This window comes from Streptococcus oralis (assembly GCF_026782375.1).
GTDB classification, from domain to species: domain Bacteria; phylum Bacillota; class Bacilli; order Lactobacillales; family Streptococcaceae; genus Streptococcus; species Streptococcus oralis_CL.
On record NZ_JAKUWJ010000001.1, the window covers coordinates 747,476 to 978,161 of the forward strand.

Here is a 230,686-nt window from a genome sequence, read left to right on the forward strand (position 1 = left end):
TCTTACTCTTGATGACTTCCAGTCGGGTCAAAGTTTCCTGATGGGGGAGTTTGGCACGATTGTTCTTTCCAACTGAAATGAGAGTGATCTCTGGTTTGAGTTTTTCTAGAAAAACTGGATTTGAGGACGTTTTAGAACCATGTTGGCCTGCTTTCAAGACATCCACCTCTAAGTTAGGGTATTGCTTTAGAAAATCCTTCTCTCCCTTCTCCTTCAAGTTTCCAGTGAAGAGAAAGTGCTTATCCAAAAGTTTCCCATAAAAAACCAAGGAATCATCGGGATTAGCTTCTCCATTTTCCCTTGTAGATAACACTTCTAACTGACTTCCAAAAATGGATATCTTGTCCCCAACTGTCACACTCCGAACCTTGGTTTGGCTTGCTTCTAGTTCTACCACAAATTCCTTCTGTGTCAAACTTCCTTTTGATACTAAAATCTCCCCGACATGGAAAGCCTTGGTCACCTCCAGCAAATCTCCAACATGCTCCTTCTCTGTGTTAGTCAAAATCAGCTGGTCAATCTTGTCTACTCCGCGACTTTTTAGATAGGGAATCAAGGTTCGCTGGGCATTGCTGGTCGTCGCCTTTTCTTGCCAGGCCTCGATTTTCTTACTAGCTTCTACCTTACCACCAACATCTATGAGAATGGTTTTACCAGTCACATCCCGTAGGAAAATACTCTCCCCTTGCCCTACATCCAGCATGGTGATTTCATTTTCCAGTGGATACTTAGTCAAGCAAAAGAGACCTGCAATCAATAAGCTCAATACTGTTAGCTTTTTAATGTTTTTCCTCAAATCATAGACTAAAGCCAAGGAAATTAACAGTAGCATCAACAGCCACGCGTTGGGTTGACCAAAGACAAGAGGCCTGCTTGCCAGCTGCGATATCAAGCGAATGATGTTCTCCAACCACTCAAAGACAAAGTTAAACTGAGTGACTGGGTAAACAAAAGACAGAATAAATAAGATGGACAAAAGCGGCAAGAAGACCACATCAAACAGAAAGGAAAATACCAAGGTCAAAAGGATAGACCAAGGCTGAAATTCTGCAAAATAAAAGGATAGAATGGGCAATATTCCCAAGGAAATGACCAGACTTTCTCTGGCAACAGCCTTGAGCCCCTCGCCTTCTTTGCTTGTCATGGTCAAGATAAAAGCATAAGCGCAAGACAAGACCCCTCCAGCTGTCAAGAAAAAGTTGGGCATAATGATAAAAAGGACAAGGACCGTCAAGGCAAAATTATCCAAGCCCTTAACACCATGTTGGGCCAGTAACTTTTGCAAGAGACTGCGAATGACAGATGCTGAAAATCCTGTCAGACCTGCATAGATAAGGGAAAAAGGATAGGTCAGCCACTTCAACTTTTCTTGAGTCAAGCCTAATCGCAAGAGGAGTTTCTTAAATCCATCCATGAAGAATCCTACCTGCATACCAGATAAGGCAAAGAGGTGGATAATACCAAGACTAGAATAAAGTTCATTCATCTCTTCAAAGTCGGTATCCAGATGTCCAAAAAGAAGCCCTGTCATATAGTTGCGCATAGGGTCGGGAAAATGGCTCTTAATCCAAACAATAGCCTTTCGACGTAAACTGGATAGGCTTTCACCTATATCCCAACTGCTAACCTGTTTAAGTGACTGGATGCTCTTGATAGTCAGTGTCTGGTAAATCCCCTGAGTCTTCAGATAGGTCTGGTAGTCAAATCCACCAAAATTCCTCTGGCCTTCTGGCTCGGACAGTTTTCCTTCTAGTTCTATCTCATAAAGATCTGTCAAGGCTTGAAATTGCTCTTTCTCCTCCTCAGACTGGAGTTTATAGTAAACTTGGAAGGTACGGCCGTCAGCCTTGCCCCGAAAGGACAGACTTTCTCCATTGACTTTGATGGTATCTGGTAAAATCCGTACCCTCTCAACAGAATCCACTAGGTTTTGACTAGCTTGTGTCTGTTGCCAAGTTTGAAACAAAAACCAAAAACCAAAAACTCCACAAATCGCTAGAACTTTACTAGCCGATTTCCAAGAAAATTGGAAAAAGAGACAGACAAGCAAAAAAACAAAACCTAGCAGTGAGAGATAGGACGCTCCTAAAATGGCATAGTAAAGCCAGAGTAACAGAAAACTCAGATAGATTAGGGGGATAGGGAAATTCTTAATCCACTGTAACATAGTCTTTTAGCTTTTCTATGGTCTTAGCGCCAATACCAGAGACCTTCTTTAATTCATCTACCGACTTGAATTTGCCATTTGCCTCACGATGGTCGATAATATCCTGGGCTCGTTTTCCTCCCAAGCCTTTGACCTGCTTGAGTTCTTCCAGACTAGCTTTATTGAGGTTAATCTTCTTTTCTTTACTTGTCGAAGGAGTCGTTCCAGAGGCAGCCTGCTGACTAGCTGCTTCTTCTCCCTTAGTTGGAACATAGACAAGAGCCTCGTCACTGATTTTCTGAGCGAGATTGAGCGACTTGCTATCTGCCTCCTCTGTCAATCCACCAGCTTTCTGAACGGCATCATGAACACGACTCCCTACTGGTAAATCATAAATTCCTGGCGATTTAACAGCACCTTTGACATCTACTGTGATTAGATCTTGTTCAGCAGACTCATCCTTTTCTTCCTTCTTGATTTCCTTTTCAGATGATGAATCCTTTGAAACAGCTGCAACTTCAGCCTGCAAGTTTGTTTCTGTGACGGGTTTTTGTGTAGATGGTTTTAGCAAGAAAAATCCGCCCAAGGCCAAACCCAAACCAGCACAGATGACAATGATTTTATACTCTTTGATTTTCTCGATAATTGCTTCCATATTTTCTCCTCTCTTAAGTTATTCGTAAGAGGAAGAAAAAAACAGCTGAAAAATCTTTTCAACTGCTTATTTATTTGCAAAATAGTCTTCCTTAGTCAAGACATAATGAACTCTTGTGACGATTCTACCTGGTTCTTTATTATCCATTCTGGCATAGGGTTCTTCGTGGGAAAAACGCATGCCTGATTTCTCCATGACCTTGCCAGATGCAGGATTTTCCTTATCGTGAAGAGAGGTCAACTTATTCATTCCAATCTTCTCAAAAGCCAGTTCAATCACGGCTCGATTGGCTTCTGTTGTCAATCCTTGATTCCAATACTTTTTATTGATAATGTAACCAATAGCTGCCTTCTTAAGAACAGTATCAATCTTGTGCAAATCAATGGTACCGATAAACTGACCATTGCTTTTTAGTTCGATTCCCCAACGGCCCAAGGGACTAGCCAAGTAAAACTGAGCGATGTTGTTCTTGGTTTCTTCTAAACTTTGATTTTTTGGAAAAGTGTAGCGTGTATTTTCTCTGTCTGAGGCATACTCAAACATAGCTTCTGCATCGTCCAAGGTTACAGGTCGGAGCAATAAACGCTCCATTTCTATAGATGGATACTGGGCAAATTTCACAAATATTGATTCCATACTTTTCCCTCCATTAGAGCTTGATTCTCACTAGTCTAGCATAAATAAATTTGGATGACAAGTTTTTCTTGATTTTTGAAGCGGTTTCATATACAATAAAACCATCACATTTTTGATTTATGAACTGGAATGTGACAACTAAAACAATCCCGTCAATTGAAAGGTAGGTTATCTCTATGTTAATCGGAATCCCAAAAGAAATTAAAAATAACGAAAACCGCGTTGCCCTCACACCTGCTGGTGTCCATAGCTTAGTTTCTCGTGGACATCGTGTCCTCATCGAAACAAATGCTGGTCTCGGTTCAGGATTTACTGATGCTGACTATCAAAAGCAAGGAGCTGAGATTGTCGCTACTGCTGCCGAAGCCTGGGCTGCCGAGTTGGTCGTGAAAGTAAAAGAACCACTAGCTTCTGAATATGCTTATTTGCGCGACGATCTTCTCCTCTTCACCTACTTGCACATGGCCGCTGCGCCAGAATTAGCAGATGCCATGCTAGCAGCAAAAACAACAGGAATTGCCTATGAAACTGTTCGTGACAATCAAGGACAACTACCTCTCCTCGTTCCTATGAGTGAGGTTGCCGGCCGTATGGCTGTTCAAATCGGAGCTCACTTCCTTACTAAGCAAGCTGGTGGTTCTGGTGTCCTACTAGGTGGTGTACCAGGCGTTCCAAAAGGAAAAGTAACCATCATCGGTGGTGGTGTCGTCGGTACACATGCTGCCCGCATCGCCCTTGGTCTTGGTGCTCAAGTGACTATTTTAGATATCAGTGCTAAGCGTCTCTCAGTTCTAGAAGAAGTCTTTGGAAACCAAATCCAAACTCTTATGTCTAATTCTTTCAATATCGAAGCAAGTGTGAGAGATGCTGATGTAGTGATTGGAGCGGTGCTCATCCCTGGTGCCAAAGCACCGAAATTGGTGACAGATGAGATGGTCAAACAAATGCGTCCAGGCTCTGTCATCGTTGACGTGGCCGTTGACCAAGGTGGTGTTATTGAAACAGCTGACCGTGTGACAACACACGATGAACCCGTCTATGAAAAACACGGTGTTCTCCACTATGCCGTTGCCAATATCCCTGGTGCAGTTGCTCGTACCTCTACTATCGCCCTAACCAATGTCACTCTTCCTTATATCGAAGCTCTTGCTGGCAAAGGATTCGCACAAGCAATTGCTGAAGATGAGGGCTTGCGTCAAGGTGTGACCACTTATCAAGGTTACTTGACCAGCCTCCCAGTTGCTCAAGGCCTCGATAAAGATCACACGTCAATCGACGAACTTGTTTAAAGCTATACACTCATTAAAAAGAGCAGTTCAAATCTGAACTGCTCTTTTGCTATTCTGTTTCTTCCTTCTTTTCTTCATTTTTAACTGGAGCTGGTTCATAGGCTCGGATAATCTGAGCAACAACTGGATGGCGAACCACATCCTTGGCTGAAAAATGAACAAAGTCAATTTGGTGAATGTTCTTGAGCTTTTCTTGAGCATCAATCAAACCAGACTTAACATTGCGTGGCAGGTCAATCTGGCTGATATCTCCATTGACAATCATCTTAGAATTAAATCCCAAACGGGTCAAGAACATCTTCATCTGCATGATGGTCGTATTTTGTGCCTCATCTAAAATGACAAAAGCATCGTCCAAGGTCCGCCCACGCATGTAGGCAAGGGGCGCGATTTCGATAATTTCACGCTCCATGAGACGAGTCGTTTGGTCTTTGCCGAGAATCTGATACAAGGCATCATAAACTGGTCGAAGGTAAGGATCCACCTTCTCCTTAAGGTCACCAGGAAGAAAACCTAGACTCTCGCCAGCTTCCACTGCTGGACGAGTGAGGATAATCCTCTTGACTTGCCCACGTTTAAGGGCAGTCACTGCCAAGGTCACTGCAAGAAAGGTCTTCCCAGTCCCTGCAGGTCCGATTCCAAAGGTCACATCATGCTGTTTGACACTGTCCACATAAAGCTTTTGACCCAAGGTTTTGACACGGATCGGTTTCCCTGTATTGTCTTTGATAATTTCTTCTTCGTAAAGGGCGACAAACTTGTCGATTTCATCGTTTTTGACCATGCTAATCGCAGTGACCACATCTGGTGTGCCGACTGTCATTCCACGATTTACCAAGACCATCAAAGCCTGAATAACCTGACGGGCTTCCTCACAGGCAGTCTCTTCTCCGATAACCTGGACAATCTCCGTACGGGCATGAATCACCACATCGAGCTCTTCTTCCATCAAACGAAGATGGCGCTCATTGGAACCAAAAAGATGAAACAGGTCATCTGGATGACTTAGTTGAATGTCTATTGAATGTTCCTTCAAATAAAGAACCTCTCTAATCCGTTTATTTCTTTTTATTATAGCAAAGAGAACAATAAAATACTAGCCTCATCTCATTGTCTCTAGTGTTCTAAGTATTCTTGCCAGATGGCGTCAAAGTCTCCTAGGTTGAAAGAGAAACTGGCATGTTCCTCCAAAAAGCGACTCACCTCATCAAAATCATCTGTATGTTTTGGAAAAGCTGACTCTTCAAAAGCGAGGTCTGCCAAGATGGCTTTAGGGCTACTACTTTTAGGATTGCGCTCGGTCATGAGCCAAGTGTAAAATGATTTTCTCAATTCTTTCTCCTATCAAGAGTTTTTTGATGACACTTTTCTGATTCTTGAAAATTACTGGACTTAGCCTCTGAAACGTAGTGGTTTATAAAATCTGTTTTAGCATCTGTATAGGCGTCTCGATTGTGTTCAAATTTTTTCCACAAACTTAGTTTTAATTCCTGATACGCTTGGGCAATATCTGGATGCTGGCAGAGATAATCTCTAAAATAAATCTCGTCATGATCTCCCGTCATTCGCAAATGTAAATGAAAAACTTTCTCAGCAAATCCCTGCTCTGTATATCCTTTATTTAGCGAAATCCTGTTAGGACTTTCCGACATCACTAGCCACCCATTCTTCACCAATAAATCCCTAACTCTTGCTAAATCCTCTATTCCACCTACTTCTAGCAGAATATCAACGATATTTTTTGCCCAAATATTAGGGATAGCAGTGCTACCGATATGTTCTATTCTTTTAATAACATTTGCACCCAATATTTTTTTCAGACTTGTTTTTTCCGATTCATACCAGTCTTTCCACTCTGACTTGGGCTCTACTAAAAAAATAGGAAAAAGTTGCCAGAGTTCCTCTAAACTCATTTCTTCAAGTTTCTTTATCATGTCTATAAGGCCTAAATCATCTCTGTACCAAACTGGTCTTGCTTGATTTTACCAGCCTTCATCAAGCCACCGAGCGCTTTCTTGAACTGACCTTTTGAGATGCCAAAGGTTGCCTTGATGTCCTCAGGAGATGACTTATCATTTAAGGTCATGAAACCGCCATTGCTTTCCAAGTAGGTCAAAATCATCTGAGCATCATTTTCCAACATTTCAAAGGAACGTGGTTTGAGGGATAGGTTCAAGGTACGATCCACTTCACGGAAACCGATGACACGCGCATCTAGCACTTGCCCCAAACGTGGCTCTGCGTAACGTTCACTTGGGTGAATGAAACCAAGCATGTTATTCTCTGGTAGGTAAACAAATGTTCCTGACAGCTTGAGACGGTAAACAATGGCTGGCCAGTTTTGGTTCTGCATGTTGTTGTAGGCAGGACGAGCCAGACGTTGGAAGTCTTCCTGATACGCCAAGAGTCCCCAGATTCGGTCTTTCTTGTCCACTTCAAGACGGATGTAGAGTTTGTCGCCCTTCTTAGGCCAGAGTTCCTTGAGCTCAGGGAGGATATCAAGTGACACTACAATCTCCTTGTCAGGTAGACCGGTATCGACAAAGACACCCAAGTCCTTACGAACTTCTGTTACGGTTCCCCAACCAAATTGGTCCTGAGTGGCAGTCACTTCTAAAGTGGTCAATCGGAGTTTCTGCTTCATATCCGTATAGGCAAAACCTTTGACCGTATCACCTACCGAATGTTGACCTTCTTCCTTGGCAAGAGCATAGGTCTGACCATCCTTTTGCACAAAGTAAAAACGGTCATTTTCATCGATGATGAGTCCAACGATAAAACTTGCAAGATTTGTATTCATATTTCCTTCTTTCGAATAAAACTCAGCCAGCAATGCCAACTGAGTTTTTCTGTTTATTTTTAGACTTCCAAGATTTCTTTTTCTTTATTGGCAGTCATGTCGTCGATGTGTTTCACAGCATCGTCTGTTACTTTTTGAATATCTTTTTCAAGAGTCTTCAATTCGTCTTCAGTGATTTCTTTTGCTTTTTCTTGCTTTTTAGCTTCATCCATAGCATCACGGCGGATATTGCGGACAGCTACTTTAGCATTTTCACCGACCTTCTTCACTTCTTTGGCAAGGTCACGACGAGTCTCTTCTGTAAGAGCAGGGATAACCAAGCGGATCACAGAACCGTCATTAGCTGGTGTAATACCAAGATCAGAAGCGTTCAAGGCACGTTCGATGTCTTTCAATGAAGACTTGTCAAATGGTGTTACCAACAAGACACGCGCTTCTGGAATGGTAATTGAAGCGATTTGGTTAAGAGGAGTTTCGACTCCATAGTATTCTACGTGGATACGGTCTAGTAAGCTTGCGTTGGCACGACCGGCGCGGATACCACCAAATTCACGAGCAAGTGATTGGTGAGACTGGGTCATTCTCTCTTTAGCTTTTTCTACAATTGCATTAGCCATAATTTTCTTATTCCTTTTCTTCGATATTGTTTGAAACTGTTGTTCCGATATTTTCACCAAATACAACACGTTTGATGTTGCCTGGTTGGTTCATGTTAAAGACAACCAAGTCAATGTCGTTGTCCATAGAGAGAGTTGAAGCAGTTGAGTCCATGATACGAAGACCTTTATTGATAACGTCACGGTGGGTCAATTCTTCAAACTTAACGGCAGTCTTGTCTTTCTTAGGATCGGCATTGTAAACACCGTCTACGCCATTTTTAGCCATAAGGATGGCATCTGCTTCAATTTCAGCTGCACGAAGGGCTGCTGTTGTATCTGTTGAGAAGTAAGGTGAACCAATCCCAGCACCAAAGATAACGATACGACCCTTTTCAAGGTGGCGAAGGGCACGTCCACGTACATAAGGTTCTGCCACTTGTTGCATCGCAATGGCAGTTTGCACACGCGTATCGACACCAACTTGTTGCAATGAATCTGCCATCACAAGAGCATTCATCACGGTCCCAAGCATTCCAGTGTAATCTGCCTGAACGCGGTCCATTCCTGCTTCTGCAGCAGGTTCCCCACGCCAGAGATTTCCTCCACCAATAACAAGGGCAATTTCGATACCTAAGCTATGAACTTCTTGAATCTCTTTTGCGATTGTTTGAACTGTCTGGATATCAATCCCTACGCCACGTTCACCGGCAAGGGCTTCACCTGATAACTTGATTAAAATACGTTTATACTTGGGATTCGCCATTTTTACTCTCCTTTTTTTATCCTACCTATTTTATCACAATTTCTAAGATTTTTATAGTATCATGGGCAATTCTTTCAAAAAAATTAGACCGTTAAAAATTCCTCTAAGTCGGTAAGAGCAAGCTCTGCAATTTTTTCATAACGAGCCTTCTTATCACGGATACGCTCACCTTCCAATTCCTTGATAATCCCAAAATTAACATTCATGGGTTGGAAATGTTTGCTATCAGCGTGAGTGATGTAATGAGCCAGACTTCCAATCGCTGTGGTCTCTGGGAAGATAGCTTCACTTTCACCCTTAAAGAGACGAGCTGCGTTAATACCTGCAACCAAGCCTGAAGCTGCTGACTCAACATAGCCTTCCACTCCCGTCATTTGACCAGCAAAGAAGAGGTTGGGCTGTTTCTTAGAACGATAGGTCTGCTCAAGAAGATTTGGCGAATCCATGTAAGAATTGCGGTGCATGACCCCATAGCGAACAAACTCCGCATTTTCAAGACCTGGAATCATTTGGAAGACACGCTTTTGTTCTCCCCATTTGAGGTGGGTCTGGAAACCGACGATATTGTAGAGGCTACCAGCCGCATTATCCTGACGAAGCTGGACAACTGCATAAGGGGTTTTGAATTCGCCATCACGAGGCCCCGTATAGTCGTCTGGGTACTCCAGACCAACTGGTTTCATAGGACCATAAAGCATGGTTTTAATGCCACGCTTAGCCATGACTTCGATAGGCATACAACCTTCAAAGTACTTTTCTTTTTCAAACGAATTGAGCGGTGCTTCTTCCGCATTGACCAAGGCTTCATGGAAATCCATAAACTCTTGTTTGGTCATTGGAGCGTTGAGGTAGGCTGCTTCTCCCTTGTCATAACGAGACTTGAGATAGACCTTGCTCATATCGATGGTGTTAACGTCGATAATCGGCGCCGCCGCATCATAGAAATAGAATCCATCACCGTCATTAAGGGAATGAATCTTTTCAGCTAGGGCGTCGCTGGTCAAAGGACCAGTAGCAACAACCGTAATAACATCGGTCGGCAATTCTGTGATTTCATCACGAACCACTTCAATCAAGGGATGATTGGCTACTTTTTCGGTCACCATTTGAGAGAAACCATCGCGGTCCACCGCAAGGGCACCTCCTGCAGGAACACGTGTAGCTTCTGCTGATTCCAAGATAACAGAACCCAAGCGGCGCATTTCTTCCTTGAGGAGACCCACTGCATTTGTCAGAGCATCGCCACGAAGAGAATTGGAACAAACTAACTCCGCAAAATTGTCTGTTTTGTGCTGAGGTGTTGACTTGACACCACGCATTTCATAGAGTTTAACTGGAATACCACGTTCTGCGATTTGGTAGGCAGCTTCAGACCCCGCTAAACCTGCTCCGATAACATTGATATAAGATTGAGACACGACACTAATACCTCTTTGGGAGTGTGAAGACAAGATTCACATTGAAAAAGCCAACTAAACTTACGAGATTACGAGTTTCTAGGCTCAGGCTGAAAAAGTCCCCCGGACTTTTTCACTCCCACAAATCTTTCTAATTTTTCTTTTACTAGTATAACAAAAAAAGGGAAGAAGGCAAACTTCCCTGTTTAATCACTTTCTTGATTTTCTTCCCATTCGTGGTAGGCAGCATAGAGCTGGCTTTTATTCCACTGATATATCTTTGCAACTTCCTTAATGGCTTGATTTTTCTTCATGCCTTGCTGGATACGAGATTGGATTTCTGAAAACAAGTCCTCCTCGTCCTTTTCCTCCACATCCTGACTAGCACCATCAACGATGAGAAGGCATTCGCCCTTGAGTGGCGTTTCAGCTATACTTTCTAATAACTCAGAAATGGTACCTCGTTGGTATTCTTCATAGATTTTGGTCAATTCTCTGACCAAGACTACCGAGCGGTCACCGTAGACTTCTAGCATATTTTCCAATGTATCTGCCACACGATGAGGCGATTCATAGAAAATCTGAGTTTCTGGGTAATCTTTTTTTAAGTCGAAAAATTGCTTTTGCTGGCCTGATTTTCTCGGTAAGAAACCGTAAAAGATATGTGGTTGTGGTGCTAGGCCACTGGCAATCAAGGCAGAAATTCCAGCAGAGGCACCCGGAACTGTAACAACTGCGATTTCTTCCTCAATAGCTTCCTTGACCAAATCATGCCCAGGATCTGAGATACTAGGCAGACCCGCATCAGAAACCTGAGCAATACTTTGCCCCGCCTTCAGAAAACCAATCAAATCAGGAATCTTTTCCTTGGCATTGTGCTCGTGAAAACTGATCTGCTTTGTCTGAATGTCAAAATGCTTGAGCAAAAGACCTGTATTGCGCGTGTCCTCAGCCGCAATCCAATCCACTTCTTTCAGAGTTTGGATGGCACGAAAGGTCATATCGTCTAGATTGCCAATCGGCGTTGCTACTAGGTAAAGTTTGCCATAGGGAGATTGTCCCTTAAAACTTTTTTGAATCTGCATGCTTACTCCCTATATAACAACTCATCACAGAACATACATTCCTCGTCCTGCTCGCGACGTTGTCCATAAAAATCATTACATACGTGAAAACCGTCTTTATAGATTCGGCGGACACTTTCACGAACATGCTTAGCCTTGACGGGGGTATCTGCTTCCACCTCGCCCAAGCGTTCGCGCAACTTACTATTTTCCAAGCGAAGAGCTGTATTTTCCTCTACCAGGCTCTTGAGATTTTTCTTGATGGCTTCTACATCGGCCAAGGTCACCAATAACTGTTGAGAAAAATCGTCTAGCGCGTCAAATAATTCTTTTTTGTCCATAAACCAGCCCTTTCCTTTCTTTATCCTTCATTTTGAGTTTTTATTTCTTTCAAGACCAGATATTCCATGGCATTTTGAAAGCTGACATTGGCTTGCCACATTTTTCTAGCTTCTAGCAAATCTTGTAGAATCTGTCGAATCCTTGCTTGCAAGAGATCCTGCCCACAGAGAACTTCGAGGATTCGCAAGACCTGATCTTGTTTTTCCTTGTCATCTGCCAAGCTGGCTAATTTCGCAACTTGGAGATAACTTTCTTTTTTCTTAGCTAATAACCAAGTCAGCAGGTGTTCGCTCTCATCCACCAAGGTCCAAAAACTTGCCTGGTTTGCCAGTTTTTCAGCTTCAGCACGCGATTGACAAAACTGGGCTAAAAGAGTCGCTTTTTTCTTGACAAGCCCCATTTGTTCTAGGAGCAAGATGAGCTTCTCTTCTTGCTTTTTAAAGTGGAAAATCTGGGTCCGACTCCGGATAGTTGGCAAGATTTTTTCCTCATCGCTGGTCAAGAAGAATATGTAAACTTCACTCTGGGGTTCTTCGATGACCTTGAGCAGAGAATTGGCTGCGTTGGGGTGCATTTTCTCCGCATGTTCGATAATAAAAACCTGTTGCTGACTTTCAATCCCTGCTTGAGAAAACTGGCCAACCAATTCCCGAATCCGTTCTGTCTTGATGACCTGATTGACTGGCTTAATCAAGGTAACATCGGGAAATTCTTCCTGTTCAATCAGCTTGCAGTTTCGGCATTTCTCACATGGTAAAACGCCTACTTTATTCGTACAAAAGAGGCTCTTAGCCAAAAACTGCGCCATTTCCAAGCTTCCAAAGAAACCTGAAAAGAGATAGGCGTGATTGAGCTGGTCTTGTTCTAGGATACGGACAAAACGGTCAAACTGGTCTGGTTGCCAAGCCTTTAGTTGATCTTGTTTCATTTAGCCAAGCCCATTCTGTCAAATAAGACAGCCTTGGTTGTTTCCACAACTTGCTCCAAAGGAAGACTGGCATCAATCTTGACCATGCGATTTCCTTCTTTGTCCAGAAGAGAAAGGTAACCTTGACGAACTTTTTTGTGCAAGTCCAAACCTTCCAAGTCCAAACGATTGACCTCGCGATCACTATTGGCAGCAATGCGAGCCAGTCCTTCTTCCACATCGATGTCAAAATAGAGGGTCAAATCAGGTTTGAGGCCATCTGTCGCAAAGTGATTGAGCCAATCAATGGCATCAATATCCAAGCCACGACCAAATCCCTGATAAGCAACGGAACTATCGATGAAGCGATCCATAATGACCAACTTACCAGCTTCAAGAGCAGGGAGAACTTTTTCCACCAAGTGCTGTCTGCGACTTGCGATATAGAGAAGGAGCTCTGTTTTAGGATCCATCTGAGTATGACTTGGGTCCAGAATCACTTGACGAATCTTCTCCCCAATCAAGACTCCACCTGGCTCACGGGTCGTCAGTACCTCTACTCCTTTTTCCTCTAAAATGGGAAGTAGAGCCTCTAAAACGCTAGTCTTCCCTGCTCCCTCTGGTCCCTCAAGAGAGACTAAAAATCCTTTTGACATGTCTAACTCATTTCTTTTTTTCTACCTTCTATTCTATCAAAAAAATAGGTTTTTGTGACAATCTTTTTGTTTCTTCTCTATTCAATCGACCATAAAAGAGGTTGGGAGTTATCCAACCTCTTAATTACCTAGTTCTTGTGTTCGTTTATAAGCTTGATGAACTGCGTCCATGACTGTACCTCTAAAGGCATGTTCTTCCAGACTTGCTACACCCGCGATAGTCGAACCTCCTGGGCTGCAAACTTGGTCTTTCAAAACTCCAGGATGTTGCTGGCTTTCAAGAACCATTTGTCCAGCGCCAACTACTGTTTGGGCTGCCATTTTCAAGGCCATTTCTCGTGGCAATCCTGATTGAACACCCGCATCTGCCAAAGCCTCGATAAAGAGGTAGACAAAAGCTGGTCCACAACCTGCAAGACCTGTTGCTGCGTCAATTAAGCCATCCCCAAGCTCAACTAATAGACCCGCATTGGATAAAAGCTGACAAAAGAGTTCCCTGTCCTCAGCACGACAGTTTGCTGACAGGGCGTAACTAATCACTCCTTGGCCGATAGCCACTGGAGTATTGGGCATGATGCGAATGATTCGGTGGTGACTTGGCAGAAGACTCGCTAGTTTTTCCAAGGTCAATCCAGCCGCCATGGAAATCAAAAGAAGACTCTCTCTCTTTTCAAGGATAGACTGGTATTGAGCAAGCAGTTCAGAAAACTGAGCAGGCTTAACTCCTAGAAAAATCACATCTGCTTCTGCAAAAATTTCTTCATTGCTGGAAGCCTGACCACCAAAGTCGGCAATGAAAGCATCTACTTTTGCTTGACTGCGATTGGCAAGGAGAATCTGAGCACCCGTTTTGGCCTGCAAGACAGCTTTCGCCAAGCTAGAACCCATATTTCCCAAACCGATAAATCCAATTTTCATCTCTTACTCCCTTATCTGTCCATCACCAGTAACCACATACTTGTAGCTGGTCAATTCCTTCAAGCCCATTGGACCACGCGCATGCAGTTTCTGGGTTGAAATCCCCATCTCACATCCAAGACCAAACTGGCCTCCATCAGTGAAACGTGTTGAAGCATTGACATAAACCGCTGCTGAGTCTACTTGATCTGTAAAGTAAGCTGCAGCTTCAGCATTTTCCGTCACAATAGCATCCGAATGATGGGTACTGTGGGCTTCAATATGCGCAACCGCTTCTTCTAAACTGCTCACAACCTTAACCGCTAGGATATAATCTAAAAACTCGGTGTCAAAGTCTTGGGCCTCAGCTGATCGACCTGAAAGAAAGTGACTTGCTTTGCTATCCAAGCGGAATTGAATCGGTTCCAGTCCAGCTTCTTTCCGACTTGTAACCAGCACTTTCTCCAAGCGAGGAAAGAAATCCGCTGCCCTGTCTTCATGAACCAGCAAAACCTCCATAGCATTGCAGACAGAAGGACGACTGGTTTTAGCATTATTGATGATGGCTAGAGCCTTGTCTTCATCGGCATCCTTGTCCACATAAACATGGACAATACCAGTTCCTGTCTCGATAACAGGTACGATAGCATTTTCAACCACGGCATTGATCAAACCAGCTCCTCCTCGAGGAATGAGAAGGTCTAGATAGCCCTTGGCCTTCATCATAGCATAGCTACTTTCTCGACTGGTATCTTCTACTAGTTGAATCACATCTGGGTGAATAGTAGTCGTCTCCAAGCCCTTCTTCAAGGCTGTGACAATAGCATGGGCTGTTTGGTAGGCGTCCTTGCCACTACGAAGAACAACCGCATTGCCACTCTTGAGAGCCAAGGCAGCCGCATCAGACGTCACATTTGGACGGCTTTCATAGATAATACCGATAACCCCCATAGCCACACGTTTCTTGGTAATAAGCAAGCCATTATCAAGATGACTTGTCTCTAGGACTTCACCAATGGGATCTGGTAATGTAACCACTTCACGAATACCAGCTGCCATCGCTTCTATACGTCCCGCATCCAAATAAAGACGATCCAGCATGACATCTGAAATTTTCCCCTTGGCTGCTGCCATATCAAGGGCATTGGCCGCTAGAATCTCCTCAGTAGCTGCCAATAAGTGATCAGCCATAGCTAGCAAAGCCTGGTTTTTCACTGTTTCACTAGCAGTGTTGATTGACTTTTTAACAGCCTGTACTTGTTCAAATTGTTCTTGTGTCCTTACCATTTTTCACCTCTAAAATTCTGTAAAGAGCAGCTGGATTTCAGGAGTGATGGAAATCCAGTCATCACGGTGAATCAAGACTCCCTTAGCTTTTTGAGAACGGAGCATATCTTCTAGGGCTGAGACACCAAATTGAACACGTCCCTTTCCAAGAGATTGACCTGTTTCTTTATCTGCTACTGTGACAATATCATGGTAAGAGAAATTCCCTTCCACTTCTACCACACCTGATAAAAGGAGACTTTTTCCGTTTTTTGAAAGTGCTTCTGCAGCTCCACCATCTACCCAAATCGTTCCTTGACTTTGAGCATAAAAAGCCAACCATTGTTTCTGGGTACGAAGGCCTTTCTCTTGCGCAACAAAGAAGGAACCATCCTTGGTCTCGTCCGCCGCCTCAATCAGGGCATCTGATTTCAGGGACGAGCAGATATAGACTGGCACACCCGACTCCGTTGCGATCGTAGCCGCCTTGATCTTAGTCAACATCCCACCTGTACCATTAGACGAACCCGCTCCACCAGCCATATCAATAATCTCACGATTGATGGTTTCGATTTTCTCAAGACGTTTAGCTCTTGGATCTGAGTTGGGATTTCCAGTATAGAGACCGTCTACATCCGTCAAGAGAACCAAAAGGTCTGCTTGCACCATAGCCGCTACCTGAGCACTCAAGGTATCATTGTCCCCAACCTTGAGCTCATCAATAACGACACTGTCATTCTCGTTGATGATAGGAATGGCATCACGATGAAGCAATACAGACAAGGCCTGATGGGCATTCTTATAACGACGTTTATCTACAAAATCATCCTGTGTCAGCAAGATTTGTGCGGAAACGATTTGGCGCATGAGGAGGTTGGTTGTGTATTCTTCTAGGAGCAAACCTTGTCCTACTGCAGCTGAAGCCTGCTTATCTGCAATCTTGGTCGGACGTTTTTTAAAGCCCAAAGCTCCAAACCCTGCCGCTACTGCCCCAGATGACACCAAAATTAACTCATGTCCAGCTTCATGCAACATAGCTAATTGTTGGGTAATTCCCTTTACTTTACTTCTTGATAAACTCCCGTCTTCATTTGTCAAGGAAGATGTCCCTACCTTAAAGACGATTCGTTTGTACTTCATATTCTCACTCCGATTCTTCATATTTATCCATTATAACATGAATACTTTAAAATAGAAAAGACTTGAAATGAAAAAGGTTGAGACAAGGCATCTCAACTCTTTTATCTATTCTCAGTTTGACGCAACCTTTCCAGCGTTTCTTTAAAAATCTCTGGAATATCTGCTGTGAATTCCAAGGTTTCACCTGTTCTCGGATGGGTAAATCCTAGAGTTTTAGCGTGGAGAAATTGCCCATGTCCCTTAAGTGTCTTACGAGGACCATAGACCTCATCACCAGCGACTGGATGATCGATATAAGCCATATGGACACGAATTTGGTGGGTACGCCCTGTTTCCAGTTGCAACTCCACTAAAGTATAATCGCCAAAGCGTTCCAAAACTTGAAAACGCGTCACAGCTGGCTTACCTTTAGCAGTCACCGCCTGTTTCTTACGGTCTTTTTCGCTCCGACCAATCGGTGCTTCAATCACACCACGATCATTTGGCAGATTGCCGTGAACAATCGCCCAGTATTTGCGTAGAGACTTCTTATCTTTTAGCTCTTGGGCAAGTGCTAAGTGGGCCTCATCATTTTTAGCAATCATGAGCAGACCAGACGTGTCCTTGTCAATGCGGTGAACGATGCCTGGGCGAAGAACGCCATTGATACCTGACAGGTCCTTGATATGGTACATGAGGGCATTGACCAAGGTTCCACTAGTATGACCGGCACTCGGATGAACCACCATCCCTTGAGGCTTGTTAACGACAGCCACATCCTCATCTTGGTAGATGATGTCTAGCGGAATATCCTCAGCCACATACACTAAAACCTCTGGTTCTGGCACATGGTAGGTGACGATATCCCCCTCTTGGACAGTGTATTTTGCTTTCTTGACTTGACCATTAACCAAAACTTGTCCAGCCTTGATTTGTTCATTAGCGAGACTGCGTGACAATTCTGTCAGGTCCGACAGGGCCTTGTCTAAACGTTGCCCACCAGTTTCAATTTTTATTTCCATTTACTTCCTCTTTAAGCATTGCAATCAATAAAACAATGACACCAACTGTCAAATAGCTGTCAGCCACATTGAAAATCGCAAAGTTGATAAAGTCTAGGTGAAACATATCCACCACAAAACCTTGACTCATTCTGTCGATAAAGTTGCCCAGACCTCCCGCGATAATTAGAGTCAGTCCAAAAACCATCCAGAGAGAATCCTCCATGTGTTTATGTAGATACCAAATGGCACCTGCCATGACGACCAGTGTAATGACAGCAAATAACCACTGCTGATCTTGTAACATAGAGAAGGCTGCTCCTCTATTCTGCAGGTAGGTCAAGCTAACGAGATTGGGTATCCAAGACCGAACCTCTCCCAAAGGTATCTGTTGGACGACATAGGCTTTAACCCACTGATCCAGTGCAATTAAGAGCAGTACAATCACTGCCACTATTCCTCTTTTTTTCATGATTTCCTCTTCTGATCAAAATATTCTTGCATAACCTCAACGAAAAGAGTCCCAGCTTGACTAAGCTCCACTTCTTCCCGTTTGACATAGACCATGCGATTATCTAGATTATCCTTGAGACGAATGACTGTGATGCCATTGACACTGTCACTATCCAAAAATCCAGAACCTGTCGCATAGGCGTCCGTACGCTCTAAAATACCATTCAAAGTAGCACGGTCCGTCACATTGAACATTTGGGAGCTAGCACTGGTGTCGACAAAGTTCTCTGAATAGTAAAGGTACTCATCCTTTTCCTGAGTAAAACGAACCGTTGGCAGATCCGCTAAATCCTCCATGACCAATTCCTCTTTCTGTGCTAAAGGATGCCCTTCACGGAGATAAATGTGAGTCTGGAAAGGAATTAGTTCAATAACTTCTAAACCAAGCTTTTCAACCCGTTGCATGATGCCCTTTTGATTTTGATTGTTGAGGTAGATAATCCCAATCTCACTGTGCCCCTGAGCTACTTCATCAAGGATTTGAACTGTAGTAGACTCAAAAATACGGAAGTTCTTGTAGTCAGGATAGCGCTCTGAAAAAGCCGTAATAGTTGGTGGCAAGAAATCATAGTGCTGGCTAGCAATGGAGAATTCATCTTTTTCTTCCTCAGAATTGGCATACTGATTTTGAAAAACATCAAATCCTTTGACCAATTCCTGCGCTTTCTCGTAAAATTCCATGCCACGACGGGTCAAGAAAGTTCCCGAACTCGTCCGACGGAAAATCTTAAAGCCCAGCTCTTTTTCCAAATCGCGCACAGAAATAGACAGACTGGGCTGACTGACATACATCTTTTCAGCAGCTTCACGGAAAGTACCACTGTTGGCAATAGCCACAACATAGCGTAATTGTTGAATATTCATCTTCTACCCCCAACTTCTCTATCTGTTTATTATACCATAAATCAGAAGTTTTCCACAAAGGGAAAAGAATATCCATCATAAAATCCAACTATACAAGACTTAAAAAAAGATGGGTATCAGCGTGGGTACCAAAATAAAAAAATAGGCTTTCCGAAAACTCGGAAAGCCTTATTTAATGCTACTTCTAGCTTCCTCGCCTTTTCATTTCAAGGCTCGGGATAAAAAGGTTCACTGGACCTTTTTATTTTGCGATTGGGTAAACAGAAACTTGTTTTTTATCGCGACCTTTACGTTCAAAGCGTACTACGCCTTCAACTTTAGCGAACAAAGTATCGTCTCCACCACGTCCAACGTTTACACCTGGATAGATGTGTGTACCACGTTGACGGTAAAGGATTGATCCACCTGTTACAGTTTGTCCGTCAGCTGCTTTAGCTCCAAGACGTTTCGCTTGTGAATCACGTCCGTTTGATGTAGAACCTCCACCCTTTTTGTGGGCGAAAAGTTGCAAGTTGTTAAGAGTCATTTTTAACATAATGTTTTCCTCCGTGTTAGTTTTCTGTGATAACTCTGGTTTGGACGAACTCAGATGAGTCCTCCGATAAGTTTGCCATACCCAAGAAAAATGATTCGAAGAATAACTGCGTCATTTCTCTCTGGTGTGAAGGAAGATCTTTTGGTATTTCCACCATCAGATAGCCACCTTCATCTTCGTTTAATTCTAGGATTGGTTCATAGCCTGCAAATTTCTCAATAGAATTGATAAAGTTAATGGCAAGCGTAGAAACCGATGCACACACGACATCTAAGCCGTATTCGCCACTCTCGGCGTGTCCAGTAATTTCCGCACTCCTCAGCTCGCCATCTTCGGCTCTCTCAAAGACTGCCTGTATCATGTGTTCTCCTTAAAATTAAGCGTTGATTGCGTTGATGACAACTTTTGTATATGGTTGACGGTGACCTTGTTTACGGTGGCTACCTTTTTTAGGTTTGTACTTGTAAGTAACAACTTTCTTTTGTTTTCCTTGTTTTTCAACAGTTCCAACTACAGTAGCTCCAGCAACAAGTGGAGTTCCGACAACAGTGTTTTCACCACCAACAAGAACAACTTCGTTAAAAGTAACTTCTTGACCAGCTTCAACGTTCAATTTTTCAACGTAAACTGCTTGACCAACTTCAACTTTAACTTGTTTTCCGCCAGTTTTGATAATTGCGTATGTGCTCATTATGCACCTCCTATGATTTTTAGGGTTTCCCCGTATTTTGTGAAGACTCGCCTAGCATCGTGGGACGAACCACTTAGTATATAAGCTCTAAGTATAACAAAGTTTAAATTTTGTATACGACGAGCAACGATGTTCGTGCGGTTGCACAGGACTGTGCATAGTCAACTCTTCAAGTATAGCATATCTTCTTTTTTCTTACAAGTGAAATCAATCAAAATTAAGCTTTTTCTTTCCCTTTTTTTCTCCAAGAAGCAAAAAGCATACTGAGGTAAAAGATGCTCATCATCACTGGAACACCTAGAATTGTTTTCTCTTGATAGTAAATCGTCAAATAAGCTGAAAAAACAACTCCGAAGACAAAACTGCTAAGTAAGCTAACAAAAATCAAGCCCTCTCGTAGAAAAGGCGTATGCTTAGTCCGGAAATAATCTCCAAAAGCCAACATGGTTCGTTTAATATTCCCAGTCATAAAGGCATTATTATAGGCGATACCCGACACTTCTCCAAAGGCTGTTGTCACCAAGCCCATACAAAAAGCTAAAGGTGGGACTAGGTAGATATTGTCAACTGACAAGGGAACAAAGCCAATGATTATGGATAAGACCGCGAGTGGAATCAAGGACAAAATCGGCTTTTTTACTATTCGGAGTTTTTCTTTATACAATGTCAGTAAAAAGACCCCCATCATAAAGGAAAGTAAGGTCATTACTTTAGCACTGGCATCTGAGACATTCTGTTGAATGAGTCCTACAGAAAGAAAAACCACATTCCCAGTTTGACCTGCTACAAGTGTATTCCCTCGAACGATAAAGGTATAGGCATCGACATATCCTGCACAAAAGGTCAAAAAAAGCGCTAGTCTTTTAGACTGACGAGATATTTTTCTTATTGGTAATAATCTCATTATCTCTCCCATTTCAGTTTCATTTACTCATTTCAATATTGTACCACTTTCTTTGAGAAAAGCGTAGTCCATTTGAAAATTTTTACCATCTGTTGGATAGTCCTTCTTTTCTGTGTTATAATGAAGGAAGGATTTAAAGTCGGAAAAGGAGTATCTATGCTGAAATTAGGTGTTATCGGAACAGGCGCTATCAGCCATCATTTCACAGAAGCAGCCCATACCAGTGGCCAATACCAGCTGGTTGCTGTCTACTCTAGAAAACTAGAAACTGCCGCAACCTTTGCTTCTCGTTATCAAGATATCCAACTCTTTGATCAATTAGAAGATTTCTTTAAGTCTTCCTTTGATGTGATTTATATCGCTAGTCCAAACTCCTTGCATTTTTTTCAAGCCAAGGCTGCCTTGTCTGCTGGTAAGCACGTCATTCTTGAAAAGCCAGCTGTCACTCAGCCACATGAATGGATGGATTTGAGACAGACAGCTGAGAAAAATCACTGTTTTATCTTTGAAGCGGCACGAAACTACCACGAGGAAGCTTTTACTACTATCAAAAACTTTTTAGCATACAAACAAGTGCTGGGAGCAGATTTCAACTATGCCAAGTATTCTTCCAAGATGCCGGACTTGTTGGCTGGGCAGACGCCAAATGTCTTTTCAGACCGTTTTGCTGGCGGAGCTCTTATGGATTTGGGGATTTATCCTCTCTACGCTACCGTTCGCCTCTTTGGAAAAGCTCAAGACGCGACCTATCAGGCTCAACAGCTCGACAATAGCATTGACCTAAATGGAGACGGTATGCTCTTCTACCCTGACTTTCAAGTTCATATCAAGGCTGGAAAAAACATCACTTCCAATCTTCCTTGCGAGATCTACACAGCAGATGGAACCTTGACCCTCAACACGATTGAGCATGTCCACTCAGCTATTTTTACTGACCACAAAGGAAATCGAGTCCAGCTCCCTATCCAACAGGCTCCTCATACGATGACTGAGGAAGTCGCAACATTTGCACACATGATCCAGCAACCAGACAAGACACGTTACCAGAACTGGCTGGATGATGCAGGCTCTGTTCATGAGCTACTATATACTATGCGCCAGACTGCTGGCATTAGATTTGAGGCAGAAAAATGAAAACCAAACTACCCACTGAATGGCAGAAATTGAGCGACCAACTCGGTTTCCAAGAATTTACCCCCATTCAAACTCAACTATTTGAGCCTATACTTGCTGGAGAAAACCTCTTGGGAGTGAGCCCAACAGGAACTGGTAAGACCCTAGCTTACCTCTTACCAAGTCTTCTCAGACTACAAATGAAAAAAGCCCAGCAACTCTTGATTCTAGCACCAAATACAGAGCTAGCTGGACAGATTTTTGACGTATGTAAAACATGGGCGGAAGCTATCGGCTTGACTGCTCAGCTCTTCTTATCAGGTTCCAGTCAGAAACGCCAGATTGAACGCCTCAAAAAAGGACCAGAAATTCTGATTGGAACCCCTGGCCGTATCTTTGAGTTGATTAAATTGAAAAAGATCAAGATGATGAATGTAGAAACCATCATTCTGGATGAATTTGACCAATTGCTCGATGATTCTCAGATTCACTTTGTCGAAAAAATCACTCACTACGCACCTCGTGACCATCAACTCATCTATATGAGTGCGACGACCAAGTTTGACCAAGAAAAGATTGCTACCAACACGCGCACCATTGATCTTTCTGACCAAAAGTTGGACAACATCCAACATTTCTACATGCAGGTGGACCAACGCCATCGTGTGGATATGCTACGAAAGCTGGTTCATGTTGAGGATTTCCGTGGTCTGGTCTTCTTTAACAGCCTATCAGACCTTGGAAGTGCAGAAGAAAAGCTACAGTATCGGGATATCTTGGCTGTTTCTCTTGCTAGTGATGTCAATGTCAAGTTTAGAAAAGTTATCTTGGAAAAGTTTAAAGACAAGCAACTAACCCTGCTCCTTGCAACTGACCTTCTGGCACGTGGGATTGATATTGATAGCCTAGAATGTGTCGTAAACTTTGATGTTCCTAGAGACATGGAAACCTACACTCACCGTGCGGGGCGTACAGGTCGCATGGGCAAAGAGGGCTATGTGATCACTCTCGTAACCCATCCTGAAGAACTTAAAAAACTCAAGAAGTTTGCTACAGTTCGAGAAATTGTCCTAAAAAACCAAGAACTCTATATCAAATAAGGTTGGCTCTCGCCAACCTTTTTCTTATCCCCATGTAATTTCTAATTGATAGCTGGCAAAGGGGTGTCCCTCTTGATTTTGCAGTTGATAGGCAAGCTCAATCTTTTGCCCATCTAATTTGTAGTGACTCGTTTGAATGATGAACTCCTGCATCCCTATAGGAGTAGGAATATAGGCCAGACTATCACTATCCTTTAGAAAACGCATGATGGTCTTCGGATTGGAAAAACGGCTCATCACCAGTTCTTCTTGATGAAACTTGAGCACCACTTTTTCCTTTTCCTCATTGTAAAAAAGCAGATAGATATAATCTCCCTTTTCACGCACTTCCACGTCATAGAGTTGGTCGATAACTTCCAACTGTTCATCAAACTGAATCGTATTTCGCATCCGAATCTTCACATCAAATCCTCTTTCTGTCTCTTGTCCTACTATTTTACCAAAAAGAGCAGGATTTTGCTATAATGGTCATATGAACGAAAAAGTATTCCGTGACCCAGTTCACAACTATATCCATGTCAATAATCAGGTCATCTATGACTTGATCAATACAAAAGAATTTCAACGTCTGCGCCGTATTAAGCAACTAGGAACTTCCAGTTATACCTTCCACGGTGGGGAGCACAGCCGCTTTTCCCATTGTCTTGGAGTCTATGAGATTGCACGACGTATCACGGAGATTTTTGAAGAAAAATACCCTGAAGAATGGGATCCTGCTGAATCTCTCTTGACCATGACCGCTGCTCTCCTACACGACCTTGGGCATGGTGCCTACTCGCATACTTTTGAAAATCTCTTTGATACAGATCATGAGGCCATTACCCAGGAAATCATCCAAAGTCCTGAAACAGAGATTCACCAAGTCCTGCTACAAGTGGCGCCAGATTTCCCAGAAAAGGTAGCCAGTGTCATCGACCATACCTATCCTAACAAGCAGGTCGTGCAGCTCATTTCTAGTCAGATTGATGCGGACCGTATGGACTATCTCTTGCGCGACTCCTATTTTACAGGAGCATCTTATGGGGAATTTGACCTGACTCGAATCCTCCGAGTGATTCGTCCTATCGAAAATGGGATCGCCTTTCAGCGCAATGGCATGCATGCCATCGAAGACTATGTTCTCAGTCGCTACCAGATGTATATGCAAGTTTATTTCCACCCAGCAACACGCGCCATGGAAGTTCTCCTACAGAATCTCCTCAAACGCGCCAAAGAACTCTATCCTGAGGACAAGGACTTCTTTTCACGAACTTCTCCTCATTTGCTACCTTTTTTTGAAAAGAAAGTTAGTCTATCTGACTATCTGGCTCTGGATGATGGTGTGATGAATACCTACTTCCAGCTCTGGATGACCAGTCCTGACAAGATTCTCGCTGACTTGTCGCAACGTTTTGTCAACCGCAAGGTCTTTAAATCCATCACCTTTTCACAAGAAGACCAAGACCAACTCGCAACCATGAGACAACTGGTTGAAGAAATCGGTTTTGATCCAGACTACTACACTGCTATTCATAAGAACTTTGACCTCCCTTATGATATCTATCGTCCCGAATCTGAAAATCCACGGACTCAGATTGAAATTTTACAAAAAAATGGTGAACTGGCGGAACTCTCTAGCCTGTCTCCTATCGTCCAATCCCTTGCTGGCAGTCGCCACGGAGATAATCGTTTCTATTTCCCAAAAGAAATGTTGGACCAAAACAGCATCTTCGCAAGCATTACCCAGCAATTTTTACACTTGATTGAGAACGATCATTTTACCCCAAATAAGAACGAATAGAGGAAATATATGAGTATTAAACTAATCGCCGTCGATATCGATGGTACCCTGGTTAACAGTAAAAAGGAAATCACTCCTGAAGTCTTTTCTACCATTCAAGACGCCAAACAAACTGGTGTCAAAGTCGTCATTGCAACAGGTCGTCCTATCGCTGGCGTTGCCAAACTTCTGGACGACTTGCAGTTGAGAGACGAGGGTGACTATGTTGTAACCTTCAACGGTGCCCTTGTCCAAGAGACTGCTACTGGCCACGAGATTATCAGTGAATCCTTGACCTATGAGGATTATCTGGATATGGAATTCCTCAGTCGCAAACTCGGTGTTCACATGCACGCTATTACTAAGGACGGTATCTACACTGCCAATCGCAATATCGGAAAATACACGGTGCACGAATCAACCCTCGTCAGCATGCCTATTTTCTACCGTACTCCTGAAGAAATGGCTGACAAAGAAATCGTTAAGTGTATGTTTATCGATGAACCAGAAATTCTCGATGCTGCGATTGAAAAGATACCAGCAGAATTTTACGAACGCTACTCTATCAACAAATCTGCTCCTTTCTACCTTGAACTCCTTAAAAAGAATGTAGACAAGGGTTCAGCCATCACTCACTTAGCTGAAAAACTCGGATTGACCAAAGATGAAACCATGGCGATCGGGGACGAAGAAAATGACCGTGCCATGCTGGAAGTTGTTGGTAACCCTGTTGTTATGGAAAATGGAAATCCAGAACTCAAAAAAATCGCCAAATACATCACCAAAACAAATGATGAATCTGGTGTAGCCCATGCTATCCGTACCTGGGTATTGTAAAAAGGCAAGAATAGACGAAAACCGCTCTGCTGAGCGGTTTTTGTCTATTTCATTTTAGAATTAGCAATAATTTCAAAAGATAAATAAGTTTGCCTTAGTTTCTGCAGAAACCGAACCTGTAGAAACTACCATACCCAACATTTCAAATGCAAGGATAACTCCACAAGCACCACCAACTTTCATTTTACGGATTGAACCATAAGCCTTATATTCTTGTCCTTTTTACATTTAATTATTTATCTCCTTTTCTAAAAACATTTATAACAAATTAAAACTCTCAATCACTTGATGGTGAACGAGAGAGTTTCTAAACAACTACAATCATATTTTCTCCTTTTCTACAAAAAAAGAGCCAGTAAAACTGACTCTTAATCTATTTCCATCTACCTAAATCATCAACCCAATAGCCTTGTACCCTCTCAGAACGAGCATAGATACCATTAGACTTCAAATAAAACCATGCTTTATAATAATTATCGTAAATCCATTCACTTTTTGCCATCTTACCATTAGATTTCAGATAATATGAGCCTTGCCATGCACTATTCGCATAAACTCCATTCGATTTTAGATAATACCACGCTTGATAAGAACTATCATAAATCCATTCACTTTCTGCCATCTTTCCATTAGATTTCAGATAATATGAACCCTGCCATGCACTATTCGCATAAACTCCATTCGACTTTAGATAGTACCATGACTTGTAATATGAGTCATAGACCCATTCACTCACAGCCATCTTCCCATCTGATTTCAAATAATATGAACCTTGCCAAGTATTTTTCAATGGTTGATTATTCTTATAGAAATACCACGTCTTACCTTCTTGAATCCAGCCATTCTTCTTAAATGAAGGAGCAGGATCAGGCTTAGTTGGATTTTTTTCTACCTTTTTCTCCTTTGATGGAGTTGGTTTTGTCTGAGCAGGTTTCTTATTCTGAACATATCGTCCAGTTCCATCAACATAGTATCGACCATTGTCTACCCATGAATTGGTAACCATTTTTCCATCAGAACCGAACCAATAATCACCTTCCCATGTGTTTTTTATAGGCCTATTATTCTTATAGAAATACCATACTGTTCCTTCTTGAACCCAACCATACTTTTGATTTTTATTTTGAACATATTTTCCTGACTTGTCAACGTAATAGCGACCATTGTCTACCCATGAATCGGTAGCCATTTTTCCGTCAGAACCGAACCAATAATCACTTTCCCATGTGTTTTTTAAAGGTTGATTATTCTTATAGAAATACCAATCGTTTCCTTCTCTTATCCAGCCTTTTTTCTCTTTTAGGGCTTCTTTTGCTTTACGCTCTTTCTCCTTTTCTTTTTCTTCTTCTTCGTTTAACTTATCAATTTCTTTAGAGATTTTTTCATATTCTTTATAAGAAATATTTAGTTTTTCCAACTTCCCTTTTTCTACTTCCAACTCTTTCTCTTTCTTGCCAAGAGTTGATTTTCTGTTACTTTCTGTAGTATTCACAGGAGTTTTTGTACTAAAATTATTCTTAGTTGATTTTGAAATTTGCTTGTCCGAAACAGTAATAAAACTCATTTGAGTTCCATCTTTCAACAAGAAAATTGAAAGACCAAAATAATCTACATTATTCGGCTTCCCCCAATTCACTCCAGCAATAGATTGAGCATGAAGGTATTCATAACCATTATACATAAAATCTAAAATGGCATTATAAATAGTACGTTTTAATTGTGCTTTTGTAACATCATATAAACCCTGAGTCGTACCTGCGCCATTTTCATAATATTGAGCACCATATTTTTTTTCTTCATCTTCCTTAGTAGAAGTAGGCAACCCATACTCTCTAGCTACCTCATTGATTCCTTTTACATAGTGCCAATACTCTACACTTCTATCTGCTTTTTGCATTTTAACAGACAGTTTACTAGCAAAATCAATAGACGATTCAGCAAGAACTAGTTCCTTAGTTCCCATTTGCCTTCTTACTTGATTTATCATATCAAAGGCAAAATAGTTCAATTCAATCAATACTTCTTTAGGAAGATTATCTAGATCATAAACCTCAGCTTCATCAGAACCAACAGTTACAAAGTCATTTTTCTGTAAAGCTAACTTCGCACTTTCGCTTTTCAAAATTTCTTCTGCCTGATCTCGTTCTTGTTCACTCTTACTAAAATCAAAATGATCCTTTAATGCTTTAACATAAGCAGGACTTACCTTAATAGTATTCTTTTCACTATATGGCACTTTCAAGGCTTCAACTTGTTTCTTCAAGGTATCAACCTTATTCTCAGACTCAACAAGTGAATACCAACGACCATCACCTAGATAGCCAGTAACACCATTCTTCTTAGCAAGTTCACTTCTTTGATTATCTAATTCTTTAATCTTAGATTGTCTTGCAGAATCAGCATGAACAACACTACTAAATGCCAACAATATAGCAGTTGATAAAAAAGCTATTGACTTTTTATATTTCATTCAAATATCCCCTTTTTTTTTTAATGTTATATACATTATATCATATCTCTTTAAAAATAAATTTTATTATTTTAAAATTCAATAATCACTCCATCTTCTCTAAAACGATTATAGGTTCTTTCAATCTTAGACATAATTTTACTGTAATAACTCCGTGTAAGTTGACCTACAGCATACAACTGATAATACAAATCATCACAACATTTTTTTGAAGACACATAAACATCAGCACCATTTTTTACATGAGCATAGATTTTCAAATTCCAGCAGAATCGACTATAGATTCGGTTATACTCTTTTATGATCCATTCTTCGGAATAAGTCCTCAACCCCTCCTTATAACCATACTCTTCGATTTTAACACACCTCTTTTCTAATACTAAATCTTCTCTGCTAGGTCAAGTAAGAATCGTTTCACTTCACTCTTATGAACATACTTAGTCTTATCATCAGCAGCAAATCGAATAGTTTCTTCGTAACTTTTTCCTTTAGTCAACATTGTTACCAGTCCATGAGAAAATTGATAGTGACAACCTAGACTATCTAAATCCTTCGTTGATAAAACTTCTTCACGTTTCACAGTGAATTTTTCATCTACATTGATAAAATCATCTATCATACAATTATAATATTTTGCTAGCTTGTAAAGTTTATCAATGCTAGGCTCACGATCACCACTTTCATAGCGTTTATATGCTTTCTTTTGAATACCTAGAAAGTTTGCTAGATCATCTTCTGACTTATTGTTTCTTTCTCTATACAAAATCAATGATTTTGATACGTTAATCATTTTGATTCCTCTTTTCTTTTATCTACACCTCTACTCATATTGTTAATTTACATAAAGGAACTCAATAGATTTCCTTGTGAAAACTAACAATACTTTCAATTCTTATCAGGACAAAACCTGTTTTATAAAAAACTAGTTATTGTTAATTTTTCGCAAAATAAAAAGGCTTATTTCAAAGCCTTTTTACGTTTTTTTTTCAATAGAATATAGCAATATAAAATATATGCTCTTATCTTCGCATACTTTCAGCCTCTCAGCCCACTACCTTCGCCAAGGTCACAAATTTAAAGATAACTCAATATCCCCTCTTTCTTACCCAAAGGCATTAGCAAGATTTTACTCTCACACACGACCATACAACACATAGACCTCACTATCTCACTCTAGCTACCTTCTAAGAAGTATCATTGACTGTACCACAGCCGTCAGTTCCCTTTTCTTATCTACTAAGGCGAAAGGACGAAACACCCACATTTTACATATTTGTATATAAAATGTGGGTGTTTCTCACAACTAATTTACATTAAACAGAGATAAACAAGTCAAAAATTAATTATTTAACTAACATAGCGAACATAAATAACTTATACCTATAAAGCCTTACTCCTATGATCTACTTAACTTCATAATCATCAAAATCAAAACAAATATTTGGTCAAATTTTGGTCACAATTTGGTCAAAAATTCCAAAAATACTAACCTATTTAAAAAAGCTAACTTGTGATGATTGCCTTTAAACTAACACTTTAAATATTCTTTTTTTCTTTACGCTTCTTTATATGCCCCCTGCAGGAATCGAACCTGCAACTACTCCTTAGGAGGGAGTTGTTATATCCATTGAACTAAGGGAGCTAGAGAAAAACCCTGCTGGGTAAGCAGAGTTTTTTAGTCGAATTAACGACGGATTTCTTTGATACGAGCTGCCTTACCTTGAAGTGCACGCAAGTAGTACAATTTCGCACGACGTACTTTACCGTAACGAACAACTTCGATCTTTTCAACACGTGGAGTGTGGATTGGGAAGATACGCTCAACACCTACACCGTTAGAGATTTTACGAACTGTGTAGTTTTCTGAGATGCCAGCACCTTTACGTGCGATAACAACACCTTCAAAAATCTGAACACGTTCACGGTTACCTTCGACAACTTTCGCGTGTACACGAACAGTGTCACCAGGACGGAATGATGGGATATCTGTACGAAGTTGACCTTCAGTCAAACTTTGGATTAATGGATTCATTTTATTCTCCTATCTTTGTCAATCTTGAGGAACCTTCCTCAGCGGATAAACTGTATTTTTGTGCGTCCATTACACACAAGATACAGTTTACCAAATTTCCACCTAAAAGTAAAGAAATTTATAGTAGAATTCCTAAAAAAATCGCTAGAAAACCGCCTAGGTAAGTTAAGAGAAAATAGCTATAAAATACCTTCTTGTCACTTAACAGTTTTTGCAACTCGTCATTCAGAGTTGAAAAGGTCGTCAACCCACCACAGAAACCTGTCGCTAGGATAGTATAAACTTCCTTGGACTCCACATGGTTGTAAAGCAAGCCAATCAAAAAACAACCGAGAAGATTGGCTATGAGAGTTCCTAGGGGCAATTTCGAGGATTGATTATAGCGGGAAAAGAAATACCGCACTAGGGCTCCGAAGCCACAGGCGATTGCAAGATAGACGATTACCATTTCTTCCTCCCTAGAACATAAGCCAAGAGCAGGCCTCCACCAATACTCAAAAGCAAGTACATGATCAAACTAAGATAACGCCCAGTATCCAGCAATTTCACAGCATCCAAGAGCAGGCTAGAAAAGGTTGTTAGCCCACCACAAAAGCCTGTACCCAGAGCCAAAACTAAACCTTTACTGCTTCCCTTATAGACCAGATAGCCTTTTACCAGATAGACCAGGCAGATAATGCCCAGATAGTTAACAAGGAGGGTGCCCCAAGGAAATTCTGGACTAGCTGGTAACCAAGTGGAAACTAGATAGCGGACAAGGCCGCCCACCATTGCAGCTAGAAAAATCCCTAGCGGATAAAATTGTTCTTTTTTCATTTGATGTTTTGATCCTGATAATCACGCGAACGTTTGAGAATATCTGAAAAAGTCGCAACAATGGTTTCTTGGTAGCTCTTATTGATTACACGACTCCTTACCTTTTCAAAAATGACTTCTTCTCTCTTACTATCTAAAATAGGTTTTCCTGAGGCTTTCTTATAGGAAACTACACCCTCAACCAAATGCATTCGTTCTTCCAAAAGTTTAACGATTTGGTCATCGATTTGATCAATTTCTTGGCGAATAATATCTAAGCTCATACAGTCTCCTCCTTTATTTGAATTATTGTATCAAAAAGCCTCTAAATAGGCTAGTAAAATCCCAAAAAAACTAATAAAAAAACGCACTGACTTCTTCCAGTCAGCGCAGTTTGATTCTTATCCTACTTTTGCAGCCAATTCTTCTGCGAATTGTTCCAAGCGTTCAATATCTTCTTCTTCGGCAGAAAGGTCTACTTTAACGCACTCTGAACCTTTTTCTGCTCCTGTCGCGACAAATACACGATCAAAGTCATCAACAGCCTTACAGAATTCGTCGTAGAAGGTATCTCCTGAACCGACCACTCCGTAGATTTTGCCATTCAAGTTGAGATCAGCTAGGTCTTCGTAGAAGTCCATCATCTCATCCGGCAATTCTCCATCTCCGTAAGTGTAAGTCGCAACAATTGCGATATCCGCTTCCAAGAAGTCTGAAGCGTCAACAGTCGTACATTCATCAACATCGACATCCAAGCCCAAATCACGCAATTTATCTGCTACAATATCTGCAATCTCTTCGGTATTACCGGTCATACTGGCAAATACAATTTTTGCTAATGCCATATCGTCCTCCTCAATTTATCTTTCTCCATTATATCATATCTTTTTCATTTTAAAAATAAAAATTCTTGTGCTACAATGAAATGAGAAAGAATTGAGGTTATTTATGGAAATTTGCCAGCAAATTTTAGAGAAAATCAAAGAATACGATACCATTATCATTCATCGTCATATGAAACCAGATCCTGATGCCTTAGGGAGTCAAGTGGGCTTGAAAGCTCTTCTCACACACCATTTTCCAGAAAAGACCATCAAAGCTATCGGCTATAATGAACCGACTTTGACTTGGATGGCAGAAATGGATACTGTTCAAGATAGTGACTACCAAGGAGCTCTTGTCATTGTCTGCGATACAGCCAATACTGCTCGTATCGATGATAAACGCTATGAACAAGCTGATTTCACCATCAAAATTGATCACCATCCAAACGATGATATCTATGGTGACCTATCTTGGGTGGATACAAGTTCAAGCAGCGCCAGTGAGATGATTGCATTATTTGCTCAAGAAAATCAGCTAGCTTTGTCTAGTGAAGCGGCACGACTTCTCTATGCAGGAATTGTCGGGGACACTGGGCGTTTTCTCTACCCTTCAACTAGTGCCCGTACCTTTAGAATAGCTAGCCAGCTCCGAGAAATTGATTTTGACTTTGCTGGATTGTCTCGTCAAATGGATACCATGAGCTTTAAGATTGCAAAACTTCAAGGCTACATCTACGACCATCTAGAAGTTGATGAAAACGGAGCTGCTCGCGTTCTTCTCACCCAAGAAATCTTGAAGAAATACGACGTTACTGATGCGGAAACAGCAGCTATTGTCGGTGCACCAGGAAGAATTGACAGTATCAGTCTCTGGGGGATTTTTGTCGAGCAAGCTGATGGACATTACCGTGTTCGTTTACGTAGTAAAATCCATCCAATCAATCAGGTTGCCAAGGAACATGACGGTGGCGGCCATCCGTTAGCAAGTGGAGCCAATTCTTATAGCTTAGAGGAAAATGAACAAATATACGGGAAGCTTCAAGAAGTCGCAAGAACAAATCAAGGCTAAGATTCATTCTTAGCCTTTTCACATTCTTTTTTCCTGAAAATATACGGTTTCTTTGTACCTCAGTTTATGGTATAATAAATCAAACTGAATAAAAGGAGACTTAATAATGGAAAAAAATCGTTTGTTTATTCTTATTTCTGCTGGAGTAGCCATTCTAGGTTCACTCTTGCCATGGGCTACTTTAAATGCAGGTGCTTTTGGGTCCTATAGTGTGCACGGTTTTAACGGAGATGGCTGGTTTGTTATCATCGCGGCTATTGTCTCTATTGTTCTGACATGCTTGAATAATGTCAATAAACCAATGCCTAAAGGTTTTACAATTGGTGTCATTGTTGCAGGTGCAATTTCTACCCTCGTCACTCTTATTAATTTATTCAGCATAAACAAGTATGTAACTCATATTGGTGGATACGGCGTTTCAATCGGTTTTGGTTTGATTCTTTCCCTTCTTGCTAGTATTGCCCTTGTAGTGACTGGTCTCTTGGCAATGTCAGGTGGTAAAATCACAAAAGACTCATTAGCTGAATTAGCTGAATCAGGAAAAGATTTTGCTCAAACAGTCGGACGCGTAACAAGTACTACCGTAAAAACTGCAGTAGAGGAAATCAAAAAAGAAACTCAAGAACATAAAAAAGAAGAAACTACAGCTGCAAAAACAGAGACAGTTAAAGAGGAAACCGAGCAAAAAGAAGAAGAAGCTACAGAACCAGCTCATGTCAAAGCTGAAACTGAAAATGAAGAACCTGTTAAAGAAGAACCAGTTGAAACTGAACTAGCTGAAGAAGAAACTACTGAAAATAAGACTGTTGAAGAAAGTGAAACAGTAAAAGAATCATCTGAAGAAGAATCAACTGAATCTAAAAATGAAGAGAAAGAAGAACAAAAAGATCCAAGTCAAGCGGACCAATAATTCTTCTCCCTATCACCTCAGTAAAAACTGGGGCGATTTTTATCGATATTTTTAATAAAATCAGGGAAAAGACTTGCCAAACTTACCAGAATCTGATAGACTAGTAAGGTAACAATCTATGGCTCGCAAAGAGATCATGGCAGAAAGGAAATATTGCAAAATGAAAAAAGATATCCATCCAGAATATCGCCCAGTTGTCTTCATGGACACAACTACTGGTTACAAATTCCTTAGCGGTTCAACAAAACGCTCTAACGAAACTGTTGAGTTCGAAGGCGAAACTTACCCATTGATCCGTGTGGAAATTTCATCAGACTCACACCCATTCTACACTGGACGTCAAAAGTTCACTCAAGCAGATGGACGCGTGGATCGTTTCAACAAAAAATACGGTCTCAAATAAGAATAAAAAGAACAGCTTCGACTGTTCTTTTTTCTTTCTTCAAATCAGGACTCAAGAACCACTGCTGTTCCACTACAGGTAACCATCAGCATACCATTCTCAGCACCTAAGGTTTCATAGTCCATCTTAACCCCAATGATAGCATTTGCGCCACGTTCACTCGCACGCGCCATCATTTCTGCTAGAGCTTCTTCTCTCGCTTGGGTTAATTCGCCTTCATAACTACTAGCACGACCGCCAAAAATATTACGGAAACCAGCCGCCATATCTTTGAACATATTAACCCCAGCAACCACTTCGCCAAAGACAATTCCTTTGTATTCTAGGATTTTCTTTCCTTCGATCCCCGTAGTTGAAATAATCATCTTTAGGTCCTCCTTGCTTCTTTTAGAACATTGTACCCCTTTCATTGTCTTTGTCAAGAAATTCCCTATTGCTTTTATACTCCCCATCAAAAAAGAGAAGACTTGGAGTCTTCTCTTTTTTCTTGGTTAAATCGCTTCTGTGACAAAACTACGACTTTCTAGCACCTTGAGCATGGCATTTGCTGTGTCTAGTGCTGTAAAGAGTGGCACACCGTGTTCAATAGCTGAACGGCGGATTTGCTCACCATCTTCATCAGCAGTTCGTTTGGTTCCGACAGTATTGATGATTGCTTGAATTTTTCCTTTGCGGACAAAGCTTGGGATATCCTTCTCATCATCACCAATCTTACCAACAGGCTGAGCATGCAGTCCATGGCTAGCAAAGAAGGCTGCAGTTCCTTCTGTCGCGAGGATACCGTAACCGATATTTTGGAAACGGCGAGCCAAGTCCAAGGCTTCTTCTTTGGCATCATCTGCAATGGTGAAGACTACATTTCCAAAGGTTGGCAAATGGAGGTAAGAAGCTTCAAAGGCTTTATAGAGAGCTTTTTCTAGAGTAGCATCAGAGCCCATGACTTCCCCTGTTGACTTCATTTCAGGACCAAGTAAGCTATCTACCTTAGCTAACTTGGTGAAGGAGAAGACTGGAGCCTTGATATGAACACGAGTGCTTTCAGGGTAAAGACCATCTTGATAACCAAGTTCTCCAAGGTTTTGACCAAGAATGAGCTTGGTCGCTACTTGAGCCATAGGGATATTTGTTACTTTTGAAAGGAATGGAACCGTACGGCTGGCACGAGGATTGACCTCAATAACGTAAACTTTTTCATCCTTGATGACAAACTGAATGTTCATCATTCCGAGACAGTTAAGGCCGATTGCTAGTCGTTTGGTGTAGTCTGCGATGGTTTCCTGAACCTTTTGCGACAAGGTTTGTGGTGGGTAAACGGCCATTGAGTCACCTGAGTGGACACCGGCACGTTCGATGTGTTCCATGATACCAGGGATGAGGACATTTTCTCCGTCTGAAATAGCATCGACTTCGCACTCTTGCCCAACGATGTAAGAGTCAACAAGGACTGGATGATCTGGACTAGCCTTAACAGCGGTACGCATGTAAGAGCGAAGGTCTTCCTCATTTTCCACGATTTCCATAGCGCGTCCACCCAAGACGTAAGAAGGACGAACGAGAACTGGGAAACCAATTTTGCGAGCTGCAAGCACAGCTTCTTCTTCATTAGTTGCTGTTTGACCAGGTGGCTGTGGAATATCCAAGTCTTTAAGGGCTTGCTCAAAGAGGTCACGGTCTTCGGCACGGTCTAGGTCAGCAACCTGTGTACCAAGGATGGTCACACCTGCTTTTGCCAATGGCTCTGCAAGGTTGATAGCTGTTTGACCACCGAACTGAACAATAACGCCTTTTGGTTGCTCCAAGTCGATAACATTCATCACATCTTCGAAAGTCAACGGTTCAAAGTAGAGCTTGTCAGATACCGAGAAGTCTGTAGAAACAGTCTCTGGGTTTGAGTTCATGATGATGGCTTCGTAACCAGCTGCTTGGATGGCCTTAACAGAGTGAACAGTTGCGTAGTCAAACTCTACCCCTTGCCCGATACGGATTGGACCCGAACCTAGGACTAGTACAGATTCCTTTTCAGACTTGATAGACTCATTTTCCCATCCATAGGTTGAATAGAAATATGGGGTTTCAGAATCGAACTCTGCCGCACAAGTATCGACCATCTTATAAACTGGGACAATCTTGTTTTCCAAGCGGAGTTGACGAACTTGGTCAGCTGTTGTTCTCCAGAGTTCAGCAATCTTACGATCTGAGAATCCATTTAGCTTAGCTGTTTTCAAAACTTCTAGCTCTTGTGGATGAGCACCCAATTCTTGCTCAATTTCAAAGATATGCAAGAGTTTATCAAGATAGAAGATATCAATCTTGGTCAATTCAGCAATTTCTTCTGGTGTGTAGCCACGGCGAATGGCTTCTGAAACATAGAAGAGACGATCATCTTGGGCTTTGACAACCTTTTCAATCAAAGCATCATCTGAAACCGCTGCAAGTTCAGGCATTTCATTGTGGTGAACCCCAATTTCAAGTGAACGACAGGCCTTAAGAAGTGATTCCTCGATGTTACGACCAATAGCCATGACTTCTCCAGTCGCCTTCATTTGGGTCCCAAGACGACGTTCACCTTTCTCAAACTTGTCAAATGGGAAACGTGGAATCTTGGCAACGACGTAGTCAAGGGCTGGCTCAAACATGGCATAGGTTGAACCTGTAACTGGATTAATGACCTCATCCAAGGTCAAACCGACGGCAATCTTGGCAGCCAACTTAGCAATCGGATAACCTGTCGCCTTAGAAGCAAGGGCAGAAGAACGCGATACACGAGGGTTTACTTCGATAACATAGTACTTAAAGCTATGCGGATCAAGGGCCAGCTGAACGTTACACCCACCTTCAATCTTGAGGGCACGAATGATGCTCAAGCTGGCATCACGAAGCATTTGGTTTTCATAGTCTGACATGGTTTGCGCAGGGGCAAATACAATGGAGTCCCCTGTGTGAATCCCAACCGGGTCAAAGTTTTCCATGTTACAAACAACTAGGGCATTGTCAGCCGAGTCACGCATGACTTCGTACTCGATTTCCTTGAAACCTGCAATGGAACGCTCAATCAAACATTGGGTAACAGGTGACAACTTCAACCCATTTTCAGCGATTTCACGCAATTCTTCCTCGTTGGCACACATACCACCACCAGTACCACCTAGGGTAAAGGCTGGACGAACGATGACTGGGTAGCCAATTGTCGCTGCAAAAGCAACTGCTTCCTCTACTGTATTGACAATTTCAGATTCAGGGATGGGTTGCTCAAGCTCTTCCATCAATTGTTTAAAGAGGTCACGGTCCTCAGCTTGGTCGATGGCCGATAAATTAGTACCTAGGAGTTCGACACCAAGCTCATCTAGGATACCGTTTTTAGATAATTCCATTGCCATATTGAGACCTGTCTGACCACCGAGAGTTGGGAGCAAGGCATCTGGACGTTCCTTACGGAGAATACGTGTCACAAACTCAAGTGTAATCGGTTCGATGTAAACCTTGTCAGCAATCTCCTTATCCGTCATGATGGTTGCAGGGTTTGAGTTCACCAAGACAACTTCATAACCTTCCTCTTTCAAAGACAAGCAGGCCTGGGTTCCAGCATAGTCAAACTCAGCAGCCTGACCAATAATAATCGGACCAGAACCAATCACCATAATTTTTTGAATATCAGTACGTTTAGGCATAGTTTATGATACAAAGCCCGTCAAGAACAAAGTGAAAATAGGAAACTCGGTGCAGACGCCTTCAGCGTCAAGACGATGTTTATCTTTTTCACACAGTTCTTAGGGCGTGTTCACTTCCGCGAACAATGTATCTTCTCCTTTCTATTCGTCGCCTCACAGGGCGACATTAAATAAGATACAAAGGACGATAAGAAAGCGACTGAATTTTGGAAACCAAGGATTGCAATCCTTCCTTAGTTTCTCTAAATTCCGAGCTTTCCGTCCGTGTTCAATTCCATAAATTCTCCGACGAGCTCTTGTTCGTTCTTAGTTGGCTTGTTTAAAAGCTTCCATCATCTCGATAAACTCGTCAAAGAGGTAGCTAGCGTCGTGTGGCCCAGGAGCTGCGTCTGGGTGGAATTGTACAGAGAAACCTGGTTGGTATCTGTGACGCACACCTTCAACTGACTTGTCATTGATTTCTTCGTGGGTAATGATCAAGTGCTCTGGCAATTCTTCACGACTGACCGCATAACCATGGTTCTGGCTAGTAAAGTCTACTCGTCCTGTTGCAATCTCGCGAACAGCATGGTTGAAACCACGATGACCAAACTTCATCTTATAGGTCTTAGCGCCATTAGCCATAGCAAAGAGTTGGTGGCCCATACAAATTCCAAAAATCGGAATTTTACCTTGAATTCCACGTATCATGTCAAGTGCCTGTGGAACATCTTCAGGGTTACCTGGACCGTTTGACAACATGACGCCGTCAGGGTTGAGATGGAGAATTTCTTCTGCTGTAGTTGTGTATGGAACCACAGTCACGTTACAGTTCCGTTTCGAAAGTTCGCGTAAAATGGAATGTTTGAGGCCAAAGTCTACCAGAACGACACTCAATCCAACTCCAGGAGCAGGATAAGCTGTCTTAGTAGAGACTTGCTTGATATTATCTGTCGGCAAGACTGTTGCTTGGAGCTGGTCTGCGATATGGTCCATGGTATCACCAACATGCGTAAGGGTTGCCCTCATAGTACCATGCTTACGGATAATCTTTGTAAGCGCACGAGTATCAATTCCTGAGATACCAGGGATTTTCTTGGTTTTCAAGAATTCGTCCAAGGTCATTTGATTGCGCCAGTTGCTGGCTCTACGCGCTTCTTCAAAAACTACTACTCCCTTACAGGTAGGACTGATGGATTCGTAGTCATCACGGTTAATCCCATAGTTTCCCACCAAAGGGTATGTGAAAGTCAAGATTTGTCCATTATAAGACTGGTCTGTAATGGATTCTTGATAGCCGGTCATCCCTGTATTAAAGACGATTTCACCTGTTACATCAATATCTGCTCCGAAGGCCTTGCCTTCAAAAACTGTGCCATCTTCTAATACTAGAAGTCGTTTTGTCATATAGTCACCTCTCGTGGACGCTCTCAGGCGTCTTTTAACGTCTTGTGTTTATTTTGCTTTTCTGTATGCCAGAACAGATTCTAAGATTGCCATTCTGACAAATACACCATTGGTCATTTGTTGGACAATGCGTGATTTTGGCGCTTCAACTAAATGGTCTGCGATTTCGACATCACGGTTGACTGGGGCAGGGTGCATGAGAATTGCTTTTTCTTTCAAGCGATCATAACGCTCTTGCGTCAAACCATGTTGCGCATGGTAGCCTTCTTTTGAAAAGACTACTCCACTTTCATGACGTTCATGCTGGACGCGAAGGAACATCATGACATCCACCTGATCGATGATCTCGTCAATACTTACAAACTGGCCATAGTCTGCGAATTCCTGACTTCTCCATTCCTCAGGACCTGCAAAGTAAAGCTCTGCGCCTAAACGTTTCAAAATTTGCATATTTGATTTGGCTACACGTGAGTGGTCCAGATCCCCAGCGATAGCGACCTTAAGCCCCTCAAAATGGCCAAATTCTTCGTATATTGTCATCAAATCAAGCAAGCTCTGACTTGGATGTTGTCCTGAACCATCTCCACCATTGATAATGGAAGTCGTAATGGTTGGACTGGCAATCAACTCTCTGTAGTAGTCGACTTCTGGGTGACGGATAACACAGGCATCCACTCCAAGTGCAGACAGTGTCAAGATCGTATCATAGAGTGTTTCACCCTTGTTAACTGAACTCGTCTTCACATCGAAATCGAGTAGATTCAGTCCCAGCTTAATCTCTGCTACTTCAAAGGACTTGTGCGTACGAGTCGAACTTTCAAAGAAAAGGTTGGAAACAATATGCTGGTCCTCATAGGAAGCCTGCGCTCCATTCTTAAATTCGATTCCTCGTTTGATCAATTTCATGACCTGATCTACAGTAAGGTCTTCCATAGAGACCACATGTTGCAAAGCTTGTTGATTTTCTGACATGGTTAACTCCTTTTTGCTATCTATGCTTCTTCGGTAATAAGAACTCTATCTTGTCCATCTAGTTCTGCCATCTCTACGATGATCTCTTCAGAGCGACTAGTTGGAATATTTTTCCCAACATAGTCTGGACGGATTGGAAGCTCTCTATGTCCGCGATCCACTAGAACTGCTAAACTCACACGAGCAGGGCGACCATGGCTGACGACGTTGTCAATAGCTGCACGAATGGTACGACCTGTATAGAGCACATCGTCCACTAAAATGACTTCCCGGTCTGTCACATCAACAGAGATTAAAGAAGTATCTTCACCACTTTTAACATCGTCACGGAAAGGTTTGGTGTCCAGCTCTACTACTGGAACTGAAAGAGATTCTAACTGTTCCAAGCGTTCTTGGATACGGCGAGCAATAAAGACACCTCGCGTTTTAATACCAGCCAAAACGATTTTGTTCAAATCTTTGTTTCGCTCAATAATCTCGTAAGTGATTCGAGTAATCGCGCGTTTGACGGTCAATTCGTCTACAACTTCTTTTGCCTTCATGACAAACCTCCAAAAAGAAAAGTCTCCTTAACAAGGAGACTTCAGAATGTATAGCCAAGCGAGCCCTACCGCAAACAGTATAGACTTCACCCTTCTACTTAATCCAGCTCCTTGTCTGCCTCACGGGACAGGTTTAAAGGAATATTTTATTGTCATTACTATATCACAAAGACCCGTTCAAATCAAGTAAAAACATTCATTATTTTCACTTATAACGAACTAAAATCATATAATTGAGGATAGTGATCGCATTCTGGATTTTTTGGATGACAGATAGCCCGTCCAAAGTATATCATGGCTTGGTGGGCTGCCAACCATTTCTCCGGTGGCAGAATGTCCATGACACGTTTTTCTACTTCGAGGGGTGTAGCCGATTTTTTGACAATATCATGGTGCTTGCAGATACGCTCAACATGAGTGTCCACTGCAAAGGCTGGAATCCCAAAGCCAACACTCATGACGACATTTGCTGTTTTGCGACCAACACCTGCTAGGCTTTCTAATTCCTCGCGAGTCTGAGGTACTTGTCCGTCAAAATCTTCCAAGAGTTGCTGGGCACATTTTTTTAGAAACTTGGCTTTGTTACGATAAAGTCCTAGGCGAGAAATGTGTGAAGCAATTTCACTTTCAGTCGCGACAGACATGGCTTGAGGCGTTGGAAAAGCAGCAAAGAGACCTGGTGTAGCCTTGTTGACTGCAGCATCTGTCGTCTGGGCTGACAACATAACCGCAACCAGTAGTTCAAAATGATTGGTAAAATCAAGGCTGGGTTTGGCATCTGGGAAGAGAGCTATGATTTCTTCTAGCACTTTACGTGCTCGTTTTTTTGACAGGACCATTATTCATCCCCGTCAAATAGTCCTTGCAAGCCAGCAAATGGACTGTTTTCTTCTTTCTTGACTGCTTGTTGGGCTTGGTATTCTTCCTCAGTCATGATTTGCCAGTCATTACCTGAAACAAATCCTTGACCAGCTTCCTCTTCAGCCGTCAAGACTTTGATTGGGATATTGAGCAAGATATTATCTGACACACTTTCAGCAAGGTCGATTTCCCCATTTTCGATAGGCAAGACCAGGTCATCATCAAGAACTTCCTGATCTAGTTGGTTGGTTGCGCCTTCCATGAAAACCTCTGTCACTGGATAAGACTCTGCCAATTCAACTGGCTCCATACTGCGACTGGAAGCAAGAACAATGGTGTAAGATAGTTGATAATCTAAGAAATACATGCGGTCTTCGTATTGGACCTTCCCTACCGCAAGGATATCTTTGACATCTAAAATTTCTTGATTACGGGCACGCAAGTCTGATGCCAGGTCTAAAGCTTGTTCAAAATGCAGGCCTTCAGGTTGCTTACGAATTTCTTGAATATTTAACTTCATATTTCCTCCATAAAGATGTACTCACTTGATTATACCATGAAAAGGCTATAAGTCAGCCTCCCAAACTTTGAGATTAAAATCTCATTTTTTAACATATTTACTATGACATATTTTCTGATTAGTGCTATACTATAGGCAAGAATACATCAGAGCAAGGAGGATGCTCATATGGAAGACAAAGCACTCATCACCGAAGCTTATCAACTCCTTTCCGAGTTAAATAAAAGCTACCAAAGCTGCAAACAAGGAACAGCCGATGATCTTCGACTACAAGAGCTGCTGAACACCACTCTTAAGGAACTAAAAAAAGCAGAAAAGCTGGACAACAGTATCTTGATCAACCTTGAGAAATTTTACCAATGTACCAGTCTTTTGATCGGACTGGGGAGCCTAAAACTAAACGATCAAGCACGCACTGCTTGGCGCAACTATGACAAGTTCCATTACGAGCACGTCAAACACGTACTGACTCTTTATGGACCCGTTTTCGGATTTTAGAGTTTAAAATTTTGAATTTACTATTGACAAAATATCCTTAAAGGTATAGGATAGAGGTACTAATACTCGGAGGTAAGGGAGACATGAAAAACTAAGTCTATCAAATAAAGAACTTTATTTAGTAGATCTTGTTTTTGTCTCTTTTTGCATGCTCTTTTTGTACTAGATTTTCTAGTATCTTGTCCTCATTGAAAATCAAAAAACTAGAAAGCTATGCTCCTCATGGGTTGGGGTAGGCAGCTCCAAGCTAGTTTGACGAGCTTTTTAACGAGGAAAATAGAGTTTTGACAGTGACTTTGGGCTCTACTAGATAAAGTAGAGCTTTTTGTTATGCACTATGGACATTCTAGAAAGGGCGACAATATGATAAAAATCAATCATCTGACCATCACACAAAACAAAGATCTACGAAATCTTGTATCTGACCTAACCATGACTATCCAAGACGGAGAAAAGGTTGCTATTATTGGTGAAGAAGGAAATGGCAAATCAACTTTGATGCGAGCTTTAATGGGGGAAGCATTACTTGATTTCACTATCAAAGGAGAGATCCAGTCTGACCTTCAGTCACTGGCCTACATTCCTCAAAAGTTACCTGAGGAGTTAAAAAATAGGACTCTACACGATTACTTCTTTTTAGATCCCGCTGATTTAGACTACAGCATTCTTTATCGTTTGGCGGAGGAGTTGCACTTTGATAGCGACCGTTTTGCTAGCGACCAAGAAATTGGCAGTCTATCAGGGGGCGAAGCTTTGAAAATTCAGCTCATACATGAGTTAGCCAAACCCTTTGAGATTCTATTTTTGGATGAACCTTCAAATGACCTAGACCTTAAAACGGTTGATTGGCTAAAAAGTCAGATTCGAAAGATTAGACAAACTGTTATTTTCATTTCCCATGATGAAGACTTTCTTTCTCAAACGGCAGATACTATTGTCCACCTGCGACTGGTCAAGCACCGGAAACAAGCGGAAACGCTAGTCGAGCATTTAGACTATGATCTCTATAGTGAGCAGAGAAAGGCTAATTTTGCCAGACAAAGCCAGCAAGCTGCTAACGACCAGAGAGCCTATGACAAAACCATGGAAAAGCATCGTCGCGTCAAGCAAAATGTAGAAACTGCACTTCGAGCTACCAAAGACAGTACTGCTGGTCGCCTATTGGCTAAAAAGATGAAAACTGTTCTCTCTCAAGAAAAACGCTTTGAGAAAACAGCTCAGTCCATGACCCAAAAGCCACTTGAAGAGGAACAAATCCAACTTTTCTTTTCAGACATCCAACCATTACCGACTTCTAAAGTCTTAGTCCAACTGGAAAAAGAAAATTTGTCCATTGGCCAGCGCATTTTAGCTCAGGAGTTACGACTAACGGTCCGTGGTCAAGATAAAATCGGTATCATCGGGCCAAATGGTGTTGGAAAATCAACTCTGTTGGTCAAGTTGCAGCAACTACTTAGCGCCAAAAGAGAAATTTCGCTTGGTTTTATGCCACAAGATTACCACAAAAAACTGGAATTGGATCTATCTCCAGTAGCCTATCTCAGCCAAACTGGGGAAAAAGAGGAATTACAGAAAATCCAATCTCACTTAGCCAGTCTCAATTTCAGTTATCCAGAGATGCACCATCAAATCCGCTCCCTATCTGGTGGGCAACAAGGTAAACTCCTACTTTTAGATTTAGTGTTGCGCAAACCAAACTTTCTCCTTCTGGATGAGCCTACACGTAATTTTTCTCCCACTTCTCAACCCGAAATCAGAAAACTCTTTGCCTCCTATCCCGGCGGTCTGATCACTGTTTCGCATGACAGACGCTTCTTAAAAGAGGTCTGTACGAGTATCTATCGTTTGACAGAAGATGGTTTGGAAGTTGTTGATTTACAAGATTTATAAATGTTGAACATAGCAAAAATCCAGAGACGATTTCTGGATTCTTTTTACATATTTTTCAAACGCTCAATTCGTTCTGAGATAGGTGGGTGAGTATAAAAGAGTTTTTGAAGTCCGCCAGCTTTCCTGGGATCATTGATGTACAGAGCGCTGCTAGCATCGTCGACATGGTGATGCATTGGCTCGCTATTATCCAACTTGCACAAGGCATTGATCATCCCTTGAGGATTGCGAGTCAGCTCCACACTGGATGCGTCCGCCAGAAATTCCCGCTGACGGGAAATGGCTAATTGCACCAAGGTTGCAGCGAGAGGTGCCAGAACAATGGCTAAGAGAGAGATGACAAGCATGATAATCTCCAATCCACTGCCATCACGATCATTTTCGCTCCGTCTTCGGCCTGCGCCACCCCACCACATCATTCGACCAGCCATACTAGATAGCAGGGTAATAGCACTAGCAAGAGCAACAGCAATGGTCGAAATGCGGATATCGTAGTTCCGAATGTGACTGACTTCATGACCCATAACAGCTTCTAGCTCCTCACGATTCATGATAGCCAGAAGACCCGACGTTGCTGCGACTGCTGCATTCTGCGGATTCGAACCTGTCGCAAAGGCATTTAAAGAAGAATCCTCAATGATGAAAACACGTGGCATGGGGATCTGAGCGACCATGGCCATATCTTCCACAACATGGTAGAGGTCTGGCGCCGTTTGCTCATCAACCTCACGCGCTCCATTCATAGACATGACAATCTCTGTTGATTGAAAGATCATGGTTAAGGCATAGACAAGACCAATGATTAGGGCTATAATCATGCCCCCAAGACCTGATCTCATGAAGAGATAGCCAACGGCATAACCAACCAAGGCCAAGAGTAGGAAGAAAACCAGCAACAAAATCCACGTTTTTCGTTTATTGCTCGCAATTTGATCAAACAACATCTTAGTCACCTAAACCGCTAAAGTCAACTTTAGGAACTGCCTTTTCCTCTTCAGGTGTTTGAAGGAAGTCTGCAGCTTTAAAGCCAAATAGTCCTGCGATGATATTACTTGGGAAGCTTTCAAGTTTTACATTGTAGTTGCTGACAACACTGTTGTAGAGTTGGCGTGAGTAAGAAATTTTATTTTCTGTATTGGTCAACTCTTCTTGTAATTTGATAAAGTTAGCGCTAGCTTTCAAGTCTGGGTAATTCTCTGCTACTGCAAAGATACCAGAAATCTGGCGGGTAAGGGCATCACTGGCCTTCATCGCTTCAGCTGGTGAAGTTGCTGCGGCTACTTGTCTACGAAGTTCTGTCACTTTTTCCAAGGTAGAACCTTCATATTTGGCATAGCCTTTGACTGTTTCAATCAAGTTAGGGAGGAGATCATTACGACGCTTCAACTGAACATCGATCTGGCTCCAAGCCTCCTTTGTCTGCATACGATTTTTCACCAAACCGTTATAGCTAACAATCACAAAAATAACAATTAGAACCAAAACTCCAAGAATAATCCAAGTCATAATCTTATTCCTTTCTACTTTTAGATTACTACCAGTATATCAAAATTTTAATGAATATGGTAAAATAAGATGATACTAGAGAAGGAAACGACTATGAAACCAGAAACATTTTACAGCTTGCTCGTCGAGCAAAATCTTCCACTTTCGGACCAGCAAAAGAACCAATTTGAACGGTATTTTGAACTCTTGGTGGAGTGGAATGAGAAGATTAATTTGACCGCTATTACGGACAAAGAAGAAGTTTATCTCAAACATTTTTATGATTCGATTGCACCCATCCTGCAAGGTTTGATTTCAAATGAAACTATCAAACTTCTTGATATCGGGGCTGGGGCAGGATTTCCTAGTCTTCCTATGAAAATCCTATATCCTCAGTTAGATGTAACCATCATTGATTCGCTCAATAAGCGCATCAACTTCCTTCAGCTTTTGGCTCAGGAGTTGGATTTGGATGGTGTTCACTTCTACCATGGACGGGCAGAAGACTTTGCCCAAGACAAGAACTTCCGTGCCCAGTTTGATGTGGTAACGGCTCGTGCGGTTGCCCGTATGCAGGTTTTGTCTGAACTGACCATTCCCTATCTTAAAGTCGGTGGCAAACTATTGGCACTCAAGGCCAGCAATGCTCCTGAGGAATTACTAGAAGCCAAGAACGCTCTCAACCTCCTCTTTAGCAAGGTAGAGGACAACCTCAGCTATGCCCTACCAAATGGAGATCCGCGCTACATCACGGTCATCGAAAAGAAAAAGGAGACGCCTAACAAGTACCCAAGAAAAGCTGGCATGCCCAACAAACGCCCGCTTTAATTTTTTTAGTAAAAAAATGTTTACAAAGTTCGCCTCGCTTTTTTATTTCTTGGCTCGGGAAAAAATGATTTACAAAATCTGCCTCGCTCTCGCATTTCTGGGCTCGGGAAAAATTCGTTTACAAAACGAATTTTTTCTGCTATACTATCCTAAGCAAAGGTTTTTAATGTCATCCCGTGAGGTGACGAAGACGCAGAAATATATGAAATTCTTTAATGAGATACCCCTCTCTTTAAAGAAGTCTTACTCTGAGAGCCTGTTGCTGTAAAATAATGGGCTCTTTTTTGATGCCCAAAAGTGAGGTTTATATGAAACAAGAATCAACTGTTGATTTGTTACTAGACGTTGATCAACGTCCTTCAGCTGGGAAAGGTATCCTCCTCAGCTTCCAGCACGTTTTTGCTATGTTTGGAGCGACCATCCTAGTTCCTTTGATTTTGGGAATGCCTGTATCCGTTGCCCTCTTTGCATCTGGTGTCGGAACCCTGATTTATATGGTTTCAACTGGCTTTAAAGTTCCAGTCTATCTCGGATCATCCTTCGCCTTTATCACAGCCATGTCCCTTGCTATGAAAGAAATGGGCGGCGACGTCTCTGCTGCTCAAACAGGGGTTATTCTAACTGGTTTGATTTATGTTATTGTCGCAACAAGTGTTCGCTTTGCTGGTACGAAATGGATTGACAAACTCTTGCCTCCTATCGTTATCGGACCTATGATTATCGTTATCGGTCTTGGTCTTGCAGGCTCAGCCGTGACCAATGCTGGTCTTGTAGCTGATGGAAACTGGAAAAATGCCCTTGTTGCTGTCGTAACCTTCCTCATTGCTGCCTTCATCAATACAAAAGGAAAAGGATTCCTTCGTATCATTCCTTTCCTCTTTGCAATTATTGGTGGATACATCTTCGCAGTTCTTCTTGGTCTTGTGGACTTCACCCCAGTCCTTCAAGCCAACTGGTTTGAAATCCCTGGTTTCTACTTGCCATTTAGTACAGGTGGTGCCTTTAAAGAGTACAACTTATACTTCGGCCCTGAAACAATCGCTATCTTGCCTATCGCTATCGTAACCATCTCTGAACACATTGGAGACCACACAGTCTTGAGCCAAATCTGTGGCCGTCAGTTCTTGAAAGAACCAGGACTTCACCGTACGCTTCTTGGTGACGGTATCGCGACATCTGTATCTGCCTTCCTCGGTGGACCAGCCAATACTACCTACGGTGAGAACACTGGAGTTATCGGTATGACCCGTATCGCTTCTGTTTCCGTTATCCGAAACGCTGCATTTATCGCCATTGCTCTTAGCTTCCTAGGTAAATTTACTGCCTTGATTTCAACCATTCCAAATGCTGTGCTTGGTGGCATGTCCATCCTTCTCTACGGAGTTATTGCAAGTAATGGTTTGAAAGTCTTAATCAAAGAACGTGTAGACTTCGGTCAAATGCGTAACCTCATCATCGCAAGTGCTATGCTGGTACTTGGACTTGGTGGAGCCATCCTTAAACTCGGTCCAGTAACCCTTTCAGGTACTGCCCTATCAGCGATGACAGGTATCATTTTGAATCTGATCTTGCCATACGAAAACAAAGACTAATCTTATAGATAGCAAAAATCCACTCAGTTGAGTGGATTTTTTATTTATGCTTACTTTCCAGCAGTAAATCTTTCAAAGAAATGATAGTCACTGCAAGCAGAATCATGGCCATACCAAGAAAATCAATCGCATAGAATTGCTCCTTCATAATTAAAAAGGCAAAGAAAACAGCTGAAATGGGCTCTATGGAAGCTAATAAACTGGATTTAACTGGTCCTATTAGACTAGCTCCTTTTAGGAAAGCTGTATAGGCAAAGACTGTTCCAATGATGATAATGCCAGCAAATGCAAAGAGAAAATCCAAGCTAGTCGGTATACTTACCCACAAAACTCCTGTGAAGGGAATAGCCCCAACACCAGAAATAACCATTCCTACACCAATCACCAACATACTTCCCCACTTCTTAATCAAAGCGATAGGAAGGATAATATAGAGGGCATAGGTCAAGGCAGAAAAGAGTCCCCAGAAAAGACCCGCAGGTGTGATCGACAACTGGTCAAGTTCCCCATGCGTAGCAATAAGAAACGTTCCTCCAATTGCTAAACCAATTGAAATAATCTCAGCCAGAGTCGGTGCTACCTTGTCCTTGATACAAGTATAAATCAAGATTCCAACAGGACAAACATACTGGAGAACCGTCGCCGTTCCAGCATTGGTTTCCTGAATGGCAGAAAGATAGGCAAACTGGTTTAAGAAAAGTCCAAATAAGGCAAATAACAAGAGAGATAAAAGGCTTTTTCTGTCTTTTAAAAAAGCAAGGAGTTTATCCTTTGCTGTCGCATAAGTTAAAAAAACCAGAGCCAATCCTGCAATGATGAGTCGCAGATTGGTCAAGACTAGAGCAGAAATCCCATGTGCCATCAGGTATTGGCCACTGGTTCCAGACAAGCCCCAAGCAATCCCTGCAACTACTGTAAATAGAATTCCTTTTACGGTTTTTGACATTCTTCCCCCTACTCTTCTTGGCGAATCATTTCCATGACTTGGTTTCGATCGATTATCCACTGGGCACGTTCATCCTTTTCATACGTTCGATTGGATAAAAAGATGGCGACTTCCTGTTTCTTTCGATTCCACATGATGAAGGTACCTGTATAGCCCGTATGGTCAAGCCAGTCTCCTTCCAGATTCCAAGCTAGCGAACGCTCTTTATCCTCTAAGGGAGAGTAATTTCGACTTAGGTTTTCAGCAAAATCATCTTTCAAGTAATGTTCCAGAAAGATTTGCAAATCCTTAACAGTTGAAAATAAACCAGCACTCCCAGCATGTTTGCCCAAAAGACGAGCTTTGGGATCGTGGATACTACCTGCCGCTACTCCTCTAACTGTTGGTACAGCAATCTCAACGGGACCAAACATTGTTTCCTTCATGCCCCATGGTTCCAAAACTTGTTCTTCTATAATCTGATCCAAGTCTTGGTTAAAGATTTTTTCCAAAAGAAAGCCTAGGAGTAAAAAGTGAACATCCGAGTATAGAAAAGCAGTTTTACTACGTCTATTCAGATAAAACATAGCCTCTCTTAATTCCTCAGAACTCAACTGATCCCTATTGGGAATAAAGGGATCCAGATCTGTCGCGTGGGTCAAGAGTTGACGAATAGTGATATCTGGGTAATCACATTCAGATAAAAAGTCCGCCACTGGTCGATCAATGTCTAGTTTCCCCTGTTGCCACAAGAAGGTCAAGACTGTCCCGACTCCCACAACCTTACTCACACTGGCTAAGTCATAGACTAGCCCTGACTCTGTTTTCAAACCTTTCTCAGGATCACTCAAGCCTAGGTAGGATTCTCTCCATTCTCCATCCTTAAAATACGCAAAAGAGGCCCCGGGATAGACCCCTGCCTCGATTTGATCTTCTATTTTTTTTAGAATTTTTGTCCACTTCATGCTTCTTCAAACCATAATTCGATGTTATTGGTATCTTTACCAAGGAAGAATTTCTCAGACTTTGGAATAAAATAGTCTGTGCCCTCAAATTTCTGACGAAGACTAGTCAACTCTAGATTCTTTACCAAAAATTTCAGCATAGACAAGTCCCAGGTAACATTGTTTTCAACAGCCAAATCTGGACCTTTCTCTTGAGTAAAGGTAATGGCATTAGTTGCCACTTCTGAAGCAAGTAAACTCTCCCTGTCCTCAGGGAGACGGAGCTCGACGGAAACCTCAAATTGACTCAAGTATTTTATACTTTTATTTGAATAAAATTCCGGAATCGTATCTAGCGGAACTAAGTCTTCAATATGATTTTCTGCATGAACAAGGATCAAATCCTGTTCAGGAGAAACAATCTCAAAAGCATAACCACAGCTTCCTTTAAATAGGCGAGGAAGGGACTTCATCTGTGAAAGAATGCCCTCGATTTCAGAAGGATTCTCAACTTTTACCACGAGTCTAGCAAGTTTCTTAAGCCCTTCAACTCTGCGAGTTCGCATGCTCGGAGCTTCTTCTAAAATCAATCTCTCCGTACCTGTCTGATCTCCCAAGGAGAGAAAGGCAGACTCTTCTAACAAGGGTTTCATCCCTAGGGTTTCAATGTAAAATTTTTCATTTAATTTTCGGTTATTAACTTTCACAGTCGGAATGATCCGAACTATCTCATTCACACTCATAAATTCCTCCAACTCTTTTATTTTAAAGGATTTTCGAATATTTTACAAGCCATATCTGTTTTATTTAAAAATTTTATAGCAAAAAAACTGGGTTCCCCCAGTTTCTTTTATTATAGATAAAGTAGTTTGAATACTGCTACTGCTGCAATAGCCGCTGCAATTGGAGCTACAACTGGTACCCATGCATACCACCATTTTGAATCACCCTTGTGTTGACCAAGAACTGATTTTGGAAGGAGTTCGTGAAGAAGACGTGGTCCAAAGTCACGAGCTGGGTTCAAAGCAGGCCCAGAAGGTCCACCGAGTGAAGTTACCAAGGCCATCACTAGGAAACCAAGTGCCAAGTGCGCAACTGAGATCCCAGCAGCTGTATGAGGTGCTACTTGAGCTTTCACTGCCATTTCAGTTAAATCAACTGTTTGACCAGCCTGAGTAGCCATTTGTTTCATGTATTGAAGAACCTCAGCACCAAAGAAGTTTTTAGTCAAACCAAGTGCTGCAAAGAAAAGAACAAATGAACCTACAAATTCATTTAGGAAACCATTAACAGTAGCTGCAAAACGTGATTCTTTTGTTCCATGGTCCAAACTTGAGATAGTTGAGAAAGTTCCCAAGATGTTGTTTGGATTTTCTGTTTTCAAATAGTAAGGACGGTGAGTCGCTACAACCATAGCTTGACCAAAGATTGCTCCCAAAACTTGTGCTAGGATGTAAAATGGAACTTGATCCCAAGAGAAAAGACCACTAACTGCAAGTCCAAGAGTGAAAGCTGGGTTGATGTGGTTTCCTGATACATTACCAAACATCAAGGCTGGGATCATAACCCCCATACCGTAACCAACCGCGATAACGAGCCAGCCACTTTGGTGACCTTTCGTACCTTTAAGTTCAACGTTAGCAACTGCACCATTACCAAGAATGATCAAAATAGCAGTTCCCAAGAATTCTGTGGCATATTTAATAGCCCATGTAAAATCCATTTGATAGATTCTCCTTCAATTTTTTTAGACAATCCTTATTCTATCAATTTTTAGGCCTTTTAGCAACAGATTTTCTAAAAGAATCTCTGGAAAACGCTTTATTTAACTTATCTTTAAGAAAAGGACAAAAGGAGTCAAACTCCTTTCATCCTTTTCATCAGTCTTGACGTTGACCAAAGTCTGCAATCATCTGCTCCATCTCTTGACGGCTTGGAGTTGTCAGCATATAAAGGTAATCCCCTTGTAGTTCTGCAAAAGTCGCTGGCATGATTTTTTTGACCTTGAATTGTTGGCTATATTTGACAAGCAAGTCTTCTTCTGAATAGACATAGTTGACATTGGCACGACGTGAAGTTGCCAAGCAATACTGGGGCTCAAACTCTGATCTTGGAAACTCTTCTCCTGCGACAATAGCCGCATAGCCACGATAAAGATCCAAGGAATGAGCAAAGTTATAAACATCTATGGTAAAACCACCTGCAGGACGATTATTGTACTCGATGGCAATGTAGTCGTCCCCGTCACGGAAGAACTCGATATGGAAAAAGCGTTCTCTCATTCCAAATTCCTTGACAATGGCCTCACCATACTTGCGCAGTTTGGGATCCATATCCTTGAGGACATAGTAGGAATTGTCCATCTTATAAATCATCAAATCAAGTGGTGTATAGGCGTAGTCAAAGGTTGTTGAGAAGACAATTTTTCCATCTTTGTCCACTAGTCCATCAAACGTACAGATTTCACTGGAAGTGACAAATTTCTCAAAGAAATAAACGGTTGAATGGTTCCATGTTTGCTTGAAGTGATTTATATCTTCTTCTGTTTCAAGCTTAAAGGTTGCTGCCGCTCCCACTCCATTATCCGGTTTGGCAATCATTGGTAAACCAATCGCCTCGACTGCTTGGTCTACATCTGCTTCTGTCTGGATAACAGCGCCTGGTACAACAGGTACGCCTGCCTTCTGGAAGAGTTTCTTCATCTCAGACTTAAACTTGGTTTTTTTAAGATCTTCGGGTTTGGCACCAAAGACATTGAATTGTTCTCTGAGTGTTGCGTCCAGCTCAAGCCAGTATTCATTGTGGGACTCGATACGATCAATTGGACCATGCTTGTAGAAAAGAAAGGCTACAGCACGTTTGACTTCATCTCTATTTTCAAGATTGTCCACACGGAAATACTCGGTAAGGCTATTGCGCAAAGGCTCATCCAGTTGTTCGTAGGGTTCTTGACCAATTCCCAAGACTATGATGCCTTTATTAGCTAACTCGATTGTAAACTGTTGGAAGTTTTGCGGATAATAGGGAGAAATAACAAGGTAATTCATAGGCAACTCCTTTTATAGATACAAGTGTCCAAGAAAATAAGGCATTTGTTTACGCCACCATTCCCAGTCGTGGGCGACATCGTGCCCCCATTCAGCAAACCAGGCTGGAATTTGTTTCTGGTCAAAGGCTTCTTTGAGCTTGTAGAAAGATGGTAGACCGTCTTGTTCCCAAGCACCTAGGCCCGTACAGACGACGATTTCTGCCTGACGGTAACGATCGATAAACCATCCGTCGTTTTGATTCCAGATATAATCGACTGGAGAGTTTTGGTAAATGGCATCGTCATTGTAGTAATCTCCAACGAAGAAGCGAGCATCATAAACACCGCTGAGAGCAATCACCTTGGTAAAGACATCTGGATGCTGGAGGAAGAAATTGAGTGCATGGTAGGCTCCCATCGAACACCCCGTCGTCATCATGCCATCAAACCAACCTGTCTTGTGCTTGATAAAAGGAATCGCTTCCTCAATCACATAGCGTTCGTAAGATCGATGCATCTCCGCTTGGTCATGACTATTTTTCCAAGTAGCCAGCCAGCTCTCACTATCCACACTAGATAGGGTAAAGAATTGAACACGGCCTTCCTCGATAAAGGAAGCACAGGCATCAATCATTCCAAAATCATAGTATTCATTGTGACTGCCACCAGATGAAGCAAAAACCACAACTGGAATCCCAGCGTGTCCATAACGGTTGAGGTACATTTCACGGTTGAGGTGGCCACTCCAGTGGCTAAGGTTTTCAATATGCATTGGCTTTCTCCTTTCCTAACTTACCATTTCTCTGCAAAAAATCGGAGACAGTCTGGTAAATTTTCTGACCAAGGAATCTCACTATGGATGGCACCAGACTGAACTTTCAAAACAAGATTATCCAAGTGTATTCCACCTGCAATCAAATCGTGGTAATAGCGAAGCGATGAGTCGATATAGGCTTGCTTGATATTGCCAGCCATCAGAGTCTTGTCCGTATCATCCGCTTCTTCCGTTCCAACATAGATAAAAATGCGCTGTTCATGCGACAATTTCTTGCGCTCGATATAGCGGTTGAAGGCTTCTTGGTGAAGCCAGTTAGCAGATGAGAAGACACCTAGACAACCAATTCGATCTTGGTACTCTAGTCCGATAAACTGGGTAATATTGCCTCCTAGAGAAGAACCAATCATAGCCGTATGCTGCCGATCAGCTTTAGTACGGTAGGTCTCATCAATAAAAGGCTTGACCACCTCCATGACAAACTCGGCATACTCCACACCCTTACCGCCAAACTGCTGGCCTGGGATAGGAGATTCTTGAAACTTCCAAGCTGCGTATTCATGCATCCGCCCCAAACCATCATTGTCAATGGCTACAACAATCATGCGACTGATATCAGGGTTTCGCTTAATGGCTGGAATAATCTTCCAAGAGTGTCCGATATAGGACTCCTTGCTGTAAAAGACATTTTGCCCATCATGAAAGTAAACAACAGGGTAAAAACGGTCGGTATCTTTCTCATAATCCTTTGGCAGAAGAACACGCACACGACGCTCCTTTCCTGTATAAGGAACCTTGAGTTTGTGTTCTTTCATTTTTAAATAAAAGTAGGAATGATTCATTGTCAGAAAACTCTCTATATTCAAAATTTTATCTCATTATACCATAAAAATAGAAAAAAAGTCAGTAATTGTCCATTCTAAGGATAAATAACTAACTTTTTTCATTTAATATTCTAAATTCTTCTGGTTTTTCTGATTAGAGGAGATTATCAATTAACTCATCGACAGCGTCTTTTTCAGCTTGAGGTGTGATCTTAGTGATCATAATCCCTGCCACTGCTCGCTCAACCAAGCCTTCAACATCCATGCGTTTTTCATACTGCTCTGCATTCTCTATCTTAGGATTAGTCTTAGGACGATCAGGCGCAAAAATAGTACAGCAGTCCTCAAAAGGCTGAATTGAAATTTCAAAGGTATCGATTTCCTGCGCGATGTCAATGATTTCCAACTTGTCCATCGTAACCACGGGACGAATGATTGGAGTGCTAGTCACAGCGTTGATAGTCTGCATGCTTTCCAAGGTCTGGCTGGCTACTTGACCAAGACTTTCCCCATTGATGATAACCAAACCATTTCGTACCTCACGGATACGGTCGGTAATGCGCATCATAAAACGACGGGTCAAGGTCATGAGGTAGGCTTCTGGCGCCTTAGCCTTGATTTCCTCTTGAATCTCTGTGAAAGGTACTTCGATAAACTGGATATTTCCACCAAACTTGGTCAATTTTCGAGTCAAATCGTGGGCTTTCTTGAGGGCACCAGGACTAGTGTATGGCGGACTGGCAAAGTGAACCGCCTCAATATCTACACCACGTTTAAGAGCTAAATAACCAGCTACAGGTGAGTCAATCCCTCCTGACAACATGAGCATGCCTTTACCAGAACTTCCCACAGGTAATCCTCCTGCTCCACGAAAAGTTTCATAGGAAAGATAGGCAGCTTCCTCACGAATCTCCACCTGAAGATTGATATCAGGATTTTTCATTTGAGCTTGGACATTTGGAACAGCTTCGAATACAGCTCCACCAAGTGTTTGGTTGAGTTCACGACTGTCGAGTTCAAAGTTGTGGTCGCTGCGTTTACTAGAAATCTTAAAGGTCATGCCTTCCTTGTAGATAGCTTTCATAATCTCTTGGACAGAAGACTTCAGAACTTCTACAGATTTTTCAACTTTATATACTGGAGAAAAATTTTGAATTCCAAAGACTTGTTTGAGAGATTCTGCTACTGCTGTGTAGTCGGCTCCATTGAGGTAAGCGTGGGCACGGTCGCGGTCAGCAGTTACCTTAACTTGGGGATAGATGGACAAAATGTCCGAAATATTATTGCGAAGTTTATTGATGAAACGCATGCGGTTTTTGCCCTTGGTTGACAACTCTCCGTAACGAATCATAATTTCTGAATACTGCATAAATGCTCCTATCTTACTTTTCTAGTTTGATTGTAAATTAATTTTAGCTTGGTCAAGAACTGCTCAACCTGACTCATATCATTTTCCAGATCTAGGCTTAGACGCACAGCTGACTGGGCCTTATCCTTGTCCACTCCCATGGCAATCAAGGTACCTGCAGGTTTTCCTGCCTTGGACGAACAAGCCGAGGTTGTAGAAATGAAAATGTCATAGTCTTCAAATGCGTGAACGATGACTTCTCCACGAACACCCTTAATCCCAAAAGTCAGGATATGAGGGGTAAAGTCTTTCTCATCTGAAAAGACAAAAATATCTGGATAATCCAGAAGGGCTTGACGAATGACTGCCTTCATCTGCCCAGTCTTACTAGCAAAGATAGCTAACTTTTCCATAGACAAACGAAGAGCCTTGGCTGTTGCGGCAATCCCTGCTACATTTTCAGTTGTCGAACGATAGTCTCCCTCTTGACCACCACCAGTCAACAGAGGCGTAATCTTCTTGCCAGACTTGATATAAACAAAGCCAACACCTCTGACACCGTGGAATTTATGACTCGAGAAGGTGGCAAAATCCACTCTATCAGTCAGATACTTTTCAGTTGGAATTTTAGCGAGTGCTTGAACTGCATCAACGTGAAAGGAAATGGTTGGTTTATCAGCTAAAAGTTCTGAGATAGCTTCAATGGGCTGGATAGAGCCGATTTCATTGTTAACTGCCATGATGGAAACGAGGGTCGTATCAGGTTGTATCAAACTTGCTAAGGCCTCAACATCCACAAATCCTTTCTCATCAACTGGGGCAATATCCACCTCAAAACCTTGACCTTTGAGCCAGAGGGCTGACTCCTTGACTGCTGGGTGCTCAATAGCTGATACGATGATGTGCTTACCAAACTGGGCTTTTTCAAAGGCCACACCCTTGATGACCCAGTTATCCCCTTCTGTTCCACCAGAGGTAAAGTAGATTTCATCACTTTTCTTGCCAATCAAATCTGCAATTTGCTGCCGGGAAGCATCTAAAATTCGTGTTGCCTGGTCTCCCAAACAATGGAGACTAGACGGATTTCCTACAATTTTTGAAGCAACCTGCATATAGGTCTCTAGAGCTTCAGGATAAGGCTTAGTTGTCGCCGAATTGTCAAAGTAGATCATGTTTTCTCACGCTTTCTAAAATCACTCCTTCTATTGTATCACGAAAAGAGACCTTCGACAAGAAAGGTAGTTTTCTCTTTTTTTAAGATTTTTTTAAAGAAATAAGGTATAATAAATCATAATCAAAGGAGAGTATCATGTCTAATTATCGTAGAACTTCTAATAAATCAAAAACTGAACACATCAAAAAGGGATTTACTGTCTTTCAAAAAACGATTGCTACTATCGGTAGTATCCTTGGTCTCATCACCGCTACTATCACCATCATGAACGCCATGGATAATAACAAAAACAACAAAAAAGAACCGACGACAACCCAAACAACTGTTGTCAAGGAAATTCAAAAGGAATCCCCTCAGGAAAATACTACACCTAACAAGGACAACACTTCTACTAAAGAAAAGACTCCGCAAGAAGAAACTTCCCAATCCAACAAGAAAGAGGAGAAAAAAGAAGAACAGAAAACAACAACTCAGGACTCTTCTACACCTGCTACAAATAAAGAAACAAGCGATAACGGTACACAGTCAAATACGACAAATACAGAAACTAAAACGAACCAGTAATCACTAAAATAGCTTCCTTCCAGATTTGGAAAGAAGCTATTTTTTATTGTTGCAATACTTTGCGTGGTTTGGTTCCTTCAGCTGGACCGATGACACCTGCCATTTCAAGTTCTTCCATCAGGCGGGTCGCACGGTTAAATCCAACCGACAAACGACGCTGAATCATAGAAGCGCTGGCTTTCTGCGTCTCGATAACCAGAGCCTTGGCTTCCTCAAAGAGCGGATCGCCACCAGCTTCACCATCAGAGAAATCTCCCTCATTATCTGGAACGTCTCCTGGGTCAAAGCTATCATCGTAGTCCGCATCTGCCTGAGCCTTGATGAAGTTTACGATACGTTCGACATCATCATCTGAGATAAAGGATCCTTGTAGACGGACTGGGTGATTTTCATCAATTGGTTTAAAGAGCATATCTCCTCGACCGAGCAGCTTTTCAGCCCCATTTTCATCCAAGATAGTTCGCGAATCTGTTCCCGATGAAACTGCAAATGCTACTCGTGATGGAACATTGGCCTTGATGAGACCAGAGATGACATCAACCGATGGACGTTGCGTTGCGAGAATCATGTGAATCCCTGCAGCACGTGCCTTCTGTCCGAGGCGGATGATAGCATCTTCCACTTCCTTGCTGGCCACCATCATAAGGTCAGCCAACTCGTCCACAATAACAACAATCAAAGGCAGCGGCACTTGTTTGTACTCAGATTGGCTATTGAATTCCTCGACCTTGGCATTGTAACCAGCGATATTTCTCACACCAACCTTAGCAAAGAGTTCATAACGGTTTTCCATCTCATCCACAACCTTTTGCAGAGCCTTGCTGGCCTTGCGTGGATTGGTCACAACTGGAATCAAGAGATGAGGAATGTCATTGTAAACCGATAACTCAACCATCTTTGGATCCACCATCATAAACTTGACCTGGTCGGGTCTTGCTTTCATCAGAATGCTGGCGATAATACCGTTAACTGCGACTGACTTCCCTGATCCCGTCGAACCTGCAACGAGTAGGTGGGGCATCTTGGAAAGGTCAAAGGTGCGAGCAGTTCCATTGACAGCCTTACCTAGAGGAATTTCGAGGAGATTTTCTGGTTTAGTTTGAGACTGTTCCCAGAGTTCACGGAAGGAAACGGTCGCAATCTCAGAGTTGGGTACTTCAATTCCGACTAAGGATTTACCAGGGATCGGAGCCTCAATCCGAACATCCTTGGCCGCCAGAGCCAGCGCTAAGTCGTCTGCCAGATTGGAAATACGGTTAACCCGTACACCAACTGCTGGCTTGACTTCATACTTGGTTACTGAAGGTCCAATTTCAGCTCGTTCCACCGTCACCTTGATACCAAAGCTGGCAAAGGTTTCTTCTAGGATTTTGATATTTTCCCGAACAATCTTCTTTTCCTTGGATTGGTCTTTGGGTTTATCTGGCGCAAAGAGTTGCAAGCTTGGCAGCTTGTATTCGAGGGCTTCCTTGGCAGAAAAATCAACCTGTACCTCTTCATCCTCAAAATCTTCTTCCCTATCTGGAACGTCAAAATCAGTTTGAGGGAGGATAATCTCCGGTTCGATCCATTCTTCCTCAGGAATTGGTGGGAAATCGTAGTCTGGTACTTCAGATAAGATTTCTCCCGTTTCAGGATCTACAGGAGGAAGCGGTAATGCATCCTGCTCTTCTTGTTCTCTCTGAATTCTTGCTGCTTCTTCAGCTTCTTGACGAGCCTTCTCTTCTTCTCTCTTGATGAAGCGTTCCTGTTTTCTCTGTTCCTGTTTTTCCATGAAAGATCTGAACTGAGTTCCAATAAAGGCTGCAACATCGTAAATAGACCAAGGACTAACCAAGAGTGCCCCAACTAGAATCAAAAGAACTCCAATAAAGTACGACCCGATATTTGAGAAAAGAAAGGCTATGGGAATATAAAGTCCGACACCAAGCAAGCCTCCACCAGCGAAGCTAGTCACCCGCATACCAGTCAGGTCCGTCATAACTTGAGACAGGGTCCCTTTTAGAACTGATTGCTCCAAACCATATTTCCAAACCAAGTAGGCCTCAAAAATCAAGAGCAAGCCAGCGAAGATACAGAGAAATCCTGATAGAAGTCCCTCTTGCTTGCGGATCCATTTAAAAAGAAAAAGATAGATGAGGAGACCACCTATGGCCACATAGGCCAAACTTCCAACCACCAGTCGAATGAGATTGTAAAGTGTGACACCTGCTGCACCGAGTTTAAGGGCTGCAATAATCAACAATAAGGCAATTCCTAAGGAAATCAACATCCTCTGGATAGCCTGTTTTCTTTCGAGTTCTGCTTTAGACGGTCTCCGTCTTGTTTTTGTAGTATTCTTGTTTGCCATTCTTCTATTATACCATATTTCACAGCCATTTCGAATAGAGAAAAAGATTGCACCAAATGGTAACAATCTTTCTATTCTAATATTTTTTATGCTTGTGGTTTGCGTAGGTAACCATAAACCACACCACTTACAATTGCTCCAATCAAGACAAAGACAAGGTAAAGAAGAGCATTTGAAGTAAGGGCGATGACGAAGATGCCTCCGTGTGGTGCCATGAGTTTGATTCCTGCAAGACCAACGAGACCACCTGCTACTGCTGATCCAAGAACGAAGCTTGGGATCGCACGAGCTGGGTCAGCGGCACCAAATGGGATTGCTCCTTCAGTGATGAATGACAAGCCCATGATGATGTTTGTCAAACCAGAGTTGCGTTCTTCCTTAGTAAATTTGTCTTTAAAGAGAAGAGTTGCGACAAAGATGGCAAGTGGTGGCACCATTCCTCCAGCCATAACTGCTGCCATGGCTACAGAACCACCTGAAGAAACAGTCGCTGCAAGCGTACCTGTACCAAAGACATAAGCAGCTTTGTTGACTGGTCCACCCATGTCAACAGCCATCATGCCTCCAAGAACGATACCAAGAAGGACAGCTGAACCTCCTCCAAGACCGCCTAGGAAGTCATTCATAGCAGTGTTGATTGCTGCCATTGGAATATTGACAGCCAACATAACAAATCCTGTCAAGATTGTTCCGAAAAGCGGTAGGATAAGGATAGATTTAGCACCTTCAAGTGAACGAGGAACTTTAACGTATTTCTTGATAACAAGAACCAAGGCACCTGCGATAAATCCACCAACAAGGGCACCTAGGAAACCGGATGAGACACCTGCAAGAGTTGAAGTTGCTTCTCCTCCTGCGGCATAAGGGATTTTACCAAAGGCAAAACCTTCTTTGGCAATTGCACCAGCCACAAAACCAGCTACCAAACCTGGTTTTTCAGCGATAGAGTAGGCAACATAACCTGCAAAGACTGGGAGCATCAATCCAAAGGCTGCACCACCAATTTTCATGAACATGGAAGCTAGTTCATGGTAAGAACCAAGATTGCCAAGTTTTTCATTTGGAACACCCAAAGCGCCGTCAATCAAGAAGGCAAGGGCAATCATGATACCACCGCCAATAACAAATGGCAACATTTGAGATACACCACTCATCAAGTGTTTGTAGAAGGCACCACCAAGGCTTTGTTTTTCGTTAGAGGCTGTTGCAGCTTTTGCACCATTAGCGGCACGGTAGACTTCCGCTTCTCCTGAAAGAGCCAAGTTAATCAATTCTTCTGTTTTACGGATACCGTCAGCAACTGGACGATTGATCAATGGTTTGCCATCGAAACGATCCATCTCAACCGCCTTGTCTGCAGCTATGATAACAGCTTTAGCCTTGCGGATGTCCTCAGCAGTTAGTTGGTTTCCAACACCGCTAGCACCGTTGGTTTCAACCTTGATTCCAACACCCATTTCAGCAGCCACTTTTTGAAGGGCTTCTTGAGCCATGTAAGTGTGGGCAATACCTGTTGTACAAGCTGTAACAGCAACGATAAAGTCACCAGAGTCATTGGTAGGTGCTTGAACTGGCTCCTCAGCTTTTTCTGAAGCTTGGTTAAAAAGTTCGATAACTTGGTCAGCTGATGTTGCTTGACGAAGTTTATCAGCAAAGCCATCTTTCATCAAGTATTGAGACAATTCTGCCAAGGCTGCCAAGTGAGTATCATTGGCGCCTTCTGGAGCAGCAATCATGAAGAAGAGGTCAGTTGGTTGTCCATCTAAACTTTCATAGTCAACACCCTTGTTTGATTTAGCAAAGAGAACAGTCGCTTCTTTTACAGCAGCATTTTTGCTGTGAGGCATTGCGATTCCATCACCCAGACCAGTAGAAGTGAGAGCTTCACGCGCCAAAATTCCTTCTTTAAATGTTTCAAAATCTGTTACATAACCGTGGTCTGTCAAACTTTTAATCATCTCGTCGATGACAGCTGTTTTTTCAGTTGCCTGCAAATCCAGCAACATGACATCTTTTCTCAATAGGTCTTGAATTTTCATCGTTTTTCTACCTCAACTTTTTCATATGTTTCTTTAATAAATTCTGCCGTTGCCAAGTCATCTGAGAATGTCGTTGCTGTTCCACAAGCAACTCCCCATTTGAAGGATTCTACTACATCTTTAGATTTGACAAATTCACCTGTAAATCCAGCAACCATAGAGTCACCAGCTCCAACTGAATTTTTGACTGTTCCCTTGATAGGTTTGGCGAAGTAAGCTCCCTCAGATGTGACAAGAAGGGCACCATCACCAGCCATAGAGATAATCACATTTTGAGCACCTTTAGCTAGGAGTTCTCGAGCGTATTTCTCAATTTCATCTAAACTTTCGAGTTTCACTCCAAAAATCGCTCCAAGCTCGTGATTATTTGGTTTGACCAAAAGTGGCTGGTAGTCCAAACTATCAATCAAGGTCTGTCCTTCAAAGTCACAAACCACTTGCGCACCAGTCTGCCGCGTCAAGGCAATCAAATCCTTGTAGATGACATTTCCTAGGTTTTTAGCACTCGAACCCGCAAACACAACCGTATCATCTGCTGTCAGACTAGATAAAATAGCTTTCAATTCTTCTAACTGGGCTGGTTCGACATTTGGACCCGTTCCGTTGATTTCTGTCTCTTGGTCTGCTTTGATTTTAACATTGATACGAGTATCTTCTGCCACTTGGACAAAACGTGTCTCGATTGCTTCATCAGCCAAAGTATCTGTGATAAATTTACCAGTAAAACCTCCGATAAATCCAGTCGCTGTATTTGGAATATCCAAGCGTTTCAAGACACGACTGACATTGATTCCTTTCCCTCCAGCAAACTTATCATCACTATCCATTCGATTGACACTACCGACTTGGACTTGGTCCAAACGAACGATATAGTCAATGGATGGATTGAGTGTGACTGTATAAATCATACTTCTATTACCTCCGTTTTCTCCTTAATAGCCTGCAAGAGCTCATGCCCTTGACTTGTGATAACAATAGCTCGTTTGAGTGGTGCTACCTTGGCAAAGCAAGTTTGTCCAATTTTTGACGAATCAACCAAGACATAGGTCTGTTTGGCATTCTCTAAAATAGCGCGCTTCACAGCACCCTCTTCCATATCAGGAGTTGTATAATAGCCATCGTCCACACCATTCATCCCGATAAAGGCACGATCAAAGTGCAATTGGTTAATCTGGTTAAGAGCAACGCCCCCGATGCTAGCATCTGTTGCCATCTTGACACTTCCTCCAACCATGACAGTTGGAATCTGCTTTTCAACCAACTGTGCGGCATGGTGAATCGAGTTGGTCACGACTGTAACATTCTTATTGACCAATTCATGAATCAAAAAAGCAGTTGTTGTTCCAGCATCGATAAAGATGACATCTTGTTCCTTGATGAGAGAGGCTGCTTTCTGAGCCAGCAACTTCTTCTCTTGAAGGTTTTTGACAGATTTTTCTTGAATGGTTTCTTCTTCCTGCAAAGAGTGAGGCAATTCTGCTCCACCATGTACGCGACGAAGCTTGTTTTCCGCTTCCAACTCATCCAAATCTCTTCGAACCGTTGATTCTGAGGTCTCTAGCAAACTAACTAATTTTTCTAGAGAAACTACATGATGTTGATTTAACTCCTCTAAAATCAGTTGCTTCCGCTCTGTTTTTAACACCGAATCACCTCCTGTTATCGTTTACACTATTCATTCTATCACACTTTATTTAAAAATCAAGCATTTTTTATCATTTTCTTTCAAAATCTATCATTTTCCTTATTTCTAGAATTTTTATTGCAAGATAAGGGCCTTTATGGTAGACTATTTGAGTAAGTATTGGAAGATTACTCAAGAGGCTTAAGAGGCCGTGTTGGAAACGCGGTAGGCGTGTAACAGCGTGCGTGGGTTCGAATCCCATGTCTTCCGTTTATTTTAAAAAAGATACCCAAGAAATCTTGGGTATCTTTTTTCTTATATGCTTGTTTTATAACTCGGGTGAATTTCTTAGAAAATATCAAATAACAATTTCACATTGAGAATTGTTAAGATAATGGAAACGATATAGCCAAGGATGGTATTCCATTTGGCATTGGTAAATTCTCCCATCAGTGATTTCTTAGAAGTTAGATAAATCAGTGGGAAGATTGAAAATGGAAGAGCAATCGAAAGAAAGACTTGTGAATAAACCAATAACTGATCTAATGTTTTTTCCTGATGACCAAACAGAACCGCTACAATCATGACAGGCAACAAGGCAAAGAGACGAGTTGCCAAACGAATGAACCATTGAGGTAATCTCATATGCAAGAAACCTTCCATAACGATTTGTCCAGTCAAGGTACCCGTAATTGTCGAATTTTGACCACTGGCTAATAAAGCCAAGGCAAACAAGGTTGATAAGGTCGAGCTAGCTATAGCTCCTGCAATAGTAGAATCCTGCAAGGCATTATACATTTGAGAGAAGGCAGAAATCTCAGATGCATGGCCGAAAAAGAGAGCCGCCCCGAGAATTAATAGAAGGGAGTTAACCACAAAGGCCAAGGATAATTGGAGATTTGAATCCCAGGTCATAAAGCGCACGGCTTTTCGAACATCATTCTTGTCCTTGTGATTGATTTTCCGAGTTTGTGACAAGGAAGAATGCAAATAGAGGTTATGGGGCATAACCGTTGCTCCCACGATCCCTAGTGCCAAGGTTAATTGACTTTCATGCCCTGGCAAGGGACTTTCAAATAAGGTTGCATTCGGTAGATAACCCTCAACGATTCCTTGGAAGCTTGGATGTGACAAAGCTACCAGATAGGTAAAAATTGCTAGAATGGTTAAAATCAGTGTTGTCACAATAGCTTCAATCTTCTTAAAGCCAAATTTCATCAGAAGCAATAAGAGAAAAACATCCAACACGGTCAAGAGAATTGCTATCATAATCGGAATCTTAAAGAGAAGATTGAGAGCAATCGCTGAACCTAGAACTTCTGCCAGATCTGTCGCCATCAAGGCTAATTCTAAAATCACCCATAGACTATAACGAAGCCATTTAGGTGAATGATGAGCCGTTGCTTGAGCCAGGTCCATCTGGGTTACAATACCAAGCTTTCCTGCCATCTGCTGAAGTTGCATGGCAATGAGAGATGAAATCAAGATAACAAACAAGAGACTATACTTATAGGAAGCACCACCGACTACACTGGTAATCCAGTTTCCTGGATCCATATAACCAACTGCGACAAGAGCACCCGGACCTAAAAAGGCATTTAAATTTTGCCAGAAATGATTGTTATTTGGAGTATCGATAGATTGATTAATCTCAGAGAGTGACACTTTTTTATGAGAAGACATAGATACTTACCTCTTTCTAAACCTACTTTTTCATTATTTTCTATTAGAGAAAAATAAGATTGACTTTAAACTATTAAAACAATGAAAACTATATGAAAAACATTTAGTTTTTTCATTATTTTTCTTAAGGCACCTTAATTATAACAGAAAATATGATAAAAACTTAAGAAAATTCAGGACTTGATTTAATATTTAGGATACAGCAAAACGTTGTATCCTTTGTTGTATCCTTTTTTTGAAAAAGAATGCTAAACAATAAAAAAGATAAAAATAAAAACGCTGATTTATCAACGTTTTAGAAAGGTTTGCAAAAGAATGCAAAATATCAATGGAGCCGGTGGGAGTCGAACCCACGTCCAAACACCTGCCAACATATTTTTCTACAACCATAGGTTATGTATTGTTTTAACAGCTCCTCGACACATAACTCAAGCCTAGAAACTGCGAGTCTATTAATCTCTTATCAAACCACTAGACAAGGCTTGATCGTATCTCGCTAATCATAAGACCTGTCATTGAACACGAGCAATCCAAATCAGGTCACGCCTGCTGGTTTTTAGGCAGCTAGAGCGTAAGAAGTGTTATTTTTTGCAGTTATATTTAACTGAGCGTTTACGTCGCCACACGGGTTGCAAAATATGCCTCATAATGCCTGTCGAATCCGTAACGACCCCAGGATGTTAGAACTATTATAACCTATCTTCATAAAAATTGCAAAATCAAGCCAATTCTTTAGAAAAGATACGTTTTCAAAGCATCTGATAAGGCTTGATAACCAGCTACACTTAGATGGAGACCATCCGTTGTATAGGCTGATTGAAGTTGCCCTTCTGAATCTGTCAAACTATCATAAATTGGTAGAAAATCTACTTGCATATAGGCGGAAGCTAGAGCCTCATAGGCTTGATTCCATTCTCTGATCTTTTCATTGGTACGAATATATACTGTCTGCTTGTATTCTTCTCCTTCATTGACTGGCAGAATAGAAACAAGCTTTATTTGTGACAGCGGATAATCTCGGTTAAGCGATTGAATCACACCTTCAAGATTATCCAAGGCTTCATTCATGGGAATATCTTTTCCGATATCGTTTGTCCCAATTAAGAGAACAATTTGATCGACAGCATCACCATAAAGATGGGCATCAAGATTGTCTAGTAGAAGCCCCGTCTGGTAACCTCGGATGCCTCGATTAACAATCGTCTTGGCAGTTCCGAGTAACTCTTGCAAAGGGTAGTATTCTACAATCGAATCGCCGATAAAAATCATATCTGGTTCTAAAAGAGAAATCTGATTGAGTTCACGATACTTGGTTTGAATTTTTGCTTGCTCTTTTAGGAGCCAATTTTCTAATAACTGTACTGCCACCTTATCCCTCTTTCTCTAACCAATTTTCTAGAACCTGATAAACGCCTCCTTGGCTGTTAGCTGGAGCTAGGGCAGTTGCAACTGCCTTGGCCTCATCATCAGCATTTTCCATAGCATAGGCAATTCCAGCCATCTCCAACATCTCAACATCATTTTCGCTATCACCAAAAGCCAAGATTTGTTCCGATGTCAAATCCCAGCGCTTGAGTAATTCTTCCAATCCCCAAGCCTTGTGAACACCAGCTTGCAGGATATCGATACAGCCATAACCGCTAGAAACAGCTCTTACACGACCATCAAAGAGGTCATTGATTTCCTGCAAAACTGGATTAGAACGTTCCTCTCCAACGACCATGCTCATCTTTAGCACTCCACCAAAGAGGTCAGCTTGTAACTCTTCCACAAAATTGGTCCTTTGGTAAAGTTTTTCAATCATCTCTGGAGTCATAAATTTTTCCAGGTCTGTAAAAACCGTTCCTTCCTTGACAAAACTCCCGTTCATACTAGTGACGACGAACTGATCTCGACACTCCCTCCCTTTAAAATGAAGGAGAGCCTTGTCAACCATAGCATCATCCCAGGTCTGAGCTTGAAGTAATGTATCATACTCAAATATCCGAGCACCGTTAGCAACAACCAGGACTACTCGACTCGCCAAGTGTTCTAATAATTGCCTCATCCGGTGGACTTCATTCCCCGTCGCAATGACAAAACGGATACCTCGTTCATCTAATTGGTCTAAAATCTTTTCTAAACGTGGCAAATCCAATTGCCCTCTTGGATCCAGCAAAGTTCCATCCATATCCGTTGCAATTAATTTAATCGTCATCTCGTCTCCTTTAGGGCGAGTACCTACCACTTCAACCCTACATGTTCATTCATTTCTTTATAGGCTGTGTCAATTCTTTCCTTGGTCGCCTCATCCAACTTGTCACGGTGACTGCCCCCCTCGATGAAGTCCTCTAGGATATAGGTCTGATAGAGGAAGAGCGGATAGCCTTCTAGGGAGTAAGTCCCTTTGGGTGTCCGATTAACCCAAGTAGGATGCGCTTTGGCGGTTTCAATCCTTGTCTTTCCATCTTTTTTCTTAATGGTCACATCCATAAGAACACCGCGCTCTGTCCACTTGGCATTTCCCTCGTCTTGCATGGTTTCAATGCGCTGGTTTGAAAGGAAATTTCCCATGGAATAGATAATCAGTTTTTTGTCACCATCTTTTTCAACCGTTTCGGCAGGTTCAACGACGTGAGGATGCCCTCCAAAGATAATATCAGCTCCCCAGTCAATCATCTTGTGGTACAGTGTCTTTTGTTCTTCCGTTGGTTCCAACTGGTACTCAATTCCCATCTGAGGCATAACAACAGTGATATCCGCTTCTTTCTCGGCACGCTCGATTTCCGCCTTCATCTTTTCTTCGTCTAAGTCAGAAAGATAGCGATTATAGTCCTCTTGGGAAATAGATTGTTCAATGCCATTAAAGCCATAGGAATAAGCCAAGAGAGCTACCTTGATACCATTGACTTCCTTGATGACTATAGGGGCTTGGTCACGGGATTCATGTGTGTAAACTCCGATAGGTGTCATTCCTGCATTTTCAATAGCTTGAGCCGTTGAGACCACTCCCTCTATCTGAGAATCTAGGATGTGATTGTGGGCCAAGTCTAGAACTTGATAGCCTGCATCCTTGATCGCATCCATCACCTCACCAGGTGCATTAAAAAGAGGATAACCTGCCAAATAGTGGTCCTTGTTCACAGTTCCTTCAAAGTCACCAATCACCAAGTCCGCTTGCTTGAGCCAAGGCTTGACATACTCAAAATTTTCATGAAAATCATAAGTCCCATCTTCTTTTAGAGCTGTTCGGTAGATAGGGATATGATAAAGAAGATCACCGTTTGCCATGATACGGGCTGTCTTTTCGTCAGAATCATTTTCCTTGGATTGACCAGATGTACTTGTAGAATCAAGAGTTTGACTACTAGGACTCGTTCCCTTGTTGCCTTGTACTGCTCGAACTAACAAGTTCCCTCCCATGGACAAGGCAACTGCAAGTAGCAAGACCGTAATAAACTGGGCATTGGTCCAGGATTTATAATTCTGAAAGAAACCAATACTAGTCTTCAACAATCCATCAATAGGTCCATGAGACCGTCTATCTTGTCGCTTTTCCATCTTTATTCCCCCTTGCTTTTTGGTGCAAGTCTTTTCTTTTATTATACCACAGACAAAAGGGGAATAGCGTTTATTATATTATTTTTTAGGAACTTCTGCGACTTTCTTTCTCGCCTATTTTGTGTTATCATGTAGATGTAATGAAAGGAGAGAAAATGTCTGCTATAGAACGTATTACAAAAGCTGCTCATTTGATTGATATGAATGATATTATCCGTGAGGGAAACCCTACTCTACGCGCAGTTGCTGAGGAAGTCACTTTTCCATTGAGTGATCAAGATATCATTCTTGGCGAAAAAATGATGCAATTCCTCAAGCATTCTCAGGATCCTGTTATGGCTGAGAAAATGGGACTTCGTGGTGGTGTTGGACTTGCTGCTCCCCAGCTGGATATCTCAAAACGTATTATTGCTGTTTTAGTGCCAAATATTGTGGAAGAAGGTGAAACTCCAGAGGAAGCCTACGATTTACAAGCCATTATGTACAATCCAAAAATCGTATCCCACTCTGTTCAGGATGCTGCCCTTGGCGAAGGAGAAGGTTGCCTATCTGTTGACCGTAACGTACCAGGCTATGTTGTCCGCCATGCCCGTGTCACTGTTGATTACTTTGACAAGGACGGTGAAAAACACCGTATCAAACTTAAAGGATACAACTCCATCGTTGTCCAACATGAAATTGACCACATCAACGGAATCATGTTCTACGATCGTATCAATGAAAAAGATCCATTTGCTGTTAAAGATGGTTTACTGATTCTGGAATAAAGAAAATCCCGTTGCAAGACGGGGTTTTGTGTTATAATAGAGGCATGAAAACAAATGATATTGTCTATGGCGTCCATGCCGTTACTGAAGCACTCCTTGCAAACACTGGAAACAAACTCTACCTCCAAGAAGATCTAAGGGGTAAGAATGTTGAGAAAGTCAAGGAACTGGCTGCTGAGAAAAAAGTCTCCATCTCTTGGACCTCAAAAAAATCCCTCTCTGAAATGACCGAAGGTGCTGTCCATCAAGGATTTGTCCTTCGAGTTTCCGAATTTGCCTATAGCGAGCTAGATCACATTCTTGCCAAAACCCGTCAAGAAGAAAATCCTTTGCTATTGATTCTAGACGGGTTAACTGATCCTCACAACTTAGGTTCTATCTTGAGAACTGCTGACGCGACCAATGTTTCAGGAGTCATTATCCCCAAACACCGCGCTGTCGGTGTAACTCCTGTTGTTGCCAAAACGGCCACAGGTGCTATTGAGCACGTACCGATTGCCCGAGTGACCAACCTCAGTCAAACCTTAGATAAACTCAAGGATGAAGGCTTCTGGACCTTCGGAACAGATATGAATGGTACCCCTTGCCACAAATGGAATACAAAAGGGAAAATCGCCCTCATCATCGGAAATGAAGGAAAAGGAATCTCTAGCAATATCAAAAAACAGGTCGACGAAATGATTACCATTCCTATGAATGGGCATGTTCAAAGCCTCAATGCTAGTGTTGCCGCAGCCATTCTCATGTACGAAGTTTTCCGAAACCGACTATAAAAAAGTTTCCAATCACTTGATTGGAAACTTTTTTATGATTATACTCAATGAAAATCAAAAAGCAAACTAGGAAGCTAGCTGTAGACAGCTCAAAGCACTGCTTTGAGGTTGTAGATAAGACTGACGAAGTCAGCTCAAAACACTGTTTTGAGGTTGTGGATAGAACTGACGAAGTCAGTACCCATACCTACGGCAAGGCGACGTTGACTTGATTTGAAGAGATTTTCGAAGAGTATTAACTATGTTCGGTGATAAACTTGTAGGCTTCTTGACCTGCGATAGCCCCATCTCCAACTGCTGTTGTCACTTGGCGAAGATCTTTCTGGCGAACATCTCCAACCGCAAAGATACCTTCAACGGCAGTCTTCATGTGGTTATCTGTTACAATCCACCCCGCCTGGTCTTGGATATTCAAATCCTTAACAAAATCACTAACAGGGTCCAGTCCAACATAGATAAAGACACCTCCGAAGGCTTGCTCTGTCACTTGACCAGTTTTTACATTTTCAAATACAACTGACTCTACTCTGTTTTCACCCTTGATTTCCTTAACTACAGAGTCCCAGATAAAGTTGACTTTTTCATTAGCAAAGGCACTGTCTTGCAAAACCTTTTGGGCACGAAGTTGGTCGCGACGGTGAACAATAGTGACAGACTTGGCAAAGCGTGTCAAGAAGAGAGCTTCTTCTACCGCTGAATCTCCACCACCGACTACGAGCAAGTCTTGGTCACGGAAGAAAGCTCCATCACAGACCGCACAATAGGAAACGCCTCGGCTATTTAATTCTTCTTCTCCAGGAACATCTAAAAGACGGTGTTTAGAGCCAGTTGCCACGATGACAGTACGGGTTTCATAAACTTGGTCATCAGTGATTACCTTCTTATAGTCAGCATGATCTTCAATCTTTTCAACAAACCCATAAAGGTGCTCCACTCCAAGATTTTCAAGTGGTTCAAACATTTTTTCAGCCAATTCAGGTCCACTGATATTGGCATAACCTGGATAGTTTTCAATATCAGATGTGTTGTTCATTTGCCCGCCTGGCAGACCACCTTCAATCAAAGCCACTTTCAGATTACTTCGAGCAGCATATAAGGCAGCTGTCATTCCCGCAGGTCCAGCACCAATAATAATCGTATCGTACATTTCGATTCCTTCTTTCTTGTTGTAACTATCTTTATTCTAACTGTTTGAAGTTTATTTAGCAAGTATTATGCTCTGAAAACTAAAATGAGACTCATGATGGCAAAGGATAATACTGGAATCACCAAAACCCCGATCATAATCATATCATAGAGATGGGCTTGACGGGCCTTGGCTGTCTTGTCCACACCAGACATAGCTCGCAATCCAATCCAAATTCCTAAAGAAATCACGACGAGAATGGTCGTTAAGATCAAACTCTCGAAATATAAAGAAAATAGTTGCAGTAGCATGATCTCTCTCATTTCTATCTTTTTTAAAGAGTAAACTCAGCTAGTCCAACTAACTGAGTTTTCCTTTTACTATTATATCAAATATAAGTCCGTTTGTAACTAGCGAAGAATTCTTTTGTTCGTTCTTCTTTCGGATGATTGATGATTTCATCCGGTGTGCCAGACTCGATGATTTTCCCTTTATCTAGGAACAAAATCTTATCTGCCACTTGGGCTACAAAAGACATATCGTGACTAACCAAGATCATGGTTTGACCAGACTTAGCGGCATCTGCAATAGATTTTTCCACTTCTCCGACCAATTCTGGATCAAGAGCTGATGTTGGTTCGTCCAAGAGCAAGACGTCTGGTTTCATAGCGAGGGCACGCGCTAGGGCAACCCGTTGCTTTTGCCCACCTGACAAATGGCGAGGGTAATGTTGCTCCTTATCAGAAAGACCGACCTTAGCCAACTCTTCCTTGGCGATTTTGGTTGCTTCCTCATCTGATAATTTCTTAACAACAACCAAGCCTTCCTTGACATTGTCAAGGGCTGTTCGGCGTTCAAATAAGTTGAACTGTTGGAAAACCATGGACAACTTGCGACGAAGGGTCAAAATTTCCTCTTGGCTAATCTGAGAAAAATCAACTTTAAAATTGTCAATCTGGATGGATCCGCTATCTGGAGTTTCAAGGTAGTTCAAACTACGAAGAAAGGTTGATTTCCCAGCTCCAGATGAACCAATCAAGGCTACAACTTCTCCCTTTTGGATATCCAAGTCCAGATGATCCAAGACAGTCTGACCTGAAAAGGATTTGCTTAAATTCGAAATCTTAATCATTAACGAAGGTCTCCTTTCACATCTGTAGTTACTGTATCCGGCGCAGAAATTTGCATTTTCTTCTCGATAAAACGACCGAGGCTTTCGATTCCGATATTGACTACCCAGTAAACAAGGGCTACGGAGATGAATCGCTCAAAGTAACGATAATCAGCTCCACCCAAAATCTGAGCCTGAGCAAAAACTTCGACAACACCCGCACTAAAGGCTAGAGAAGTTCCCTTGGTCAAACCAATGAGGGAATTGATCAAGGTTGGAGTAGCTACCACCGCTGCATTAGGAATAATGACACGACGATAAACTTGCGCACGGGTCATCCCCAGACTGCGTGCCGCTTCAATCTCACCAGGATTGACAGAAAGGATGGCTGCACGAATGGTTTCGCTGGCATAAGCTGCCTCATTAAAGGCAAAAGCTACAATAGCAAAGGTTGCTGCTGGAATCGCATTGATATTAAAGCTGGTTCCCCATTGTTGATTGAGGGCTTTCAGAGCAAGTGGAATCCCGTAGTAGGTCAACATAAGCTGAACCAAAATCGGTGTCCCTTTTAAAAAGCTGACAAAAAAGGCTTGTAAAGGATATAAAATCTTAACACGGTTGATTTTAACAATGGCAAAAACCAAGGCTAGCACCAAACCAAAAATCGCACCACTAAGCGTCAACATGATAGTTGTAGGAAGTTGTTGGACAATTCTTGGAATCCCATCAAAAACCGAACGCAAGCTAAAGAGCTTACCGTCTGGAATCAGCTGCATCAAGCTCTGGTACCAATCTGATGCTAAAAGTGTTGTAACAGTCATAAAAACATCCTCTCCTGATAATGATTCATTCTACCATACTTCTGCTCCCAAGCAAATTATTTGCTACGGGTAAAGCAGACTTTGTCTATCTTATAGTTTATCACACTTTAAAACAGGGAAGCTATATATTTTACCTATCAAGAAGATAGATAAAAACTATCTCAAACCTAAGTTCTCATAGGTTTTTCTATAGCCAATTTGTTTAACAGCACCATTCTCCACCAAAATTGGACGTTTCAATAACATGCCATCACTCGCTAGAAGCTTGGCTGCTTCTTGTTTTGACAAGCTTCCCACCTTATCTTTTAGGCCTAGTTCACGATATTTAATCCCGCTGGTATTGAAAAATTGTTTCACTTCAAAACCAGAAGTTTCTAGCCAGTTTAAAATAACTTCTTCACTTGGTGTTTCTTCTACAATATGAATATCTTGATAGTCAAGTCCGAGTTGGTCAAGTTCATTCTTTGCTTTCTTACAAGTTGAACATTTTGGGTATTCGATAAATTCTAACATCTTCTTTTCTTTCTATTTTTTATTTTCTTGAAATGCTGCACCTTCATGCTGCAAGAGCCAGGCTTTCTTTTCGACTCCAGAAGCATAGCCTGTCAGACGATTGCCTGCACCCAGCACTCGATGACAGGGGACGAGGATGGACCAGGGATTACGCCCCACTGCTCCGCCAATAGCTTGGGCAGAATTCACCTGCAAGTCTTGAGCTATTTGACCGTAAGTCACTGTTTGACCATAAGGAATGCCTTGCAAGTAGGTCCATACCCGCTTTTCAAAATCCGTTCCAATGGGAGCCAAAGGTAAGTCAGATAGATCCTGAACACTGCCTTCGAAATAGGTATCTAAATAGGAAATAACTTGCTCTAATACAGGATGGCTACCAACTTCTTCTATCGTTTCATCCCCTAATCCCCTCTCAAAATGAGTTTGGTCCTGCACCCAAATCCCAAACAAATATTGCTCATCAGCAACTAAGGACAAGGTTCCAATTGGCGATAAGTAGAGCATTTTTGAATACTTTTTCTGCGTCATTTTTTTAATTTCTGATAGGCCAAGCGTTCTCCATCAACTGGAACCTTACCGACCTGACTAAATCCAAGCTTTTCAAAGATATGCTGCATGGCCTTGTTTTCTACATGCGTATCTGAACGAAAATCTAGGTAATCAAATCCTTCAATCAAGCCTTCTAGGAAAGTCTGAGCAACTCCCTGCCCTTGGACATCTGCTGCCACAGCGATACGGTGAAAGACCAGATATTCTGATTCTTCCCCATGCCAACTTCCTTCATAAATGGCTTCATAGGCTTCCTCTGGGCTCTTGGTCACAGCAGCATAGGCTAACAGTTCTCCCTCTTCCAAGGCCACATAGGCTTGACCAGAGATGATATCATCAATAATGATGTCGGCATTTGGATAGTCATTTTGCCACTGGTCACTACCAGACTTGGCTAAACACTTTTTGGCATCCTCCATCACCTGCATAATCGCATCTACTTCGTTTGGAAAAGCTAAACGAATCTCCATCTCTTCCCCTCATTTCTAACTATTTTCTCTCATCATAGCATAATTTAAAGCTTTCTACAAGCAGTTGAAACTTGACTTTTGTTTGTTATTATTTTATAATCTAGTTATTAAAACTAGATATAAAGGAGTTGGAAATGAATTCTATCTTTTCCTACCCAAAATGGGAAGACATTCCAAACATTGACCTCTATCTGGATCAGGTTTTACTTTATGTCAATCAAGTCTGTGCTCCTATCTCTCCAGATAAAGACAAGGGGCTAACAGCATCCATGGTCAATAACTATGTCAAACACGGTTACCTGACAAAGCCTGACAAGAAAAAATACCAACGCAAACAGATTGCCCGTTTGATTGCCATCACTACTCTCAAGTCTGTCTTTTCGATCCAAGAAATCGCTCAGACACTGAATAGTCTACAAACTCAAGCAAGCTCAGACCAGCTCTACGACGCTTTTGTGGACTACATGAACCATGGGATTGATCCAGAAAATCCTATTATCCAAACCAGCTGTCAAACGGTTAAACTCTATCATCAAACTCTAGACTTAATCCTTAGCAAAGAAGAGGAGGAAATCCAATGAACACCAGCCTAAAGCTCAGTAAAAAACTCAGTTTTGGAGAGGAAATTGCTAATAGCGTGACCCATGCTGTGGGTGCGGTTATTATGCTCATCTTACTCCCCATTTCATCCACCTATAGTTACGAAGTACATGGGTTTTTATCATCTTTTGGTGTTTCTATCTTTGTTATCAGTCTCTTTCTCATGTTCCTTTCGTCAACCATTTACCACTCTATGGCCTATGGTTCGACCCACAAATACGTCTTGCGAATCATCGACCATTCTATGATTTACGTGGCTATCGCAGGCTCTTACACGCCTGTCGTCTTGACCTTGATGAATAACTGGTTTGGCTATCTGATCATTGCCATTCAGTGGGGAACAACCATTTTCGGCATCCTCTATAAAATCTTTGCTAAAAAGGTTAATGAGAAATTCAGCCTTGCCCTTTACCTGATTATGGGCTGGTTGGTCCTAGCTATCATTCCTGCCATTATCAGTCAAACAACGCCCATCTTTTGGAGTCTCATGGTAACTGGCGGACTCTGTTATACAGTTGGAGCTGGATTTTACGCTAAGAAAAAACCTTATTTCCACATGATTTGGCATCTCTTTATCCTAGCAGCATCTGCACTCCAATATATCGCGATTGTTTATTACATGTAAAAAAGTTGAGAATCTTTTCTCAACTTTTTTCTTCACAGATATTAATAAAATACTGGTGCAAGCTTACATCATCTGTTAACTCTGGATGAAAAGAGGTCACCAGCATATTTTTTTCTTGAGCTGCAACGATTTGGTCGTCTAGGGTTGCTAGGATTTCAACACCCTCTCCAAGACTACTGATAATTGGTCCGCGGATAAAGGTCATTGGAATCTTGCCAACTCCCTTACATTCTGCCTCTGTATAAAAACTTCCTAGTTGACGGCCATAGGCATTGCGCTCAACCACTATATCCATAGTTCCAAGATGACTTTCTTCCTGAGAAGTGATTTCCTTAGCTAGTAAGATTAATCCCGCACAAGTTCCAAAGACTGGTAGTCCAGAAAGAATGGCTTCTCGGATGGGAAGCAGCATCTGCTGGTCACGCAAGAGCTTGCCCATGGTTGTAGACTCACCGCCAGGCAAAATCAAACCGGACAAGTCACTCTGATATTTCTGAAAATCATCTAAATTTCTGATTTCGACACCAGTGACTCCTAATTTATCTAACACCTTTGCATGCTCTGCAAAGGCGCCTTGCAAGGCTAGTATTCCGATTTTCATCTATTTTCCTCGCTCAGCCATGAGAATTTGAATTTCATTCTCATTGATACCAACCATGGCTTCCCCAAGATCTTCTGAAATTTGTGCTAAGATTTGTGGGTTTTGGTAATTGGTTACGGCTTTGACAATGGCACTTGCTCGTTTAACAGGGTCGCCTGATTTGAAAATACCTGATCCAACAAAAACACCTTCTGCCCCCAGTTGCATCATCAAGGCCGCATCTGCTGGCGTTGCAACACCTCCAGCTGCAAAGTTTACAACCGGCAATTTTCCATGTTCATGGACATATTGAACCAATTCAACAGGGACTTGTAAGTCCTTGGCAGCAACATAAAGTTCATCCTCACGGAGATTTTGAATGCGGCGAATTTCTTGATTCATCATGCGCATATGACGAACGGCTTGAACAATGTCTCCTGTACCCGGTTCTCCTTTTGTCCGAATCATGGAAGCTCCTTCAGCGATACGACGCAAGGCTTCACTCAAGTCCTTAGCTCCGCAGACAAAAGGAACTTGGAATTCCTTCTTATCCACATGGAAACGGTTGTCAGCTGGAGACAACACTTCACTCTCATCGATATAGTCAATCTCAATAGCCTCTAAAATCTGAGCTTCTACAAAATGTCCAATTCTAACCTTGGCCATCACTGGAATGCTCACTGCTTCTTGGATCTCCTTAATCATCTTTGGATCACTCATACGGGAAACCCCACCAGCTGCACGAATATCAGCTGGAATCCGCTCCAAGGCCATGACAGCTGCCGCACCAGCAGCCTCTGCAATACGAGCCTGTTCAGGGTTCTGAACGTCCATGATAACCCCACCTTTGAGCATCTGTGCCAAGTTTTTATTTAGTTCATAACGATTTTCAGTCATTTCTTCTCCCTCATCACTTGTATTAGTAGCTACAGTTTTATTTTAAGCTAGAAATAGGAGAAGAACAAGATGAAATAAGCTGGATTGTATGGGGACAGAAACAAGAAAAACTATCTGACCTTCAGTTAAGGCCAGATAGTTCATCAATTCTTATTTTTCAGCTGTAAGTGCAGCCATTGTGATGTAGTTGTAAGGTTTGTTAAAGTGTGGCAAGAAGAATAGGTCTGTCAAAGCCAACTTATCAATTGTCACATGCTCTTGGATAGCAAGTGAGAACATGTGGATTCCCATACTGATAGCTGAATCACGTGATACCATTTGAGCGCCAAGAATTTCGCGGCTATCTTTATCAAAGACAATCTTGATGGCAACTTCATGGTTGTCGTGCTTCATAAATTCTGGTTTTTGAAGATCGTTAAAGCCTGTTTCAGTTGCGTTGTAACCAGCAGCTTTAGCTTTTTCAAGAGTCAAACCAGTTGAAACCATGTGAAGACCGTAGATTGAGATACCGTTTGATCCTTGTACACCGATTCCTTCAAGTTCGTGTCCACAAGCGTTGTAAGCACCAACGATACCAGTACGAACAGCGTTTGAAGCAAGCGCGATGTAGCTAGTGTCTTTACGAGCGTTGTCATAAACAGTCGCACAGTCACCTACTGCATAAACACCTGGAATTGATGTTTCTTGTTTCTTGTCTACAAGGAAGGCACCGTTACGGAAGAGTTCAATCTTACCATCAGCAAGAGCTGTGTTTGGACGGAAACCAACTGCAAGAACAACCATATCCACATCAAATGTTTCTTTGTCTGTTACCAAGCGTTCAACTTTACCATCACCTTGGATAGCTTTTACTGTTTGACCAAGTGCCAAGCGGATGTTGTTGTCTTCCAAGTTCTTCGCCATCATTTGAGTGAAGTCTTTGTCGTAGTAGCCGTTCAAAACAGTGTCTACGATATCAACAAGAACAACTTCTTTTCCAAGACGTTCGAAAGCTTCAGCAAGTTCAACACCGATATAACCACCACCAACAACTGCGATGCGCTCAAGGTGTTTGCTCTTGTCAGCAAGTTTTTCGATAACTTCTTCTGCGTTTTGGTACAACTTAACAAATTGAACATTTTCAAGTGTTGCTTTGAATTCGCGGTTGCCCTTAACGATTTCAACACCTTCGATTGGAGGCAAGATTGGAGTTGAACCAGTCGCAAAGATCAATTTGTCATAAGACTCTTTATGTTCTTGACCTTCAACTTCTGCTGTCACAACTTTATTGTCATAGTCGATTGAAAGAACAGGTGAGTTCATGTAAACTTTTGCACCCTTAGCTTCCAATTTTTCTTTATCAGAGTAGAAGAGACCTTCTGGACCATCAATTTGTTCCCCGATCCAAAGCGCCATTCCACAACCAAGGAATGAAATATTTGAGTTTTGGTCAAATACAACGATTTCATTTTCATGTCCAAAATTGTCCAACATAGTATTGATACATGCTGTACCAGCGTGGTTAGCACCAACTACAACGATTTTACTCATAGAAAATTTCCTACCTTTAATTTAAAATTTACCTTTCTAGTATAACATTTACTGTTAGCGTTTACAAGGTATTTGCTTAGAATTCTCTTATTTTAAGCAATTTTAAGTTTTATTATATTATTTTTTTGAGTTTCTATCCTTTTTTATATTTTTTGAGCATATTTCTTGACTTTTTGTTAAAATTTATTTGTGAAAACGCTGACTTTATGTTATGCTAGAAACATGGGAATAAAATGTAAGGGGTTCAATTATCGTAAATTTAACCTAGCTTGAATATTTCCTCTGAAGAAGAAAGGAGTTGGTAGCTTGCCTCTTCGTTCACGTTCTGAACGACTCATGGGAACAACTATCACGATTTCATTAGTAGATGAACAGGCAGATTGCCTGCTTCAAGGAGCCTTTGATTTACTCAGAGAGCTCGAGTACCGCTTCAACGCCAACAGTCAAGAATCCGAATTGATGGAGATCAATCACCAGGCTGGAATTGCTCCGGTCAAGGTCCATCCTGACTTATTTGAACTGATTGCTCTTGGGTTAGAACACAGTCTAGCTCCATCTAGCCATCTAAACATCAGTATTGGCCCCTTGATTCAAACCTGGCGAATCGGTTTTTCAGATGCTCGACTCCCAGAGCTAAATGAAATCGAAGCTGTCTTGCCTCTAGTTGACCCGCATTTTATCAAGTTAGATCCCGCTAGCTCTACTGTATTTTTAGAGAAAAAGGGAATGAAGCTTGATTTAGGTTGCTTAGCTAAAGGCTATAGTGCAGATAAAGTTGCTCAGTATTTAAAAGTACACGGAGTCACTTCTGCCTTGATCAATCTCGGAGGAAATATCCTCACCATCGGGAACAATCAAGCCAAAGAAGGGAAAGACTGGCAAATCGGTATTCAAGATCCACGAAATCCTCGTGGCAATCATCTCCTAACCATTCCTGTTTCTAACAAATCCGTCGTCACTTCTGGTATCTATGAACGGCACCTGACAATAGACGGAGAAGACTATCATCATATCTTTGATAGTAAGACAGGATTCCCTGTCGAAACCGATCTCGCTAGCCTAACGATTATCTCAGATAAATCCGTCGATGGTGAGATTTGGACAACCCGCCTATTCGGAGAACGTAGCGCTTCTATCCTCTGGCAAGTCGATGGTTTAGATGGTATCGAAGCCATTCTCATCGACAAAGAGGGGAACCTTACATGTTCTTCAGGCCTTTAAATTTGTATTATGTAAAAAGAGAAAGGAAATCTCATGCTAAAACTTATTGCCATTGTTGGAACGAACTCTAAACGTTCTACAAACCGCCAATTGCTCCAATACATGCAAAAACACTTTGCTGATAAAGCTGAAATTGAACTCGTTGAAATCAAGGACATTCCTGTTTTCAACAAACCAGCAGATAAACTTCTTCCTGCTGAAATTCTTGAAATTGCAGCTAAAATTGAAGAAGCTGATGGTGTGATTATCGGTACTCCTGAGTACGACCACTCTATCCCTGCCGTTTTAATGAGCGCTCTTGCTTGGCTATCTTACGGTATCTACCCACTTTTGAACAAACCAATCATGATTACTGGTGCTTCCTATGGTACACTTGGTTCATCTCGTGCTCAATTGCAACTTCGTCAAATCTTGAACGCTCCTGAAATTAAGGCAAATGTTCTACCAGATGAATTCTTGCTCTCACACTCTCTTCAAGCATTTAACCCAAGTGGAGACTTGGTTGACCTTGATGTCATCAAGAAATTGGATGCCATCTTTGATGACTTCCGTATCTTTGTGAAGATTACTGAGAAATTGCGCAATGCACAAGAATTGCTTCGCAAAGATGCTGAAGAATTTGACTGGGAAAATTTGTAAGATAGGAGACCGAAAGAATGAAATTTGTTGGACTTGTTGGATCAAACTACGATCAATCATATAACCGCAAACTCTTGGAATTTATCCGTCGCAATTTCAAATTCAAATTTGAATTAGAAGTTCTTGAAATTGATGAAGTTCCAATGTTTAACCAAGACGAAAAATGGGACGAAAGCTTCCAATTGCGTTTCTTGTATAACAAGATTACACGTGCTGATGGTGTCATTATCACCACTCCTGAGCACAACCACACTATCTCAGCTTCACTCAAATCTGTACTTGAATGGCTTTCATACGAAGTTCATCCATTTGAAAACAAGCCTGTTATGATTGTGGGTGCATCATACTATGACCAAGGAACTTCACGTGCCCAAGTTCACCTTCGTAAGATCCTTGACGCTCCAGGTGTCAATGCCTACACACTTCCAGGAAATGAATTCCTTCTTGGTAAAGCCAAAGAAGCTTTTGATAACAATGGAAACATCACCAACGAAGGAACTGTTAAATTCCTTGAAACTTGCTTAGATAACTTTGTTAAATACGTAGGAGTCGTTTCGAAATTGAAAAAACCAAAACCAATCGAACCAGAAGACTTGGATTGTGGAAAACCAATTGCTACAACCATTACAGAAGTTGACCCTGACGATCCAGAATGGGTAGAAAAAGTTGCAGCAATCACGGGCGCTGTTTCTGGTGATACCTATGTCAAATTGGACCACGGTATCCTTACAGTTAACCAAATCGATATGTTCTTGAAAGCTATGCCATTTGAATTGACATACGCTGACGACAACAACCAATTCCTATACTACAACAACGCTCACCAAGATCCAGACACCATGTTTGCTAAACGTGTACCACCTCAATCAGGTAGCCGTATGTCAACTGTGCATGGTTCTCTTCCACCAGCACGCATGAAGAATGTAGAGTGGGTTATCGGAACACTTCGCAACGGAAACCAAGAATACGTTCGTACGATCGTTCCAGGTTCTCCTGCAGGTGTCATCAACACACACAACTACCAAGCAATGTACTATCCTGATGGATCATACGCTGGTATCAATGAAATCGTCTTTAACTTCCAACCATGGCTTGACTGGTACCTAAAAGAAACTGGTCAACGTTTGGTAGGTGGTAGTGGACCTTTCGCTCCTGCTGCTGGAGGTCATGGAGACGCTGATGCTACTTCTGGTGCTTCTGATTCAGGGGATGCTGGAGGCCACGGTGGTGACGCTGACGCTACATCTGGCGCAAGCAACTAAGAAACCAAAAAGGAGCCAAATGGCTCCTTTTTTATTGCAAAAGAAAAGGGGCTTGTAAATCATCTACAAACCCCTTTCATTTTATGAGTTAGGATCATCTAAACTACGGCCGTGTAAACCTTTTTCACGTTGTACTTGGCGTAGTTTTTCTGGTGTAACGTCATTTCCTTCCTCGTCCACAACTTTGATTCCTTCAATGTGGTGACGAACAGAACGACGATAGCCTTCGATGTATTCCTCACGAAGCTTAGCTTGTTCCACTTTTTCAGCAGAAGTTAGACCTTCTGTTTTTTTCTTTTTAGCAAGCTCGTTGATACGAGCGATTTTTTTCGGATCCATTTTTTCTCCTTTGTGATAAGATACAGTCCGTTTGACTGAGTTTATTTAGTATTAATTTGGTTGAAACGTGCAAGTTTAGCTGCTTTCTTGGTTAATTGCGACAAGATAGCCAAACGATTTTGTCGAACAGTCTGATCTTCAGCCATTACCATGGTATTTTCAAAGAAAGCATCAATAATTGAGCTAAGCGCAAAGAGTTGTTCTAATTGCTGGCTTGCAGTTCCTGATAAAACGAGTGATTCTACTGCTTCTGCCAAAGCTTTTTCTTCTTCATTCTCAAAGAGAGCAGGATCAACAGTATCAGTTCCTTCGACTTTTTCAGCCAAGTTGAAGGCACGGGAGAGGGATTCAACCGAAGATTTGAAATCTTCTTTCTTGCTTGCTTCGACAAGAGCACTTGCTGCTTCTAGCATATCTTCCACAACAAAGTTCGAACTTGCAAGAACTGCTTCCTTAATGTCTTTTGGAGTTGAACCCATCATCTTATCAACACGAGCCTTGATAAAGTCCATAACCTCTGCTTTATTTTCATACGTCAAGCTGTCGAATTTCAAAGCATAGAGACTATCAATCAACTCATCCATAGCAATGTGCCAACCAAAAGCATCCAAGATACGAACTACACCTTGCGTTGCACGACGAAGAGCGTAAGGGTCATTAGAACCTGATGGAATCAATCCTACTGAGAAGAAACTCAAAATCGTATCCAATTTGTCTGCAATGGCTAGAATAGCTCCAACCTTGCTCTCTGGAAGTTCGCCTTCGGCAGCTGTCGGCATGTAGTGTTCACGAATAGCTGCTGCAACTGTTGGAGTTTCCCCAGCAAGGAGGGCATATTTTTCACCCATAATCCCTTGGAGTTCATCAAACTCACCAACCATCCCCGTCAACAAGTCAAACTTGTAAATGGCTGCTGCACGAGCAAGGTCAACTGTTTCATCCACTGACAAGCCAGCTTTTTCTGCCAAGAGAATGGCAATCTGACCTGTACGAATCATGTGTTCACGAAGAGAACCAATCTTTTCGTGGAAGGTGACGTTGTTTAATTTTTCAACAAGGTCAGAAATAACCAATTTTTGGTCTTCACGCCAGAAGAATTCTCCGTCTTCCAAACGGGCTACCAAGACTTTTTCATTTCCTTTGATGACATTTTCCAAATTCTCTGCATTTCCGTTACGAACAGAAATAAAGTTTGGCAAGAGTTTACCGTCTTGATTACGAACAACGAAGTAACGTTGGTGTTCCTTCATCGAAGTCACCAAAACTTCTTCTGGAACTTCAAGGTATTTAGCATCAAAACTTCCCATAAAGGCAGTTGGGTATTCAACCAAATTCAAGACTTCATTCAGCAAGTCAGCATCAATTTCGATACGTACACCATGTTTTGCCTCGATTTCTTTGATTTGGTCAACAATCATTTGCTCACGTTCACGAGGATCCGCGATTACAAACTGCTTACGAAGGTCTTCTTCATAGCTCAGTGCTGACTGAATCTTAGTTTCTTGTCCCAAGAAACGATGGCCACGGCTTACACAACCGCCCTTGATATCAAGAAAATTCAAATCAAATTCTTCTTCATCTAAAAGAACAGTTAAAGTGTGTACGGGGCGGATATATTCAAAAGTATTGTTAGCCCAGTGCATGCTGACTGGGAAAGTTAGGGATTTCAAGACATCCACGACACCAGGAACAATGGCTTCGACTGGTTGGCCCACTTCTTCCTTGGTAACATAGACATATTCTTCACCCTTGATTTCACGGAATTCGATGTCTTCAACTGTCAAGCCTTTTCCACGGACAAATCCTTGAGCTGCTTTGGTGAAGTTTCCATCACTATCCAAGGCAATTTTCTTTGCTGGACCCTTGAAATCTTCTGTCAAATCAGATTGCTTGTCTGCAAGCCCAGTCACACGAACAGCCAAACGACGTGGTGTTGAGAAGGTTTGAATGGCTTCAAAGGAAATGCGGTTTTCCTTGAGAAATGCTGCCATTTTTTCACCTAGTTGCTTTTCACTTGGAGTTACTACGTAGGCTGGTAACTCTTCAAGACCGAGTTCTACTAATAAGTTTTTTGTCATGTTTTTTCCTTTACATTTTCTTCAATCTTTTTTGATATGCACCTTAGGTACTGGGGACGTCGCTAACTAACTTTGTGAGTCTGAATGGAAATCTAATGCAAAATTGATCAAGATTTCCAACAGTCTCATCAAAGTGGATTTAGCTGACTGATTTTTGAACCTAAGGTTTCAAAAATCCCCACATAACAGTACAGCGGTGCATATCTCTCTAGCAAGTCTTCGACTTGCCTCTAACGATTTTAGAGCACAGTATTACTCACTATTCTGCGTCTTCTGCTAAGAGTTTAGCTCTTGTTTCTTTATCTAAAAGTGGGTAGCCTAGGCGTTTGCGTTCTGCGACAAAGGTTTTGGCTACGACACGGGCCAAGTTACGGATACGAGCGATATAGCCCGCGCGCTCAGTTACAGATACGGCACCACGCGCATCAAGTAGGTTAAATGTGTGTGAACATTTGAGAACATAGTCATAGGCAGGGTGAACCAAGCCTTCTTCCAAGGCACGACCAGCTTCTTTTTCAAACTTATCAAAGTTTTCCAGCAACATTTCTTGGTCCGAAATTTCAAACGAATATTTTGAGTGCTCGTACTCAGGCTGGATAAAGATTTCTCCGTATTTTACACCATCAGCCCACTCGATATCATAAACAGAATCAACTTCTTGAATGTAAGAAGCCAAGCGTTCTAAACCATAGGTAACTTCCGCAGTCACAGGGCCAGTTGCCAATCCACCGACTTGTTGGAAATAAGTAAACTGAGTGATTTCCATACCATCAAGCCAAACTTCCCAACCGAGACCTGCAGATCCAGTCGATGGATTTTCCCAGTTATCCTCAACGAAACGAATATCGTGTTCCAAAGGATTGATACCCAATTTTTCCAAAGACTCAAGGTAAAGTTCCTGGATATTTGATGGAGATGGCTTCATAACCACTTGGAATTGGTGGTGTTGGTAAAGACGGTTAGGATTTTCCCCGTAACGACCGTCAGCAGGACGACGTGATGGCTCTACATAAGCCGCATTCCATGGCTCAGGCCCGATAGCACGAAGGAAAGTGTACGGACTCATGGTTCCCGCACCTTTTTCATTATCATAAGCCTGCATAAGCATACAACCTTGGTCATTCCAAAATTGTTGCAAAGTCAAAATAATTTCTTGAAATGTTAATTTCTTAGACATTGAATACTCCTTAATAAAAAATGATTTTTTGCGACACGAGTCTGCCTTGTCGATTATACGAGGCAAGACGAGTTAGTACTGCGTCTAGCTCAGGCACTCTAGTGCTGAGCGTGGGGCAGTCCGATTGTAAGGAGGTCTCTGCCACTGACGCAGTGGAAAGTCAATTTTTTAGACATTGTTTACTCCTTGTTATTAATTCTTGAGACTTTGGATACAAAAAGAACCGTGTCTTTGCTCCTAAGTCTGTGACCTAGGGGCGTCAGAAACGCGGTTCCACCCTAATTTATTACTTCATTGTTTTTAAAAATACGACAGAAAGCGCCAGTTTCTTAGTTTGTTCTACTTGGCTCCCACTGTCCCAAGCTCGCTTGAAGAACGCCATAAGACTTTCTTTCCTGTTGAATATTATATCAGAAAGGCAAGAAATTTACAATTCTTTTTCTTACTTTCTAAAAATCCATCTCATCCACACGTGGTGCGCCAGAAGTCACAGAAATGGTCTTTAAGACTTCTCGCTCTTCTTTGCTGAGTTCAATCCCAAAACAGTCAAGATTGCTCTGGATGCGAGAGGCTGTCACTGACTTAGGTAGAGGTAAAAATCCTTCTGCCAAGCTCCAAGCCAAGGCGATTTGAGCCACTGATTTCCCATGCTTATCAGCAATTTCTTGGACTTCTTTCTTTTCAAATAACTCTCCTTGGCCAAAAGGTCCCCAAGCCTCTAAAAGAATGCCTTTCTCTCTACAGTAGTCAACCACTTCCTCTTGATAAACTCCTGGTGCCAAGCGAACCTGATTGACTGCAGGAACAATTCTTGCTGTCTCAAGCAAGGCATCCAAATGATGGGGAAGAAAATTACTAACGCCGATAGCACGGATCTTGCCTTCTTTATAAAGGTCCTCCATCGCTCTCCAGACTTCAGCATTGCGAGTTTTCCATTCGTCATTTTCTCTTAGTGGTTTTGGATTTGGCCAATGGATCAGGTACAAATCTAGATAGTCCAATCCCAGTTTTTCCATTGATTCTTCAAATGCTCGGCGAGCTTCATCATAGCTTTGATTGGTATTCCAGAGTTTGGTCGTTACAAAGATTTCTTGGCGAGGAATACCGCTATCTCGAATAGCGCGACCAACACTCTCCTCATTTTTGTAGATAGCTGCAGTATCGATATGACGATAACCAGCCTTCAAGGCTTCCAAAACAGCTTGGTAGGCTACTTCTCCATTTTCAGCTTTCCATGTTCCAAATCCTAGTACAGGAATTGAAACTCCATTATTAAGGGTGTAAGATTTCATCGTTTTTCCTTTCTATGTGAAGAAAATCTAAAGAAACAAAACCAGATTAACAGAGGCATGTCTCTTTAGATTTTGAAGATTATTGATCACGATAATAATAGATTTCGTGAGCCTTCAAGCGAGAGTTCAGCATTTCCGGAACAGTCACAAATGTATAACCTTGTTCTTTCAGATATTCAATGATGCTTGGTAGGGAATTAACAGAAGGACCATGAATATCATGCATAAGAACGATCGATCCATTACGAACCTGACGCTGTATCTCTGTCAAAATGGCTGTCTCATTTTTACTTTTCCAGTCCAAACTATCCACATCCCACATGATGAAGCTTAAGTCAAGGCCGTTTCGAATATCATCAGTGATGGCACCATAAGGTGGGCGCATCAGTTTAGAGCTTGATCCTAAAACCTGAGTTAACAAATCTTCTGTATCCGTGATTTGCTTTTTAGCATCTTCGAGAGATAGTTGGGAAAGGACAGGATGACTCCAGCTGTGGTTGGCAACCACATGCCCTTCAGACTTCATCCGTTTAAGGATGTCTTCATTGCCAGCGATGTTTTTACCAAGTACAAAGAAGGTCGCCTTTACTTTGTACTTAGCTAATGTATCCAAAGCTTGTGTAGTTGTAGACGGATTTGGACCATCGTCAAAGGTCAAAGCCACAACTTTTTTGTCTTTTTGTGCAAAGTAAGCTTGATAGAGTTCAGCATCTTTTTCTAATAGATAAGAGGACTCCAAGACATCAAAGAAACTGGATATTGGTAAAGCAATTTCCTCAACAGTCTCTCCAGAATTAGCAGGATAAAGGATGATTTGACTATCCTTATAATCAAAGCTCCAGGATGTCAATCCTTGGTCTGTGAAGCTCTTTATAACTTGATCAATTTTTGCCTGGTCAAGTTTCTTATCTTCTAGAGTTGATTTGATTTGACTCAGTAAGAGTTCCTTAGCCTTACTAGCATCTTTGAAAAGTCTACTGAGATCAAAAGTTTTTCCATCTTCTGTCAAGAAAATTTTTCCTAAAGACGTCTTTTCTTTTTCTTCAACCTTTGATGCAGACAAATCGTAGACTTGCTTGCTGATATTACGAGAAACAACTCCCTTTAAGACGGGATCCAATTGCTCACTATAATAAAAGACCAAGTCCTCTTTATCTTCCAGCTTTTCTTTGATATCCTGGTTGATTTTTTCTCTAACAGACGCAATGACTTCCTCTCCTTGCAGAGGGTAGTAGGCAATCACCTCAGCTTGACCTTTTCGGAAATGGTCCTTCTGACTACCTGAGTTGAATTGTTGGTCCTTTTCGCTTTTTAGCGCTTCAATTTTTTGTTCGTAAGATTGCTTTTGTAGTAGCTTATAACCAATAGCACTCCCTAATAGAATCGTAGCAACTCCTAAGATTCCAACAAGGGAAAGCAATAGCCTTCTCGTTTTATCGTGAGAAACACGTTTTGCTCTATTTTTTTTCATATTTCCATCATATCAAATCGGGGCTATTATTTCAATGATAAACAGGGATTCTGTCTTTTTTTAGGAAAATAAAAAAGCTTAGAAATCTTCTAAGCTTCTATTTTTAAAAACGAATCGCTTCACGTGTTTTCTCATATGAAGTTACAAAACGGTTTGTAACTCCTGGTTCAGCAACTTCCAAGGCTTGTGAAATTTTTTCAAATGATGCTTGGTAGTCAAACTCTTTTTCAAAAATTTCAAGCGCTTCGTTAAAAGCATCTTGAATACGCTCATCAAATGAACGGTAACGGTTTGAGTATTGCAAGAGTTGCTCAGTCAAGGTTGCATATTGAACGATATCATAGGTTTCTGTTTCAAGTGCTTCCATATCATTTGTTGCAATTTCAAGAATTCGTTTAACCGATTCAATATTCACTTGTGGTTGTTCTAACTCTGCCATCAGATCTTCTGTGTTATGACTTGCAGTAAAGAAAAGTTTCAAGAAACTTTGAGGAATACCTGGCAAGTTTCTCTTCTCCATGTAACGTTTGATAGTATGCAAACGGTTCACATAGACATTTGCTTTTTGGCGAGCATTGAGGTCGTCTTTTTCAATTTGCGCAAGTCGTTCGCTAACAGAGATTTGCTCATCCTCAATATCCTTGAGGTTGCTTTGAAGCATTTCCAACTGTTCTTCAAGAACAGAGTAGGCTTGTGTTGACTCACCTTGATCCTCTGTCACTTCCATGATTGCTGTATCAAGTGCAGCCAATTCTGCTTGAAGACGACGAACATGATTTCCATCACTTTCAGGAAGAAGGTAGGTTTTAGTCAAGCGTTCAAGGTCTTGAACAAGCACCTGATTATTTTCTTTCAAGTGGTTGAGATAAGTTGGTAATGTAGCAAGAAGACTTTCAACTACTTTTTGAGCTGCAATTTCACGAGTGAAGATATCATAAAGCGCATTGATTTCTTCTTGGATGCGATTATTTTCATACTCTGCATTGTCCAATTCCAACTGACGAATATTTTCTTGATTATTTTTCAGAGATTCATGCAAAAGTTGGAAACGAGACTCAATATCTGTTTCTGTAAAGTGGTAGTTGGCATCCAACAGCTTGCGATAGCCTTCTTCCAAATCTGCCAATTGTTCTGGCAGTTCTTTTGTCAAGGTTTCAACAAGAGCTGGAATTCGCTCAACGATGTGTGTCAAAGCGAGAATATGATTTTCAGTATCATCCAAGATTGCTGCAGCTTCAACTGGGTCACCTGATGAGTTCAAGGTAACAAATTGAGAGAATTCTGATTGAATATTTTCCAATTGTTTCTCAATCTCAGGAAGGGCTTTTCCATATTTTTCTGAGTTTTCTGCAACAGTGTGCTGAAGTGTTTCAAACAAGTCCAAAGCATATAGAACACGACCACTGTTTTTAGATTCTTGTTTTTCAAGTTCTGAGAGGGCATTGCGAATAGCTGCAATGTCTTCTTCAATCAAGTCGATTTGGCTCTCAATTTGATCAATTTTGTGTGTTGCTTTAAAGAAACGGAAAGAATTGTTGTAGCTTTCAGCTTCAAAGAGATGGTTTTCAATATCAGCAAATGAGTTAAGTGATAAATCAACCCATTTTTGATTCCATTCACGGAAGGTTACCTGACTTTGACCAATCAAGTGCATGTTTTTAACGGCTTCAACCTCGTCATTAACTGGGAGGTTGTAGAGTTCTTCTTTTCTTTCTTCAAGGGCCGTTAATCGACTTACATTACGCTTACGTAAAAAGATAACTGCTACATAAGCTAGGATCAAAATGACTGCAATCGCAACCATTAGATAAATTAGTTGTCCATTAGACATATCAAACTCCTTTTATACTAGAAACAATCGTAATGATTATATCATATTTTTTAAACCAAGGGAACTATTTCCCACAATTTTTAGACGTCAAGTGTACTATAAACAGCGTTTTCTTCAATAAATTCGCGACGAGGTTCTACTCGATCCCCCATCAACATATCAAAGATCTTATCTGCTTCGGCAGCATCATCTACCGAAACACGCGCCATCAAGCGATGTTCTGGATCCATGGTTGTTTCCCACAATTGGTGGTCATCCATTTCTCCTAAACCTTTATAACGTTGGATGGTTGGTTTTGAACGCCCTTCACTATGACGTGCTAAGGCTTCTTGGAGTTTAATTTCTTGATCCGCACCTGGCTGGATGTATTCTTTAATCTCACTTCCAACTTTAACCCCATAGATCGGCGGTTGGGCAATGTAGACATATCCAGCTTCTAGAATTGGTTTCATATAGCGGTAAATCAGAGTCAGTAAGAGGGTTCGAATGTGGGCTCCATCAACATCGGCATCGGTCATCAAAACGAGTTTTTGGTAACGAGCCTTAGTGACATCAAATTCTGCACCAAATCCTGTTCCCATGGCTGTGAAAAGGCTTCGAATTTCTTCGTTGGCAAGAATTTTGTCCATGCTAGCTTTTTCAACGTTCAAGATCTTACCACGAATTGGCAAGATAGCTTGGAATTCACGGTTACGACCAGATTTGGCTGATCCACCAGCTGAGTCTCCTTCGACGATAAAGAGTTCGGTTTCGGCAGGGTTATTTGATGAGCAGTCTGCTAATTTCCCTGGAAGATTAGAAATTTCCAAGCCAGATTTCTTGCGAGTGACTTCACGCGCACGCTTGGCAGCTACACGAGCCTTGGCAGCCAAAATCCCTTTTTCCACGATGCGCTTGGCAATCTGTGGATTCTCCATGAGGAAATCAGAAAAGGCATCGCTAAAGAGGCGGTTGGTAATCTTAACCACTTCGCTATTTCCCAATTTGGTCTTGGTTTGTCCTTCAAACTGCGGATTTGGATGCTTGACAGAGATCACAGCAGTCAAACCTTCACGAACATCTTCCCCTGTCAGGTTGTCTTCATTGTCTTTTAGCAATTTATTCTTGCGGGCATAATCATTGATAACACGAGTCAGAGCCGTACGGAAACCTTGCTCATGTGTTCCACCTTCATGGGTATGAATGTTATTGGCGAAACTCATGACGTTTTCGTGGTAACCCGTTGTGTACTGCATGGCTACTTCAACAGTAATGTCATCCATTTCACCATCTGTATAGATTGGTTTGTCAAAGATAACATCCTTATTTTCGTTGATATACTCAACGTAGCTAGCAATCCCACCCTCATAATGGTAATGCTTGGTTTGTTCGAGACCTTCACGCTTATCTGTGATTGAAATTCGAAGTCCTCGGTTCAAAAAAGCTAATTCTTGAACACGTTTGTTTAATTTTTCAAAGTCAAATGTTGTTGTTTCTGTAAAAATCTCTGGGTCTGGTGTAAAATGAACGGTTGTTCCTGTTTTATCTGTATCTCCAACGACCTCAAGATCAGCAACAACATGACCACGACGGTATTCTTGGTAATGAATTTTGCCGTTTTTGTGAACATGAACATCTAGTTGCGTTGAAAGAGCGTTTACTACTGATGAACCTACTCCGTGGAGTCCACCTGATACCTTATATCCGCCACCGCCGAATTTTCCTCCAGCGTGAAGAACCGTAAAGACTGTCTCAACAGCAGGACGTCCCGTCTTTTCTTGAATATCAACAGGAATTCCACGACCGTCATCCACAACGGTAATGGAATCATCAGGTTCGATAAAGACTTGGATATGACTCGCAAATCCAGCCAAGGCCTCGTCAATAGAGTTATCAACAATTTCCCAGACTAGGTGGTGAAGACCTTCTTTTGAAGTTGATCCAATATACATACCTGGACGCATACGAACGGCTTCCAGACCTTCTAAAACTTGAATTTGACTGGCATCATAATCCTGTGCCTGTTGGTTTTTGATTTCTTCTGTCATTTTTTTCCTTTTTCTTACATGTCTATTGCTGGTCTCAGTGTTGCAACATTGTCAAAAAGATAGGCATCTAGGCCTGCAGCTTTACCTGCTTCTACGTCAATCTTTCTGTCACCAATGACCAAACCTGATGAGATATGATACTTATCACGTAAATAAATCATGGACTCAGGATCTGGTTTCCGTTTAAAGCCAGAACTAGCAGTCACCACCTCGGTGAAGTAGTTGGCTATCCGGGTCTTAGCAAGAAGTTCTAGCACTTGGTCATTTCGATGAGAAACCAAGAAATGGCGACCACCCTTGTCCGAAATGTCTTTGAGTAATTCTGGAATTCCCTCAAACAAAACTGGATGTTCTAGCTCACGCGCTTCATTTTCTTTGTAGTTCTCTAAAAAATCCTCGATATCTGGTGCAAACTTCTCGATGGCAAAAGCTGTCGAAACCTTCAAGGCTTCGTAGACACGGTCGTGTTCTTGCTCTATTCCATATTGGGCTAAGGTTTCTACAAAGGCTGCAGTAGAAGTCTCATAATTATCCAATAGGGTACCACCTAAATCCCATATATAGTCGTGATATTTCATACCCTTCATTATACCATTTTTTTATGAAAAAAGCGATGATTTCCTAGATTTTTCCAAGTAAAAAACGAGATCCGAACTCTCGTTTTACTGTTGATTTCTAAAGACATCTCGATAGAGCATGCCGACTCGTAAACTTTCGGCATCTCCTCCCAACTGATCCACCAATTCATAGGCAAAGGCAAGGGCTGTTGACGGTCCTCGGCTGGTTGTTAGATTGCCATCCACAACCACTGTTTCCTTTTGGTAAATCCCGTCAGTAATTTGCTTCTGAACACCGTCATAACAGGTAAAGTGTTTGTCTTTTAAAACACCTGCTTGATGGAGGGCGATTGGGGCTGCGCAGATAGCCGAAATCTTCTTTCCTTCTTGGTTAAAGGCTTGAATCTCAGAAATGAGGGCTTGATTATCCCGTAGATTTGCTGATCCAGGCATGCCACCTGGAAGAACGAGCAAGTCATAGTCGGATAAATCACCATCAAAGACACGATCGGCTTTCACCTGAATGTCATGTGATCCTGTCACCTGGTCTTCAAATCCTAGCATATCACAAGAAATATTTGCTCGACGCAAGACATCGACTACTGTCAAGGCTTCGATTTCTTCAAAGCCATTTGCTAAGATAACTGCTACTTTTGCCATAGCGACCTCCTTATTTGATTTGTTTTAGGACGACTTTCTTTCGTTTGAATGGAACTTTTCCACTCTTTTCTTCAGCTAGATTGGTCTGGTAACTCATAGACAAGAGGAGACCGACACCGATGAGGTTACTAATAATAGCGGACCCCCCTTGAGAGATGAAAGGTAAAGGTATCCCAGTCAGAGGAAGCAAGCCTGTCACAGCGCCAATATTTTCAAAGATATGGAAGAGCAGCATCATGATAAAGCCAGTCGAAATATAGGTATAGAACTGGTTATTTGATCTAAGCGTAATCTTCAACATCCGATAGATAAGAAGTAAGTACAAAGCAATGACAAAGACTGATCCTATGAAGCCAAAATCTTCCGCAATCACTGTGAAAATCATATCACTCTCACGTACTGGAATGAGGAGATTGGACACATTGAACCCTTGCCCAAATAAGCCACCACTTCCAATCGCAATTTGCCCTTGCGCCTGTTGGTAAGTTGTTGTTTGCGCAAAGTCAAAGGGATTGAGCCAAGCCAAAATACGGTTAATCTGGTAGGTCGGCATCCCAATCTGGTGCAAGAAAGCACGACCATCTTTACTGATAAAAATCGCTAGGAAGCCTCCTACTGCAGTCACTCCCGTAACAAAAACTGGAATGATAATCTTCCACGAAACGCCTGAAAGGAGCACCATTCCTGCAAAAATAGCTACAAAGACCAAGGCAGTCCCTAAGTCACTTTGTAGGGCTAAAAGAACCAGCACTGGAATAGTAAAGCCAATCATCCAAATAATCAGCAGGAAATCCAAAGGGATGGTTCGGCGCCACTCCTTGTGCTTTTGAGTGAATTGCACAATGACTCGAGCTAATATCAAGATGTAGGAAATCTTCATGAACTCCGATGGCTGAAAGAGTGTCGTTCCACCGATTGATACCCAGTTCTTAGCACCTGTTGACGCTACAAGATTTGGGTTGTAGAAAACAAGAGGGAGGACCATCAAAGCTAGCCCTAGACCATAAAGATAGGGAGTCACCTTCCATAAAAACTCGGTATTGAAGAACATGACGACAAAGCCAATAACAAGCCCTAAAGCAATCCAAGCGATTTGCTGGCCTAGAATTGGTAATACATTATTTGGATAGTCATGACTAACTGCTATATAAATGGCCACTACTCCAATCACCAGTAAACAAAACACTGGTAGGAGGAGGCTATAGTCGACTCGAGAGTCGAAGGAACGTTTCATATTTTTTACCTTTTCTCTTTCTTGGATTTTTCTTTCATTCTATTGCGACGAGATTGGAGAAAATCTGCTACTGCAGACTCTAGCTGTTCTCTAGCAAGAACCCGAACCGTTCTTTCTTTTGACAAGGTTTGGGCGATTTGTTTGCCATAGCGCTTGCTGACAACACGACTGTCTAAGATTACAGCAACCGAACCTTGGTCAGGCCGTCTAACAGTACGACCCAATGCTTGTTTTAGCCGAATAATAGCCATCGGCAATTGATAATCATAGAAGGGATTTTTTCCTTCACGACGTAGTTCTTGGTTTAATTTTTTGGTTAACGGTTCTTGTGGATTTTGGAAAGGCAATCTCGGAATCACTTGAAGTACAAATGGATGGGTTGAAAAATCAACTCCTTCCCAGAAACTACCTGTTCCAAGCAAGATCTGGCGTTCACCTTTTTCAAAACGTTTTTTCAGTTGGCTTGGTTCCCCATTTTTATACTGAGCTAGATGAGGTTGGTCTAGCAAGTCCGAAACTGCCAGTAACATCTCTTTTGAGGTAAACAAAACCAATAAGGGTTCTTGAAATGCTTGTAAACGTCGGATGACAGAAGCCACTTCACTCGCATAGTCAAAAGGCGAAACTTCGGTAACGAGAGGAAAGTCATCAATTAGATAGACTTCTTGTTGCTCCTGTTTTGCTACATCAAGCCTCACAAGCGGAGCATCTGGAAATCCCAATAAATCTGCTAGGGAAACCCGATTGCTGATTTCAAGAGTAGCCGATACTCCTAGGAGCCTACAATCTTCTGGCAATAAGTCTGCTAGTATAAAGCGACCGTTTTTGCTTGAACAAATCAAAACATCCTTACTCGATTTCTCTGCCGTAGCAAGCCAAAATTCACGGTCCGACGTAAAAAAGTTTGCAATCTCTCTATACTCTGGGAGAGCTAACTCTGAAAAATGTTGGCGCAAGTGTTCGAGAGAATCCAACCACTTTCCATTCTTCAGACTTGACTGATACTGCTCCATCAAGTAACGACATTCAAAACCTATACTCTCAAGCAAGCGTTTCTGAATCAAATTTTCCTCTGTCTCCAAGGACTTTTCAATTTGAGTTACAAGATCCTCAAGGCGATAAGCCTGCTGGGCTAGATTTTCAAGAGCTAATAGCATTTTTTGAGCTTCATCCAAGATCAGCAAACGGTTATCGACAAACTCGGGATTGTCCTCCAAACGAGTGACCAGATAGGCATGATTTGTCAAGAGAACACGACTAGTCTTGGCTTTTTCCTGACCTCGTTTCCAAAAATCTTCTGTAGCAAATAGGCTTTTCTTTGAAAGCTTACCATCGTGGACTAGTTCAGGCAGAAAATGCTGATAGCGATAAAGCTGGCCGATTTCGTCCAAGTCACCAATCTCTGTCTCCGTTAGCCAGATGAGCAGTTGCATTTTAAAGCGTGTGAAAAGACGATTGGACTCAGATCGATGGAGAACTCTGTGAAAGGCATCCAGTTTTAAATAATTTTGAGGCCCCTTGAGACTATGGATTTCCAGATGGAAAACCTCTTTTAAACGCTGACCTTCTTCTTGCATGATTTGATTTTGAAGAATTTTGGTCGGAACGCTCACTAAAATTCCAGATTCACTCTCCGAGTTCAAAGCTGGGAGGAGATAGCCGTATGTCTTACCCAATCCCGTTTGAGCTTGGATAAAAGAAGTCTGGTATTCTTCCAATAAGTGCTCAATCTTCTCCGCAAAATCCAGCTGTTGCGGACGCTCCTCCAAGCCCAATAAGGAAATGTTTTTAGCAAAATCTTTGGATAATTTGCGTGGGACTAATGCTTGACTTTCCTTTCTCAGGAAAAGTCCGTGTAGTTCTATCAATTCCGGAGAGGAGAGGAGAGATTGTTGCTGATAGACCTCCTCAATCACTAGATAGCTTTCATAGAGAAGGTTATCTGCAAGGTCTAACAAGCTTTCTAAGAGCCCTTTAGGTAGCTCGAAGAGTTTTTGACGCATGTAAAGCAAGAGTTCTGCTGTTGCCTGAGCATCAGATAGGGCAGTATGGGCCTGTTCTAGTTCAATTCCCAACTCTTGACAAAGAATACCTAAATTGTACTTTTCAAACTGAGGATATAGAACTTGGGCTAATTCAACTGTATCCACCCGCGGTGTGCGCAATTCATATCCTTCAAAAAAGAGGAATTCTGCAAGAAGGTTGGCATCAAACTGTACATTGTGCGCAACAAAAACACCGTCCTTAACCAATTCAAAAATTTTTCCAGCCACCTGAGAAAACTCTGGTGCCGCAGCCAAACGCTGATCGGTCAGACCCGTTAATTCTTTGATATGAGAATCCAAGGGTTCATGGGGATTGACATCAGTCGCATACTGATCGACAATTTCGCCATTCTCAATCACCACAATGCCTACTTGAATAATTTTTGCCTTGCTTCCGGTGCTAGTCGCCTCTAAATCAACAACCACATACCGATCATTTCTCGCATTCATCATTAAAAATTATATCAAAAAAAGCATGATTTGACACCCCTCAACTTTGATAACAATCTCGCTTTTCTTTTGAATTTGAGTAAAAATCAAGACCTTAAAAGTGAGAATTTCTCGCAAGTTCAGCAGTTGCTTGCCAGTTCTGAGATGTTTGAAAAACTTAACAGGATAGTTACATCAATATGAAAAGACAACCAAGGAATTAGTTGCCTTTTTGGGATATTTTTTTCATTTTTTTCGGAAGTGTCTTGCTAATTTCCGTTGGTAAGACAAGATAGTGTTCTTGAGAAAGTTCTTGCGCGATAGCTGAGTGCAGATGGGTCGCTACTACTACGCGTTCATAGAGATTGACATGTGGAAACTGACCTGCAAAACCTGCAATCATCCCAGCCAAAGTATCTCCCATCCCACCAGTTGCTTGATAGGGGCCTCCAACCTCCAGTTGATAGTATTCAGATTTGCCAGTTTGCCAGATACGAGTCGCTGGACCCTTCTCGACTAGAATCGTTCCTTGAGGAAAAGATGAAAGAGCCCTAGCAATCGTCTCTGTATTTTGATGGTCAAGAGCTATACCAGATAGTCTTTCCCATTCCTTTTGGTGGGGAGTTAGGATGATCTGACTAGATGGGAATGGCAAATGACCTTTTGCTAAGATGCCCAAAGCACCACCATCAATAATCAAAATCTGGTCATTTCTGAGCTTATCAAAAACCCGTTTTACAAGTTCTTCTCCGAAGGCATCCTCTCGCAGACCTGGACCCAGCAAGACAACTTCTGCCTTCTCGAACTGTTCCTTTAGTAATGCTTTATCCTTTAGAGAAAAAGCCATGGCTTCAGGTAAATGGCTGTGCAAAGCCGGAATATTCTCCTTATCCGTGCCAACAGTCACCAAACCTGCCCCACTTTTAACAGCTGCAATGGCTGACATGATGATAGCTCCCCCATAAGGATAGGTCCCTCCAAGTAAGAGCAGGCGACCGTAATCTCCCTTATGGCTGTGACGAGAACGTTCCACAATGACTTTTTCTAATAAAGTTTGTTCAATCACTTTCATCGTTATTTCCTCTCACTCCATTATACTATAAAAGGAGGTCCAGACCTCCTTTTATCTATTTTCCCTTAAATTCCGCAAAGGTCTGTAAGATTTTAGCTGCCACTGCTGGAGAAGGTTCTCCTTTTAGCTCAACCGTTTCATCTGTATATGGACTAAGACCAGCAAAATCGCCTATCCGGACAGAGTAGAGAGATGTTTTAAAGAGCTCAATATCGTTTTGGTCATTTCCAAAAGCAATGAAGTTCTCTCCACATAACTTTTCAACAGTTGTCGCCTTATGAGTGTCCAAGGGGTTGACATAAAGACACTTTTCATGCGCATGATAGGACAGATGAGCCTGCCCCAGTCTTTCTAACTGACCAAGCAGGTCATCAAGCAAATCCTCATGGTCTCCCATATAAACGACTACCTTAATCGGAGTACCCAAGTCCTCGAGTTTCTGGTGACGAGCCACCTTTAGGGGATCCACGCTGGAGATAAATGGAATTTTTTCCACAATCTGACCACTATAGTCAAAGCAATCATCTGCAAAGAAAGGGAGATTATAGGTCTGGCAATAATCCACTAGCGCCTGATAAACTCTAGCATCGAGATTTTTCTCATAGATGACTTTCCCCAGATAATAGGCTACGCCTCCATTCAAACCTATGACCAAGCGCTGACTGAGATCGGTACCTAATAAGCCCAAACAATCCCGATATGAGCGAGCTGAGGCAAATACAACCTCATGTCCATAATCGCCAGCCTTTAAAAGAACCTGCTTAATCTCCTCATCTATGGTCATATAGTCAAAAGACAGCGTCCCATCCAGATCAAATACGAATTTCATTTTCCTAATCCTTGTTCAGTGTACGAAGCGTTGCTTCATAGGTTTGCTCCATCAGCATGGTAATGGTCATAGGGCCAACTCCACCAGGTACTGGCGTGATGTGGCTGGCAAGTGGTGCAACGGCATCATAATCCACATCGCCACACAATTTGCCATTCTCATCGCGGTTCATGCCGACATCAATGACCACTGCACCAGGTTTGACAAAGTCAGCTGTGACAAACTTAGCACGACCGATAGCTACAACAAGAATATCTGCTTGCGATGCTACTTGAGCTAGATCTTTTGTACGGGAATGAGTTAGAGTAACAGTAGCATTCTTGTCTAAAAGAAGCTGGGCCATCGGCTTCCCAACGATATTCGAACGACCAATAACGACCGCATTTTTTCCTTCCAGCTCAATCCCATACTCATGAAACATCTCCATAATCCCAGCAGGAGTTGAAGGAATCATAACTGGATGCCCTGACCAAAGACGCCCCATGTTTAGCGGATGAAAACCATCCACATCCTTTTCTGGCTCAATGGCAAACAAAACAGCCTCTTCGTCAATATGTTTAGGTAAAGGCAACTGGACCAAAATCCCATGCCAAGCTGGATCTTGATTGTATTTAGCAATCAAGTCTAACAATTCCGCTTGTGTAATGGTTTCAGGAACTCGCACTACTTCACTATGGAATCCTGCAGCAAGAGCTGACCGTTCCTTGTTGCGAACGTAGACTTGGCTGGCTGGATTGTCCCCAACCAAAATAACCACCAAACCTGGAACTAAACCTGTTTCTTCCTTTAGTTTGGCGGTCTTTTCAGCCAATTGTCCTTGTAACTTAGCTGCAAGAGCCTTCCCATCAATAATCTGTGTCATATCACTTCTCTTTTCTGTCAAATATCCTCTATTATATCAAAAAATGACTTGCCATTCTAACACTTCCTGACTAATAGACCTTATAGTTTGAAACTATAAGAAAAAGCTCTTGTCGAGCTTTTAGTGCCTATTGATATTAGGTAAATCTGTCATGCTTTCTTTTTAACTTTTGGAGCCGGTAAGACTTCATACATATCCCTGATTAGTCTCGCTAGAAATGACTTATCTTCAATGTCTTCTATCAGAATCATCTCCTTAGCTCCTTCATAAGGACGTTCAAGCCTAGTCTGTCCCAATTGATCCATGACCACTTTCACAGGCTTCAGTAACAAACGATTATCATAGATTCCCCCAATAATCTTCCCACGATAATAAAGGATATACTCACCCATCATTTGACGATAACTCATCTCCTCTAGCTCTGAAAACTGATTGAGAATAAAAGCTAAATATTCCTTACTTGAAGCCATGATGCCTACTCCATTTCTTCTAAAAATGAGGTTTTACAAAACCTTACTCAAAAAATCCTTGGTCCGTTGTTCTTGGGTTTGGTCAAAAATCTCCTCTGGCCTTCCATCTTCGACAACAACCCCATCCGCCATAAAGATAACACGGTCTGCCACCTCGCGGGCAAAGCCCATTTCATGCGTCACAATCACCATGGTCATCCCTGACTTGGCAAGGTCTTGCATAACAGCTAGAACTTCTCCAACCATCTCAGGGTCTAAGGCTGAAGTCGGTTCATCAAAGAGCAAAACATCTGGTTCCATAGCAAGTCCACGTGCAATGGCAATCCGTTGTTGCTGCCCACCTGACAAACTCTGTGGATAGGCCGTTGCCTTATCTGGCAAGCCAACTTTTTCTAGCAGTTCCTGTGCTCTCTTCTCCGCAACTTCCTTGCTTTCACCTTTGGTTTTAATTGGTGACAAAGTGATATTTTCCATCACTGTCATATTGGGAAAGAGGTTAAATTGTTGGAATACCATTCCCATCTTTTCACGCATAGCAAAAAGGTCATTTTTCTTATCAGTGATATCAACTCCTTCAAAGATAACCTTGCCTTTACTTGCTTCTTCAAGGAGATTCATCGAACGAAGGAGGGTTGATTTTCCGCTACCCGACGGACCAATAATTACCACGACTTCCCCTCGTTTGATCTCAAGGTCAATCCCTTTCAAGACTTCGTTTTTCCCAAAAGACTTATGCAAGCCTTCAATTTTTATCAAGGTTTCTGTCATTATTTTTTGTCTCCTTGTCCAATATGTTTTTCAAATGCTTTCAACGCCACTGTCAAAACAGAGGTCATAATCAAATAGTAAAAGGCTGCAAATAAAAGGGGAGTCAAGGGTAAATAAGTTGTTGTTGCTACAGTCGTTGCACCATTCCACAACTCCATCACCCCAATCGCTGACAAAAGCGAACTATCCTTGATAATGGTAATAAATTCATTTCCCAATGCTGGCAAAATATTCTTAATTGCCTGTGGTAAAATAACATAACGCATGGCATTTTTCGGACGAATACCGAGAGAATATGCGGCCTCTAACTGCCCTTTAGGAACCGCATTGATCCCCGCACGAACAGTTTCAGACACATAAGCACCACTGTTCATCGAGATAATCAAAATACCTGGAATTAAACGAGAAAGGTCCACACCTAAAATCCCTACTTGAATAGTGGGCGCATCGATATGCATGAGGGCAAAAGCAATCATAATTTGCACCATCATCGGTGTTCCTCGGAAAATCCATACATAGACATTTGCAAACCAGACAAGTGGTTTAAAACGTGAACGTTGAGCAAAGGCCAATAAGACACCTAGAATGGTACCGAAAAAGACTACCAGAATTGAAATCACCACCGTGATAAGAGCACCATAATTAAAATAAGGTAAATACTTTGGTAAAAAGGAAAAATTCATATAAACTCAACTTTCTAAATATTAGATTGTATGATTATAACATGAATTGAATTAAAATTCAATCTTTTTTCACTGATTTTCACCAATAATTTTATGCAAAAGAGAAATAGCGAGAAATCTTAGTTTTTTCTAGTCAAGTCCCCGTGGTTTATGGTAAAATAGTAACGATAAGAAATGGAGGAGAATCATAATGGAATCACATTTGGTTAGAATCATCAACCGCTTAGAAGCTATGACAAAAGATGGCGGAAATCTAAAACGTAATTTTGAACGTGAAGGAGTTGTTGTTGCAGAAGTTGCTTACAGCTATGACGAAGAAAATGGATCACTCTTCACCCTTCGCGATGTTGAAGCTCGTGAAACCTATACCTTTGATAGCATTGACTTGATTGCAATGGAGATCTACGAACTCCTTTACTAACATAAAAACAACGGGCAGTAAGTCCCGATGAATGAGAATCCTTTTTGTCACCACAAATGGGATTTTTTCTTACCTTCAAGTCGCTTAATTCTCCATGAATCCCTCTCTTAAAAACGACCACTTCCCAATCTTTTTACTTGCTTTACACCTTAATCATGCTATAATGAGAGTATAGAACTTTGACTATTCTTGACCTTTTTATTAGACAAAGAATAAGAATGAAATGAGGTAGATGTATGCTCTGTCAAAACTGTAAAATTAACGACTCAACAATTCATCTTTATACCAATCTCAATGGACAGCAAAAACAAATTGATCTCTGTCAAAATTGCTATAAAATTATCAAAACAGACCCAAACAATACCCTCTTTAAAGGAATGACTGACCTAAACAATCGTGACTTTGATCCTTTTGGAGACTTTTTCAATGATTTGAATAATTTCAGACCTTCTTCTAATAATGTCCCTCCAACTCAATCAGGTGGAGGATATGGAGGTAATGGTGGCTACGGACCTCAAAATCGCGGACCCATTCAAACACCGCCTCCAAGTCAAGAGAAAGGTCTTCTAGAAGAGTATGGAATCAATGTTACTGAGATTGCCCGTCGAGGAGATATTGACCCTGTTATCGGTCGAGACGAAGAAATAATCCGTGTTATCGAAATCCTCAACCGTCGAACCAAAAACAATCCTGTCCTTATCGGTGAACCCGGTGTTGGTAAAACAGCCGTTGTTGAAGGTCTGGCTCAAAAAATCGTTGATGGTGATGTTCCCCATAAACTCCAAGGCAAGCAAGTCATCCGTCTGGATGTGGTCAGTCTAGTTCAAGGAACAGGGATTCGAGGTCAATTTGAAGAGCGTATGCAAAAGCTCATGGAAGAGATACGCAAACGTGAGGATATCATTCTCTTTATCGATGAAATCCATGAAATTGTCGGTGCAGGATCTGCTGGCGATGGCAATATGGATGCAGGTAATATCCTCAAACCTGCCCTTGCCCGTGGTGAATTGCAGTTGGTTGGTGCTACTACTCTCAATGAATACCGTATCATTGAAAAAGATGCCGCTCTCGAGCGCCGTATGCAGCCTGTCAAGGTAGATGAACCAACTGTCGAAGAAACCATTATCATCCTCAAAGGGGTTCAAAAGAAATACGAAGACTACCATCACGTCAAGTATACTGATGCTGCTATCGAAGCAGCTGCAAATCTTTCCAATCGCTATATCCAAGACCGCTTCTTACCTGACAAGGCTATTGACCTGTTGGACGAAGCCGGTTCAAAGATGAATCTGACCCTAAACTTTGTGGATCCCAAAGTGATCGACCAGCGTTTAATTGAGGCTGAGAATCTCAAGGCTAAAGCTACGCGAGAGGAAGACTTTGAAAAAGCTGCCTACTTCCGCGATCAGATTGCCAAGTACAAGGAAATGCAGAAAAACAAGGTGACTGACCAGGATACTCCTATCATTAGCGAGAAAACCATTGAGCATATCATTGAGCAGAAAACTAATATCCCTGTTGGGGAGCTAAAAGAAAAAGAACAGTCTCAGCTTATCCATCTAGCAGACGACCTCAAGTCCCATGTTATCGGACAAGACGAGGCTGTCGATAAGATTGCTAAAGCCATCCGTCGTAATCGTGTTGGACTTGGAACTCCCAACCGCCCAATCGGAAGTTTCCTCTTTGTCGGACCAACTGGTGTCGGTAAGACAGAACTTTCCAAACAACTAGCCATTGAACTTTTTGGTTCAGCTGATAGCATGATTCGCTTTGATATGAGTGAATACATGGAAAAACATAGTGTAGCTAAATTGGTCGGAGCCCCTCCAGGTTATGTCGGCTATGATGAAGCTGGTCAGTTAACGGAAAAAGTTCGCCGTAATCCCTACTCTCTCATCCTTCTCGATGAAGTCGAGAAAGCTCACCCTGATGTCATGCACATGTTCCTTCAGGTCTTAGACGATGGTCGTTTGACTGATGGGCAAGGACGGACAGTTAGCTTTAAGGATGCTATCATTATCATGACCTCAAATGCGGGTACTGGTAAGGCCGAAGCCAGCGTTGGTTTTGGAGCCGCTCGTGAAGGGCGAACAAACTCTGTCCTCGGTGAACTCGGCAACTTCTTTAGTCCAGAGTTTATGAACCGTTTTGACGGCATCATCGAGTTCAAAGCTCTCAGCAAGGACAACCTTCTCCAAATCGTTGAACTCATGCTAGCAGATGTTAACAAACGCCTCTCCAGCAACAATATCCACCTCGATGTGACAGACAAGGTCAAGGAAAAGTTGGTTGACTTGGGATATGATCCAAAAATGGGGGCGCGCCCACTCCGCCGTACCATTCAAGACCATATCGAGGATGCTATCACAGACTATTACCTTGAAAATCCAAGTGAAAAAAACCTCAAGGCAGTTATGACAAGCAATGGCAAGATTCAAATCAAATCTGCCAAAAAAACTGAAAAAACAGAAGAGATTGATTCTGAAAAAGAAGAATAAAACGACCTAACAGGTGCAGGAAATCTAACAATTTCTGCACCTTTTTTACTAAAATAACTGTAAATTCTTGACAGCTTGCCCCTCGTCCATTATGATAATAATAAAGATACTAAAGAATGAGGACATTTCAATGGCCAACCCAACTTTTGGTGAAAAAAAAGAAAATGTGACCTACCAGCACCGCTATGGTGTTTACGCAGTTATTCCTGATCCTGAAAAAAAACAAATCGTTTTAGTTCAAGCTCCCAATGGGGCTTGGTTCTTGCCAGGTGGAGAGATTGAAGAGGGAGAAGACCATCAAGAAGCACTGAAGAGAGAACTCATCGAAGAACTCGGTTTTATTGCTGAAATCGGGACCTATTTCGGACAAGCTGATGAGTATTTCTACTCTCGCCACCGTGACACCTACTACTACAATCCAGCTTATCTCTACGAAGCTATTTCTTTCGAAGAAGTACAAAAACCTATAGAAGACTTTAATCATATTGCTTGGTTTTCAATTGACGAGGCAATAGAAAAACTCAAACGTGGTAGCCACAAATGGGGAATTGAAGCTTGGAAAATCCAGCATGGAATTGACTAAAATACACGATTTTATCCAAAAAGTGCTATAATAGAGTTAGAAAATCGGAGGAACTATTATGAAGCTTATCAACACGACTAATTCACACTCGCAACTTGTTAAAAGCCAATTAGAAAGCACTGACGCAACGCTTGTTGAAGTTTATTCAGCTGGAAACACAGATGTGATTTTCACTCAAGCTCCGCTTCACTATGAAATCCTCATTTCCAACAAACACCGCGCTATTCGTGAACCAGAAATCGAAACCATCCAAGATTTCTTCATGAAACGCAAAATCGATAAAGATAATATCGATGAAGCTAATATCAAGACGCTTTATTCAGATAAATTGATTGAAATTTCTATTCCTACAAAATAAGAAAGCCAGCCAAAAGCTGGTTTTCTTTTGCAAAAAAAGATTGGTAGTTTCTACCAATCTTTTATTTTTATTTCACAGCTTCTTTCAAAGCGTCTACCTTGTCCAAACGTTCCCATGGAAGGTCAATATCTGTACGTCCCATGTGTCCATAGGCCGCTGTTTGACGGTAAATTGGACGTTTGAGGTCCAACATTTGGATAATTCCTGCTGGGCGAAGGTCAAAGATTTGACGAGCTGCTTTTTCAAGCTTGCTTTCAGCTACTGTTCCTGTACCGAAGGTATCGATACGGACAGAAACAGGCTGCGCAACACCAATAGCGTAGGCCAATTGAACTTCTGCTTTCTTGGCAAGACCTGCTGCAACGATATTTTTAGCAATATAACGAGCTGCATATGAGGCTGAGCGGTCAACCTTAGTCGCATCCTTACCAGAGAAGGCACCACCACCGTGACGAGAGTAGCCACCATAAGTATCCACGATAATCTTACGACCAGTCAAACCGGAGTCTCCTTGAGGTCCACCGATGACAAAGCGACCAGTTGGGTTGATGAAAAATTTTGTTTGCTCATCCAAGTAAGAAGCTGGGATCACCTCTTTAATAACCTTGCTAATCACATCATTGTGAATTTGTTCATTACTAACTTCTGGGTCGTGCTGAGTTGAAATAACGACCGTGTCCACACGTACTGGACGATCATTTTCATCATACTCAACTGTAACTTGTGATTTAGCATCTGGGCGAAGATAGCTGAGTTCACCAGATTTACGAAGTTCTGCCAAACGACGAACCAGTTTGTGACTAAGTGAAATTGGTAATGGCATGAGTTCTTCTGTCTCATCTACTGCAAATCCAAACATGAGACCTTGGTCACCAGCTCCAATCAAGTCCAGTGGATCTTGATCTACATTCCCACGAACTTCCAAGGCTTCGTTCACACCTTGGGCGATATCTGGTGACTGCTCAACAAGTGACGGATGAACTCCCACCGTCTCCGCAGAAAAACCATACTCGGTATTGGTATAGCCAATCTCTGCAATAGTATCGCGAACCACACGGTTAATGTCCACATAGGCATTTGTCGAAATTTCACCAAAAACGTGGACAGATCCAGTGTATACAGCTGTCTCAGCAGCAACGTGCGCTTCTGGATCCTCTGCTAAAATAGCATCCAAAATCGCATCTGAAATTTGGTCTGCAATCTTATCTGGATGCCCCTCAGATACAGATTCAGACGTGAATAATTTACGTTCTGACATAAAAATGTCCCCCCTTAAAAAATATTGTTATAGAGTTACAAAGTACTGGTAGGTATTTCCATTATCTAAGAGTTACGACGCGAAAGAAATAAAAACGATACTTTTTTATTTCTGATGCTAGTAAGGCGCATAGGGTGACCGCCTTATAGCGGCAACCGTAGAATGACGAGCAACTTTGGAGCCGTCATTCTTTGCGAGTTACAAAGTACTGATAGAAATTTCTACCATCTTATCGGGACTATATAACCTTATCATTATACCACTTTTTACTTTTTTTTGCAGTATTTTTAAAAATTCATAAAACGAAGTTAGAAAAAGGAGCTATGCAGCTCCAATTTTATACTTAAAATGTTTGTCGTTTGGCTTTACGCTCGGCACGTCCACGAGCACGATTTTCAGCACGCTTGGTTTTGCGGCGTTTTTCATCCACCGCCCATTGAATCTTCTTCTTATAGCCTGGTTTGACTTTTTTCTTTTTCTTTTTAACCAAGCCAATCATTTCAATATCAAGCTTATCCTGCTTCTTTTCACGGTTGGCACGACGATCACGGTCGTAGGTATCTTGAAACTCTCCGTCTTTGATCATCTTAGGAGTAAACTTGATTCCTAATTTCTCCAACTCACGGATATCCGAGTCATCGCTTGGCTGGTAAAGCGTAATAGCTATACCAGGTAGACCATTACGTCCAGTACGTCCCACACGGTGAACAAAGAAGGACAAGTCTTGCGGAATGGCGTCATTGATGACATGACTGACACCTTCAATATCAATTCCACGCGCTGCCAAGTCTGTTGCGACAATGTACTCAAAATCGAGATTTTTCACCTGATTCATGATCCGCTTGCGTTCACGAGGAGCAATATCTCCATGAATCTTAGCTACCTTCAAACCTTGAGCTGTTAGATATGTATGCAATTCATCTGCACGCGTCTTGGTATTAACAAAAATCATGGCTAGATATGGTTGCATGGCTTGCGTCAACTCATAAATCTGAGCATTTTTATCTCGTCCCTTGGTCGAAATCAACCAGTTATCAATGGTATCAGAAATGACTGTTTTTGTTTTGATTTTTTCCATAACAGGATTTGATAAATATTTTTTCAAGAATGGCTGCAACTTCTGTGGAATGGTTGCTGAAAAGACCATGAATTGCAAGTCCTTAGGAAGGCTTCCTGCTATCTTATCAACTGTCTCTAAGAATCCCATATCCAAGGTCATATCGGCTTCATCGACAACAAAGGTCTTGGCCTTGTGAATAGCCAAATCACCAGATTTGACCAAGTCATAGATGCGACCTGGCGTTCCGATAACGATATGTGGTTGGTTGCTGGCAAGTTTTTCAATCTGACGAGCCTTATCCGTACCCCCCACATAGTTAACCACACGGACTTCAACATCTGAGTGGGCTGCAATCTGACGTGCTGCTTGGTAAATCTGAGTAGCTAACTCACGACTTGGAGCAGTAATCACTGCTTGCACACTATCGCTAGTTTCATCTAATTGCTGGAAAATTGGTAACAAGAAAGTATGAGTCTTTCCAGAACCTGTTTTTGATTCACCAACCAAGTCACGACCTGCCAAGACTATAGGAATTAACTTATCTTGTACCTCTGTAGGAGTCTCAAATTTCAACTCCTCCAAAGCCTGTTCTATATAGTTTTTAAACTGAAATTTCGTAAATGACATATTATCCTCGATTCTATTCATCTAACCATTATACCATATTTTGAACATTTTCAGTAGTTAAGTCCGACTAGCAAAAAATGAAAGGGAACAATCCCTTTCATTTTCTATTTCCAGTTTAAAATGGCATTCAAACCATAGTGATCACTGACTTGCGGACTATTCTGACCATCAAAAACTACATGCAAGCTTTCTACTTCTAACTCTTTGGTCGTAAAGACATAGTCAATTCGAAGCGGTTCGGTATTGCCTTTCCAACCATCAATTTCTGGTGGTACTGTATAGCTACCACTTCTCTCCTTGGCAACTTCAAAAGCATCTTGTAACTCTAGAGGACTAGCTAGGATAGCTTGATAACCTTCCTGACCAGCTGGATTATTGAAATCACCTGCTAATATTAGAGGTTTCTTCAAATCTTTCAGTACAGCCTCGAATCGTGCCCATTCTTCCTGAAAACCTTTATCCCACCATGAAAGATGGACGCTTGCAAGAGCCAGTTCCTTGCCTTCAACCTCTGTCTCAGCCAAGGCAACACGGCGAGTATGGTAATCCGTTGGATCATCTACATCTGATACTAAAATCTCACGCGCTTGAATAGGTGTCTTGGATAAGATAGCAACACCCTCATGGTATCGGTCATAACCGATATGGTTATAGGCCCAGGTCCAATAGAAGCTTCTTCCTTTCTCAGCCAATTTTTCAACCAAAAGTCTAACATAGTGGTCTTGGTGAATTGGCTCTGCCGCTGGCAAAGCTTGATAGAGGTCATTAACCTCCACTTCAGGAGAAGTGATTTCCTGATTGATTTCTTGGAAACAAATCAAATCATAGTCTTTATCAAGAATATCTTGGAGCAAGAGCTGGAATTTTTCTTCTGCTTCTTTCTCCATCCAACTATGGGTATTGAGTGTTAAAAATTTCATGCTTTTCTCCTAAAACAAGAGGTTGGAAAACAGCTTCCAACCTCAAGTATATTACAATTCTACTTTTGCAACTGCTGTTTTCGCTGCAAGAGAACCAGTTTGTTCTAATTTAACAGATTTAATCGCTTCGGCATTTGTGAAGACAACTACTGTTGAAGTTTCACGATCTGCTGCACGGATAGCATCCAAGTCAGCTGTAACAAGAAGATCACCAGCAGCAACCTTTTGTCCTTCAGCTACGTGAACTGTGAATGGTTTTCCTTCAAGACTTACTGTGTCCAAACCGATGTGAACAAGTACTTCAAGACCTGCTTCAGTCACAAGACCGAGAGCATGTTTAGTTGGGAAGACACTTGATACAGTACCAGAAACTGGAGATACGATATTTCCATTTGCTGGTTCTACTGCAAAACCGTCACCCATCATTTTTTGAGCAAAAACAGGATCTTTAACTTCGCTCAATTCAACAACTTGACCATCAGCTACTGAGTAAACTTCCTCTGTTACACCTTTGTAGTGTACAGTGTTTTGTTGAGCTTCAGTCATTTGGCTTGGAAGAGTTTCAGGAATAATTTCACCTGAGTCAAGAATATCTTGGATATCAGATTTCAGTACGTCAGCTTTTGGTCCGTAGATAGCTTGGACACCTTGTCCTTTCATGACAAGACCCATAGCTCCTTCTGCTTTCCATTGTTCCTCAGTACCAACGCGATCTGCATCTTTAACAGTTACACGAAGACGAGTCATACATGCATCCACATCTACGATATTTGCACGACCACCAAGAAGGTTAATGATATTTACGGCTTGAGAAGCTGCTGCAACTTTTGGAGTTCCAGAAGCTGCTTCTTCTGATGCTCCTTCAGCTGTTTCGTAGTTTCCGTTACGTCCTGGGGTTGCGTAGTTGAATTTTTTGATCATGAAGTTGGCAATGAAGTACATGATAACCGCAAAGAGAACAGTTACCCAGATAAAGTTAACGATATCCATACCAATACCAGCATTAATTGCCAATGGTGTACGAGTCAAGAATTCAATTGAACCGAATGAGTGGACACGAAGGTGAACAATATCTGCCATAGCAAAGGCAGCACCTTGAACTACTGAATAAACAAGGTAAAGCGGTGTCGCGATGAACATGAACATATACTCGATTGGTTCAGTAACCCCTGTCAAGAATGTTGCAAGGGCTGTCGCAATCATCATACCCTTGTATTGGTGTTTCTTGTCTGCATCAACATTACGGTAGATAGCAACGATAACACCCATCAAGATACCAAATGAACCGATCATTTGTCCAACTTTGAAACGAGCTGGATGTACTGTATCTAACAAGTGTTGGTATTGACCAGCGTCAGTACCTTTAAGGTTTACAAGGTCTGTTACCCATGCAAGCCAAAGTGGATCTTGACCAAATACTTGGCTACCTTTTGCTGCACCAGTTAAGACTTCATAAGTACCACCAAGAGCTGTGTAGTTCATTGGGATAGTCAACATGTGGTGAAGACCAAATGGCAAGAGCAAACGCTCCAAAGTACCATACAAGAATGGTGCTAGAATTGGTGCAGTTTCTTGAGAGTTTGCAATCCAGATACCAAAGCTATTGATACCTGTTTGAACAAGTGGCCAGAAAATTGAAAGAACAATTGCAGCAATTACTGAACGAACAATAACTACAAACGGTACAAAACGTTTTCCGTTAAAGAATGAAAGTGCATCAGGAAGCTTACGGAAGTTATAGTATTTGTTAAAGGCAGTTGCCCCTATAAAACCAGAAATAATCCCTACGAAAACACCCATGTTAAGTGCTGGAGCTTCCATAACACTGATAAAGTAATCAGAAACTTTGATTGACCCACCCAATAGTGTTGAAACCATAGCATTTGGATCTTTTAGCATATCGCCAGATACGCCAAAGATTGTACCTGTGATACGGTTGATAAGGATAAAGGCAAGACCAGCAGCAAAAGCACCACCAGCGCGTTCTTTAGCCCAGCTTCCTCCGATAGCAAGGGCGAACAAGATATGAAGGTTAACGATAACTCCCCAACCGATTTGCTCTAGTACACCACCAGTAATTACAAGTGGTGAAAAGTTAGGGTTAATCATCACGAGCGACTTACCGATTGAAATCATCAATCCAGCCGCTGGCATAACAGCGATAACCACCATCAAAGCCTTACCGAATTTTTGCCAAAACTCGAAAGACAAGACATTTTTGAATGTAGCTTTCATCATTCAAATCTCCTTTATTTTATTTTAGGCAAACGTTTTACGAAAACGTTTGCACCAACTTATATACTAATTATACCACTTTTTATTTTTTTGTAAAGGCTTTTATAGAAAAATTTTCTCCTTTTTCTTAAATTTTTATACAAAAAAGAGAAGTTCTTTAAAACTTCTCCTTTAAACTGTCTGGATATTTCCACTAAGCTATGCAATTTGCATTGATATCCAATTAAATTTTCAAGAATCGACGCATTGAAATTCCTGATCCGATTGATCCAATGAAGATTCCGATGACAAACAAGAGAACTGTCATCAAAGGAATAAATAGATCTGGCGTAATCATGGATAGGTTTTGACCAACCAAGGATTTATTGACAGACTGGTAAACCATATTGTAGATAAAGAATACTAGGACTGAAGGAATAGCTGCTCCAAATAAACCAATGAAGGCACCTTCCAACAAGAATGGACCACGGATGTAACTATTCTTAGCTCCTACCAGACGCATGATCTGAATTTCACGACTACGCGAAATAATGGTGATACGAATGGTATTGGAAATCAAGAAGACCGCGATGAAAATCAAGAGTCCTGCAATAATCAATCCCCACACACGGATGAAGGAAGCTAGTTCAAAGAGTCGTTGAGTGTTGGCTCCACCATCTTGAACTTCTGAAACCCCCTCGATTTTCTTAGCATCTTCAGCTACTTTCTTTACATCACTTGGAGATTTGGTATCTACGATATAGGCATCATAGAGTGGGTTGGCATCCCCTTCAAAGACCTTCCAGTCATCCCCCATCGTTTCAGTCAATTTTTGGTATTGCTCCTCTTTATTTGAGAAGGTAACGCTTTTTACAGCTGGCATAGCTTTCAAAGCATCATAGACCTTGTGGTAGTCATTGTTGGTAACTGTCTGACCTTCTTTTTCAATCGTTTCACTGTTATCAGCCACATCCTTACGAATGTAAACCATGACACGAACGTTGTTTTCAATATCGGTAGCTAGTTTAGCTGTGTTAAAAATTACGGATGCAAACAGGGCAACGAGTGTCAAGGTAATCATAACCGAACTCACTGCTGCTACTGTCATCCAGCCATTTCGCTTTAAACTTTTAAGTGATTCAAATAAATGGCGAAAAAATCTACTAATCATCGTATCCATATTCTCCTTTTGCTTCGTCACGAACGACACGGCCATTTTCAATGGCAATGACACGGTGGCGCAAGGTATTTACAATCTGACTATTATGGGTAGCCATCAATACTGTAGTACCTTGGAGATTGATGCGTTCCAACAGATTCATAATTTCCCAAGAATTATCTGGGTCCAAGTTTCCTGTCGGCTCATCGGCAATCAAGACTTTCGGATTGTTGACAATCGCGCGAGCAATGGCAATCCGTTGTTGCTCTCCACCTGAAAGTTCATTAGGGAATGAACGAACCTTATGTTTCAAACCAACTAGGTCCAAAACTTCCATCACACGTTTTTTAATGGTACGGCGGTTCTCACCGATTACTTCCATTGCATAGGCAATATTTTCATAAACGGTTTTCTTTGGCAAGAGTTTGTAGTCCTGAAAGACAACTCCAACACTACGACGAAGAAGAGGAATATCTTTCTTCTTGATTTTAACCAAATTAAAACCTGCAACTGTTAAACTACCTTTTTCAATCTTTACTTCTCGATATAAAGCTCGAATAAAGGTGGACTTCCCTGCTCCAGAAGGTCCTACAATGTAGGCAAATTCTCCTGGTTCAATAGTGACAGACACACCACGCAAGGCAGTCGTCCCGTTGTCATACTTTTTGACAACATCTCGCATTTCAATGATTGACATGTGAGTTCCTTTCTATCTTAGCTGATTCTCCATTTGAGATAGGCATCGATGAAACCATCTAAATCTCCATCCATAACCTTATCTACTTGGGCAACTTCAAAGCTCGTACGGTGATCTTTCACCATGGTATAAGGTGTGAAGACATAAGAACGGATCTGACTTCCCCAAGTGATTTCTTTTTTCTCACCTTTAAGGGAATCGACTTCTGCTGCTTTCTTTTCTTGCTCCATTTGATAGAGCTTAGCCTGCAACATCTTCATAGCTCGATCTCTATTTCCATACTGGGTACGATCGACTGTCGATTGAACGACTGTCCCCGTAGGAATGTGCGTCAAACGCACACCAGTTGAAACTTTATTGACGTTCTGTCCACCAGCACCACCTGAACGGAAGGTATCCATCTTGATATCGTCGTCACGGATTTCTACTTCGATGGTATCATCTAACTCAGGCATAACCTCTACGGATGTAAATGATGTATGACGACGTTTGGCAGAATCAAATGGCGAAATACGGACCAAACGGTGAACACCCATCTCCGACTTAAGAAGGCCATAAGCATTTAGACCTTCAAAGGACAAGGTCACAGACTTGATACCTGCTTCATCACCAGCCTGGTAATCCAATACCTCTACTTTAAAACCTTTAGCATTTCCATAACGAGTATACATACGGAGTAACATATCACCCCAGTCTTGAGCTTCAGTCCCTCCAGAACCTGGATGGATTTCCAAGATTGCATTATTATGGTCATAAGGTTCTGACAAGAGAAGCGTCATTTCGTAACTGGTCATCATCTTATCCAACTCGGTTAGCTGCTCCACAAGTTCATCATGGACTGACTCGTCTTCTGCTAAAAAGTCCAATAAAATTTCAACTTCATCCTGCAACTCCTCCATTTTACAGAAGGTGTTGTAGGTGTTTTTTAATTCATTTAATTCTTGCGACGTTTTTTGGGCCGCAATATTATCGTTCCAAAAATCAGGTTCTGTCATCTTGTTCTCCAAGATGGCAATCTCTTCCTCTAAGCCTTCGAGGTCAAAGAGACCCCCTGAAAGAAGCTAATTTTTCACGATTTGCATCAATTTTTTGACGAATTTCTGAAATGTCCATAGATACTCCTTTTCATATCGTTTTATTATACCATAATCTCTTATTTCTTTCCATATTTTGCTTTTTTATGCTTTTATTGCCCAACAAAAAGAGGCTCTGAAGCCTCTGTTTTAAAGGATTTTTGCAGAGGTTCGAGCAATTTCCTCTACTTGAATTCCTTCTCTTTCAAATTTTTCTCTTAAGGAATCTAGGTCAATCATTCCATCAATTTGAACCTCAATGACAACTTTACCATCCTTACGAGGGATATTAACTGTGTGAGAAATATTCAAATTTTCCTCGGCAATCAAGGACACGATTTTTCCTAAAACTCCGACCTCGTTTTCCGTAATAAAACGAACACGAATCCCTTCTTCTCCATAACCAGCGATTTCCAAAAAGGCTTGGAAGACATCGCGGTCCGTAATCACTCCATATACCTGCTGGTTATCAACAACTGGTAAAATGCCAATCTTATTTTTCAGCATCAGATAGGTCGCATCTTCTAGACTTGCATAGCCAGAAACTGTCACGACATCTCGAATCATGACGTCTTTGACTTTGGTCTTATTGAGAAGATAATTCATCTCGTAGATAGAAAGACTGGTTGCTTTAGATGGACTTGCCTCTGCGATAGTCCCTTCTGTAACAAGACCAACCAATTGATCATTTTCGATAACAGGTAAACGGTGCAAGCCTTGCTCGCGCATCAAATCTGCTGCGTGTGCTACAGTCGTATCAGGACTGATATAAACTACCTTGCGTGTCATAAAATCTTTAACTGCCATGAGACTTCTCCTTCTCTATTTCTACTTTCATTATACACTTTCTTAGAAAATCTATCAAACGCTTTCATCTCTTTTTCAAGATTTTGAGTCTTTTACAAAAAAGAGCTCTAATTTAGAGCCCTGTGAATGAGGGATTAGCAATCCACATTCGGTTTTATTTCATCACTTAGGAAATTGCTACGCAATCTCTATCTGCCGACTAAAAAGGTCCCCCGGACTATAGATGGATTGCGTGCGCAATCTCCATCTGCAACCTAAACCAGTCTCCCAGACTAAAGGAGAATTGCATACGCAATTCTTATCCGCCGACTAAAACAATCCACTGGTTCTGATGATTGCTACGCAATCTCTATCTGCCGACTAAAAAGGTCCCCCGGACCTTTTTAGCCACCTAGGTATGCTTTTCTGACTTCGTCTGATGCTGCGAGTTCTTTTCCTGTTCCTGATAGGACAATCTCACCTGTTTCAAGTACATAACCTCGGTCAGAGATAGCAAGGGCCTTGTTAGCGTTCTGCTCAATTAGGAGAACTGTTGTTCCTTGCTTCTGGATATCTTGAATGATATCAAAAATTTCTTGGATAAAGATCGGAGCCAGTCCCATTGACGGCTCGTCCAAAAGGAGAAGCTTAGGTGTAGACATGAGGGCACGTCCCATAGCCAGCATCTGTTGCTCACCACCAGATAGAGTTGCCGCATCTTGGTTTTTGCGCTCTTCTAGACGAGGGAAACGCGAAAAGACTTTTTTCAAGTTAGCTTGATTTTCTTCACGATTTTTCTTTAAAAAGGCTCCCATTTCTAAGTTTTCCATAACAGTCAAACCTGGAAAAACATGGCGTCCCTCAGGAACTTGTGAAAGGCCACCTGCCACGATTTTTTGCGCTGGCAACTTTTGAATTTCTTTGCCTAAAAACTGAATTTTACCAGCACTTGGACGAACCAAACCTGAAAGGGTACGAAGAATGGTTGTTTTACCAGCACCATTGGCACCAATCAAGGAAACAACTTCACCTTCATTAACCTCGAAACTTACATCACGAACTGCTTGGATCATACCGTAATGTACAGAGAGGTTTTCAACTTTTAACATAGACATTAGGCTTCACCTCCTAGATAAGCTTCGATAACGCGTTTGTTGTTCTTGATTTCATCCGGAGTCCCATGAGCAATCAACCGACCATATTCAAGAACATAGATACGCTCAGTGACTTCCATAACCAAATTCATATCGTGTTCGATGAGCATGATGGTAATTTTAAATTCATCTTTGATACGACGGATTAGTTCTGTCAATTCAGCTGTTTCTTGAGGATTCATCCCAGCTGCAGGTTCATCCAAAAAGAGGATTTTAGGTTCGGTTGCCAGAGCACGAACGATTTCCAATCGACGTTGTTGACCATAGGCCAGATTCCTCGCAAGAGTATTTGCGTCACCATCCAAATCAAAAATCTTAAGCAAGTCCAAAGCTTTGCTTTTTAATTCTTCCTCGTTCTTGTAAAAAGCTGGTAGGCGTAGAAAGCTCGCAAGGACATGTTGTTTATGATGATTACTAAATGCAATCAAAACATTTTCCAAAACTGTCAAGTCCTTGAACAAACGAATATTTTGGAAAGTACGACTGAGTCCAAGTGAAGCAATCTTATAGGGAGTTTTCCCATTTAGGAGGTGACCATCTAGAGTCACAGTACCTTCACTTGGTTCATAAACACCAGTCAAGAGATTGAAAAGGGTTGTTTTACCAGCGCCGTTTGGTCCGATCAAACCAACCAATTCTCCCTCGTTCAATTCAAGAGTGACATCTCCAACAGCTGTTAGACCGCCAAAATGTTTGGTTAACTGTTTAACTTCAAGTAATGCCATTAGTTTTGTCCCTCCTTCTTAGATTTTTTAAAGAAACGTGATAGACTCAATTCCCATGTCCCAAGAAGTCCACCTGGTCTGAAAATCATGACCAATACAAGAGCCAAAGCGTAGATAATCATACGTACGCTAGCTACATCTTGAAGGAGCATATTTAAAATTCCCAAAACAATCGCTGAAACGATGGTACCAGTAATAGATCCAAGTCCACCAAATACAACGATAATCAACACGTTGATGGAATTAATAAAGGTGTAATCTTTTGGGACAACAGATCCGATAAAACCGGCCTGAAGTGAACCAGCAATACTAGCTGTAACGGCACCAAAGACAAAAGCGACAATCTTGATCTTTGTAGTGTTTACCCCAACGGATTCTGCAGCAATCTCATCCTCACGAACAGATAGAGTAGAGCGTCCAATTGGACTACGTAAGAAGTTGAGGGTTGCAATAGTTGTGATCACCACAAATAGATAAACCATTTGCCAGTTGGTAAAGTTTGGGATACCCAAGATACCAGCGGCACCGTTGGTCAAACTTCCACCATTAATGATAAAGATACGAATGATTTCTGAAACACCTAGTGTCGCAACAGCCAGGTAGTCACCCTTCAAACGGAGTGTTGGAATCCCAACGAGCAAAGCAACTGCACCAGAAATCAAGGCGCCCAAGAGCATTGCACCAAAGAAGGCTCCATAGGTTGGTGATTTTGAGCCAACAATCGCTGCTGCATAAGCCCCAATTGCCATAAAACCTGCATGACCAAGTGAGAATTGTCCTGAAAAACCAACGATTAAGTTCAAACCTACTGCAAGGATGATATTAATCCCAATTTGTTCTAAAATTTGCACATGGAATAGATTGAGAACACCAGCAGAAACCAGTACGCTAATCAATCCATAACCCGCTAACAGAAGGAATAACCAGAGAGTATTTACTTTAAGATTTGTCTTCATTGTTTACACCTTCTCTTTCACATTCTTACCAAGGATACCTGCAGGTCGAACAATCAGAATCAAAAGCAAGATTCCATATACGATAGCATCACGGAAATCAGACATACCGAAGGCAGTAGCAAATGTTTCCAACAAGCCAATTACAAATCCCCCTAGAGCTGCACCAGGAATAATCCCGATACCACCGAGTACGGCCGCAACGAATGATTTCAGACCTGGAGTCACACCCATCAAAGGTTCAAGAGAGTTGTAGTAAAGGGCAATGAGGACACCTGCTGCACCAGCAAGGGCTGAACCCAAAGCAAAGGTAAAACTGATTGTACGATTTACATTAATTCCCATCAATTGAGCTGCGTCACTATCAACTGATACCGCACGCATGGCTTTCCCCATTTTTGTTTTTTGGACGATCAATTGCAATAAAACCATCAAGAGTACAGAAACTGCTAAAATCATCAATTGAACGTTTGTCAAGCTAATTGGTCCCAAGTCAAAGCGGACTGTTTCAATTGCTTGAGGGAAGGCACGAGTATTAGCACCTACTAAATAAACCATTCCGTATTCCAGTAGGAAAGACACTCCGATGGCAGTAATCAATACAGCAATACGTGTAGAGTGTCGTAAAGGACGGTAGGCAAGAAACTCAATCACAACACCAAGCAATGCGGTCCCTGCCATTGAAATAATTAAAGCTAAAAAGAAATCCATTTGGAAAGAATTAATCAAAAAGTAACCAATAAAGGCACCCATCATGTATATATCGCCATGGGCGAAGTTGATGAGTTTGATAATTCCATAAACCATGGTATAACCCAGAGCCAAAAGTGCATAAACACTACCCAGAATTAGACCATTCACAAGTTGTTGGAGCATAGCATTCACTCTTTTCTATCGTTATTTTTTAGAAAATTTCATTATTTCACAAGTTCATAAACACCGAAACAGGGAGTGAGTCAAAGGCTCATTCCCCATTTCAATTACTATTCTAATGTTATGGTTTTACAACTTCTGCTTCTTCAACTTTACCATTGTTCATGGTCATCATGTAAGCAGTTTTCACTGTATTGTGGTCAGCATCAAAGCTTGTTTGACCAGTGACACCATCAAAATCTTTGGTTTTAGCAAGGTTGTCCTTGATCTCACCTGAGTTTTTAGCACCTTTTGCAGCATTTGCTACTAAGTAAACTGAGTCATAGGCCAAAGCTGAGAATGTTGAAGGCTCTTCGTTGTATTTAGCACGGTATGCTTCAAGGAAAGCTTTAGCTTTTGCAGAAACATCAACAGTAGTTGAGAATCCAGAGATGAAGTAAATGTTTGATGCTCTTTCAGCAGTTGCTTGTTGAACAAATTCTTCACCGTTAAATCCATCACCACCAATGATTGGTTTATCAATTCCCATACCACGAGCTTGGTTTACAATTTTACCAGCTTCTGTGTAGTAACCTGGAACTACGATAGCGTCAAACTCTTTCCCTTTCATTTTAGTAAGGGCTGCTTGGAAGTCAGTATCACCTGCTACAAAAGTTTCATCTGCTACAATCTCACCCTTGTAGGCTTCGCGGAAAGATTTAGCAATACCTTTTGCATAGTCACTAGCGTTGTCAGTATATAGAACAACCTTCTTAGCATTCAATTTATTTGTTACATAGTTAGAAATAATCTTCCCTTGGAAGCTATCTTGGAATGTTCCAATAAATAGGTAATCTTGACCTTTAGTCAAACCGTCTTGAGTAGCACTTGGTGAAATCAATGGCACTCCAGCTTTAGTAGCGTTAGCTACAGCTGCAGCAGTTGCACCAGATGTCGCAGGTCCTACAATAGCTGCTACTTTTGATTGGGTAACAAGGTTTGTTGTAACAGAAGCTGCTTCAGCAGTTTCTGACTTGTTGTCTTTGTCTACAACTTCGATTTGTTTCCCATCAATTCCACCTGCAGCATTGATTTCGTCTACGGCAAGTTGGGCACCTTTTTGTTCAGCTGTACCGTAAGCTGCCACAGCACCTGTCTCTTCAAAGTTAAAACCGATTTTAATTGTTTTTTCGTCTACTGGATTTCCAGTTGTGTTTGACGCTCCTGACTTGACCTCTCCACAGGCAGCAAGAAGAGCCACACTAGCAAGAGCCACAAAAGATAGGGCAAATTTTTTCTTCATTTTTAATCTCCTTATAGTTGTTTCAAAAAATAGTATGTTAAGAATATACCGAATTATCAGAAAATTGTCAATGTATTTGTTTAACTTTTTAAATGATAACGTTTTCTTCAGTCCGATAAAGATTCCCAACGAAGGGAGTTTCTAGCTCTTGAATGTGGCAACGTCTAATTTTCTTGACATATCTTTCCTTACCTAATCTCTCAACTAAGCCATCTAGCTCCTCAGTTGGAACATAGAGCTGCAAGTAACGATGTTTTTTGGAATGGTAACGGATATCACCGTATTCCTGAAGTTTTTTTGCATCTCGATTATAGTAGAGATAGATGATTAATCCTGATCGATTTGTTTTTTCAAACATGAGGAAGCCTCTTTCTAAGAAATCTTATCCTATTATACCAAAAAAAGCAAACTCCGTCGAGTTTGCTTTCTAGGTTGCTTAGCTTAAAGAATTGTTGACCATGATTTCATCGATAAAGCCATATTCAAGTGTTTCTTGGGCGCTCATCCAGTAATCACGTTCAGCATCTGCGTGAATCTGCTCAACCGATTTACCAGAGTTATCTGCAAGAATTTGCTCCAAAGTCTTACGAGTTTTAAGCAAGTGCTCTGCAGCGATTGCCATATCGGTTTGTTGGGTACCACCACCTGTACCACCCATTGGTTGGTGAATCATGTACTCTGCATTTGGAAGCATGAAACGTTTGCCTTTTGCTCCACTTGATGCGATGACAGTCCCCATGGATGCAGCCATTCCCATAACGATTGTTTGGACATCTGCCTTGATAAAGTTCATGGTATCAACGATTGCCAAACCAGCTGAAACAGATCCTCCAGGTGTGTTGACATAAAGGTAAATATCTTTTGTGCTGTCTTGGGCATCCAAGAAGAGCAACTGAGCAATAACGGAGTTGGCCATGTTGTCTTCAACTGGACCTGTTAGCATGATGATGCGGTCTTTCAGAAGACGAGAGTAAATATCATAGGAACGTTCTCCACGGCTTGTTTGTTCAATAACTACAGGAATCATTCATTTCTCCTTTTAATGTTGAATTTTCTTAGTCTTACGACTCAATACAGAACTATTATATCTTCTTGGTCAAAAAAGGTCAAATTTTTGCTCTATTCTCTAAACAGAAACAAAAACTCAACCTCCTTTCAAGTCAAAAACGAACTTCTAGTTTCACTATTTACTTTGGGATTTTATTTAGTACCGAACAAGCGGTCTCCAGCATCTCCAAGACCTGGAACGATATAACCGTGTTCGTTCAAGCGTTCATCCAAGGCTGCTGTAAAGATTTCTACATCTGGATGTGCTTCTTGAAGGGCTTTCACTCCTTCTGGAGCAGATACTAGGCAGACAAACTTGATATTTGAAGCGCCACGTTTTTTAAGCGAATCTACTGCCAAGATTGCTGAGCCACCTGTTGCCAACATTGGATCAACGACAAAGATTTGACGTTGGTCAATATCTTCAGGCAATTTCACCAAATATTCAACTGGTTGAAGGGTTTCTTCATCACGGTACATACCGATATGACCAACTTTGGCTGCTGGAACCAAGCTCAAGAGGCCATCTACCATCCCGATACCTGCACGCAAGATTGGGACAATAGCCAATTTTTTCCCAGCCAATTGTTTTTGAACTGTCTTTGTGATAGGTGTTTCGATTTCCACGTCTTCAAGTGGAAGATCACGAAGTACTTCATATCCCATCAACATCGCAATCTCATCTACTAGCTCACGAAAAGCTTTTGTAGAAGTATCTGTACGTCGCAAGATTGACAATTTGTGTTGAATGAGTGGATGATTAATGACTTCAATTTTTCCCATTTTCTGAATTCCTTCTTTCAATTTATTCTTCTTATTATATCAAAAAACGGTTTAAAAAGCTGTCTAAACCATTTATTTTTATTAATTTTTAAATCAAATCTGCCTCCTGGAGAGCTGTCTGAACAGTCTCTAATGGTAAATGGGTTAACTCGGTGCCTTTTTCTTGATAAAGGTACTGGGCATAGTCATCCATTCGGTACTGATTGATATAGACTACACGTTTACAACCGACTTGTAAGAGTTGTTTTGTGCAATTTAAACAAGGGAAATGGGTCACATAGGCTGTAAATCCTCTGGGAACCCCTCGCTCAGCCCCTTGCAAGATGGCATTAACCTCGGCGTGAAGGGTTCGAACACAGTGACCTTCAATGACCAGACATTCGTGGTCAATACAGTGCTCCGTTCCTGATACGGAACCATTGTAGCCAGTTGAAATGACTTTATTGTCCTTAACGAGGACAGCTCCCACCTTGGCACGTTTGCAGGTCGAACGATTGGCAATCAGTAAAGCCTGGGCTGCAAAGTACTCATCCCAAGCCAGTCTTTTTTCTGTCATAAGTATTCTCCTTATCCCCTATTTTTTGAAAAATGGCAAGCGTAAATCTGCAATCTTTTCAGCTGGAACCTTCATGCCATCCTTGATCCATTTGAGCAGAACCGATACGATGGCAGAACTCCAAAAGGAATGAAGGTAGCTACTAACGCCTTTTGACTTTCCGTGGTATTTTTCTAGAAATTCCTGCATAGCTTGGACAAAAATCTTTTCCAAATGGTAGTCCAGAGCAAGTTGGATAACCTTGGCTTCTTTCTTGGCTGCTCGAAAAAGGTGAACCCAGACTAGATAAAGGTCTGTTTTAACATCGTAGTGGCTCAACTGTTCCATAATGTTATGGACACTGCGTTTAAAGACGCTTTCCAAAATCTCTTCTTTGGAGTCATAGTTACGATAGAAGGCGGCACGAGAGACGCCCGCCCGTTTGACCAGCTCCGAAATGCTGATCTTGGCCAAGTCTTTTTTCTCTAGAAGTTGCAAAAGAGCCGTCTCGATTGCTTCCCTAGTTAAAAAATTGGATTCTTGATTTGATTTTCTGAGATTTTCTAGAGATTTTTCAGATATTTTACGTTCAGACATAACAATTTCTTTCTACTTGTGACAACAGAGAAATGGTACTTTTGTTTCAAGGGCTTTCATGATATAATTGTAAAAAAAGACAGAACCTTTGTCAATGTATAAGTGACAAAGATGGAGAATTTCTATGACTTGGAAGATTGTAGCTGACTCTGGTTGTGATTATCGTCAACTGGCAACTCCTGCTATTGATACGGAATTTGTTAGTGTTCCTTTAACCATTCAAGTAGCTGATCAGGTCTTTATCGATGATGCCAATCTTAACATTGACCACATGATGGAAACCATGTATGCGACTTCTGAGGCTTCAAAATCAGCTTGTCCTAGCCCTGATGATTACTTGCGAGCATTTGAAGGTGCTAAGCATATCTTTGTCGTTACTATCACTGGTACTCTTTCAGGTAGCCATAATAGTGCACAGCTCGCTAAGAATATCTACCTTGAAGAACACCCTGACACTCAGATTCATGTGATCGATACATTGTCTGCAGGTGGTGAGGTTGACTTGATTGTCGAGAAAATCAATAGCTTGATTGATCAAGGACTTTCTTATGAGGAAATTGTTGAAGCTATTACAGCCTACCAAGAAAAAACGAAGTTGCTTTTTGTCCTTGCTAAGGTCGATAACTTGGTCAAAAATGGCCGTTTGAGTAAGCTTATCGGTACAGTTGTTGGCCTTCTCAACATCCGTATGGTTGGGGAAGCAAGTGAAACTGGAACCTTAGAACTGCTACAAAAAGCGCGTGGACCAAAAAAATCCCTTCAAGCAGCCTATGAAGAACTCATCAAGGCTGGCTATGCTGGTGGTCGTATCGTCATGGCTCATCGCAGCAATGAAAAATTCTGTCAGCAATTGTCAGAACGCTTGCTAGAAACCTTCCCGCAAGCGGATATCAAAATCATCCCGACGTCTGGTCTCTGCAGTTTCTATGCAGAAGATGGCGGTTTGTTGATGGGATATGAAATTAACTAAGATTATGAACAACAAGAGATGCCAAGCATCTCTTGTTTTTTGTGGTACAATAGAACTATGAAACATTTTGATACTATTGTCATTGGTGGGGGACCTGCTGGCATGATGGCTACGATTTCCAGTAGCTTTTATGGTCAGAAAACTCTACTCATTGAAAAAAATCGCAAACTTGGCAAAAAGTTAGCTGGAACGGGCGGTGGTCGTTGTAATGTGACCAACAATGGAACTTTAGATGACCTACTGGCTGGAATTCCTGGTAACGGGCGCTTTTTATACAGTGTCTTTTCCCAGTTTGATAACCATGATATCATCAACTTTTTCACGGAAAACGGTGTTAAACTCAAGGTCGAAGACCACGGCCGTGTCTTTCCTGCTACTGACAAGTCTCGGACCATTATCGAAGCCTTGGAGAAGAAAATTACTGAGCTCGGTGGTCAAGTTGCTACTCAAACAGAAATTGTTTCGGTTAAAAAGATAGACGACCAGTTCGTCCTCAAGTCCGCAGACCAAAGCTTCACTTGTGATAAACTCATTGTCACAACAGGTGGTAAGTCTTATCCTTCGACTGGGTCTACTGGCTTTGGTCACGAGATTGCTCGTCATTTTAAGCACACCATTACCGAGCTTGAGGCTGCTGAAAGTCCTTTATTGACAGATTTTCCACATAAGGACTTGCAGGGAATTTCACTAGATGATGTGACCTTAAGCTATGGCAAGCATGTCATCACTCATGATCTACTCTTTACCCACTTTGGTCTATCCGGTCCAGCTGCTCTACGTATGTCTAGCTTTGTCAAGGGTGGAGAAGTTCTTTCACTGGATGTTTTGCCTCAACTTTCTGAGAGCGACTTGGTGGTATTTCTAGAAGAAAATCGGGAAAAATCCTTGAAAAATGCCTTAAAAACTTTGCTTCCAGAACGCTTGGCAGAATTTCTTGTGCAAGGCTATCCTGAAAAAGTCAAACAGCTAACTGAAAAAGAACGTGACCAGCTTGTCCAATCTATCAAGGCTCTCAAAATTCCTGTCACTGGTAAAATGTCATTGGCTAAGTCCTTTGTCACCAAAGGAGGCGTCAGTCTTAAGAAAATCAATCCCAAAACTCTGGAAAGTAAGCTCGTTCCTGGTCTCCACTTTGCTGGCGAAGTCATGGATATCAATGCCCACACGGGTGGCTTTAACATCACTTCTGCCCTCTGCACCGGCTGGGTGGCAGGAAGTCTGCATTATGATTAAAAATCAAAGGGTATGAAGAATGAATAGAAGAGAAACAGTCGAATTTGTCAATATGTGTATGATTCAAAACGGAGACAAGGTTCTGGTTCAAGATCGAGTTAGTCCCGACTGGCCCGGCATTACTTTTCCTGGTGGTCATGTTGAACGTGGCGAATCCTTTGTCGATGCTGTCATTCGTGAAGTGAAAGAAGAAACTGGTCTGACTATTTCCAAACCCCAACTCTGTGGTATCAAAAACTGGTACGATGACAAGGATTATCGTTATGTCGTCCTCTTTTACAAAACAGAAAACTTTACTGGTGAACTCCAGTCTTCAGACGAAGGAAAGGTATGGTGGGAAGATTTTGACAATCTATCTCATCTAAAACTGGCCACCGATGATATGTCTGATATGCTTCGTGTTTTTTTGGAAGATGACCTCAGTGAATTTTTTTACTATAAAGACGGTGACGACTGGCTTTATGATTTGAAGTAAAAAATAGGCTAGGAAATTCCTAGCCTATTTATTCTGCATTTGTCTGAACATAAGCTGCAATGGCATCTGATGTGTATTGAGCTGTACCAGATCCAAATTTGTCAATGTTTTCCTTAAACTTAGGGTTGTAGACGTAGCCTTTACCAATATGGCCGAAGACTTCAATAGAGCAGTCAAATCCATAAGTACGAATGGCTTGCAAGAGATTGGCTGCTTGCTCTTGGTTTTCAGTTGCTGTTGCAGGTAAACCAGCTTGAAGATTTTGTGACAAAGCTTGAAAAACTTGGTTAAAGGCAGCTGTAGCCTCATCTTCTCTACCACTTTGGCGTTCGAGAGCTTGGTCCATGACTTCTTGTCCATACTTCTCTACCGCCTCTTGGTGGTATTTTTGATGGTCTTGGTAGTTAAATCCAGCAAATTTCTCTTGAATACTCATTTCTCTTTCTCCTTTTTGTTCTTGAATAGTTTTTTGCAAGGTGGAAATCAAGGTATCTAGATGTTGCCTTTCTCGAGTTAGATAGTCCAACTGCCTGGTCAAATGGGGCAATAAATCTGTCCTTTCTTCCTTTAACAGCTCTGCTATTTTTTCTAAAGAAAAGCCTAGATATTTGTAATACAGAATAACCTGAAGGCGTTCCAAATCCTCCTGACTGTAGGTTCGATAGCCGTTTTCCGACTTTAAGGGAACCAAGAGCCCTATCTTATCGTAGTGGTTCAGAGTCTTGACAGAGACACCTGAAAGCTGCGCAGCTTCTTTTATATGGTACATGATTTCCTCCTTACAAGAAATAGTATAACCCCTCCCCTTAGGTCAGAGTCAAGCGTTTTTGAGAAAAATTTTTAACTTTTTGAGAAAAGTGTGAAAACTTGAAAATGGTTTTCTTGACAGACCTTTGAAAACATGATAGGATAGTCAAGTCTATCAATCAAACAGAAAGCTCATAAAGAGCCATTGAGAGAGGGCTATTTGACAACTCAAGTAGCCTTTTCTTATTTTAAAAAAGAGATTGGAGTTTCAACTATGTCAGAAAAATCGCAATGGGGCTCGAAACTGGGCTTTATCCTAGCATCTGCTGGTTCAGCAATCGGGCTTGGTGCCGTTTGGAAGTTTCCCTACATGACTGCTGCTAATGGCGGTGGAGGCTTTTTACTGGTCTTTCTCATTTCCACTATTTTAATTGGTTTCCCGCTCCTGCTTGCTGAGTTTGCCCTTGGCCGTAGTGCTGGTGTTTCTGCTATCAAAACCTTTGGAAAAACGGGCAACAATAACAAGTATAACTTTATCGGTTGGATTGGTGCCTTTGCCCTCTTTATCCTTCTCTCTTTCTATAGTGTTATCGGGGGATGGATTTTAGTCTATCTAGGCATTGAGTTTGGGAAATTGTTCCAGCTTGGTGGAACGGGTGATTACGCTCAATTATTTACTTCAATCATTTCAAATCCAGCCATTGCCCTAGGAGCTCAAGCAGCCTTTATCTTATTGAATATCTTTATTGTATCACGTGGGGTTCAAAAAGGGATTGAAAGAGCTTCAAAAGTTATGATGCCCCTGCTCTTTATCATCTTTGTTGTTATCATCGGTCGCTCTCTCAGCTTGCCAAATGCCATGGAAGGCGTTCTCTACTTCCTCAAACCAGACTTCTCTAAGCTGACAAGTGCAGGTCTCCTCTATGCTCTAGGACAGTCTTTCTTTGCCCTTTCATTAGGGGTCACAGCCATGCTGACCTATGCGTCCTACTTGGACAAAAAAACTAATCTGGTCCAATCAGGGATTTCCATTGTAGCCATGAACATCTCGGTATCCATCATGGCAGGTCTAGCCATTTTCCCAGCCATGTCAGCCTTCAATATCCAGTCTGAAGGGGGACCAAGCCTGCTCTTTATCGTTTTGCCACAACTCTTTGACAAGATGCCCTTTGGAACCATTTTCTACATCCTTTTCCTCTTGCTCTTCCTCTTTGCGACGGTCACTTCTTCTGTAGTCATGCTGGAAATCAATGTGGGCAATGTCACCAATCAGGACAACAGCAAGCGTGCTAAATGGAGTACCATTTTAGGGATTTTGACCTTTATTTTTGGAATTCCTTCAGCCCTATCTTACGGTGTCATGGCGGAAGTTCACATTTTTGGAAAGACCTTCTTTGATGCTATGGATTTCTTGGTTTCCAATCTCCTCATGCCATTTGGAGCCCTCTGCCTTTCTCTCTTTACAGGCTACATCTTCAAAAAGGCCCTTGCCATGGAGGAACTCCATCTCGATGAAACAGCTTGGAAACAGGGACTTTTCCAAGTCTGGCTCTTCCTTCTTCGTTTCGTCATTCCAATTATCATCATTGTGGTCTTTATCGCCCAATTTATGTAAGCAAAAAGGACTTGAGTAGTGAACTCAGGCCCTTTCTTTTTTTATGGATGACTAACAATCAATTCCAAACTTTGCCCTTCCAAGGTCCAAGCTTCAACATCACTTGGTAGGATAAAGTGGCTGCCTTTTTGGATTGGATAGTTTTTCCCGTCAACTGTTAGCTGACCTTGACCAGCCAAGACACTAAACAAGCTGTAGTCAGCTGTCTTTTCAAAATCAACTTTTCCAGTGATTTCCCACTTGTAAACGGCGAAGAAATCATTGGATACAAGGAGAGTTGAACGTAGGTCATCAGCCTTGATAGTTACAGGACGGCTATTTGCTGGTTCACCAATATTCAAGACATCGATGGATTTTTCAAGGTGAAGCTCACGCAAGTTGCCATTGTCGTCCTTGCGGTCAAAGTCATAGACTCGGTAGGTTGTATCACTAGACTGCTGGGTTTCAAGGATTAAGATACCTGCCCCGATAGCGTGCATGGTTCCGCTTGGTACATAGAAGAAATCTCCAGCCTTAACAGGGACTTTTGTTAATAGACCATCCCAGTCTTTAGCTTCGATTTGCTGACGGAGTTCTTCTTTTGACTTGGCATTGTGGCCATAGATAATCTCTGAACCTTCGTCTGCTGCGATGATGTACCAACATTCTGTTTTTCCAAGTTCGCCTTCATGCTCGAGCCCGTAAGCATCATCTGGGTGAACTTGGACACTGAGCCAGTCGTTGGCATCGAGAATTTTAGTTAAGAGAGGAAATACAGGTTCTGGACGGTTGCCAAACAACTCACGGTGTTCCACATACAAAGTTGCTAGGTCTGTCCCCTGGTAGCGTCCATTAGCTACCTTAGAAACTCCATTTGGGTGAGCTGAGATAGCCCAGTATTCTCCGATTTTTTCACTTGGAATGTCGTAACCAAACTCATCACGTAGCTTGGTTCCACCCCAGATTTTTTCTTGCATAACTGATTGTAAAAATAATGGTTCTGACATGTCGATCTCCTGTCTGATTTTTCTCCCCTCATTATAGCAAAAAAAGAGTTCGAATTGAACTCTTTTTCCTATCTTATAAAGTAGGGAGAAGATTTTGTAAAAATAGTGAAGAAATCCCCCCTTATGCTATAACTTTTGTTGGCAATCAAACTCTACTATGCCCTTATTTCATTCGATAAAAATCAATCACTAGGCCAGCAGGGCCTTTAACTAGTAGCGATTCCGTTCCCCAATCAGTTACAGTCGGACCGTGTAAAATCTCGGTACCAAGCTCTTTCAATCGTTGGTAATTCTGGTCTACATCCACAACCTCGATGTGAAGAATGATTCCTGACTGAAAATTATTCAAAGGAATCAAATGATTCTCTGACAACATAAGACAATGACTGCCAATCGTAAACTGAGCAAAACTGTCATCAACATAATCGGACTTTTTATCCAAAAGCCGCTCCAAGTCAGCACAGACTTGGGGAACATTTGAAACGTTAATATCTAATTGATTTAAATTCATTTACTATCCTCCACAAAAAGATCGGATTGCTCCGATCTTTTTAAGTTCCACGAAAGAATTATTTAATTGCGCGTGATTGCAACCCTTCTTCTTCCAAGAAGAGACGGAATGGTACAAGCTCTTCTGCTTCGTATTTTTCCTTGAAGGCTTTGATTGCTTCTTCTGAGTGAAGTTTTGGATCCAATTCAAGTACTTCTACTGGAAGTGGACGGTGTTGAGTGATGTGAGCATCGATAACAACAGTTTTACCTTCTTTGTTCAATTTAACAGCTTCTGCAACAACTGCATCGATGTCTTCGATACGGTCAACTGTAAATCCAACAGCTCCTTGAGCTTCAGCGATTTTCGCGTAGTCAGCGTTAGGGAAGTCACAACCAAACAAGTGTTTGTTTGTGTCTTCGTATTTGTCCTTGATGAAGGCATATTTACCATTTGAGAAGACAACGTTGATAACTGGAAGGTCGTATTGAACGTTTGTGATAACGTCTGGGTAGCACATGTTGAATGCACCGTCACCCATGATGTTCCATACTTGGCGATCTGGATTGTCTTTCTTAGCAGCGATACCACCAGGAAGGGCAATACCCATTGTCGCAAAGAGTGGAGATGTACGCCACATGTTCTTAGGTGTCATATGAAGGTGACGAGTAGATGTTTGAGTAGTGTCACCTACGTCGATTGAGTAGATAGCATCTTGATCAGCATGTTTATTGATAGCATTGTAAACTTGGTACAATTGCAATTCACCCTCAGTTTTACCTTCGAGTTTGTTCATGTAATCACGCCAGTTTTGGTTGTTCTTAACGTTTGCACGCCACCATGGAGTAGATTCAACTGGGTTGACTTTGTCAAGGATTGCTTTCGCTGCTTGACCTGCATCACCAAGGATAGAAGCGTCAAGGGCATGACGTTTACCAAGTTTGTAAGGGTCGATATCTACTTGGATGAATTTTTCAGTGTTCTTGAAGGCTTCGTAAACTTCAGCAAATGGGAAGTTTGAACCAAGGAAAAGAACTGTGTCTGCTTCGAAGACAACTTCGTTAGCTGGTTTCCAACCAACACGGTAAGCAGAACCTGTCAACCCTTCGTAGTTCCATTCGAAAGCTTCAAAGTTTTTACCAGTTGTGATGATTGGTGCTTTGATTTTACGTGACAATTCAGTAATCACTTCACCAGCTTTGACACCTCCGTAACCAGCATAGATAACTGGACGTTCAGCGTTGTTCAAGATTTCAACAGCTTTGTTGATTTCAACTTCGTTCAAGGCAGGAGCGATGAATGAACGCTCGTATGAACCTGAACCGTAGTATGAGTTTTCATCGATTTCTTGGAAACCGAAGTTTACTGGGATTTCAACAACAGCTGGACCTTTTTTAGAAACTGCAGCACGGCAAGCTTCGTCAATAACTTTTGGCAATTGCTCAGCGTAAGCTACACGTTTGTTGTAGACAGCTACTCCATGGTACATTGGGTTTTGGTTAAGCTCTTGGAAAGCATCCATGTTGAGTTCGTTAACTGGACGTGAACCAAGGATAGCAAGGAATGGAGTGTTGTCCATAGCTGCATCGTAAACACCGTTAATCAAGTGAGTCGCACCTGGACCACCTGAACCTACTGCAACCCCGATTGAGCCACCGAATTTAGCTTGCATAACCGCTGCAAGAGCACCTGTTTCTTCGTGGCGAACTTGCAAGAAGCGGATATCTTTGTCTTCAGCCAAAGCGTCCATCAATGAGCTGAGTGTTCCTGATGGGATACCGTAGATTGTGTCTACGCCCCATGTTTTCAATACGTTGAGCATTGCTGCTGATGCAGTAATTTTCCCTTGAGTCATTATAACTCTCCTTCAAATATTTTTAAAATTTGATTCATCCGTTTTCATATACTAATTGGAAACGTTTCAGCAAATTTTTACTCTACTACTTTACCATAATTGTTTTTTGTCTCCTAAAAATGTGCTCAGAAGTTTTTATTCTCTATTACAGTACAGTTTGAAAGCGTTTTTTAGAACTGTTTTATAATACTCAATGAAAATTAAAGAGCAAACTAGGAAACTAGCCGCAGGTTGCTCAAAGTACAGCTTTGAGGTTACAGATAAAGTTGACGTGGTTTGAAGAGATTTTCGAAGAGTATAAAAAGCGGGTAAGCCCGCTTTTAGTCTATCTTAGTAACGTTTAGCATGAGTGAACTGATCAAAACAGATACAGAGCTAAAGGCCATGGCTAGACCTGCCAATTCTGGGTTGAGCACCAGACCAACACCTGAAAAAACTCCTGCTGCAATCGGAATTCCAGCGACATTGTAGATAAAGGCCCAGAAAAGATTGAGCAGAATTCGATTAAAGGTTTTCTTACTCATGTCAAAGGCACGAACCACTCCTAGGAGGTTATTAGTTGTCAACACCAAATCTGCTGACTCGATGGCAATATCTGTTCCAGCTCCCATAGCAATTCCCACATCCGCTACACTGAGGGCAGGAGCGTCATTGATACCATCACCAACAAAGGCTACTTTGCCAGCTTGTTGCAGTTTATGGATTTCATGGGCTTTTTCTTCTGGCAATACACCTGCAATGACCTCTTCAATGCCAATCTTATCTGCAATGGCACGCGCCACGCCAGCATTATCCCCTGTCAGCATGACTGTTTTAAGACCTCGTTTTTTCAACTGACTGATGGCAAGTTTAGCATTTTCCTTAGGAATATCTTGTAGTGCAAACAAGCCTTTAATTTCATTGTCGATAGCCAAGAACACAACTGTCTTAGCTTCTTTTTCTAGTTCTTCAAGTTTTTCTTGATAATTGCTTGAAATATCCATACCATCTAGCATTTTAGCATTTCCAAGTAAGACTTGTTTCCCATTGATTTGCCCTGAGACACCTTTTCCGTGCAAGGCTTGGAAATTTTCAACAGTTTGAATCTCAAGTCCAGTTTCACTCGCTCGCTTGACAATGGCCTCAGCCAGTGGGTGTTGGGAAGCTTCTTCCAAGGAGGCTGCCAATCCAAGCACTTCTACTTCGTCGCCGATGATATCTGTTACCACAGGTTTCCCTTCCGTCAAAGTCCCTGTCTTATCAAAGACGAGAGTTTTGACTTTCTGGATTTCTTGTAAGACGGTTCCATTCTTGAGGAGAACGCCCATTTTGGCACTACGACCAGTCCCCACCATGAGGGCTGTTGGTGTTGCAAGTCCCAAGGCACAAGGGCAGGCGATAATCAACACTGCCACCCCATAAAGGAGAGAGGTCACAAAGCTAGCCTCAAGCAAGACAAACCAAACCCAAAAGGTCAGAATCGCTAAAATGACAACTGCTGGGACAAAAATCCCTGAAATCTTATCCGTCAAATCCTGAATTGGTGCTCGGCTAGTCTGGGCTTTCTTCACAAAGTCCACAATCTGAGCCAAAACTGTCTCTGAACCAACTTTTTCTGCCCTAAAAACAAGTGTTCCATTGTTATTGATGGTGGAGCCAATGACAGTATCTCCAACGGTTTTATCCACCGGCAGGCTCTCACCTGTCACCATGGATTCGTCAATACTGGACACACCTTCGACTACAACCCCATCAACCGCAATCTTTTCACCTGGCCTTACTCGAATCAGGTCACCTACCTTGACTTGCTCCAAGGGGATTTGAACATAGCTATCATCACGCAAGACTTCTGCAGTTTTAGCCTGCAAGTCCAGTAATTTCTCCACAGCTTGGGAAGTATTTTTCCGCATTTTCTCTTCAAAAACTGCTCCCAAAAGAACGAAGAAGAAGATAAATGCAGCACTTTCAAAGTAAACGGGGAGACCAGCGAAGAGGGCAACTAAGCTATAGAAATAGGCCACTAGGGTTCCCAGAGCAACCAAGCTATCCATGTTGGCATTGTGCTTTTTAAAGCTGGCCCAAGCACTCTGGATATAAGGACCACCTGCTACTAGCATGATGGGTGTTGTGGCTAAAAAGGTGCCCCAACGCATGACTTGGTGACTAATTCCTCCTGTCGACATCCCAATCATGATAATCACAAGAGGCACAGTAAAGATACTGGTAATCCAAAAACGCTGTAGGAGGGATAGAGATTTTCGAGTCTTCTCAACTACGGTGTAGCTTCCCTTTTGCATCTCCATACCACATGAGAATTCATGCTCACCCAACTCTTGAGGTGTAAAACGAATTGTCTTCTCTTCATCCACGCCGATTGGTTCCAAGATGTCTTCTTCTTCAAAAAGGATTTCCTTGTAACAGTTTGAAGGAGTTATACGATGAAAGGTAATTTCAGCGGGAATTCCTTTTTGAAGCTGAATATGGGCTGGATGGTAGCCTTTGTCTGCCGTGATACGGATTTTTTGAACACCATTTTCAAGACTTGCTTTTACGATTTCAGTCATATCATTCTCCTATTCTACAATCATCTTACCGTGCATCATATTCATGCCACAAGAGAAACCATACTCTCCAGCCTGTTCAGGTGTGATTTCCACTACATACTCTTCACCCATAGGCAGGTCCGCATGCACTCCAAAATCTGGGAAAACAATCTGATCTAGGCAGGGTGAAGGGTCCTTACGGTCAAAGACGATACGGGCTGGCACTGATTTCTTGAGAATAATCAACTCAGGCGTATAGCCCCCCATGACCTCCACACGAATCTCTTGGTAGTCCTTTTTTTGCTGGGCCTTTTGTCCAGATTTTTCAGGCTTTTTGAAAAACCAAAACAAGATAAACGCTATAAGGGCAATACAAATAATGGTTACAATGCTATTTAACATGACGTCTCCTTTACATACAATTACATCTTACTTCTGTTACAGCGCTAACTTTCTTCTCAGAAATCACAGCTTCTAAGTCTTCCAAGTCAGCCAGAGTAAAATCACATTCCATAATCAAATCAGCCAACAAGTTCTTAATCCTACGGGAACAAACCTTGTCTTTAATATCTTTAATAAGCAAATCCCGACTTTGGTCCAAAGTTAAAAGGGCCGAATAAACAAAGGACTTGCCCTCTTTTTCTCGAGTCAGACACTCTTTCTCAACCAGACGAGCCAAAAGGGTCTGAACCGTGGACTTGGACCAGTCGAACCGCTCCGCCAGAACCATGATCAAATCCGTACTGGTCTGCTCCCCTTGCATCCAAATAATCTTCATGACCTGCCATTCTGCATCTGAAATCTGCATCAGCACACCTCCAAAATCTACATTTGTCAATCATAAATTTTAGTATACTCTCAAAATCTACATTTGTCAACTATAATTTGTATTATTTTTTCGAAAAATAGAATTATAATCATGTAACGAGAGATTTTCAGTCAAATTTCACTATATAAACTATAAAAATATGCTATACTGTAGAAAAAAGAAAACAACCACTAGGGGTGCGTAAAGCTGAGATTAACGACTGTTAGATCCCTTTGACTCAATCTAGGTAATGCTAGCTGATGGAAGTGGAAATGATAATGAGGACTACTTGTCTTCTATTGCTTTCCTGAAACAGACTAGCTTGTTCTTAAGAATACAAACTTCAGTTGGTTGGGAGGTTTTAGATGACTTATTTACCCGTTGCTCTAACCATTGCTGGAACTGACCCTAGTGGCGGTGCTGGCATTATGGCTGATTTAAAGTCATTCCAAGCTAGAGATGTCTATGGAATGGCCGTTGTGACCAGCCTTGTCGCTCAAAATACCAGAGGTGTTCAATTAATCGAGCACGTCTCCAACCAAATGCTGGAAGCTCAATTGGATAGTGTCTTTTCGGATATCAAGCCTCAGGCTGTAAAAACAGGGATGTTGGCAACTACTGAGATCATGGAGATCATCCAACCCTATCTTAAAAAGCTGGACTGTCCCTATGTTCTTGACCCTGTTATGGTCGCTACGAGTGGGGACACCCTGATAGATACTAGTGCCAGAGACTACCTAAAAACAAATCTGCTTCCCCTTGCTACCATTATCACGCCCAATCTTCCTGAGGCAGAAGAGATTGTTGGTTTTTCAATCCATGACCCCGAAGACATGCAGCGTGCCGGTCGCCTGATTATAAAAGAATTTGGTCCTCAGTCCGTTGTTATCAAAGGTGGCCATCTGGAAGGTGGTGCCAAGGATTTCCTCTTTACCGAGGAGGAGCAATTTGTCTGGGAAAGTCCAAGAATTCAAACTTGTCACACCCATGGTACTGGATGTACCTTTGCTGCTGTGATTACGGCTGAACTAGCCAAGGGCAGAAGTCTTTATCAGGCAGTTGATAAGGCCAAGGCCTTTATCACAAAAGCCATCCAAGACGCTCCTCAACTCGGACATGGTTCTGGCCCAGTCAACCATACAACTTTTAAAGATTAAGAAAAAACTCTCTAGTTCCCACTTTAAGGGAATTAGAGAGTTTTTGATTAGGAAACAATGTCATTTAGCTTTGTTAAAAAGGCTTGTGTTTTTGCCTCAATATCTTCTGCCTGCATCAGATCCCTGACAACAGCTACTCCAGCTATACCCGTGCCGCTAAGTTGGTCAATATTCTCTGACGTCAGGCCTCCAATAGCAACTACTGGAATGGCGACCGTTTGGCAAATTGTTTTCAAGGTTGAAATCTGGGTGATAGGTGCATTTTCTTTGGTCGTAGTCGGGAAAATGGCTCCTGTTCCCAAGTAATCCGCACCCGATGTTTCTGCTTCCAGGGCTCTTTTTACTGTTTTAGCAGTGACACCGAGGATTTTTTCAGGACCCAAGACTTTGCGAGCAACCGAAACTGGTAGTTCATCGTCGCCGATATGCAACCCAGCAGCATCGACTGCAAGACAGACATCCAACCGATCATCGATGATCAAGGGCACCTGATAGGCATCTGTTATTTCCTTGACTTGTTTTGCCAGTTGATAGTATTGATTGGTTGTGAGATTTTTTTCTCGTAGCTGTATGATAGTAACACCTGAACGACAGGCCGTCTCGACCTTTTCAAGAAAGTTTTCCAAGGAATCTTGGTAGCGATTGGTTACTAGATACAGTTTAAGTACTTCTCTATTCATAAAAATCTCCTTTGATGGCTTCTAGCCAGTTTTCATCTCTTTTTAAGAGAGAGAGTTGATTGAGAACTTGGTAACGAAAATCTTCTAATCCCATTCCTTGAACAACTATTCTCTCAGCAGCGATATTGAGATAAGAGACCGCTAGACAAGAAGCTTCAAAGGCAGTCATTTCTTGGCTAAGAAAAACGGCTGTCAAGGCTCCAACCAAGTCTCCTGTCCCTGTTATCCAGTCTAATTCGTCACAGCCATTTCCCAATATTGCAATCTGATTCTCCGAAACGATGAGGTCCTTGGGGCCAGTGACTAAAAATGACATACCAGGATAAAGCTGACACCAGTCTTTCAAGACCCGAAGCAAATCCTCCGTTTCTTGATCTTTATGGCTAGCGTCAACTCCAACTCCATGGTGTTTTAAGCCAACAAGACTTCGGATTTCAGACATATTTCCTTTAAGGACCGTGGGCTTGTATTCTAAAAGATCTGTGACTAGATCCTTACGAATGGGTGATGCTGCTACGCCAACCGCATCTACTACCATTGGGAGACAAGCTTGAGCTGCATAAGTAGCTGCCATGCGGATTGCTTTCTCCTTCTCAGCTGACAAATGCCCCAAATTGATGAAGAGAGCTTGGCTTTGCTTAGTAAAATCAAGAACCTCACGGGGATCATCTGCCATGACAGGTTTAGATCCCAGAGCCAAAATGCCATTTGCCAGCATCTCACAGGAAATCTCATTGGTGATGCAGTGAATTAAGGAGCTAGAGCTCAGAGGAAAGGGATTTGTAAATTCCTGCATCAGTCTATCCTTTCTCCAAAGAAATATCCTTGTACTTTTTTAAAGAATTCCTGCTTGATTAAAAATCGAAAGGCAAGAAAAGCTATGGCTGTACCGATCAAGGTCGCTCCGAAAAATCGCGGAGTATAGATAAACCAGCTGAGCTTGGCCGCAGATCCCGTAAAGAGAACCATGACAGGATAGGAAACAATGGAACCGATAATCCCTGTTCCCAAAATCTCTCCTAGGGCAGAATAATGAAATTTTCGACCGTACTTATAAAAGAGACCTGCAAGGAGGGCTCCAAAAGTAGCTCCTGTGAGGGCCAAGGGCGGAATGCCTTGAGTAGACATACGGATAAAGGCTGTGACTGTAGCCATGACCAAGGCATAAACAGGCCCCATCAAGATTCCTGCAAGAATGTTGACTACACTGGACATTGGTGCCATTCCTTCAATTCGAAAGATGGGTGTAAGAACTACGTCAAGGGCAATCATCATGGATAAAATGGTTAATTTGTGAACTTGAAGTCGGTGGTTTCTCATTTTCTATTTCTTCTCTGTTTCTAAGGACTGCAAATCACTCGTCCAGGTTTGATGTTGGTAAGCCATCTCCCAAAACTTGGCTTCCATGTGGACACTTCGGTGGAAGGCCTCTAGCATTTTTTGTTTGTCCGTCTCGTCGCTTTCTCGATAGAGCTGATTAACCAGCGCTTCTTCCTCTTTAATCTGCTGTTCTAACTCATCGGTGATATAGGTTTCAATCCACTGTTGATAAAGAGGATTCGGGGATGGTTTGCGATTAAGTGCCTTGCCCAAATCATGGTATAACCAAGGACATGGAAGCAAACTAGCAAAAGCAATGCCCAAGTTTTGCTCTGCAAACTGGCGATAAATATGAGAAATGTAATGATAACAGGTTGGAGCGATTGGATGTTGCTCCATTTCCTGGTCGCTGATTCCTAATTCCTTGAAAAATTCTTGGCGAATAAACAACTCACCCTCCACTAGACTCTGGGCATTTTGTTTCAAGAGTCTTTTCATCTCCTCGTTTGAAGTCTTACCAGCCAAGAGGTGATAGGCTTCTGAGAAGGACTTCAGATAGTAGGCATCCTGAATCAGGTAATAGCGGAAAATAGAAGGTTCCAACGTTCCCTCTTGTAACTGTAAAACAAAGGGATGCTGAAAGGAAGCCTGCCAAGCTTCCTTGGATAATTCCATCGCAATATCTGTAAATTCCATAATAACTCCTTTATAGAAATAAACTGGTTTGAAGCAATAAAAAGAACAGCAGGTAGATTAATTTTGTTTTTTTAGAAATATAAAAAGTCCGATAGCGATTCTCCAACTGTGCATGCTCATCATATCCATGTGCAGACAAAGCTCTCAGGTAAAGATGGCGCCACCTAAAAACCGTCATCAGAACCTTACTGTAAATCAGGGGAGACCAAACATGCAGTTCTTGACCACGTAATAGGCAAGCTTCTTTGAGGGACTTGATTTCTTTCTGAATAAGGGGAAAGGCATTGAATACCACAATTAAGGCATAGGCCCAAGAACGCGATAACCCCTTTTGAGCCAAGTACAAAAGAAGCTCTTTTAGGGAAATAGAGGAAACAAAGACAAGACCAATACAAACCGTCACAAAGGCCCTCGTTCCAAGCATCACTGCCTGCGAAGCATCTCCGTGTAACTGAACTGCCCAGTAGTTGGCCAAAGATGGCAAAATGGCTAGTAGAATCATCCAAGCCAACATCTTAAATCGACGATAATAGAGCATAAAGAGGATGCAAAATGCGACTACCGAAAGATTCAGAGCAATCGAAGGAATGAAAGATGTTTCCAAGGATAAAATCAGCAAGAAGAGACTGATAATCGGTGTCTTGGTTGCTACTTTGATCATACTATCTTACCTCCCCTTGAATATTGCTACTCTGAGATATGAGTGGTTTGGTAATTGTCACTTCTTTCACATGACTGAGACCCTGACTAGTCATCTCAATCCAATAATCAACCACAGAGATCAAGGGATCTAAACGATGGCTAATGATCAGAAAACTTCTTCCTTGATTTCTCTCCTCCAGAATCCACTGACAAAAATAATGGCAGGCTCTATCATCCAAACCAGCAAATGGCTCATCTAGCAAGATCACAGAAGCCTTGCTGGTCAAGATGGTCAAGAGCTGAAGAATCTTTTGCTGACCACCACTTAATTGATAGGGACTCTTATCAAGTGCCTGCTCCAGATCAAAATATTGTAAAGCTTGGAAAATTCGCTGATTTCTTTCGGAATCAGGTCCATCTAATTGAAGCTCTTCTCGCAGACTGGCTCTGATAAACTGCTTCTCAGCTTCCTGAACAACACCCGTCAGGTCACGGTACAAACTCTTTTTCTTTTTCAGGACTGTCCCCTTCCAGGTAATGCGCCCCTTATACTTTTGAAATTGAAGAATAGAGCGAAAGAGGGTTGATTTCCCGACACCATTATCACCCAAGATACAGGAAATTCCTTGGTAGAATGTAAAATCCGCAATTGAAAAGAGGGGGCGATGATCCAGCTCACAAGTCAGACGATCCAAATGGAATAGTTCTGGACTAGAAGCAACTTCCTTTGAAGAAACCTGTATCATCTCAGAGTAAGGGACTTGAAACACTTCCCTCAGTTGCCCGTCTCTCAGCTCCACCATATGGTCGATATAGGCTTCATAATCAGATAAATCATGGTCGCACAGGATGACTGCCTTCCCATCAAGAGCCAACTCTTTTAGAATCTCCAATATCTCGATTCTGCTCTTGCGGTCAATGGAAGCAAAGGGCTCATCCAAGAGATAGACCCTAGGATTCATAGCAAAGAGAACAGCCAAAGCAGCCTTTTGCTTTTCCCCACCTGATAAGTGATGAATTGGACGGTGCAAAATCGCCTTACAGCGACATTGCTGGACAACCTCTGCTATTTTAGCATCAATCTCCTGAACGGGATGCCCAATATTTTCCAAGGTAAAAATCAGCTCCTCAAACAAATTCTCCATGGTAAATTGATGATTAGGATTTTGAAAGAGAATGCCAACCGTCTGGACACGTTCGACGATAGAAAGCTGACTGACCTCGCTCCCATCTATCAGGACTTGACCACTATAGGGAAGAGAACTGACTTGAGCAATGACTTGAAAGAGACTGGATTTTCCTGAACCACTGCTCCCAACTAACAAGGTAAAAGCTTGCCCATGAAAAGTAAAATCAATCGGTTCCGAAAAGATTGGGGATTGAATCCCTCTTAATTCCAGGCCCATCTATGCCTTTCCTCCAGCAGCAAACTGATGATAGAGTTTGACAATGGCACGAACCAAGATGGTACAGAAGAAAAAGACAGAAATAAAGCGCACCACAAGCAAGGAAAGGACAAAAGGAAGGGAGAAGGCGTAGTAACCTAACTTAATGTATTCATAGACAAAACTAACAAGCGTAATCCCAATACTATTAGCAGTTAGAGAGAGCCAACTTTCATAGCGATTCTTGGTTACGATAAAACCAAGTTCACTTCCCAAACCTTGAACCAAGCCAGACAAAAGAGCACCTAGACCGAATTGGCTACCATAAAGAACTTCAGCAAGCGCAGCGAGCACTTCTCCAATCGTTGCACTTCCGACTCTTGGAACAAAGATAGCCGCAATAGGTGCAGCCATACACCAGAGACCAAAGAGGATTTCATTGGCAAAAGCCTGTAAACCAAGAGGGGCTAAAATCAGAGTGAGGATATCAAACAGATAGCCAGATCCCACAAAAACGCCACCAAAAAAGATAGACAAGAAAGCAAGTAAGATAACATCTTTTAATTGCCATTTTTTCAACATAAAAAACTCCTTTTTTAAAAGAAAAGTGGGGCATTCAAGGTGAGCTACCAAAAGGCTTGCCGTCAAGCCTATCCTCTTTTGATAAACAAAAAAACTCCAATTACAATCAAGAATTAGAGTTTAGCTTACAAGATTAGACAGTCCTTTTCGACATACGAAAAAAACCTTTTCACATTTCCCTTCGCCAGTCTTAACTGTATCAGGTTCAATGGGTATCATCTCAGCCTAAAGCACCCCAAATGTCTTTATTATTTTATTACTGGACTAGTATAACAGAAATTGAAAGCCCTAGCAAGATTTTTGACCGGAAAATATATTTATATGGTTTGTTTGTTAATTCTTTTAATCTACATAAAAGTATTGAAACTGTCCTATAATTCATAACCGATATCAAAAAAGGCTAATTCTAAAGCAACTGCTTGATTCCAGCGTTGCTGAAGTTCTGTCAAATCTTCTCTACCTTTCCCGACACGATTGAGTTCGTCAACCAGAAATTGAACCCACTCTGTAAAGAAAGGACCTCTGTGGAGATTGATCCATTCCAAATGAATATAGGCTTCAGGTAGTGCCAAATCTTTAGAACCCCAGTCTAGATAGAGACCTTCTGCAATGACCAGCATGACCAAAAGATGAGCATAGTCTGATGAAGTCACAGCAGAATACATTAGCTCCTGAAACGCTTTTGTTACAGGGTGCAAGGTCACTTCTAGATAGTCATTCTCTGCTACTTTTAACTCTTTGAAAGCCTTTTGGAAATAACCATCTTCATCTGCTTCAAGAAAGCCTAGTTGCTTGGCAAAACGAAGTTTGGATTCAAGCTGGTCTGCGTGTGCTACGCAGGCACCCAGCATGGATAAGAAGGCATCAAAGAAATGATAATCTTGAATCAGGTAGTCTTTTAAGACCTTATTCTCAATTGTCCCCGCAAAAAGTTCCTTAACAAAACGATGATTGATTGCAGCCTGCCAATCCTTCTGACTGCTTTTTAATAATTCTCCAACGGTCAAACCTGGCTGAAATGCATAGTCTTGTGTTTCCATATTTATTTTCCTTTCTTTACTCCTTAGTAATCAATAAAACACCAAGAGATACCAAGCAAAATCGTAATTCCACTTGATACTTTTAAAGAACATCGAGGGCATTTGCAGAGAGCTACCTAAACAAGCCTATCCAGTTTGTATAAACAAAAAAACTCCAATTACAATCAAGAATTAGAGTTTAGCTTACAAGATTAGATTGTTCATTTCACCATACGAAAAAACGTTTCACATTTCCCTTCGCCAGTCTTAACTGTATCAGGTTCAATGGGTATCATCTCAGCCTAAAGCACCCCAAATGTCTTTATTATTTAATTACTGCACCAGTATAGCAAAAAATGAAAGCCCTAGCAAGATTTTTGATTAGAAAATATATTTATATAGATTTCAATGGTGATTTATTCTTCCTATAGACAAAGAAAAACCTCCACATTCAGTGGAGGCAATCTTTTTATCAATACAATTTTAAGTCGCGTGGGTCAACTGGGAAGGTTGGGTTGTATGGGTTGTGACGGAGTTTGAAGTGTTTGACATCTTCAATGGTCTGAGTTCCAGATAACTGCATAACTGTCTTCAATTCCGCATTCAAGTGTTCAAAGACTTGGCGTACACCGACACTACCACCGAGGGCCAAGCCATAGATAACAGGGCGACCAATAGCTACCAAGTCTGCTCCTGAAGCCAAGGCTTTAAAGACGTGTTGACCACGACGAATACCTGAGTCAAAGACGATTGGTACGCGTTTGTCAACTGCTTCTGCTACTTCTTGAAGTGAGTCAAAGGCAGCTGGCCCACCGTCGATTTGACGGCCACCGTGGTTGGTTACCCAGATACCAGAGGCACCTGCAGCAAGCGAACGTTCAACGTCCTCACGGCATTGTGGTCCTTTAACGTAAACTGGTAATCCTGAGTATTCAGCGATAAATTCTACATCACGTGGAGACAAGCGTTGTTTAGCTGATTTGTAAACAAAGTCCATTGATTTACCAGCACCTTCTGGCAGGTATTCTTCAACAATCGGCATGCCAACTGGGAAGACAAAACCATTACGCTTGTCCACCTCACGATTGCCTCCTACAGTCGCATCTGCTGTCAAGACAATCGCTTTATAACCTTCAGCCTTCACACGGTCCATGATGTGGCGGTTAATACCATCATCTTTACTAAAGTAAAATTGGAACCAGTGAGGTGTCCCTTGAAGGGCTTCCGTAATTTCTGGAAGATCTACAGTAGAGTAAGAACTAGTTGTATAGAGGGACCCAAACTCATGCACGCCACGCGCAGTCGCCACTTCACCCTGTTCATTTGCCAATTTATGAGCCGCAACAGGCGCCATAATGATTGGTGAAGATAGTTTTTCACCTGCAAATTCAATCTCTGTACTTGGATTTTCCACATCACAAAGCGTATGAGGAACGATGAGTTTATGGTTAAAGGCACGGATGTTCTCGCGTAAAGTGAAAGTATCCTCTGCTCCACTGGCGATATAACCAAAGGCAGCTTTAGGAATGACTTGTTGCGCCATTGCCTCTAAATCATAAGCGTTAATAAAGTCTACAGGTCCTTCTGCATTACTTGTTTTATATGACATAAAATGCCCTCCTTGTTAAGTAAGCGTTTGCTTTTTATCTTACTTAAACATCTTAACTCTTTTTCATACTGTTTTCAAAAAATTTGTCTGAGAATTTCAAACTGATTACCTGAACCTTTCAAAAAATCAGGTAATCCTTGTGACTACCTGATTTTCTATGTTTTAAGCATTTTGCCAATTTTCTTGGTCTTCTTTAAAGCGTTTTAAGAGAGCGAGTCCCTCTGGTGTGATGTAACCTTCTTCTTGGGCTAGGTGAATGAGCTCGCTATAGTTAGATAGTGTCACCAATTTGACACCAGCATCCGCAAAGTTCTTATCTGCTTTTGGTAGTTGATAACTAAAAATCGCTACAACACCAAGAACATCTGCCCCTTCACGTTTGGCAGCTGCAACGGCTTCTAGTACAGAACCACCAGTTGAAATCAAATCTTCGACAACGACCATCTTTTGACCTTGGGCTACACGGCCTTCGATTTGGTTGCCTGCTCCGTGGTCTTTTGGTTTGCTACGAATATAGGCAAAGGGTAGATTCATTTTGTCAGCAATGATGGCTCCGTGGGGAATCCCTGCTGTCGCTGTTCCTGCAATCACTTCTACCTCTGGAAAGGCTGCCTTGATAGCATCTACAAAACCATTTTCAATCAAGGTTCTAGTTTCTGGGTAAGCCAGAGTCACGCGGTTATCTGTATAGATAGGTGACTTGATACCCGATGCCCAAGTAAAAGGCTCTTCTGGTTTGAGGTAAACTGCCTGAATTTTCAATAGGTGGCTAGCAATGTCTTTAGCAAGTGTCATGGTTTTCTCCTTCTTATCCTTACATCTCTTAGCGAATACGCTTTAGGCCCAGTCTCGTGTCCATTCTTCCTTGATAGCATGGTAGGCTGCTACAGGGTCTTCCGCCTGCGTGATTGGACGGCCTACTACAATGTAGTCACTACCGATTTGATAGGCCTGACCAGGGGTCACTACGCGTTTTTGATCCGCTGCTTCAGCACCTGCTGGTCGAATACCTGGCGTCAAGCAAATAAAATCTTCGTTTGTAGCTTCCTTGATGAGTTGGGCTTCTTGGGCTGAACAAACCACACCATCCAATCCAGCTTCTGCTGTTTTCTTAGCATAGTGAATCACTGATGCTTGCAGACTTGTTTGAATATTTTGGCAGTCTTGCATCTGTTCTTCGGATGTTGAGGTCAACTGGGTCACCGCGATGAGAATTCCCTTATCTCCCAACCCTTCACGCGCAGCCTGCATCATTTCAACCCCACCTGCAGCCTGAACATTGGTCATATCTACACCCAAACTAGACAAGATTTTCATGGTCGATTTGACTGTGTTTGGAATATCATGCAACTTGAGATCCAAAAAAACGCTGTGTCCTAATGATTTCAAATAACGTACAACCTCTGGGCCTACCGCATAATAGATTTCCATTCCAACCTTGACATAGAGCTTTTCCTCTGCTGGAAAAAGGGCTAAAAATTCCTTTGCTTCTTCAAAACTTGGAAAATCTAGGGCAATGACCGGGCGACTCTCACGCATATATTTCTCCTTCTGATTCTTCTTACAGTCCACCAAACTCCTTAAAATGACTATGAAAAAAGGAACCTGCTAGCAGCAAGGTTCCACGAAAAATGGGTAGTCTCCACCCTTTCACCGTCTAACCTTAGCTGCCTCTCTGGACTGCTTTAAAGGTTTTTTTCTATTCTATTATTTATATAGGAACTTGTCAAGTAAAAACTGGGCTTTATTGTTGCTGTTGTTTCTTTTCTTCAGCTTCTTTTTCTTCCTGTTTTTTCTTCTCAGCTTCCTGTGCCTCTTTTTTAGCTTTTTCCTCAGCTTCTTCCAAAAGTTTATCCGCTAGGCTCGTACTATAGATTCCAGCTTCCATATCGATAAAACTCGGTTCTGCTAATTGTGGCTTAATTTTACTGTAATAAGGCAATTTTTTACTCAACTCTGACAAGGGAACCAATATTTCATCTGTATCCAGCATTGTGATTTTTAGAAGATCTGCAGTTGCCTTACTTGGAGCTAGTTCGATCTTCTGGATTTGACTCTTTATGTCCTCGCTGATGCTAGAAAGACCCGCAATCAGATCCTTCACCTGCTGCTCATCGTTAAAGGTAACTGTTAGGTAGGTCTCAGGCAGGTTCAAAAGGTTGACAGGGCTTGAGTCAATTGTTCCACTAGACAGGATTGGATAGTGGTCTTCACCAGTCACATAGTAGCCAACAATCTCAAACTCTTTGACTTCAATCGTAAAGTTTGTCGGAAATTTGTAGTCAATCTTTGCTGACTCTATCCAGTGATTCAACTTGATCTTCTCAGCGTGCTTGTCCTTGTTCAACAACAAAGACAAGGTATAGTCACTATCCTGAATACCAGAAACCTGTTTAATGTCATCCGCTTGGGTCTGGACATTCCCCTTAACCTCGATATGCTTAAGAGTCGAAAGAGGAGTCAAGAGATAGATAGAAAGGAGGAGAACCAGAACACTCGGCACCAAGATACCGACTGCCCTCCAAATATGAACGGGAGCAATTTTCGGCTTGGCAGGTTTTTCTGGCTTTTCTTTTTTCTTCTTCTCTTTCTCTTTTTTTACTTCGCTGTCTTCCTTTTGAGCTTTCTCATCTTTCTCGGAGGGTTTCTGACTTGGACTTGCATCTTCCTCGTCGGACTGACTCGAGGATTTCTTGGCCTCCTCCAATAACTTCGAGTTGGCCTCCTTTCGAGCTTGTTTTTCCTTTTCCTTCTTCGCAGCTAGAGCAGCTTCTTCCTCAGCCTTTTTTTTCAGGTATTCCTGGTTTCGTTTCTGCCATTCAGACAATTCTTGCTTCTGGTTTGATTCTTTTTTCTTATCCTTTGACATTGGTTTTCCTTATGATAAGTCTTTTCTTAGTAGGGCATAAAAATCATCAAGAGATTTCAATTCAGTTGAAGCCCTCATACTAGCTTGGTATTGGTCCTTATGACTAAGCAGGTGACTGATTTTCTCCTCCAAGCTTTCCAAGGTCAATTCTGTCTCTTGGAGTTCCGCTGCATAGCCCTTTTTAACAAAATAGGCCGCATTTTCAATCTGGTCTCCTCGGCTCGCCTCACGTCCAAGAGGGACAATGAGATGGAGTTTCGCCATTGCCAAAAGCTCAAAAATCGTGTTGGCACCACCTCGAGTCACCACCACATCCGCCATCTCCATCAAAGGTTGATAGAGATCCGTCACATAATCAACACGAAAGAGATTTTTACTCAACTCATTGAGGTTTGAATCCCCAGTTAAATTGATAATATTGTAGCGTTCTGTCAGTTCTTTCTGATGGTCTGTTACCAGTTGGTTAAAAACACGGGCTCCTGCAGAACCTCCGACAAATAATACGGTTGGCAATTTAGGATCAAAGTGGATTTGGATATCCACCAATTCATCTGGTTCAGGAGTTTTTTGGTCTGAAACCTTGGTCACTGCCCCCACATGCTCAACTTTTGCAAGACTAGCAGGTTGCTCAAAGGTTGAGTACATCTTGGTCGCAAATTTATAGGCGATTTTATTGGCCAAGCCCATGGACAGGTCCGATTCGTGGATAAAGACAGGCACTCTAGACACACGTGCTGCGATAACCGGCGGTACTGAGACAAAGCCCCCCTTAGAAAAGATAGCCTGCGGACGCAGTCGTAACATGATAAAGAGGGATTGGACAATTCCCCAACCAACTTTAAACACATCCAGCATGTTTTGCCAGGAGAAGTAACGACGTAATTTCCCTGTCGCTATGGAATGGAAGGTCACATCCAGACCTGACTTGAGAATTTCTTGGTGTTCGATTCCATGCTTGTCACCAATATAGTGAACTTCCCAGCCGTCTTTGATGAACTTAGGCATTAACAAAAGATTGAGGGTGACATGTCCAACCGTCCCCCCACCTGTAAAGACAATTTTTTTCATATTATTCCTTTAACTCCGCTACTGTGTCAATAAAGAGGTCGCCACGTACTTCAAAGTTAGCATACATATCCCAACTAGCATTGGCGGGACTGAGGAGAACCACATCTCCTTGAGTCGCGAGCTCATAAGCCTTGCGGGTCGCATCAGCAATATCAGTCGCATCTACATAAGCCACACCAGCCTTATCCGCTGCACGTTTGACACGTTCTGCAGACTGACCAAGGATGACTATTTTCTTGAGGCCAGTGATGTCTGGCACCAGCTCGTCAAATTCATTTCCACGGTCCAAACCACCTGCAATCAAGATGACCTTGCTCTTGTCAAATCCTGACAAGGCTTTCTGCGTTGCCAAGATATTGGTTGATTTACTGTCGTTATAAAATTTCACACCCTTAATCTCATCCACAAATTGGAGACGGTGTTTGACACCACCAAAGGCTGAAAGAGTTTCCTTGATGGTTTGATTGTCCACGCCACGAAGTTTGGCTACTGCAATCGTTGCAAGGGCATTTTCCACATTGTGGCTACCTGGAACACCAATCTCATCAGCTGCCATGACCTCTTCACCATGGAAGTAGAGCAGACCGTTTTCTAGATAAGCTCCATCAACCTTTTCCTTTGTTGAAAATGGTACAACAGTAGCCTCTGTTTTTGTGGCCAAGTCTTTTGCCAAGTCTTGGTTAAAGTTCAAAATAAGGAAATCAGCTGCTGTCATCTTATTTTGGATATTCCACTTGGCTGCCACATACTCCTCAAAAGAGCCATGATAGTCAAGGTGGCTAGGCATGAGATTGGTAATGACCGCAATCTCTGGATGGAACTCCTGGATTCCCATCAGTTGGAAAGAAGAAAGTTCCATGACGAGGGTATCCTTGGCTGTCGCAGTTTGAGCAACCTGACTAGCTGGATAACCGATATTACCTGATAAGAGACCATGTTGACCAGCAGCAGACAAAACATCCCCAATCATGGTCGTTGTGGTCGTTTTTCCATTTGAGCCAGTAATACCAATAATCGGTGCTTCTGAGATCAAGTAAGCCAATTCCACCTCAGTCAAGACTGGAATCCCTTTGGCCAAAGCCTTTTCAATCATGGGATTGCTGTATGGGATGCCTGGATTTTTTACCATCAGAGCAAAATCTTCATCCAAGAGTTCCAAAGGATGCCCACCAGTGACAACCTTGATTCCCTCTTCTAGCAAACTTTGCGCAGCAGGATTTTCCTCAAAAGGCTTGCCGTCATTTACTGTCACAATGGCACCCAACTTGTCTAACAAACGGGCTGCAGACTCACCAGACTTAGCTAAACCTAAAACAAGGACTTTCTTATTTTTAAATTGATCGATTACTTTCATGTCTCAAACTCCATTTCTACTCCTACTATTTTACCATTTTTATGGAAATAATACTAAACGAAAATGCTCTAGTCCTCATTCTGACATTGAAAAAGAGAGCCGTAGCTCTCTTTCTATTTATCTTCTTTTGCTCTTTTTTTCAGACATGAGCGTAATGTCTCTCAAGCTAAAGTAGGCTAGAGCCAGCATAGCGATTGTGACAAAAAATTCTGTCGGTAATTGGAAAATCTGCAGGACGGACAAGAACAGCAAAATCAAGAGTGCAACAACTACAAAGACCAAGATAACGATGTTGACTGTTCCTTTGATACTTTGAGGTGTCGCAAATACATAGAGTAGTAATAAGAGTATCCCTATGATTAAATAGACCATCTTTATCTCTTTCTAGCTCTTATTCAGCTGATTTTTTCTTTTTATTGGCTTTCTCACGCTCTGCCTTATTGAGGATTTGCTTACGCAAACGGATAGACTCAGGCGTTACTTCCATGTACTCGTCGTCGTTCAAGAACTCAAGTGATTCTTCAAGGGTCAAGATACGAGGTGTCTTGATAACCGCTGTTTGGTCCTTAGTAGCTGAACGGACGTTGGTCATTTGTTTGGCCTTGGTGATATTAACTGTCAAGTCGTTTTCACGAGAGTTTTCACCGATGATCATTCCTTCGTAAACCTCAGTACCTGGGTTGACAAAGATTGTACCACGTTCTTCGATCGACATGATTGAGTAAGTTGTAGCCTTACCAGCATCGATGGAAACAAGGGCACCACGGTGACGTCCACCAATTTCACCTGGAATCAATGGCAAGTATTGATCAAAGGTATGGTTCATGATACCGTAGCCACGAGTCATTGACAAGAACTCAGTTGAGTAACCGATCAAACCACGCGCTGGAACAAGGAAGACCAAACGAGTTTGACCATTACCAGTTGAAATCATATCCAACATTTCACCCTTACGTTCAGAAAGGCTTTGGATAACAGAACCTTGGTATTCTTCTGGAGTATCGATTTGCACACGTTCAAATGGCTCACATTTAACACCGTCGATTTCTTTTACGATAACTTCTGGACGAGATACTTGAAGCTCATAGCCTTCACGACGCATGGTTTCGATAAGGATTGACAAGTGCAATTCTCCACGACCTGAAACAGTCCATTTATCTGGTGAGTCTGTTGGGTCAACTCGTAGGGAAACGTCTGTTTGCAATTCTGCTTGCAAGCGTTCTTCCACCTTACGAGAAGTCACCCATTTTCCTTCACGACCTGCAAATGGTGAGTTGTTGACCAAGAAGGTCATTTGAAGAGTTGGCTCATCGATATGTAGGATTGGAAGAGCTTCAACTGCATCTGTCGGAGTAATGGTTTCACCAACAAAGATATCTTCCATACCAGAAACAGCAATCAAATCACCTGCTTTTGCTTCTTGGATTTCACGACGTTCCAAACCAAAGAAACCGAAGAGTTTTGTAACACGGAAGTTTTTGGTTGTGCCGTCTAGTTTAGAAAGGGTAACTTGGTCCCCAACCTTAACCGTACCACGGAAGACACGACCGATACCGATACGTCCAACGAAGTCGTTGTAGTCCAAAAGTGACACTTGGAATTGCAAAGGCTCATCTGAGTTATCTACTGGAGCTGGGATGTGGTCGATAATCGTGTCAAAGATTGGCGCCATTGTTTTTTCTTGATCAGCTGGATCGTCTGATAATGAAGATGTTCCGTTAATAGCTGAAGCATACACTACTGGGAAATCAAGCTGATCATCATCTGCACCAAGCTCGATGAAGAGTTCCAATACTTCGTCCACTACCTCTGCTGGACGGGCTGATGGTTTGTCGATTTTGTTGACAACCACGATTGGGACAAGGTCTTGTTCCAAGGCTTTTTTCAATACGAAACGAGTTTGTGGCATGGTTCCTTCGTAGGCATCTACGACCAAGACAACACCGTCAACCATTTTCATGATACGCTCAACTTCTCCACCGAAGTCCGCGTGTCCTGGTGTGTCCATGATGTTGATACGAGTTCCGTTGTAAGCAACGGCAGTGTTTTTCGCAAGGATGGTAATTCCACGCTCTTTCTCGATATCGTTTGAGTCCATAGCGCGCTCTGCCAACTCTGTACGAGCGTCCAATGTTGAAGATTGTTTCAACAATTCATCAACGAGGGTTGTTTTCCCGTGGTCAACGTGGGCAATAATGGCTACGTTACGGATATCTTCTCTTAATTTTGTCATGATTTCCTCTATATTATTTAAAATTTATTTTCTAACTGAGCAATTATACCACATTTTCAGTCAAATGACATAACTCAAGCAAGTGTAAATGTTTTCACTCTGTTTTTCTAGTCAAGGCAACTCTTTTCAAAGTCAGAGACTTATGATAAGATAGGCTGGTATGCGTTTAGATAGATTATTAGCCCAAGAAAAGGTCAGTCGCAAGGCTATGAAACAGACTCTATTAAAAAAAGAAATCCTAGTCGACGATAGTCCAGCTCGCTCCCTCGCTCAAAATGTCGACACTGGATTGCAAAAACTAGTCTTTCAAGGACGGCAGATTCAAGGATACGAGCACAGCTACCTCATGCTTCACAAGCCAAACGGAGTCGTTACAGCGAGCAAGGATAAGAAACTGCCAACCGTAATGGACCTCCTTCCACCTGACATCCAGTCTTACCAGCTCTATGCTATCGGCAGACTAGACCGCGATACGACGGGACTGCTCCTTTTGACAGACAATGGACCTTTAGGCTTCCAACTCCTTCATCCCCAGTACCATGTCGATAAATCCTATCAAGTGGTAGTAAACGGACCGCTCACGTCAGAACATATCCAAAAATTCAAGGATGGAATCGTCTTTTTAGATGGGACCACTTGTAAACCAGCTCAGCTCGAAATTCTGTCCTCAAGCCCAACAGAGAGCCATGCCTCCATCACCATTTCAGAAGGGAAATTTCATCAGATTAAGAAAATGTTCCTCTCAGTAGGAGTCAAGGTGACCTCTCTCAAACGAGTTCAGTTCGGTGATTTCACTTTAGACCCAGAACTATCAGAAGGGCAATTCCGTTCCTTGAATCCAGAAGAATTAGAGTTGATTAAAAAACACTTAGAAAAAAGTGGATAAAACAAAAAAGCTTTATGTTTAAAGCTTTTTTTATTTTTACTTATCTAAGAAATTCTAAGAAATATCGCGATGGTTAGAATCCAGTTAAGAACAGAAACTACAAGACCTACGATGTTGAGAATTTTTTCTGTTTTATAGTCTAGTCCAGATTCTTTTTGGTATGAAAAAGCCAAGACCAATCCTATGATCCCCAAAATCAGACCTACTATTGGAAATAGCAAACCAAGGACGATAGATAAGATACCTAAAATAAGTGAAGATTTTTTCTTTTGTTGTGAATTCATATTACAAAATCTCCTTAAATTTAATATAAATGATGATACCATAAAATGCTAGCTTTATCTATCATTCGACAGTTTTTAACAGAATGTTAGCTCGTCTTGACCTTCCCAATCCAAGAATCCAATCCATAAGAAAGGATATAAATCTCAGAAAAACCTTGTTTTTTCAGATAGAGAGCTGCATTGGTCACTCCTTGTCCGCGTTGGTTTTCGTAGAGAAGGACAGGTTTATCCTTGCGAAGAGCTGCAAGGCTTGACTTCAACTGATTTGAAGGAATATTGCGAGCTCCGAGGATATGTTTTCTGTGAAATTCTGCTGCATCACGGACATCAATCAATTGCCCTTTCCGAATCAAGGCTTCAAACTCTGCATTGTCTACAATCTTAGCCGCACGACGAATACGAAGGTAGTTATACCCCATCCATGCCGCCATCGCTAGTACGATTCCCCACAAAATCCAAATTGTCATAAGTTCTTATCTCCATTTTTCTCTATGTAGTCTAATTCTATCTTGTGCTCTCTACGAAGAACAGCTTCTGCCTCTAGATAGTCTAGCTTGTCCATCAGACCTGCATCATAGATCCGAGAGAGTTCGAGCTTCATCAGTTCAATATCATACAAGCGCTTCCCCACATAGACAATAATGCCAAACTGTTTGAGAAATTGCTGCACATCATAGAATGTTTTCATAGCTTTCATTCTAACAGATTTTAGACATTTTTTCAATACTGGACCGGCTCTTCCCCCTATTTTCTTCGTCTTCATTGCCCATTCTTCCGCAAGTATGGTACAATAAAAGCATGAGAATTCAACAATTACACTATATTATCAAAATCGTCGAAACTGGCTCTATGAATGAAGCAGCTAAGCAACTCTTTATCACCCAACCTAGTCTCTCCAATGCCGTTCGAGACTTGGAAAATGAAATGGGCATTGAAATCTTTATCCGCAATCCCAAGGGCATTACCTTAACCCGTGATGGGATGGAGTTTCTCTCCTATGCCCGTCAGGTCGTTGAGCAAACCCAGCTTCTGGAGGAACGCTATAAAAATCCTGTCGCCCACCGCGAACTCTTTAGCGTTTCGTCTCAACACTATGCCTTTGTGGTCAATGCCTTTGTATCCCTACTCAAGAAAAGTGATATGGAAAAATACGAGCTCTTCCTTCGTGAAACTCGGACTTGGGAGATTATCGACGATGTCAAGAACTTCCGTAGTGAAGTCGGTGTCCTCTTTTTGAATAGTTATAACCGTGATGTTTTAACGAAAATGCTGGATGACAACCACCTCTTGGCCCACCATCTTTTTACAGCCCAGCCCCATATCTTCGTCAGCAAGACCAATCCTCTGGCAAAGAAAGATAAGGTTAAACTAGAAGACTTGGAGAACTTCCCTTACCTCAGCTATGACCAAGGGACTCACAACTCCTTCTACTTCTCTGAAGAGATTCTCTCTCAGGAATACCACAAAAAATCTATCGTAGTCAGCGACCGTGCCACCCTCTTTAATCTCTTGATTGGTTTGGATGGTTACACGATTGCAACAGGGATTTTGAACAGCAACCTTAACGGAGACAATATCGTTTCCATTCCACTGGACATTGACGACCCGATTGAACTAGTCTATATCCAGCATGAAAAAACCAGCCTGTCTAAGATGGGCGAACGCTTTATCGAGTATCTACTAGAAGAAGTTCAATTCGATAATTGATAAAAAATAAAGATTAAAAGGGAAAGAGAAAAAGTTAGGAAATAGAAAGTGAAAAAGTTACTACTTGCCAGTGCTCTGATTCTGTCAATAGCAGGATCTATATTAGCTCCCGTCTCTGCAGAAGAAAACCAATCACAAACTCCTTCTGCTGTTAAAGAAAAGCAATCCAAAGATGATCAAAAAGATGCTATTGTTAAGGAGAATACAGAACCCGAAGTTCTTCCAAAAGTAGATGCGCAAGAAGCCAAACCCAAAAAAGAGGGCTGGTACCAAGAAAACTACCACTGGCGCTTCTACCAAGATGACCAACCTGCAGTGAACTGGAAAAAAATTCAAGGCAAATGGTACTACTTCGACCAAAATGGTGACCGTCTCCAGTCCACTATCTATAAAGGTTATGCCTTTGACCAAGAGGGTGCTATGGTGGAAAATAGCTGGACCAAATTGGAGAATCAATGGTATTACGCTGCTCCTTCTGGACGATTAACTCAAAATGCTTGGAAAAAAATCAATGGTGCTTGGTACTATTTTGACCAAACTGGAATCATGCTCAGCAATACAAGCATTGATGGCTATTTCTTAGGTCAAAGTGGAGCCATGGTATCTCAAGGTTGGCAAGAGGTCAATCACGTTTGGTACTACGTTCTGCCGTCAGGAAAAATCTCTCAAGACAAATGGGAGAAAATCAAGGGTACTTGGTACTATTTTGACAAAGAAGGAAGGATGTTGAGCGAAACAACCTTCAAGGGCTACCTCTTTAAGAAGAGTGGAGCTATGGCAGAAAACAACTGGGTCAAAATCAAGGATACTTGGTTCTATGCTAGCGATTCAGGCAGATACGTCCAAGACAAGTGGCAAAAAATCCAGGGCTCTTGGTACTCTTTTACTCATGATGGGGGAATGCTAGCAGATAAATGGCAAGGAAGCTACTACCTCAAGACCAGTGGGGCCATGGCTGAAAAAGAATGGATCTTCGACAAGACTTATAAGAGCTGGTTCTATCTAAAAGCGAATGGGCATTATGCAAATCAGGAGTGGATTGGAGCTTATTATCTCAAGTCTGGTGGCTATATGGCCAAAAACGAGTGGATCGATGATAGTCAAGACAAAGGGCGTTACTATTTGGATGAAAATGGTCGCTATGTTACAGGAATTCACAAGATTTCTGGAAAAGACCATCTCTTCCAAAAAGATGGGAAATGGATTTCTGAAGTTTCAACTGAGGGTGGATTTGTAAAAGGCCAATACAGTAACACCATCTTCCTCGATCCCGGACACGGTGGTCGAGATTCTGGCGCCTTTTACTACAATGTAGCTGAAAAAGATCTCAATATGCAAATCTACCGTAAACTTCGCACCAAGTTAGAAGAACTAGGCTACAAGGTTCTCACCTCACGTGATAGTGATATTGATGTAGATTTCATTACAGAACGTTCCCGTATGGTCAACAAAACCAACTCTGACATTTTTATCAGTATCCACTTCAATGCAACTGGAAACGCATATTCAAAAGCGAGCGGTATTCAAACCTACTCCTATAGCGATGAACCTGATTATCCAAGTAAGATTAATCAATACTGGCACAACCATCCTGATCGCATTAGTGAAAGTAAGCGCCTCGCTGCTGCTATCCACTCCTCTCTCTTAGCCGAAACAGGGGCTAAGGATGCTGGTCAGTTAGAAAGAAGTTTTGCCGTACTACGCGAAACAGCCAAACCAGCCGTCCTCCTTGAACTTGGTTATATGGATAATTTCACTGAAAGCCAACAAATCAGAGATAGTCGCTACCAAGATAAACTGGTCGCAGGCATCGTAAAAGGGATTCAAAAATATTACGCTGGTAAATAAAAATAAAGTCTCGAGGTTTCTCGAGACTTTTCTATTTGTCTTCTTTTTTATCTTTATCAGGAAAGAGGTAGCCAATTCCTACACAAGCTAACACACCGGCACCAATCACCAAACCACTTGAAATTGGCAAGAGATCAAAAATAGCATTTGCAATGATAAAGGCAATAATCAAGCACATCAGACTAGCCTTATAGTCTTTTTTCAAAAGATTTTCTAGAGTGAAATAGAGGAACAAGCCAACTGGAATCAGTGACCAGAGATTGACATCCAAACTTGGCCAGCCAACAGATCCAAAATACAATACTAGCGCTGCTGCTACTAAAAATACAAGTCCTAATAATTTTTTCATTTTTTTGTCTCCATTTTCTTTTTTGGTTCTTGAGTTGTCTGATACTGACCTCTCACGCCCTTACATGAATCATTATAGCAGAGGAATTTTTCAAGAACAAGACCTTTTGCCTATCTGGTCAATATCTCTGTCTATGTGGTTGAATAGTAGTGATAAAAGAAAAAAAGCCCTAATGGACTTCTTGATTTTGCCGATTGTAACAGTATTTTTGAACAAATACCATCTAGTTTTTCTTTTCCTTTGACTCTAGAGAAGATTTGATTGCTTCTCGATCTGCTTGTAGTTGAGCTAAGTTCTTTTCTGCTTCCTCAAGTTTACTGGTATCTGGTTTCACACGATAGTAAACATCTTCTGGTTTCATTAACATCGATCCATAATCTTGGCCCGAAAGTAGTCTTTCTTCAGCATGATTGCTTTTATCCGTAATCTTTCCATCATCAGCAGGTTGCATAACAACTCCACTTGGAACAGCAACTACTACAAATCCTCCAGCAACAGAATCTTTTACCAACGCACTGATAGAAGCTGTCTCAGGGTTACGACTATCTTGACCTTTTGATACCTTTAATCCAACTACAGATTCGTACTTTTGATCATTTGTAAACCAAGTCGCATCTACTTCTCCAGAATTCTTAATAATGTATTCATTACCAGATTGACTACGCCAAGTGCCTTCTAAACTAGACAAATCATTGTTCTTGATTGCTTCAATATCTAGTTTTGGAACGGTAGTTTCTTTCTTTAACTTGCTAACAAGTGCTTCTGCTTCAGTAATTTTGGTATCTAAAGCAGTCAGTTGATCCTTGAGTTTCTGAATTTCCTCTTGTTTATCCTTATCAGCCTCATCTGTTTTTCCTTGGCTTGTAGACGATTGACTTGTTGACTCTGTAGTTGAAACAGCAGACGATGCTTGATTTGACTCTTTCTTTCCAATCAAAGAATGCGAGAAAACACTTACTAGGATTATAGCAACCAAAATACCGAGGACTAACCCAATATAGATTTTAATGTTTCTAGTTCCTCTCGCAAACTTTTTAGTTGACTGCGCCTCTGCTAATTCTGATGCAGTCGGCTTGCGGCCATTGACCTCCTCAAATTGTTTTACCCATTCTTTCTTATTCATAATTTTCTCCTTTTTGATTTCTATTCAGCCAAGCTTACGAGACTTCATCCGTTATTATCCATGGATTTTTATAATTTTTAGAAAATCTATGCAAAAAATTCTAAAATGATTAACAGCCTATAGTCCTCTAAAACGGAACGAAAACAAGTACTTGTTAATATATATTATACCACAAAAATATAAATTTTAGTTTTTATTTATAAGCAGGAGACACAGACGTTAAACAGAACCCATCTCCATTAGAAAAAGCCTGTCCTGTGACAAGGCTTTTACATATATCTCTTTAAAATCTCCTATTTTCATAGAAATCTAAATAATATATTTATAAATCAATATTTTCACAAAACTATGTCATCACCTCACTATCTAATCTCAGTACTTAAAGCATTTTTTCTATAGCTTTTGTCTTAATCTTTATTTTTTCTCTTCAATCCAAGAAAAGCTCCTACTATAAACATGATTCCGGCAGCTAATAGTGTCTGGGCTCCGCTTGCTGTTCCGGTTTTTGGCAACTGATTAGGATTGTTACTAGTTGATTTACTATTGATGTTAGTATTTTTATTAGTTAAGTTCCCTTGTTCATTTAGATAAACGTTCTTGTCAATTTCAAAGTTTTTATCATTTTCATCAGAAACAATACTGTTGACATCATTAGTTGAATCAGATTGTGTTTTTTCTTTCTTTTTCGATACATCAAAAGTAGGTTTATTTTCCTCCTCCTTTTTCTCCTCTATTTTCTTGAATACAGGTTTTATAAAGGTATCTTTTGATAGATTAAGAACATAGCCGGCGTCTTTTTTCCCTTCGAAACCAGAAATTTCCCAACCATCAAATTGGTATCCTTTTTCTAATTCACCCTTATAGACAGGTAACATAAAATCTTCTTCCGACACTATCGTTGAACTCATTTCTTTTCCATTTTGAATGGTTACAGTTACCCTATGAGGTTTTAGTTCACTTACCTCTCCCGTATCTTTGTTTAAAATGAATTCTTTTACGGTTGTATTTCTTGCGAAATCTTTTACAACAATCTTAATGTTTAGTGTCTTATCTGTTAGTTGTTTAATATCATCAAATGATTTGTATTCTTTTCCATTTACATAAATATGTTGTTCTTGAATCTCACCATCGAATCCATTATTTCTTTTATCATTGATGTTAAAGACTACAGATTTTCCGTTAGCATATTCGATACTTGTATTTCCCTTAGGATCAATGTTTACTTCTGGTTTTACATTATCATATAAAAATTGATAGTGTACTCCAACCGCTTTCGCATTCAAATCGCTATAGCCAGTTTGAAGATAAACATTTCCATCCATATCTGTTACCTTATCTGGAAATCCGTTTGCTTTATAGTCTTTCATTCCCCAGTCCATGATGTCACCGTCTTTAACATTAAGCTTAATGTTAAAATCTCTAGTGTTATCAATGTGTAAATCTCCATAGATTAAATAATTATCTACAACAGATTCATTAACTCTCAACTCCCAGTTAAAACCACCCTTATCAGAAATCTTACCTCTTAAATAAAATTCTGGATTTCGTACATAAATTTTATTAGATTTAGATGGATTAAAGTAGTTCTTGTCCATTGAGAGGTTTACTGGTTTTGCATCAATAAATAACGTAGAGCCATCTTCTTTAATAGCTTCTACATTGGACTTATCCTCTCCTGTGTACTCTTTACCATCTTTACCAAATAATACCAGTTTAGAAGGATCTGTTACAAGATTGCCATCTTTATCGATTGCCTCCCCTTTATCATTCATTTTAAATGTAAACACTTGATATCTTACAATGTTAAAGCCGTCCAAAGCCGACATTAATACTGATTGAGTACTTCTTCCATCTTCAACATTTCTACTATCAGCATAAATTGTTGTTTCTGATAAGACTCTTAGATTAGGATTGGCCTTTTGGATTTTTGCTATATCTTCCTGGCTATAGACTCCATTCCCTTCTAACATATCCGTTTTTCCAGGATTATAGGTAGTCACTTTTAGTGCAAAGCCTTTTCTTAGAATGATGTTATCCTTTAATAGATATTGTTGTTTTTCTGAATCAGAATAGATTTTACCAGATTCCATGTCCGTTAAATTGTTTGGTTTATTTTTTGAAAGATCTCCTTCTCCTAATTCTATTACATTCCCATAACTTGATGCATACGGATATTCTGTTTTAGTTTCCTTAATTTTTTCAGGCATTCTAATTTTAGTTTCAGCTTTTATCTGATCACCATCTTTAACAAAAAATCTCATATCTCCTGCAAAAGCTAATCCATCCACAATATCATTAATATTAGCGTATAAATCAAATGTCATCGCTTTTGAATGTGAATCATACTTGGTCGTTTTGATTTCTATCGATTTATAATTATTGCCATAATATACCTTGGCATTTCTAGAAACATTACTGATCTTTCCAAGAATTTCAAAGTGTCCATCTTTAGACGGGCTTAGAATGCCATAAATTTTTGATTTGATTTCGTCAAGTTTTTCAGTTTCATATTGTAAGGCACTACCATCGTCATAAGCAATGATATTTCCCTTATCGTCGTATTTATAATCGTATTCCTCTATTCTCTTACCAGTTTCACTTGTAAAGTCATCAACTTCTCTAAATTTCTTTTTAATGAGTTTCTTTAAGTCTTTGCTTTCAAAATCTCTAATTGTTGAAATAGTTTTATGAATAGTCAAGCTAGATTTTTCTTCGGTAGCCTCTTCATTTTCTTGATGATGATGTTCTACTTCAGTTGTATCTTTTTTAAGACTATCCTCTTTTCTATTTTCTAAATTTTTAAATTTAGATTCGGAAATCTCGCCAAGCTTTTGGTATTTAGATGAATCTTGATCAGGATCTACTAGATAATAGGAAATCATCCCATTTTCATCAGCATGATCAGCAAATTTAATTCTATGAATCTTTGTGAAATTGCTAGAACCGTCTAATGCAATCACTTCAATGATTTTGCCCCTTAAATCTCCTGCACCTTTAATTTCATAAATGGTATTTCCGTCTTTGTCAAGTTTTCTATTTCGTCCTTGACCCTCACCTGCATAAGTTACTTCAAGATTTTTCTCAACCTCTCCATCTTCATTAACAAGAGCGGCCCCAGCATACCAAACTTCGTTGGCAATCTCGTCAAATTTTTCAGGATGTTCTTTTTGATCTCTCGCAAATAGCGTTTCATTCTTGTATTGCTCTTTGACCTTGTGATAAGTATCCTTTGTAATCAACTTAATTTTTTCAGGGTTTGAAAAATCAATTGAAACAATCTTTGGAGGGGTGTTATCAATTTTTACAGGAATATAGGAAACCTGCCATGGGTAATCCTTGGTTAATCTATATTTAAATTTATAGAAATATTGGCCTTCCGCAATCGGTTCAAATTGTCCTCGTATCTTAGTAGCAGGATCTTTTTTGTCATTACTTTCTGGGGCATTTTCTTCTCTACCTCTCGGGTTATAAATGAGTCCATCCCATTTCAAGTCACCCCAAACTTTTAGCTTAGAAGATTTAATGCCCTTTGCATCATTTCTTTTAGAGTTTAAAATTCCTTTAATAAAGTGTTCTCTCGAAATGACTTTTAAGTCTTTTTGATTTTCTCCTTCTTTATTTGTATTTACTATTGAAATCACCCCTTCTTCTGCACTTCTTAATACAAGTGGAGAAGGCGTTAATCCTCTCTCAAGTTGAGCATCTTGAGGATTTCCATTTGAATCTAAAGGATAGATTTTAGCAATATTAGAGCCACTTGATGAAGGTGCGTTGATTCCTTCGTTATTGAAAGCAAATAATTCTGGATTTTGATCTAGGGATGTTGTATTTTTATCTTTTCTATTTTGGATAACTCCTGCTGGATTAAATTTATCTATACCATGTTCTCCACCAATCCCCTTATTTAAGGTACCTGGAATTTTTGGTTTACCATCATCATCATAACCTTCCATTGCTTTTGATTTTGATCCTTCTTCCCAGGCCCATTTATCAAGGATTGGTTCGTGGTTCCAATTCCCAGCAAATCCCATTAGAGGCATCGACAAAGAAGGTTGGAAGTTTCTTTTCTTACCGTTGGAGTTTAGAGCTTCCATTTCTTCCACTGACTCAAAATGAATAAATGATTCTACAAATTTATTTTTGTTTTTAGCTTCTCCAACATTTATAACCGCATTTAAATCAAAGCTGGAATTTGGACCTATAGTGAAAGTATCATGCTCAAATGTGATATTTGCTCCTTTGACTTTTTCTGGGTGAATTTCTGGAACAATTTGCTTCCCGTCCGGAGATTTTTCATCTTTATATGTTTCATCGAGTTTTAGTCTATCAGTTAGAGCATCTGTAGTTACTGCGGATGCTGAAACTTTAAAGGTTAGAGGTCTATTTGAGGTATTGTGAAGCTTGATTGTAAAGTATTTTTTATCACCTTTTATTTCTTTAAGAGAAATGGAACCATATGAATTTACCAAACCTTTAGAATCCGTGTTTTTAAAAGTAGCTACAACTTCATTTCTCAAAGCATTAGCAACATTAATTAGCCCCGCTCCCTGCTGTCTAGGTGATGCAAAGTATTGACTCTTTTCTTTCCAAGAGGTTGCATCCATCATAGGTCTTGCAGTATTTTGTAGGGCTATTTTTGTAAGACTTGTGAGGTCTATTTTGTCATCTCCCTTAAGATTTTTCAAGACAGGTCTTTCAAGCAATTCCTTTAATTTTGGCCGAATCAAAACAGTAGAAGCTGCTACGATTGGAGTTGCCATGCTAGTTCCTGACATATAACCATAAGTGGATTTACCATTAATAACATTTAGAGTGGATTTAATATTTTTACCAGGTGCTGAAACATCCGGTTTTAAAAGCAAATCTGTTCTTGGCCCCCAAGATGTAGACCCTGCTGGAACGATAATATCTTCTTTATAAAGTTCTTTGTCTGTGTCAGGTGCAAATTTAAAGTCAATTTCTTTTTCATCACCTACATTCGGTTTATTAGAATTATAGCTTTCCATATCAATTGGATAGTATTGTTCTAAGTTATCTTTAAAATCTTCCTTATTATTTCTTTTGACTTCAGTTTTTTTATCAGGGTTAATCATGTTCCATAATTTTACACCATCATCTCCTGAAATTGAAAATACTTGACTAGTAGTCCCTTCATCCGCTTCATATCCCATAGCTGGAAGGTCTGTCCAATTATCTCTATTGTAGTAATTTACAGTATTTACAACCATAATGGCACGTGCGCCTTTATCCATAGCTCTTTTAAAAGCATCTTTTAAATCCTTGGTATAAATTCTATCCATTACTGCAATTTTGCCCTTAAGATCCAAGCCTATCAAATCTTGGTCTTGACCTTTACCTATATATACAAATTTTAATTTATTTGGAGTTTTTGACCCATCCTCATTTGTTAGGATTTTATTTTTATCGAAAAAAGCTCCTATATTTCTGTATTTAAAACTTTGTCCTCCAATGTTAACTTTATCAAATTCAATTGTTTGATTTTTAGCAGAAGCAACGGCTATTGCATCTTCATGTGCGGCAGTTCGTGTTACATTTCCAGTATCTGTCATTTTCAGATTATTATTGGCTACTAAATCCCAAGAAGAACTTGAAGCAGAAGTCGCAAAGTTACCTGTAGCAACAACCATTGGGATTCCTGCTTTTCTTAATGCTCTAATAGCCTCCCAATATTTCTCGCCTACAAGACCTGTTCCCGTAAAGCCAGATGATACCGAAACAACATCGACATTGTGTTTGATTGAATCTTCAATAGCATGAAACATTGTTTCATCACCCGCAAACCCAGATCCTGCGTCAGAGTACATTTTATAAGAGAAAATTTGTGCATTAGGTGCAATTCCATCTATGCCATTAAAGTTCTTAATGTCTTTTTCAGTATCATTTCCAGCAAGAATCCCTGCAATATGCATCCCATGTGGGTCAAAATAATCCCTACCATCATCATATTTTTCTACAGTGATTTTACCACCATTATAATAATTGAACGCATGAGGGATTTTATCACTCAACCAATAATTTTTATCAGTGCCTTTTAAGTCTTCTTTTTTAAATTTCATTGAGTCTTTGGCATCATCATCGATCCTCATAGCCTTATGCCTATAATCTGTTCCAGTATCGATATTTGAAATGACCATACCTCTACCATCAAAATTTTTCCCAAATGGAACATTAATAGACTTTAGGTAATCAATAGCTTCCTCAACTCCAATTTCCTTTCTGGCATGATTCATCATTGGTTGGACTTTTTGTGATCGTTCAACCGACGAAACACCTTCTATTTGTTTAATTTTGTCCAAATTATCTGGAGTTGTTTCAATGGCAGCGCCATTAAAAATCGTATTATAGGTATATAAAACTTTTGTATCCTTAAGATTGGATAGTTCCTTAATTACTTTTTCTCCAGATTGTTTATCTTTAAATTCAGCAATATAGACAACTTTATCTTCTTTTTTGGGACTTTCCGTGTCCTTACTTGTAGACGAGTCTGCATTATATCCTTTGGATTGATTGGAGTCTTCTTTGATACTTGCTCCTTCGTTACTAGTTTTTTTGTCTATCACAGACTTTTTACTAACAACCTCTTTTTCCTCAATAACTGTTGTCTTCTTCTCCTCAGTATCCTTTGAAGTTTCTATAACATTATGAAGTTCTTCAGATTGTTCATTGTTTTCTGTTTCTTTATCTGCTACTACTTTTTCTTTATCAGAAATTCTTAAAGCATCTTCAGAACTAGGTGCATCTGCTAAAATTACCTCATTTGGGGCATATGCTGCTAAAATAACTGCAGCAGTAGTTAATGACAATACCGTACTTTTTTTCATTATAATTCCTTCATTTTTTATTTTAAACCCAATAGATAGAAAACTTTAACTTTGCTAGCCTTTGTTATAAAAAGTTTTATGACGTATTATCTAGTGGGATAGAGTAGTACATTTATATATAATTGTTAGCTCTCTGAAAAATAGTATATCAATTAAAAAAATTTAAGTCAAGAAAAATTAACCCAGGTTAATTTTTTTTTTAATCCATGTTAACAAATAGGTTAGTCAATAAATATTATAGTTAACTGGGTACAATATAAACTCATTCCTCCCATCAAAAATATTATCAATCAACTGGAATAATTACCAAAATCGCAAAAAGGGGTATGGATAGAATTCGTGCCTTAATAAACATGCAAAAACAACCGCAATAATTTTCAACGGTTGTTTTTAACATATTTAATTTTTAACTCTCATCCTATTTTATATCTTAAGAACCCGCACTTTCGTAAGCGTCCAAGCCCCTGTCCCAGAGTTTTAAAGAAATAACAAAGAAAACAAGGGAAATCAGAATCAACCCACCAATGTTAAAGAGCCCGTCTTTATCCTGCAAGAAATAGCTGGCAGGATAGTAGGCCGTAAAGGCGAAAGGTACGATAAAGCTAATTAACCAACGAAGAAGGGAATTGTAAATGGAAATTGGGTACTTGGCAAAGTCATTAAACATATAAAAAATGTAAATCATGGCACCTGACTGCTTGGTCCAAAAAGCGATACTGGCAGTCGCGATTTTCAAGGAAGTATAGATCAAGGTCGCAAAAGGAATACAGACTAGAAAAATCAGGAATTTTGGAAGAGTCCAAGCAATACTAGATACCGTTGTCGCTAACAAAATACCACCGACCAATAGTTCGCCCAAGGCATCAATCTGAAAGGTCTCAACCAAGATGTGAAAAAGAGGATTGATAGGACGCGTCAGGTACTTGTCAAACTCTCCTTTTCGCACCAAACGTTGCCCCAGAGCCCAGAGATTGTCAAAAAAGAGATGATCTAGTCCCTTGGGAATTAAGGAAAATCCATAGATAAAGGCGATTTCTTGAAAAGTCCAGCCTTCTAAGGAAGGAATGTGTTGAAAGAGCACATTGAGAAACAAGAGGTTCAGGCCTTGAGTCAGAAAAACTCCTAACACGCCCACCACAAAATCGACCTTGTATTCCATGATTTGCTTGATGTATTGTCTGATAAAAATCAAATGCATGCGTTGATATTTTTTCATACTAACCTCCTTGAATAGTGATAAAGGACTGGACTCGTTTCCATATCAACTGAGACAAGCCCACCATCACTATGAGCCAGAAGAACTGTAGCAAGAGTGCTTGAAGAATCTGACTGGCATCGTATTTCCCAACAATGATCATAACTGGAGTATAAATCAAAGATGAAAAAGGCAAGAAGGACAAAATATCAGAAACAATCTTTGGAAAGAAAGCCAAGGGAATCAGACTTCCAGACATAAAGGCCACTATAGAAGTCTTGAGTAGATTGGAACCCCATAGATTTTTAAAGACAAAGGCTGAAAATCCAAAGCAGATATTAAAGAAAAAGTTGATTAGGTAGGCTAGAGTTAAGCTAAAAAGATAAAGGATGGTTAAGCCCAGCAATTCTACAATTCCTTGTCCTGATAAGATTTTCATCAAGACAATGACACTTAAAAATGGCAGTCCAACAGAGATAAAAATCAACCACTTGGAACCAAGCTCCGTAAAGAGATAAGAGGCCGCAAAATGCACTGGTCGCAACAAGCGCATGATAATGGAACCATCCTTGACCTCCTCCCCGATCATAAAGGAGCTATCCGACCTAGTCAAAAGATTGGTCACAAAACTCATAATGATGTAGAGGGTGATGTCTGCCATACTAAAGCCCTGAATCAAAGATTCTTGCGAGGAATCAAAGACAGCCTTCCAGAGATAGAAAGCAACAAAAGCTCCCATAACATCCCCAATCCGATAAAGTAGAAAGTTGACTCGATAGGTAATCAACTCCTGAATCCCTGCATTGATAAAGGGTTTATAACGTCTCCACAATTTGACCATCTTAGAGCTCCTTTCGATAGAAGCGACGGATAATATCCTCAATATCCGTATCCACCATCTTCAAATCGCGGATTTCAAAATCAGACAGGGTTTGCTTGATAATATCAGCCGAATGGTAGCGGGAACTATCGAATTCAATATTGAGACTGTTTCCTTGTCTATCAATGGTCATATCCGAAGAGCCTTCATAGTGAGAACGGAGATGACTTTGACCTGGTAGCAGTTCAAAGGAAAGAGTCTTCACCTTGCCAAAGGTTTCCTTGAGCTGGCTAACCGTCCCATCAAAAATCTCTTGCCCCTTATCAATCATAAAAATCCGATCACAGAGCTGTTCAATGTCGCTCAGGTCGTGAGTGGTCAAGAGAATGGTTGTCTCTTCCTCTTGGTTAATCTGAGTGATAGCTCGGCGAATGTTATCCTTGACCGAAACGTCCAACCCAATGGTCGGCTCATCTAAAAAGAGAACCTTGGGATTGTGAAGCAAGGAAGCCGCAATATCTGCCCGCATCCGTTGACCAAGTGAAAGAGTCCGCACGGGATCCTTGATAAATTCCTTCAAATCCAAGACTTCATTCAAAAAGTCCATGCGCTTATGAAAGAGCGAGTCTGGCACATCGTAAATCTCTTTTAATACCGTGTAGGTTTCTTGCAGCGCCAGATCCCACCATAGCTGGGTACGTTGTCCGAAAACGACTCCGATATCCTTGACATAGTCTTGACGATTGTCCTGAGGAATCTTGCCATTGATCCGACAATAGCCAGATGTCGGTTTTAAAATCCCTGTCAGCATTTTGATGGTGGTTGACTTCCCAGCACCATTTGCCCCGATAAAACCTAAAATCTGCCCCTTGGGAACTTCAAAAGTCAAATCCTTGACCGCTTCAAAGGTCTGTTTTTCAGGATGAATAAAGGAGCGCAAAGCTCCCTTTAACCCCGGCTCCTTCACTGTCTTCACAAAATTTTTCTGAAGATGTTCCACTTCTATCATTGCCATAAATCTCTCCCTATCGCAAGGAATAGCAACATTGTATTTTTGACTACAAATATCTAAATCCTTACTTTCTACACCTTCTACATTTTATTACTACAGAAGGCTTTATACCAACCTATTATAGTCCAATAAAAACTAGAATGCAAGCGTTTGCCTATGGATTATGAAATTAGAGATTTCTCTCTTAAAATCATACTTTTAAACAAAAATTCTGGTTTGATATTTTCCTTAAAACACCAAAAAACCTGCCCATTGGGCAGGCTACGAATTATAAAAAGCAAACTATTTTGACCTATATGATTCACTATTTAATCAAAGAACTAATCTTTCATAATTCTTTTCACAATCCCATTTCTATCAATTAGAAAACAATCTGGAAAGGTCATCTGCTCCCATTTTTCATAATCAAAACTGGAATCAAAGTGATGTAGTAGTATTCCTATCAAATTCCCGTGTGAACTAAGTAAAATCGTTTTTTCTGAGTATCTCTCTTCCAATTCCATTAAAAAATTTAGTACTCTAGCTAGTGCATCTTGATTTGATTCCCCTTCTGAAAGAGATTCACTGGGATTTTGCCATAAATATTTAATACTGTCTTCAAACTCAGAATCTTTTATAAAGGTTGAAGATAATTTTCGCTCTCGTAACCGATTATCAAGAACTATTTTATCAAATTGAATTGGCGAGCTATTAATCGTTTCAAATGCTCGTTTATAAGGACTGGAAAAATAATAATCAATATTAAAAGAATTCAAAAACTCTAACTGGTCAAGAGATGAAAATCCTTTTTCTGATAAAGTTCTATTAAAATCATCACTTGAAAATCTTGAATGAGCATGTCTAAGTAAAATATAAGAATTATTCATAAGTCATTACCTTTCAATTATTATCATCAGTCTCAATGGATTTTTAAGCCCTCAATTATTCTCTAAAAATTCTTTAATGCGAGAAACAATAGCATCGCTTTGATAATGATAGAGGTCATGAGGCGCATCCATATAGACAACTTGAACATTAGACTGGTCACTTGCAAATCTCTCTGCATAACGTTGCCACTCAAATTGGCTAAAGCTAGTACCATCACCATTAGAAACCATTAGTAAGGTGGGAATTTTCGGATTAATGTTTGAGGGAACTTTCTTGGCATTTTCCTTTACCGTTTGGGATTCACGAAGCATGGCTTGTGACATCAACTGCTTATAAGCTAGAAGTTTATATTGTTTTCGTTCACTCTCAATCAGAGTTTGATTTTTTATATAAAAGGATTCAGGGAAATAACGTAATAAACCAATCTTGCTGCTCCAATATGCCACAGTTAACAAGGCATGATTTTGCTTTAAATCCTCATAACTTGACGGCAGTGCCCAATCCAGGCCAATCAAGGCTTTCACTTCATTAGGATACTTCTCCTGCCAAGCCAAACTCTCTAGACTAGCCATGGAATGAGACAGAATGATAAACGGCCCTGTGATATTTGCTTGCGAAAGAGCTTGACGAGTCTCAGACAAAACCTCCATCACATCTCTTGAATAATTGCTATCATCACTATAACCATATCCCGCCCGCTCCACTATAACTACCTTATACCGTTTCGATAAGGATTCCGATACTTCTTTAAAATCCAATATAGGAGAAGCAATACCAGCACCTGAGAGAACTACTATAGTCTCAGGACCATCCCCCTCAACATAAACATTTATTTGATGTCCATTGACGAGAACTTGTTGCCCCATAGGTGTCAGTGAGGCTTGTTCCTTTTCCAAACAGATACGGTGAAAGATGAATGTAGCGAGTAAAAAGAAAAGAATGAAATTAAGAAAGCCAAGAAACCATTTTTTCAGTATTTTCATAGCATTATTGTACAAAAAATAGAACCTTTTAGCAACTTAAGATTGGTTCTTCTACAGTATATTGGCTATATATTCACAAACCAAAAAACCCACCCAATGGGCAGGTTCTGTATGTATTGTTCAGCTCGATTAAGCTTTACCTTCTGAACCGAATACGTCGATACGTTCTTCAACTGACGCTTGGATAGCTTTTACACCGTCAGCCAAGAATTTACGTGGGTCGAAGAGTTTCTTCTTGTCGTATTCTGCTTCGTTTGCTTCGTAGTCACGAGCAAATTTACGAGTTGCGTTAGCGAATGCGATTTGGCATTCAGTGTTAACGTTAACTTTCGCAACACCAAGTTTGATAGCTGCTTGGATTTGCTCATCAGGAATACCTGATCCACCGTGCAATACGATTGGGAAGCCTGGAAGAGCTTCTGTCAATTTTTGCAAGTGGTCAAGGTCAAGACCTTCCCAGTTTGCTGGGTAAGGACCGTGGATGTTACCGATACCAGCTGCCAAGAAGTCGATACCAGTTGCAACCATTGCTTTAGCGTCTTCGATTGGAGCCAATTCACCTTTACCGATGATACCGTCTTCTTCACCACCAATAGTACCAACTTCAGCTTCTACTGAGATACCTTTAGCGTGTGCTTTTTCAACAACGTCTTTAGCCAATTTAAGGTTTTCTTCAACTGGAAGGTGTGAACCGTCAAACATGATTGAAGTATAACCAACTTCGATACACTCAAGTGCATCTTCGTAGTGACCGTGGTCAAGGTGGATAGCTACTGGTACAGTGATCCCCATTGACTCAACAAGGTTAGCGATCAAGTTGCGAGCAACTTTGTAACCACCCATGTATTTAGCAGCACCCATTGAAGTTTGGATCAAAACTGGAGCTTTTTTAGCTTCTGCTGCACGCAAGATAGCTTGAGTCCACTCAAGGTTGTTTGTGTTAAATCCACCAACTGCATAACCGTTGTCACGAGCTGCTTGGACAAATTTTTCTGCTGAAACGATTGCCATTTGTCAGGCCTCCTATATATTTTTTGGGACATCCCATTTACATTGTTCATTTTATCACTTTTTGACAAAAAAAGCTAGTTTTTCCCATACTTTAGATTGAATTTCTTCCAACTCAATCAATGTAAACCCTTTCTTTCCCTTAGTCTTGATCGACTTTAGGATAAGACATGAAGAAGGTCAAACGATCATCTTGCATCTCAAAATGATAAGGTAATTTCTCGTGTTCTAATAAACTTTTGACCACAAAGAGCCCCATTCCTGAACCCTTGGCCTTGCGACTAGCATTGCCAGAAAAAGACTGAGCCAATTTTTCTTGTTCTTCAGGACTACAGCTATTCTCGATAAAGAGTTCTCCTTCTCTATCGCCAATGCGGACCAGGCCACCTGAAGTGGAGTGCTTGATAGCATTGCTGATGAGATTCGATAGAATCAACTTCATGACAGATGGGTTTATGTAAGCCTGCTGATGGGACAAGCTAATGTCTATCTGAACTTTTCTTTCCTTGGCTAGTAAAGTATAATCCTTAACCAGAGTTTGCGTCATTTGGAGTAGGTCGATGTTTTCCTTCTCCTCTCGCAATTCCTGGACCGAAGAAAGAGAAAGTATCTGAAGAACGTGGTGACTGAGGTCATCCACAATCCCCAAGGCAACTCCCAGATAGTGGTCTCTATCTTTATAACGACCGATATTTTCTTTCATATTTTCGATTAGGATTTTGAGACTAGCCAGAGGTGTTTTCAATTCATGAGAGGCCCCTCGTAGGAATTCAACCTTCATTTTTTCTAACTGGAGAATGGCTTCATTCTTGTCATGCAAGTCCGCAATGACAGTCAAAAGATGCTGGTAAAGGCTATTGATTTGTTCCTTAAGATCACCGATCTCATCCTTAGAGTCCACGCGCAACCGCACTTGAGCATCCAGGTCCATCATCCGACGGGTCACCCGCTTGATTTCCAAGATCGGCGCAACAATGGTCCGAGCATAGATGTAGGCCACCAAGAGGGAAATCAGAAAGGATGCCAGTAAGGTATAGGGGAGAAACTGGAGACTAATCTGCTCCGCTTCCTTTTGCAGGTCCATCGAAGCTAGAAATTGAAGTGTCATAGTGCTACCATCTTGGGTTGTCACCTCACGCTCCTCGATAAAGAGAGAGGTGGTCTGGCGATTCGTGTCCAGAGGAAGATTGTCCTTGACCTCCAACTTGTCCTCGGTCATCTCTCCCTTAACAGCCCCCTTGATATCACTAGTCTGGGAATACAAGTCCAACACTTGCTCGATACTCTGCCTATCTTTCCCTTCTAGGGACTGGGCAATGGCTGTCGCTTTCTGGCCAATGGTTTCCTGACGATGACTTAGATAAGTTGATGGAAAGAGAAAATAAATGGCTAAATGAAGACAAATAACCAGAACACTAAAAATCGAGAAGGTATAGATAAATATTTTAGTAAATAGACCTGTTCGTTTCATTTTCGCTCCAATTTATAACCAACATTACGCACAGTGAGGATACAATCCAAGTCTAGCTTTTTCCGCAGTTCCTTGATGTAAACATCAATAACACGGTCAAAAGGCACCTCATCTGTCACCTTCCAGACAGCATCGATTATCTGAGATCGAGTCAAGGCCCGTCCTTCATTTTTCACCAGATAGTCCAAAATTTCTAACTCTTTAGCATTGATAGCCACTTCCTCGCCTGCTAGGCTTGCACTGTAGCTCTCAAAGTCCACCTTGGTATTCTTATAGGAGAAGATTCGTCCCGTATCGTAGTAGCGCTTGAAAATCGCATCTACTCTCACTTTTAAAAGGGAGAGTGAGAAGGGCTTTTCCAGATAGCCATCTGCCAGAGAAGCAAAGGCACTCATCTTGTATTCTTCATCCTGAAAGGCAGTCAACATCAAGACAGGAACCTGACTGGTTTTACGAATCTCAGCTAGGACTTCTAAACCATTGAGCTTGGGCATCTGGATATCCAGTAAAACTAGTGCTACTTCATAGCTGGAAAATTGTTCTAGAGCTTCCTCACCGTCCGCAGCCTGAATGGTCTCATAACCACAATCTGTCAAATAGTCACTGATCCCCTCACGGATCATCTCTTCATCTTCTACAATTAAAATTTTCATAGAAAAAACGTTTCACATTCCTTTAAATTTCTTGTAAATCTTCTCTGTTTCATCCTGATAGGTAGAGTCCTTATCAAGATGAAATAGATAAAAATGCTACCTATATTATACCCCATTTAGGGGAGAATAGGTAGCAAGTTTTTTATTCACTATCGAGCAAGAGCTCTTTTGGTTGTTTTCTAAGGAGATTGCTTGAGGCAAGCGCCATAACGAGAACCACTAGAACCAGAGCAAGGACAAAGACGATGATGAAGTCTGATGTCTGAATGGAAATGTCTAGGCTCGACAAGGTCTTGCTAAAGCCATCTACTTCTGCACCACCACCAAGATTAGAGGCTTGAGCAGCCTTGCTGGCTTGCTTGGCAACACCTGAAGTGACATTGGCAAGAACAGTATTTCCGATGGCACGGGCTGTGTAGTTGGCTAGGAAGTAAGCCGAAACAAGAGCAGGAATGGCAATCAAAATCGATTCGGTGATGAATTGCCCCAAGATACTTGCCTGCTTGAGACCGATAGAGAGGAGAATTCCCACTTCCTTGCGACGAGCATTGATCCAAAGACTGAGCAAGAGTGCAAGGAGAAGAACTGAGAAGCTCAAGCTACCCCAGAAGAGGAGGTTGGCCATCTTGTACATACCAGAGATGGATTGCTCTAGAGCTGGGTAGTTAGAGGAGCTCTTCACAAGTGTGTAGCTCTTCCAGTTAATACCACTGATACCATTCAACTCTTTCATGACGTCATCCAAGTTCTTGTCTGCTGTTACAAAGAAGGTTGCGTCCCCATAAATAGCTGTGTCTTCTGTGTATCCATAAAGTTTTGCAGCAGTGTGAATGTCTGTGATAGCTGTGTTTTCATAGAGTTCTTGTGAGTAGGTTACTGCAGACTTATTGTGCCCATCAAAGAGTCCCTTGATTGTAACTTCGACTGTTTCCTTGGCACCTTTTTCATTGTCTGCATCGTAGATATTGGAGTCTAGTTTGACCTTATCTCCGACTTTCCAACCGTGTTTAGCTGCCAAGTCCTTGTGCATGAGGATCTTGTCTTTGTCGTCGTTGGTTAGGTGCTCACCTTCAACCAGCTTATATGAGCCAGAGACAAACTTGTCTTCTTTAGAGGAGTCATTGACACCTGTAATCATCAAACTGCTTCCAAACCGTTTTGCTCGGTCAGCAGTGAGATTTTTCTTGGTTTCTGGCGTTTCAATCAGGTCGTATCCAGTCAAATCTCCGATGGCGTTGATGCGTTTAACATAAGACTCGATGGCCTTATTTTCGGTGATTTTTTTGATATCCTCACCCTTGATATTCCCAGAACCACGTGGCGTTCCTTGATTGACGCGACGATTGATTTGCATGGAGAAACTATTGGTGATATTTTTAAAGGTCTCCTGAGAAGCCTTGGCAGTAGCTCCCTTGATCGACAAGCCGACCAAACTCAAGCTCGCCATGAGGAGAATAATCAGGAAGATAACAATAGATTTGAAAAACTTCCTTGTAACATAGGCAAATGCGTTGTGTAACATAGGTTCCCTTTCTAGATTTGATTTTATAATTCTATCAAAACAAGCTCATCTTATTTTGTAGTATTGCGAGTTTCAGTTAGTTTCTTATTCTTCAATTCAAGTGTAATATCTGACGCTTGTGCCACTTCTTTACTGTGGGTGACGACAATCACACATTTACCTGTTTTCTCGGCAAGTGATTTGAGCAGTTCGATAATATCTCCAGCAGTTTTAGGGTCCAGATTTCCTGTTGGCTCATCAGCTAGAATAACTGGAGCTTCTGAGACTAAACTGCGAGCGATGGCTACACGTTGCTGTTGACCACCTGATAACTGGAGAACGTTCCGCTTGATCTGACTTTCATCCAAACCAAGCTCAAGAAGTGTATCCTTGCTGGCTTTTTTGTTGACCAAGCGGATATTTTCCAGCGGAGAAAGATAATCTATCAAGTTATAATTTTGAAAGACCAGGGAAATATGGTGCATGCGATGATAAGAATACCCCTTGTTCCGAATGTCCTCTCCTTGGAAAAGGATAGAACCCTCGACAGGGCTATCTAGACCAGCAAGTAGGGACAAGAGAGTGGATTTTCCTGCTCCTGACTCACCAATGATACTATAAAATTTTCCGGGTTCAAAATTATACTTGATCTGATATAAAACTGCTTCAGCAGTGTTCTTATAACGGTAGGTAACATCTTGCAATTGTAATAAAGTCATGATTTCTCCTTCTTAACTAATAGATGATAAAATTTCTTTCGGCGATTTTCTAAATAGAAATACGAAACAAAGGGCTACAGACAAGCAACCAATCAGGAGCAGAAAGACATAGGATTCTGCAAAGGATAGGAGACTGGTTGATAGACCACTTGCTTTGGCCAGCGTGTCCTGTAAGGTTGCCTGATCTCCACTGGCTAGTACAGTTTGGAGTAGATAGGATGTGATGGCATTTCCAGCGATAAAGGATGGAAGCAAAGCTCCAAGTGATACCAAAACTACCTCTAAACAGAACTGGAGGAAGATCGAACTCTTGCCTTTTCCAAGTGCCAGAAGAATCCCCACTTCGTAGACCCTTTCTCTCAACCAGAGAGACAATACCAAAATTAAGGCTCCTGCTCCAGCTATCAACATCCCATAAAGAAAGATGGTCAGGAAGGTTTGGAAGGTTGCCACTGAGTCTTTGATTTGTTCAAAGGCCTTGTTTTCCTTCTCAACTTGGTAACCTTGACTTTCTAAAGCCAAGTTTTCCACCTGCTTCATGAGTCCGTCCATTTCCTTAGGATTTTTTACATAGAAGCGCGCTGCACTGACTTGAGGTTCACTATTTCCCAGAAGCGTTTGACTGCTTTCATAGTCTGTAAAGACCTGGTTTTCACTGAAGTCGGAAGACAAGCCTGTGAACTTTTCTTGTTTTTTACCAGAAAAGATGCCGACAATTTCAAAATCAACTGTTTGCCCTTTTCCAGCTTCGGACTGACCAGCATCCAAGCGAATCTTGTCATGAAGCGAAAGACCATTCTTCTTGGCTAACTCTTCATGGATAAGGATTTTCTTGGAGTCCCCTTTTTGAAGGTGTCGCCCTTCTTTTAGATTGAAAGCCGAACTGGTAAAGGTGACATCCTTGGATGAATCCTCGAGAGCCGTTAAGCTAACCAAGTTCTTGTCTGATGCTGACAAATCATCGCGTTCTACGCTCTGCTCACCACTCACCGCTTCCTTATCTTTTAGTTTTGCGACCGTTTCTAGTTCAGGAGAGACATTTTCCAGTCCCTTAATCTTGCTCACGGATGCAAGGTCAGACAACTTGAAGGTCTGTCCATTTTCGATCTTTTTGATAGAAAATGAAGTATTGAGTGATTTGTAAAGATTGCTTTCTACTGTTTTGTTGGACTTCATCAGCGTCAAACAGGCTGAAATTCCTGCTAAAAGGACAAATAAAATCAGAAATAAAATAAAACTTCTCAGTCGTTTTCTGCTGACATAAGCCCAAGCTCTTTGGATTGGATTCATTTGTCACCTCCATATTTGTAAGACTATTATAAAATCCAAATATGAAATGTTTATGAAATCGAAAAAACTTTTTGATTTATTTTTGAAAAAACAAAAAAGCTAGCGTCCGCTAACTTTTCTTCTTATCTAAACAAATAATTTACTAATCAAAAATCTACTTCATTCTATATATGATGGGCATCATCTTTCAGCTAAGTATTTTTCAATTTCTTCGACTTTTAATTTCCTGACTTGTGTTTGAGGAAATTCTTGATAAGGCTAGATAGAAAAGCTTGGTTGCAAGTTGTCGCATCTTTTATCTGGATTCTTCTTGAGGTAGTCTGCTAAAGCTTCCCTGTTGGCAAAAATCTTATATGAAATCCTTCCTTTATTTGACTTGATTTGGTAAATGCCACAGCTTGTCTTCATACTATAATCTGCCGCCCGTAAATAATAGCTAGTAATTTCTAGCGATTTGAACGGAAAATTCCAACGCTGTAAACCGTTTTTCGTATGCTCTATACAGATACAACGACCACAATGGCTACAAATATATTGCCTATGCTCTCTTAAACACTCCAGAGGGTTCAGTAAGGGGGTCACACGATTTTTCTCACTATAACATTCGACACACATGATTTGACATTCCTTTCTCTCACCCTTAGTATAGCAAGCTTTCTCATAAAAAGACAGTTCTTGATACCAATCTCTTCCGATAGTCGAACTGCAGCTCTAGCCCTCCTTGAAAAAACAAAAAGAGCTAGCCAAAGCTAACTCTTACCCTATGCGGAGAGAGGGACTTGAACCCTCACGACCTAAAGCGGTCACAGGATCCTTAGTCCTGCGCGTCTGCCAATTCCGCCATCCCCGCGTCGATTACTTTACTAGTATATCAACTTTCAAAATCTTTGTCAACACTTTTTTCAGATTTTTTTCATTTTTCCAAGGGAATCATTCTTTAATTTCAGACAGATTTTCATCTAGCAATTTAGCTCCCAGAGTGTTCTTAAAATGTCCTAGAGCAAACTGATGATTTTCTGGCCAGATAGAGGCAACCGCAGGTTTGACAACTTCAATGTCATAACCTAAATTGTAGGCATCAATAGCCGTATGAAGGACACAAATATCGGTCAGAACCCCTGTCAAGATAACTGTAGTAACCCGACGTTCTCGCAGGCGAATATCGAGATCCGTTCCTGAAAATGCTGAATAGTGACGTTTGTCCATCCAAAAGACGCGACTATCGTCCTTATTTTCCGCATAGAAATCAGCTAGGGGGCCATAGAGGTTACGGCCACTAGTCCCAATGATGTTGTGCGGTGGAAAGAGTTTACTTTCCGGGTGGAAGGTATCCTTCTCCTCATGAGCATCAATAGTGAAGAAGACATAGTCTCCTCGATCAAAAGCCAGTCTAGTTACTTGATTGATTGCCTCTGATATAGCTTGAGCTGGCACTCCAGCAGTTAGCTTTCCATGGTCTGCTACGAAATCCTCTGTATAGTCAATCGAGATTAAAGCCTTTGCCATTAGTAGTCCCTCTTTTTCACTTCCTCAAAAATATCACCAATTAGAACTTTGAGATAAGTCCCCTTCATTCCTAATGAGCGACTCTCAATAATTCCCGCAGACTCCAATTTACGAAGCGCATTGACAATCACTGAACGTGTAATGCCAATACGGTCTGCAATAACAGACGCAGTCAGCTGTCCTTCATTTCCATCCAGCTCAGCTAAAATAGCTGAAACGGCACGAAGTTCTGAATAGGAAAGGGTATTGACCGCCATGGTAACAGCCGTACGACGGCGAATATTTTTCTCATCTTCTTCACGTTGGAAGTTCAAGAGTTGAATCCCTACCACCGTGCTCGCAATCTCAACAAGAATCAAATCCTCATCTTCAAATTTCTTATCATTGCGCCAAATAATCAAGGAACCTAGGCGAATCCCTGATACATGAATCGGAGCAATGGTTGTCAAGCCATCTGGAAAATCAGAGCGACTTTCGACTGGGAAGATACTCAAATCATGATCTACAGTAAGATTAGCTTCTGTATCGTAAATCATGTTTGCCCCTTGCACATAGTCCTCTGGGAAAATCTTAGTTTGGAAAAACTGCTCTACTCGATCTGTATTTGTCTTGTAACGCATGAAATAGCCCAAGAGACGTCCCTTACTATTCACAATACAAGCGTTACAATCAATGATATCTGCCAACTGGCGTGTAATCGCATTGTAGGGAAGTTCATCTTGAAGTTGTTCCTCTGAGCGTTTCAAGATGGAAGTAATTTTTCTTGTTTTTTCTAATAAATGTGCCATTTTTTACCTCGCATTTAATCGCTATCATTATAACATAAAGAGCCTGAATTTTCAATTATTATCTGAAAATTGCTTATTTAATTGCAATTTTGAACAGCAAAAATATTTTAGAAAAAAAGCAATTTTTTATTGACATCCTATTTTGTTTTTGATATTATAACATTATAAGAAGATGACATGATAAATCCCTTTCCGTTTCACCTATCCTTTACTATCAACCATCTTCTTTTACCCTTGGTCTCCTTATATATAAAAGCGATTCACCCAGTGAATCGCTTTTTCCTATTTGTCTCCCTTGTTACGAATAACAAAGCCTGTTTTCTTTTCGCTTGAAGTGTTGCGAGGTTTTTTATTGTCTTTATTACGGTAACGTCTGTCTTTATCAAAGCGGTCGTTTCCACGACTACCTTTCTTGAACTCATCGCGACGACCATTGCCACGGCGATCACGGTCTCGACGGTCGTCTCCACGATGACCTCCTCGACCTCCCTTAGATTTGCCACCGAAGCCATTACCTGATGGTTTAAATGGCAATGGTTTTTCACGTGCAATCTCCACTTCTGGAAGGCTATCAGGATCTTGGACAGTCAGACTCAAGATATACATAGCCAATTCTTCAGGACTAAATTCAGCCGCTAATTTACGAGCGTCTTTAGCAAATTTCTCAAAGTTGGAACGAATTTCTTCATTTGCGAAATCACGTTCGATTTTCTTGAGCGCCACTTGCTTTTTAGCTTGGAAGGCTTCCTCTGCACTTGCAGGTTTAAGGCCTTTCATGCGCTTCTTGGTCAAGTTTTCGATGATTTGGAGATAGCCCATTTCATTTGGAGCTACGAAGGTAATGGATTGACCTGACTTACCAGCACGACCTGTACGACCGATACGGTGAACATAACTTTCAGGATCTTGTGGAATATCGTAGTTGTAGACATGAGTCACTCCTGAAATGTCCAAACCACGGGCTGCCACGTCAGTCGCTACCAGAACATCTAGATTGCCATTTTTAAAATCCCGAAGGACACGAAGACGTTTGTTTTGGTCCAAATCACCATGAATCCCTTCTGCACGAAAGCCACGGATTTTAAGACCACGAGTCAATTCATCTACACGGCGTTTGGTACGACCAAATACGATAGCAAGCTCTGGTTGTTCCACATCCATGAGACGCGTCATAGTATCAAATTTTTCTTGTTCCTTGACACGGATATAATACTGGTCCACCAGCTCTGTTGTCAATTCCTTTGCAGCAATCTTCACATGCTCAGGTTCTTTCATAAACTGAACACCGATACGTTTGATGGCTTCAGGCATGGTTGCTGAAAAGAGCAAGGTTTGACGACTTTCAGGGACACGCGAGATAATAGCTTCGATGTCTTCAAGGAAGCCCATATTGAGCATTTCATCCGCTTCATCAAGGATGAGGGTTTCAATATCATGCAATTTCAAAGCCTTGCGTTTAATCAAGTCCAAAAGACGGCCTGGTGTTCCTACCACGATATGGGCACCAGATTTAAGGGCCTTGATTTGTTTCTCGATGCTTGAACCACCATAAACTGAGCGAACTTTCACTCCCTTGCTACGGCCAAATCGGAAGAGTTCCTCTTGGCTTTGAACAGCGAGTTCACGAGTTGGAGCGATGACCAAGGCTTGGATAGTTGCTTCTTCTGTACGGATTTTTTCAAGGGTTGGCAAGCCAAAGGCTGCGGTTTTCCCTGTACCAGTCTGAGCTTGACCGATAACGTCTTTTCCTTCGAGAGCCAAGGGAATAGTTTGCTCTTGGATAGGACTTGCTTCTACAAATCCAGCTTTTTCAATCTCTGCTAGCAAATCAGCAGACAAGTTAAATTCATTAAATTTCACGTTTTTCTTCTTTCTAAAGATGGTGCGAAGCCATCCTATAGCGCTTAGTATATACTTTTCTTTTCATGACGTATCTTCTTCAAACGAGATACCGTGTTGCTTCTTTTCCACGAAAGAAAAGTATGAGTTTCTTTGCAACCTATCTAGTATAACACAAGAGCGGGGCAAAAGATAGTAGAATCCTTAAGGAAAATCATGTAAGCGGTTTTTGGATTTCCTTTTTGATTGAACGCCCTAGATAATAAGACAAAGCCAAGGCTATACTATATAAAATGAGAAAAACGAACAAGGTTTGTGTGTAAGAATGAGCTATTTTATAAGTCTCTGCTAATAAAATAGGCCCTGCTAAACCAGCCATTGCCCAAGCTGTTAAAATATATCCATGCAGAGCTGCCAATTCCTTGGTTCCAAAAATATCACTGAGATAAGCCGGAATCAATGAAAAACCAGCTCCATAGCAAGTCATCAAAATAGACATAGCGACTACAAATAAAACGGAATCCGTAAAGAGCCAAAGTGAGAGAGAAAAGAAAAGATTGACAAGCAGTAATATACTAAAGGTTAGAGGGCGACCGATATAGTCAGATAAACTCGCCCAGAGCAAACGACCAAACCCATTGAAAATCCCTAAAACGCCCACCATTACTGCTGCATGACTTGTAGACAAGCCAGCCATCTCCTGTGCCATTGGCGATGCCGCTGAAATTAAGCCTAAACCACAAGCTATGTTGATAAAGAAAATAATCCAAAGTATATAAAACCGATTACTTTTCAGGGCCTGATTCGCAGCCATTCCTTGCGTCAAAGAGGCTGTTTTTTCTTTCCCTGAAACAGATAAAATTGCAAGCTCTTGCTCATTTGGACGCTTAATGAATTGTGAAGCTAGGAGCATGATAATAAAGTAACTTGCACCTAAAATATAAAAAGTTTCTACAAGCCCTACCCCTGCGATGAGATGTTGCGCTATGGGACTAGTCAATAAAGAAGCAAAACCAAACCCCATAATCGCTAAACCTGTTGCGAGACCACGTTTATCAGGAAACCATTTTATAATCGTTGACACAGGGGTAATATAGCCTGCTCCCAAACCAAGCCCACCTAAAATGCCATAAGCGAGATACAACAACCACAGCTCCTGCCGATCTATTGCAAATCCTGTTAAGATATTTCCACCTGCGTATAGAAAAGCAGATAGACTCCCCATGACTCTCGGACCAAATTTTTCTACCAAACGCCCCATAAATGCAGCCGATAATCCCAAACAAAAGATTGCTAGACTGAAGGCAAAGGCAACAGAAGCCTGATCCCATCCCGTTATTTCAATAATAGGGTTGCGATAAACACTCCAAGCATAAGTCGAACCCAGCATTAAGTGTAAAATGACCCCAGCAAAGGCAATAATATAACGATTCGATTTCATAACCCCCCCTATTTTCGAACATTTATTCTATTTTATATAAAAATAGATAGGATTTTAGTTTATCAAGCTTGTCAAAAAATTACTAGTTTTTTGTCTGGAAAGCGTTTTTATCTTTTTCTGTCTTTTTCGTAGCAGAATTGTGCAAAAGTTTTTTTCTTGTGCTAGAATGAAATTCGAATAGGAGGACTATAAATGTTAACATATGATTTAATCGTTATTGGATTTGGTAAAGCTGGGAAAACACTGGCTGGTAAACTAGCTTCAGCTGGCAAAAAAGTTGCCCTGGTTGAACGTAGCAAAGCTATGTACGGTGGAACTTGTATCAACATCGGTTGTATCCCAACTAAGACCTTATTAGTTGCTGCTGAGAAAGACTTGTCTTTTGAAGAAGTCATTGCTACCAAAAATACCATCACTAGTCGCCTTAACGGTAAAAACTATGCTACTGTTGCGGGTACAGGGGCGGAGATCTTTGATGCGGAAGCTCACTTCCTTTCAAACAAAGTCATCGAAATCCAGGCTGGTGATGAAAAACAAGAGCTGACTGCTGAAACTATCGTTATCAACACTGGTGCTGTTTCAAACGTTTTGCCAATCCCTGGACTTGCTACAAGTAAAAACGTCTTTGACTCAACAGGTATCCAAAACTTGGACAAATTGCCTGAGAAACTTGGAGTTCTTGGTGGTGGAAACATCGGTCTTGAATTTGCAGGACTCTACAACAAACTTGGTAGCAAAGTCACAGTCCTAGATGCCTTGGATACTTTCCTACCTCGTGCAGAACCTTCCATTGCAGCTCTTGCTAAACAATACATGGAAGAAGACGGCATTGAATTGCTTCAGAACATCCGTACTACTGAAATCAAAAACGACGGTGACCAAGTTCTCGTCGTAACTGAAAATGAAACTTACCGTTTCGACGCCCTTCTCTACGCAACTGGACGTAAGCCAAACGTAGAACCACTTCAACTTGAAAATACAGATATTGAACTAACTGAGCGTGGTGCTATCAAGGTAGACAAACATTGTCAAACAAACGTTCCTGGTGTCTTTGCAGTTGGAGACGTCAACGGTGGACCTCAATTTACCTACATCTCACTTGATGACTTCCGTGTTGTCTATAGTTACCTTGCTGGAGATGGCAGCTACACACTTGAAGACCGTCTTAATGTGCCAAACACCATGTTCATCACACCAGCACTTTCACAAGTTGGTTTGACAGAAAGCCAAGCAACTGATTTGAAACTTCCATACGCTGTCAAGGAAATCCCTGTTGCTGCGATGCCTCGTGGTCATGTAAATGGCGACCTTCGAGGTGCTTTTAAAGCTGTTGTCAACACTGAAACAAAAGAAATTCTCGGTGCAACTATCTTCTCAGAAGGTTCTCAAGAAATCATTAACATCATCACTGTTGCAATGGACAACAAGATTCCTTATACTTACTTCACAAAACAAATCTTCACTCACCCAACCTTGGCTGAGAACTTGAATGACTTGTTTGCGATTTAAGTTGAGACTACATCGTATCTAACAGCCCTCATCGGGCTGTTTTTGTTTATGCGAAATCTCAAATCTGTCTTTTCTTTCTTTTATGATATAATAGAAACATGAAATTAAAAACTACTTTGGGCCTTCTTGCTGGGCGTTCTTCTCACTTTATTTTGAGTCGTCTTGGACGTGGAAGTACACTCCCTGGAAAACTTGCCCTTCAATTTGATAAAGATATTTTACAAAATCTAGCTAAGAACTACGAGATTGTCGTGGTCACTGGAACCAATGGGAAAACCCTGACAACTGCCCTCACTGTCGGCATTTTAAAAGAAGTCTATGGTCAGGTTCTGACCAATCCAAGCGGTGCCAATATGATCACAGGGATTACGACAACCTTCTTGACGGCCAATTCCTCTAAAACTGGGAAAAACATTGCCGTTCTAGAAATTGACGAGGCCAGTCTATCTCGTATCTGTGACTACATCCATCCTAGCCTTTTTGTCATTACTAATATTTTCCGTGACCAGATGGACCGCTATGGTGAGATTTACACAACTTATAACATGATTTTGGATGCCATTCGTAAGGTGCCTACGGCTACTGTTCTCCTCAATGGTGACAGTCCACTTTTCTACAAGCCAGCTATTCCAAATCCAGTTCAGTATTTTGGTTTTGACTTGGAAAAAGGACCAGCCCAACTAGCTCACTACAATACCGAAGGAATCCTCTGTCCTGACTGCCAAGGTATCCTCAAATACGAACACAATACCTATGCCAACTTGGGTGCCTATATCTGCGAAAATTGTAGCTGCAAACGACCTGACTTGGACTACCGTCTGACAGAATTGGTTGAGTTAACCAACAATCGCTCTCGTTTTGTCATTGACGGACAAGAATACGGAATCCAAATCGGTGGACTTTACAACATCTACAATGCCCTTGCTGCGGTTGCCATTGCTCGCTTCCTCGGTGCAGATTCACAGCGGATCAAACAAGGATTTGACAAGAGTCGTGCAGTCTTTGGTCGTCAGGAAACCTTCCATATCGGCGACAAGGAATGTACTCTCGTCTTGATTAAGAATCCAGTCGGTGCAACTCAGGCTATCGAGATGATTAAACTAGCTCCTTATCCATTTAGCCTATCTGTCCTTCTCAACGCCAACTATGCAGATGGAATAGATACCAGCTGGATCTGGGATGCGGACTTTGAACAAATCACTGACATGGACATTCCTGAAATCAACGCTGGTGGTGTTCGTCATTCTGAAATCGCGCGTCGTCTACGGGTGACAGGATACCCAGCTGATAAAATCACTGAAACAAGCAATCTGGAGCAAGTTCTCAAAACCATTGAGAACCAAGACTGCAAACATGCCTATATCCTGGCTACCTATACTGCTATGCTGGAATTCCGCGAACTGCTGGCTAGTCGTCAGATTGTTAGAAAGGAGATGAACTAATGGTTTATACTTCACTTTCCTCAAAAGCTGGCAACTACCCTTATCGGCTCAACATTGCCCACCTCTATGGAAACCTCATGAATACCTATGGAGACAATGGAAACATCCTTATGCTCAAGTATGTGGCTGAAAAACTGGGAGCTCATGTGACGGTTGACATCGTTTCTCTCCATGATGACTTTGATGAAAACCACTATGATATCGCCTTTTTCGGTGGCGGTCAAGACTTTGAACAAAGCATCATCGCTGGCGATCTTCCTGCTAAAAAAGAGAGCATTGACAACTACATCCAAAACGATGGTGTTGTTCTAGCCATCTGCGGTGGTTTCCAACTATTGGGTCAATATTATGTTGAAGCTTCAGGCAAGCGCATCGAAGGTCTAGGGGTCATGGGCCACTATACCCTCAACCAGACCAATAACCGCTTTATCGGTGACATCAAGATTCACAATGAAGATTTCAATGAAACCTACTATGGATTTGAAAATCACCAGGGCCGTACCTTCCTCTCAGATGACCAAAAACCGCTGGGTCAGGTTGTCTATGGAAATGGAAATAACGAAGAAAAGATCGGCGAAGGGGTTCATTATAAGAATGTCTTTGGTTCCTACTTCCACGGACCTATCCTCTCTCGTAATGCCAAACTAGCTTATCGCCTGGTCACTACTGCTCTTAAGAAGAAATACGGTCAGGATATCCAACTCCCTGCCTATGAGGACATCCTCAGTCAAGAAATCGCTGAAGAATACAGCGACGTCAAAAGCAAGGCTGACTTTTCTTAAACCAAGGAAAACCATATCAAAGAACTCCGCTATCTTGTCGGGGTTCTTTTTGCCTGTTCTTTTACCCTTCTCCCTTGCATTTTCTCTCTTTTTTTGCCAAAATAGAGGGGTAGAAAGAAGGTAGCATATGTCTAAATTACAACAAATCCTAACATATCTTGAATCAGAAAAACTAGACGTCGCTGTCGTATCTGACCCCGTCACTATTAATTACCTCACTGGCTTTTACAGTGATCCCCATGAACGCCAAATGTTCCTCTTTGTTCTAGCAGATCAGGAACCTCTACTCTTTGTCCCAGCCCTTGAGGTTGAGCGTGCAAGCAGCACTGTCTCTTTCCCAGTTGTGGGCTATGTGGACTCTGAAAACCCTTGGAAGAAAATCCAAAATGCCTTGCCACAGTTAGACTTCAGACGTGTGGCAGTCGAGTTTGACAATCTCATCTTAACCAAATACCATGGTTTGAAAACAGTTTTTGAAACTGCTGAGTTTGAAAACCTCACTCCTCGCATCCAACGCATGCGCCTCATCAAATCAGCTGACGAGGTCCAAAAAATGATGGTTGCAGGGCTCTATGCTGATAAAGCTGTAAAAGTTGGTTTTGACAATATTTCTCTTGATAAGACTGAGACAGATATCATTGCCCAAATCGACTTTGCTATGAAGCGTGAAGGTTATGAAATGAGCTTTGATACCATGGTCTTGACTGGTGATAACGCTGCAAATCCTCACGGAATCCCTGGAGCGAACAAGGTCGAAAATAACGCTCTTCTCCTCTTTGACTTAGGTGTCATGGTTAATGGCTACGCCTCAGACATGACTCGTACAGTAGCTGTCGGCAAACCAGACCAATTCAAGCAGGATATTTATAACTTGACTCTAGAAGCCCAACAAGCTGCCCTTGACTTCATCAAGCCAGGTGTGACTGCTCATGAAGTAGACCGCGCCGCACGTGAAGTCATCGAAAAAGCCGGTTATGGCGAGTACTTCAACCACCGTCTCGGTCACGGTATCGGTATGGATGTCCACGAATTCCCTTCTATCATGGAAGGAAACGACATGGTCATCGAAGAAGGCATGTGCTTCTCTGTTGAACCAGGTATCTATATCCCTGGTAAAGTCGGTGTTCGTATCGAAGACTGCGGTGTCGTCACTAAGGATGGCTTTGACCTCTTTACAAGCACCAGCAAAGATTTGCTTTATTTTGATTAAATATAGACAAGCAAAAAGTCAGCTATTGAAGCTGACTTTTTTATTTTATCTTCTTGACGCTCTGAAAGACCACAAATCCCACAATCATCCCCAAGGTATTTTGCAGGAAGTTTGGAAGAATTTCTGGTAAGGCTGCTGACCAGCCATTCATTAGGGTTGAGCCCAGAGCGTAGCCACTTACCATGACGATAGTAGCTAAGACTAGGCCCAGCCATTGCCATTTCCCTTTAAAACCTGCAAAATAACCTTGCAAGCCATGATTTATCAAGCTAAAGAACATCCACTGTGGATAGCCTGATAGAAGGTCAATTAGGAATCCTGCTAGTCCTCCAACGACAGCTCCTTCTTTACTGCCAAAGTAAAAGGCAGTAAAGAAAATACCTGCATCCAAGAGAGTCAATATTCCTGTTGGCGTTCCAATTTTCAAGTAATAACCTAGGACTACTGAAAGGGCGGTTAAGAGGGATACAAGGGCGATTTTAGTTGTTTTGGTTTGCTTCATATTGTCTTACTCCATATTGATCTGCTTGTGCAATAGCACGGTAAACGAAAGCTTTCGAGCTCTCTACTGCTGGTAAAAGTTCATCACCTTTAACCAAGTGACTGGCAATGCTTGAGGCAAAGGTACAACCTGCACCAGCATTTTGTCCTTGAATGACTGGGTTTTCTAGAACAGTGAAAGTTTGTCCATCATAAAAAACATCCACAGCCTTATCCTGACTGAGGCGATTGCCTCCCTTGATAATGACTGCTAGCGCTCCTAAATCATGCAATTTCTGCGCTGCAGCTTTCATGTCTTCCAATGTTTTAATTTCCTGACCAGCCAACAATTCTGCTTCAGGAAGATTTGGCGTAATCACACTGACATGAGGGAAAAAACGAATCAACTCTTGACAGAGTTCACTAACAGCCACGTCGTGCGTTTCCTTGCAGACCAAAACGGGGTCCAATACCACAGGCACTCCTGGACGTTGCTTGATAAAGTCCAAGGCCTTCTCAGCCACACTGACAGTAGGAAGAAGGCCAATCTTAATCCCTGCAAACTCGACATCACGCAAGCTATCCAATTCATGTTGAAAAATGGCATCGTCAGTCGGAAAGACTTCAAACCCCTTTTCTGTCAAGGCTGTCAAACAAGTCACTGCTACAAAACCATGCAAGCCGTTTAAGGTATAGGTCGCCAAATCAGCTGACAAACCACCACCACTAAAAATATCATTCCCAGAAAGGGATAAAATACGATTATTCTTCATAACGAATCTCCTTTAAATACAAGCCATTTGGTGCCGCCGTTGGACCCGCAAGTTGCCTGTCCTTCTTCTCTAAGATGAGGTCAATCTGCTCAACTGGCATCCGATTATTTCCGATTTTGAGCAACGTCCCCACCATATTGCGAATCTGCTTATACAAGAAGCCATTTCCTGAAAAGCTAAAGGTCAAAAATTGGCCTGTCTCATCAACACTAAGACTAGCTTCTGTAATGGTCCGAACCTTGTCCTCTACACTGGTTCCAGATGCTGTAAAACCGGTGAAATCATGGGTTCCTTCTAATTTCTTGACAGCCTCTTGCATCCGCTCTACATCGAGGGGATAGGGAAAGTGAGTAGCATAGTGACGGCGCATCGGATTTTTAGGACGACCCCTATCTACTATAAACTCATAGGTCTTGCTATGTTTTGCATAACGGCAATGAAAATCATCCGCCACAATCTCAATCGAAATCACATCGATATCTTCTGGAGACTGGGTATCCAGAGCAAAACGGAGTTTTTCCTCATCCATCTGATAGGGCAGATCAAAATGAATGACCTGTCCCAGAGCATGGACCCCACTATCCGTCCTACCAGCACCATGAACAGCGATGGCTTGCCCCTTATTGAGTCTTATTAAGGTTTTCTCAATTTCCTCTTGCACGCTCCGCGCATAAGGCTGGCGCTGAAAACCAGCAAAGGCATAACCATCATAGGAAATAGTTGCTTTATATCTTGTCATAACTTCTATTTTATCAGGAAATAAAAGTGTAAACAAGTTTAAAAACCAATAATTGTCTGGGTACAAATTTCAAAAAGAAAAACTTAGGAAATTAATCCTAAGCTCTCTTTTGAAGTGCGTACATAACAAAGATAGAAGTGACAATCAACCAGCAGCCTAGAATGGTGAAGACCAACATACCGTTTTGAGTCACCAAGCCAATCGCCCCAAGAATGAAAGGTGTCGTAAAGGCTCCAAAGCTGCATCCTAGCACTGCAAAAGATGTTGCTTGATTAAGGAGCTTAGCTGGGATTCTTTCAGAAAGAAGCTGAAAGACAGTGGTCAAGGCCACACTATAAGAAAAACCTGCCACAACACTTCCAACCACCATCACACCCAATGACGGAGATAAGGCAATCACAATCTGCCCCAATCCAAAGGTAATACCTGACCAAAGGAGCAACCTTTCTTTAAACAGAGAGATAAAGAAAGAAAAACTCACACCTGCCAAGATACCAATCAACTGCATGATACTTAAAACCAAGCTCGATAACTGGGCATCCCCTAGACCTCTTTCCACCATCAGACTAGGAATACGAATGGTGATAGCTGTGTTGGTGCAGACAACAACTGCTGCTTCGACAGCTAATAGAAAAATTAATCCTTTCATCTTTCCTGTCAAACGAGTCGTTTCGGCCTCTTTTTTCTTTGTTTCTTTCTTTTCTTTCCCATAAGGGACAAAGAGCAGATAAAGAATCAATACTAAAAATCCCGCACTGTAGGCCAAGAAGGTCACTGTCCATCCCAAGGATAAGAGTTGACCTACCACTAGAGTCAAAATCGATGCCCCGACAACTTCTGCTGATCCGCGAAGACCCAACATCTGGATCCGTGTCTTTCCATGATAGCGTTCGCTAATGATGGAAATGGCCTTGGCATTAATCATTCCAACACCCAAGCCAAATAAAATCCGCATCGCAAAGACAAAGTTGTACTCCTGATACCAGAAAGGGGCAGTTCCACCGATAGAAAGGATGAGAAGTCCTAGACTAATCTGAAGTCGCTCAGGAAATAACCGCTCCAAAAACCCATTTAAAACCAGCATAATCATAATTCCAAAAGAAGGAAGACTGACCAGGAGCTCGATTTGTTCTTTGGGATAGCCTTGATAGTAGTCAAACATGGCTGGCAGAGCACTTGAGATGGAGAAGGAGGTAATCAAAACGAGGGAGAGGGCCAAAATACTAGCCCGTTCTAAATATTGTTTCATGAATTTTCTTTCTGTATATTTCTCACTGTTGATCCTTTTAAAAGGAAGATGGCAAGAAAAGAAGGAGCCCGATTGAACTAGAGACTCCGTCCTAACTTTCCTAATAGGAAGACTATTTTCGCTTGATTTGCTTGATCAGATAGAAGATGAAGCCTGCAACCATATAGGCCGCAAAAATGATCAAACACCATTTGATAACCACGTCCCAACCCTTGTTCACATTTAAAAAGAAATAAGGGAAGGGATTGTCCTTGGAATTCGGAATATTGAGTTTTAAGACCAAGCCATTAAACAAGGCAAAAATCATATAAATCAAGGGCAAGATGGTCCACAAGACTGGATCCCAGATCTTGTATTGACCACGTTTATCGAAGAAGAGGGTGTCGGCTAAAAACCAGAGTGGAACGATATAGTGGCAAAGGAAATTTTCCACACGGTAAAAGTCTGTCGCGATCGGAGCAAGCATAAAATGGTAAATCACACAGGTAATCATGATACTCATGGTAACACCACCCTTGAGACGAAGCAAGGTCGGACTTTGCCAATTTTCACCTGAACGGCTCATCACACGGAGTAGATAACCCGTGAAAATCGTTACCAAAAGATTGGACAACACTGTGTAGTAAAGGAGCATACCAAAGCCACCGTGCTTGGTAATCTCCAAATAAACTCCTGTAAATGCCGCTAAAAACAAGAGCACACGACTATAAAAGATAAATTTATAATTCAGTTTCATGGCTAGATTTTCTTAACAAATTCTGACTTGAGTTTCATAGCTCCAAAACCATCAATCTTACAGTCGATGTTGTGGTCACCTTCTACGATACGGATATTTTTAACGCGAGTTCCTTGTTTCAAATCCTTTGGCGCACCTTTTACTTTCAAGTCCTTGATTAAGGTTACAGTATCGCCGTCAGCCAATTTATTTCCATTGGCATCGATAGCAACAACACCTTCTTCTACTTCTGCAACTTCTGCAGGATTCCACTCATAGGCACACTCTGGGCAGACCAAGAGACTTCCGTCTTCGTAGACATATTCTGAATTACATTTTGGGCAATTTGGTAAGTTGTTCATAAGTCCTCCTTAAACTAACAATTATTCTTTAAAATTCATATGTTATTGAACAGCAACTATTATACCGTAAAATCCTACTTTTGACAATGTGTCCTAAGTCCAGCAGACAAAAAAATCATGCAACTTTTTACAGTTACATGACTTTTAAAAGATGATTGGTCATGGGCACTTATCAGGCACCTCATGATAAAAGGGGTAGCAACTATATCTTACAAACCAGGAGCTTGTCCAAGTTCTGCTGTAAGCATCCAAACTGTTTTCTCAAGTTCAGCCTTAGCACCAACAAAGATATCGTTTGTAACATCATCACCTTCTTCGTCAGTTACATCCAAAGCTTTTTGGAAAAGAGTGATGAGGTAGCGATAAATTGCTAGAACACGTTCCAAGCTTTCTTCAACGTTACGGAATTCTCCTTCTTCTTCTTCGATTTCACTGTGTTGAAGGAACTCTGTCAAAGTTGAGTAAGGTTTGCCACCAAGAGTAATCAAACGTTCACTGATTTCGTCAAGATAGCCATCAAGGCTGTCCATGTATTCATCCATTTTTGGATGCCATACGAGGAAACCACGACCACGCATATACCAGTGTACTTGGTGAAGGGCAATGTGAGCCACATACAAGTCCGCTACTGCTTGGTTCAATACTTCCTTTGTTTTTGCCAATGCTACTGGCGCTGTTTTAGATAATGTTGTAACGTCTTTTAATGCATCTTTTTTCAATTCTACCATTTTTCTCACCTCATAATATTATTTTTGCAACCATATTTATTGATTACTATCTCAGTATACTACACCTAGTAGACAAAAGCAAGAAAATTAACCCATATTAAAAAAGTTGTAATAGACTGATAATTTAAGAAAAATTTACAGCATCTATAAAAAAGACAGTCTTAGAAGACTGTCTGGAATAACTTAGATTATTTTACAAAGTCAAGCAATGCCAAGAAGCTTTCAGCTTCAAGTGACGCACCACCAACAAGGGCACCGTCAACGTCTGGGCAAGCCATGTATGAAGCAACGTTCTCAGGTTTAACTGAACCACCGTATTGAACACGAACTTTGTCCGCAACTTCTTGACCAAAGTCAGCAGCTACAACGTCACGAACAACTTTACACATTTTTTGTGCATCGTCTTGTGAAGCTGATTTACCAGTACCGATAGCCCAGATTGGCTCATAAGCGATAACGGATGCAGCAACTTGCTCAGCAGTCAAGCCAGCCAAAGCAGCAGATACTTGAGCACCTACGAATTCAGCTGCTTTACCAGCTTCGTAAGTTTCAAGTGACTCCCCACAACAGATGATTGGAAGCATACCGTTTGCAAAGATTGCTTTTGCTTTTTTGTTGATATCTTCGTCAGTTTCATGGAAGTAGTCACGACGTTCTGAGTGACCGATAACAACGTAGTCTGTACCGATTTCTTTCAAAACTTGTGGGCTTGTTTCACCAGTGAAAGCACCTGCATTTTCAAAGTAGCAGTTTTGAGCAGCAACTTTAAGGTTTGAACCTTTAGCAGCAGCAAGAACAGTTGTCAAGTCAAGTGCAGGAACTGCGATACCAGCTTCAACAAGGTCTGATGAAGGAAGTTTTGAGGCAACGGCTTCAACGAATGCTTTTGCTTCTTCTGGATTTTTGTTCATTTTCCAGTTACCAGCGATAAATGGTTTACGTGACATTTCACATACCTCTTTTTTCATTTTATTTTCTATTATTTTATCATATTTATAAGGAGCTTGCAAACCTTACTCTAATTTTCAAGATTTTTCAAGCGACTAATCTTGCCACAAATTCATGGCATCGAGAAAATCAGCCGAAGCCTGAACTTGTTTGGGATTGTTGACGTCTCGCTCTGCTCGTTTGGCCTCTACCTGAGTCACAGACTGAATACCTTCATGGCGCCAGTTTCGTAGGATGGCTTGAATATATTTCCAGTTTGGCTTGCCATTGAGAACGGCCTCTCGGAGAGCTTCCTTGATCAAATCCGCCTTAACTCCGTCTTCTTTGACCGTCTTAGAAAGGTCTTCGATTTCAAATGGTGTTAATAAGCGTCCCAATTCCTGCTGAAAAGTTTCAACCAGATCCTTCAACTGATTCTGCGGGTTTGGGACTGTTGTAGCTGGAGTTTGGCTATCTAGTAAGCTATCCAAGCGTTCAAAAGCCAAACTAGCATCAAAAATCAGCTCAATTTCCCCGTTTAGTTCAATGGTTCGATATTGTAGCAAACCATTTTCAGTCAAATTCGAAATAGATTGGTTGACATCTGCCACCTCTTTCCCAATGATTTCAGCAATCTGACTAGGTGAAACATCTCCTAGGGCTGTGGTATTTTGTAAATAGAAAAATTGCCAGACCAAAAAATCTTCGCTGGAAGGAAAGAGTTCCTTAAAATGCAAGAGCAGGGCACTTGGCAAAACCAAGTTCCCTGATTTAAAAGCGTCAAAATATGTCATAATTCCTCTTATAGATATCCAAATGCAGCTGCATCGTCCTCTACCTTTTTCCAGTCAAAAGGAGTTTCCTGATAAACAGCATAGTTAACCCAGTTACTGAAAAAGAGGGCAGCTGATGAAGACCAACAGAGACACGGTGTCTCATTCACATCATCATTTTTGAAGTAATTTTCCGGAATGTTAGGATTAAGTCCTGCCTCACAATCACGAAAATACTCTTTTGCTAGAGTATCACGGTCATATTCTAAATGACCAAAACTATAAATCTCACGAAGATCCCGACTGGCTAAAATAGAAACGCCGACTTGTTCTCCCTCAGAGAGGATTTCCAGATTGGTTTTTCCTAATATCTCTTCCTTATAGATTTCTGTATAACGAGAATGGGGAGCTACATAGCTATCATCAAAACCACGAAAGAGAAGATGGCCCTCTTTCAAGGTATCCTGCGGGTAAATGCCTGACAATTTCTGCTCCATCTGGTGTTTATCAACTCCATAGCGAGCATAAAGACCTGCTTGGGCACCCCAGCAGATATGAAGGGTCGAATAGACATGGGTCTTGGACCACTCAAGCACCTGACTGAATTCCTCCCAATAGTCCACTTCCTCAAATGGTAAATGCTCAATCGGAGCCCCTGTGATAATCATCCCATCAAAATACTCGTCCTTGACTTCAGGAAAAGTTTTATAAAAAGTCTCCATATGCTCTGCACGAGTCGTCTTGGAACGGTGGCTCTCCATATAGAGAAAGTCTATGTCCAATTGCAAAGGAGTATTTGCTAAATGCCGTAACAACTGGGTCTCTGTGACCACTTTTTTGGGCATTAGGTTTAAAATCAAAATTTTCAAGGGACGGATATCTTGGTGGGCCGCACGTTGATCATCCATGACAAAGATATTCTCTGTCCGTAAAATCTCAACAGCTGGCAATTTTTTATCAATTCTAATCGGCATAACCTTCTCCTAACTGTACTCTTTTAGAAATAATTGAATGTGTTTGAAGTCAAATCTCAAACACTTAGTCCTTTTATTATACTGCAAGAAGATATAGTTTTCAATTATAGTTTTTCTCTAACTAGCTATAGTTTGTTTATATAGCAGATGAAGAGAAAACAGCCCCAAGGACTGTTTTTCATTAATAATGCATAAGTACCTTGTAATCGTAATCTCCGATTTTTTCACGGCCTTTAAGCTCATCAAGTTCAATCAAGAACGCACAACCGGCTACAACTCCGCCAAGTCTTTCAATCATTTCAATGGTTGCCTTGACAGTACCACCTGTCGCCAAGAGGTCATCTACGATGAGAACGCGTTGACCTGGTTTGATGGCATCCGCGTGCATGGTCAAGGTATCAATACCGTACTCTTTTTCATAGTCAGCTGAAATGACTTCACGTGGCAATTTTCCTGGTTTACGTACAGGAGCAAATCCAATCCCCAACTCAAAGGCAACGGGACAGCCAACGATAAAACCACGGGCTTCTGGTCCCACGATCATGTCGATTTTCTTGTCAGTTGCATACTGAACGATTTCACGAACAGCATAGCTATAGGCATTGCCATCTGCCATCAATGGGCTGATATCACGGAAGGTGATGCCTTCCTTGGGATAATTTTCAATCGTTGCGATATAATCTTTTAAATTCATCTTTTTCTTTCTTTCAAAGTTTTTTACTCTCTATTATAGCATATTTTTTAAGAAAGAAACAAGGAAAAGTTAACTCCAATAATTATCTAACGATTTGACGATTTATAACTAGCCATAGCAATAAAGCCCAATTTCTGTTTATTCTTAGCAAACATTTTATACATAGTTAAAAACTGCTTTCTATTCTCCTTTTTACAAGCATTTACGCAAATTTTCAAAGTTCCTAGCCAACCTTCGTCATAAATCATACCTGATAATTTCATTAATGTCATTTCACCAGTCAATATTTTCACATCACGATAACCTGATTCTATCATCACCTGTTCCCAACCATCTTGAGTTAAAGGACCTACATTTACATGAATTGCTTGTGACAGTTCCTGTCTGACAGACTCTTCAGCTTCCTTAAGAAGCACATCATGTGTCAAAAGAAGACCTTCAGGTTTTAAAACCCTTAGATACTCCATTACACATTTTTTCTTAGCTTGATCGGCTTGCATAGTCAGCATAGCTTCATTTATAACAATATCAAAACTAGCATCTTCATAAGGAAGTTTCATTGCATTTGCTCTTTCAAATCTAATCAAATGACCAACACCTGCCATTTCAGCAGATTTTTTAGCCACTTCTAAGGCTTGTCCATCCATATCAACAGCAGTTATCTTACAACCAAAACGCTGTGCCAACTCAATTGCTGTAGTTCCCCTATTGCACGCAACTTCTAGTATTCTCTTTTCTTTTGAAAATCCTCCTTCCGCAATTAACCAATCTGTAGCACGTTTTCCACCTGGACGTAAGCGTTTTTTCCCCAGTTTTGCTAAAAACTTATGACCTGCTTCTGACATTTGAACACCTCTATTTTTTCTTCATTATAACATAAAATTATATTATCTGACAATTCTAATCTATTATTTGATAAACTAGAATCAAAAGCATACAAACTGCCATGACTATAGCATAAATCTATTAATCACCTCTCTAGTTCGAATTCAATTGCTCACGTAGTTTACTCATATAGGTTACGACTACATATTTGTACTTTAGAGTTGCTGGCCTCCTTATCCGCTATATACGCTTTACTATCACGTGCCTATTCGTATAGCCAAGATTTCTCTATCTCTTTCTCTGCCGATTCTTATTTCCAACGTCAGACTTAAACAGTCTATCCTAATGCCGTTCGATCAGCTACTCACAATAGTCAGGCTTGGGAATCACTTTTGGGTTTACTAGTATATGGTAGCCACAGAGGACTTACACCTCAGATGAACGGAATGCCCGTCGTACCTAAAAAAACGAGCACTTTCGCACTCGTTTTTTATATATTTATTGATTAAAGTGAGTTCACGTCAACCTTGATACCAACACCTTGAGTAGTTGTGATAGTCAAGCTTGTTACGTAAGTTCCTTTAGCAGTAGCTGGTTTCGCTTTTTGGATTGTTTCGTTGAATGCTTTGAAGTTTTCAACCAACTTGTCAGCTTCAAATGAAACTTTACCGATGATAGCTTGTACGATACCTGCACGGTCTGCACGGTAAGTGATTTTACCACCTTTAGACTCTTCAACTGCTTTAGCAACATCCATTGTTACAGTACCAGTTTTAGGGTTTGGCATCAAGTTACGTGGTCCAAGGACACGTCCAAGACGTCCAACAAGAGCCATCATATCAGGTGTTGCGATAACTACGTCGAAGTCCAACCAACCGTCGTTGATTTTAGCAACTAGGTCGTCTTCACCAACGAAGTCTGCACCAGCAGCTTTTGCTTCTTCAGCTTTTGCACCACGTGCAAATACAAGAACGCGAGCTGTTTTACCAGTACCGTTTGGCAATACCATTGCTCCACGGATTTGTTGGTCAGCTTTTTTAACGTCAATGTTCAAGTTGTAAGCAACTTCTACAGTTGCATCAAATTTTGCAAAGTTAGTTTCTTTTGCAAGAGCTACAGCTTCTTCTACGCTGTACGCTTTTGTGCTGTCGATTTTCTCAAGAGCAGCACGAAGTTGTTTGCTTTTTTTAGCCATTTTCTATTCTCCTTGTAAGTGGTTCAATCGATTTTCATCTCCCACGTCACTTCTCGAAATGATGAAGTCTTGCGGGTTATATTGGGATGTTATTGATTAGTCAACAACGTTGAATCCCATAGAACGAGCAGTACCTTCGATCATACGCATTGCAGACTCAAGGTTTGCAGCGTTCAAATCTGGCATCTTAGTTTCTGCAATTTCTTGTACTTGCGCACGAGTAACTGAAGCAACCTTAGTTTTGTTAGGTGTACCTGATCCTTTTTCAACACCTGCAGCTTTTTTCAAAAGAACAGCAGCTGGTGGTGTCTTAGTGATGAAAGTAAATGATTTATCTTCGTATACTGAGATAACAACTGGAATAATCATTCCAGCTTGATCAGCTGTACGAGCGTTGAACTCTTTTGTGAATCCCATGATGTTGATACCAGCTTGACCAAGAGCAGGTCCAACCGGTGGAGCTGGTGTAGCTTTACCAGCAGGGATTTGCAATTTTACAAGTTTTTCGACTTTTTTAGCCATTTTTAAATCCTCCTTTGTGGTTTTGGCGGTAATGTAAGATTTTTACCTCCCACAAGTATGCTTTACACATACCTTTCCATTATACACTATTTATCTAAAAATGCAAGAGAAAACTTTCATTTTTAATCGACGTAATCGCCGCCTTCAAAGCCATAGTACTCTTCCAAACTGAGACCACTTGCAGCAATTTCTTTGGCTTCTTTTCCAACGTAGCGGAGATGCCATTCTTCGGCCATGTAGCCGGTCTCCTTTTCCTTGCCTTTGAGATAGCGAACAACAAAGCCATAGTCAGCCGCATGATCCAAGAGCCACTGGGCTGCCTTTTCTTCAGTAACTAAATCACCATCTGTCCCAATAAGGTCAAAAGCAAGACCCGTCTGGTGTTCACTGTAACCTGGGCGTGCTGAGTAGCGATCTGCTGCTTCCTTCCCGTCTTGATTGACATAGTCTTGGTAGAGCTTAGCCTGAGTTTCATAACTTCTAAAACCACTGTAGTGGTCACTGATTGGGTAGCCAGCTGCTTGCATTGCCGCGATTAGTTTGAGCAACTCTGCCTTGGCTGTTGGATTTTCTCCTGGATTGTAGTCTTTTGACAAAGGATAACGTTTATTAGCTAGGATAATCTCATCGTATTTTCCTTGGATACTATAATAGTTTCCTTTATTGCTAACTTCTGCCTTTTTCTGACTAGAAGCTTGAGATTTGCTGCCTACAGTTCCTTCAGGTTGACTAGTTTGTTCTGTTTTTTGAGTATTTTCTTCAACTTTCGTTCTTTCTTGCGAACAAGCTGCAAGAGTCAATGCTAGTAAACCAGATAAAATGACATATCTTTTTTTCATTTCTTTCTTCCTCTCTCTTAGGCCAAATGCTTCTCCAATTCATGAGATAAGATTTTAATCATCTCTTCCCGCTCTGGCGATTGTACTTGGCAATCTTCTGCTGCCATTTCTTCCCAGGGTACCCACCAGACTGGGCCACGGCCATTAAGTCCGTGTCCCTTCATATCACCTGCTCTTCGCGGAAAAAGATGCCAATGAGCGTGGGCATCGCCATTTCCTAGGAGTTCAATATTCATCTTTTCAGCCTCAAATGCTTTGGCGACTGCTTCTTGGACCAAACTCATTTCCTTTAAAAAGCGAAGTTTTACAGAAGTTTCCATATGATGGAGTTCTGTGACATGTTCTTTTGCTAAAAATAAGGTATAGCCCTTAAAGTATTGGTGGTCTCCAATAACAACATAGCCTGTTTCTAGTTCTTTGACAAAGTAGGGATTTTCTCCAGCTTTGATGAGTTCGATTCTCTGACAGATTAAGCACATTCTATGATACCGCCTCGCTCTTGAGATAGGCATCTACCATACGCTCAGTCGCTACTACTGAATCGATGTGGGTACGCTCATAAGAGTGACTGGACTCGATTCCCGCACCAAGGAGGGCATGCTTGACCTCTGCTCCTGCAGACATAGCTGCTGAAGCGTCCGATCCATAAAATGGATAGATATCCAGCTTAAATGGAATATCTTGCTCTTTCGCCAAAGCTACTAAGTGTTGACGGAAGTCATAGTGATAAGGACCGGAAGCATCCTTGACACAGATAGATACTGTGTACTCATCCGTCTGCTGGTCATCGCCCATAGCTCCCATATCCACAGCCAGATATTCTACTACCTGATTAGGAATATTTGAGTTGGCACCATGACCCACTTCTTCAAAGACTGAAAAAGCAAAGTGTGTCGTCATCGGCAAGTCAATTCCTTCTTCTTTATAAACTCGAAGAAGATTGAGCAAAATTGCTGCGCTGACCTTGTCATCCAAGTGGCGAGACTTGATAAAACCAGTTTCCGTCACAACTGTTCGCGGATCAAAACTAATAAAGTCACCAACCTCAATACCCAAGGCACGTGTTTCTTTTTCATTGGTCACTTTTGCATCCAAACGAACTTCCATATTGTCCTGAGTGCGTTCAGCAGTTCCTGCATCTTTGTAGACATGGCAAGATGTCTGGTGGATGAGGATCGTTCCAGATACCGTTTTACCTGTACTAGCCACATGAACAGTACAGTTTTCTCCCTCAATCATGTTCCAAGGAAAACCACCGATCCGGTCCAATTTGAGACGACCATCTGGCTTGACTGCACGCACAATGGCTCCAAGTGTGTCCACATGGGCAGTTACATAGCGGTGTTCTTCGTCGTTTTGACCTTTGATTGTTACATTGACACCACCCTTAGCTGTTCGAACCGGCTGGTAACCAAGCTCTTCTAAAGTATGGACTAGGTAGTCTGAAATCTCACGAGTAAAGCCTGTTGGAGATGCAATAGCGGTTAATTCTTTGATATAGTTTACAGTTTGATTCATTTCTTCACCTCTTCCTACCATTATATCACTTTTCTAGCTGAATCCCTTTGGAAAAGGGTCTTATCCTTCTAGTTGATTTCACTATGGATCCATGTTATAATACAAATACTTTGATTATGAAAGGAAAGTAAAGGATATGAAATCTTACTTTAAAACCTCACTTGCCCTTGCGGCTTCACTTGTCCTCCTGCTCGGATGTTCCAAACAAGCATCAACACCTACCAACAGCAGTAGCAAAGAAGACAAAACAACTCAGTCAAGTGAGAGCAAACAAAGCACTGAACAATCATCTGAAAAGAAAGAAACAACTAAAACACATACCTTTGTAAACAAAAGCAATTCTGGAATCACTTCTACCTTGGTTTATACTGTAGACGGCGACAATGTTATCAAGCAATCAGCTCATAACATTGCTGATCCTGAAATCCTTGGTGCAACTCCAGAAGATGTCAAGAGTTTTATCGAAGAAAAGTACAAAGGTTATAATGGACTCAAAGGTGTTAAACAAACGATTGAAATCAAAGATGGAAAAGTTGTTCAAGATCTCGAAGTAGACTTCTCAGTTGCAAGCATTAGCGAACTTAGAAAAGCACTTCCTGAAGAATATTCTGGTATCGGCAATCGTGTCAGCTTCTCAAACTCTAAAAAAGCACTAGAAGGAATGGGATTCACTGAAGAAAGCAACTAATCTTTCATCCTTAAAAACAGACAAAAACTGACCTTATAATGGACACCCCATACGATAGTCACCAAGCTATCTTTGGGGTGTTTTTTATATCACGAGGGAATCAATCAAAATGAAATCCTTGTTCAAATGAAATGGAGATTAAGAGCTAGAAGCTAGCCAAGAAGGCAAATCCAAGCATATCTTTTTACTGTCAGTGGGATTGTTTACTGGGTTCTTCTGATTGCTTGCATCCTCCATTCGTGTTATAATACAAATACTTTGATTATGAAAGGAAAGCAATGGATATGAAATCTTACTTTAAAACATCTCTTGTCCTTGCGGCTGCTCTCGTCCTTCTAATGGGATGCTCTAAACAGGCATCAGCACCTACTAGTAACAGTGCCAAGGAAGACAAAACTGCTCAGTCAAGCGAAACCAAGCAGAGCACAGAACAATCATCTGAAAAGAAAGAGGAAACGAAAACTCACACCTTTGTTCACAACAGCAAGCCTGGTATTGAGTCTACCTTAGCTTATACCGTAAAAGGAGACGACATTCTAAAACAAACAGTTTATAATGTTTTTGATCCTACTAAACTTGATAATACAGCAGAAGGCATTAAAGAAATTGTTGAGGATACTTATAAAGGTTATGAGGGTGTCAAAGGGGTAACACAAAAAATTGAAATCAAAGACGAAAAAGTTATTCTAAGCATGGAAGTTGACATGACTGTTGCAACTCTTGCTGACCTAAAAAAGCAATGCCGAACGAATTTTCTGGCTTTGGAAACCGTATAAGTTATGCAGCTTCGAAGAAAATGCTAGAAGAATCTGGTTACACTGAAAAAACCAACTAAGATTAATAGAAAAAACTTGGCCAAGGCCAAGTTTTTTTATTCCATTTCAAAAACATCGCTTTCTTGCTTGTTCGGAAGGACCAAGGAAAGCAAGATCCCGATGATAGCTGGCACCAACCATGGGAGAGATGCCTTAGCAAAAGGCAAAGCATTCACAAGATTTGCTAGAAACTCAATCTTAAAGGAGCTTCCAAGAACACTTGCAACAGCGATTGCTGTGACAACTCCTATTGTTAACTGCATACCCGGTTTTGATAGAGGTACAAACTTATTAACAATCACAATCATCACAATGGCAATAGTGATTGGATACAAGATTACCAATACTGGAATTGAGTACTTGATGATCGCATCCAGACCGAGGTTTGCAATGGCAAATCCAATCAAGGTAAAGGCAGTTGCATAGACCTTGTAGCTGATTTGTGGGAAACGTCCGTTAAAGAACTCTGCTGTCGAGACGATCAAGCCAACTGTCGTTGTGAAGCAGGTTACAGTTACCATAACAGCAAGGAAGAGTTGAGCTGTTGAACCAAAGATTTCCTGAGTTGCTTGCGACAAGATATAAACTCCTGGTGTTCCACCCTTCATGACTTCTGCCGGAACTGGGAAGTGATTTCCAAGGAATCCTAAACCGATGTAGAGAGCACTGAAGGCAAGAGCTACAACAATACCAACAACCCAAATAGTTGAGATGTATTCTTTCTTACTGGAGAATCCAAGTTGTTTCAAGGTTTGAACAGCGATGACACTGAAGGCAACTGAGGCAAGGGCATCCAAGGTGTTATACCCCTCTAAGAATCCTGTTCCGAAAGCAGATGCTTGATAGGCTTCTGAAGCTACTTGAGGACTTGTTCCGCCATATTTAAAGGCACCTAGTACAACTAAGATAACGATTAGCAAAGCAAAGACTGGCGTCAAGATTCGTCCGATACGATCCAAAATCTTTGATGGATTGAGTGAAATCAGATAGGCTGCGGCAAAGTAAAGCACGGTAAAGATAATCAATCCTAGGCCTTTATTTGCTTCAGACAAGAGAGGGCTGATACCGACCTCATAAGCTGTTGTTGCTGTACGTGGAATGGCAAAGAATGGACCAATCGATAGATAGAGGACTGCAAGATAAAGAGTCGCAAACCAAGGTGAGATTTTCTTAGAAATCTCATAAATGTATCCTTTGGGATTGAGCGTACCGATGATAAGCGTTAGGACAGCAATCCCAACACCCGAAAATACAAAACCTGCAATGGCAGGAAGAAACTGTTCTCCAGATAGGGCACCTAGAGAAGGCGGAAAAATCAAGTTCCCCGCACCAAAAAATATTCCAAACAGGAGCAAACCTGTTAGGGCACCTTTTTTAGCCATAAAAATCTCCTTCATATTTCTAAAATACTGACCTAGTATACCATGATTAAAACTTTGAAAAAAGTATCTAAAATTAATCATTGAATGTTTTCAATATTTTAAAAAATAAGAATAGTCTAAAAATAAAATCCCTCACTCGGTTAAAACCAAGCAAGGGAAGATTAGGATTTATCGCCATATTGGTTTAAAGATTTTCAAAGGACGTCATTCCACCTTGGACATTGATAACGTCATAACCCTGTTCAGCTAGAAATTGACAAGCACGAGCTGATCTCATCCCTGATTTACAAATGACATAATGCAACTGCTCATTGTTCAACTCTTCTACTCCTCTCACATCTAATACAGAAAGGGATTCTTTCTGGTAAAGTTGGTAGAATTTGTCAAAAACAATTTCTTTCATCATTTCTTCTTTTTGATGCCATTAAGGCAAGATTAAAACCCCATAGGTAAATCCAATCGACTCTAAAAATCGGAACAAGTCTTGGGTTTTAATAAAGATGGTCTTTTCATTAGTATTGGGATGAAAAGTCATGATATCCTCCGATACAATGTCCTTATCAAAATAAACTAGAATGTCTTTTTCATCATTATTTAACAAACCAAAAGGTGATACCGTTCCTGCTAGCAGGTTCATTTTCTCAGCCAAGGAGTCCAATGAGGCCATTCGAATCCGATCGGCTCCCACTTGAACTTTAAAGTCATCCATATCCAATCGTTTCTTGTCATCCATGATGAGCAGATAGTACTGGGTTTTCTTTCTATTGGTCAAAAACATGGACTTAGTCCGGACTCCTTCCATTCCTTCAATATAGCTATCTGCCTGCTCTGTCGTAAATACAGGTGGGTGCTCCACCACATCAAAGATAATTCCCAACTCTTGCAACTTATTAGCTACTTGTTGATAAGCATCCATAGTTTTTCTCCTTTATTGATGAATAATCTTTTGTACCAATGCTTTCAAATCTGGCACCACTTCTGACTCAAACCAAGGATTTTTGGCCATCCAGATTTGGTTACGAGGAGAAGGGTGAACTAGAGGAAAATATTCTGGCAAATAGTCTTTGTAGTGTTTTACCCGCTCTGTTACTTTGCCACTAATTTTCTCATGTAAATAGTAGACTTGGGCATACTGGCCGATTAAAAGAGTTAATTGGATATCGGGTAATTCTTGCAAGAGTTGGGGATGCCATTTTTCGGCAAAGCCTTTACGAGGTGGAAGGTCGCCTGATTTTCCATGTCCTGGAAAGTAGAAATCCATGGGCAGAACTGCAAAATAACCTGAATTGTAAAAGGTATCTTCATCTACACCTAACCACTCACGCAGACGATTACCACTCTTATCCTTCCAGTAAAGACCTGCCTCCTGAGTTTTGAGACCAGGCGCTTGACCGATGATATTGATACGAGCAGTTGTTGGCGCTGCAAAGAGAGGTTCGATTCCGCGTTCTGTATAGCTGGTATTCTGTGGATCCGCCATAATGGCTTGCTTGATTCTTTCGATTTGAGACATCTGTTTTCCCTCCAAAAAGAAGTCTAAGCATAAAATCTCAGACTTCTATCGTTTTATTTGATTAATTCATAGATAGCTTCTGCATAAATTGCTGCTGCTCGGAAGAGATCGTCTAAGGCGATAAATTCATTAGCTTGGTGCATGGTATCGATAGAGTCTGGGAACATTGCACCGTAGGCAACACCACGTTCTAGCAAACGACCAAAGGTTCCACCACCGATGACTTGCTCATGACCTTGAAGTCCAGTTTGTTTTTCATAGACATTCAACAAGGTTTGCACAAGTGGATCTTCCATTGGCACATAGTGAGGGGTGTGACCGTGTTCTGACAAGCTAACAGAAGCAACTGGCAAGTTTTCAAGGATTGACTGGATATGCTCAGGACTGGTTCCTTTTGGATAGCGAATATTGAGAGCAATCGTATTGTCAGCACTTGTTTCATCAAAGCGGAAGACACCTGCATTCATAGAAAGGGCACCCATCTTTTCATCCACATGAGCTACTTTCAAGTTTTTACCTTCGTGGTCATTCAAAAGAATCTTACCAGCAATGTCAAGGTAGTCTTTTGCAGGTCCTTCAAAAGCAAATTGGCTAAGGAAGAGGGCAAGATAAGTTGCACCGTTGACACCTGATGCAGGCATAGCACCGTGAGCTGATTTACCGATAATAGTAACCTTGTACTTACCGTTTTCTTCTTGGATTTCTCCTCTGAGTTTGTGTTCTGCAACAAAGGCATCTAGTTTAGCTTGCAAGTCAGCCAAGTCACCTGAAACGACTGCTGTTGCTGATTCAGGTACCATGTTTTCACGCAAACCACCTGCGAAGCTGTGAAGACGGGCTGCACCTGTATTTTCACCTGCAAAGTGGAGGTATTCCGTGATGTTTCCTTTTTCACCATTGATGATTGGGAATTCAGCATCTGGTGAGAATCCAAAGTCTGGTTTCGCAAGTCCTACATGTTCAAAGTAGTAGTCCATGTCTGCCCAACCTGATTCTTCATCTGTTCCGACGATGAAACGAACTTTTTTAGAAGTTGGAAGACCTAATTCTTTGATGATTTTCAAACCATAGTAACAAGCTGTTGTTGGACCCTTGTCGTCTGAAGCTCCACGCGCATAAAGGCGACCATCTTTGATAGTTGGTGTGTAAGGGTCCGTGTCCCAACCGCTACCAGCTGGCACCACGTCCATGTGAGCAAAGATTCCGAGAACTTCTTCTCCTTCACCAAACTCAAAATGTCCTGCGTAGTTATCAACATTTTTAGTTGGATAGCCATCACGGTCTGCGATTTCAAGGAATTTTTCCAATGCTTTTACTGGGCCAGGTCCAAATGGATGTTGCGCATCTACCTTGCTGTCGTCACGTTCTGAGTTGATTTCCAAAAGGCTAAACAAGTCAGCCAAGAGGTCTTCTTTGCGTTTTTCTACTTCTGCTGTAAAATCAATTGCTGTCATTTTTTCTTCCTTCTATCTTTTCTCGATGATTTCATCTACTGGCAAGCGGTAGCTTGGTTCTAATTTCTCGTCTGTGTAACCTACAGTAATCAAAAGCTCAGGACGGAAGCGTTCTTCAATTTCCAAGACTTCGTTGGCTTTTGATTTGTCAAAACCAAGAATAATATTAGAACCGATTCCCTGGTCTGTCAAAGCCAGAACCAAGTTCATGGCAACCAAACCTGCATTGAGTGCTAGGTAGTCGCTGACCTGTTGCTCACTGTAACGTGCAAATTCAGCAGGCAGATTCTTCATAAAATATTGAAGTTGCTCTTCTGAGAAATTCTTTGCACCACCAACTCGGGCAATCTTGCGGGCACGTTTGGCAAGATCTGTATCTGTAAACAAGGCAATGGTTACAGGTGCTGATGATACCTGTTCAAAGTTCAAACCATAAGCCAATTTTGCCAATTCAGCATTTTTCTGACGAACCACCACAAACTTCCATGGCTGGCTGTTATGGGCACTTGGGGCCAAGGTTGCGATTTCGATAGCCGTACGCACATCTTTGGGATCTACCGGCTTATCAGTAAAATGCTTAGTCGCATGACGTTTTTTATTTAATTCAAGAAATTTCATAATCGATTTCCTTTTCTAATTCTACTGCATCCATTCTACCATATTTTGAAAGAGCTTGCAGAGATTTTTCATAGAAAGAAATTGGAACACGGATGAAATCCTGGATTTAAACTTATCATTAAAATCAGATTTTTCCTCATCCAGTTCCAACTAATTTTCAGGGGTTTTAAGAAACTAGTCTACCTTATATTCTGACTTTATAGCCACCAAAAATTTCTTCACATCCTCTACATACCCATGCTTTTCAATTAAACTAGCTAAGAGTTCCAGATTGTGCCCCCGATAGTTGTCATCTCGGCGTAGTTCTTCATACATTTCGATAAAGGGAAGGTCCTTAGACTTGGCCAATTCTAACTCTGCTTCATAGTCATAAGTAACTTTTCGGAATAGAATGTTTACCAATTCTCCATCTTCCACTTCTATCACAGCATACTGGGCACGGTGATTTTTTAACGCCTCCCAATTAAAATAGGGCATGCCAATCGACCCTGGATTGATGATTTGTTGCCCTTGACTGCCATAACGAAGCAACTGCTTGTGAACATGACCATAGACTGCCACATCAACTTCATCATCTAGGAGTTGGTCAAATTTCTCTGTATCATTCTCAACTAGCAAGTCACCACCATAGTTCTTATTTGGCAAATTATGAGAAAGAGAAAAACGCAGACCGTCAACTTCTCTCTTTTCTAGCATAGGTAAGCTTCGTAGCCAGTCAATCGTTGCAGGATCCATTCGCTCCATCAAATACTGCGTCATACGCAAGAGCTGGACTTCCTGTGGGTCTTCTAAGCTATATTGCCCATCTAAAGCCTCTAAGACACAATCATCCCAATTTCCTCGAACACTTGCTGTAATAGGAAGGTCCTTTAGCAGGGCAACCAGATCATTTGCACCTGGTCCAGGAAGAAAAATGTCTCCCATGAGCCAGTATTCACTGACTCCTTGTGCTTTAGCATCTGCAATCACTGCTTCTAAGGCAGTCACATTTCCATGAATATCTGATAAAATTGCGATTTTATGGTTCATGATAATTTCCTTCCGTTTGGTAATCTACTCTCTCTTCCGCTACTTGAGCCAATTCTACTTCTTCCTGCGGATTCAACTTTCTTTTCACATCTTCTGCGACTGCTCTTGGCACACCAACTTCGACAATTTCATCCACACTAGCTTCCTTGATTTTGATTAGAGACTTGAAATGCTTCATGAGATTTTGCTTGCGTTTAGGCCCCAATCCTTCAATCCCATCCAGTTGTGAAGAAAAAGAATTTTTTGAGCGCAGTTGGCGGTGGAAGGTGATAGCAAAGCGGTGGACCTCATCTTGGATGCGTTGAAGCACGAAAAATTCCTGAGAATTGCGAGACAACTCCACCACTTCCAGTGGATCTCCGAAGAGCAATTCATGGGTTTGGTGCTTATCATTTTTTTGAAGCCCAGCAATGGGAATGTCCAAACCTAGCTCTTCTTGAATAACCTGCTTAGCAATATTGACCTGACCTTGCCCCCCATCAATGACAATCAAATCTGGCGGAGTCAATCCGTCACGCTGCACTCGACCATAGCGTCTGCGAATAACCTCTCGCATACTGGCGTAGTCATCTGGACCGACAACCGTTTTTATCTTGTACTTACGGTAATCCTTCTTACTTGGTTTGCCATTGACAAAGACCACCATAGCAGACACCGGACTGGTCCCCATGATGTTGGAGTTGTCAAAAGACTCAATGCGAACCGGAGTTGGTATTTGAAGCAAGCGTCCTAGATTTTCAATAGCTCCTTGTGTCTTTTCGACAGATTTTTCTAGCAGATTGAACTTCTGCTCCAGACTGACACGGGCATTTTTGATGGCTAGATTGACCAGTTGCTTTTTCTCTCCACGTTGGGGTTTGACAATCTTGGTATCCACCAAGGCCTTGACGGCTTCTTGGTCAATATCCTGCGGAATCAATACTTCATTGGGAACCAGGTGAGATTTTTCTTGATAGAATTGTCCCACATAGGTCAAGAAGTCCTCGTCCGGATCATTGTAGTAGGGGAAGAGATTGACATCCCTCTCAATGAGCTTGCCTTGACGGACAAAGAAAACCTGAACACACATCCAGCCCTTATCCACATAGTAGCCAAAGACATCGCGATTTTGGAGATCCTTAGCCATAACCCTTTGCTTGGTCCGAAGCGTTCCAATGGCCTGAATCAGGTCACGATATTCCGCTGCACGTTCAAACTCCATACTTTGTGCTGCGGATGCCATCTTTCCCTTGAGGTCATCGATGATTTTGTCATCCTGTCCTTTTAAGAAGTCAGAAACCTCCTGAGCCATGGACTGGAAATAGGCCTCATCTTTTTTACAGATGGTATGGGCCACACACTGGCCGATATGGTAATAAAAACAAACCTTAGACGGCGGATTGGTGCATTTCCGAAAAGGAAAAATCCGATCCAGTAGTCGCTTGATTTCATTTGCTGCCCCTACATCTGGATAAGGGCCAAAATAAAGACCTCCGTCCTTTTTGACCTGACGGGTGATAATCAAGCGAGGATAACGTTCATTGGTGATTTTGATGAAGGGATAGGACTTATCATCCTTGAGCATGATATTGTACTTGGGCTTATTTTCCTTGATAAGATTGATTTCTAGGAGAAGTGCCTCAATATTGGACTCAGTGACGATAAATTCAAAATCCACAATTTCAGATACCAGAGCTTCCGTCTTGGTATCATGACTTCCACGAAAATAGGACCGCACGCGATTGCGAAGATTTTTAGCCTTTCCTACATAGATAATAGTGCCATTTTTATCCTTGTGAATGTAGCATCCAGGACTAGTCGGCAAGAGCTCCAGTTTTGATTTGATCAAGTTATTCATAGTTCCATTATAGCAAAAAGGCCGTGACAGGACGAACAAAAAGCCCCACCGATTACTTGATGGAGGAGCTTGGATTTCATTTTAGATTACACCGACTTCAGCTAGTCGCTACTGGTATAAAGTTCTTGAACAGCTGTCACATCCTGGGGCTGAATCCCATAGTAGGAACCTGCTGGTTGCATTACAGAAGTTTCGTTGGTATGGTCCAATCCGATGGCATGCCCCAGCTCGTGCTCCGCCGTGTGCACGATCCGTTCATAAGAATAACCATAGTTTGGATTGGATAGATAATGATGATTTAGGCGAACTGTTACAGATATAAATTGATTGGTCAAGAGATTGGTTTGACTCTCGGCTTGGCCAGCTACAGCTGTCGATCCATCATTCATTTCACTTGCCACAATATCTGCTTGGCTAGAATCCGCTACCACCTCAAAGGTAAAGGCTCCCGTTTGATTCCAGTTCTTTATAGCTTCTGCATAGGCACCTTGGAAGGTCTCATCCATCTGAGGGTCAATATAGATACGGGCTGAAGCCTGAGCCCACTTGCCTTCTGCATGTTGGTGACTGTCTGTCTGAGACAAGACTTCCAGCGTTCCCGTTTCCTTCCATTGATTCCAGCCACCTTGACCAATCTGGCTCATTTTTTCAACCTGATTGACTGCAGAATGAAAATCACCTGTCAGATACCATAGCACTCCAAAAGCAAGGAGAACAATGATAACCAAGGTCCAGACCAGACGCCAAAAGAAACGCCAAATTCCCAAAAGAAATCGGAAAAATAATCGAATAATCCAGAACATGACGCTCCACCTTTCATAAAAATAAGAATCCATCTTTAAATCGATGGTCTCCCATAATCAAGATAGATTCTCTATTTTACTCAATAAAACTGAAAGAAAACTAAAACTAAGATAAGCGCTCTTCCAAAACAAAGTTAATTGGTAGAGTAGCTAAAAAACGTTCCAATTGTTTTTCCCAGTAGTACCACTCGTGAGTGCCAGGGCTATGACTATAGGTCACTTTAAAACCAAGCTTTTTGAGGTTTTTCACTGCGAGATTATTGGCAGAGTAGAGATAGTCTTGCTCACCACACCAAGCCCAAAGTTTGGTTTTTTTATCCGATTTCGCAGCGATACTTTCAAGCGAATGAGGGCTAGCTGTCCAATCTTTAATCTCTCCAAAAACCCCTCTCCAGTAGGCAAGAGAGCCCAAATCCTGACTTTCAGGAGAAAATTCCTGAAAACTGAGTGCACCAGAAAAACTAGCCGCATGAGAAAAACGATTGGTTGCGAGAGCCAGCTTGAAGGAACCATAGCCTCCCATGGAGAGACCCGCAATGAAGGTCTTTTCTCGCTTGCTAGTCATATTGGGAAAGAAACGTTTCATAACCTGAGGTAACTCTTCTGCTAGAGCTGTAAAGTAGTCAAAACCATACTGGGTATCGGTGTACCAGCCATTGCTAGTATTGGGCATGATAACAATGAGATTGGTTCCCCGCAACAAGCGTTCGACATTGGTACGTTTGAGCCAGCTATTCTGATTTCCGGACATTCCGTGCAAAAGATAAAGGGCAGGAATATCTGTGCAATCTGGTTCAGTTACTCGACTGGCATCTGGATAAAGTACAGTAACTCCCCACTCCATTTCCAAAACTTCAGAGTAATACTCGATATTCATAACTGCCATGGTTGTCTCCTTTTACTATTCTATAAGAAAAAGCCGAAACTCGACTTTTTCTGTAGGTATGCTGCTTATTATTTGGCTTCCATCACGACTGGCAAGATTGCTGGACGACGTTTGGTTTGGTCAAAGAGGTACTTGGCCAAGCCATCACGAACCTTCCCTTTGAGATCAGCCCAGTCGAAATCTTCACCTTGGAGATAGTCTTCCACGATTTGGTTGATCAGTTCTGAACTTTCACGGAGAATGTCACGACTCTTCTTGAGATAGACAAATCCACGCGTGTGAACTCGTGCCTTGGCGATGATTTTTTTCTCACGTCTATTTACGGTAATGGCAACGATGAAAATCCCGTCCTCTGACAAAACTTTACGGTCACGAAGGACAACATTTCCAACATCTCCGATGGCATTTCCATCAATCAAGACATCACCTGCAGAAACTCCACCAGCAGGAACAAAATCCCCGTGTTCGTAGGACATGGTTGTTCCCTTTTTAGGGATAAAAATACGCTCTGGCAACATTCCAACAGCCATGGCAGCCTTGGCATGCGCATCCAACTCACGGTATTCCCCTTGGATAGGGAAAAGATACTTGGGTTGCAAGAGATTGATCATCAACTGCAGATCACGCGCATTCCCATGTCCAGATACTCGCAAGCTTTGGGTGATGAGTTTCACTACACCACCAGCTTGGTAGATCATATTTTCCACACGCGCCATGACAGCTTCTTTTGCAATAGATGGAGTCGTTACGATATAGACCAAATCCCCATCTTTGATTTCCACATAACGGTGGCGACCAATAGACATCTTACGAAGTCCATTAATAGGCTCACCCATTCGACCAGTCTCAAGGATAATCAACTCATGGTCTTCAAAACGAGACATTTCTTTGGGTTTGATCAAGAGACTTTCATTGGCTAGAGACAATTTTTTGAGACGAATCGCTGTGCGGACGATATTTTCAACATCAAATCCAGTCAAAACAACTCGACGACCGGTGTCCGCCGCAGCATCAAAGACCTGCTGGATACGAGAGAGGTTGCTGGCAACAGCCGCAACGATGATGCGTCCCTCCCAGTCTGCAATGGTATGGGTAATCTCCTCTCCAACTTCACTCTCGCTCGCCACTTGGATATTGCTGTCCGCATTAGCAGAGTCACTGAGAAGAGCCAAGACACCGTCACGACCAATCTCGGCCAAGCGACCAAAATCAGTCGCATAGGATTCACTAGCAGTCTGGTCAAACTTGAAGTCCCCCGTGTAAACAATGCTACCTTTTGGAGTTTTCAAGACGACTCCCAAACTTTCTGGGATGGAGTGAGTTGTACGGAAGAAGGAAACCTCAGTTCCTCCAAAGTCAATCTCCGTATCCTCATCAATCACATGAAAGTCATTGAATTTCTTAACAGCATCATTTCCTTTGACAAAGAGTTTCGCCAACTCGATGGTCAACTCAGAGCCAAACACAGGCACCTTAGCCTCTGCCAAAAGGTAAGGCAGAGCTCCAATGGCATCCGCATGTCCGTGGGTCAAGAAGACCCCAGCGATACGATCACTATTTTCAAAAAGGTATTCCATATTTGGAATGACGACGTCGACCCCAAGCTGTTCATTTTCAGGGTATTTAAGCCCCGCATCCAAAACAAAAATTGAATTGCCAATCTCAGCAATGTACATATTTTTCCCGTTTTCACGCACACCACCTAGTGTTGTTAAACTGATATTACTCATTTTTCCTCCGAAACCTTAGTTTATCTTGATTATAGGGTAGGTTCACCCTCTTATTCTAAAAGTTCTCAAACTCTCAGCCGAATCTTTTCCTACCATTATACCATTTTTTTGATTATTTTCAAAATGAAGATCGGATTTTGACCTGAGATCATTCACTACTAAAAATCAACCCCTTTTACCCTGTTCTCTCTTTTCAAGACTGACTATAGAAAATTAAACGATTGAACTCTCAGACATCCCAAATTCCAAAATAACTTGATTTCAGACAGATTTCTCGCATTCTAAAATTTTTATTTTAGTTCATAACAAGAGGAATCCTTACCTTTTACTTCTCTTTTCTAAAATTTTTATACTAATTCATCACTTTTCTACATCCAAAAGTACGGAATTCCAGTCCGCCATAAAGCCTAGAAACTATTCAGCAAATAACCACTAGACCCGAGCTCACCAAAAGAAAGTTTCACAGAAAGAAAAAAGACTTAGAAATTCTAAATCTTTTTATCATCTTTAGTTTGGATAGATATAAGTAACGTTACCTAAAAATTCATGAGGATTAAAGAAGCCACGGTAATTCGCAATCTGCTTTTGACGTCTGTAGTTTGCTTCCAAGACCTGGATAGAGTTTTCACTTTGAACATCTGTTACATAAGCAACGTGCCCATATTCACCACCGTCCCAAACGGCGATCGCTCCTACTACTGGAACACTTCCTGTCTTATAGCCTTGAGCACTCGCGTAGATTGCCCACGTGTTGGCATTTCCCCACCAGTTACTAGCCCAAGGCGCTAATTCTTTCACACCCCATGTACATTGACCAACAGGATATGAGTTCCCATAGTTTGTTGGAGTATTTTCGACAACATCTTCAGTGTCTGACACTTCATTAGCAGTTGCGGCTGGAGCGCTGTAGGTAGAGCTAGTCTGAACTGAACCACTCACTTGGAGAACATCTCCTGGGTGGATGGTATCAAAGATGGTTTTCCCATTCAAAGCCGCCAAGTCATAAGGATCCATACCATTGACAGTAGCAATGGCATAAAATGAATCACCATCTTGGACAATGTAAGAGTTGGCATGAACCGTTTGAGCACCAACTGTCGCTAAAACAGCAGTAGAAGTTAAACCAAGAGTCAGTTTCGTAACTGTTTTTTTCATAACTATGTTCTCCCTATTTTTTGTTGATAAGGAAATCATACCTGATTTACATGTCAGTTCGTTTAGAGTTATATTTTAGTCATATTACAAATAGTTATACTTTTGCTACATGAGTTCAATATCAGACAAAGAAAAAGCCGAGATAGGTCATCTCAGTCCCTTTCCACCCATAACTCCATTAAAAAGTCATACATTTCCTGCACGGTACCCAGCGCCATCATTTCTTGGTCTTTAACGATCTGTTTGAGATTTTGGTAAATCTGACTTTCACCAATTTCCCTTTTCGGCGCTTCTTTATTGACTGTCATGACACCATCTTTGATCGTCACAAATCCCAGCTCTTCAAATACTTGGATCATCTTGACCAGCAAGATTTGTTGGATATTGAGATAAGCCGCCAATTCTTTGAGCTTGTAGCGAATATCAAACTCTGGGAACTGGTAAATGGTCTTGTACAATTTTGCAAACTGTTCTCTAGTCCCGTAACCTGTCAGATAGTAGGCCTTGTCAATGTCATTTTTGAAATAGACAGCAGAGAAGTGCTGTTCCTGAAAAATGGCCTTCAGCAAGGTAATATCTTCAGGAATGGTTTTCACAACCACAGCATCACTAGTCGCTAAATCTGGCACCTCTCCAGAGAAATCCAAGACTGGAACCCCTTCTGGCAGGGCTACGTTCTTCCCACGAATGTTAAAGAGTTGAACACCTTCCACACGCGCATCCACCATCATCAACTGGAGGGCAGTTTGGCCATTCCATTGATTGACAGACAGGGTGACTGCTAATTCTAGGTTTTTTGTTTGGGCAAACTCTGTTACCCATCTACCTTGTCCAAAGGCCACCACTTCAAAACTCGCCTCACCCTTGGAAATTTTTAGTTTTAGGTGGGCATTGCCTGCCCCCATAGTACGGGCACTTTCGACATAAAAATCCTTGATATAAAAGACAGGTTTCTGATTGTCCATTCCAAAAGGTGCCAAGCGTTCAAAACTTTTGACCGTTTCCAAGCTAAGCGTCTCCAAGTCTAGCTCTTCATCTAGATTTAACTTGTTCTTACCACTAGCATCTGCTCCTTTTTCACGGATATAATCTTCCAAAACCTGAGATAAATCTGTGAGTTTCTCAACTTCCAGCGTCATTCCTGCTGCACTAGCATGGCCACCGAATGCGATGAAGAGATCTCGATGGGGATCCAGAGCTTCAAAAATATCGACTGCTTCCACACTACGAGCACTACCCTTGGCACGACCATCTTCTATATTAAGAACGATAACTGTCTGTCCTAGCTCTTCCAACAAACGACCAGCAACGATACCCAGAACGCCAGGATTCCAGCCTTCCTTGGCCAAAACCTGGACCATCTTCGCAGGATCCACCATGGTCTTAGCTTCTTCATAAATAGACTGGACGATTTCCTTGCGCTCTTCGTTTTTCTGATGAATCATGAGGGCAATCTCATGAGCTTCCTCGTCGTCAAATCCAGTCAACAAATCAATAGCGGGATTAGGATCATCCAAACGCCCCAAGGCATTCAAACGAGGGGCAAGCTGGAATCCAACCGTTTCTTCTGTTACTTCGTTAGCAGCAATCCCAGCCATGTCCAGCATTTCTTGCAGACCGATGCGCTGAGTATGCCCCAACATTTCTAGACCATATTGAACCAAGATACGGTTTTCATCCGTCAAACTCACCATATCGGCAATTGTACCGATAGCGACCAAATCAAGCAACTCCACTTGTACTTCTTCTAAGAGGGCACAAGCTAACTTGAAAGCCACTCCGCAACCAGCCAGATATTTGAATGGATAGTCAGCATCCGGATGTTCAGGGTGGACAATGGCATAAGCATCTGGCAAGGTTTCAGGCATGGAATGGTGGTCGGTCACAATGACATCCACTCCCACAGACTGAGCTAGTTCAATAGCCTCGTGACCTGCAACCCCATTGTCCACTGTCACAATCAAGGAAATCCCCTCTTGCTCGATAAAGTATTTATAGACACTGGCATTGGGACCATAGCCATCTGTAAAGCGATTGGGCAGGTAAACACGACACTCTGCGCCCAGCTGTTCCAAACTTTCCTTAACAATAGAGGCCGAAGTCATACCATCCGCATCATAGTCACCGTAAACGAGGATATTCTCCCCTTCTTCAATGGCCTGACGAATCCGCTCCACTGCCTTATCCATATCATGGAGCAGATAGGGATCATGTAAGTCTTCTAAAGAAGGTTCTAAGAACTTCTTTAGACTTTTCTCATCCTGAATCCCTCTTTCAAATAATAACCGAGCCACCTCAGGACCCAGTCCAGCCTTCTTGGCTATCTTTGTAAAATTCGCATCTTCAACCTGCGGGGCAAACTGCCATTCATAAGTAGGAGTTATCAAAAAAACATCCACTCTTTCTAAGAATTCTATCGTTTCATTATAACATGATTTAGGCTTTTTCTCTATCCTGATTGCTTTTTTATAACATTTTAGTGAATTTTTTTCAGATATGATTTGACAAGAACATTCTTTTGTTGTAGAATCGTGTTATAAAATCTAACACAAAGGAGATCTCTCATGGCTTTAGTAGAATTTAAAAACGTCGAAAAATATTACGGAGACTACCACGCACTCCGCGACATCAATCTCCGTTTTGAAAAAGGACAAGTCGTTGTCCTCCTTGGACCTTCCGGATCTGGGAAGTCCACTCTTATCCGTACGATCAATGGTTTAGAGGCTGTTGACAAAGGAAGTCTCCTGGTCAATGAACACCAAGTAGCAGGTGCCAGTCAGAAAGATTTAGTTCCTCTTCGTAAGGAAGTCGGCATGGTTTTTCAACATTTTAATCTTTATCCACACAAAACGGTGTTAGAAAACGTGACACTTGCGCCCATTAAAGTTCTAGGAATTGATAAAAAAGAAGCTGAAAAAACAGCCCAAAAATATCTGGAATTTGTAAATATGTGGGACAAGAAAGATTCCTATCCGGCCATGCTATCTGGTGGACAAAAACAGCGGATCGCCATTGCTCGTGGTCTTGCCATGCATCCGGAGCTCCTCCTCTTTGATGAGCCAACATCTGCTCTTGACCCTGAAACCATCGGTGATGTTCTAGCAGTTATGCAAAAACTGGCGCATGATGGGATGAACATGATCATCGTTACCCACGAAATGGGCTTTGCCCGTGAAGTTGCTGACCGTATCATCTTTATGGCCGACGGAGAAGTTTTGGTGGATACGACAGATGTCGATGACTTTTTCGACAATCCAAGCGAACCTCGTGCCCAGCAATTCCTCAGCAAAATTATCAACCACGAAAGTGATAAAGTCAAATAAGGAGGCGCCTATGAAAAAGAAATTCTTTTTATCCGCATTGTTAATTAGCCTTTTCAGCCTTGTTGCTGCCAAACCAGTTCAGGCTGATACTAGTGTCGCAGACATTCAAAAAAGAGGCGAACTGGTTGTCGGTGTCAAACAAGACGTTCCCAATTTCGGCTACAAGGATCCCAAGACCGGGACTTATTCTGGTATCGAAACTGACTTAGCCAAGATGGTCGCTGATGAGCTCAAGGTCAAGGTTCGCTATGTGCCTGTTACTGCACAAACTCGTGGACCACTTCTAGACAATGAACAGGTCGATATGGACATTGCAACCTTCACCATCACAGACGAACGCAAAAAACTCTACAACTTTACCAGTCCCTACTACACGGACGCATCTGGCTTTTTGGTCAATAAGTCTGCCAAAATCAAAAGTATTGAGGACCTAAACGGCAAAACTATTGGAGTTGCCCAAGGTTCCATCACCCAACGCCTGATTACTGAATTGGGTAAAAAGAAAGGTCTAACCTTTAAATTCGTCGAACTTGGTTCCTACCCAGAATTGATTACTTCCCTTCATGCTCATCGAATTGATGCCTTTTCCGTTGACCGTTCTATCCTATCTGGCTACATCAGTAAGCGGACAGAACTACTAGATGATAGTTTCAAGCCATCTGACTACGGTATCGTTACCAAGAAATCAAATACCGAGCTCAACGACTATCTCGATAACTTGGTTACTAAATGGAGCAAGGATGGCAGTTTGCAAAAACTCTATGACCGTTATAAACTCAAACCATCTAGCCATACTGCAGATTAAGGAGGACACCCCATGACAGATTTATCATCTTGGACAGCCTATTTTCAGGATTTTGGACAATTTTTCAATGGTTTCCTCTTCACTCTTGCCCTAGCGATTGGATCCTTTATCCTAGCTATGGTCTTAGGAATCATCTTTGGAGTCCTATCAACTAGCAAACATCAAATTTTAAGAATTTTGGCTCGTATCTTTGTCGAATTTTACCAAAATACTCCCCTCTTAGTGCAGTTTGTTATCGTCTTTTATGGTCTACCTCTTATCAGTGAACACACCATCATGATTCCGATTTATTGGACAGCTGTTCTCTGCGTGGGACTCTATCACGGTGCCTATATTGCTGAGGTTATTCGTTCAGGGATTCAGTCTATTCCTAGTGGTCAGATGGAGGCCGCCTTGTCGCAAGGTTTCACCTATATCAGTGCCATGCGCTTGATTATCTTGCCTCAGGCCTTCCGTATCATTCTCCCTCCTTTGACCAACCAAATCGTTAACCTCATCAAGAACACCTCTACAGTTGCCATCATCTCTGGTGTGGACTTGATGTTTGTGACCAAGTCTTGGTCAGCTCTCAACGGAAACTACATCCCTGCCTTTCTAGGTGCTGCCCTACTCTACTTTGCCCTTTGCTTCCCTGTTGCCCAATTTGGTCGCAAGATGGAGCAAGCCAACAAAAAAGCCTATTCACTTTAGGAGGTTACTATGGAATCTATTTTAGAAGTTTTGACCCCAGATAACCTAGTCTTTATCTTTAAAGGATTCGGCTTGACCCTCTACATTTCTCTGATTGCCATTGTCCTATCGACCCTGATCGGGACAGTACTTGCGGTTATGCGAAATGGAAAAAATCCGGTCTTGCGAATCATCTCCAGCATTTATATCGAATTTGTGCGCAATGTTCCCAACCTTCTCTGGATTTTCACCATCTTTTTGGTTTTCAAGATGAAGTCGACGCCAGCTGGCATTACGGCCTTTACCCTCTTTACCTCAGCAGCCTTGGCTGAGATTATCCGAGGTGGCCTCAATGCCGTAGACAAGGGACAATACGAAGCAGGAATGTCGCAAGGATTTACCTCTGCGCAAATCCTCTACCATATCATTCTTCCACAAGCGATCCGTAAAATGTTACCAGCCATCATTTCTCAGTTTGTGACCGTGATTAAGGATACCAGCCTTCTCTACTCTGTTATCGCCCTACAAGAACTCTTTGGCGCTAGCCAAATTCTCATGGGACGTTATTTCGAACCTGAGCAGGTCTTCAGTCTTTATATCCTGATTGCCCTCATATACTTCAGCTTTAACCTAGCAATTTCAAGCCTGTCCCGCATGCTAGCCAAACGCTGGCAACCAGCAGCAGAATAAAAAAGAAATGTGAACTCAAAACAAGGGTTCACATTTTTTGCTATAAATGAAAAAGAGCAACTCTATGCTATGCAAACGTTTTACTTTTTGGTAAAATGACTTTAAAACCATAATGTAAGGAGAAAAACAATGATCCAAGAACTTTACAAAGAATTCTCTCAACTGGAACAAGTAGAAGCTATCGCTCTTGGTGGTTCACGTGCAGGACAAGACTATGATCAAAATTCTGATTATGATGTCTATATCTATCTCAACTCACCTATTGATGAGGCGACTCGCCTAAAAATTTTGACTAAGTACTGCTCTTATATGGAGATTGGAAACCAGTTTTGGGAATTAGAGGATGACTGTATACTAAACAACGGTATCCAAATCGAGTTGATTTATCGTTCGCTGGAGTCGTTTGAACAAGAACTAAACTCAACTGTTTTTCAGCATCAAGCCCAAAACTCTTATACAACCTGTATGTGGCACAATCTACTCCACAGTAAAATCCTATACGATCCGAATGGGCGCTATACTTCTCTCCAAAAAGCCTACCAGATTCCTTACCCACAGGAACTCAAAAAGCATATCATTGAAAGGCAACTCCTTTTATTAGAACAATCCATGCCTGCCTTCTCTCACCAAATAGAAAAAGCTATCAAACGCCAAGATCTTCTCAGTATGAATCACCGCTCAAGTGAATTTTTTGCTTCCTACTTTGACTTGTTGTTTGCACTCAATGAGCAAACCCATCCTGGTGAAAAACGAATGCTTGACTATGCTAAGACCAATTGCGCTCTCCTACCTAAGCAATTTGAAGGAACTATTCGCGACTATTTCCTACTACTCTACCAACCGCAACAAGGAAAGCAAGCGGTCCTAACCTTACAAACCATCTTAAAACAACTAAAGGACATTTTGCCATAAGTAAAAAATGAAGTGTGAACCTAAAACCAAGGCTCACATTTTTTTTACTTAACTGTAAAGCATCTAGTACACTTGAACACAATTCTTCTTGCCCAACTTCATAAAAAATCGGCAATGAAAAAAGAGGACTCTAGCCCTCTTACTTAATCATTTTATCCTGAGTCTCAGCTACAACCTGAGCCAGACTCGTCTGACGAAGTTGGTTTTCCATCGCTAGTTGGATATCCAGCAATTTTTGATCCAAGACTTCATGAATATTTGCTCCTACTGGACAGTTAGGGTTGGGATTGTCATGAAAACTAAAGAGTTTACCAGATTTTCCTAAACATTCAACAGCCTGATAAATATCAAAAAGGCTGATATCTTGGAAGTCTTTGATAATCTCAGTACCGCCCGTCCCACGCGCAACTGATATCAGTTCAGCTTTTTTGAGTTGGGACAAGGTTTTTCTGATAATGACTGGATTGACCCCAACACTGGCTGCGAGAAAATCACTAGTTACCTTACTCTCTTGACTCTTGATGGCAATGATGATCAACATATGAGTCGCAATCGTAAATCGACTTGAAATTTGCATCTTCTTCTCCTTTCGCATCCTATCTGATACCCATTATACCCTTTTGTGTTGTAATGTCAATTATTACCACAAAAAAGTATCCTCTAAAAAAGTCTTGTAATCCCAGTGACTTATATGTCAGCGATAATACGAAGACTTCTCTTTTATCCAATTTTACGAGCAGTTCCCTTTGTTTTGTGTCTTGACCAGACTGAACTGATAGAAATCCCCGCACCGACCAAGGTAAAAATAGCCAATTTAGCCAGATTAAAGAAATAGTTATCGGGGAAGTCACCACTAAAGATTAGTTCATTGACCACTCGGAAAGCATAGGCAAACTCAACCCCAAGTATGGAAACGACTTCCATCGCCAAATCGATTTGGTTCACTAAAAAGACGGTAATCACCATCAACACAGCTGAAATCACAATCCCCTTTCGAGATAACTTTTTACCAAGAATTTCATATCCTTTAATGGTACAAATCCCCAGAACAATTCCTGCCACTACAGCTACATAGCCTAGCCGTGCAATAAAAAGAGCAACCGCCCCACCAATCAAGGCTCCAAGTAAGGCTCCAATGGTTCCAAGAAGAACATTTTCCTTCTGACTGTGATAAGAATCCACCTCAATTTGAAGATTGCTCTTCAAAAATTGATAGCTTTCTTCATTGATAATGAAAACCGACTCTCCTAATTGATAAAGACTAACTGGCCCCTCTTGACCACTGTAGCCACATACTTGAACGAAGTGATGGGATTCAAGGAAATCTACAAAGTCTCTTATAAGTGTCTGTAACTTTTCAATTGTCTTTGATTTGCGCATCGCACCTTTGACAACGATAGATACAGTGTACTGATTAATAGATAAGGTTGACAAGTTTGGAAGTGATTCGCTCTTAAAGTCATCCCACACCAACTCGTTTTCTTCTGAATCCGCAGGATTGCCATTCAAGCTCACACTGACACTAAGTCGAAACTGATTTTTTACATCTGCTTCATGTAGCAATAGCAGGTAGCCTGATTGCACGCCATAAATGCTTCCAGACTCCTCATCAAACTGTAGGCCTAATCCCGACGCAATTACCTGTAATTCTTCTGGCTTCATAAATAATCTCCCTATTATTTTGAACATCAATTAGTATGATGTTCAAATTATATATTTTTCCACATTCTAGCATAAATTTTATAAGTAGTCAATTCGTTTCCTTTTTGACTTCCCAAGAAACAGCTGTCATCAGACTATCCTATTTCTAGTCAAAACTCCTTTTAAAACCAATCCTTCTTTTCTCTTTCCATCCAAAGTTCAACATCTTGATCATAACCTTCTTGCTCGCTAATCTTCCCCAACAATTCATGGTTATGAGTGTGGTGAATTCCATTTACCAAGCTTTCATAGTAAACCTGAAAATAAGGAAGCTTTAAATCCTTAGCCAGTTGCAATTCTGCTTCTACATCATAATCCACTCGACGAAAATCAACATCAGACAAACCAGATTCATCAAACTCTAAGATCATATACTGAGCCCGCAAGTCCTTACGCAACTTCGCATCTAAAAAGAAGGGTTGCCCAATCGAACCCGGATTAAGAATCAACTGTCCGTCACTTCCGTAACGAAGAAACTGTTGGTGGATATGGCCATACACTGCGATAGAAGCATATGGCTCCGTCACCAATCTATCAAAATCTTCTTGTTTTCCCGTATGAATCAACTCTCTACCCCAGTTTTTATCAGGGAGATGGTGAGTGATTCCTACCATCAAATCACCAAACTGACGATGAACTTGCATGGGTTGATTATTGAGGTCTTCGATTTCTTCAGGGCTGACCTCCTCTAAGATGTACTGACTTTGACGCAGGAGATAACGATGACTCGCTATTGTAGGATCTAACTTGCGATGCAGGCCTCGCCAGAGACTATTCTCCCAATTTCCCAGAACTCTTACTGTAATAGGCAAACTTGCTAAAAGATCCAAGATCCTTCTACGTCCTGTTCCTGGCATCAGAATATCCCCTAAAAGCCAGTATTGGTCTACCTCTGCAGCTTTAGCATCAGCCAGCACAGCTTCCAGGGCTGTCGTATTCCCATGTATGTCTGAAAGAACTGCTATTTTGGTCATTCTTTCTCCTCATTTCCTCTTACTTCTTTTGTTAGTATTATAGCAGAAAACACTCAAAAAGAGCACTATCACTACTCACTGGATTAACTTGTAAAGGCTTCCAAGACGTGCTATAATATAAGCAGAGAGTTCCCCTTCATTTAGGATTATGTGGTCTTCAACATCTCTCAAATATCTCTCAATTTTTGCAGATTGGAGGATTATTGCCATGCGGAATTATCTTAAGTATATCCCATACTACCTTGTCACTTTCTTTTTTTACTGGCCACTCTATGAGCTCCTCTCTCTACTCATCTCTGATCCATATACACTGAAGGGACTATACATTTATAACATCATCCTCTTTTCACCTCTGGTAACCTTTATCGTATCGCTACTTTATAGCTATCGATTTCATTTCTCACTTTGGTGGCTACTCGGTATTGGTCTGCTCTATTGCTTTACCATCATCACCTTTGGCGAATTCATCCTACTTTACTTCCTAGCCTATGAACTCTTTGCCCTACTTGGGTTGGCTGCTGGTGTGGGGATCAAGCATCTCTTCCAGAGAGCGAAAAACAAAAAAATTATACAAAAGCCTTGAAAAATCTCGCAATCATGCTATAATAATGCATAGAGACAAGTCACTTAGCCCCTTTCTACTAGAGAGTGCGTGGTTGCTGGAAACGCATAGAAAGCCTAAACTGATACTACTCTACTGACTTTTATGAAAACATAAAACGGTGGCTACGTTAAAGCCAATCAGAGGTGTCAACAGTTTTTGTTGTGCATAAATGAAGGTGGAACCACGTTGCGACGTCCTTTTAGGATGTCGTTTTTATTTTGTCAGAAGGAGGAAGAATGATGCTTTATATGATTGGCGGATCGCCTTGTAGTGGAAAGTCAACAATTGCCTCACTTCTTGCTAGACAGTATCAACTACTTCATATCAAACTGGATGATTTGGTAGAAGAGATGATGAGTCAAGCAAGTGCAGACTCACAGCCAATTTGCCTTCTTAGGCAGGATAGAAATCCAGAACAAATCTGGATGAGAAATCCAGAAGAGATGGCAGATGAAGAATGGCGCTTTTATGAAGAGATTTTTCCTTATGTAAAATCTTACTTGATAAAAAATCAAAACAGACCTCTCTTGGTGGAGGGAGCAGGACTTTTGCCTCACTTGGTAAAGAAGCTTGAATGTCCAGCGTCTTCCTATCTATGCTTGACTCCGACAGCTGATTTTCAAAAAAAGCATTATATACAGAGAGAATGGATTCCTTATGTCTTAGAGGGTACAACCAACCCTGAGCAAGCTTTTGAAAACTGGATGCAACGAGACATTCTTTTCGCTCAAATGGTTCGTAAGGAAGCGGTGAGATTAGGCTATCCTAGCCTCATAACAGATGGCAGTCAATCAGAGAATCAGACTACGGAAGAAGTTGCTCAGCTCTTAAAATTGTCCAACAAAAATAGAATAAATATTTAAGGAGAAAACCATGATTAAGATTACTTTCCCAGATGGCGCTGTTCGTGAATTCGAATCTGGCGTTACTACTTTTGAAATTGCCCAATCTATCAGCAATTCCCTAGCTAAAAAAGCCTTGGCTGGTAAATTCAACGGCAAACTCATCGATACGACTCGTGCTATCACTGAGGACGGAAGCATCGAAATTGTGACACCTGACCACGAAGATGCCCTTCCAATCTTGCGCCACTCTGCTGCCCACTTGTTTGCCCAAGCAGCTCGTCGCCTTTTCCCAGACATTCACTTGGGAGTCGGTCCTGCTATCGAAGATGGCTTCTACTACGATACCGACAATACTGCTGGTCAAATCTCTAACGAAGACCTGCCTCGTATCGAAGAAGAAATGCAAAAAATCGTCAAAGAAAACTTCCCATCTATCCGTGAGGAAGTATCGAAAGATGAGGCACGTGAAATCTTCAAAAACGACCCTTACAAATTGGAATTAATCGAAGAACACTCTGAAGATGAGGGTGGTTTGACTATCTACCGTCAGGGTGAATACGTGGACCTCTGCCGTGGCCCGCACGTTCCTTCAACAGGCCGCATCCAAATCTTCCACCTTCTCCATGTAGCTGGTGCTTACTGGCGTGGAAATAGCGACAATGCTATGATGCAACGGATCTATGGTACAGCCTGGTTCGACAAGAAAGACTTGAAGAACTACCTTCAAATGCGTGAAGAAGCCAAAGAACGTGACCACCGTAAACTTGGTAAAGAGCTTGACCTCTTCATGATTTCACAAGAAGTCGGACAAGGTTTGCCATTCTGGTTGCCAAACGGTGCGACGATCCGTCGTGAATTGGAACGCTACATCGTCGACAAAGAGTTAGCTTCTGGCTACCAACACGTTTACACTCCACCACTTGCTTCTGTAGAGCTTTACAAGACTTCTGGTCACTGGGATCACTACCAAGAAGACATGTTCCCAACCATGGATATGGGTGACGGCGAAGAATTTGTCCTTCGTCCAATGAACTGCCCTCACCACATCCAAGTCTTCAAACACCATGTTCACTCCTACCGTGAGTTGCCAATCCGTATCGCTGAAATCGGTATGATGCACCGTTATGAAAAATCTGGTGCCCTCACTGGTCTTCAACGTGTGCGTGAAATGTCTCTCAACGACGGGCACCTCTTTGTTACTCCAGAACAAATCCAAGAAGAATTCCAACGTGCCCTTCAGTTGATTATCGATGTTTATGAAGACTTCAACTTGACTGAATACCGCTTCCGTCTCTCTCTTCGTGACCCTCAAGATACTCACAAGTACTTTGACAACGATGAGATGTGGGAAAATGCCCAAACCATGCTTCGTGCAGCCCTTGATGAAATGGGCGTTGACTACTTTGAAGCTGAAGGTGAAGCAGCCTTCTACGGACCAAAATTGGATATCCAAGTTAAGACAGCTCTCGGAAAAGAAGAAACCCTTTCGACTATCCAGCTTGACTTCTTGCTCCCAGAACGCTTCGACCTCAAATACATCGGAGCTGATGGTGAAGAACACCGTCCTGTTATGATCCACCGTGGGGTTATCTCCACTATGGAACGCTTCACAGCTATCTTGATTGAAAACTACAAGGGGGCCTTCCCAACATGGCTTGCACCACACCAAGTAACCCTCATCCCAGTATCAAACGAAAAACACGTGGACTACGCATGGGAAGTAGCTAAGAAACTCCGTGACCGTGGTGTCCGTGCTGATGTGGATGAACGTAATGAAAAAATGCAATTCAAGATTCGCGCTTCACAAACCAGCAAGATCCCTTACCAATTGATCGTTGGTGATAAGGAAATGGAAGACGGAACCGTCAACGTTCGTCGCTATGGCCAAAAAGAAACACAAACTGTCTCAGTTGATGACTTTGTTCAAGCTATCCTTGCTGATATCGCCAACAAATCTCGTGTTGAGAAATAAAACGTTTAACCTGGGATAAGAATTCCAGCTACCTAAAAAAGAGGTTGGGACAAAAGATCCCGACCTCACTTTTTATTAGCAATTAAACTTTGACGCGGTAGCTGATTGAACTTTTTGTTCGTCTTTTAGACTCCAAAAAGCTCCTAATCATCCTCGCGGGGCTGGGACTACGAAATCGAGACTTTGTCTATCGATTTCTGTCCCACCGCCTTTTTATATTTTGTTTTACCTGAGCTAGTAGTGATTGGTTAAACCATAACAAATGGCATCCTCATAAACAATCCTTTCTATCCACTAACTGCTGGATATAGGATATCCTACCAAAATTTGCTTCCATGAGTTAGATAAGGTCAATATCCTCAATCCTTATCTGCTTCATTTTCTTTTACGAGATCTTTTTGTGAATCCTTTTCAGAGAGTTTTTGATCGATATACTTGTTAATGGTTTCATAAAATTCCTTGGTCGTATCACTGTCTAATTTTGTCGAATTATGGACTTGATTGACTTTCAATTCAACAGATTGAATACCGTAAGAGGCTTGTTTTTGATGGAGCGTTTCTAATTCTTCGTCTGAAATCGGATCTCCAACGACCGTTAAGACCAATTCATTATCCCTTGACTTGTAGACTTGATTAATGACCGTATGGTTGGCGAACTCTTTTCCTACAAACTGTTTAATCCCTTCTTTTCGCGCTTGATCCATCGTCAGAGTCACTGCTGAGTAGCTGGCTGGAAGAACCAATAATACAATCAAGGATGTCAAGCCAATTTTCATTTTAATGTTTAACTCTTTAAATGAACTTAAGGGAGATTTTCTCATCAAAATTCTTGTTCCGACAATATTGGCTAGCATGATAAAAACACAGTTGATTAAGAAAAGATAGAGAGCCCCAAATAAAAATCGTACATTTCCATTAGCTAAACCATAACCCGCAGTACAGATAGGTGGCATCAGAGCTGTTGCAATGGCTACTCCTGGTACGATATTGTTTGCTTCTTTTTTCCTTGACCCAATTACACCTGCTATCCCACCAGCAATAGCAATGAGAACATCCCAAATGGTTGGAGAGGTTCGTGCAATCAGTTCGCTACTTGCATAAGATAAGGGAGAAATCCAGAAATACAGAGTCGAGACAAGCAAACTGACCAATACTTGAGTAAATAAAACCTCTAGAGATTGTTTGATTAAACGCGTATCAAAAATAGCTAAACCAAATCCCAGTCCAACAATCGGTGTCATAAGAGGGGAAATCAGCATGGCTCCAATAATGACAGCTGTTGAATTCATATTTAGACCTATAGAGGCAATAAAAATCGCACACATCAAAATCACTATATCTCTTAATCGAACATGAAGATCATCATATAATTTCTCACGGTATTCACGTGTTGAATAATTTCTGGTCATTGGTTACTCCTTTTATTTCATATAATCTTGTTTCTGCTTGGATGATGGTAGAGAGACTTCTGTTCAATCTTACATATTTTAATTCTCACCTGTTATGTTTTTGAAAATTATCCTTTAAGCATCCGTCAGTCTATCCTTAATATTATATCAAAAATTTTACAGTCTTTCTCTGAAGAAATCTATCAATTGAACAGAAAGAGAAAGGAGGAAATTTTTGTTTCCTTATACGAAAAAGAAAAAAACGGTATCTCCTCTGAAAGAAGATGCCGTTTAATGATTAAACATGATTGGTTTGTTCGACAATCCATTGCTCCATTTTGATTTGCAACCAGAAGCTATAGATTCCAAACGTGATGATGGTTAGAAGAAATCCCTTGATCCAGTTGCCGAACAGTTGTGCTCCAGTCCCGTCAAAGTATAGACGTTGCCCATCCACTACCTTGTGTTTGGTTTTCAATTTTGCATCATGCAAACCTCCCAAGGTGTTGCGTTCCCCAAGGTAAGCCCGAAAATTATGGCTACTAAAATAGAGTATCCAATATAATCTAGGATTCCTCCGTCAAAATAACTTTCTTTCATTTTTGCCTCTTTTATTTTTTGACTATATTCTAGTCGTTTCCTAGTGTAACATTTTTTACATCTGGACAATCTTACGGTAACTTCTAGACGTTATCATGAAAATAGAGATATAGACTAGAACAAAAATTCCACAGATGGATAAGGTTATCATCAACTATGCTTACTCAATCATCAGATTCCTATTGGAAAATTTGATGCGAACGGTTGTTCCTATCCCAACCTCAGACTCGATACGAATCCGGTGGCCCAGTTCTTCAGAAATTTTCTTAGATAGATAGAGGCCAAGTCCAGATGACTGCTGGGTTAGACGGCCATTGTAACCTGAAAAGCCGCGTTCAAAGACTCGGAGAACATCGCTGTTTTTTATCCCGATTCCCGTATCCTTGATACAAAGCTCTTGATCCTCCATATAGATTTCCAAACCACCTTGCTTGGTGTATTTGAGGCTGTTTGAGAGGATCTGTTCAATGACGACCAACAACCACTTCTTATCGGTCACGATAATTTTGTCAAGGTCATGGAGATTGACCGTCAGTCCCTTTTGGATAAAGAAAAGTGCGTACTTACGAACCATATCCTTGATCAAGTCCTCCACTTGAACCTGTTCAAAGACCAAATCATCGTGAAAACTCTCTAAACGTAAGTACTGCAAAACCAGATTGGTATAGGAGTCAATCTTGAAAATTTCCTGTTCCAGCTGCTGCTTAACCTCACGATCAGAGACTTCTGCTACTAAAAGGCGACTAGCCGCAATGGGCGTCTTGATCTGGTGAACCCACAAGGTGTAGTAATCAAGTAAATCCGTCAGCTTGCTCTGCGCTTCAGACTTTTTTTGGTACAATTCGGACTCAAGCTCTTCGAGTTTTTCTGCTAGGGCACATTCCAGAGGAGACTTGGGGTCTCTCTCAGCATAGAGTACTTCCTGCCGGTAAACCTGAACTTCTGCAAACATATCCCAAGCCAAAAATAAGAAGGTCAAAAAACTACTGAGCAGAAAGAAATAAAGAAAATAAGTTCCTAGACTAGCAAATAAAAACTGAAAGAGAAGGACGAGAAAGCCTAATGAAATAATATAGACAAAGATGCGACTGCGAGAACGCAGGTAGGCTAGAAAAAATGATTTCCAATCAAGCATGTTTCAGTCCGTATCCTATCCCTTTCTTGGTTTCAATAAAGCCTACTAAGCCTTGTTCCTCAAGCTTTTTGCGCAAACGAGCCACATTAACAGACAAGGTATTGTCGTCGATGAAAAAGTCGCTGTTC

The 230,686-nt window shown here is 41.4% G+C and carries 228 protein-coding genes, 3 tRNA genes, 1 other RNA gene, 3 pseudogenes, 3 riboswitches and 1 other annotated feature (2 of these 239 cut by a window edge); of the genes and pseudogenes, 47 read left to right on the top strand and 188 right to left on the bottom strand.

Annotated features, from left to right (window positions below):
* The 3 genes from MK409_RS03715 to MK409_RS03725 all read right to left on the bottom strand — a co-directional run.
* Positions 1 to 2,167 carry the 5' portion of a DNA internalization-related competence protein ComEC/Rec2 gene (locus MK409_RS03715; RefSeq protein ID WP_268705375.1) on the bottom strand. Its footprint begins 74 nt before the window's first position, so the window shows 2,167 of its 2,241 coding nt (coding positions 1–2,167); its start codon is at positions 2,165 to 2,167; its stop codon lies off the left edge, out of view.
* Positions 2,151 to 2,801 (bottom strand): helix-hairpin-helix domain-containing protein, encoded by a 651-nt coding sequence (locus MK409_RS03720; protein ID WP_268705376.1) that lies wholly within the window; start codon positions 2,799 to 2,801, stop codon positions 2,151 to 2,153. The genes MK409_RS03715 and MK409_RS03720 overlap by 17 nt, the downstream gene beginning before the upstream one ends.
* 66 nt (positions 2,802 to 2,867) lie before the next feature.
* The gene (locus MK409_RS03725; RefSeq protein WP_065371723.1) at positions 2,868 to 3,437 is read right to left on the bottom strand and encodes a GNAT family N-acetyltransferase; all 570 of its coding nucleotides are present in this window, start codon (positions 3,435 to 3,437) and stop codon (positions 2,868 to 2,870) included.
* Between the two features lie 176 nt (positions 3,438 to 3,613).
* On the opposite strand from MK409_RS03725, the gene ald reads away from it, so the two are divergent.
* The gene (ald, locus tag MK409_RS03730; protein ID WP_268705377.1) at positions 3,614 to 4,726 is read left to right on the top strand and encodes an alanine dehydrogenase; all 1,113 of its coding nucleotides are present in this window, start codon (positions 3,614 to 3,616) and stop codon (positions 4,724 to 4,726) included.
* A gap of 49 nt (positions 4,727 to 4,775) precedes the next feature.
* Here ald and MK409_RS03735 read toward each other — a convergent pair whose 3' ends face one another.
* From MK409_RS03735 to MK409_RS03835, 21 genes are all read right to left on the bottom strand, one after another.
* On the bottom strand, positions 4,776 to 5,762 hold the full coding sequence (locus MK409_RS03735) for a PhoH family protein (protein ID WP_268705378.1): 987 nt from the start codon (positions 5,760 to 5,762) through the stop codon (positions 4,776 to 4,778).
* An 80-nt stretch (positions 5,763 to 5,842) separates the two neighbouring features.
* Positions 5,843 to 6,058, bottom strand: a complete 216-nt coding sequence (locus tag MK409_RS03740) for a YozE family protein (RefSeq protein ID WP_268705379.1) — start codon at positions 6,056 to 6,058, stop codon at positions 5,843 to 5,845.
* On the bottom strand, positions 6,055 to 6,660 hold the full coding sequence (locus MK409_RS03745) for a GrpB family protein (protein WP_268705380.1): 606 nt from the start codon (positions 6,658 to 6,660) through the stop codon (positions 6,055 to 6,057). Before MK409_RS03745 ends, MK409_RS03740 begins: the two co-directional genes overlap by 4 nt.
* An 11-nt stretch (positions 6,661 to 6,671) precedes the next feature.
* Positions 6,672 to 7,526, bottom strand: a complete 855-nt coding sequence (gene cvfB, locus MK409_RS03750; protein ID WP_268705381.1) for an RNA-binding virulence regulatory protein CvfB — start codon at positions 7,524 to 7,526, stop codon at positions 6,672 to 6,674.
* A 59-nt stretch (positions 7,527 to 7,585) separates the two neighbouring features.
* Positions 7,586 to 8,143 (bottom strand): ribosome recycling factor, encoded by a 558-nt coding sequence (gene frr / locus MK409_RS03755; protein ID WP_001262235.1) that lies wholly within the window; start codon positions 8,141 to 8,143, stop codon positions 7,586 to 7,588.
* Positions 8,144 to 8,150: 7 nt separating this feature from the next.
* Positions 8,151 to 8,888, bottom strand: coding sequence for a UMP kinase (pyrH, locus tag MK409_RS03760; RefSeq protein ID WP_000002996.1), 738 nt, complete (start codon positions 8,886 to 8,888; stop codon positions 8,151 to 8,153).
* A gap of 83 nt (positions 8,889 to 8,971) precedes the next feature.
* Positions 8,972 to 10,306, bottom strand: coding sequence for a methylenetetrahydrofolate--tRNA-(uracil(54)-C(5))-methyltransferase (FADH(2)-oxidizing) TrmFO (trmFO, locus tag MK409_RS03765; protein WP_268705382.1), 1,335 nt, complete (start codon positions 10,304 to 10,306; stop codon positions 8,972 to 8,974).
* Between the two features lie 185 nt (positions 10,307 to 10,491).
* Positions 10,492 to 11,370 carry a 16S rRNA (cytidine(1402)-2'-O)-methyltransferase gene (rsmI, locus tag MK409_RS03770; protein WP_268705383.1) on the bottom strand — a complete coding sequence of 293 codons (879 nt, stop codon included), beginning with the start codon at positions 11,368 to 11,370 and terminating at the stop codon, positions 10,492 to 10,494.
* Between the two features lie 2 nt (positions 11,371 to 11,372).
* On the bottom strand, positions 11,373 to 11,690 hold the full coding sequence (gene yabA / locus MK409_RS03775; RefSeq protein WP_000358229.1) for a DNA replication initiation control protein YabA: 318 nt from the start codon (positions 11,688 to 11,690) through the stop codon (positions 11,373 to 11,375).
* A gap of 20 nt (positions 11,691 to 11,710) precedes the next feature.
* Positions 11,711 to 12,619, bottom strand: a complete 909-nt coding sequence (locus MK409_RS03780; protein WP_268705384.1) for a DNA polymerase III subunit delta' — start codon at positions 12,617 to 12,619, stop codon at positions 11,711 to 11,713.
* On the bottom strand, positions 12,616 to 13,254 hold the full coding sequence (gene tmk / locus MK409_RS03785; RefSeq protein ID WP_268705385.1) for a dTMP kinase: 639 nt from the start codon (positions 13,252 to 13,254) through the stop codon (positions 12,616 to 12,618). Before tmk ends, MK409_RS03780 begins: the two co-directional genes overlap by 4 nt.
* 120 nt (positions 13,255 to 13,374) lie before the next feature.
* Entirely contained in the window at positions 13,375 to 14,172 is a 798-nt protein-coding gene (gene proC, locus MK409_RS03790; protein WP_247924083.1) for a pyrroline-5-carboxylate reductase, read from the bottom strand.
* A 3-nt stretch (positions 14,173 to 14,175) separates the two neighbouring features.
* Positions 14,176 to 15,438: a glutamate-5-semialdehyde dehydrogenase gene (locus MK409_RS03795; RefSeq protein WP_268705386.1), complete on the bottom strand. Its 1,263-nt coding sequence runs from the start codon at positions 15,436 to 15,438 to the stop codon at positions 14,176 to 14,178.
* Positions 15,439 to 15,447: 9 nt separating this feature from the next.
* Positions 15,448 to 16,557 carry a glutamate 5-kinase gene (proB, locus tag MK409_RS03800; protein ID WP_268705387.1) on the bottom strand — a complete coding sequence of 370 codons (1,110 nt, stop codon included), beginning with the start codon at positions 16,555 to 16,557 and terminating at the stop codon, positions 15,448 to 15,450.
* Between the two features lie 101 nt (positions 16,558 to 16,658).
* Entirely contained in the window at positions 16,659 to 17,558 is a 900-nt protein-coding gene (locus tag MK409_RS03805; RefSeq protein ID WP_268705388.1) for an RluA family pseudouridine synthase, read from the bottom strand.
* Complete coding sequence (gene lspA / locus MK409_RS03810; protein WP_268705389.1) at positions 17,542 to 18,009, bottom strand: signal peptidase II; 468 nt, start codon at positions 18,007 to 18,009, stop codon at positions 17,542 to 17,544. The genes MK409_RS03805 and lspA overlap by 17 nt, the downstream gene beginning before the upstream one ends.
* Positions 18,006 to 18,914, bottom strand: a complete 909-nt coding sequence (locus MK409_RS03815; protein WP_268705390.1) for a LysR family transcriptional regulator — start codon at positions 18,912 to 18,914, stop codon at positions 18,006 to 18,008. Before MK409_RS03815 ends, lspA begins: the two co-directional genes overlap by 4 nt.
* 241 nt (positions 18,915 to 19,155) lie before the next feature.
* Positions 19,156 to 19,449 carry a 50S ribosomal protein L27 gene (rpmA, locus tag MK409_RS03820; RefSeq protein WP_000916509.1) on the bottom strand — a complete coding sequence of 98 codons (294 nt, stop codon included), beginning with the start codon at positions 19,447 to 19,449 and terminating at the stop codon, positions 19,156 to 19,158.
* Positions 19,450 to 19,465: 16 nt separating this feature from the next.
* Positions 19,466 to 19,810, bottom strand: coding sequence for a ribosomal-processing cysteine protease Prp (locus tag MK409_RS03825; protein WP_000613698.1), 345 nt, complete (start codon positions 19,808 to 19,810; stop codon positions 19,466 to 19,468).
* A gap of 15 nt (positions 19,811 to 19,825) precedes the next feature.
* Positions 19,826 to 20,140: a 50S ribosomal protein L21 gene (rplU, locus tag MK409_RS03830; RefSeq protein WP_000109141.1), complete on the bottom strand. Its 315-nt coding sequence runs from the start codon at positions 20,138 to 20,140 to the stop codon at positions 19,826 to 19,828.
* Positions 20,141 to 20,173: 33 nt separating this feature from the next.
* Positions 20,174 to 20,293, bottom strand: a sequence feature (ribosomal protein L21 leader region).
* Positions 20,294 to 20,357: 64 nt separating this feature from the next.
* Positions 20,358 to 21,044, bottom strand: coding sequence for a YoaK family protein (locus MK409_RS03835; RefSeq protein WP_268705391.1), 687 nt, complete (start codon positions 21,042 to 21,044; stop codon positions 20,358 to 20,360).
* Positions 21,045 to 21,200: 156 nt separating this feature from the next.
* Between MK409_RS03835 and MK409_RS03840 the strand changes: the two genes are divergently transcribed.
* Positions 21,201 to 22,178, top strand: a complete 978-nt coding sequence (locus MK409_RS03840; RefSeq protein ID WP_268705392.1) for a Gfo/Idh/MocA family protein — start codon at positions 21,201 to 21,203, stop codon at positions 22,176 to 22,178.
* Positions 22,175 to 23,257: a DEAD/DEAH box helicase gene (locus MK409_RS03845; RefSeq protein ID WP_268705393.1), complete on the top strand. Its 1,083-nt coding sequence runs from the start codon at positions 22,175 to 22,177 to the stop codon at positions 23,255 to 23,257. Before MK409_RS03840 ends, MK409_RS03845 begins: the two co-directional genes overlap by 4 nt.
* Before the next feature lie 24 nt (positions 23,258 to 23,281).
* On the opposite strand, the gene MK409_RS03850 is transcribed toward MK409_RS03845, so the two are convergent.
* A complete protein-coding gene (locus tag MK409_RS03850; RefSeq protein ID WP_268705394.1) occupies positions 23,282 to 23,659 on the bottom strand; it encodes a DUF1934 domain-containing protein in 378 nt (125 codons plus the stop codon).
* A gap of 70 nt (positions 23,660 to 23,729) precedes the next feature.
* On the opposite strand from MK409_RS03850, the gene MK409_RS03855 reads away from it, so the two are divergent.
* Entirely contained in the window at positions 23,730 to 25,037 is a 1,308-nt protein-coding gene (locus MK409_RS03855; protein WP_268705395.1) for an HD domain-containing protein, read from the top strand.
* 9 nt (positions 25,038 to 25,046) lie between these two features.
* Positions 25,047 to 25,853 carry a sugar-phosphatase gene (gene yidA, locus MK409_RS03860; RefSeq protein ID WP_268705396.1) on the top strand — a complete coding sequence of 269 codons (807 nt, stop codon included), beginning with the start codon at positions 25,047 to 25,049 and terminating at the stop codon, positions 25,851 to 25,853.
* A gap of 373 nt (positions 25,854 to 26,226) precedes the next feature.
* On the opposite strand, the gene MK409_RS03865 is transcribed toward yidA, so the two are convergent.
* The 8 genes from MK409_RS03865 to MK409_RS03900 form a co-directional block, all read right to left on the bottom strand.
* The gene (locus MK409_RS03865; protein WP_268705397.1) at positions 26,227 to 28,323 is read right to left on the bottom strand and encodes an SEC10/PgrA surface exclusion domain-containing protein; all 2,097 of its coding nucleotides are present in this window, start codon (positions 28,321 to 28,323) and stop codon (positions 26,227 to 26,229) included.
* Positions 28,324 to 28,702: 379 nt separating this feature from the next.
* Positions 28,703 to 29,113 carry a helix-turn-helix transcriptional regulator gene (locus MK409_RS03870; protein WP_268705398.1) on the bottom strand — a complete coding sequence of 137 codons (411 nt, stop codon included), beginning with the start codon at positions 29,111 to 29,113 and terminating at the stop codon, positions 28,703 to 28,705.
* Between the two features lie 780 nt (positions 29,114 to 29,893).
* A tRNA-Arg gene (locus MK409_RS03875) sits at positions 29,894 to 29,965 on the bottom strand.
* A 42-nt stretch (positions 29,966 to 30,007) separates the two neighbouring features.
* The gene (gene rplS / locus MK409_RS03880; protein ID WP_001068670.1) at positions 30,008 to 30,355 is read right to left on the bottom strand and encodes a 50S ribosomal protein L19; all 348 of its coding nucleotides are present in this window, start codon (positions 30,353 to 30,355) and stop codon (positions 30,008 to 30,010) included.
* A 118-nt stretch (positions 30,356 to 30,473) separates the two neighbouring features.
* Positions 30,474 to 30,803, bottom strand: coding sequence for a fluoride efflux transporter CrcB (crcB, locus tag MK409_RS03885; RefSeq protein ID WP_000237404.1), 330 nt, complete (start codon positions 30,801 to 30,803; stop codon positions 30,474 to 30,476).
* Positions 30,797 to 31,171, bottom strand: coding sequence for a fluoride efflux transporter CrcB (crcB, locus tag MK409_RS03890; protein WP_268705399.1), 375 nt, complete (start codon positions 31,169 to 31,171; stop codon positions 30,797 to 30,799). The genes crcB (MK409_RS03885) and crcB (MK409_RS03890) overlap by 7 nt, the downstream gene beginning before the upstream one ends.
* On the bottom strand, positions 31,168 to 31,434 hold the full coding sequence (locus tag MK409_RS03895; RefSeq protein WP_268705400.1) for a chorismate mutase: 267 nt from the start codon (positions 31,432 to 31,434) through the stop codon (positions 31,168 to 31,170). Before MK409_RS03895 ends, crcB (MK409_RS03890) begins: the two co-directional genes overlap by 4 nt.
* A gap of 117 nt (positions 31,435 to 31,551) precedes the next feature.
* Positions 31,552 to 31,995: a flavodoxin gene (locus MK409_RS03900; RefSeq protein WP_001162125.1), complete on the bottom strand. Its 444-nt coding sequence runs from the start codon at positions 31,993 to 31,995 to the stop codon at positions 31,552 to 31,554.
* A gap of 103 nt (positions 31,996 to 32,098) precedes the next feature.
* Here MK409_RS03900 and MK409_RS03905 point away from each other — a divergent pair, with 103 nt between their 5' ends.
* The 3 genes from MK409_RS03905 (at position 32,099) to MK409_RS03915 (ending at position 34,356) form a co-directional block, all read left to right on the top strand.
* A complete protein-coding gene (locus tag MK409_RS03905) occupies positions 32,099 to 33,043 on the top strand; it encodes a DHH family phosphoesterase (RefSeq protein WP_268705401.1) in 945 nt (314 codons plus the stop codon).
* A gap of 106 nt (positions 33,044 to 33,149) precedes the next feature.
* Complete coding sequence (locus tag MK409_RS03910; RefSeq protein ID WP_268705402.1) at positions 33,150 to 33,953, top strand: lantibiotic ABC transporter permease; 804 nt, start codon at positions 33,150 to 33,152, stop codon at positions 33,951 to 33,953.
* Between the two features lie 160 nt (positions 33,954 to 34,113).
* Positions 34,114 to 34,356, top strand: coding sequence for a type B 50S ribosomal protein L31 (locus MK409_RS03915; RefSeq protein WP_000710762.1), 243 nt, complete (start codon positions 34,114 to 34,116; stop codon positions 34,354 to 34,356).
* Between the two features lie 44 nt (positions 34,357 to 34,400).
* Here MK409_RS03915 and MK409_RS03920 read toward each other — a convergent pair whose 3' ends face one another.
* From MK409_RS03920 to MK409_RS03950, 7 genes are all read right to left on the bottom strand, one after another.
* A complete protein-coding gene (locus MK409_RS03920; RefSeq protein WP_268705404.1) occupies positions 34,401 to 34,721 on the bottom strand; it encodes a heavy metal-binding domain-containing protein in 321 nt (106 codons plus the stop codon).
* 126 nt (positions 34,722 to 34,847) lie between these two features.
* The gene (carB, locus tag MK409_RS03925; RefSeq protein WP_268705405.1) at positions 34,848 to 38,024 is read right to left on the bottom strand and encodes a carbamoyl-phosphate synthase large subunit; all 3,177 of its coding nucleotides are present in this window, start codon (positions 38,022 to 38,024) and stop codon (positions 34,848 to 34,850) included.
* Between the two features lie 306 nt (positions 38,025 to 38,330).
* Entirely contained in the window at positions 38,331 to 39,410 is a 1,080-nt protein-coding gene (locus tag MK409_RS03930; protein WP_268705406.1) for a carbamoyl phosphate synthase small subunit, read from the bottom strand.
* Positions 39,411 to 39,458: 48 nt separating this feature from the next.
* Positions 39,459 to 40,382: an aspartate carbamoyltransferase catalytic subunit gene (locus MK409_RS03935; protein WP_096407681.1), complete on the bottom strand. Its 924-nt coding sequence runs from the start codon at positions 40,380 to 40,382 to the stop codon at positions 39,459 to 39,461.
* Between the two features lie 20 nt (positions 40,383 to 40,402).
* Positions 40,403 to 40,924 carry a bifunctional pyr operon transcriptional regulator/uracil phosphoribosyltransferase PyrR gene (pyrR, locus tag MK409_RS03940; protein WP_000644748.1) on the bottom strand — a complete coding sequence of 174 codons (522 nt, stop codon included), beginning with the start codon at positions 40,922 to 40,924 and terminating at the stop codon, positions 40,403 to 40,405.
* Between the two features lie 209 nt (positions 40,925 to 41,133).
* Positions 41,134 to 41,763, bottom strand: a complete 630-nt coding sequence (nth, locus tag MK409_RS03945; RefSeq protein WP_038806245.1) for an endonuclease III — start codon at positions 41,761 to 41,763, stop codon at positions 41,134 to 41,136.
* Entirely contained in the window at positions 41,763 to 42,305 is a 543-nt protein-coding gene (locus tag MK409_RS03950; protein WP_096407683.1) for a YceD family protein, read from the bottom strand. The genes nth and MK409_RS03950 overlap by 1 nt, the downstream gene beginning before the upstream one ends.
* Positions 42,306 to 42,473: 168 nt before the next feature.
* Here MK409_RS03950 and MK409_RS03955 point away from each other — a divergent pair, with 168 nt between their 5' ends.
* Positions 42,474 to 42,803 (top strand): helicase BlpT, encoded by a 330-nt coding sequence (locus MK409_RS03955; RefSeq protein WP_268705407.1) that lies wholly within the window; start codon positions 42,474 to 42,476, stop codon positions 42,801 to 42,803.
* A 330-nt stretch (positions 42,804 to 43,133) separates the two neighbouring features.
* Positions 43,134 to 44,693, top strand: coding sequence for an ATP-binding cassette domain-containing protein (locus MK409_RS03960; RefSeq protein WP_268705408.1), 1,560 nt, complete (start codon positions 43,134 to 43,136; stop codon positions 44,691 to 44,693).
* A 44-nt stretch (positions 44,694 to 44,737) separates the two neighbouring features.
* Here MK409_RS03960 and htpX read toward each other — a convergent pair whose 3' ends face one another.
* Positions 44,738 to 45,637 (bottom strand): zinc metalloprotease HtpX, encoded by a 900-nt coding sequence (htpX, locus tag MK409_RS03965; protein ID WP_268705409.1) that lies wholly within the window; start codon positions 45,635 to 45,637, stop codon positions 44,738 to 44,740.
* Between the two features lies 1 nt (position 45,638).
* Positions 45,639 to 46,199: a LemA family protein gene (locus tag MK409_RS03970; protein WP_268705410.1), complete on the bottom strand. Its 561-nt coding sequence runs from the start codon at positions 46,197 to 46,199 to the stop codon at positions 45,639 to 45,641.
* A gap of 93 nt (positions 46,200 to 46,292) precedes the next feature.
* Between MK409_RS03970 and rsmG the strand changes: the two genes are divergently transcribed.
* Together rsmG and MK409_RS03980 are read left to right on the top strand one after the other, a co-directional pair.
* The gene (gene rsmG, locus MK409_RS03975; protein ID WP_268705411.1) at positions 46,293 to 47,006 is read left to right on the top strand and encodes a 16S rRNA (guanine(527)-N(7))-methyltransferase RsmG; all 714 of its coding nucleotides are present in this window, start codon (positions 46,293 to 46,295) and stop codon (positions 47,004 to 47,006) included.
* 308 nt (positions 47,007 to 47,314) lie between these two features.
* Complete coding sequence (locus MK409_RS03980; protein WP_268705412.1) at positions 47,315 to 48,598, top strand: uracil-xanthine permease family protein; 1,284 nt, start codon at positions 47,315 to 47,317, stop codon at positions 48,596 to 48,598.
* Positions 48,599 to 48,638: 40 nt separating this feature from the next.
* Here MK409_RS03980 and MK409_RS03985 read toward each other — a convergent pair whose 3' ends face one another.
* From MK409_RS03985 to MK409_RS04025, 9 genes are all read right to left on the bottom strand, one after another.
* Positions 48,639 to 49,544: a DMT family transporter gene (locus tag MK409_RS03985; RefSeq protein ID WP_268705413.1), complete on the bottom strand. Its 906-nt coding sequence runs from the start codon at positions 49,542 to 49,544 to the stop codon at positions 48,639 to 48,641.
* An 8-nt stretch (positions 49,545 to 49,552) separates the two neighbouring features.
* On the bottom strand, positions 49,553 to 50,488 hold the full coding sequence (locus MK409_RS03990; RefSeq protein WP_268705414.1) for a serine hydrolase domain-containing protein: 936 nt from the start codon (positions 50,486 to 50,488) through the stop codon (positions 49,553 to 49,555).
* Positions 50,485 to 51,210, bottom strand: a complete 726-nt coding sequence (locus MK409_RS03995) for a CppA N-terminal domain-containing protein (RefSeq protein WP_268705415.1) — start codon at positions 51,208 to 51,210, stop codon at positions 50,485 to 50,487. Before MK409_RS03995 ends, MK409_RS03990 begins: the two co-directional genes overlap by 4 nt.
* Before the next feature lie 110 nt (positions 51,211 to 51,320).
* Complete coding sequence (gla, locus tag MK409_RS04000; RefSeq protein WP_268705416.1) at positions 51,321 to 52,190, bottom strand: aquaglyceroporin Gla; 870 nt, start codon at positions 52,188 to 52,190, stop codon at positions 51,321 to 51,323.
* Between the two features lie 157 nt (positions 52,191 to 52,347).
* Positions 52,348 to 53,514, bottom strand: a complete 1,167-nt coding sequence (locus tag MK409_RS04005) for an ATP-grasp domain-containing protein (RefSeq protein WP_268705417.1) — start codon at positions 53,512 to 53,514, stop codon at positions 52,348 to 52,350.
* 12 nt (positions 53,515 to 53,526) lie between these two features.
* Entirely contained in the window at positions 53,527 to 54,267 is a 741-nt protein-coding gene (locus MK409_RS04010; protein WP_268705418.1) for an esterase family protein, read from the bottom strand.
* Positions 54,268 to 54,287: 20 nt separating this feature from the next.
* Positions 54,288 to 55,112 carry an alpha/beta hydrolase gene (locus MK409_RS04015; RefSeq protein WP_268705419.1) on the bottom strand — a complete coding sequence of 275 codons (825 nt, stop codon included), beginning with the start codon at positions 55,110 to 55,112 and terminating at the stop codon, positions 54,288 to 54,290.
* 136 nt (positions 55,113 to 55,248) lie between these two features.
* Positions 55,249 to 56,463: a tRNA uracil 4-sulfurtransferase ThiI gene (gene thiI / locus MK409_RS04020; RefSeq protein WP_268705420.1), complete on the bottom strand. Its 1,215-nt coding sequence runs from the start codon at positions 56,461 to 56,463 to the stop codon at positions 55,249 to 55,251.
* Between the two features lie 8 nt (positions 56,464 to 56,471).
* Complete coding sequence (locus tag MK409_RS04025; RefSeq protein WP_268705421.1) at positions 56,472 to 57,614, bottom strand: cysteine desulfurase family protein; 1,143 nt, start codon at positions 57,612 to 57,614, stop codon at positions 56,472 to 56,474.
* 137 nt (positions 57,615 to 57,751) lie between these two features.
* On the opposite strand from MK409_RS04025, the gene MK409_RS04030 reads away from it, so the two are divergent.
* Positions 57,752 to 58,180 carry a DUF6556 family protein gene (locus MK409_RS04030; protein ID WP_268705422.1) on the top strand — a complete coding sequence of 143 codons (429 nt, stop codon included), beginning with the start codon at positions 57,752 to 57,754 and terminating at the stop codon, positions 58,178 to 58,180.
* A gap of 43 nt (positions 58,181 to 58,223) precedes the next feature.
* On the opposite strand, the gene MK409_RS04035 is transcribed toward MK409_RS04030, so the two are convergent.
* The 4 genes from MK409_RS04035 to MK409_RS04050 all read right to left on the bottom strand — a co-directional run bounded on the left by MK409_RS04035 (position 58,224) and on the right by MK409_RS04050 (position 64,214).
* Positions 58,224 to 60,530, bottom strand: coding sequence for a DNA translocase FtsK (locus tag MK409_RS04035; RefSeq protein ID WP_326845907.1), 2,307 nt, complete (start codon positions 60,528 to 60,530; stop codon positions 58,224 to 58,226).
* An 86-nt stretch (positions 60,531 to 60,616) separates the two neighbouring features.
* Positions 60,617 to 62,569, bottom strand: a complete 1,953-nt coding sequence (locus MK409_RS04040; RefSeq protein ID WP_268705424.1) for a fructose-specific PTS transporter subunit EIIC — start codon at positions 62,567 to 62,569, stop codon at positions 60,617 to 60,619.
* A complete protein-coding gene (gene pfkB / locus MK409_RS04045) occupies positions 62,566 to 63,477 on the bottom strand; it encodes a 1-phosphofructokinase (protein ID WP_070527933.1) in 912 nt (303 codons plus the stop codon). The genes MK409_RS04040 and pfkB overlap by 4 nt, the downstream gene beginning before the upstream one ends.
* The gene (locus MK409_RS04050) at positions 63,474 to 64,214 is read right to left on the bottom strand and encodes a DeoR/GlpR family DNA-binding transcription regulator (RefSeq protein WP_000920654.1); all 741 of its coding nucleotides are present in this window, start codon (positions 64,212 to 64,214) and stop codon (positions 63,474 to 63,476) included. Before MK409_RS04050 ends, pfkB begins: the two co-directional genes overlap by 4 nt.
* A 161-nt stretch (positions 64,215 to 64,375) precedes the next feature.
* Here MK409_RS04050 and MK409_RS04055 point away from each other — a divergent pair.
* Positions 64,376 to 64,463, top strand: a tRNA-Ser gene (locus MK409_RS04055).
* Positions 64,464 to 64,541: 78 nt separating this feature from the next.
* On the opposite strand, the gene MK409_RS04060 is transcribed toward MK409_RS04055, so the two are convergent.
* The 5 genes from MK409_RS04060 to MK409_RS04080 all read right to left on the bottom strand — a co-directional run bounded on the left by MK409_RS04060 (position 64,542) and on the right by MK409_RS04080 (position 69,416).
* The gene (locus tag MK409_RS04060; protein WP_000094601.1) at positions 64,542 to 65,876 is read right to left on the bottom strand and encodes an Nramp family divalent metal transporter; all 1,335 of its coding nucleotides are present in this window, start codon (positions 65,874 to 65,876) and stop codon (positions 64,542 to 64,544) included.
* 326 nt (positions 65,877 to 66,202) lie between these two features.
* Positions 66,203 to 66,550: a transfer-messenger RNA gene (gene ssrA, locus MK409_RS04065) on the bottom strand.
* Positions 66,551 to 66,608: 58 nt separating this feature from the next.
* A complete protein-coding gene (locus MK409_RS04070; RefSeq protein ID WP_268705425.1) occupies positions 66,609 to 67,244 on the bottom strand; it encodes an SGNH/GDSL hydrolase family protein in 636 nt (211 codons plus the stop codon).
* 1 nt (position 67,245) lies between these two features.
* Positions 67,246 to 68,073, bottom strand: a complete 828-nt coding sequence (locus MK409_RS04075) for a Cof-type HAD-IIB family hydrolase (protein WP_268705426.1) — start codon at positions 68,071 to 68,073, stop codon at positions 67,246 to 67,248.
* A 23-nt stretch (positions 68,074 to 68,096) separates the two neighbouring features.
* Positions 68,097 to 69,416 (bottom strand): CapA family protein, encoded by a 1,320-nt coding sequence (locus MK409_RS04080; protein ID WP_268705427.1) that lies wholly within the window; start codon positions 69,414 to 69,416, stop codon positions 68,097 to 68,099.
* A 155-nt stretch (positions 69,417 to 69,571) separates the two neighbouring features.
* Between MK409_RS04080 and def the strand changes: the two genes are divergently transcribed.
* Both def and rlmB read left to right on the top strand, forming a co-directional pair.
* The gene (gene def, locus MK409_RS04085; RefSeq protein ID WP_045616898.1) at positions 69,572 to 70,183 is read left to right on the top strand and encodes a peptide deformylase; all 612 of its coding nucleotides are present in this window, start codon (positions 69,572 to 69,574) and stop codon (positions 70,181 to 70,183) included.
* 44 nt (positions 70,184 to 70,227) lie between these two features.
* Positions 70,228 to 70,956, top strand: a complete 729-nt coding sequence (gene rlmB, locus MK409_RS04090) for a 23S rRNA (guanosine(2251)-2'-O)-methyltransferase RlmB (RefSeq protein WP_000855729.1) — start codon at positions 70,228 to 70,230, stop codon at positions 70,954 to 70,956.
* Positions 70,957 to 71,191: 235 nt separating this feature from the next.
* Here rlmB and trxB read toward each other — a convergent pair whose 3' ends face one another.
* From trxB to MK409_RS04125, 7 genes are all read right to left on the bottom strand, one after another.
* Complete coding sequence (trxB, locus tag MK409_RS04095) at positions 71,192 to 72,103, bottom strand: thioredoxin-disulfide reductase (RefSeq protein ID WP_268705428.1); 912 nt, start codon at positions 72,101 to 72,103, stop codon at positions 71,192 to 71,194.
* A gap of 65 nt (positions 72,104 to 72,168) precedes the next feature.
* Positions 72,169 to 72,393, bottom strand: a complete 225-nt coding sequence (locus tag MK409_RS04100) for a DUF4059 family protein (protein WP_247929554.1) — start codon at positions 72,391 to 72,393, stop codon at positions 72,169 to 72,171.
* A gap of 77 nt (positions 72,394 to 72,470) precedes the next feature.
* The gene (locus MK409_RS04105; protein WP_268705429.1) at positions 72,471 to 73,214 is read right to left on the bottom strand and encodes an amino acid ABC transporter ATP-binding protein; all 744 of its coding nucleotides are present in this window, start codon (positions 73,212 to 73,214) and stop codon (positions 72,471 to 72,473) included.
* Complete coding sequence (locus tag MK409_RS04110; RefSeq protein WP_049537241.1) at positions 73,214 to 74,014, bottom strand: amino acid ABC transporter permease; 801 nt, start codon at positions 74,012 to 74,014, stop codon at positions 73,214 to 73,216. The genes MK409_RS04105 and MK409_RS04110 overlap by 1 nt, the downstream gene beginning before the upstream one ends.
* A 156-nt stretch (positions 74,015 to 74,170) precedes the next feature.
* Entirely contained in the window at positions 74,171 to 74,527 is a 357-nt protein-coding gene (locus MK409_RS04115; RefSeq protein ID WP_268705430.1) for an arsenate reductase family protein, read from the bottom strand.
* A gap of 12 nt (positions 74,528 to 74,539) precedes the next feature.
* Positions 74,540 to 75,055 carry a methylated-DNA--[protein]-cysteine S-methyltransferase gene (locus MK409_RS04120; RefSeq protein ID WP_268705431.1) on the bottom strand — a complete coding sequence of 172 codons (516 nt, stop codon included), beginning with the start codon at positions 75,053 to 75,055 and terminating at the stop codon, positions 74,540 to 74,542.
* Positions 75,052 to 75,546: a GNAT family N-acetyltransferase gene (locus tag MK409_RS04125; RefSeq protein ID WP_268705432.1), complete on the bottom strand. Its 495-nt coding sequence runs from the start codon at positions 75,544 to 75,546 to the stop codon at positions 75,052 to 75,054. Before MK409_RS04125 ends, MK409_RS04120 begins: the two co-directional genes overlap by 4 nt.
* Positions 75,547 to 75,680: 134 nt before the next feature.
* Between MK409_RS04125 and MK409_RS04130 the strand changes: the two genes are divergently transcribed.
* The gene (locus MK409_RS04130) at positions 75,681 to 76,127 is read left to right on the top strand and encodes a DUF1836 domain-containing protein (RefSeq protein WP_268705433.1); all 447 of its coding nucleotides are present in this window, start codon (positions 75,681 to 75,683) and stop codon (positions 76,125 to 76,127) included.
* Positions 76,124 to 76,771: a PAQR family membrane homeostasis protein TrhA gene (trhA, locus tag MK409_RS04135; RefSeq protein ID WP_001097976.1), complete on the top strand. Its 648-nt coding sequence runs from the start codon at positions 76,124 to 76,126 to the stop codon at positions 76,769 to 76,771. The genes MK409_RS04130 and trhA overlap by 4 nt, the downstream gene beginning before the upstream one ends.
* Positions 76,772 to 76,790: 19 nt before the next feature.
* Here the strand turns inward: trhA and pdxT are convergent, their stop codons facing one another.
* The 3 genes from pdxT to nox form a co-directional block, all read right to left on the bottom strand.
* Entirely contained in the window at positions 76,791 to 77,372 is a 582-nt protein-coding gene (gene pdxT, locus MK409_RS04140; protein ID WP_268705434.1) for a pyridoxal 5'-phosphate synthase glutaminase subunit PdxT, read from the bottom strand.
* Positions 77,373 to 78,248: a pyridoxal 5'-phosphate synthase lyase subunit PdxS gene (gene pdxS, locus MK409_RS04145; RefSeq protein WP_268705435.1), complete on the bottom strand. Its 876-nt coding sequence runs from the start codon at positions 78,246 to 78,248 to the stop codon at positions 77,373 to 77,375. It abuts the gene before it with no gap.
* Positions 78,249 to 78,398: 150 nt separating this feature from the next.
* Entirely contained in the window at positions 78,399 to 79,778 is a 1,380-nt protein-coding gene (gene nox, locus MK409_RS04150) for a H2O-forming NADH oxidase (RefSeq protein ID WP_138100027.1), read from the bottom strand.
* Between the two features lie 306 nt (positions 79,779 to 80,084).
* Between nox and MK409_RS04155 the strand changes: the two genes are divergently transcribed.
* The 3 genes from MK409_RS04155 to MK409_RS04165 are packed head-to-tail and all read left to right on the top strand — an operon-like array spanning position 80,085 to position 82,900.
* Positions 80,085 to 80,999: an FAD:protein FMN transferase gene (locus tag MK409_RS04155; protein ID WP_268705436.1), complete on the top strand. Its 915-nt coding sequence runs from the start codon at positions 80,085 to 80,087 to the stop codon at positions 80,997 to 80,999.
* A 33-nt stretch (positions 81,000 to 81,032) separates the two neighbouring features.
* On the top strand, positions 81,033 to 81,638 hold the full coding sequence (locus MK409_RS04160) for an NADPH-dependent FMN reductase (RefSeq protein ID WP_000915930.1): 606 nt from the start codon (positions 81,033 to 81,035) through the stop codon (positions 81,636 to 81,638).
* Between the two features lie 17 nt (positions 81,639 to 81,655).
* A complete protein-coding gene (locus tag MK409_RS04165) occupies positions 81,656 to 82,900 on the top strand; it encodes an NAD(P)H-dependent oxidoreductase (protein ID WP_268705437.1) in 1,245 nt (414 codons plus the stop codon).
* Between the two features lie 81 nt (positions 82,901 to 82,981).
* Here the strand turns inward: MK409_RS04165 and MK409_RS04170 are convergent, their stop codons facing one another.
* The 17 genes from MK409_RS04170 to MK409_RS04250 form a co-directional block, all read right to left on the bottom strand.
* Entirely contained in the window at positions 82,982 to 83,239 is a 258-nt protein-coding gene (locus tag MK409_RS04170) for a DUF896 family protein (protein ID WP_049478328.1), read from the bottom strand.
* A 41-nt stretch (positions 83,240 to 83,280) separates the two neighbouring features.
* Positions 83,281 to 85,317 (bottom strand): glycine--tRNA ligase subunit beta, encoded by a 2,037-nt coding sequence (gene glyS, locus MK409_RS04175; RefSeq protein WP_268705438.1) that lies wholly within the window; start codon positions 85,315 to 85,317, stop codon positions 83,281 to 83,283.
* A gap of 259 nt (positions 85,318 to 85,576) precedes the next feature.
* The gene (gene glyQ / locus MK409_RS04180) at positions 85,577 to 86,494 is read right to left on the bottom strand and encodes a glycine--tRNA ligase subunit alpha (protein ID WP_206283500.1); all 918 of its coding nucleotides are present in this window, start codon (positions 86,492 to 86,494) and stop codon (positions 85,577 to 85,579) included.
* A gap of 449 nt (positions 86,495 to 86,943) precedes the next feature.
* Positions 86,944 to 87,786, bottom strand: a complete 843-nt coding sequence (locus tag MK409_RS04185; protein ID WP_268705439.1) for an aldo/keto reductase — start codon at positions 87,784 to 87,786, stop codon at positions 86,944 to 86,946.
* Positions 87,787 to 87,865: 79 nt separating this feature from the next.
* Entirely contained in the window at positions 87,866 to 89,257 is a 1,392-nt protein-coding gene (gene pgdA / locus MK409_RS04190; RefSeq protein WP_268705440.1) for a peptidoglycan-N-acetylglucosamine deacetylase PgdA, read from the bottom strand.
* 103 nt (positions 89,258 to 89,360) lie between these two features.
* Entirely contained in the window at positions 89,361 to 91,088 is a 1,728-nt protein-coding gene (ezrA, locus tag MK409_RS04195) for a septation ring formation regulator EzrA (protein ID WP_268705441.1), read from the bottom strand.
* Between the two features lie 80 nt (positions 91,089 to 91,168).
* Positions 91,169 to 93,115 carry a DNA topoisomerase (ATP-hydrolyzing) subunit B gene (gyrB, locus tag MK409_RS04200; protein WP_070656993.1) on the bottom strand — a complete coding sequence of 649 codons (1,947 nt, stop codon included), beginning with the start codon at positions 93,113 to 93,115 and terminating at the stop codon, positions 91,169 to 91,171.
* A gap of 14 nt (positions 93,116 to 93,129) precedes the next feature.
* Positions 93,130 to 93,693: an HAD-IA family hydrolase gene (locus MK409_RS04205; protein WP_326845908.1), complete on the bottom strand. Its 564-nt coding sequence runs from the start codon at positions 93,691 to 93,693 to the stop codon at positions 93,130 to 93,132.
* A gap of 84 nt (positions 93,694 to 93,777) precedes the next feature.
* Complete coding sequence (locus tag MK409_RS04210; RefSeq protein WP_268705443.1) at positions 93,778 to 94,332, bottom strand: DJ-1 family glyoxalase III; 555 nt, start codon at positions 94,330 to 94,332, stop codon at positions 93,778 to 93,780.
* Between the two features lie 10 nt (positions 94,333 to 94,342).
* Complete coding sequence (locus tag MK409_RS04215) at positions 94,343 to 95,566, bottom strand: FtsW/RodA/SpoVE family cell cycle protein (RefSeq protein ID WP_268705444.1); 1,224 nt, start codon at positions 95,564 to 95,566, stop codon at positions 94,343 to 94,345.
* Between the two features lie 5 nt (positions 95,567 to 95,571).
* Positions 95,572 to 98,061 carry a bifunctional DnaQ family exonuclease/ATP-dependent helicase gene (locus MK409_RS04220; RefSeq protein ID WP_419152992.1) on the bottom strand — a complete coding sequence of 830 codons (2,490 nt, stop codon included), beginning with the start codon at positions 98,059 to 98,061 and terminating at the stop codon, positions 95,572 to 95,574.
* 199 nt (positions 98,062 to 98,260) lie between these two features.
* Positions 98,261 to 99,112 carry an NAD(P)H-hydrate dehydratase gene (locus MK409_RS04225; RefSeq protein WP_268705446.1) on the bottom strand — a complete coding sequence of 284 codons (852 nt, stop codon included), beginning with the start codon at positions 99,110 to 99,112 and terminating at the stop codon, positions 98,261 to 98,263.
* Between the two features lie 55 nt (positions 99,113 to 99,167).
* Positions 99,168 to 99,941 carry an HAD hydrolase family protein gene (locus MK409_RS04230; protein ID WP_268705447.1) on the bottom strand — a complete coding sequence of 258 codons (774 nt, stop codon included), beginning with the start codon at positions 99,939 to 99,941 and terminating at the stop codon, positions 99,168 to 99,170.
* Positions 99,942 to 99,945: 4 nt separating this feature from the next.
* Entirely contained in the window at positions 99,946 to 100,803 is an 858-nt protein-coding gene (locus tag MK409_RS04235; protein ID WP_268705448.1) for a bifunctional methylenetetrahydrofolate dehydrogenase/methenyltetrahydrofolate cyclohydrolase, read from the bottom strand.
* Positions 100,804 to 100,952: 149 nt separating this feature from the next.
* The gene (locus MK409_RS04240) at positions 100,953 to 101,273 is read right to left on the bottom strand and encodes a TfoX/Sxy family protein (RefSeq protein WP_268705449.1); all 321 of its coding nucleotides are present in this window, start codon (positions 101,271 to 101,273) and stop codon (positions 100,953 to 100,955) included.
* A 33-nt stretch (positions 101,274 to 101,306) separates the two neighbouring features.
* Positions 101,307 to 102,041, bottom strand: coding sequence for an amino acid ABC transporter ATP-binding protein (locus MK409_RS04245; RefSeq protein ID WP_143989385.1), 735 nt, complete (start codon positions 102,039 to 102,041; stop codon positions 101,307 to 101,309).
* Positions 102,041 to 102,724 carry an amino acid ABC transporter permease gene (locus MK409_RS04250; RefSeq protein ID WP_268705450.1) on the bottom strand — a complete coding sequence of 228 codons (684 nt, stop codon included), beginning with the start codon at positions 102,722 to 102,724 and terminating at the stop codon, positions 102,041 to 102,043. Before MK409_RS04250 ends, MK409_RS04245 begins: the two co-directional genes overlap by 1 nt.
* Before the next feature lie 190 nt (positions 102,725 to 102,914).
* On the opposite strand from MK409_RS04250, the gene MK409_RS04255 reads away from it, so the two are divergent.
* The 4 genes from MK409_RS04255 to MK409_RS04270 all read left to right on the top strand — a co-directional run bounded on the left by MK409_RS04255 (position 102,915) and on the right by MK409_RS04270 (position 106,584).
* Positions 102,915 to 103,145 carry a DUF1797 family protein gene (locus MK409_RS04255; RefSeq protein ID WP_000443579.1) on the top strand — a complete coding sequence of 77 codons (231 nt, stop codon included), beginning with the start codon at positions 102,915 to 102,917 and terminating at the stop codon, positions 103,143 to 103,145.
* Between the two features lie 236 nt (positions 103,146 to 103,381).
* The gene (locus MK409_RS04260; RefSeq protein ID WP_268705451.1) at positions 103,382 to 105,643 is read left to right on the top strand and encodes an ATP-dependent Clp protease ATP-binding subunit; all 2,262 of its coding nucleotides are present in this window, start codon (positions 103,382 to 103,384) and stop codon (positions 105,641 to 105,643) included.
* 130 nt (positions 105,644 to 105,773) lie between these two features.
* The gene (locus MK409_RS04265; protein WP_268705452.1) at positions 105,774 to 106,226 is read left to right on the top strand and encodes an NUDIX hydrolase; all 453 of its coding nucleotides are present in this window, start codon (positions 105,774 to 105,776) and stop codon (positions 106,224 to 106,226) included.
* Positions 106,227 to 106,284: 58 nt separating this feature from the next.
* Positions 106,285 to 106,584, top strand: coding sequence for a DUF1827 family protein (locus MK409_RS04270; RefSeq protein WP_000767191.1), 300 nt, complete (start codon positions 106,285 to 106,287; stop codon positions 106,582 to 106,584).
* 67 nt (positions 106,585 to 106,651) lie between these two features.
* On the opposite strand, the gene metK is transcribed toward MK409_RS04270, so the two are convergent.
* The 18 genes from metK to MK409_RS04360 form a co-directional block, all read right to left on the bottom strand.
* Positions 106,652 to 107,842 (bottom strand): methionine adenosyltransferase, encoded by a 1,191-nt coding sequence (gene metK / locus MK409_RS04275; protein ID WP_268705453.1) that lies wholly within the window; start codon positions 107,840 to 107,842, stop codon positions 106,652 to 106,654.
* A gap of 343 nt (positions 107,843 to 108,185) precedes the next feature.
* Positions 108,186 to 109,529, bottom strand: a complete 1,344-nt coding sequence (locus MK409_RS04280) for a DEAD/DEAH box helicase (protein ID WP_268705625.1) — start codon at positions 109,527 to 109,529, stop codon at positions 108,186 to 108,188.
* A gap of 104 nt (positions 109,530 to 109,633) precedes the next feature.
* Positions 109,634 to 110,449, bottom strand: a complete 816-nt coding sequence (locus MK409_RS04285; protein WP_268705454.1) for an endonuclease/exonuclease/phosphatase family protein — start codon at positions 110,447 to 110,449, stop codon at positions 109,634 to 109,636.
* 51 nt (positions 110,450 to 110,500) lie between these two features.
* Positions 110,501 to 112,687, bottom strand: a complete 2,187-nt coding sequence (locus MK409_RS04290) for a PTS transporter subunit IIBC (RefSeq protein WP_096407820.1) — start codon at positions 112,685 to 112,687, stop codon at positions 110,501 to 110,503.
* A gap of 220 nt (positions 112,688 to 112,907) precedes the next feature.
* On the bottom strand, positions 112,908 to 113,834 hold the full coding sequence (ftsX, locus tag MK409_RS04295) for a permease-like cell division protein FtsX (protein ID WP_268705455.1): 927 nt from the start codon (positions 113,832 to 113,834) through the stop codon (positions 112,908 to 112,910).
* Entirely contained in the window at positions 113,827 to 114,519 is a 693-nt protein-coding gene (gene ftsE / locus MK409_RS04300) for a cell division ATP-binding protein FtsE (protein WP_000022274.1), read from the bottom strand. The genes ftsX and ftsE overlap by 8 nt, the downstream gene beginning before the upstream one ends.
* A gap of 17 nt (positions 114,520 to 114,536) precedes the next feature.
* A protein-coding gene (prfB, locus tag MK409_RS04305; RefSeq protein WP_268705456.1) for a peptide chain release factor 2 occupies positions 114,537 to 115,632 on the bottom strand; the annotation gives its coding sequence in 2 pieces (ribosomal slippage) (positions 114,537 to 115,559 and positions 115,561 to 115,632; 1,095 coding nt in all).
* A gap of 110 nt (positions 115,633 to 115,742) precedes the next feature.
* The gene (locus tag MK409_RS04310; protein ID WP_049536628.1) at positions 115,743 to 116,399 is read right to left on the bottom strand and encodes a CBS domain-containing protein; all 657 of its coding nucleotides are present in this window, start codon (positions 116,397 to 116,399) and stop codon (positions 115,743 to 115,745) included.
* A gap of 383 nt (positions 116,400 to 116,782) precedes the next feature.
* Positions 116,783 to 117,493: an ABC transporter ATP-binding protein gene (locus tag MK409_RS04315; RefSeq protein WP_000062206.1), complete on the bottom strand. Its 711-nt coding sequence runs from the start codon at positions 117,491 to 117,493 to the stop codon at positions 116,783 to 116,785.
* Positions 117,493 to 118,257, bottom strand: coding sequence for an ABC transporter ATP-binding protein (locus MK409_RS04320; protein ID WP_268705457.1), 765 nt, complete (start codon positions 118,255 to 118,257; stop codon positions 117,493 to 117,495). Before MK409_RS04320 ends, MK409_RS04315 begins: the two co-directional genes overlap by 1 nt.
* Positions 118,257 to 119,213 carry a branched-chain amino acid ABC transporter permease gene (locus MK409_RS04325; RefSeq protein WP_268705458.1) on the bottom strand — a complete coding sequence of 319 codons (957 nt, stop codon included), beginning with the start codon at positions 119,211 to 119,213 and terminating at the stop codon, positions 118,257 to 118,259. Before MK409_RS04325 ends, MK409_RS04320 begins: the two co-directional genes overlap by 1 nt.
* 3 nt (positions 119,214 to 119,216) lie before the next feature.
* Positions 119,217 to 120,086, bottom strand: coding sequence for a branched-chain amino acid ABC transporter permease (locus MK409_RS04330; protein ID WP_000941413.1), 870 nt, complete (start codon positions 120,084 to 120,086; stop codon positions 119,217 to 119,219).
* A 118-nt stretch (positions 120,087 to 120,204) separates the two neighbouring features.
* Positions 120,205 to 121,365, bottom strand: coding sequence for an ABC transporter substrate-binding protein (locus MK409_RS04335; protein ID WP_033629440.1), 1,161 nt, complete (start codon positions 121,363 to 121,365; stop codon positions 120,205 to 120,207).
* An 88-nt stretch (positions 121,366 to 121,453) separates the two neighbouring features.
* Complete coding sequence (locus MK409_RS04340; protein WP_268705459.1) at positions 121,454 to 121,723, bottom strand: YlbG family protein; 270 nt, start codon at positions 121,721 to 121,723, stop codon at positions 121,454 to 121,456.
* Positions 121,724 to 121,801: 78 nt separating this feature from the next.
* A complete protein-coding gene (gene clpP, locus MK409_RS04345) occupies positions 121,802 to 122,392 on the bottom strand; it encodes an ATP-dependent Clp protease proteolytic subunit ClpP (protein WP_268705460.1) in 591 nt (196 codons plus the stop codon).
* 173 nt (positions 122,393 to 122,565) lie between these two features.
* On the bottom strand, positions 122,566 to 123,195 hold the full coding sequence (upp, locus tag MK409_RS04350) for a uracil phosphoribosyltransferase (RefSeq protein ID WP_000515974.1): 630 nt from the start codon (positions 123,193 to 123,195) through the stop codon (positions 122,566 to 122,568).
* Between the two features lie 88 nt (positions 123,196 to 123,283).
* On the bottom strand, positions 123,284 to 123,751 hold the full coding sequence (locus tag MK409_RS04355; RefSeq protein ID WP_000136994.1) for a deoxycytidylate deaminase: 468 nt from the start codon (positions 123,749 to 123,751) through the stop codon (positions 123,284 to 123,286).
* Between the two features lie 18 nt (positions 123,752 to 123,769).
* A complete protein-coding gene (locus MK409_RS04360; protein WP_000003897.1) occupies positions 123,770 to 124,327 on the bottom strand; it encodes a TetR/AcrR family transcriptional regulator in 558 nt (185 codons plus the stop codon).
* 124 nt (positions 124,328 to 124,451) lie between these two features.
* Between MK409_RS04360 and MK409_RS04365 the strand changes: the two genes are divergently transcribed.
* The 3 genes from MK409_RS04365 to MK409_RS04375 are packed head-to-tail and all read left to right on the top strand — an operon-like array spanning position 124,452 to position 127,005.
* On the top strand, positions 124,452 to 125,297 hold the full coding sequence (locus tag MK409_RS04365; RefSeq protein ID WP_070656979.1) for a DegV family protein: 846 nt from the start codon (positions 124,452 to 124,454) through the stop codon (positions 125,295 to 125,297).
* A 57-nt stretch (positions 125,298 to 125,354) separates the two neighbouring features.
* Positions 125,355 to 126,530, top strand: coding sequence for an NAD(P)/FAD-dependent oxidoreductase (locus MK409_RS04370; protein ID WP_268705461.1), 1,176 nt, complete (start codon positions 125,355 to 125,357; stop codon positions 126,528 to 126,530).
* Positions 126,531 to 126,549: 19 nt separating this feature from the next.
* The gene (locus tag MK409_RS04375) at positions 126,550 to 127,005 is read left to right on the top strand and encodes an 8-oxo-dGTP diphosphatase (protein WP_268705462.1); all 456 of its coding nucleotides are present in this window, start codon (positions 126,550 to 126,552) and stop codon (positions 127,003 to 127,005) included.
* A 28-nt stretch (positions 127,006 to 127,033) separates the two neighbouring features.
* On the opposite strand, the gene MK409_RS04380 is transcribed toward MK409_RS04375, so the two are convergent.
* Entirely contained in the window at positions 127,034 to 127,774 is a 741-nt protein-coding gene (locus tag MK409_RS04380; protein ID WP_268705463.1) for a MerR family transcriptional regulator, read from the bottom strand.
* A gap of 252 nt (positions 127,775 to 128,026) precedes the next feature.
* On the opposite strand from MK409_RS04380, the gene MK409_RS04385 reads away from it, so the two are divergent.
* Positions 128,027 to 129,367: a sodium-dependent transporter gene (locus MK409_RS04385; RefSeq protein WP_268705464.1), complete on the top strand. Its 1,341-nt coding sequence runs from the start codon at positions 128,027 to 128,029 to the stop codon at positions 129,365 to 129,367.
* 41 nt (positions 129,368 to 129,408) lie between these two features.
* Here MK409_RS04385 and manA read toward each other — a convergent pair whose 3' ends face one another.
* The 6 genes from manA to MK409_RS04415 form a co-directional block, all read right to left on the bottom strand.
* Positions 129,409 to 130,353 carry a mannose-6-phosphate isomerase, class I gene (manA, locus tag MK409_RS04390; protein WP_268705465.1) on the bottom strand — a complete coding sequence of 315 codons (945 nt, stop codon included), beginning with the start codon at positions 130,351 to 130,353 and terminating at the stop codon, positions 129,409 to 129,411.
* Positions 130,354 to 130,516: 163 nt separating this feature from the next.
* Complete coding sequence (locus MK409_RS04395; protein ID WP_268705466.1) at positions 130,517 to 130,864, bottom strand: VOC family protein; 348 nt, start codon at positions 130,862 to 130,864, stop codon at positions 130,517 to 130,519.
* Positions 130,865 to 130,922: 58 nt separating this feature from the next.
* Positions 130,923 to 132,698, bottom strand: coding sequence for a pyruvate oxidase (gene spxB, locus MK409_RS04400; RefSeq protein WP_061587760.1), 1,776 nt, complete (start codon positions 132,696 to 132,698; stop codon positions 130,923 to 130,925).
* A gap of 320 nt (positions 132,699 to 133,018) precedes the next feature.
* Entirely contained in the window at positions 133,019 to 135,241 is a 2,223-nt protein-coding gene (locus MK409_RS04405; protein WP_268705467.1) for a heavy metal translocating P-type ATPase, read from the bottom strand.
* A gap of 9 nt (positions 135,242 to 135,250) precedes the next feature.
* A complete protein-coding gene (locus MK409_RS04410) occupies positions 135,251 to 135,622 on the bottom strand; it encodes a cupredoxin domain-containing protein (protein ID WP_070656971.1) in 372 nt (123 codons plus the stop codon).
* A gap of 10 nt (positions 135,623 to 135,632) precedes the next feature.
* The gene (locus MK409_RS04415; protein ID WP_268705468.1) at positions 135,633 to 136,028 is read right to left on the bottom strand and encodes a CopY/TcrY family copper transport repressor; all 396 of its coding nucleotides are present in this window, start codon (positions 136,026 to 136,028) and stop codon (positions 135,633 to 135,635) included.
* Positions 136,029 to 136,211: 183 nt separating this feature from the next.
* Positions 136,212 to 136,310: riboswitch (TPP riboswitch) on the top strand.
* Positions 136,311 to 136,393: 83 nt separating this feature from the next.
* Here MK409_RS04415 and thiD point away from each other — a divergent pair.
* Positions 136,394 to 137,185: a bifunctional hydroxymethylpyrimidine kinase/phosphomethylpyrimidine kinase gene (gene thiD / locus MK409_RS04420; protein ID WP_268705469.1), complete on the top strand. Its 792-nt coding sequence runs from the start codon at positions 136,394 to 136,396 to the stop codon at positions 137,183 to 137,185.
* A gap of 47 nt (positions 137,186 to 137,232) precedes the next feature.
* Here the strand turns inward: thiD and thiE are convergent, their stop codons facing one another.
* The 16 genes from thiE to typA all read right to left on the bottom strand — a co-directional run bounded on the left by thiE (position 137,233) and on the right by typA (position 152,642).
* Positions 137,233 to 137,865 (bottom strand): thiamine phosphate synthase, encoded by a 633-nt coding sequence (gene thiE, locus MK409_RS04425; RefSeq protein WP_268705470.1) that lies wholly within the window; start codon positions 137,863 to 137,865, stop codon positions 137,233 to 137,235.
* On the bottom strand, positions 137,858 to 138,661 hold the full coding sequence (locus MK409_RS04430) for a hydroxyethylthiazole kinase (RefSeq protein WP_268705471.1): 804 nt from the start codon (positions 138,659 to 138,661) through the stop codon (positions 137,858 to 137,860). Before MK409_RS04430 ends, thiE begins: the two co-directional genes overlap by 8 nt.
* Entirely contained in the window at positions 138,661 to 139,185 is a 525-nt protein-coding gene (thiW, locus tag MK409_RS04435) for an energy coupling factor transporter S component ThiW (protein ID WP_001244067.1), read from the bottom strand. The genes MK409_RS04430 and thiW overlap by 1 nt, the downstream gene beginning before the upstream one ends.
* A 3-nt stretch (positions 139,186 to 139,188) precedes the next feature.
* The gene (tenA, locus tag MK409_RS04440) at positions 139,189 to 139,881 is read right to left on the bottom strand and encodes a thiaminase II (RefSeq protein ID WP_268705472.1); all 693 of its coding nucleotides are present in this window, start codon (positions 139,879 to 139,881) and stop codon (positions 139,189 to 139,191) included.
* A 10-nt stretch (positions 139,882 to 139,891) separates the two neighbouring features.
* Positions 139,892 to 140,542 (bottom strand): energy-coupling factor transporter transmembrane component T, encoded by a 651-nt coding sequence (locus tag MK409_RS04445; protein ID WP_268705473.1) that lies wholly within the window; start codon positions 140,540 to 140,542, stop codon positions 139,892 to 139,894.
* Position 140,543: 1 nt separating this feature from the next.
* On the bottom strand, positions 140,544 to 141,929 hold the full coding sequence (locus tag MK409_RS04450) for an ATP-binding cassette domain-containing protein (protein ID WP_268705474.1): 1,386 nt from the start codon (positions 141,927 to 141,929) through the stop codon (positions 140,544 to 140,546).
* Positions 141,930 to 142,490 carry an ECF transporter S component gene (locus tag MK409_RS04455; protein ID WP_000915275.1) on the bottom strand — a complete coding sequence of 187 codons (561 nt, stop codon included), beginning with the start codon at positions 142,488 to 142,490 and terminating at the stop codon, positions 141,930 to 141,932. It lies immediately after the preceding gene.
* A gap of 159 nt (positions 142,491 to 142,649) precedes the next feature.
* Positions 142,650 to 142,738: riboswitch (TPP riboswitch) on the bottom strand.
* A gap of 123 nt (positions 142,739 to 142,861) precedes the next feature.
* Positions 142,862 to 143,530, bottom strand: a complete 669-nt coding sequence (locus MK409_RS04460; RefSeq protein WP_268705475.1) for a TenA family protein — start codon at positions 143,528 to 143,530, stop codon at positions 142,862 to 142,864.
* A gap of 215 nt (positions 143,531 to 143,745) precedes the next feature.
* A riboswitch (TPP riboswitch) is annotated at positions 143,746 to 143,834 on the bottom strand.
* Positions 143,835 to 143,981: 147 nt separating this feature from the next.
* Positions 143,982 to 145,118: an L-lactate oxidase gene (gene lctO, locus MK409_RS04465; RefSeq protein WP_045617471.1), complete on the bottom strand. Its 1,137-nt coding sequence runs from the start codon at positions 145,116 to 145,118 to the stop codon at positions 143,982 to 143,984.
* Positions 145,119 to 145,280: 162 nt separating this feature from the next.
* Positions 145,281 to 145,913, bottom strand: a complete 633-nt coding sequence (gene pyrE / locus MK409_RS04470; protein WP_000170890.1) for an orotate phosphoribosyltransferase — start codon at positions 145,911 to 145,913, stop codon at positions 145,281 to 145,283.
* Positions 145,914 to 145,955: 42 nt separating this feature from the next.
* A complete protein-coding gene (gene pyrF, locus MK409_RS04475; protein ID WP_001209288.1) occupies positions 145,956 to 146,657 on the bottom strand; it encodes an orotidine-5'-phosphate decarboxylase in 702 nt (233 codons plus the stop codon).
* 205 nt (positions 146,658 to 146,862) lie between these two features.
* A complete protein-coding gene (locus MK409_RS04480) occupies positions 146,863 to 147,987 on the bottom strand; it encodes a cell division protein FtsQ/DivIB (protein WP_268705476.1) in 1,125 nt (374 codons plus the stop codon).
* Between the two features lie 9 nt (positions 147,988 to 147,996).
* Positions 147,997 to 149,055: a UDP-N-acetylglucosamine--N-acetylmuramyl-(pentapeptide) pyrophosphoryl-undecaprenol N-acetylglucosamine transferase gene (locus tag MK409_RS04485; RefSeq protein ID WP_268705477.1), complete on the bottom strand. Its 1,059-nt coding sequence runs from the start codon at positions 149,053 to 149,055 to the stop codon at positions 147,997 to 147,999.
* Position 149,056: 1 nt separating this feature from the next.
* Positions 149,057 to 150,409, bottom strand: coding sequence for a UDP-N-acetylmuramoyl-L-alanine--D-glutamate ligase (murD, locus tag MK409_RS04490; RefSeq protein WP_268705478.1), 1,353 nt, complete (start codon positions 150,407 to 150,409; stop codon positions 149,057 to 149,059).
* A 117-nt stretch (positions 150,410 to 150,526) separates the two neighbouring features.
* A complete protein-coding gene (locus tag MK409_RS04495; protein ID WP_061852761.1) occupies positions 150,527 to 150,781 on the bottom strand; it encodes a DUF3165 family protein in 255 nt (84 codons plus the stop codon).
* 19 nt (positions 150,782 to 150,800) lie between these two features.
* Positions 150,801 to 152,642 carry a translational GTPase TypA gene (gene typA / locus MK409_RS04500; RefSeq protein WP_268705479.1) on the bottom strand — a complete coding sequence of 614 codons (1,842 nt, stop codon included), beginning with the start codon at positions 152,640 to 152,642 and terminating at the stop codon, positions 150,801 to 150,803.
* Between the two features lie 160 nt (positions 152,643 to 152,802).
* On the opposite strand from typA, the gene MK409_RS04505 reads away from it, so the two are divergent.
* Positions 152,803 to 153,528: a 16S rRNA pseudouridine(516) synthase gene (locus MK409_RS04505; RefSeq protein ID WP_268705480.1), complete on the top strand. Its 726-nt coding sequence runs from the start codon at positions 152,803 to 152,805 to the stop codon at positions 153,526 to 153,528.
* Between the two features lie 44 nt (positions 153,529 to 153,572).
* Here MK409_RS04505 and MK409_RS04510 read toward each other — a convergent pair whose 3' ends face one another.
* The 3 genes from MK409_RS04510 to MK409_RS04520 all read right to left on the bottom strand — a co-directional run bounded on the left by MK409_RS04510 (position 153,573) and on the right by MK409_RS04520 (position 154,509).
* Positions 153,573 to 153,812: a DUF4190 domain-containing protein gene (locus tag MK409_RS04510; RefSeq protein ID WP_268705481.1), complete on the bottom strand. Its 240-nt coding sequence runs from the start codon at positions 153,810 to 153,812 to the stop codon at positions 153,573 to 153,575.
* 86 nt (positions 153,813 to 153,898) lie between these two features.
* On the bottom strand, positions 153,899 to 154,279 hold the full coding sequence (locus tag MK409_RS04515) for a rhodanese-like domain-containing protein (RefSeq protein ID WP_268705482.1): 381 nt from the start codon (positions 154,277 to 154,279) through the stop codon (positions 153,899 to 153,901).
* Positions 154,276 to 154,509, bottom strand: coding sequence for a YqgQ family protein (locus MK409_RS04520; protein ID WP_002874361.1), 234 nt, complete (start codon positions 154,507 to 154,509; stop codon positions 154,276 to 154,278). Before MK409_RS04520 ends, MK409_RS04515 begins: the two co-directional genes overlap by 4 nt.
* A gap of 101 nt (positions 154,510 to 154,610) precedes the next feature.
* On the opposite strand from MK409_RS04520, the gene MK409_RS04525 reads away from it, so the two are divergent.
* Together MK409_RS04525 and MK409_RS04530 are read left to right on the top strand one after the other, a co-directional pair.
* Positions 154,611 to 155,519 (top strand): LysR family transcriptional regulator, encoded by a 909-nt coding sequence (locus tag MK409_RS04525; protein WP_001222590.1) that lies wholly within the window; start codon positions 154,611 to 154,613, stop codon positions 155,517 to 155,519.
* A gap of 48 nt (positions 155,520 to 155,567) precedes the next feature.
* Positions 155,568 to 157,367: an N-acetylmuramoyl-L-alanine amidase gene (locus MK409_RS04530; RefSeq protein WP_000734928.1), complete on the top strand. Its 1,800-nt coding sequence runs from the start codon at positions 155,568 to 155,570 to the stop codon at positions 157,365 to 157,367.
* Positions 157,368 to 157,398: 31 nt separating this feature from the next.
* On the opposite strand, the gene MK409_RS04535 is transcribed toward MK409_RS04530, so the two are convergent.
* From MK409_RS04535 to MK409_RS04630, 19 genes are all read right to left on the bottom strand, one after another.
* Positions 157,399 to 157,716, bottom strand: a complete 318-nt coding sequence (locus tag MK409_RS04535; protein ID WP_008289485.1) for a hypothetical protein — start codon at positions 157,714 to 157,716, stop codon at positions 157,399 to 157,401.
* A gap of 223 nt (positions 157,717 to 157,939) precedes the next feature.
* Positions 157,940 to 158,839, bottom strand: coding sequence for a DUF6287 domain-containing protein (locus MK409_RS04540; RefSeq protein ID WP_268705483.1), 900 nt, complete (start codon positions 158,837 to 158,839; stop codon positions 157,940 to 157,942).
* A 407-nt stretch (positions 158,840 to 159,246) separates the two neighbouring features.
* The gene (locus tag MK409_RS04545; RefSeq protein ID WP_268705484.1) at positions 159,247 to 165,681 is read right to left on the bottom strand and encodes a S8 family peptidase; all 6,435 of its coding nucleotides are present in this window, start codon (positions 165,679 to 165,681) and stop codon (positions 159,247 to 159,249) included.
* Positions 165,682 to 166,111: 430 nt separating this feature from the next.
* The gene (locus MK409_RS04550; RefSeq protein ID WP_000760747.1) at positions 166,112 to 166,897 is read right to left on the bottom strand and encodes an ABC transporter permease; all 786 of its coding nucleotides are present in this window, start codon (positions 166,895 to 166,897) and stop codon (positions 166,112 to 166,114) included.
* Position 166,898: 1 nt separating this feature from the next.
* Positions 166,899 to 167,717 carry an ABC transporter permease gene (locus MK409_RS04555; protein WP_000240154.1) on the bottom strand — a complete coding sequence of 273 codons (819 nt, stop codon included), beginning with the start codon at positions 167,715 to 167,717 and terminating at the stop codon, positions 166,899 to 166,901.
* A gap of 1 nt (position 167,718) precedes the next feature.
* Complete coding sequence (locus tag MK409_RS04560) at positions 167,719 to 168,711, bottom strand: ABC transporter ATP-binding protein (RefSeq protein ID WP_061421241.1); 993 nt, start codon at positions 168,709 to 168,711, stop codon at positions 167,719 to 167,721.
* Positions 168,712 to 169,028: 317 nt separating this feature from the next.
* A complete protein-coding gene (locus MK409_RS04565) occupies positions 169,029 to 169,574 on the bottom strand; it encodes a histidine phosphatase family protein (protein WP_045613970.1) in 546 nt (181 codons plus the stop codon).
* A 51-nt stretch (positions 169,575 to 169,625) separates the two neighbouring features.
* Positions 169,626 to 170,558: an alpha/beta fold hydrolase gene (locus MK409_RS04570; RefSeq protein ID WP_061421605.1), complete on the bottom strand. Its 933-nt coding sequence runs from the start codon at positions 170,556 to 170,558 to the stop codon at positions 169,626 to 169,628.
* Between the two features lie 129 nt (positions 170,559 to 170,687).
* On the bottom strand, positions 170,688 to 171,569 hold the full coding sequence (locus MK409_RS04575) for a class II fructose-bisphosphate aldolase (RefSeq protein ID WP_033688381.1): 882 nt from the start codon (positions 171,567 to 171,569) through the stop codon (positions 170,688 to 170,690).
* 139 nt (positions 171,570 to 171,708) lie between these two features.
* Positions 171,709 to 173,037 (bottom strand): sensor histidine kinase VncS, encoded by a 1,329-nt coding sequence (vncS, locus tag MK409_RS04580; protein WP_000831365.1) that lies wholly within the window; start codon positions 173,035 to 173,037, stop codon positions 171,709 to 171,711.
* On the bottom strand, positions 173,034 to 173,690 hold the full coding sequence (vncR, locus tag MK409_RS04585; protein WP_000697949.1) for a response regulator transcription factor VncR: 657 nt from the start codon (positions 173,688 to 173,690) through the stop codon (positions 173,034 to 173,036). The genes vncS and vncR overlap by 4 nt, the downstream gene beginning before the upstream one ends.
* A 142-nt stretch (positions 173,691 to 173,832) precedes the next feature.
* Positions 173,833 to 175,212 (bottom strand): ABC transporter permease subunit Vex3, encoded by a 1,380-nt coding sequence (gene vex3, locus MK409_RS04590; RefSeq protein WP_000903002.1) that lies wholly within the window; start codon positions 175,210 to 175,212, stop codon positions 173,833 to 173,835.
* Between the two features lie 50 nt (positions 175,213 to 175,262).
* Positions 175,263 to 175,910 carry an ABC transporter ATP-binding subunit Vex2 gene (gene vex2 / locus MK409_RS04595; protein ID WP_000173736.1) on the bottom strand — a complete coding sequence of 216 codons (648 nt, stop codon included), beginning with the start codon at positions 175,908 to 175,910 and terminating at the stop codon, positions 175,263 to 175,265.
* Between the two features lie 12 nt (positions 175,911 to 175,922).
* Complete coding sequence (locus MK409_RS04600; RefSeq protein ID WP_268705485.1) at positions 175,923 to 177,200, bottom strand: ABC transporter permease; 1,278 nt, start codon at positions 177,198 to 177,200, stop codon at positions 175,923 to 175,925.
* A gap of 764 nt (positions 177,201 to 177,964) precedes the next feature.
* Positions 177,965 to 178,050, bottom strand: a tRNA-Leu gene (locus MK409_RS04610).
* An 80-nt stretch (positions 178,051 to 178,130) separates the two neighbouring features.
* Entirely contained in the window at positions 178,131 to 178,706 is a 576-nt protein-coding gene (locus MK409_RS04615) for a cysteine hydrolase family protein (RefSeq protein WP_001029655.1), read from the bottom strand.
* A complete protein-coding gene (gene codY / locus MK409_RS04620; protein WP_000940728.1) occupies positions 178,706 to 179,494 on the bottom strand; it encodes a GTP-sensing pleiotropic transcriptional regulator CodY in 789 nt (262 codons plus the stop codon). Before codY ends, MK409_RS04615 begins: the two co-directional genes overlap by 1 nt.
* Before the next feature lie 282 nt (positions 179,495 to 179,776).
* Positions 179,777 to 181,354, bottom strand: coding sequence for a DEAD/DEAH box helicase (locus MK409_RS04625; RefSeq protein WP_000671068.1), 1,578 nt, complete (start codon positions 181,352 to 181,354; stop codon positions 179,777 to 179,779).
* Between the two features lie 193 nt (positions 181,355 to 181,547).
* Positions 181,548 to 182,774 (bottom strand): OFA family MFS transporter, encoded by a 1,227-nt coding sequence (locus MK409_RS04630; protein ID WP_268705486.1) that lies wholly within the window; start codon positions 182,772 to 182,774, stop codon positions 181,548 to 181,550.
* 192 nt (positions 182,775 to 182,966) lie between these two features.
* Here MK409_RS04630 and MK409_RS04635 point away from each other — a divergent pair, with 192 nt between their 5' ends.
* The 4 genes from MK409_RS04635 (at position 182,967) to MK409_RS04650 (ending at position 187,717) form a co-directional block, all read left to right on the top strand.
* A complete protein-coding gene (locus MK409_RS04635; protein ID WP_268705487.1) occupies positions 182,967 to 184,283 on the top strand; it encodes an FAD-containing oxidoreductase in 1,317 nt (438 codons plus the stop codon).
* 98 nt (positions 184,284 to 184,381) lie between these two features.
* The gene (murT, locus tag MK409_RS04640; protein WP_000770020.1) at positions 184,382 to 185,725 is read left to right on the top strand and encodes a lipid II isoglutaminyl synthase subunit MurT; all 1,344 of its coding nucleotides are present in this window, start codon (positions 184,382 to 184,384) and stop codon (positions 185,723 to 185,725) included.
* On the top strand, positions 185,725 to 186,507 hold the full coding sequence (gene gatD, locus MK409_RS04645; RefSeq protein ID WP_268705488.1) for a lipid II isoglutaminyl synthase subunit GatD: 783 nt from the start codon (positions 185,725 to 185,727) through the stop codon (positions 186,505 to 186,507). Before murT ends, gatD begins: the two co-directional genes overlap by 1 nt.
* A 127-nt stretch (positions 186,508 to 186,634) precedes the next feature.
* On the top strand, positions 186,635 to 187,717 hold the full coding sequence (locus tag MK409_RS04650) for a M24 family metallopeptidase (RefSeq protein ID WP_000040900.1): 1,083 nt from the start codon (positions 186,635 to 186,637) through the stop codon (positions 187,715 to 187,717).
* 40 nt (positions 187,718 to 187,757) lie between these two features.
* Here the strand turns inward: MK409_RS04650 and MK409_RS04655 are convergent, their stop codons facing one another.
* From MK409_RS04655 to MK409_RS04735, 17 genes are all read right to left on the bottom strand, one after another.
* Positions 187,758 to 188,219: an ECF transporter S component gene (locus tag MK409_RS04655; RefSeq protein ID WP_049518925.1), complete on the bottom strand. Its 462-nt coding sequence runs from the start codon at positions 188,217 to 188,219 to the stop codon at positions 187,758 to 187,760.
* The gene (locus MK409_RS04660) at positions 188,197 to 188,970 is read right to left on the bottom strand and encodes a bifunctional hydroxymethylpyrimidine kinase/phosphomethylpyrimidine kinase (RefSeq protein WP_268705489.1); all 774 of its coding nucleotides are present in this window, start codon (positions 188,968 to 188,970) and stop codon (positions 188,197 to 188,199) included. Before MK409_RS04660 ends, MK409_RS04655 begins: the two co-directional genes overlap by 23 nt.
* Positions 188,960 to 189,709, bottom strand: a complete 750-nt coding sequence (truA, locus tag MK409_RS04665) for a tRNA pseudouridine(38-40) synthase TruA (RefSeq protein WP_268705490.1) — start codon at positions 189,707 to 189,709, stop codon at positions 188,960 to 188,962. The genes MK409_RS04660 and truA overlap by 11 nt, the downstream gene beginning before the upstream one ends.
* A 97-nt stretch (positions 189,710 to 189,806) precedes the next feature.
* Positions 189,807 to 190,958, bottom strand: coding sequence for an MFS transporter (locus tag MK409_RS04670; RefSeq protein ID WP_076984396.1), 1,152 nt, complete (start codon positions 190,956 to 190,958; stop codon positions 189,807 to 189,809).
* Positions 190,959 to 191,070: 112 nt separating this feature from the next.
* Positions 191,071 to 191,694, bottom strand: coding sequence for a Pr6Pr family membrane protein (locus MK409_RS04675; RefSeq protein ID WP_095726192.1), 624 nt, complete (start codon positions 191,692 to 191,694; stop codon positions 191,071 to 191,073).
* A gap of 2 nt (positions 191,695 to 191,696) precedes the next feature.
* Positions 191,697 to 192,035, bottom strand: a complete 339-nt coding sequence (locus MK409_RS04680) for a zinc ribbon domain-containing protein YjdM (RefSeq protein ID WP_001061600.1) — start codon at positions 192,033 to 192,035, stop codon at positions 191,697 to 191,699.
* Between the two features lie 209 nt (positions 192,036 to 192,244).
* Positions 192,245 to 192,763, bottom strand: coding sequence for a Dps family protein (locus tag MK409_RS04685; RefSeq protein ID WP_125848366.1), 519 nt, complete (start codon positions 192,761 to 192,763; stop codon positions 192,245 to 192,247).
* Between the two features lie 188 nt (positions 192,764 to 192,951).
* A complete protein-coding gene (gene tpiA / locus MK409_RS04690) occupies positions 192,952 to 193,710 on the bottom strand; it encodes a triose-phosphate isomerase (RefSeq protein ID WP_125449200.1) in 759 nt (252 codons plus the stop codon).
* 96 nt (positions 193,711 to 193,806) lie between these two features.
* Positions 193,807 to 194,484: a DnaD domain-containing protein gene (locus MK409_RS04695; RefSeq protein ID WP_268705491.1), complete on the bottom strand. Its 678-nt coding sequence runs from the start codon at positions 194,482 to 194,484 to the stop codon at positions 193,807 to 193,809.
* Between the two features lie 8 nt (positions 194,485 to 194,492).
* On the bottom strand, positions 194,493 to 195,437 hold the full coding sequence (metA, locus tag MK409_RS04700) for a homoserine O-acetyltransferase MetA (protein ID WP_268705492.1): 945 nt from the start codon (positions 195,435 to 195,437) through the stop codon (positions 194,493 to 194,495).
* A gap of 181 nt (positions 195,438 to 195,618) precedes the next feature.
* Positions 195,619 to 196,131, bottom strand: a complete 513-nt coding sequence (locus MK409_RS04705) for an adenine phosphoribosyltransferase (protein WP_001049316.1) — start codon at positions 196,129 to 196,131, stop codon at positions 195,619 to 195,621.
* An 86-nt stretch (positions 196,132 to 196,217) separates the two neighbouring features.
* The gene (locus MK409_RS04710; RefSeq protein WP_268705493.1) at positions 196,218 to 196,976 is read right to left on the bottom strand and encodes a class I SAM-dependent methyltransferase; all 759 of its coding nucleotides are present in this window, start codon (positions 196,974 to 196,976) and stop codon (positions 196,218 to 196,220) included.
* Positions 196,977 to 197,461: 485 nt separating this feature from the next.
* Positions 197,462 to 198,151: a 50S ribosomal protein L1 gene (gene rplA / locus MK409_RS04715; protein ID WP_001085672.1), complete on the bottom strand. Its 690-nt coding sequence runs from the start codon at positions 198,149 to 198,151 to the stop codon at positions 197,462 to 197,464.
* A 96-nt stretch (positions 198,152 to 198,247) separates the two neighbouring features.
* Positions 198,248 to 198,673, bottom strand: coding sequence for a 50S ribosomal protein L11 (gene rplK / locus MK409_RS04720; protein ID WP_001085804.1), 426 nt, complete (start codon positions 198,671 to 198,673; stop codon positions 198,248 to 198,250).
* Positions 198,674 to 198,795: 122 nt separating this feature from the next.
* A complete protein-coding gene (ldcB, locus tag MK409_RS04725; RefSeq protein WP_268705494.1) occupies positions 198,796 to 199,512 on the bottom strand; it encodes an LD-carboxypeptidase LdcB/DacB in 717 nt (238 codons plus the stop codon).
* Between the two features lie 17 nt (positions 199,513 to 199,529).
* Positions 199,530 to 199,991, bottom strand: a complete 462-nt coding sequence (locus MK409_RS04730; RefSeq protein ID WP_081544102.1) for an HIT family protein — start codon at positions 199,989 to 199,991, stop codon at positions 199,530 to 199,532.
* Between the two features lies 1 nt (position 199,992).
* Positions 199,993 to 201,030, bottom strand: a complete 1,038-nt coding sequence (locus MK409_RS04735; RefSeq protein WP_268705495.1) for a M42 family metallopeptidase — start codon at positions 201,028 to 201,030, stop codon at positions 199,993 to 199,995.
* 136 nt (positions 201,031 to 201,166) lie between these two features.
* Between MK409_RS04735 and MK409_RS04740 the strand changes: the two genes are divergently transcribed.
* On the top strand, positions 201,167 to 201,718 hold the full coding sequence (locus tag MK409_RS04740; protein WP_268705496.1) for a DUF1307 domain-containing protein: 552 nt from the start codon (positions 201,167 to 201,169) through the stop codon (positions 201,716 to 201,718).
* A gap of 284 nt (positions 201,719 to 202,002) precedes the next feature.
* A pseudogene (locus MK409_RS04745) lies at positions 202,003 to 202,553 on the top strand (DUF1307 domain-containing protein).
* A gap of 36 nt (positions 202,554 to 202,589) precedes the next feature.
* On the opposite strand, the gene brnQ reads toward MK409_RS04745, so the two are convergent.
* The 13 genes from brnQ to recJ all read right to left on the bottom strand — a co-directional run bounded on the left by brnQ (position 202,590) and on the right by recJ (position 217,327).
* Positions 202,590 to 203,915: a branched-chain amino acid transport system II carrier protein gene (brnQ, locus tag MK409_RS04750; RefSeq protein WP_268705497.1), complete on the bottom strand. Its 1,326-nt coding sequence runs from the start codon at positions 203,913 to 203,915 to the stop codon at positions 202,590 to 202,592.
* 184 nt (positions 203,916 to 204,099) lie between these two features.
* Complete coding sequence (locus tag MK409_RS04755) at positions 204,100 to 204,318, bottom strand: rhodanese-like domain-containing protein (RefSeq protein WP_268705498.1); 219 nt, start codon at positions 204,316 to 204,318, stop codon at positions 204,100 to 204,102.
* 21 nt (positions 204,319 to 204,339) lie between these two features.
* Positions 204,340 to 204,831 carry a prolyl-tRNA synthetase associated domain-containing protein gene (locus MK409_RS04760; RefSeq protein WP_268705499.1) on the bottom strand — a complete coding sequence of 164 codons (492 nt, stop codon included), beginning with the start codon at positions 204,829 to 204,831 and terminating at the stop codon, positions 204,340 to 204,342.
* 12 nt (positions 204,832 to 204,843) lie between these two features.
* Positions 204,844 to 205,428 carry a uracil-DNA glycosylase family protein gene (locus tag MK409_RS04765; RefSeq protein WP_268705500.1) on the bottom strand — a complete coding sequence of 195 codons (585 nt, stop codon included), beginning with the start codon at positions 205,426 to 205,428 and terminating at the stop codon, positions 204,844 to 204,846.
* A gap of 53 nt (positions 205,429 to 205,481) precedes the next feature.
* Positions 205,482 to 206,882, bottom strand: coding sequence for a dipeptidase PepV (gene pepV / locus MK409_RS04770; RefSeq protein WP_268705501.1), 1,401 nt, complete (start codon positions 206,880 to 206,882; stop codon positions 205,482 to 205,484).
* Positions 206,883 to 206,894: 12 nt separating this feature from the next.
* On the bottom strand, positions 206,895 to 207,500 hold the full coding sequence (locus MK409_RS04775; protein ID WP_268705502.1) for a nitroreductase family protein: 606 nt from the start codon (positions 207,498 to 207,500) through the stop codon (positions 206,895 to 206,897).
* 174 nt (positions 207,501 to 207,674) lie between these two features.
* Positions 207,675 to 208,529, bottom strand: coding sequence for a metallophosphoesterase family protein (locus MK409_RS04780; RefSeq protein WP_268705503.1), 855 nt, complete (start codon positions 208,527 to 208,529; stop codon positions 207,675 to 207,677).
* Positions 208,519 to 210,366 (bottom strand): excinuclease ABC subunit UvrC, encoded by a 1,848-nt coding sequence (gene uvrC / locus MK409_RS04785; protein ID WP_268705504.1) that lies wholly within the window; start codon positions 210,364 to 210,366, stop codon positions 208,519 to 208,521. The genes MK409_RS04780 and uvrC overlap by 11 nt, the downstream gene beginning before the upstream one ends.
* Before the next feature lie 101 nt (positions 210,367 to 210,467).
* Entirely contained in the window at positions 210,468 to 211,169 is a 702-nt protein-coding gene (locus MK409_RS04790; protein WP_268705505.1) for a M57 family metalloprotease, read from the bottom strand.
* A 106-nt stretch (positions 211,170 to 211,275) separates the two neighbouring features.
* The gene (locus tag MK409_RS04795; protein ID WP_268705506.1) at positions 211,276 to 212,055 is read right to left on the bottom strand and encodes an alpha/beta hydrolase; all 780 of its coding nucleotides are present in this window, start codon (positions 212,053 to 212,055) and stop codon (positions 211,276 to 211,278) included.
* Positions 212,056 to 212,123: 68 nt separating this feature from the next.
* Entirely contained in the window at positions 212,124 to 213,785 is a 1,662-nt protein-coding gene (locus MK409_RS04800) for a ribonuclease J (protein ID WP_268705507.1), read from the bottom strand.
* A 507-nt stretch (positions 213,786 to 214,292) separates the two neighbouring features.
* Positions 214,293 to 214,940, bottom strand: coding sequence for a COG3942 and LysM peptidoglycan-binding domain-containing protein (locus MK409_RS04805; protein WP_268705508.1), 648 nt, complete (start codon positions 214,938 to 214,940; stop codon positions 214,293 to 214,295).
* A 152-nt stretch (positions 214,941 to 215,092) separates the two neighbouring features.
* Positions 215,093 to 217,327 carry a single-stranded-DNA-specific exonuclease RecJ gene (recJ, locus tag MK409_RS04810; protein WP_268705509.1) on the bottom strand — a complete coding sequence of 745 codons (2,235 nt, stop codon included), beginning with the start codon at positions 217,325 to 217,327 and terminating at the stop codon, positions 215,093 to 215,095.
* A 177-nt stretch (positions 217,328 to 217,504) separates the two neighbouring features.
* On the opposite strand from recJ, the gene MK409_RS04815 reads away from it, so the two are divergent.
* The 5 genes from MK409_RS04815 (at position 217,505) to MK409_RS04835 (ending at position 221,339) form a co-directional block, all read left to right on the top strand.
* Positions 217,505 to 218,263, top strand: a complete 759-nt coding sequence (locus MK409_RS04815; protein WP_268705510.1) for an amino acid ABC transporter ATP-binding protein — start codon at positions 217,505 to 217,507, stop codon at positions 218,261 to 218,263.
* 10 nt (positions 218,264 to 218,273) lie between these two features.
* Complete coding sequence (locus MK409_RS04820; RefSeq protein ID WP_268705511.1) at positions 218,274 to 219,068, top strand: transporter substrate-binding domain-containing protein; 795 nt, start codon at positions 218,274 to 218,276, stop codon at positions 219,066 to 219,068.
* Positions 219,069 to 219,080: 12 nt separating this feature from the next.
* Entirely contained in the window at positions 219,081 to 219,758 is a 678-nt protein-coding gene (locus MK409_RS04825; protein WP_000131152.1) for an amino acid ABC transporter permease, read from the top strand.
* A gap of 9 nt (positions 219,759 to 219,767) precedes the next feature.
* Positions 219,768 to 220,427: an amino acid ABC transporter permease gene (locus tag MK409_RS04830; RefSeq protein WP_268705512.1), complete on the top strand. Its 660-nt coding sequence runs from the start codon at positions 219,768 to 219,770 to the stop codon at positions 220,425 to 220,427.
* Between the two features lie 129 nt (positions 220,428 to 220,556).
* Complete coding sequence (locus tag MK409_RS04835; protein ID WP_268705513.1) at positions 220,557 to 221,339, top strand: DUF4037 domain-containing protein; 783 nt, start codon at positions 220,557 to 220,559, stop codon at positions 221,337 to 221,339.
* 139 nt (positions 221,340 to 221,478) lie between these two features.
* Here the strand turns inward: MK409_RS04835 and MK409_RS04840 are convergent, their stop codons facing one another.
* The 3 genes from MK409_RS04840 to MK409_RS04850 form a co-directional block, all read right to left on the bottom strand.
* The gene (locus MK409_RS04840; RefSeq protein ID WP_268705514.1) at positions 221,479 to 221,916 is read right to left on the bottom strand and encodes an Rrf2 family transcriptional regulator; all 438 of its coding nucleotides are present in this window, start codon (positions 221,914 to 221,916) and stop codon (positions 221,479 to 221,481) included.
* Positions 221,917 to 222,059: 143 nt separating this feature from the next.
* On the bottom strand, positions 222,060 to 223,001 hold the full coding sequence (locus MK409_RS04845) for a hypothetical protein (RefSeq protein WP_268705515.1): 942 nt from the start codon (positions 222,999 to 223,001) through the stop codon (positions 222,060 to 222,062).
* A 161-nt stretch (positions 223,002 to 223,162) separates the two neighbouring features.
* Positions 223,163 to 224,014, bottom strand: coding sequence for a metallophosphoesterase family protein (locus MK409_RS04850; protein WP_268705516.1), 852 nt, complete (start codon positions 224,012 to 224,014; stop codon positions 223,163 to 223,165).
* Positions 224,015 to 224,222: 208 nt separating this feature from the next.
* Here MK409_RS04850 and MK409_RS04855 point away from each other — a divergent pair, with 208 nt between their 5' ends.
* The 3 genes from MK409_RS04855 (at position 224,223) to thrS (ending at position 227,435) form a co-directional block, all read left to right on the top strand.
* The gene (locus tag MK409_RS04855) at positions 224,223 to 224,597 is read left to right on the top strand and encodes a hypothetical protein (RefSeq protein WP_049490304.1); all 375 of its coding nucleotides are present in this window, start codon (positions 224,223 to 224,225) and stop codon (positions 224,595 to 224,597) included.
* 257 nt (positions 224,598 to 224,854) lie between these two features.
* Positions 224,855 to 225,481: an AAA family ATPase gene (locus MK409_RS04865; protein WP_268705517.1), complete on the top strand. Its 627-nt coding sequence runs from the start codon at positions 224,855 to 224,857 to the stop codon at positions 225,479 to 225,481.
* Positions 225,482 to 225,491: 10 nt separating this feature from the next.
* Entirely contained in the window at positions 225,492 to 227,435 is a 1,944-nt protein-coding gene (thrS, locus tag MK409_RS04870; protein WP_000591036.1) for a threonine--tRNA ligase, read from the top strand.
* A 359-nt stretch (positions 227,436 to 227,794) separates the two neighbouring features.
* Here thrS and MK409_RS04875 read toward each other — a convergent pair whose 3' ends face one another.
* The 5 genes and pseudogenes from MK409_RS04875 to MK409_RS04890 all read right to left on the bottom strand — a co-directional run.
* Positions 227,795 to 228,844 (bottom strand): DUF389 domain-containing protein, encoded by a 1,050-nt coding sequence (locus MK409_RS04875; RefSeq protein ID WP_268705518.1) that lies wholly within the window; start codon positions 228,842 to 228,844, stop codon positions 227,795 to 227,797.
* 277 nt (positions 228,845 to 229,121) lie between these two features.
* Positions 229,122 to 229,423, bottom strand: a pseudogene (locus MK409_RS04880) (DUF898 family protein).
* 55 nt (positions 229,424 to 229,478) lie between these two features.
* A pseudogene (locus tag MK409_RS09005) lies at positions 229,479 to 229,577 on the bottom strand (peptide ABC transporter); the annotation flags it as partial.
* 6 nt (positions 229,578 to 229,583) lie between these two features.
* Positions 229,584 to 230,558 carry a sensor histidine kinase gene (locus tag MK409_RS04885; protein ID WP_268705519.1) on the bottom strand — a complete coding sequence of 325 codons (975 nt, stop codon included), beginning with the start codon at positions 230,556 to 230,558 and terminating at the stop codon, positions 229,584 to 229,586.
* A protein-coding gene (locus tag MK409_RS04890; protein ID WP_268705520.1) for a response regulator transcription factor crosses the window boundary here: on the bottom strand, positions 230,551 to 230,686 show its 3' portion. 542 nt of this gene lie beyond the right edge of the window; only the last 136 of its 678 coding nucleotides appear in the window; the start codon falls outside the window, past its right edge; the stop codon is at positions 230,551 to 230,553. The genes MK409_RS04885 and MK409_RS04890 overlap by 8 nt, the downstream gene beginning before the upstream one ends.

Bases quoted from the DNA above. Each gene is read 5' to 3' on its own strand.
- MK409_RS03720 (WP_268705376.1), bottom strand. From the start codon at position 2,801: ATGGAAGCAATTATCGAGAAAATCAAAGAGTATAAAATCATTGTCATC.
- MK409_RS03725 (WP_065371723.1), bottom strand. From the start codon at position 3,437: ATGGAATCAATATTTGTGAAATTTGCCCAGTATCCATCTATAGAAATG.
- ald (WP_268705377.1), top strand. From the start codon at position 3,614: ATGTTAATCGGAATCCCAAAAGAAATTAAAAATAACGAAAACCGCGTT.
- MK409_RS03745 (WP_268705380.1), bottom strand. From the start codon at position 6,660: ATGATAAAGAAACTTGAAGAAATGAGTTTAGAGGAACTCTGGCAACTT.
- cvfB (WP_268705381.1), bottom strand. From the start codon at position 7,526: ATGAATACAAATCTTGCAAGTTTTATCGTTGGACTCATCATCGATGAA.
- frr (WP_001262235.1), bottom strand. From the start codon at position 8,143: ATGGCTAATGCAATTGTAGAAAAAGCTAAAGAGAGAATGACCCAGTCT.
- pyrH (WP_000002996.1), bottom strand. From the start codon at position 8,888: ATGGCGAATCCCAAGTATAAACGTATTTTAATCAAGTTATCAGGTGAA.
- rsmI (WP_268705383.1), bottom strand. From the start codon at position 11,370: ATGCAGATTCAAAAAAGTTTTAAGGGACAATCTCCCTATGGCAAACTT.
- yabA (WP_000358229.1), bottom strand. From the start codon at position 11,690: ATGGACAAAAAAGAATTATTTGACGCGCTAGACGATTTTTCTCAACAG.
- MK409_RS03780 (WP_268705384.1), bottom strand. From the start codon at position 12,619: ATGAAACAAGATCAACTAAAGGCTTGGCAACCAGACCAGTTTGACCGT.
- tmk (WP_268705385.1), bottom strand. From the start codon at position 13,254: ATGTCAAAAGGATTTTTAGTCTCTCTTGAGGGACCAGAGGGAGCAGGG.
- proC (WP_247924083.1), bottom strand. From the start codon at position 14,172: ATGAAAATTGGATTTATCGGTTTGGGAAATATGGGTTCTAGCTTGGCG.
- MK409_RS03795 (WP_268705386.1), bottom strand. From the start codon at position 15,438: ATGGTAAGGACACAAGAACAATTTGAACAAGTACAGGCTGTTAAAAAG.
- proB (WP_268705387.1), bottom strand. From the start codon at position 16,557: ATGAAGTACAAACGAATCGTCTTTAAGGTAGGGACATCTTCCTTGACA.
- MK409_RS03805 (WP_268705388.1), bottom strand. From the start codon at position 17,558: ATGGAAATAAAAATTGAAACTGGTGGGCAACGTTTAGACAAGGCCCTG.
- lspA (WP_268705389.1), bottom strand. From the start codon at position 18,009: ATGAAAAAAAGAGGAATAGTGGCAGTGATTGTACTGCTCTTAATTGCA.
- MK409_RS03815 (WP_268705390.1), bottom strand. From the start codon at position 18,914: ATGAATATTCAACAATTACGCTATGTTGTGGCTATTGCCAACAGTGGT.
- rpmA (WP_000916509.1), bottom strand. From the start codon at position 19,449: ATGTTAAAAATGACTCTTAACAACTTGCAACTTTTCGCCCACAAAAAG.
- MK409_RS03825 (WP_000613698.1), bottom strand. From the start codon at position 19,810: ATGATACAGGCAGTCTTTGAGAGAGCCGAAGATGGCGAGCTGAGGAGT.
- rplU (WP_000109141.1), bottom strand. From the start codon at position 20,140: ATGAGCACATACGCAATTATCAAAACTGGCGGAAAACAAGTTAAAGTT.
- MK409_RS03835 (WP_268705391.1), bottom strand. From the start codon at position 21,044: ATGAGATTATTACCAATAAGAAAAATATCTCGTCAGTCTAAAAGACTA.
- MK409_RS03840 (WP_268705392.1), top strand. From the start codon at position 21,201: ATGCTGAAATTAGGTGTTATCGGAACAGGCGCTATCAGCCATCATTTC.
- MK409_RS03845 (WP_268705393.1), top strand. From the start codon at position 22,175: ATGAAAACCAAACTACCCACTGAATGGCAGAAATTGAGCGACCAACTC.
- MK409_RS03855 (WP_268705395.1), top strand. From the start codon at position 23,730: ATGAACGAAAAAGTATTCCGTGACCCAGTTCACAACTATATCCATGTC.
- yidA (WP_268705396.1), top strand. From the start codon at position 25,047: ATGAGTATTAAACTAATCGCCGTCGATATCGATGGTACCCTGGTTAAC.
- MK409_RS03865 (WP_268705397.1), bottom strand. From the start codon at position 28,323: ATGAAATATAAAAAGTCAATAGCTTTTTTATCAACTGCTATATTGTTG.
- MK409_RS03870 (WP_268705398.1), bottom strand. From the start codon at position 29,113: ATGATTAACGTATCAAAATCATTGATTTTGTATAGAGAAAGAAACAAT.
- rplS (WP_001068670.1), bottom strand. From the start codon at position 30,355: ATGAATCCATTAATCCAAAGTTTGACTGAAGGTCAACTTCGTACAGAT.
- crcB (WP_000237404.1), bottom strand. From the start codon at position 30,803: ATGGTAATCGTCTATCTTGCAATCGCCTGTGGCTTCGGAGCCCTAGTG.
- crcB (WP_268705399.1), bottom strand. From the start codon at position 31,171: ATGAAAAAAGAACAATTTTATCCGCTAGGGATTTTTCTAGCTGCAATG.
- MK409_RS03895 (WP_268705400.1), bottom strand. From the start codon at position 31,434: ATGAGCTTAGATATTATTCGCCAAGAAATTGATCAAATCGATGACCAA.
- MK409_RS03900 (WP_001162125.1), bottom strand. From the start codon at position 31,995: ATGGCATTAGCAAAAATTGTATTTGCCAGTATGACCGGTAATACCGAA.
- MK409_RS03905 (WP_268705401.1), top strand. From the start codon at position 32,099: ATGGAAATTTGCCAGCAAATTTTAGAGAAAATCAAAGAATACGATACC.
- MK409_RS03910 (WP_268705402.1), top strand. From the start codon at position 33,150: ATGGAAAAAAATCGTTTGTTTATTCTTATTTCTGCTGGAGTAGCCATT.
- MK409_RS03915 (WP_000710762.1), top strand. From the start codon at position 34,114: ATGAAAAAAGATATCCATCCAGAATATCGCCCAGTTGTCTTCATGGAC.
- MK409_RS03920 (WP_268705404.1), bottom strand. From the start codon at position 34,721: ATGATTATTTCAACTACGGGGATCGAAGGAAAGAAAATCCTAGAATAC.
- carB (WP_268705405.1), bottom strand. From the start codon at position 38,024: ATGCCTAAACGTACTGATATTCAAAAAATTATGGTGATTGGTTCTGGT.
- MK409_RS03930 (WP_268705406.1), bottom strand. From the start codon at position 39,410: ATGACAAAACGACTTCTAGTATTAGAAGATGGCACAGTTTTTGAAGGC.
- MK409_RS03935 (WP_096407681.1), bottom strand. From the start codon at position 40,382: ATGTCAGAAAATCAACAAGCTTTGCAACATGTGGTCTCTATGGAAGAC.
- pyrR (WP_000644748.1), bottom strand. From the start codon at position 40,924: ATGAAGGCAAAAGAAGTTGTAGACGAATTGACCGTCAAACGCGCGATT.
- nth (WP_038806245.1), bottom strand. From the start codon at position 41,763: ATGGTCCTGTCAAAAAAACGAGCACGTAAAGTGCTAGAAGAAATCATA.
- MK409_RS03950 (WP_096407683.1), bottom strand. From the start codon at position 42,305: ATGAAGTTAAATATTCAAGAAATTCGTAAGCAACCTGAAGGCCTGCAT.
- MK409_RS03955 (WP_268705407.1), top strand. From the start codon at position 42,474: ATGGAAGACAAAGCACTCATCACCGAAGCTTATCAACTCCTTTCCGAG.
- MK409_RS03960 (WP_268705408.1), top strand. From the start codon at position 43,134: ATGCACTATGGACATTCTAGAAAGGGCGACAATATGATAAAAATCAAT.
- htpX (WP_268705409.1), bottom strand. From the start codon at position 45,637: ATGTTGTTTGATCAAATTGCGAGCAATAAACGAAAAACGTGGATTTTG.
- MK409_RS03970 (WP_268705410.1), bottom strand. From the start codon at position 46,199: ATGACTTGGATTATTCTTGGAGTTTTGGTTCTAATTGTTATTTTTGTG.
- rsmG (WP_268705411.1), top strand. From the start codon at position 46,293: ATGAAACCAGAAACATTTTACAGCTTGCTCGTCGAGCAAAATCTTCCA.
- MK409_RS03980 (WP_268705412.1), top strand. From the start codon at position 47,315: ATGAAACAAGAATCAACTGTTGATTTGTTACTAGACGTTGATCAACGT.
- MK409_RS03985 (WP_268705413.1), bottom strand. From the start codon at position 49,544: ATGTCAAAAACCGTAAAAGGAATTCTATTTACAGTAGTTGCAGGGATT.
- MK409_RS03990 (WP_268705414.1), bottom strand. From the start codon at position 50,488: ATGAAGTGGACAAAAATTCTAAAAAAAATAGAAGATCAAATCGAGGCA.
- MK409_RS03995 (WP_268705415.1), bottom strand. From the start codon at position 51,210: ATGAGTGTGAATGAGATAGTTCGGATCATTCCGACTGTGAAAGTTAAT.
- gla (WP_268705416.1), bottom strand. From the start codon at position 52,190: ATGGATTTTACATGGGCTATTAAATATGCCACAGAATTCTTGGGAACT.
- MK409_RS04005 (WP_268705417.1), bottom strand. From the start codon at position 53,514: ATGAATTACCTTGTTATTTCTCCCTATTATCCGCAAAACTTCCAACAG.
- MK409_RS04010 (WP_268705418.1), bottom strand. From the start codon at position 54,267: ATGCATATTGAAAACCTTAGCCACTGGAGTGGCCACCTCAACCGTGAA.
- MK409_RS04015 (WP_268705419.1), bottom strand. From the start codon at position 55,112: ATGAATCATTCCTACTTTTATTTAAAAATGAAAGAACACAAACTCAAG.
- thiI (WP_268705420.1), bottom strand. From the start codon at position 56,463: ATGCAGTATTCAGAAATTATGATTCGTTACGGAGAGTTGTCAACCAAG.
- MK409_RS04025 (WP_268705421.1), bottom strand. From the start codon at position 57,614: ATGATCTACTTTGACAATTCGGCGACAACTAAGCCTTATCCTGAAGCT.
- MK409_RS04030 (WP_268705422.1), top strand. From the start codon at position 57,752: ATGTCTAATTATCGTAGAACTTCTAATAAATCAAAAACTGAACACATC.
- MK409_RS04035 (WP_326845907.1), bottom strand. From the start codon at position 60,530: ATGGCAAACAAGAATACTACAAAAACAAGACGGAGACCGTCTAAAGCA.
- MK409_RS04040 (WP_268705424.1), bottom strand. From the start codon at position 62,569: ATGAAAATTCAAGACCTATTGAGAAAAGATGTCATGTTGCTGGATTTG.
- pfkB (WP_070527933.1), bottom strand. From the start codon at position 63,477: ATGATTTATACAGTCACACTCAATCCATCCATTGACTATATCGTTCGT.
- MK409_RS04060 (WP_000094601.1), bottom strand. From the start codon at position 65,876: ATGTCTTCTCATAAAAAAGTGTCACTCTCTGAGATTAATCAATCTATC.
- MK409_RS04075 (WP_268705426.1), bottom strand. From the start codon at position 68,073: ATGACGATTAAATTAATTGCAACGGATATGGATGGAACTTTGCTGGAT.
- MK409_RS04080 (WP_268705427.1), bottom strand. From the start codon at position 69,416: ATGGAAAAGCGACAAGATAGACGGTCTCATGGACCTATTGATGGATTG.
- def (WP_045616898.1), top strand. From the start codon at position 69,572: ATGTCTGCTATAGAACGTATTACAAAAGCTGCTCATTTGATTGATATG.
- rlmB (WP_000855729.1), top strand. From the start codon at position 70,228: ATGAAAACAAATGATATTGTCTATGGCGTCCATGCCGTTACTGAAGCA.
- trxB (WP_268705428.1), bottom strand. From the start codon at position 72,103: ATGTACGATACGATTATTATTGGTGCTGGACCTGCGGGAATGACAGCT.
- MK409_RS04100 (WP_247929554.1), bottom strand. From the start codon at position 72,393: ATGCTACTGCAACTATTTTCTTTATATTTCGAGAGTTTGATCTTAACG.
- MK409_RS04105 (WP_268705429.1), bottom strand. From the start codon at position 73,214: ATGATTAAGATTTCGAATTTAAGCAAATCCTTTTCAGGTCAGACTGTC.
- MK409_RS04110 (WP_049537241.1), bottom strand. From the start codon at position 74,014: ATGACTGTTACAACACTTTTAGCATCAGATTGGTACCAGAGCTTGATG.
- MK409_RS04115 (WP_268705430.1), bottom strand. From the start codon at position 74,527: ATGTTAGAATTTATCGAATACCCAAAATGTTCAACTTGTAAGAAAGCA.
- MK409_RS04120 (WP_268705431.1), bottom strand. From the start codon at position 75,055: ATGACGCAGAAAAAGTATTCAAAAATGCTCTACTTATCGCCAATTGGA.
- MK409_RS04125 (WP_268705432.1), bottom strand. From the start codon at position 75,546: ATGGAGATTCGTTTAGCTTTTCCAAACGAAGTAGATGCGATTATGCAG.
- MK409_RS04130 (WP_268705433.1), top strand. From the start codon at position 75,681: ATGAATTCTATCTTTTCCTACCCAAAATGGGAAGACATTCCAAACATT.
- trhA (WP_001097976.1), top strand. From the start codon at position 76,124: ATGAACACCAGCCTAAAGCTCAGTAAAAAACTCAGTTTTGGAGAGGAA.
- pdxT (WP_268705434.1), bottom strand. From the start codon at position 77,372: ATGAAAATCGGAATACTAGCCTTGCAAGGCGCCTTTGCAGAGCATGCA.
- pdxS (WP_268705435.1), bottom strand. From the start codon at position 78,248: ATGACTGAAAATCGTTATGAACTAAATAAAAACTTGGCACAGATGCTC.
- nox (WP_138100027.1), bottom strand. From the start codon at position 79,778: ATGAGTAAAATCGTTGTAGTTGGTGCTAACCACGCTGGTACAGCATGT.
- MK409_RS04160 (WP_000915930.1), top strand. From the start codon at position 81,033: ATGCTAAAACTTATTGCCATTGTTGGAACGAACTCTAAACGTTCTACA.
- MK409_RS04165 (WP_268705437.1), top strand. From the start codon at position 81,656: ATGAAATTTGTTGGACTTGTTGGATCAAACTACGATCAATCATATAAC.
- MK409_RS04170 (WP_049478328.1), bottom strand. From the start codon at position 83,239: ATGGATCCGAAAAAAATCGCTCGTATCAACGAGCTTGCTAAAAAGAAA.
- glyS (WP_268705438.1), bottom strand. From the start codon at position 85,317: ATGACAAAAAACTTATTAGTAGAACTCGGTCTTGAAGAGTTACCAGCC.
- glyQ (WP_206283500.1), bottom strand. From the start codon at position 86,494: ATGTCTAAGAAATTAACATTTCAAGAAATTATTTTGACTTTGCAACAA.
- MK409_RS04185 (WP_268705439.1), bottom strand. From the start codon at position 87,786: ATGAAATCTTACACCCTTAATAATGGAGTTTCAATTCCTGTACTAGGA.
- pgdA (WP_268705440.1), bottom strand. From the start codon at position 89,257: ATGAAAAAAAATAGAGCAAAACGTGTTTCTCACGATAAAACGAGAAGG.
- ezrA (WP_268705441.1), bottom strand. From the start codon at position 91,088: ATGTCTAATGGACAACTAATTTATCTAATGGTTGCGATTGCAGTCATT.
- gyrB (WP_070656993.1), bottom strand. From the start codon at position 93,115: ATGACAGAAGAAATCAAAAACCAACAGGCACAGGATTATGATGCCAGT.
- MK409_RS04205 (WP_326845908.1), bottom strand. From the start codon at position 93,693: ATGAAATATCACGACTATATATGGGATTTAGGTGGTACCCTATTGGAT.
- MK409_RS04210 (WP_268705443.1), bottom strand. From the start codon at position 94,332: ATGGCAAAAGTAGCAGTTATCTTAGCAAATGGCTTTGAAGAAATCGAA.
- MK409_RS04215 (WP_268705444.1), bottom strand. From the start codon at position 95,566: ATGAAACGTTCCTTCGACTCTCGAGTCGACTATAGCCTCCTCCTACCA.
- MK409_RS04220 (WP_419152992.1), bottom strand. From the start codon at position 98,061: ATGAATGCGAGAAATGATCGGTATGTGGTTGTTGATTTAGAGGCGACT.
- MK409_RS04225 (WP_268705446.1), bottom strand. From the start codon at position 99,112: ATGAAAGTGATTGAACAAACTTTATTAGAAAAAGTCATTGTGGAACGT.
- MK409_RS04230 (WP_268705447.1), bottom strand. From the start codon at position 99,941: ATGAAATTCGTATTTGATCTGGATGGGACGCTGTCTTTTGACTATATG.
- MK409_RS04235 (WP_268705448.1), bottom strand. From the start codon at position 100,803: ATGACACAGATTATTGATGGGAAGGCTCTTGCAGCTAAGTTACAAGGA.
- MK409_RS04240 (WP_268705449.1), bottom strand. From the start codon at position 101,273: ATGGCTTCAAGTAAGGAATATTTAGCTTTTATTCTCAATCAGTTTTCA.
- MK409_RS04245 (WP_143989385.1), bottom strand. From the start codon at position 102,041: ATGACAGAAACCTTGATAAAAATTGAAGGCTTGCATAAGTCTTTTGGG.
- MK409_RS04250 (WP_268705450.1), bottom strand. From the start codon at position 102,724: ATGAATTTTTCCTTTTTACCAAAGTATTTACCTTATTTTAATTATGGT.
- MK409_RS04255 (WP_000443579.1), top strand. From the start codon at position 102,915: ATGGAATCACATTTGGTTAGAATCATCAACCGCTTAGAAGCTATGACA.
- MK409_RS04260 (WP_268705451.1), top strand. From the start codon at position 103,382: ATGCTCTGTCAAAACTGTAAAATTAACGACTCAACAATTCATCTTTAT.
- MK409_RS04265 (WP_268705452.1), top strand. From the start codon at position 105,774: ATGGCCAACCCAACTTTTGGTGAAAAAAAAGAAAATGTGACCTACCAG.
- MK409_RS04270 (WP_000767191.1), top strand. From the start codon at position 106,285: ATGAAGCTTATCAACACGACTAATTCACACTCGCAACTTGTTAAAAGC.
- metK (WP_268705453.1), bottom strand. From the start codon at position 107,842: ATGTCAGAACGTAAATTATTCACGTCTGAATCTGTATCTGAGGGGCAT.
- MK409_RS04280 (WP_268705625.1), bottom strand. From the start codon at position 109,529: ATGTCATTTACGAAATTTCAGTTTAAAAACTATATAGAACAGGCTTTG.
- MK409_RS04285 (WP_268705454.1), bottom strand. From the start codon at position 110,449: ATGAAATTTTTAACACTCAATACCCATAGTTGGATGGAGAAAGAAGCA.
- MK409_RS04290 (WP_096407820.1), bottom strand. From the start codon at position 112,687: ATGATGAAAGCTACATTCAAAAATGTCTTGTCTTTCGAGTTTTGGCAA.
- ftsX (WP_268705455.1), bottom strand. From the start codon at position 113,834: ATGATTAGTAGATTTTTTCGCCATTTATTTGAATCACTTAAAAGTTTA.
- ftsE (WP_000022274.1), bottom strand. From the start codon at position 114,519: ATGTCAATCATTGAAATGCGAGATGTTGTCAAAAAGTATGACAACGGG.
- MK409_RS04310 (WP_049536628.1), bottom strand. From the start codon at position 116,399: ATGGCAGTTAAAGATTTTATGACACGCAAGGTAGTTTATATCAGTCCT.
- MK409_RS04315 (WP_000062206.1), bottom strand. From the start codon at position 117,493: ATGTCTATGTTAAAAGTTGAAAACCTCTCTGTACATTACGGTATGATC.
- MK409_RS04320 (WP_268705457.1), bottom strand. From the start codon at position 118,257: ATGGCATTACTTGAAGTTAAACAGTTAACCAAACATTTTGGCGGTCTA.
- MK409_RS04325 (WP_268705458.1), bottom strand. From the start codon at position 119,213: ATGAAGACAAATCTTAAAGTAAATACTCTCTGGTTATTCCTTCTGTTA.
- MK409_RS04330 (WP_000941413.1), bottom strand. From the start codon at position 120,086: ATGCTCCAACAACTTGTGAATGGTCTAATTCTGGGTAGTGTTTATGCA.
- MK409_RS04335 (WP_033629440.1), bottom strand. From the start codon at position 121,365: ATGAAGAAAAAATTTGCCCTATCTTTTGTGGCTCTTGCTAGTGTGGCT.
- MK409_RS04340 (WP_268705459.1), bottom strand. From the start codon at position 121,723: ATGTTTGAAAAAACAAATCGATCAGGATTAATCATCTATCTCTACTAT.
- clpP (WP_268705460.1), bottom strand. From the start codon at position 122,392: ATGATTCCTGTAGTTATTGAACAAACAAGCCGTGGAGAACGTTCCTAT.
- upp (WP_000515974.1), bottom strand. From the start codon at position 123,195: ATGGGAAAAATTGAAGTCATTAATCATCCACTCATTCAACACAAATTG.
- MK409_RS04355 (WP_000136994.1), bottom strand. From the start codon at position 123,751: ATGACAGAAAAAAGACTGGCTTGGGATGAGTACTTTGCAGCCCAGGCT.
- MK409_RS04360 (WP_000003897.1), bottom strand. From the start codon at position 124,327: ATGTCTGAACGTAAAATATCTGAAAAATCTCTAGAAAATCTCAGAAAA.
- MK409_RS04365 (WP_070656979.1), top strand. From the start codon at position 124,452: ATGACTTGGAAGATTGTAGCTGACTCTGGTTGTGATTATCGTCAACTG.
- MK409_RS04370 (WP_268705461.1), top strand. From the start codon at position 125,355: ATGAAACATTTTGATACTATTGTCATTGGTGGGGGACCTGCTGGCATG.
- MK409_RS04375 (WP_268705462.1), top strand. From the start codon at position 126,550: ATGAATAGAAGAGAAACAGTCGAATTTGTCAATATGTGTATGATTCAA.
- MK409_RS04380 (WP_268705463.1), bottom strand. From the start codon at position 127,774: ATGTACCATATAAAAGAAGCTGCGCAGCTTTCAGGTGTCTCTGTCAAG.
- MK409_RS04385 (WP_268705464.1), top strand. From the start codon at position 128,027: ATGTCAGAAAAATCGCAATGGGGCTCGAAACTGGGCTTTATCCTAGCA.
- manA (WP_268705465.1), bottom strand. From the start codon at position 130,353: ATGTCAGAACCATTATTTTTACAATCAGTTATGCAAGAAAAAATCTGG.
- MK409_RS04395 (WP_268705466.1), bottom strand. From the start codon at position 130,864: ATGAATTTAAATCAATTAGATATTAACGTTTCAAATGTTCCCCAAGTC.
- spxB (WP_061587760.1), bottom strand. From the start codon at position 132,698: ATGACTCAAGGGAAAATTACTGCATCAGCAGCAATGCTCAACGTATTG.
- MK409_RS04405 (WP_268705467.1), bottom strand. From the start codon at position 135,241: ATGACTGAAATCGTAAAAGCAAGTCTTGAAAATGGTGTTCAAAAAATC.
- MK409_RS04410 (WP_070656971.1), bottom strand. From the start codon at position 135,622: ATGTTAAATAGCATTGTAACCATTATTTGTATTGCCCTTATAGCGTTT.
- MK409_RS04415 (WP_268705468.1), bottom strand. From the start codon at position 136,028: ATGCAGATTTCAGATGCAGAATGGCAGGTCATGAAGATTATTTGGATG.
- thiD (WP_268705469.1), top strand. From the start codon at position 136,394: ATGACTTATTTACCCGTTGCTCTAACCATTGCTGGAACTGACCCTAGT.
- thiE (WP_268705470.1), bottom strand. From the start codon at position 137,865: ATGAATAGAGAAGTACTTAAACTGTATCTAGTAACCAATCGCTACCAA.
- MK409_RS04430 (WP_268705471.1), bottom strand. From the start codon at position 138,661: ATGCAGGAATTTACAAATCCCTTTCCTCTGAGCTCTAGCTCCTTAATT.
- thiW (WP_001244067.1), bottom strand. From the start codon at position 139,185: ATGAGAAACCACCGACTTCAAGTTCACAAATTAACCATTTTATCCATG.
- tenA (WP_268705472.1), bottom strand. From the start codon at position 139,881: ATGGAATTTACAGATATTGCGATGGAATTATCCAAGGAAGCTTGGCAG.
- MK409_RS04445 (WP_268705473.1), bottom strand. From the start codon at position 140,542: ATGATCAAAGTAGCAACCAAGACACCGATTATCAGTCTCTTCTTGCTG.
- MK409_RS04450 (WP_268705474.1), bottom strand. From the start codon at position 141,929: ATGGGCCTGGAATTAAGAGGGATTCAATCCCCAATCTTTTCGGAACCG.
- MK409_RS04455 (WP_000915275.1), bottom strand. From the start codon at position 142,490: ATGTTGAAAAAATGGCAATTAAAAGATGTTATCTTACTTGCTTTCTTG.
- MK409_RS04460 (WP_268705475.1), bottom strand. From the start codon at position 143,530: ATGGAAACACAAGACTATGCATTTCAGCCAGGTTTGACCGTTGGAGAA.
- lctO (WP_045617471.1), bottom strand. From the start codon at position 145,118: ATGTCATATAAAACAAGTAATGCAGAAGGACCTGTAGACTTTATTAAC.
- pyrE (WP_000170890.1), bottom strand. From the start codon at position 145,913: ATGACACTTGCTAAAGACATTGCTAGCCACCTATTGAAAATTCAGGCA.
- pyrF (WP_001209288.1), bottom strand. From the start codon at position 146,657: ATGCGTGAGAGTCGCCCGGTCATTGCCCTAGATTTTCCAAGTTTTGAA.
- MK409_RS04480 (WP_268705476.1), bottom strand. From the start codon at position 147,987: ATGTCAAAGGATAAGAAAAAAGAATCAAACCAGAAGCAAGAATTGTCT.
- MK409_RS04485 (WP_268705477.1), bottom strand. From the start codon at position 149,055: ATGAAAAAAATTGTCTTTACAGGTGGGGGGACGGTTGGACATGTCACC.
- murD (WP_268705478.1), bottom strand. From the start codon at position 150,409: ATGAAAGTAATCGATCAATTTAAAAATAAGAAAGTCCTTGTTTTAGGT.
- MK409_RS04495 (WP_061852761.1), bottom strand. From the start codon at position 150,781: ATGGTCTATTTAATCATAGGGATACTCTTATTACTACTCTATGTATTT.
- typA (WP_268705479.1), bottom strand. From the start codon at position 152,642: ATGACAAAATTAAGAGAAGATATCCGTAACGTAGCCATTATTGCCCAC.
- MK409_RS04505 (WP_268705480.1), top strand. From the start codon at position 152,803: ATGCGTTTAGATAGATTATTAGCCCAAGAAAAGGTCAGTCGCAAGGCT.
- MK409_RS04510 (WP_268705481.1), bottom strand. From the start codon at position 153,812: ATGAATTCACAACAAAAGAAAAAATCTTCACTTATTTTAGGTATCTTA.
- MK409_RS04515 (WP_268705482.1), bottom strand. From the start codon at position 154,279: ATGACAATTTGGATTTTGTGGGGAATCGTACTAGCGATGGCGGCATGG.
- MK409_RS04520 (WP_002874361.1), bottom strand. From the start codon at position 154,509: ATGAAAGCTATGAAAACATTCTATGATGTGCAGCAATTTCTCAAACAG.
- MK409_RS04525 (WP_001222590.1), top strand. From the start codon at position 154,611: ATGAGAATTCAACAATTACACTATATTATCAAAATCGTCGAAACTGGC.
- MK409_RS04535 (WP_008289485.1), bottom strand. From the start codon at position 157,716: ATGAAAAAATTATTAGGACTTGTATTTTTAGTAGCAGCAGCGCTAGTA.
- MK409_RS04540 (WP_268705483.1), bottom strand. From the start codon at position 158,839: ATGAATAAGAAAGAATGGGTAAAACAATTTGAGGAGGTCAATGGCCGC.
- MK409_RS04545 (WP_268705484.1), bottom strand. From the start codon at position 165,681: ATGAAAAAAAGTACGGTATTGTCATTAACTACTGCTGCAGTTATTTTA.
- MK409_RS04550 (WP_000760747.1), bottom strand. From the start codon at position 166,897: ATGAAAAAATATCAACGCATGCATTTGATTTTTATCAGACAATACATC.
- MK409_RS04555 (WP_000240154.1), bottom strand. From the start codon at position 167,717: ATGGTCAAATTGTGGAGACGTTATAAACCCTTTATCAATGCAGGGATT.
- MK409_RS04560 (WP_061421241.1), bottom strand. From the start codon at position 168,711: ATGGCAATGATAGAAGTGGAACATCTTCAGAAAAATTTTGTGAAGACA.
- MK409_RS04565 (WP_045613970.1), bottom strand. From the start codon at position 169,574: ATGAATAATTCTTATATTTTACTTAGACATGCTCATTCAAGATTTTCA.
- MK409_RS04570 (WP_061421605.1), bottom strand. From the start codon at position 170,558: ATGAAAATACTGAAAAAATGGTTTCTTGGCTTTCTTAATTTCATTCTT.
- MK409_RS04575 (WP_033688381.1), bottom strand. From the start codon at position 171,569: ATGGCAATCGTTTCAGCAGAAAAATTTGTCCAAGCAGCTCGTGACAAC.
- vncS (WP_000831365.1), bottom strand. From the start codon at position 173,037: ATGAAACGAACAGGTCTATTTACTAAAATATTTATCTATACCTTCTCG.
- vncR (WP_000697949.1), bottom strand. From the start codon at position 173,690: ATGAAAATTTTAATTGTAGAAGATGAAGAGATGATCCGTGAGGGGATC.
- vex3 (WP_000903002.1), bottom strand. From the start codon at position 175,212: ATGTTACACAACGCATTTGCCTATGTTACAAGGAAGTTTTTCAAATCT.
- vex2 (WP_000173736.1), bottom strand. From the start codon at position 175,910: ATGACTTTATTACAATTGCAAGATGTTACCTACCGTTATAAGAACACT.
- MK409_RS04600 (WP_268705485.1), bottom strand. From the start codon at position 177,200: ATGAATCCAATCCAAAGAGCTTGGGCTTATGTCAGCAGAAAACGACTG.
- MK409_RS04615 (WP_001029655.1), bottom strand. From the start codon at position 178,706: ATGGCAAAGGCTTTAATCTCGATTGACTATACAGAGGATTTCGTAGCA.
- codY (WP_000940728.1), bottom strand. From the start codon at position 179,494: ATGGCACATTTATTAGAAAAAACAAGAAAAATTACTTCCATCTTGAAA.
- MK409_RS04630 (WP_268705486.1), bottom strand. From the start codon at position 182,774: ATGAAATCGAATCGTTATATTATTGCCTTTGCTGGGGTCATTTTACAC.
- MK409_RS04635 (WP_268705487.1), top strand. From the start codon at position 182,967: ATGTTAACATATGATTTAATCGTTATTGGATTTGGTAAAGCTGGGAAA.
- murT (WP_000770020.1), top strand. From the start codon at position 184,382: ATGAAATTAAAAACTACTTTGGGCCTTCTTGCTGGGCGTTCTTCTCAC.
- gatD (WP_268705488.1), top strand. From the start codon at position 185,725: ATGGTTTATACTTCACTTTCCTCAAAAGCTGGCAACTACCCTTATCGG.
- MK409_RS04650 (WP_000040900.1), top strand. From the start codon at position 186,635: ATGTCTAAATTACAACAAATCCTAACATATCTTGAATCAGAAAAACTA.
- MK409_RS04655 (WP_049518925.1), bottom strand. From the start codon at position 188,219: ATGAAGCAAACCAAAACAACTAAAATCGCCCTTGTATCCCTCTTAACC.
- MK409_RS04660 (WP_268705489.1), bottom strand. From the start codon at position 188,970: ATGAAGAATAATCGTATTTTATCCCTTTCTGGGAATGATATTTTTAGT.
- truA (WP_268705490.1), bottom strand. From the start codon at position 189,709: ATGACAAGATATAAAGCAACTATTTCCTATGATGGTTATGCCTTTGCT.
- MK409_RS04670 (WP_076984396.1), bottom strand. From the start codon at position 190,958: ATGAAACAATATTTAGAACGGGCTAGTATTTTGGCCCTCTCCCTCGTT.
- MK409_RS04675 (WP_095726192.1), bottom strand. From the start codon at position 191,694: ATGAAACTGAATTATAAATTTATCTTTTATAGTCGTGTGCTCTTGTTT.
- MK409_RS04680 (WP_001061600.1), bottom strand. From the start codon at position 192,035: ATGAACAACTTACCAAATTGCCCAAAATGTAATTCAGAATATGTCTAC.
- MK409_RS04685 (WP_125848366.1), bottom strand. From the start codon at position 192,763: ATGGTAGAATTGAAAAAAGATGCATTAAAAGACGTTACAACATTATCT.
- tpiA (WP_125449200.1), bottom strand. From the start codon at position 193,710: ATGTCACGTAAACCATTTATCGCTGGTAACTGGAAAATGAACAAAAAT.
- MK409_RS04695 (WP_268705491.1), bottom strand. From the start codon at position 194,484: ATGACATATTTTGACGCTTTTAAATCAGGGAACTTGGTTTTGCCAAGT.
- metA (WP_268705492.1), bottom strand. From the start codon at position 195,437: ATGCCGATTAGAATTGATAAAAAATTGCCAGCTGTTGAGATTTTACGG.
- MK409_RS04705 (WP_001049316.1), bottom strand. From the start codon at position 196,131: ATGAATTTAAAAGATTATATCGCAACGATTGAAAATTATCCCAAGGAA.
- MK409_RS04710 (WP_268705493.1), bottom strand. From the start codon at position 196,976: ATGTCAGAAGCAGGTCATAAGTTTTTAGCAAAACTGGGGAAAAAACGC.
- rplA (WP_001085672.1), bottom strand. From the start codon at position 198,151: ATGGCTAAAAAAAGCAAACAACTTCGTGCTGCTCTTGAGAAAATCGAC.
- rplK (WP_001085804.1), bottom strand. From the start codon at position 198,673: ATGGCTAAAAAAGTCGAAAAACTTGTAAAATTGCAAATCCCTGCTGGT.
- ldcB (WP_268705494.1), bottom strand. From the start codon at position 199,512: ATGAAAAAAAGATATGTCATTTTATCTGGTTTACTAGCATTGACTCTT.
- MK409_RS04730 (WP_081544102.1), bottom strand. From the start codon at position 199,991: ATGTGCTTAATCTGTCAGAGAATCGAACTCATCAAAGCTGGAGAAAAT.
- MK409_RS04735 (WP_268705495.1), bottom strand. From the start codon at position 201,030: ATGAATCAAACTGTAAACTATATCAAAGAATTAACCGCTATTGCATCT.
- MK409_RS04740 (WP_268705496.1), top strand. From the start codon at position 201,167: ATGAAATCTTACTTTAAAACCTCACTTGCCCTTGCGGCTTCACTTGTC.
- brnQ (WP_268705497.1), bottom strand. From the start codon at position 203,915: ATGGCTAAAAAAGGTGCCCTAACAGGTTTGCTCCTGTTTGGAATATTT.
- MK409_RS04755 (WP_268705498.1), bottom strand. From the start codon at position 204,318: ATGAAAGAAATTGTTTTTGACAAATTCTACCAACTTTACCAGAAAGAA.
- MK409_RS04760 (WP_268705499.1), bottom strand. From the start codon at position 204,831: ATGGATGCTTATCAACAAGTAGCTAATAAGTTGCAAGAGTTGGGAATT.
- MK409_RS04765 (WP_268705500.1), bottom strand. From the start codon at position 205,428: ATGTCTCAAATCGAAAGAATCAAGCAAGCCATTATGGCGGATCCACAG.
- pepV (WP_268705501.1), bottom strand. From the start codon at position 206,882: ATGACAGCAATTGATTTTACAGCAGAAGTAGAAAAACGCAAAGAAGAC.
- MK409_RS04775 (WP_268705502.1), bottom strand. From the start codon at position 207,500: ATGAAATTTCTTGAATTAAATAAAAAACGTCATGCGACTAAGCATTTT.
- MK409_RS04780 (WP_268705503.1), bottom strand. From the start codon at position 208,529: ATGAACCATAAAATCGCAATTTTATCAGATATTCATGGAAATGTGACT.
- uvrC (WP_268705504.1), bottom strand. From the start codon at position 210,366: ATGAATAACTTGATCAAATCAAAACTGGAGCTCTTGCCGACTAGTCCT.
- MK409_RS04790 (WP_268705505.1), bottom strand. From the start codon at position 211,169: ATGTTCTGGATTATTCGATTATTTTTCCGATTTCTTTTGGGAATTTGG.
- MK409_RS04795 (WP_268705506.1), bottom strand. From the start codon at position 212,055: ATGGCAGTTATGAATATCGAGTATTACTCTGAAGTTTTGGAAATGGAG.
- MK409_RS04800 (WP_268705507.1), bottom strand. From the start codon at position 213,785: ATGAGTAATATCAGTTTAACAACACTAGGTGGTGTGCGTGAAAACGGG.
- MK409_RS04805 (WP_268705508.1), bottom strand. From the start codon at position 214,940: ATGAAAAAAACAGTTACGAAACTGACTCTTGGTTTAACTTCTACTGCT.
- MK409_RS04815 (WP_268705510.1), top strand. From the start codon at position 217,505: ATGGCTTTAGTAGAATTTAAAAACGTCGAAAAATATTACGGAGACTAC.
- MK409_RS04820 (WP_268705511.1), top strand. From the start codon at position 218,274: ATGAAAAAGAAATTCTTTTTATCCGCATTGTTAATTAGCCTTTTCAGC.
- MK409_RS04825 (WP_000131152.1), top strand. From the start codon at position 219,081: ATGACAGATTTATCATCTTGGACAGCCTATTTTCAGGATTTTGGACAA.
- MK409_RS04830 (WP_268705512.1), top strand. From the start codon at position 219,768: ATGGAATCTATTTTAGAAGTTTTGACCCCAGATAACCTAGTCTTTATC.
- MK409_RS04835 (WP_268705513.1), top strand. From the start codon at position 220,557: ATGATCCAAGAACTTTACAAAGAATTCTCTCAACTGGAACAAGTAGAA.
- MK409_RS04840 (WP_268705514.1), bottom strand. From the start codon at position 221,916: ATGCAAATTTCAAGTCGATTTACGATTGCGACTCATATGTTGATCATC.
- MK409_RS04845 (WP_268705515.1), bottom strand. From the start codon at position 223,001: ATGAAGCCAGAAGAATTACAGGTAATTGCGTCGGGATTAGGCCTACAG.
- MK409_RS04850 (WP_268705516.1), bottom strand. From the start codon at position 224,014: ATGACCAAAATAGCAGTTCTTTCAGACATACATGGGAATACGACAGCC.
- MK409_RS04855 (WP_049490304.1), top strand. From the start codon at position 224,223: ATGCGGAATTATCTTAAGTATATCCCATACTACCTTGTCACTTTCTTT.
- MK409_RS04865 (WP_268705517.1), top strand. From the start codon at position 224,855: ATGATGCTTTATATGATTGGCGGATCGCCTTGTAGTGGAAAGTCAACA.
- thrS (WP_000591036.1), top strand. From the start codon at position 225,492: ATGATTAAGATTACTTTCCCAGATGGCGCTGTTCGTGAATTCGAATCT.
- MK409_RS04875 (WP_268705518.1), bottom strand. From the start codon at position 228,844: ATGACCAGAAATTATTCAACACGTGAATACCGTGAGAAATTATATGAT.
- MK409_RS04885 (WP_268705519.1), bottom strand. From the start codon at position 230,558: ATGCTTGATTGGAAATCATTTTTTCTAGCCTACCTGCGTTCTCGCAGT.